General features: G+C 58.3%; 224 protein-coding genes, 2 tRNA genes and 7 pseudogenes (1 of these 233 running past the window's edge). 114 read left to right on the top strand and 119 right to left on the bottom strand.

All coding sequences use genetic code 11. From position 1 onward, the window contains the following. From ada to ASD70_RS25980, 8 genes are all read left to right on the top strand, one after another. Positions 1–445, top strand: the 3' portion of a protein-coding gene (gene ada / locus ASD70_RS26015; RefSeq protein ID WP_056847819.1) for a bifunctional DNA-binding transcriptional regulator/O6-methylguanine-DNA methyltransferase Ada. The gene continues 602 nt to the left of window position 1, outside the view; 445 of the gene's 1,047 nt are visible here — the last part of the coding sequence; the start codon falls outside the window, past its left edge; its stop codon occupies positions 443–445. A 111-nt stretch (positions 446–556) separates the two neighbouring features. Continuing rightward, the gene (locus ASD70_RS26010) at positions 557–1,621 is read left to right on the top strand and encodes an NAD(P)H-dependent flavin oxidoreductase (protein ID WP_056847818.1); all 1,065 of its coding nucleotides are present in this window, start codon (positions 557–559) and stop codon (positions 1,619–1,621) included. 268 nt (positions 1,622–1,889) lie between these two features. After that, entirely contained in the window at positions 1,890–2,642 is a 753-nt protein-coding gene (gene modA / locus ASD70_RS26005) for a molybdate ABC transporter substrate-binding protein (RefSeq protein WP_056847817.1), read from the top strand. After that, complete coding sequence (gene modB / locus ASD70_RS26000; protein WP_056847816.1) at positions 2,643–3,323, top strand: molybdate ABC transporter permease subunit; 681 nt, start codon at positions 2,643–2,645, stop codon at positions 3,321–3,323. Positions 3,324–3,328: 5 nt separating this feature from the next. Further along, positions 3,329–4,408 (top strand): molybdenum ABC transporter ATP-binding protein, encoded by a 1,080-nt coding sequence (gene modC, locus ASD70_RS25995; RefSeq protein ID WP_056847815.1) that lies wholly within the window; start codon positions 3,329–3,331, stop codon positions 4,406–4,408. A gap of 74 nt (positions 4,409–4,482) precedes the next feature. Next, on the top strand, positions 4,483–5,532 hold the full coding sequence (locus ASD70_RS25990) for a DNA topoisomerase IB (RefSeq protein WP_056847814.1): 1,050 nt from the start codon (positions 4,483–4,485) through the stop codon (positions 5,530–5,532). Between the two features lie 124 nt (positions 5,533–5,656). Next, positions 5,657–7,291, top strand: coding sequence for an ABC-F family ATP-binding cassette domain-containing protein (locus ASD70_RS25985; protein WP_056847813.1), 1,635 nt, complete (start codon positions 5,657–5,659; stop codon positions 7,289–7,291). Positions 7,292–7,360: 69 nt separating this feature from the next. Beyond that, complete coding sequence (locus tag ASD70_RS25980; protein WP_056847812.1) at positions 7,361–8,065, top strand: YoaK family protein; 705 nt, start codon at positions 7,361–7,363, stop codon at positions 8,063–8,065. Positions 8,066–8,213: 148 nt separating this feature from the next. Here the strand turns inward: ASD70_RS25980 and ASD70_RS25975 are convergent, their stop codons facing one another. The 4 genes from ASD70_RS25975 to ASD70_RS25960 form a co-directional block, all read right to left on the bottom strand. Beyond that, positions 8,214–8,567 (bottom strand): hypothetical protein, encoded by a 354-nt coding sequence (locus ASD70_RS25975; RefSeq protein WP_056847811.1) that lies wholly within the window; start codon positions 8,565–8,567, stop codon positions 8,214–8,216. Positions 8,568–8,739: 172 nt separating this feature from the next. After that, positions 8,740–9,051 (bottom strand): AzlD domain-containing protein, encoded by a 312-nt coding sequence (locus tag ASD70_RS25970; RefSeq protein WP_046068238.1) that lies wholly within the window; start codon positions 9,049–9,051, stop codon positions 8,740–8,742. Next, complete coding sequence (locus ASD70_RS25965) at positions 9,048–9,743, bottom strand: AzlC family ABC transporter permease (RefSeq protein ID WP_046068239.1); 696 nt, start codon at positions 9,741–9,743, stop codon at positions 9,048–9,050. The genes ASD70_RS25970 and ASD70_RS25965 overlap by 4 nt, the downstream gene beginning before the upstream one ends. 71 nt (positions 9,744–9,814) lie before the next feature. Further along, entirely contained in the window at positions 9,815–10,030 is a 216-nt protein-coding gene (locus ASD70_RS25960) for a hypothetical protein (protein ID WP_046068240.1), read from the bottom strand. A 175-nt stretch (positions 10,031–10,205) separates the two neighbouring features. Between ASD70_RS25960 and ASD70_RS25955 the strand changes: the two genes are divergently transcribed. The 8 genes from ASD70_RS25955 (at position 10,206) to ASD70_RS25920 (ending at position 17,944) form a co-directional block, all read left to right on the top strand. Further along, positions 10,206–10,562, top strand: coding sequence for a metalloregulator ArsR/SmtB family transcription factor (locus tag ASD70_RS25955; protein WP_046068241.1), 357 nt, complete (start codon positions 10,206–10,208; stop codon positions 10,560–10,562). A gap of 19 nt (positions 10,563–10,581) precedes the next feature. Then, on the top strand, positions 10,582–11,865 hold the full coding sequence (locus ASD70_RS25950) for an arsenic transporter (RefSeq protein WP_046068242.1): 1,284 nt from the start codon (positions 10,582–10,584) through the stop codon (positions 11,863–11,865). Positions 11,866–11,876: 11 nt separating this feature from the next. After that, positions 11,877–12,359 (top strand): arsenate reductase ArsC, encoded by a 483-nt coding sequence (locus ASD70_RS25945; RefSeq protein ID WP_056847810.1) that lies wholly within the window; start codon positions 11,877–11,879, stop codon positions 12,357–12,359. Between the two features lie 159 nt (positions 12,360–12,518). Then, positions 12,519–13,130, top strand: coding sequence for a LysE family transporter (locus ASD70_RS25940; RefSeq protein WP_056847809.1), 612 nt, complete (start codon positions 12,519–12,521; stop codon positions 13,128–13,130). 318 nt (positions 13,131–13,448) lie between these two features. Further along, the gene (locus tag ASD70_RS25935) at positions 13,449–13,742 is read left to right on the top strand and encodes a hypothetical protein (RefSeq protein ID WP_046068245.1); all 294 of its coding nucleotides are present in this window, start codon (positions 13,449–13,451) and stop codon (positions 13,740–13,742) included. 235 nt (positions 13,743–13,977) lie between these two features. Beyond that, positions 13,978–16,692 (top strand): magnesium-translocating P-type ATPase, encoded by a 2,715-nt coding sequence (gene mgtA / locus ASD70_RS25930; protein ID WP_056847808.1) that lies wholly within the window; start codon positions 13,978–13,980, stop codon positions 16,690–16,692. A 64-nt stretch (positions 16,693–16,756) separates the two neighbouring features. Then, positions 16,757–17,104 carry a DUF2493 domain-containing protein gene (locus tag ASD70_RS25925; protein WP_046068247.1) on the top strand — a complete coding sequence of 116 codons (348 nt, stop codon included), beginning with the start codon at positions 16,757–16,759 and terminating at the stop codon, positions 17,102–17,104. 18 nt (positions 17,105–17,122) lie between these two features. Then, positions 17,123–17,944 (top strand): hypothetical protein, encoded by an 822-nt coding sequence (locus ASD70_RS25920; protein ID WP_056847807.1) that lies wholly within the window; start codon positions 17,123–17,125, stop codon positions 17,942–17,944. Here ASD70_RS25920 and ASD70_RS25915 read toward each other — a convergent pair. Continuing rightward, on the bottom strand, positions 17,941–18,636 hold the full coding sequence (locus tag ASD70_RS25915; RefSeq protein WP_056847898.1) for a tellurite resistance TerB family protein: 696 nt from the start codon (positions 18,634–18,636) through the stop codon (positions 17,941–17,943). The genes ASD70_RS25920 and ASD70_RS25915 overlap by 4 nt on opposite strands. Positions 18,637–18,763: 127 nt before the next feature. Between ASD70_RS25915 and ASD70_RS25910 the strand changes: the two genes are divergently transcribed. After that, positions 18,764–19,291 carry a DinB family protein gene (locus tag ASD70_RS25910; RefSeq protein WP_046068249.1) on the top strand — a complete coding sequence of 176 codons (528 nt, stop codon included), beginning with the start codon at positions 18,764–18,766 and terminating at the stop codon, positions 19,289–19,291. Positions 19,292–19,367: 76 nt separating this feature from the next. Here ASD70_RS25910 and ASD70_RS25905 read toward each other — a convergent pair whose 3' ends face one another. After that, on the bottom strand, positions 19,368–19,844 hold the full coding sequence (locus tag ASD70_RS25905; RefSeq protein ID WP_046068250.1) for a hypothetical protein: 477 nt from the start codon (positions 19,842–19,844) through the stop codon (positions 19,368–19,370). A 224-nt stretch (positions 19,845–20,068) separates the two neighbouring features. Between ASD70_RS25905 and ASD70_RS25900 the strand changes: the two genes are divergently transcribed. Both ASD70_RS25900 and ASD70_RS25895 read left to right on the top strand, forming a co-directional pair. Continuing rightward, positions 20,069–20,155: transfer RNA gene (locus ASD70_RS25900), tRNA-Leu, on the top strand. Between the two features lie 162 nt (positions 20,156–20,317). Continuing rightward, entirely contained in the window at positions 20,318–20,527 is a 210-nt protein-coding gene (locus ASD70_RS25895) for a hypothetical protein (RefSeq protein ID WP_034135893.1), read from the top strand. A gap of 3 nt (positions 20,528–20,530) precedes the next feature. On the opposite strand, the gene umuC (ASD70_RS25890) is transcribed toward ASD70_RS25895, so the two are convergent. Both umuC (ASD70_RS25890) and ASD70_RS25885 read right to left on the bottom strand, forming a co-directional pair. Further along, positions 20,531–21,805 carry a translesion error-prone DNA polymerase V subunit UmuC gene (gene umuC / locus ASD70_RS25890; protein ID WP_056847806.1) on the bottom strand — a complete coding sequence of 425 codons (1,275 nt, stop codon included), beginning with the start codon at positions 21,803–21,805 and terminating at the stop codon, positions 20,531–20,533. Further along, entirely contained in the window at positions 21,798–22,223 is a 426-nt protein-coding gene (locus tag ASD70_RS25885) for a LexA family protein (protein ID WP_034135895.1), read from the bottom strand. Before ASD70_RS25885 ends, umuC (ASD70_RS25890) begins: the two co-directional genes overlap by 8 nt. A 373-nt stretch (positions 22,224–22,596) precedes the next feature. Here ASD70_RS25885 and ASD70_RS25880 point away from each other — a divergent pair, with 373 nt between their 5' ends. Continuing rightward, positions 22,597–23,376, top strand: coding sequence for a hypothetical protein (locus tag ASD70_RS25880; RefSeq protein WP_056847805.1), 780 nt, complete (start codon positions 22,597–22,599; stop codon positions 23,374–23,376). Positions 23,377–23,422: 46 nt separating this feature from the next. On the opposite strand, the gene ASD70_RS30085 is transcribed toward ASD70_RS25880, so the two are convergent. Then, entirely contained in the window at positions 23,423–23,566 is a 144-nt protein-coding gene (locus tag ASD70_RS30085; protein WP_420902467.1) for a hypothetical protein, read from the bottom strand. 580 nt (positions 23,567–24,146) lie between these two features. Here ASD70_RS30085 and ASD70_RS25870 point away from each other — a divergent pair. The 3 genes from ASD70_RS25870 to ASD70_RS25860 all read left to right on the top strand — a co-directional run bounded on the left by ASD70_RS25870 (position 24,147) and on the right by ASD70_RS25860 (position 25,281). Then, positions 24,147–24,341, top strand: a complete 195-nt coding sequence (locus ASD70_RS25870; protein ID WP_056847803.1) for a hypothetical protein — start codon at positions 24,147–24,149, stop codon at positions 24,339–24,341. A gap of 272 nt (positions 24,342–24,613) precedes the next feature. Continuing rightward, positions 24,614–24,823 (top strand): hypothetical protein, encoded by a 210-nt coding sequence (locus ASD70_RS25865; protein WP_056847802.1) that lies wholly within the window; start codon positions 24,614–24,616, stop codon positions 24,821–24,823. Positions 24,824–24,915: 92 nt separating this feature from the next. After that, positions 24,916–25,281 carry a hypothetical protein gene (locus ASD70_RS25860; RefSeq protein ID WP_056847801.1) on the top strand — a complete coding sequence of 122 codons (366 nt, stop codon included), beginning with the start codon at positions 24,916–24,918 and terminating at the stop codon, positions 25,279–25,281. Here the strand turns inward: ASD70_RS25860 and ASD70_RS25855 are convergent. After that, positions 25,260–25,469 (bottom strand): hypothetical protein, encoded by a 210-nt coding sequence (locus tag ASD70_RS25855; RefSeq protein WP_056847800.1) that lies wholly within the window; start codon positions 25,467–25,469, stop codon positions 25,260–25,262. The two genes, ASD70_RS25860 and ASD70_RS25855, sit on opposite strands and share 22 nt — an antisense overlap. A gap of 83 nt (positions 25,470–25,552) precedes the next feature. Here ASD70_RS25855 and ASD70_RS25850 point away from each other — a divergent pair, with 83 nt between their 5' ends. Continuing rightward, complete coding sequence (locus ASD70_RS25850; protein ID WP_056847799.1) at positions 25,553–26,251, top strand: SOS response-associated peptidase family protein; 699 nt, start codon at positions 25,553–25,555, stop codon at positions 26,249–26,251. Here the strand turns inward: ASD70_RS25850 and ASD70_RS25845 are convergent. Continuing rightward, positions 26,248–26,535 carry a helix-turn-helix domain-containing protein gene (locus ASD70_RS25845; RefSeq protein WP_056847798.1) on the bottom strand — a complete coding sequence of 96 codons (288 nt, stop codon included), beginning with the start codon at positions 26,533–26,535 and terminating at the stop codon, positions 26,248–26,250. The genes ASD70_RS25850 and ASD70_RS25845 overlap by 4 nt on opposite strands. A gap of 510 nt (positions 26,536–27,045) precedes the next feature. Between ASD70_RS25845 and ASD70_RS30080 the strand changes: the two are divergent. The 3 genes and pseudogenes from ASD70_RS30080 to ASD70_RS25835 form a co-directional block, all read left to right on the top strand. Next, positions 27,046–27,765: pseudogene (locus tag ASD70_RS30080) on the top strand (MCP four helix bundle domain-containing protein); the annotation flags it as partial. Between the two features lie 24 nt (positions 27,766–27,789). Next, positions 27,790–28,671, top strand: coding sequence for a methyl-accepting chemotaxis protein (locus ASD70_RS30075; protein ID WP_419178871.1), 882 nt, complete (start codon positions 27,790–27,792; stop codon positions 28,669–28,671). A gap of 86 nt (positions 28,672–28,757) precedes the next feature. Beyond that, the gene (locus tag ASD70_RS25835) at positions 28,758–29,267 is read left to right on the top strand and encodes a GAF domain-containing protein (RefSeq protein ID WP_056847796.1); all 510 of its coding nucleotides are present in this window, start codon (positions 28,758–28,760) and stop codon (positions 29,265–29,267) included. Between the two features lie 32 nt (positions 29,268–29,299). Here ASD70_RS25835 and ASD70_RS25830 read toward each other — a convergent pair whose 3' ends face one another. From ASD70_RS25830 to ASD70_RS25790, 9 genes are all read right to left on the bottom strand, one after another. After that, entirely contained in the window at positions 29,300–29,806 is a 507-nt protein-coding gene (locus tag ASD70_RS25830) for a lysis system i-spanin subunit Rz (protein ID WP_056847795.1), read from the bottom strand. Next, positions 29,806–30,231 carry a cell wall hydrolase gene (locus tag ASD70_RS25825; RefSeq protein WP_056847794.1) on the bottom strand — a complete coding sequence of 142 codons (426 nt, stop codon included), beginning with the start codon at positions 30,229–30,231 and terminating at the stop codon, positions 29,806–29,808. Before ASD70_RS25825 ends, ASD70_RS25830 begins: the two co-directional genes overlap by 1 nt. Before the next feature lie 58 nt (positions 30,232–30,289). Next, positions 30,290–30,850 carry a tail fiber assembly protein gene (locus ASD70_RS29860; RefSeq protein ID WP_330219691.1) on the bottom strand — a complete coding sequence of 187 codons (561 nt, stop codon included), beginning with the start codon at positions 30,848–30,850 and terminating at the stop codon, positions 30,290–30,292. 2 nt (positions 30,851–30,852) lie between these two features. Beyond that, positions 30,853–31,614, bottom strand: coding sequence for a hypothetical protein (locus ASD70_RS29180; protein WP_056847792.1), 762 nt, complete (start codon positions 31,612–31,614; stop codon positions 30,853–30,855). A gap of 46 nt (positions 31,615–31,660) precedes the next feature. Continuing rightward, positions 31,661–32,341, bottom strand: coding sequence for a hypothetical protein (locus ASD70_RS28715; RefSeq protein WP_082561477.1), 681 nt, complete (start codon positions 32,339–32,341; stop codon positions 31,661–31,663). Between the two features lie 340 nt (positions 32,342–32,681). After that, on the bottom strand, positions 32,682–36,548 hold the full coding sequence (gene gpJ, locus ASD70_RS25805) for a TipJ family phage tail tip protein (RefSeq protein ID WP_056847790.1): 3,867 nt from the start codon (positions 36,546–36,548) through the stop codon (positions 32,682–32,684). Between the two features lie 57 nt (positions 36,549–36,605). Continuing rightward, entirely contained in the window at positions 36,606–37,217 is a 612-nt protein-coding gene (locus ASD70_RS25800) for a hypothetical protein (protein ID WP_056847789.1), read from the bottom strand. Positions 37,218–37,244: 27 nt separating this feature from the next. Then, positions 37,245–37,838 (bottom strand): tail assembly protein, encoded by a 594-nt coding sequence (locus tag ASD70_RS25795; protein ID WP_056847788.1) that lies wholly within the window; start codon positions 37,836–37,838, stop codon positions 37,245–37,247. Positions 37,839–37,893: 55 nt separating this feature from the next. After that, the gene (locus ASD70_RS25790; RefSeq protein WP_056847787.1) at positions 37,894–38,316 is read right to left on the bottom strand and encodes a hypothetical protein; all 423 of its coding nucleotides are present in this window, start codon (positions 38,314–38,316) and stop codon (positions 37,894–37,896) included. Positions 38,317–38,462: 146 nt separating this feature from the next. Here ASD70_RS25790 and ASD70_RS29015 point away from each other — a divergent pair, with 146 nt between their 5' ends. After that, positions 38,463–38,960 carry a hypothetical protein gene (locus tag ASD70_RS29015; protein ID WP_156382948.1) on the top strand — a complete coding sequence of 166 codons (498 nt, stop codon included), beginning with the start codon at positions 38,463–38,465 and terminating at the stop codon, positions 38,958–38,960. 2 nt (positions 38,961–38,962) lie between these two features. Here the strand turns inward: ASD70_RS29015 and ASD70_RS25785 are convergent, their stop codons facing one another. From ASD70_RS25785 to ASD70_RS25740, 10 genes are all read right to left on the bottom strand, one after another. After that, entirely contained in the window at positions 38,963–39,739 is a 777-nt protein-coding gene (locus ASD70_RS25785) for a C40 family peptidase (RefSeq protein ID WP_056847786.1), read from the bottom strand. A gap of 2 nt (positions 39,740–39,741) precedes the next feature. Further along, a complete protein-coding gene (locus ASD70_RS25780; RefSeq protein ID WP_056847785.1) occupies positions 39,742–40,494 on the bottom strand; it encodes a phage minor tail protein L in 753 nt (250 codons plus the stop codon). An 11-nt stretch (positions 40,495–40,505) separates the two neighbouring features. Further along, positions 40,506–40,844: a phage tail protein gene (locus tag ASD70_RS25775; protein ID WP_056847784.1), complete on the bottom strand. Its 339-nt coding sequence runs from the start codon at positions 40,842–40,844 to the stop codon at positions 40,506–40,508. Beyond that, entirely contained in the window at positions 40,844–43,930 is a 3,087-nt protein-coding gene (locus tag ASD70_RS25770; RefSeq protein WP_056847783.1) for a phage tail tape measure protein, read from the bottom strand. The genes ASD70_RS25775 and ASD70_RS25770 overlap by 1 nt, the downstream gene beginning before the upstream one ends. A 27-nt stretch (positions 43,931–43,957) precedes the next feature. Further along, positions 43,958–44,260 carry a DUF1799 domain-containing protein gene (locus ASD70_RS25765; RefSeq protein ID WP_056847897.1) on the bottom strand — a complete coding sequence of 101 codons (303 nt, stop codon included), beginning with the start codon at positions 44,258–44,260 and terminating at the stop codon, positions 43,958–43,960. A gap of 17 nt (positions 44,261–44,277) precedes the next feature. Continuing rightward, the gene (locus tag ASD70_RS25760) at positions 44,278–44,658 is read right to left on the bottom strand and encodes a phage tail assembly chaperone (RefSeq protein WP_056847782.1); all 381 of its coding nucleotides are present in this window, start codon (positions 44,656–44,658) and stop codon (positions 44,278–44,280) included. 2 nt (positions 44,659–44,660) lie between these two features. Next, positions 44,661–45,332: a phage tail protein gene (locus ASD70_RS25755; protein ID WP_056847781.1), complete on the bottom strand. Its 672-nt coding sequence runs from the start codon at positions 45,330–45,332 to the stop codon at positions 44,661–44,663. Between the two features lie 68 nt (positions 45,333–45,400). Continuing rightward, on the bottom strand, positions 45,401–45,820 hold the full coding sequence (locus ASD70_RS25750) for a phage tail terminator-like protein (RefSeq protein ID WP_056847780.1): 420 nt from the start codon (positions 45,818–45,820) through the stop codon (positions 45,401–45,403). After that, positions 45,817–46,413, bottom strand: a complete 597-nt coding sequence (locus tag ASD70_RS25745) for a hypothetical protein (protein ID WP_056847779.1) — start codon at positions 46,411–46,413, stop codon at positions 45,817–45,819. The genes ASD70_RS25750 and ASD70_RS25745 overlap by 4 nt, the downstream gene beginning before the upstream one ends. Beyond that, positions 46,410–46,778, bottom strand: a complete 369-nt coding sequence (locus ASD70_RS25740; protein WP_056847778.1) for a hypothetical protein — start codon at positions 46,776–46,778, stop codon at positions 46,410–46,412. Before ASD70_RS25740 ends, ASD70_RS25745 begins: the two co-directional genes overlap by 4 nt. 23 nt (positions 46,779–46,801) lie before the next feature. On the opposite strand from ASD70_RS25740, the gene ASD70_RS25735 reads away from it, so the two are divergent. Further along, entirely contained in the window at positions 46,802–47,104 is a 303-nt protein-coding gene (locus ASD70_RS25735; protein WP_056847777.1) for a hypothetical protein, read from the top strand. Here ASD70_RS25735 and ASD70_RS25730 read toward each other — a convergent pair whose 3' ends face one another. The 9 genes from ASD70_RS25730 to ASD70_RS25690 all read right to left on the bottom strand — a co-directional run bounded on the left by ASD70_RS25730 (position 47,105) and on the right by ASD70_RS25690 (position 55,294). After that, positions 47,105–47,608, bottom strand: coding sequence for a DnaT-like ssDNA-binding protein (locus ASD70_RS25730; RefSeq protein WP_056847776.1), 504 nt, complete (start codon positions 47,606–47,608; stop codon positions 47,105–47,107). Between the two features lie 59 nt (positions 47,609–47,667). Beyond that, positions 47,668–48,252: a hypothetical protein gene (locus ASD70_RS25725; protein WP_056847775.1), complete on the bottom strand. Its 585-nt coding sequence runs from the start codon at positions 48,250–48,252 to the stop codon at positions 47,668–47,670. Between the two features lie 47 nt (positions 48,253–48,299). Then, positions 48,300–49,265, bottom strand: a complete 966-nt coding sequence (locus ASD70_RS25720) for a major capsid protein (RefSeq protein WP_042572010.1) — start codon at positions 49,263–49,265, stop codon at positions 48,300–48,302. 12 nt (positions 49,266–49,277) lie between these two features. Beyond that, the gene (locus ASD70_RS25715) at positions 49,278–50,006 is read right to left on the bottom strand and encodes a hypothetical protein (RefSeq protein WP_029295015.1); all 729 of its coding nucleotides are present in this window, start codon (positions 50,004–50,006) and stop codon (positions 49,278–49,280) included. A 424-nt stretch (positions 50,007–50,430) separates the two neighbouring features. Then, positions 50,431–51,516 (bottom strand): minor capsid protein, encoded by a 1,086-nt coding sequence (locus tag ASD70_RS25710; RefSeq protein WP_056847774.1) that lies wholly within the window; start codon positions 51,514–51,516, stop codon positions 50,431–50,433. Then, entirely contained in the window at positions 51,491–52,909 is a 1,419-nt protein-coding gene (locus ASD70_RS25705) for a DUF4055 domain-containing protein (protein WP_056847773.1), read from the bottom strand. Before ASD70_RS25705 ends, ASD70_RS25710 begins: the two co-directional genes overlap by 26 nt. Further along, positions 52,906–54,207, bottom strand: a complete 1,302-nt coding sequence (locus ASD70_RS25700) for a terminase large subunit domain-containing protein (protein WP_056847772.1) — start codon at positions 54,205–54,207, stop codon at positions 52,906–52,908. The genes ASD70_RS25705 and ASD70_RS25700 overlap by 4 nt, the downstream gene beginning before the upstream one ends. Next, complete coding sequence (locus tag ASD70_RS25695; RefSeq protein WP_056847771.1) at positions 54,194–54,655, bottom strand: DUF2280 domain-containing protein; 462 nt, start codon at positions 54,653–54,655, stop codon at positions 54,194–54,196. Before ASD70_RS25695 ends, ASD70_RS25700 begins: the two co-directional genes overlap by 14 nt. A 30-nt stretch (positions 54,656–54,685) precedes the next feature. Next, positions 54,686–55,294: a putative metallopeptidase gene (locus ASD70_RS25690; RefSeq protein ID WP_056847770.1), complete on the bottom strand. Its 609-nt coding sequence runs from the start codon at positions 55,292–55,294 to the stop codon at positions 54,686–54,688. Between the two features lie 97 nt (positions 55,295–55,391). On the opposite strand from ASD70_RS25690, the gene ASD70_RS25685 reads away from it, so the two are divergent. Continuing rightward, positions 55,392–56,129 (top strand): hypothetical protein, encoded by a 738-nt coding sequence (locus tag ASD70_RS25685; RefSeq protein WP_056847769.1) that lies wholly within the window; start codon positions 55,392–55,394, stop codon positions 56,127–56,129. Positions 56,130–56,195: 66 nt separating this feature from the next. Here ASD70_RS25685 and ASD70_RS25680 read toward each other — a convergent pair whose 3' ends face one another. Together ASD70_RS25680 and ASD70_RS25675 are read right to left on the bottom strand one after the other, a co-directional pair. Beyond that, complete coding sequence (locus ASD70_RS25680) at positions 56,196–56,513, bottom strand: hypothetical protein (protein WP_056847768.1); 318 nt, start codon at positions 56,511–56,513, stop codon at positions 56,196–56,198. Next, positions 56,513–56,884: a chemotaxis protein gene (locus ASD70_RS25675; protein ID WP_025856073.1), complete on the bottom strand. Its 372-nt coding sequence runs from the start codon at positions 56,882–56,884 to the stop codon at positions 56,513–56,515. The genes ASD70_RS25680 and ASD70_RS25675 overlap by 1 nt, the downstream gene beginning before the upstream one ends. 159 nt (positions 56,885–57,043) lie before the next feature. Here ASD70_RS25675 and ASD70_RS30070 point away from each other — a divergent pair, with 159 nt between their 5' ends. Continuing rightward, positions 57,044–57,229, top strand: coding sequence for a carbon storage regulator (locus ASD70_RS30070; RefSeq protein ID WP_442965942.1), 186 nt, complete (start codon positions 57,044–57,046; stop codon positions 57,227–57,229). A 74-nt stretch (positions 57,230–57,303) separates the two neighbouring features. Further along, positions 57,304–57,756 carry a hypothetical protein gene (locus ASD70_RS25665; protein WP_056847766.1) on the top strand — a complete coding sequence of 151 codons (453 nt, stop codon included), beginning with the start codon at positions 57,304–57,306 and terminating at the stop codon, positions 57,754–57,756. On the opposite strand, the gene ASD70_RS25660 is transcribed toward ASD70_RS25665, so the two are convergent. Continuing rightward, positions 57,753–58,025 carry a hypothetical protein gene (locus tag ASD70_RS25660; protein ID WP_056847765.1) on the bottom strand — a complete coding sequence of 91 codons (273 nt, stop codon included), beginning with the start codon at positions 58,023–58,025 and terminating at the stop codon, positions 57,753–57,755. The genes ASD70_RS25665 and ASD70_RS25660 overlap by 4 nt on opposite strands. 251 nt (positions 58,026–58,276) lie before the next feature. Between ASD70_RS25660 and ASD70_RS25655 the strand changes: the two genes are divergently transcribed. Next, entirely contained in the window at positions 58,277–58,693 is a 417-nt protein-coding gene (locus ASD70_RS25655) for a hypothetical protein (protein ID WP_124412343.1), read from the top strand. Between the two features lie 156 nt (positions 58,694–58,849). On the opposite strand, the gene ASD70_RS25650 is transcribed toward ASD70_RS25655, so the two are convergent. From ASD70_RS25650 to ASD70_RS25610, 9 genes are all read right to left on the bottom strand, one after another. Further along, positions 58,850–59,431, bottom strand: coding sequence for a hypothetical protein (locus ASD70_RS25650; protein ID WP_056847763.1), 582 nt, complete (start codon positions 59,429–59,431; stop codon positions 58,850–58,852). After that, the gene (locus tag ASD70_RS25645; protein ID WP_056847762.1) at positions 59,428–60,072 is read right to left on the bottom strand and encodes a recombination protein NinG; all 645 of its coding nucleotides are present in this window, start codon (positions 60,070–60,072) and stop codon (positions 59,428–59,430) included. Before ASD70_RS25645 ends, ASD70_RS25650 begins: the two co-directional genes overlap by 4 nt. After that, entirely contained in the window at positions 60,069–60,332 is a 264-nt protein-coding gene (locus tag ASD70_RS25640; protein WP_056847761.1) for a hypothetical protein, read from the bottom strand. Before ASD70_RS25640 ends, ASD70_RS25645 begins: the two co-directional genes overlap by 4 nt. Further along, entirely contained in the window at positions 60,329–60,817 is a 489-nt protein-coding gene (locus ASD70_RS25635) for a hypothetical protein (protein WP_236708746.1), read from the bottom strand. Before ASD70_RS25635 ends, ASD70_RS25640 begins: the two co-directional genes overlap by 4 nt. A gap of 23 nt (positions 60,818–60,840) precedes the next feature. Continuing rightward, a complete protein-coding gene (locus ASD70_RS25630; protein ID WP_056847760.1) occupies positions 60,841–61,638 on the bottom strand; it encodes a hypothetical protein in 798 nt (265 codons plus the stop codon). Next, positions 61,625–62,554: a helix-turn-helix domain-containing protein gene (locus ASD70_RS25625; protein WP_056847759.1), complete on the bottom strand. Its 930-nt coding sequence runs from the start codon at positions 62,552–62,554 to the stop codon at positions 61,625–61,627. Before ASD70_RS25625 ends, ASD70_RS25630 begins: the two co-directional genes overlap by 14 nt. Continuing rightward, positions 62,551–63,342 carry a Rha family transcriptional regulator gene (locus ASD70_RS25620; RefSeq protein WP_056847758.1) on the bottom strand — a complete coding sequence of 264 codons (792 nt, stop codon included), beginning with the start codon at positions 63,340–63,342 and terminating at the stop codon, positions 62,551–62,553. The genes ASD70_RS25625 and ASD70_RS25620 overlap by 4 nt, the downstream gene beginning before the upstream one ends. A 69-nt stretch (positions 63,343–63,411) precedes the next feature. Then, entirely contained in the window at positions 63,412–64,026 is a 615-nt protein-coding gene (locus tag ASD70_RS25615; protein WP_056847757.1) for a hypothetical protein, read from the bottom strand. A 54-nt stretch (positions 64,027–64,080) separates the two neighbouring features. Further along, the gene (locus ASD70_RS25610; protein WP_056847756.1) at positions 64,081–64,308 is read right to left on the bottom strand and encodes a helix-turn-helix domain-containing protein; all 228 of its coding nucleotides are present in this window, start codon (positions 64,306–64,308) and stop codon (positions 64,081–64,083) included. A 43-nt stretch (positions 64,309–64,351) separates the two neighbouring features. On the opposite strand from ASD70_RS25610, the gene ASD70_RS25605 reads away from it, so the two are divergent. The 4 genes and pseudogenes from ASD70_RS25605 to ASD70_RS25590 all read left to right on the top strand — a co-directional run bounded on the left by ASD70_RS25605 (position 64,352) and on the right by ASD70_RS25590 (position 67,921). Beyond that, complete coding sequence (locus ASD70_RS25605) at positions 64,352–65,059, top strand: LexA family protein (RefSeq protein ID WP_082561474.1); 708 nt, start codon at positions 64,352–64,354, stop codon at positions 65,057–65,059. A gap of 625 nt (positions 65,060–65,684) precedes the next feature. Next, positions 65,685–66,809, top strand: a complete 1,125-nt coding sequence (locus tag ASD70_RS25600) for a hypothetical protein (protein ID WP_056847754.1) — start codon at positions 65,685–65,687, stop codon at positions 66,807–66,809. A gap of 411 nt (positions 66,810–67,220) precedes the next feature. Beyond that, positions 67,221–67,437: pseudogene (locus tag ASD70_RS29670) on the top strand (hypothetical protein). A 70-nt stretch (positions 67,438–67,507) separates the two neighbouring features. Continuing rightward, positions 67,508–67,921, top strand: coding sequence for a hypothetical protein (locus ASD70_RS25590; RefSeq protein WP_156382946.1), 414 nt, complete (start codon positions 67,508–67,510; stop codon positions 67,919–67,921). Between the two features lie 67 nt (positions 67,922–67,988). Here ASD70_RS25590 and ASD70_RS25585 read toward each other — a convergent pair whose 3' ends face one another. After that, the gene (locus ASD70_RS25585) at positions 67,989–68,444 is read right to left on the bottom strand and encodes a hypothetical protein (RefSeq protein WP_056847752.1); all 456 of its coding nucleotides are present in this window, start codon (positions 68,442–68,444) and stop codon (positions 67,989–67,991) included. A 229-nt stretch (positions 68,445–68,673) separates the two neighbouring features. Between ASD70_RS25585 and ASD70_RS25580 the strand changes: the two genes are divergently transcribed. The 8 genes from ASD70_RS25580 to ASD70_RS25555 all read left to right on the top strand — a co-directional run bounded on the left by ASD70_RS25580 (position 68,674) and on the right by ASD70_RS25555 (position 71,530). Next, positions 68,674–68,925 carry a DUF1654 domain-containing protein gene (locus ASD70_RS25580; RefSeq protein ID WP_056847751.1) on the top strand — a complete coding sequence of 84 codons (252 nt, stop codon included), beginning with the start codon at positions 68,674–68,676 and terminating at the stop codon, positions 68,923–68,925. A 447-nt stretch (positions 68,926–69,372) separates the two neighbouring features. Continuing rightward, the gene (locus ASD70_RS29010; RefSeq protein WP_156382945.1) at positions 69,373–69,534 is read left to right on the top strand and encodes a hypothetical protein; all 162 of its coding nucleotides are present in this window, start codon (positions 69,373–69,375) and stop codon (positions 69,532–69,534) included. Positions 69,535–69,546: 12 nt separating this feature from the next. Next, complete coding sequence (locus ASD70_RS25575; RefSeq protein ID WP_056847750.1) at positions 69,547–69,801, top strand: hypothetical protein; 255 nt, start codon at positions 69,547–69,549, stop codon at positions 69,799–69,801. A gap of 65 nt (positions 69,802–69,866) precedes the next feature. Then, entirely contained in the window at positions 69,867–70,064 is a 198-nt protein-coding gene (locus ASD70_RS25570) for a hypothetical protein (RefSeq protein ID WP_056847896.1), read from the top strand. A 354-nt stretch (positions 70,065–70,418) separates the two neighbouring features. Then, entirely contained in the window at positions 70,419–70,556 is a 138-nt protein-coding gene (locus ASD70_RS29005) for a hypothetical protein (protein ID WP_156382944.1), read from the top strand. Between the two features lie 175 nt (positions 70,557–70,731). Then, a complete protein-coding gene (locus ASD70_RS25565) occupies positions 70,732–71,154 on the top strand; it encodes a hypothetical protein (RefSeq protein ID WP_056847749.1) in 423 nt (140 codons plus the stop codon). Further along, a complete protein-coding gene (locus ASD70_RS25560; protein WP_034136250.1) occupies positions 71,151–71,342 on the top strand; it encodes a hypothetical protein in 192 nt (63 codons plus the stop codon). The genes ASD70_RS25565 and ASD70_RS25560 overlap by 4 nt, the downstream gene beginning before the upstream one ends. Beyond that, on the top strand, positions 71,339–71,530 hold the full coding sequence (locus ASD70_RS25555) for a hypothetical protein (RefSeq protein WP_056847748.1): 192 nt from the start codon (positions 71,339–71,341) through the stop codon (positions 71,528–71,530). The genes ASD70_RS25560 and ASD70_RS25555 overlap by 4 nt, the downstream gene beginning before the upstream one ends. A 12-nt stretch (positions 71,531–71,542) precedes the next feature. Here the strand turns inward: ASD70_RS25555 and ykgO are convergent, their stop codons facing one another. After that, on the bottom strand, positions 71,543–71,698 hold the full coding sequence (ykgO, locus tag ASD70_RS25550; RefSeq protein ID WP_019816741.1) for a type B 50S ribosomal protein L36: 156 nt from the start codon (positions 71,696–71,698) through the stop codon (positions 71,543–71,545). A gap of 27 nt (positions 71,699–71,725) precedes the next feature. On the opposite strand from ykgO, the gene ASD70_RS25545 reads away from it, so the two are divergent. The 6 genes from ASD70_RS25545 to ASD70_RS25520 all read left to right on the top strand — a co-directional run bounded on the left by ASD70_RS25545 (position 71,726) and on the right by ASD70_RS25520 (position 74,764). Continuing rightward, positions 71,726–72,565: a hypothetical protein gene (locus tag ASD70_RS25545; protein WP_236708744.1), complete on the top strand. Its 840-nt coding sequence runs from the start codon at positions 71,726–71,728 to the stop codon at positions 72,563–72,565. After that, on the top strand, positions 72,562–73,125 hold the full coding sequence (locus tag ASD70_RS25540) for a siphovirus Gp157 family protein (RefSeq protein ID WP_056847746.1): 564 nt from the start codon (positions 72,562–72,564) through the stop codon (positions 73,123–73,125). The genes ASD70_RS25545 and ASD70_RS25540 overlap by 4 nt, the downstream gene beginning before the upstream one ends. Before the next feature lie 7 nt (positions 73,126–73,132). Beyond that, positions 73,133–73,378, top strand: a complete 246-nt coding sequence (locus ASD70_RS25535) for a hypothetical protein (RefSeq protein WP_056847745.1) — start codon at positions 73,133–73,135, stop codon at positions 73,376–73,378. Further along, positions 73,375–73,884 (top strand): HNH endonuclease signature motif containing protein, encoded by a 510-nt coding sequence (locus ASD70_RS25530; protein ID WP_201783022.1) that lies wholly within the window; start codon positions 73,375–73,377, stop codon positions 73,882–73,884. Before ASD70_RS25535 ends, ASD70_RS25530 begins: the two co-directional genes overlap by 4 nt. Beyond that, entirely contained in the window at positions 73,877–74,362 is a 486-nt protein-coding gene (locus ASD70_RS25525; protein WP_056847744.1) for a hypothetical protein, read from the top strand. Before ASD70_RS25530 ends, ASD70_RS25525 begins: the two co-directional genes overlap by 8 nt. 69 nt (positions 74,363–74,431) lie before the next feature. Then, positions 74,432–74,764 carry a hypothetical protein gene (locus ASD70_RS25520; protein WP_056847743.1) on the top strand — a complete coding sequence of 111 codons (333 nt, stop codon included), beginning with the start codon at positions 74,432–74,434 and terminating at the stop codon, positions 74,762–74,764. Here the strand turns inward: ASD70_RS25520 and ASD70_RS25515 are convergent, their stop codons facing one another. Next, positions 74,765–75,550: a hypothetical protein gene (locus ASD70_RS25515; RefSeq protein WP_056847742.1), complete on the bottom strand. Its 786-nt coding sequence runs from the start codon at positions 75,548–75,550 to the stop codon at positions 74,765–74,767. A gap of 101 nt (positions 75,551–75,651) precedes the next feature. On the opposite strand from ASD70_RS25515, the gene ASD70_RS25510 reads away from it, so the two are divergent. Continuing rightward, positions 75,652–76,368, top strand: coding sequence for a hypothetical protein (locus ASD70_RS25510; protein ID WP_056847741.1), 717 nt, complete (start codon positions 75,652–75,654; stop codon positions 76,366–76,368). A 336-nt stretch (positions 76,369–76,704) separates the two neighbouring features. Here ASD70_RS25510 and ASD70_RS25505 read toward each other — a convergent pair whose 3' ends face one another. Next, complete coding sequence (locus ASD70_RS25505) at positions 76,705–76,890, bottom strand: hypothetical protein (protein ID WP_056847740.1); 186 nt, start codon at positions 76,888–76,890, stop codon at positions 76,705–76,707. 776 nt (positions 76,891–77,666) lie between these two features. On the opposite strand from ASD70_RS25505, the gene ASD70_RS25495 reads away from it, so the two are divergent. Further along, positions 77,667–77,900: a hypothetical protein gene (locus tag ASD70_RS25495; RefSeq protein ID WP_056847738.1), complete on the top strand. Its 234-nt coding sequence runs from the start codon at positions 77,667–77,669 to the stop codon at positions 77,898–77,900. Positions 77,901–78,088: 188 nt separating this feature from the next. On the opposite strand, the gene ASD70_RS29000 is transcribed toward ASD70_RS25495, so the two are convergent. Then, on the bottom strand, positions 78,089–78,337 hold the full coding sequence (locus tag ASD70_RS29000; protein ID WP_156382943.1) for a hypothetical protein: 249 nt from the start codon (positions 78,335–78,337) through the stop codon (positions 78,089–78,091). A gap of 148 nt (positions 78,338–78,485) precedes the next feature. After that, on the bottom strand, positions 78,486–79,256 hold the full coding sequence (locus tag ASD70_RS25490; protein WP_056847737.1) for a hypothetical protein: 771 nt from the start codon (positions 79,254–79,256) through the stop codon (positions 78,486–78,488). Between the two features lie 67 nt (positions 79,257–79,323). Here ASD70_RS25490 and ASD70_RS25485 point away from each other — a divergent pair, with 67 nt between their 5' ends. Then, on the top strand, positions 79,324–81,489 hold the full coding sequence (locus tag ASD70_RS25485; RefSeq protein WP_056847736.1) for a DNA cytosine methyltransferase: 2,166 nt from the start codon (positions 79,324–79,326) through the stop codon (positions 81,487–81,489). A gap of 245 nt (positions 81,490–81,734) precedes the next feature. Further along, positions 81,735–82,376 carry a hypothetical protein gene (locus ASD70_RS25480; protein WP_056847735.1) on the top strand — a complete coding sequence of 214 codons (642 nt, stop codon included), beginning with the start codon at positions 81,735–81,737 and terminating at the stop codon, positions 82,374–82,376. Here the strand turns inward: ASD70_RS25480 and ASD70_RS28995 are convergent. Next, entirely contained in the window at positions 82,303–83,019 is a 717-nt protein-coding gene (locus ASD70_RS28995; RefSeq protein WP_156382942.1) for a hypothetical protein, read from the bottom strand. The genes ASD70_RS25480 and ASD70_RS28995 overlap by 74 nt on opposite strands. Positions 83,020–83,079: 60 nt before the next feature. Here ASD70_RS28995 and ASD70_RS25475 point away from each other — a divergent pair, with 60 nt between their 5' ends. Beyond that, positions 83,080–83,805, top strand: a complete 726-nt coding sequence (locus ASD70_RS25475; protein WP_056847734.1) for a hypothetical protein — start codon at positions 83,080–83,082, stop codon at positions 83,803–83,805. A 217-nt stretch (positions 83,806–84,022) separates the two neighbouring features. Next, on the top strand, positions 84,023–84,352 hold the full coding sequence (locus tag ASD70_RS25470) for a hypothetical protein (protein WP_056847894.1): 330 nt from the start codon (positions 84,023–84,025) through the stop codon (positions 84,350–84,352). Positions 84,353–84,696: 344 nt separating this feature from the next. On the opposite strand, the gene ASD70_RS25460 is transcribed toward ASD70_RS25470, so the two are convergent. Further along, the gene (locus tag ASD70_RS25460) at positions 84,697–84,888 is read right to left on the bottom strand and encodes a hypothetical protein (RefSeq protein ID WP_236708743.1); all 192 of its coding nucleotides are present in this window, start codon (positions 84,886–84,888) and stop codon (positions 84,697–84,699) included. Positions 84,889–85,064: 176 nt separating this feature from the next. Here ASD70_RS25460 and ASD70_RS25455 point away from each other — a divergent pair, with 176 nt between their 5' ends. The 3 genes from ASD70_RS25455 to ASD70_RS25445 are packed head-to-tail and all read left to right on the top strand — an operon-like array spanning position 85,065 to position 86,530. Then, complete coding sequence (locus ASD70_RS25455) at positions 85,065–85,283, top strand: hypothetical protein (RefSeq protein ID WP_056847732.1); 219 nt, start codon at positions 85,065–85,067, stop codon at positions 85,281–85,283. A gap of 2 nt (positions 85,284–85,285) precedes the next feature. Then, positions 85,286–85,495: a DUF4224 domain-containing protein gene (locus ASD70_RS25450; RefSeq protein WP_056847731.1), complete on the top strand. Its 210-nt coding sequence runs from the start codon at positions 85,286–85,288 to the stop codon at positions 85,493–85,495. Then, on the top strand, positions 85,496–86,530 hold the full coding sequence (locus ASD70_RS25445) for a site-specific integrase (protein WP_056847730.1): 1,035 nt from the start codon (positions 85,496–85,498) through the stop codon (positions 86,528–86,530). Positions 86,531–86,824: 294 nt separating this feature from the next. Here the strand turns inward: ASD70_RS25445 and umuC (ASD70_RS25440) are convergent, their stop codons facing one another. From umuC (ASD70_RS25440) to ASD70_RS28705, 3 genes are all read right to left on the bottom strand, one after another. Beyond that, positions 86,825–88,099, bottom strand: a complete 1,275-nt coding sequence (gene umuC / locus ASD70_RS25440; protein WP_056847729.1) for a translesion error-prone DNA polymerase V subunit UmuC — start codon at positions 88,097–88,099, stop codon at positions 86,825–86,827. Beyond that, positions 88,092–88,517, bottom strand: coding sequence for a LexA family protein (locus tag ASD70_RS25435; RefSeq protein WP_034135895.1), 426 nt, complete (start codon positions 88,515–88,517; stop codon positions 88,092–88,094). The genes umuC (ASD70_RS25440) and ASD70_RS25435 overlap by 8 nt, the downstream gene beginning before the upstream one ends. Positions 88,518–88,723: 206 nt before the next feature. Next, positions 88,724–89,086 (bottom strand): DUF2388 domain-containing protein, encoded by a 363-nt coding sequence (locus tag ASD70_RS28705; RefSeq protein WP_233518700.1) that lies wholly within the window; start codon positions 89,084–89,086, stop codon positions 88,724–88,726. Between the two features lie 364 nt (positions 89,087–89,450). Between ASD70_RS28705 and ASD70_RS28700 the strand changes: the two genes are divergently transcribed. Beyond that, the gene (locus tag ASD70_RS28700) at positions 89,451–89,627 is read left to right on the top strand and encodes a DUF3606 domain-containing protein (protein WP_080944622.1); all 177 of its coding nucleotides are present in this window, start codon (positions 89,451–89,453) and stop codon (positions 89,625–89,627) included. Between the two features lie 33 nt (positions 89,628–89,660). Here the strand turns inward: ASD70_RS28700 and ASD70_RS28695 are convergent. Further along, positions 89,661–90,220, bottom strand: a pseudogene (locus ASD70_RS28695) (ADP-ribosylglycohydrolase family protein). A 392-nt stretch (positions 90,221–90,612) separates the two neighbouring features. On the opposite strand from ASD70_RS28695, the gene ASD70_RS25420 reads away from it, so the two are divergent. Continuing rightward, the gene (locus ASD70_RS25420) at positions 90,613–92,061 is read left to right on the top strand and encodes a serralysin family metalloprotease (protein ID WP_056847726.1); all 1,449 of its coding nucleotides are present in this window, start codon (positions 90,613–90,615) and stop codon (positions 92,059–92,061) included. Between the two features lie 124 nt (positions 92,062–92,185). Here ASD70_RS25420 and ASD70_RS25415 read toward each other — a convergent pair whose 3' ends face one another. After that, positions 92,186–92,824: an NAD(P)H-dependent oxidoreductase gene (locus tag ASD70_RS25415; protein ID WP_056847725.1), complete on the bottom strand. Its 639-nt coding sequence runs from the start codon at positions 92,822–92,824 to the stop codon at positions 92,186–92,188. Between the two features lie 94 nt (positions 92,825–92,918). Between ASD70_RS25415 and ASD70_RS25410 the strand changes: the two genes are divergently transcribed. After that, positions 92,919–93,386 carry a MerR family transcriptional regulator gene (locus ASD70_RS25410; protein WP_236708742.1) on the top strand — a complete coding sequence of 156 codons (468 nt, stop codon included), beginning with the start codon at positions 92,919–92,921 and terminating at the stop codon, positions 93,384–93,386. A 110-nt stretch (positions 93,387–93,496) separates the two neighbouring features. On the opposite strand, the gene ASD70_RS25405 is transcribed toward ASD70_RS25410, so the two are convergent. The 19 genes and pseudogenes from ASD70_RS25405 to ASD70_RS25325 all read right to left on the bottom strand — a co-directional run bounded on the left by ASD70_RS25405 (position 93,497) and on the right by ASD70_RS25325 (position 128,384). Next, entirely contained in the window at positions 93,497–95,356 is a 1,860-nt protein-coding gene (locus ASD70_RS25405) for a calcium-binding protein (protein WP_056847724.1), read from the bottom strand. A gap of 446 nt (positions 95,357–95,802) precedes the next feature. After that, complete coding sequence (locus ASD70_RS25400; RefSeq protein ID WP_236708741.1) at positions 95,803–96,273, bottom strand: hypothetical protein; 471 nt, start codon at positions 96,271–96,273, stop codon at positions 95,803–95,805. A gap of 19 nt (positions 96,274–96,292) precedes the next feature. Continuing rightward, the gene (locus tag ASD70_RS25395; RefSeq protein WP_442965940.1) at positions 96,293–96,511 is read right to left on the bottom strand and encodes an ADP-ribosylglycohydrolase family protein; all 219 of its coding nucleotides are present in this window, start codon (positions 96,509–96,511) and stop codon (positions 96,293–96,295) included. A 148-nt stretch (positions 96,512–96,659) separates the two neighbouring features. After that, positions 96,660–96,881 carry a hypothetical protein gene (locus ASD70_RS28690; RefSeq protein ID WP_082561473.1) on the bottom strand — a complete coding sequence of 74 codons (222 nt, stop codon included), beginning with the start codon at positions 96,879–96,881 and terminating at the stop codon, positions 96,660–96,662. Between the two features lie 298 nt (positions 96,882–97,179). After that, entirely contained in the window at positions 97,180–97,377 is a 198-nt protein-coding gene (locus ASD70_RS29665) for a hypothetical protein (RefSeq protein WP_056847722.1), read from the bottom strand. A 279-nt stretch (positions 97,378–97,656) separates the two neighbouring features. Continuing rightward, positions 97,657–98,160: pseudogene (locus ASD70_RS29660) on the bottom strand (DUF2247 family protein). A 63-nt stretch (positions 98,161–98,223) separates the two neighbouring features. Beyond that, a pseudogene (locus tag ASD70_RS25380) lies at positions 98,224–98,484 on the bottom strand (IS4 family transposase); the annotation flags it as partial. 281 nt (positions 98,485–98,765) lie between these two features. Further along, positions 98,766–99,155, bottom strand: coding sequence for a contact-dependent growth inhibition system immunity protein (locus ASD70_RS28985; RefSeq protein WP_156382941.1), 390 nt, complete (start codon positions 99,153–99,155; stop codon positions 98,766–98,768). Next, on the bottom strand, positions 99,152–116,161 hold the full coding sequence (locus tag ASD70_RS25375) for a hemagglutinin repeat-containing protein (protein ID WP_082561470.1): 17,010 nt from the start codon (positions 116,159–116,161) through the stop codon (positions 99,152–99,154). The genes ASD70_RS28985 and ASD70_RS25375 overlap by 4 nt, the downstream gene beginning before the upstream one ends. A gap of 33 nt (positions 116,162–116,194) precedes the next feature. Then, positions 116,195–117,916, bottom strand: a complete 1,722-nt coding sequence (locus ASD70_RS25370; protein WP_046068253.1) for a ShlB/FhaC/HecB family hemolysin secretion/activation protein — start codon at positions 117,914–117,916, stop codon at positions 116,195–116,197. A 200-nt stretch (positions 117,917–118,116) separates the two neighbouring features. After that, positions 118,117–118,743: a hypothetical protein gene (locus ASD70_RS25365; RefSeq protein ID WP_056847720.1), complete on the bottom strand. Its 627-nt coding sequence runs from the start codon at positions 118,741–118,743 to the stop codon at positions 118,117–118,119. Then, positions 118,743–119,441, bottom strand: coding sequence for a hypothetical protein (locus tag ASD70_RS25360; protein ID WP_056847719.1), 699 nt, complete (start codon positions 119,439–119,441; stop codon positions 118,743–118,745). Before ASD70_RS25360 ends, ASD70_RS25365 begins: the two co-directional genes overlap by 1 nt. Before the next feature lie 55 nt (positions 119,442–119,496). Beyond that, positions 119,497–120,258 (bottom strand): phosphate ABC transporter ATP-binding protein PstB, encoded by a 762-nt coding sequence (gene pstB, locus ASD70_RS25355; RefSeq protein ID WP_043047778.1) that lies wholly within the window; start codon positions 120,256–120,258, stop codon positions 119,497–119,499. Between the two features lie 75 nt (positions 120,259–120,333). Continuing rightward, on the bottom strand, positions 120,334–121,227 hold the full coding sequence (pstA, locus tag ASD70_RS25350) for a phosphate ABC transporter permease PstA (RefSeq protein ID WP_046068256.1): 894 nt from the start codon (positions 121,225–121,227) through the stop codon (positions 120,334–120,336). Then, a complete protein-coding gene (gene pstC, locus ASD70_RS25345) occupies positions 121,224–122,192 on the bottom strand; it encodes a phosphate ABC transporter permease subunit PstC (protein ID WP_046068257.1) in 969 nt (322 codons plus the stop codon). Before pstC ends, pstA begins: the two co-directional genes overlap by 4 nt. A gap of 75 nt (positions 122,193–122,267) precedes the next feature. After that, the gene (gene pstS, locus ASD70_RS25340) at positions 122,268–123,299 is read right to left on the bottom strand and encodes a phosphate ABC transporter substrate-binding protein PstS (protein WP_046068258.1); all 1,032 of its coding nucleotides are present in this window, start codon (positions 123,297–123,299) and stop codon (positions 122,268–122,270) included. Between the two features lie 174 nt (positions 123,300–123,473). After that, positions 123,474–124,490 (bottom strand): cytochrome d ubiquinol oxidase subunit II, encoded by a 1,017-nt coding sequence (gene cydB / locus ASD70_RS25335; protein WP_056847718.1) that lies wholly within the window; start codon positions 124,488–124,490, stop codon positions 123,474–123,476. A gap of 15 nt (positions 124,491–124,505) precedes the next feature. Then, positions 124,506–125,927, bottom strand: coding sequence for a cytochrome ubiquinol oxidase subunit I (locus ASD70_RS25330; RefSeq protein WP_046068260.1), 1,422 nt, complete (start codon positions 125,925–125,927; stop codon positions 124,506–124,508). A gap of 132 nt (positions 125,928–126,059) precedes the next feature. Next, positions 126,060–128,384: an FdhF/YdeP family oxidoreductase gene (locus ASD70_RS25325; RefSeq protein WP_056847717.1), complete on the bottom strand. Its 2,325-nt coding sequence runs from the start codon at positions 128,382–128,384 to the stop codon at positions 126,060–126,062. Positions 128,385–128,795: 411 nt separating this feature from the next. Here ASD70_RS25325 and moaA point away from each other — a divergent pair, with 411 nt between their 5' ends. Continuing rightward, entirely contained in the window at positions 128,796–129,794 is a 999-nt protein-coding gene (moaA, locus tag ASD70_RS25320) for a GTP 3',8-cyclase MoaA (RefSeq protein WP_056847716.1), read from the top strand. Positions 129,795–130,106: 312 nt separating this feature from the next. Here moaA and ASD70_RS25315 read toward each other — a convergent pair whose 3' ends face one another. Both ASD70_RS25315 and moaB read right to left on the bottom strand, forming a co-directional pair. Next, positions 130,107–131,312 carry a molybdopterin molybdotransferase MoeA gene (locus ASD70_RS25315; RefSeq protein ID WP_056847715.1) on the bottom strand — a complete coding sequence of 402 codons (1,206 nt, stop codon included), beginning with the start codon at positions 131,310–131,312 and terminating at the stop codon, positions 130,107–130,109. Further along, positions 131,309–131,848, bottom strand: a complete 540-nt coding sequence (gene moaB, locus ASD70_RS25310) for a molybdenum cofactor biosynthesis protein B (protein WP_056847714.1) — start codon at positions 131,846–131,848, stop codon at positions 131,309–131,311. Before moaB ends, ASD70_RS25315 begins: the two co-directional genes overlap by 4 nt. A gap of 284 nt (positions 131,849–132,132) precedes the next feature. On the opposite strand from moaB, the gene ASD70_RS25305 reads away from it, so the two are divergent. After that, a complete protein-coding gene (locus ASD70_RS25305) occupies positions 132,133–133,029 on the top strand; it encodes a LysR family transcriptional regulator (RefSeq protein ID WP_046068266.1) in 897 nt (298 codons plus the stop codon). 49 nt (positions 133,030–133,078) lie between these two features. Here the strand turns inward: ASD70_RS25305 and ASD70_RS25300 are convergent, their stop codons facing one another. Then, a complete protein-coding gene (locus ASD70_RS25300; RefSeq protein WP_046068267.1) occupies positions 133,079–133,537 on the bottom strand; it encodes an Hsp20 family protein in 459 nt (152 codons plus the stop codon). A 228-nt stretch (positions 133,538–133,765) separates the two neighbouring features. On the opposite strand from ASD70_RS25300, the gene ASD70_RS25295 reads away from it, so the two are divergent. After that, positions 133,766–134,194: a glycine zipper domain-containing protein gene (locus ASD70_RS25295; RefSeq protein ID WP_043047676.1), complete on the top strand. Its 429-nt coding sequence runs from the start codon at positions 133,766–133,768 to the stop codon at positions 134,192–134,194. An 86-nt stretch (positions 134,195–134,280) separates the two neighbouring features. Here ASD70_RS25295 and treS read toward each other — a convergent pair whose 3' ends face one another. Then, positions 134,281–136,344: a maltose alpha-D-glucosyltransferase gene (gene treS / locus ASD70_RS25290; protein ID WP_046068268.1), complete on the bottom strand. Its 2,064-nt coding sequence runs from the start codon at positions 136,342–136,344 to the stop codon at positions 134,281–134,283. A 168-nt stretch (positions 136,345–136,512) separates the two neighbouring features. Beyond that, positions 136,513–137,322, bottom strand: a complete 810-nt coding sequence (locus tag ASD70_RS25285; protein ID WP_046068269.1) for an AraC family transcriptional regulator — start codon at positions 137,320–137,322, stop codon at positions 136,513–136,515. Between the two features lie 187 nt (positions 137,323–137,509). Here ASD70_RS25285 and ASD70_RS25280 point away from each other — a divergent pair, with 187 nt between their 5' ends. The 5 genes from ASD70_RS25280 (at position 137,510) to ASD70_RS25260 (ending at position 144,010) form a co-directional block, all read left to right on the top strand. Beyond that, entirely contained in the window at positions 137,510–139,135 is a 1,626-nt protein-coding gene (locus tag ASD70_RS25280) for an APC family permease (protein WP_056847713.1), read from the top strand. A gap of 11 nt (positions 139,136–139,146) precedes the next feature. Then, positions 139,147–140,073: a 4-hydroxyproline epimerase gene (locus tag ASD70_RS25275; protein ID WP_056847712.1), complete on the top strand. Its 927-nt coding sequence runs from the start codon at positions 139,147–139,149 to the stop codon at positions 140,071–140,073. Positions 140,074–140,108: 35 nt separating this feature from the next. After that, on the top strand, positions 140,109–141,056 hold the full coding sequence (locus tag ASD70_RS25270) for a dihydrodipicolinate synthase family protein (protein ID WP_056847711.1): 948 nt from the start codon (positions 140,109–140,111) through the stop codon (positions 141,054–141,056). Positions 141,057–141,188: 132 nt separating this feature from the next. After that, entirely contained in the window at positions 141,189–142,760 is a 1,572-nt protein-coding gene (locus tag ASD70_RS25265) for an aldehyde dehydrogenase (NADP(+)) (protein ID WP_056847710.1), read from the top strand. A 2-nt stretch (positions 142,761–142,762) separates the two neighbouring features. Beyond that, on the top strand, positions 142,763–144,010 hold the full coding sequence (locus ASD70_RS25260; protein WP_056847709.1) for an NAD(P)/FAD-dependent oxidoreductase: 1,248 nt from the start codon (positions 142,763–142,765) through the stop codon (positions 144,008–144,010). A gap of 39 nt (positions 144,011–144,049) precedes the next feature. Here the strand turns inward: ASD70_RS25260 and ASD70_RS25255 are convergent, their stop codons facing one another. Next, complete coding sequence (locus ASD70_RS25255) at positions 144,050–145,033, bottom strand: GlxA family transcriptional regulator (RefSeq protein ID WP_056847890.1); 984 nt, start codon at positions 145,031–145,033, stop codon at positions 144,050–144,052. Positions 145,034–145,396: 363 nt separating this feature from the next. Continuing rightward, positions 145,397–146,005: a LysE family translocator gene (locus ASD70_RS25250; RefSeq protein WP_056847708.1), complete on the bottom strand. Its 609-nt coding sequence runs from the start codon at positions 146,003–146,005 to the stop codon at positions 145,397–145,399. 330 nt (positions 146,006–146,335) lie between these two features. Between ASD70_RS25250 and ASD70_RS25245 the strand changes: the two genes are divergently transcribed. Next, positions 146,336–146,590 (top strand): hypothetical protein, encoded by a 255-nt coding sequence (locus ASD70_RS25245; protein WP_056847707.1) that lies wholly within the window; start codon positions 146,336–146,338, stop codon positions 146,588–146,590. 61 nt (positions 146,591–146,651) lie between these two features. Here ASD70_RS25245 and ASD70_RS29175 read toward each other — a convergent pair whose 3' ends face one another. From ASD70_RS29175 to ASD70_RS25230, 4 genes are all read right to left on the bottom strand, one after another. Next, positions 146,652–146,819, bottom strand: coding sequence for a hypothetical protein (locus tag ASD70_RS29175; RefSeq protein ID WP_173664489.1), 168 nt, complete (start codon positions 146,817–146,819; stop codon positions 146,652–146,654). A gap of 273 nt (positions 146,820–147,092) precedes the next feature. Next, complete coding sequence (locus ASD70_RS25240; RefSeq protein WP_056847706.1) at positions 147,093–147,905, bottom strand: META and DUF4377 domain-containing protein; 813 nt, start codon at positions 147,903–147,905, stop codon at positions 147,093–147,095. Between the two features lie 221 nt (positions 147,906–148,126). Then, complete coding sequence (locus ASD70_RS25235; protein ID WP_056847705.1) at positions 148,127–149,332, bottom strand: serine hydrolase domain-containing protein; 1,206 nt, start codon at positions 149,330–149,332, stop codon at positions 148,127–148,129. 148 nt (positions 149,333–149,480) lie between these two features. Beyond that, positions 149,481–150,467, bottom strand: coding sequence for a zinc-binding dehydrogenase (locus tag ASD70_RS25230; RefSeq protein ID WP_046068279.1), 987 nt, complete (start codon positions 150,465–150,467; stop codon positions 149,481–149,483). A 135-nt stretch (positions 150,468–150,602) separates the two neighbouring features. On the opposite strand from ASD70_RS25230, the gene ASD70_RS25225 reads away from it, so the two are divergent. Beyond that, complete coding sequence (locus ASD70_RS25225; protein ID WP_046068280.1) at positions 150,603–151,490, top strand: LysR family transcriptional regulator; 888 nt, start codon at positions 150,603–150,605, stop codon at positions 151,488–151,490. Between the two features lie 175 nt (positions 151,491–151,665). Here the strand turns inward: ASD70_RS25225 and ASD70_RS25220 are convergent, their stop codons facing one another. Then, entirely contained in the window at positions 151,666–152,613 is a 948-nt protein-coding gene (locus ASD70_RS25220; protein ID WP_046068281.1) for a 3-hydroxyacyl-CoA dehydrogenase NAD-binding domain-containing protein, read from the bottom strand. A 233-nt stretch (positions 152,614–152,846) separates the two neighbouring features. On the opposite strand from ASD70_RS25220, the gene ASD70_RS25215 reads away from it, so the two are divergent. From ASD70_RS25215 to ASD70_RS25205, 3 genes are all read left to right on the top strand, one after another. Then, positions 152,847–153,743, top strand: a complete 897-nt coding sequence (locus ASD70_RS25215) for a LysR family transcriptional regulator (RefSeq protein ID WP_233518702.1) — start codon at positions 152,847–152,849, stop codon at positions 153,741–153,743. A gap of 173 nt (positions 153,744–153,916) precedes the next feature. Beyond that, on the top strand, positions 153,917–154,672 hold the full coding sequence (locus ASD70_RS25210) for an acetoacetate decarboxylase (protein WP_082363242.1): 756 nt from the start codon (positions 153,917–153,919) through the stop codon (positions 154,670–154,672). A 106-nt stretch (positions 154,673–154,778) separates the two neighbouring features. After that, positions 154,779–155,681 carry a LysR family transcriptional regulator gene (locus ASD70_RS25205; protein ID WP_056847704.1) on the top strand — a complete coding sequence of 301 codons (903 nt, stop codon included), beginning with the start codon at positions 154,779–154,781 and terminating at the stop codon, positions 155,679–155,681. Between the two features lie 184 nt (positions 155,682–155,865). On the opposite strand, the gene ASD70_RS25200 is transcribed toward ASD70_RS25205, so the two are convergent. Together ASD70_RS25200 and pvdQ are read right to left on the bottom strand one after the other, a co-directional pair. Continuing rightward, positions 155,866–155,939, bottom strand: a tRNA-Cys gene (locus tag ASD70_RS25200). Between the two features lie 214 nt (positions 155,940–156,153). Next, a complete protein-coding gene (gene pvdQ / locus ASD70_RS25195) occupies positions 156,154–158,433 on the bottom strand; it encodes a bifunctional acylase PvdQ (RefSeq protein ID WP_056847703.1) in 2,280 nt (759 codons plus the stop codon). Between the two features lie 236 nt (positions 158,434–158,669). Between pvdQ and ASD70_RS25190 the strand changes: the two genes are divergently transcribed. Next, positions 158,670–159,050 (top strand): hypothetical protein, encoded by a 381-nt coding sequence (locus tag ASD70_RS25190; protein WP_046068284.1) that lies wholly within the window; start codon positions 158,670–158,672, stop codon positions 159,048–159,050. Between the two features lies 1 nt (position 159,051). Here the strand turns inward: ASD70_RS25190 and ASD70_RS25185 are convergent, their stop codons facing one another. The 6 genes from ASD70_RS25185 to ASD70_RS25160 form a co-directional block, all read right to left on the bottom strand. Next, positions 159,052–159,246: a hypothetical protein gene (locus ASD70_RS25185; RefSeq protein ID WP_043047691.1), complete on the bottom strand. Its 195-nt coding sequence runs from the start codon at positions 159,244–159,246 to the stop codon at positions 159,052–159,054. Between the two features lie 117 nt (positions 159,247–159,363). Beyond that, positions 159,364–160,113: an ABC transporter permease gene (locus ASD70_RS25180; RefSeq protein WP_177342333.1), complete on the bottom strand. Its 750-nt coding sequence runs from the start codon at positions 160,111–160,113 to the stop codon at positions 159,364–159,366. 17 nt (positions 160,114–160,130) lie between these two features. Beyond that, positions 160,131–161,330 carry an ABC transporter substrate-binding protein gene (locus ASD70_RS25175; RefSeq protein ID WP_046068286.1) on the bottom strand — a complete coding sequence of 400 codons (1,200 nt, stop codon included), beginning with the start codon at positions 161,328–161,330 and terminating at the stop codon, positions 160,131–160,133. Continuing rightward, a complete protein-coding gene (locus tag ASD70_RS25170) occupies positions 161,317–162,120 on the bottom strand; it encodes an ABC transporter ATP-binding protein (RefSeq protein WP_056847702.1) in 804 nt (267 codons plus the stop codon). The genes ASD70_RS25175 and ASD70_RS25170 overlap by 14 nt, the downstream gene beginning before the upstream one ends. Beyond that, positions 162,117–163,178: an acyl-CoA dehydrogenase family protein gene (locus tag ASD70_RS25165; protein WP_046068288.1), complete on the bottom strand. Its 1,062-nt coding sequence runs from the start codon at positions 163,176–163,178 to the stop codon at positions 162,117–162,119. Before ASD70_RS25165 ends, ASD70_RS25170 begins: the two co-directional genes overlap by 4 nt. A 39-nt stretch (positions 163,179–163,217) precedes the next feature. After that, on the bottom strand, positions 163,218–163,778 hold the full coding sequence (locus ASD70_RS25160; RefSeq protein WP_043047696.1) for a carboxymuconolactone decarboxylase family protein: 561 nt from the start codon (positions 163,776–163,778) through the stop codon (positions 163,218–163,220). A gap of 103 nt (positions 163,779–163,881) precedes the next feature. On the opposite strand from ASD70_RS25160, the gene ASD70_RS25155 reads away from it, so the two are divergent. The 25 genes and pseudogenes from ASD70_RS25155 (at position 163,882) to ASD70_RS25040 (ending at position 197,380) form a co-directional block, all read left to right on the top strand. Further along, entirely contained in the window at positions 163,882–164,787 is a 906-nt protein-coding gene (locus tag ASD70_RS25155) for an AraC family transcriptional regulator (RefSeq protein ID WP_056847701.1), read from the top strand. A 283-nt stretch (positions 164,788–165,070) separates the two neighbouring features. Continuing rightward, on the top strand, positions 165,071–166,459 hold the full coding sequence (locus ASD70_RS25150; RefSeq protein WP_236708740.1) for a M91 family zinc metallopeptidase: 1,389 nt from the start codon (positions 165,071–165,073) through the stop codon (positions 166,457–166,459). Positions 166,460–166,627: 168 nt separating this feature from the next. Then, the gene (locus ASD70_RS25145) at positions 166,628–168,154 is read left to right on the top strand and encodes a M91 family zinc metallopeptidase (protein ID WP_082561468.1); all 1,527 of its coding nucleotides are present in this window, start codon (positions 166,628–166,630) and stop codon (positions 168,152–168,154) included. A 191-nt stretch (positions 168,155–168,345) separates the two neighbouring features. Continuing rightward, positions 168,346–169,479 (top strand): annotated as a pseudogene (locus ASD70_RS30065) (HAMP domain-containing protein); the annotation flags it as partial. A gap of 15 nt (positions 169,480–169,494) precedes the next feature. Further along, positions 169,495–170,340, top strand: coding sequence for a methyl-accepting chemotaxis protein (locus ASD70_RS30060; protein WP_371851108.1), 846 nt, complete (start codon positions 169,495–169,497; stop codon positions 170,338–170,340). An 89-nt stretch (positions 170,341–170,429) separates the two neighbouring features. Then, on the top strand, positions 170,430–170,888 hold the full coding sequence (locus ASD70_RS25135; RefSeq protein WP_046068292.1) for an SRPBCC family protein: 459 nt from the start codon (positions 170,430–170,432) through the stop codon (positions 170,886–170,888). A gap of 82 nt (positions 170,889–170,970) precedes the next feature. Then, on the top strand, positions 170,971–171,417 hold the full coding sequence (locus tag ASD70_RS25130) for a DUF411 domain-containing protein (RefSeq protein ID WP_056847700.1): 447 nt from the start codon (positions 170,971–170,973) through the stop codon (positions 171,415–171,417). Between the two features lie 3 nt (positions 171,418–171,420). Next, positions 171,421–171,864 (top strand): YqaA family protein, encoded by a 444-nt coding sequence (locus ASD70_RS25125; protein WP_046068294.1) that lies wholly within the window; start codon positions 171,421–171,423, stop codon positions 171,862–171,864. Positions 171,865–171,909: 45 nt separating this feature from the next. Next, positions 171,910–172,911, top strand: coding sequence for an alpha/beta fold hydrolase (locus ASD70_RS25120; RefSeq protein ID WP_056847699.1), 1,002 nt, complete (start codon positions 171,910–171,912; stop codon positions 172,909–172,911). Between the two features lie 25 nt (positions 172,912–172,936). Then, entirely contained in the window at positions 172,937–173,890 is a 954-nt protein-coding gene (locus tag ASD70_RS25115; RefSeq protein ID WP_046068296.1) for a D-2-hydroxyacid dehydrogenase family protein, read from the top strand. 487 nt (positions 173,891–174,377) lie between these two features. Continuing rightward, positions 174,378–175,934 carry a glycogen synthase GlgA gene (gene glgA / locus ASD70_RS25110; protein ID WP_080944624.1) on the top strand — a complete coding sequence of 519 codons (1,557 nt, stop codon included), beginning with the start codon at positions 174,378–174,380 and terminating at the stop codon, positions 175,932–175,934. A gap of 20 nt (positions 175,935–175,954) precedes the next feature. Further along, on the top strand, positions 175,955–177,700 hold the full coding sequence (gene treZ, locus ASD70_RS25105) for a malto-oligosyltrehalose trehalohydrolase (protein WP_056847698.1): 1,746 nt from the start codon (positions 175,955–175,957) through the stop codon (positions 177,698–177,700). Next, the gene (gene malQ / locus ASD70_RS25100) at positions 177,697–179,781 is read left to right on the top strand and encodes a 4-alpha-glucanotransferase (protein ID WP_056847697.1); all 2,085 of its coding nucleotides are present in this window, start codon (positions 177,697–177,699) and stop codon (positions 179,779–179,781) included. The genes treZ and malQ overlap by 4 nt, the downstream gene beginning before the upstream one ends. Then, on the top strand, positions 179,778–182,528 hold the full coding sequence (locus ASD70_RS25095) for a malto-oligosyltrehalose synthase (protein ID WP_056847696.1): 2,751 nt from the start codon (positions 179,778–179,780) through the stop codon (positions 182,526–182,528). The genes malQ and ASD70_RS25095 overlap by 4 nt, the downstream gene beginning before the upstream one ends. A gap of 23 nt (positions 182,529–182,551) precedes the next feature. Continuing rightward, positions 182,552–182,821, top strand: a complete 270-nt coding sequence (locus tag ASD70_RS25090) for a DUF2934 domain-containing protein (protein WP_046068301.1) — start codon at positions 182,552–182,554, stop codon at positions 182,819–182,821. A 109-nt stretch (positions 182,822–182,930) separates the two neighbouring features. Beyond that, entirely contained in the window at positions 182,931–185,090 is a 2,160-nt protein-coding gene (gene glgX, locus ASD70_RS25085) for a glycogen debranching protein GlgX (RefSeq protein WP_046068302.1), read from the top strand. Between the two features lies 1 nt (position 185,091). Further along, complete coding sequence (locus tag ASD70_RS25080; protein ID WP_056847695.1) at positions 185,092–186,090, top strand: acyl-CoA dehydrogenase family protein; 999 nt, start codon at positions 185,092–185,094, stop codon at positions 186,088–186,090. Next, positions 186,087–186,845 (top strand): PIG-L deacetylase family protein, encoded by a 759-nt coding sequence (locus ASD70_RS25075; protein WP_046068304.1) that lies wholly within the window; start codon positions 186,087–186,089, stop codon positions 186,843–186,845. The genes ASD70_RS25080 and ASD70_RS25075 overlap by 4 nt, the downstream gene beginning before the upstream one ends. Then, complete coding sequence (locus tag ASD70_RS25070; protein ID WP_056847694.1) at positions 186,842–187,441, top strand: SAM-dependent methyltransferase; 600 nt, start codon at positions 186,842–186,844, stop codon at positions 187,439–187,441. Before ASD70_RS25075 ends, ASD70_RS25070 begins: the two co-directional genes overlap by 4 nt. Further along, positions 187,438–188,097, top strand: a complete 660-nt coding sequence (locus tag ASD70_RS25065) for a glycosyltransferase (protein ID WP_056847693.1) — start codon at positions 187,438–187,440, stop codon at positions 188,095–188,097. Before ASD70_RS25070 ends, ASD70_RS25065 begins: the two co-directional genes overlap by 4 nt. 179 nt (positions 188,098–188,276) lie before the next feature. After that, the gene (locus ASD70_RS25060; protein ID WP_046068307.1) at positions 188,277–189,038 is read left to right on the top strand and encodes a PIG-L deacetylase family protein; all 762 of its coding nucleotides are present in this window, start codon (positions 188,277–188,279) and stop codon (positions 189,036–189,038) included. Positions 189,039–189,288: 250 nt separating this feature from the next. Further along, positions 189,289–191,853, top strand: a complete 2,565-nt coding sequence (locus ASD70_RS25055) for an autotransporter family protein (RefSeq protein WP_046068308.1) — start codon at positions 189,289–189,291, stop codon at positions 191,851–191,853. A 293-nt stretch (positions 191,854–192,146) separates the two neighbouring features. Next, a complete protein-coding gene (locus tag ASD70_RS25050; RefSeq protein WP_056847692.1) occupies positions 192,147–194,300 on the top strand; it encodes a TonB-dependent siderophore receptor in 2,154 nt (717 codons plus the stop codon). Between the two features lie 183 nt (positions 194,301–194,483). Next, positions 194,484–195,977, top strand: a complete 1,494-nt coding sequence (locus ASD70_RS29855; protein ID WP_056847691.1) for a methyl-accepting chemotaxis protein — start codon at positions 194,484–194,486, stop codon at positions 195,975–195,977. A 251-nt stretch (positions 195,978–196,228) separates the two neighbouring features. Continuing rightward, positions 196,229–197,380, top strand: a complete 1,152-nt coding sequence (locus ASD70_RS25040; protein WP_046068311.1) for a sensor histidine kinase — start codon at positions 196,229–196,231, stop codon at positions 197,378–197,380. Here the strand turns inward: ASD70_RS25040 and ASD70_RS25035 are convergent. Further along, on the bottom strand, positions 197,367–198,377 hold the full coding sequence (locus ASD70_RS25035; RefSeq protein ID WP_056847690.1) for a zinc-dependent alcohol dehydrogenase family protein: 1,011 nt from the start codon (positions 198,375–198,377) through the stop codon (positions 197,367–197,369). The genes ASD70_RS25040 and ASD70_RS25035 overlap by 14 nt on opposite strands. A 145-nt stretch (positions 198,378–198,522) precedes the next feature. Here ASD70_RS25035 and ASD70_RS25030 point away from each other — a divergent pair, with 145 nt between their 5' ends. Continuing rightward, a complete protein-coding gene (locus ASD70_RS25030) occupies positions 198,523–199,443 on the top strand; it encodes a LysR family transcriptional regulator (protein WP_046068313.1) in 921 nt (306 codons plus the stop codon). A gap of 231 nt (positions 199,444–199,674) precedes the next feature. On the opposite strand, the gene ASD70_RS25025 is transcribed toward ASD70_RS25030, so the two are convergent. Then, positions 199,675–200,004, bottom strand: a complete 330-nt coding sequence (locus ASD70_RS25025; protein ID WP_052721933.1) for a putative 2OG-Fe(II) oxygenase — start codon at positions 200,002–200,004, stop codon at positions 199,675–199,677. 152 nt (positions 200,005–200,156) lie between these two features. Then, complete coding sequence (locus ASD70_RS25020) at positions 200,157–200,945, bottom strand: NAD(P)-binding domain-containing protein (RefSeq protein ID WP_056847689.1); 789 nt, start codon at positions 200,943–200,945, stop codon at positions 200,157–200,159. Positions 200,946–201,088: 143 nt separating this feature from the next. Between ASD70_RS25020 and ASD70_RS25015 the strand changes: the two genes are divergently transcribed. After that, a complete protein-coding gene (locus ASD70_RS25015; RefSeq protein WP_056847688.1) occupies positions 201,089–201,709 on the top strand; it encodes a LysE family translocator in 621 nt (206 codons plus the stop codon). A 97-nt stretch (positions 201,710–201,806) separates the two neighbouring features. Here ASD70_RS25015 and ASD70_RS28980 read toward each other — a convergent pair. Next, positions 201,807–202,010: pseudogene (locus ASD70_RS28980) on the bottom strand (mannonate dehydratase); the annotation flags it as partial. 118 nt (positions 202,011–202,128) lie between these two features. Here ASD70_RS28980 and ASD70_RS25010 point away from each other — a divergent pair. After that, positions 202,129–202,788 carry a hypothetical protein gene (locus ASD70_RS25010; protein WP_056847687.1) on the top strand — a complete coding sequence of 220 codons (660 nt, stop codon included), beginning with the start codon at positions 202,129–202,131 and terminating at the stop codon, positions 202,786–202,788. Positions 202,789–202,992: 204 nt separating this feature from the next. Here ASD70_RS25010 and ASD70_RS25005 read toward each other — a convergent pair whose 3' ends face one another. The 3 genes from ASD70_RS25005 to ASD70_RS24995 form a co-directional block, all read right to left on the bottom strand. Next, positions 202,993–203,292 (bottom strand): hypothetical protein, encoded by a 300-nt coding sequence (locus ASD70_RS25005; protein ID WP_046068317.1) that lies wholly within the window; start codon positions 203,290–203,292, stop codon positions 202,993–202,995. 113 nt (positions 203,293–203,405) lie between these two features. Next, positions 203,406–203,852: a GNAT family N-acetyltransferase gene (locus ASD70_RS25000; RefSeq protein WP_046068318.1), complete on the bottom strand. Its 447-nt coding sequence runs from the start codon at positions 203,850–203,852 to the stop codon at positions 203,406–203,408. Positions 203,853–203,909: 57 nt separating this feature from the next. After that, positions 203,910–204,941, bottom strand: coding sequence for an NADP-dependent oxidoreductase (locus ASD70_RS24995; protein WP_056847887.1), 1,032 nt, complete (start codon positions 204,939–204,941; stop codon positions 203,910–203,912). Between the two features lie 135 nt (positions 204,942–205,076). On the opposite strand from ASD70_RS24995, the gene ASD70_RS24990 reads away from it, so the two are divergent. Together ASD70_RS24990 and ASD70_RS24985 are read left to right on the top strand one after the other, a co-directional pair. Beyond that, positions 205,077–205,664, top strand: coding sequence for a TetR/AcrR family transcriptional regulator (locus tag ASD70_RS24990; RefSeq protein ID WP_056847686.1), 588 nt, complete (start codon positions 205,077–205,079; stop codon positions 205,662–205,664). Between the two features lie 231 nt (positions 205,665–205,895). Further along, a complete protein-coding gene (locus ASD70_RS24985) occupies positions 205,896–206,339 on the top strand; it encodes a bleomycin resistance protein (protein WP_046068321.1) in 444 nt (147 codons plus the stop codon). A 228-nt stretch (positions 206,340–206,567) separates the two neighbouring features. Here the strand turns inward: ASD70_RS24985 and ASD70_RS24980 are convergent, their stop codons facing one another. The 6 genes from ASD70_RS24980 to ASD70_RS24955 form a co-directional block, all read right to left on the bottom strand. Beyond that, positions 206,568–207,116 carry a hypothetical protein gene (locus tag ASD70_RS24980; protein WP_046068322.1) on the bottom strand — a complete coding sequence of 183 codons (549 nt, stop codon included), beginning with the start codon at positions 207,114–207,116 and terminating at the stop codon, positions 206,568–206,570. Positions 207,117–207,135: 19 nt separating this feature from the next. Continuing rightward, complete coding sequence (locus ASD70_RS24975) at positions 207,136–207,390, bottom strand: hypothetical protein (RefSeq protein WP_046068323.1); 255 nt, start codon at positions 207,388–207,390, stop codon at positions 207,136–207,138. Positions 207,391–207,452: 62 nt separating this feature from the next. Further along, the gene (locus ASD70_RS24970) at positions 207,453–207,767 is read right to left on the bottom strand and encodes a hypothetical protein (RefSeq protein ID WP_046068324.1); all 315 of its coding nucleotides are present in this window, start codon (positions 207,765–207,767) and stop codon (positions 207,453–207,455) included. 11 nt (positions 207,768–207,778) lie between these two features. Next, a complete protein-coding gene (locus ASD70_RS24965; RefSeq protein ID WP_056847684.1) occupies positions 207,779–216,013 on the bottom strand; it encodes a two-partner secretion domain-containing protein in 8,235 nt (2,744 codons plus the stop codon). A gap of 41 nt (positions 216,014–216,054) precedes the next feature. Then, positions 216,055–216,561 carry a toxin-activating lysine-acyltransferase gene (locus ASD70_RS24960; RefSeq protein WP_046068326.1) on the bottom strand — a complete coding sequence of 169 codons (507 nt, stop codon included), beginning with the start codon at positions 216,559–216,561 and terminating at the stop codon, positions 216,055–216,057. Between the two features lie 9 nt (positions 216,562–216,570). After that, a complete protein-coding gene (locus ASD70_RS24955; protein WP_233518705.1) occupies positions 216,571–218,349 on the bottom strand; it encodes a ShlB/FhaC/HecB family hemolysin secretion/activation protein in 1,779 nt (592 codons plus the stop codon). Between the two features lie 251 nt (positions 218,350–218,600). On the opposite strand from ASD70_RS24955, the gene ASD70_RS24950 reads away from it, so the two are divergent. Both ASD70_RS24950 and ASD70_RS24945 read left to right on the top strand, forming a co-directional pair. After that, positions 218,601–219,221 carry a tyrosine-type recombinase/integrase gene (locus ASD70_RS24950; RefSeq protein WP_056847683.1) on the top strand — a complete coding sequence of 207 codons (621 nt, stop codon included), beginning with the start codon at positions 218,601–218,603 and terminating at the stop codon, positions 219,219–219,221. A gap of 189 nt (positions 219,222–219,410) precedes the next feature. Then, positions 219,411–220,163, top strand: a complete 753-nt coding sequence (locus tag ASD70_RS24945; protein WP_056847682.1) for a class I SAM-dependent methyltransferase — start codon at positions 219,411–219,413, stop codon at positions 220,161–220,163. 95 nt (positions 220,164–220,258) lie between these two features. Here the strand turns inward: ASD70_RS24945 and ASD70_RS24940 are convergent, their stop codons facing one another. The 3 genes from ASD70_RS24940 to ASD70_RS24930 form a co-directional block, all read right to left on the bottom strand. Beyond that, on the bottom strand, positions 220,259–221,473 hold the full coding sequence (locus tag ASD70_RS24940) for an aldose 1-epimerase family protein (protein ID WP_056847681.1): 1,215 nt from the start codon (positions 221,471–221,473) through the stop codon (positions 220,259–220,261). A gap of 210 nt (positions 221,474–221,683) precedes the next feature. Beyond that, on the bottom strand, positions 221,684–222,106 hold the full coding sequence (locus ASD70_RS24935; RefSeq protein ID WP_046068330.1) for a hypothetical protein: 423 nt from the start codon (positions 222,104–222,106) through the stop codon (positions 221,684–221,686). A 110-nt stretch (positions 222,107–222,216) separates the two neighbouring features. After that, positions 222,217–223,110 carry a LysR family transcriptional regulator gene (locus tag ASD70_RS24930; RefSeq protein WP_056847680.1) on the bottom strand — a complete coding sequence of 298 codons (894 nt, stop codon included), beginning with the start codon at positions 223,108–223,110 and terminating at the stop codon, positions 222,217–222,219. A gap of 94 nt (positions 223,111–223,204) precedes the next feature. Here ASD70_RS24930 and ASD70_RS24925 point away from each other — a divergent pair, with 94 nt between their 5' ends. From ASD70_RS24925 to ASD70_RS24905, 5 genes are all read left to right on the top strand, one after another. Beyond that, positions 223,205–224,410, top strand: a complete 1,206-nt coding sequence (locus ASD70_RS24925; protein WP_046068332.1) for an MFS transporter — start codon at positions 223,205–223,207, stop codon at positions 224,408–224,410. A 16-nt stretch (positions 224,411–224,426) separates the two neighbouring features. Next, complete coding sequence (locus ASD70_RS24920; protein ID WP_046068333.1) at positions 224,427–224,828, top strand: ester cyclase; 402 nt, start codon at positions 224,427–224,429, stop codon at positions 224,826–224,828. A gap of 54 nt (positions 224,829–224,882) precedes the next feature. Then, entirely contained in the window at positions 224,883–225,365 is a 483-nt protein-coding gene (locus ASD70_RS24915) for a VOC family protein (RefSeq protein ID WP_056847679.1), read from the top strand. A 208-nt stretch (positions 225,366–225,573) separates the two neighbouring features. After that, positions 225,574–226,950 carry a pyridoxal-phosphate dependent enzyme gene (locus ASD70_RS24910; protein WP_056847678.1) on the top strand — a complete coding sequence of 459 codons (1,377 nt, stop codon included), beginning with the start codon at positions 225,574–225,576 and terminating at the stop codon, positions 226,948–226,950. Next, positions 226,947–228,113: a cystathionine gamma-synthase gene (locus ASD70_RS24905; protein ID WP_056847677.1), complete on the top strand. Its 1,167-nt coding sequence runs from the start codon at positions 226,947–226,949 to the stop codon at positions 228,111–228,113. The genes ASD70_RS24910 and ASD70_RS24905 overlap by 4 nt, the downstream gene beginning before the upstream one ends. Positions 228,114–228,308 lie beyond the last annotated feature (195 nt).

The raw sequence follows: 228,308 nt of genomic DNA, 5'->3' as shown, positions 1-228,308 counted from the left end.
CCAGAGCCAACGTGGCGTGTGCGCGATTTTGCTCGGGGACGATCCGGACAAACTGGTGCGCGACCTGCAAGACCAGTTTCCCAAGGCCGAACTGGTCGGCGCGGATCGAGGCTTCGAACAGCTGATCGCCCAAGTCGTGGGGTTTGTCGAAGCCCCTGCCCTGGGCCTGGATCTGCCCCTGGACCTGCGCGGCACGGCCTTTCAGGAGCGCGTGTGGCAGGCTTTGCGCGAGATTCCGGTGGGCAGCACCGCCAGCTATGCGCAGATAGCCGAGCGTATCGGCGCGCCCAAATCCTTTCGCGCCGTGGCCCAGGCCTGTGGTGCCAACCACCTGGCGGTGGCGATTCCCTGTCACCGCGTGGTGCGCAGCGATGGCCAATTGTCGGGCTACCGCTGGGGCGTGGAGCGCAAGCGCCAATTGCTGGAGCGCGAGACACCGAGCTGAACCCCGGCCCCATAAAACGCTGCATTCGTCCAGTGAATAAAACAGACTGGCCGACTGCCAGGTGCGCTGTTAAAACAGCGAAACGCCCTACTAAAGCTGGAGACGCATCCCATGAGCACCTGGCCAGATAACCGTATTCTCGACTTGCTCGGCATTGACGTACCGATCATCCAGGCACCAATGGCCGGGGCAACGACCACTGCCATGGTGATTGCCGCCCAGCAAGCCGGCGCACTGGGCTCCATGCCCGCCGCCGCGCTGAGTATCGAGCAATTGCGCGAAGCCCTGACCATTATCCGCCAAGCCAGTACGCGCCCGCTGAACCTGAATTTCTTTTGCCACCAGCCGCCTGACGCCGATGACGCGCGTGACCGCCGCTGGAAGGATTTGCTGCAACCCTACTACCTTGAACTGGGCGCTGATTTTGACGCGCCGACGCCGGCGTCCAATCGCGCACCATTCAACGAGGCCGCTTGCCAAGTGGTTGAGGCGTTTCGCCCTGAGGTTGTGAGTTTTCACTTCGGCCTGCCGGAGAAATCCTTGCTGGAGCGGGTAAAAGCCACCGGGGCGAAAGTGCTGTCATCGGCGACCACCGTCGAGGAAGCTCTTTGGCTGCAAGAAAAAGGCTGCGACGCGATCATCGCCATGGGCATTGAAGCCGGTGGGCACCGTGGCCTGTTTCTCAGTGACGACCTCAACAGCCAGATCGGCTTGATGGCCCTGGTGCCGCAGATTGTCGACGCGGTCAGGGTGCCGGTGATTGCTGCAGGCGGCATCGGCGATGCGCGGGGCATTGTCGCCGCCATGGCTCTGGGCGCCTCGGCGGTACAAATTGGCACGGTGTATCTGTTCACGCCCGAGGCCAGCGTCACGGCTTCCCACCACCACGCGCTACGCCATGCACAGGCCAGTGAGACCGCGCTGACCAACCTGTTCACCGGCCGCCCGGCGCGGGGCATCGTCAACCGCGTGATGCGTGAACTCGGCGCAATCAACCCGGCCGCACCGGCGTTCCCAAAAGCCGGCGGTGCATTGATGCCGCTCAAGGCCAAGGATGAAGCTGGTTTCAGCAACCTGTGGGCGGGCCAGGCCCTGAGGCTTGGCAAAAATTGCTCCACCTATGACCTGACCCGCGAGCTGGCCGAGCAGGCACTGGCCAGGCTCACGCGTAACTGAGTCAGGCATAAATATGTGGGAGGGGCGGTGCGACGATTCGACTTGCTCCCGATGGCGGAGGGTCAATCGCTGATGTATTTCACTGGCACTCCCTCATCGGGAGCAAGCCCCCTCCCACATTTTCACCGAGTTACCCCCAAGTGGTGTAGGTAACGATGCTTGAACGGCAACTTGGCACTGTACCAGCAATGGTCGACCGCTATATATTCCCATACATAGCGTTTAAACCTTCTACCCGACCACGCCGTCCATCCCAAGGAGTTGCTCCATGATCACCCGCGTCTCACGCCTGGCCCCCCTGCTTGCCGTATTTGCCTTGGGTTCGGCCCACGCTGATGAAGTGCAGGTGGCGGTGGCTGCCAACTTCACGGCACCGATCCATGCCATTGCCGCCGATTTCGAAAAAGACACCGGCCACAAACTGGTCGCCGCCTATGGCGCCACCGGGCAGTTCTACACCCAGATCAAGAACGGCGCGCCGTTCGAAGTGTTCCTCAGCGCCGATGACACCACCGCGCAAAAGCTCGAAGCCGAAGGCGATACCGTCAAGGGCTCGCGCTTTACGTACGCTGTCGGCACCCTGGCGCTGTGGTCGGCAAAGGAAGGCTACGTGGATGGCAAGGGTGACGTGCTGAAAAAAAACCAATTCCAGCATCTGTCCATCGCCAACCCCAAAGCCGCGCCCTACGGCCTGGCCGCCACCCAGGTGCTGGCCAGGCAAGGCTTGACCGAACAGGTCAAGGACAAGCTCGTCGAGGGCCAGAATATCACCCAGGCCTATCAGTTCGTGTCCACCGGCAATGCCGAGCTGGGCTTTGTTGCCTTGTCGCAGATCTATAAGGACGGCAAAGTCACCCGCGGTTCAGCGTGGCTTGTTCCGGCATCGATGCATGACCCGATCAAACAGGACGCCGTGATCCTCAACAAGGGCAAGGACAGCGCCGCCGCCAAGGCCCTGGTTGACTACCTGAAAGGGCCGAAAGCAGCGGCTGTGATCAAATCCTACGGTTACGAGCTGTAAATGCCCCTCTCGAGTGCTGATTTTTCCGCGATCTGGTTGACCATCAAGCTGGCATCACTGACCACCGTGATCCTGTTGATCATCGGCACTCCGATTGCGCTGTGGCTGTCGCGCACCACCTCGTGGTGGCGTGGCCCCATCGGTGCAGTGGTCGCATTACCGCTGGTGCTGCCGCCCACGGTCATCGGGTTCTACTTGTTGCTGAGCATGGGGCCCAACGGCTATTTCGGCCAGTTCACCCAGTGGCTGGGCCTGGGCACCCTCACGTTCAGCTTCGCCGGGCTGGTAATCGGCTCGGTGATCTATTCCATGCCCTTCGTGGTGCAGCCGTTGCAGAACGCCTTCTCCGCCATCGGCACCCGCCCGTTGGAGGTGGCTGCGACCTTGCGCGCCAATCCGTGGGACACGTTTTTCACAGTGATCCTGCCCCTGGCGCGCCCGGGGTTTATCACCGCATCGATCCTCGGCTTTGCCCATACCGTCGGCGAGTTCGGCGTGGTGCTGATGATCGGCGGCAATATCCCGGACAAGACCCGGGTGGTTTCGGTGCAGATCTACGATCACGTTGAAGCCATGGAATATGCCCAGGCTCATTGGCTGGCCGGTGCCATGGTGGTGTTCGCGTTCCTCGTGTTGCTGGCGCTGTACTCCAGCCGCAAAACCAAGATGGGCTGGAGCTGATCGCGATGATTGATATACGCCTGCGCTTGAAATACTCAGCCTTTGCCCTGGACGTCGACCTGCAATTGCCCGGCCGCGGCGTGACCGCGCTATACGGGCATTCCGGTTCCGGCAAGACCACCTGCCTGCGCTGCGTCGCCGGTTTGGAGCGCGCCGAAGAGGCTTTTGTGCAGATCAACGATGAGGTCTGGCAAGACAGCCACAAAGGGCTGTTTGTGCCTGCGCATAAACGCGCCTTGGGTTATGTCTTCCAGGAAGCCAGCTTGTTTCCCCACCTATCGGTACGGGCCAATCTGGCGTTCGGCCTCAAGCGCATTCCACGCCAGCAACGGCGCGTGGACATGGCCCAGGCCACCGAGCTGCTGGGCATCGGCCACCTACTTGAGCGTCAGCCGCAACACCTGTCCGGCGGCGAGCGCCAACGCATCGGCATCGCCCGCGCCTTGCTGACCAGCCCCAGGTTGCTGTTGATGGATGAGCCGCTGGCGGCCCTGGACAGCAAACGTAAAAGCGAGATTTTGCCTTACCTCGAACGCCTTCACGACGAGCTGGATATACCGGTGCTGTACGTCAGCCACGCCCAGGATGAGGTCGCGCGACTGGCCGACCATATCGTCTTGCTCAGCGAAGGCCAAGCCTTGGCCAGCGGCCCCATCGGCGAAACCCTGGCACGGCTCGACCTGCCCCTGGCCCTGGGTGACGATGCCGGCGTGGTGATTGCCGGCCACGTGATTGCCTACGACGCCCACTATCAGTTACTCACCCTGCAACTCCCCAACTGCCCACTGCAGATCCGCGTGGCCCATGCACCACTGGCGGTGGGCCAACAGCTGCGGGTCAAGGTGCAGGCACGGGATGTGAGCTTGAGCCTGCAGGCGGAGGAACACAGCAGCATCCTCAATCGGCTCCCCGTCACCGTCACCCAGGACATTGGCGCGGATAACAGCGCCCATGTACTGGTGCGCCTGGATGCAGGCGGCACGCCGTTGCTGGCCCGCATCACGCGCTTCTCCCGCGACCAACTGCGCCTGCATCCGGGCCAGGCATTGTGGGCGCAAATCAAGGCGGTGGCAGTGCTGGCGTAACCAATTGGCACGACCGAAAGATGCTGCGGTCAATCAGACATACCGGCCTGATTTGTTGTCAAGGAACCCGCACCATGCCTGATTCTTCGTTGCCCGCCGACCTGCCCCGCGACCTGCATTACGTTGACGACACCCAGCCTGGCATTCGCCGCAAAAAGGTGAGGGGCAAGTTCCAGTACCTGGACGCCAAAGGCGAGCGCATCACCGATGCCGATGAAATCAAACGCCTGAACGCCCTGGCCGTGCCGCCCGCCTACACCGATGTGTGGATCTGCGCCGACCCTCGCGGCCACCTGCAGGCCACCGGCCGCGATGCCCGTGGCCGCAAGCAATACCGCTACCACCCACGCTGGCGCGAAGTGCGTGACAGCGACAAGTACTCGCGCTTGCAGGCCTTCGGCAACGCCTTGCCGAAATTGCGCAAACAGCTGGAAGCACAGATCGCCGAGCCGGGGTTTACCCGCGAAAAGGTCCTGGCGACGGTGGTGATGTTGCTCGATGCCACGCTGATTCGCGTCGGCAATATACAGTACGCCCGCGAGAATAAATCCTACGGTCTGACTACCCTGCGCAACCGCCATGTGGATATCAAGGGCAACGAGATCCAGTTTCAGTTTCGTGGCAAGAGCGGTGTCGAGCACCAGGTCAGCGTCAAGGACCGGCGCCTGGCCAGTGTGGTCAAGCGCTGTATGGAATTGCCCGGGCAGAACCTGTTCCAGTACCTGGACGAAGACGGTGAACGCCATACCGTCAGTTCCCACGACGTCAACGCCTACCTGCATGAACTGACCGGCGAAGACTTTACCGCCAAGGACTATCGCACCTGGGCCGGCACGGCCATGGCGTTGGCGGTATTACGCGAGTTGGCGTGGCAGCCGGAGTCCGACGCCAAACGGCATGTGGTGGCGATGGTCAAGGACGTTGCCAGGCAGTTGGGCAACACGCCTGCGGTGTGCCGCAAATGTTACATCCACCCTGCGGTGCTTGAGCATTTCAGCCTCGGTGAATTGTCGAAGCTGCCTAAGCCCCGGGTGCGCAAGGGCCTGAAAGCCGAGGAAGTGGCCCTGGCGATGTTCCTTGAGAAACTGGCCGAGGACTTGCCGCACAAAGCCAAGGTGGGTTAGCCTCTGCGTCCCTTCTGATTAACGGGATGACCGCCGACGTGAACAACTAAGCCTTCCAAAATGTATCTGCGACGAGCCGCCTGGCGCGCTTGTCGGCCTGTTCGACATTTTTTTGGAGGTGCTGATGACTGACGTCAACCGGCTGCCCGTGCTTGTTTCCCTGCAACATGTGTCTTTCCAGTTCGCCAATGGCGAAAACTTGCTGGAGGACCTGAACCTGTCCATTGATCACACGCCCACCGGTATCGTCGGGCGCAATGGGCGTGGCAAAAGTATCCTGGCGAAGTTGCTGGCCGGGGTACTGCTGCCCTCCTCCGGCACCTTGAAAAAACCGTCCAGTGTCGTCTATGTGCCCCAGGCGCTGACGGTTCAAGCAGGTGCAACGGTCGCCCATATCACCGCCACTGAGCCTGCCTTGGCGGCCCTTGAACGTATGGCCCGAGGTGAGGCCCGTGTCGGTGACCTGGAACTGATCGACGATCGCTGGGACCTGGCCGAGCGCTTGCGCCTGGCACTGGATGCGGCGGGTTTGCCAACCCTCAGCGCCGGCACCCGGGCTGATCAACTCAGCGGCGGCCAGTTGGCTCGGGTCGCCCTGATCGGTGCGCTACTGGCAGCGCCGCAGCTGCTGATTCTGGACGAACCCAGCAACCACCTCGACAGCGCCGGGCGCGCTTGGCTGCGACGGGTGCTGGGTGATTGGCACGGCGGCCTGGTGGTGGTCAGCCATGACCGAAAGTTACTCAACGCCATGGGGCGCATCATCGAATTGTCACCCCTTGGTGTCCAGGTTTACGGCGGCAACTACGATGCCTATCGCCAGCAACGGGAGACGCAGCAGCAGGCCGCCATCGCGGCGTGGGAACATGCGCGCCAGACACGTAGCCGTGAGCGCCGACGCCTGCAAAAAGACCATGACAGCCTGCAGCGCAACGCCGCACGCTCGCGTAAAAACGCCGAGACCGCCAACGTCGACCGTTTCACCAAGGCGCGCTGGAAAGGCGCCGCCACGGAGATTGTCAGCACTGTGCGCAGCGCTCATCACGCGCACAAAAACCAGCTGGATGAACAGGTGCGTCAAGCCTACGAGCGCGTGGTGGACGAAGCGCCCACCCTGCTTGCCTTGCCAGGCTCGACGGTGCCCAACGGCCGGCAAGTGCTGACGCTGGAAGGTGCGCAGTTGCCCTGGCTCGATCCGCTGGCGCCCTCCAGCTATTTGACCATTAACCTGGCAGGGCCCGTGCGCGTTGCCGTGCGCGGGCCTAACGGTTGCGGTAAATCCACCCTGCTAAAATTACTCGCCGGCCAATGGCAGGTCGTGAGTGGCGAGTGCCAGGTGGCGGTGTCCAGCGCTTATCTCGATCAGCACCTGGCGCTGCTGGATGATCGGCGTTGCATCATCGAACAACTCAACCTGCTCGACACCCCGCTGGCTGAAGCTGAGCTGCGTACGCGCCTGGCGCTGCTGCAACTGGATGCGTTGCGGGTCACCCAACCGGTGGCGCAACTCAGCGGCGGCGAACGCCTGAAAGCCGCAATGGCGATTGCCTTGTGGCGTGCTACCCCCGCACAACTGCTGCTATTGGATGAACCCACCAATCACCTGGACCTGGAATCGGTGCTCGCCTTTGAACAGGCCTTGAAAGGTTTTAGCGGCGCGATGCTGGCGGTGTCCCATGACGAGGCCTTTCTACAGGCGATTGAGCCGACTCATCATTTGACGTGGCACAGCGCCGGCTGGCAACTGGAGCATGCCTGAGGTCATTGCACCCGCACGCAAAGCGTCCTACGGTAGTGGCCGGATAATCTCACCGAGGAAACCGGCCCCATGCTGCCTTCGTCCCGCAAGCCTTACACCAACGTTACGCTAGCCCATCGACAGCGCTGGCGTGGGCGGGTGGGCATGATGCTGGTGGCTTGCCTGTCGGTACTGGCCGGCATGACCGATGCCATTGGCTTTATGGCCAGCGGCGATTTTGTCTCGTTCATGAGCGGTAACACCACGCGGTTGGCGGTGGCCATCAGCGCTGGCGACCTCGGGCTCACCGGGCGCCTGGTGCTGTTGATCGCGACCTTTGTGCTCGGTAATGCCTTGGGCGTAATGGTCAGCCGTTTCAGCAAGCGCCACGCGTTGCCGCTCTTGCTGTGCATCGGCACCTTGCTCTGCGGTGCGGCGCTGTGGCCATCGACAGAGACCCTGCCGGCCCTGCTGGCAGCGATTATCGCCATGGGCATGCTCAACGCGGCCGTTGAGGAAGTGAATGGCTTACCGGTGGGGCTAACCTATGTCACCGGCGCACTTTCACGTTTTGGCCGCGGCCTGGGACGCTGGTTATTGGGGGAACGCCGCAATGGCTGGCGCGTGCAGTTGATTCCATGGGCCGGGATGTTTATCGGTGCGGTGATCGGCGCGCTGCTGGAACAGCAGATGGGCCTGCGTGCGCTGTGGGTCAGCGGTGCATTGGCAGGGCTATTGGGGCTGGTGACACTGATGATTCCGCGGCGCTGGCACCTGGGTTTCATGCCGCGTTGAGGCGGGACAAAGAGGTGCTCGCCCGACGTTCAGGCCTCGACATCCGTGTACCGGTAAAGAGCCATAACGTCGAGCGAGCGAGTGAATCATAAGACAATGCCAGGCGGCTGTCCCGCCGGGCGTTTCGGAATATGACTAGGGCAACGTATTACAGACAAGTAGCGAGCGCAGCCAGTCGACGTTTGGCTGGCATGTTGTCTTCGGCTGCATAGTACTTGACGCTAGAACCCGCACCGGTGCTCTGTACATCGACAAAGTAGTCGCCACCTGTGGTGTAGACCGTGAAACCACCGGCCTCGGTGGCCTCCTTGAAACCGCCGGCGTCGACGCCAAACACACTTTCATCCTGCCAGCCGAACTGGATGCATTGGGCAACCACCAGGGTGGCCTTGTCCGATGCCAGGGTCTTGTAGGGGCTGCCGGCGCGCGCCTCTTTCATCTTCGAGCCCGCGCAACCGGCCAGTGCGGCCAGTACCAATGCGCCAATTACCAGCTTGTGCATGCCATTGCTTCCTTGGAAAAACCGTGACTCTACCATTGTGCCGGTGCCAACTGACGCGCCCATGAACTTTGTTTCACTGTGAAGGGCAACCTCGCCGCCTATAGTGGCCAAGCTCATTTTCAAGAAGCCTCCCTTGTGCCCGCCCTCCCGCGGGCGTTTTTTTGCCTGAGTATCAGAGCCACCAACGAAACAGATAGAACAACGCCATGCTCGACAACACGGTGATCAATACGCTGCGCGTCCAGAACATCAACGCCACGGCGCAGACGGCGGCCAGCAAGTAGGGGTTGGTCGGGCTCAGGTTGAGCTGATGGTCCGCCAGGAAAATAATCGGCCCGCAGATTGCTGTGAGCATGCCCGGCACGGCGAACCCCAGGAACTCACGGGCGCCGCGATTGAGCCGCACGGGCAGGCGCGGTTCGAGAAACACATAGCGATTGAAAAACACCACCAGGCCCATGGCCACAATCATCAAGTAGATCATCGTTGCCCCACTCCCAGGCGCTTGCAGGCAAACCCTGCGCTCATCCCCAATACCCCCGAGACCACCACCGCAGATTCCCAGTGCAGATAACTCAGCCACACCGAACACAGCAGCGAAACCGCCACGCACACCACCGTGGGCACATCGCGCACCACGGGGGTAATCAAGGCGATGAAGGTGGCGGCAATCGAGAACTCCAGCCCCAACTGGTCCAGGCCGGGAATGCTCTTGCCCAGCACAATGCCGGCCAGGGTGAAGAGGTTCCAGATGATATAAAACGTCAGGCCGACGCCCAGGGCGTACCAGCGATTGAAGGTCTCACGGTCGTAGTGGTTGACCAGGGCGAAGAACTCATCGGTCAACAAGAACCCCAGGCTCATGCGCCAGCGGGTGTTGAGCGCCGACAACGTGGGGCGCATATGCATGCCGTAGAGCAGGTGCTGGGAGGTCAGCAGCAAGGTGGTCAACACGATAGAAATCAGGCTGGCGCCGCTCTTGACCATGCCGATGGCGACCAACTGCGCCGCACCGGCAAACACGATGGCAGACAAGCCCTGGGCTTGCAGCGGGGTAAATTGCGCGTCGATGGCCATTGAGCCGGCGAGCAACCCCCAGGGCGCGCAGGCCAGGGACAAGGGAATAACGGCGATGGCGCCGCGGGTGAAGGCGTAATGAGGTAATGCAGTGGGCATGGAAACGGCTCATCGACAGACAGTCGACAAGCATGCCAGCGCAATCAGGGGCTTGTCTTGAATGATCTTGCTCAGGCGAGCTTCACCGAAACCAGTTCCACCGAATCCCGTGCTTCACGCAATTCGTAAGCATCCTGGTTGAGTCGGTGGATGGTGTTGAGCAAGCGTTGGCGCAGGACTTCATCGCCGAGTTTTTCCACGGCGCGCATCAGGTCGAACGCCGCGGTTTCGTTATTTTCCGCGACGGAATCCAGGGTCTTACGCAGGTTGCGAGTGGCACGGGTCACGCGGGTTCTTCCTTCATCGGCAATGGGCAGGCACTTTAGGACCTTTGTGTTTCATTTTAATTTCAAACAGTTGTGGCTGTTTCCCGGTCATTTGATCCATATCAAATGAAACAAGGTTTGACCGGAACATATGGAAATACGTATATTCGAATAACCATATGTATAGGCATTGGTCATGTCCGATTTCCTCTCTCCTCCCACCCTATTCAAATGCCTGGCGGACGCCACTCGCGCACGCCTGGCGTTATTGATCCTGCGCGAAGGCGAACTTTGTGTGTGCGAACTGATCCATGCCTTGGACGATAGCCAGCCCAAGATCTCCCGTCATCTGGCGCAACTGCGCAGTTGCGGGCTGCTGCTGGACCGCCGTCAAGGGCAATGGATCTACTACCGCATCAATCCGGCACTGCCCGCCTGGGTGACTCAGGTGCTGGACACCACCTTGCAAGCCAACCAGCCATGGTTGCAGAACGACGCACTGCGTCTGGATGCAATGGGCAACAGACCACAACGGGCAAGCACCTGCTGCTAAGCCATCGGAGCCTTTATTCATGCTTGTCGCAATTGCGATTTTCCTCGTCACCATCGTGCTGGTCATCTGGCAGCCCAAAGGCCTCGGCGTGGGCTGGAGCGCCACCCTGGGGGCGATCCTGGCCCTGGCCTTTGGGGTAATCAGCCTGGCGGACATCCCGGTGGTGTGGCACATCATTTGGAACGCCACCGGTACCTTTGTCGCGTTGATCATCATCAGCCTATTGCTCGACGAAGCCGGGTTCTTTGCCTGGGCCGCCCTGCATGTGGCGCGTTGGGGCCGTGGCCGCGGGCGGCGCTTGTTTGCCTATATGGTGCTGCTCGGTGCGCTGGTGTCGGCGCTGTTTGCCAATGACGGCGCGGCGCTGATCCTCACCCCCATCGTAATGTCGATGTTGCTGGCCTTGCGTTTTTCTCCGGCGGCAACCCTGGCATTTGTCATGGGCGCCGGGTTCATCGCCGATACGGCGAGCCTGCCGCTGGTGGTGTCGAATTTGGTCAACATCGTCTCGGCGGACTATTTCAAGATCGGCTTCAACGAATATGCCGCGGTGATGGTGCCGGTGAACCTGGTCAGCGTCGCTGCCACCCTGGCAGTGCTGCTGTGGTTTTTCCGCCGCGATATTCCAGAGGTCTACGACCCGGCCGACCTTGCAGACCCTGCCAGTGCCATCCATGACCAAGCGACCTTTCGCGCCGGCTGGTGGGTACTGGGCATTCTGCTGGTCGGCTGTTTTGCCCTGGAGCCGCTGGGCATTCCCATCAGTGCGATTTCCGCGGTATGCGCGGTACTGCTGCTGGTGATTGCCGCCAAGGGTCACAAGATTTCCACGCGCAAGGTCCTCAAGGAAGCGCCCTGGCAGATCGTGATCTTTTCCCTGGGCATGTACCTGGTGGTGTATGGCCTGCGCAATGCCGGCCTGACCGACTACCTGGCGACCTGGCTCGACACCTTCGCCACCTACGGTGTGTGGGGCGCCGCCATGGGCACCGGCGTGCTGACGGCACTGCTCTCATCGGCGATGAATAACCTGCCGACGGTGCTGATCGGCGCGCTGTCCATTGAATCCAGCCATGCCGTGGGCGTGGTCAAGGACGCGATGATCTACGCCAACGTGATCGGCAGCGACCTGGGCCCGAAAATCACCCCCATCGGCAGCCTGGCGACCTTGCTGTGGCTGCACATCCTGGCGCGCAAAGGCATCACCATCACTTGGGGCTACTACTTCAAGGTCGGCATCGTGCTGACCTTGCCGGTGCTGCTGATTACCCTCGCCGCCCTCGCCCTGCGCCTGAGCGTCTGAAGGAGCCTGCAATGAAAGTGCTGTTCATGTGTACCGCCAACAGTTGCCGCAGCATTTTGTCCGAAGCCATGTTCAATCACATGGCGCCTGAAGGTTTCGAGGCCATCAGCTCCGGCAGTTTTCCCAAGGGCCAGGTTTTGCCCCGCAGCCTGAGCACGTTGCAGGCGGCGGGCATCAGCACCGAAGGTTTGTACAGCAAGGGCAATGACGCCTTTGAAGGCAGCCCGCCGGATGTGGTCATCACGGTGTGCGATAAAGCAGCCGGTGAAGCGTGCCCGGTGTATTTCGGCCCGGCGCTGAAGGCGCATTGGGGCTTGGCAGACCCTTCCGAGGTGCAGGGTGATGAGGCGCAAGTAGACGCTGCATTCAAGGCCACCCTCGACATTATCGCCGCACGCTGCGAGGCGTTTTTTGCGCTGCCCTTTGCAAATTTATCGCCGGATGAATTGAAGGATGAGCTCGACCGCATTGCCTCAACGCCGCAGCTTGTGTAGGAGCGAGCTTGCTCGCGAAAAATTCACAGGCACCGCGTTCATCCAGCAAACACGCGTTATCGTTGACGTTTTTCGCGAGCAAGCTCGCTCCTACAGAGGACGTGGTATCCCCCTCCCGGACTGACGTATGCTTTCGCACTTTCTCGAAAGGAACTGAGCATGCTGTCGATCTTTGTCTACGCGCTGGTATTCGGTTTTGTGTTTTGCCTGTCTCCCGGCGCCGTGCTGGCTGAGACCCTGCGTCGCGGCTTGCTGCATGGTTTCACACCGGCGCTGATGGTGCAGTTTGGTTCCCTCGTAGGCGATGCCGTCTGGGCGGTGATCGGCCTCACCGGTATCGCACTGCTGATTCAGCATGATGCGGTGCGAGTGCCACTGACGATCGTCTGTGCGCTGTACCTGGCCTGGCTGGGCATCCGCAGCCTGATTGATGCCTGGCAGTTACCCGCAACCGACAACGTCCCTGCCAGTTCAGGCAAAAATGCGTTGGCCGTAGGCGCGGCGATCTCCCTGGCCAACCCGAAGAATATTGTCTACTGGGGCGCCCTGGGGAGCGCCCTGTCGGGCATCGTCGGCGCAACCCCCAGCCACGGGCAGACCCTGATGTTTTTTGCCGGATTCATGCTGGCGTCGGTGCTCTCGTGTTTTCTCACCGCCGCGTTGGTGAATCTGCTGCGCAAGAATGCATCACCGACCTGGCAACGCGTGAGTTATGCGGCGTGCGGTTTAATATTGATCTATCTGGCGATACTCGCCGCGCAAGGTATATAAAGTTATCCGGCCAGTAACTTTCACATGCCTCTTGTCTGAACAAACTCTGAACGCGGGCTGATTTAATTAATCATGCGTTGACATTCTGTAACGCTCTGAGTAGATTGCCCGTGCCCGCAACAGGGGCCTTTTTTAAACCTCACAAAAGAAGCCAATGGACACAGTATCTAGTCGCTGTCCGAGCACCGCATCCGCGGGCATCGGGCGCCAAACCCAGAATATGACAGGACTCGCCTTCCAGGTCCGGTAAGCTGCGCTAGAGCTCGATGCTCCACCGTAACTGCCTCACCGGTCGCGTGTCCGGTCCCGAGGTGTGTTATGACCTTCCAACTCATTGCTTTGCCCGATGTAAGCACCCTGGCTGCTGCCCTGCGCGCCAAGCTGCGCCGCGAGCCCGTGGGCTTTTCACCTACCCGCTCAACCTTTGCGGCACCCTCCCCTCAAGCCCGCCCGGCACCGCCGTTGGCGCACTGGCGTATCTGCCCTGACAGCGGCCAACTGGTGCAGCACTGGGACCACGCCGACCCTCAAGACCCGCAGAGACCCAAGGTTTCCAGCCTGGCGCAAGCCAGCTTGATGCTCGGTCTTTATGTGAGCGCTCGCGCCGCCTGATCTGGCTGGAAACTGCAACTTTCTTATTAATACCCTGGAGTTCTTTATGAACAAGTCCAGTAGTAGCCCGCTGCGCGCATATTAACTAACGTGCTGTTAGCGGGCACTCTAGAAGCTATCTGAACACATTATTTAAACCGATCGCGAAGTCCGCGGCTCGGCATGCTTTCGCTCGCCTCTATGCAGGTAAGTACCGGGTATGTTTTGTCGAGAATTGGCGACAGGAGTACAGACAATGAGCGCCGTAAAAAACACGCCTCTGCACAAGAAAAATGGCACCGCTACCGACACCAAACTGTCGATGCGCGCCGCCCGTGAAGCCCAGAACGGCCTGGCAGCTACCCTCGCCAACGTACGTGCCACCCAGGACGGCCTGACCGAACTAGACGCCTCGGCGCGTCTGCAACGCGAAGGCTACAACGAAGTCGCCCACGACAAGCCGCCACACGCCATCGTCCAGTTCCTGCAGGCGCTGAACAACCCTTTCATCTACGTACTGCTCACCCTGGGCGGCATCAGCTTTGTCACCGACTGCTGGCTGCCGATGCAGGCAGGCGAAGAGGCCGACCCGACCAAGGTCATCATTATCATGACCATGGTGCTGCTCAGCAGCCTGCTGCGCTTCTGGCAGGAGCACCGTTCGGCCAAATCCGCCGAGGCGCTCAAAGCCATGGTGCGCACCACGGCCACCGTGCTACGCCGCGAGCAGGTCGGCGCCCAGCCTACCTTGCGCGAAGTGCCAATGCGCGAACTGGTGGCCGGCGATATCGTGCAGCTGTCGGCCGGTGACATGATTCCCGCCGACATCCGCCTGATCGAATCCCGCGATTTGTTTATCAGCCAGGCCGTACTGACCGGTGAAGCCTTGCCGGTGGAGAAGTACGACACCCTCGGCGATGTCACGCAAAAATCCGCCTCCAGCCTGGCCGCCGATCAAGGCAACCTACTCGATCTGCCCAACATCTGCTTCATGGGCACCAACGTGGTCAGCGGCCGCGCCAAGGCCGTGGTGGTCGCCACCGGGCCGCGCACTTACTTCGGCTCCCTGGCCAAGGCGATTGTCGGCTCGCGGGTGCAAACCGCCTTCGACCGTGGTGTGAACAGCGTCAGTTGGTTGCTGATCCGCTTCATGCTGGTGATGGTGCCCATCGTGTTCTTCCTCAACGGTTTCTCCAAAGGCGACTGGGGCGATGCCTTTCTGTTTGCCTTGGCAGTCGCCGTCGGCCTCACCCCGGAAATGCTGCCGATGATTGTCAGCGCCAACCTGGCCAAGGGCGCCACGGCCATGGCTAAACGCAAAGTGGTGGTCAAGCGCCTCAATGCGATCCAGAACTTCGGCTCGATGGACGTGCTGTGCACCGACAAGACCGGCACCCTGACCCAGGACAAGATCATCCTCGAGCATCACGTCAACGCCTTCGGCCAGCGCGATGATGCAGTGTTGTCCCTGGCGTGGCTGAACAGCTTTCACCAGAGCGGCATGAAGAACCTGATGGACCAGGCCGTGGTGCAGTTTGCGCAACAGAACCCCAAGTTTCAGGTGCCATTTGCCTACAGCAAGGTCGATGAATTGCCGTTCGACTTTGTACGCCGTCGCCTGTCCATCGTGGTCAAGGACGCTGCCGGTGATCATCTATTGGTGTGCAAGGGCGCCGTGGAAGAGATGCTGAGCATTTCCACCCACACCCTGGAAGACGGCGCCGCCGTGCCCCTGGATGATCGCCGCCGTCAGGAGCTGCTCGCACTGGCTAATGACTACAACGAAGACGGTTTTCGCGTGCTGGTGGTGGCGACTCGTAATGTTCCCAAGGCATTGGCACGCCAGCAGTACACCACCACCGATGAACGCAACCTGGTGATCCAGGGCTTCCTGACCTTCCTGGATCCACCGAAGGAAACCGCAGGCCCGGCGATTGCCGCACTGCAACAAATTGGCGTGGCAGTCAAGGTGTTGACCGGCGACAACGCCGTGGTCACCAGCAAGATCTGCCGTCAGGTCGGCCTGGAACCAGGCCAGCCGCTGCTGGGTGTGGAAATCGAAGCGATGGACGACGCCACCCTGCTGCGCCGCGTGGAAGAACGCACGGTGTTCGCCAAGCTCACGCCGCTGCAAAAGTCGCGGGTACTCAAGGCGCTGCAAGCCAACGGCCACACCGTCGGCTTCCTCGGCGACGGTATCAACGATGCGCCGGCGCTGCGGGATGCCGACGTGGGTATCTCGGTGGACAGCGGTACGGATATCGCCAAGGAATCAGCCGACATCATCCTGCTGGAAAAGAGCCTGATGGTGCTGGAAGAAGGCGTACTCAAGGGCCGCGAGACCTTCGGCAATATCATGAAGTACCTGAACATGACGGCCAGCTCCAACTTCGGCAATGTGTTCTCGGTGCTGGTAGCCAGTGCGTTCATTCCGTTCATGCCGATGCTGGCGATCCACCTGCTGCTGCAAAACCTGATGTACGACATCTCCCAGCTGGCTCTGCCGTGGGACAAGATGGACAAGGAATACCTGGCCAAGCCGCGCAAGTGGGATGCGAAAAACATCGGCCGCTTCATGATCTGGATCGGACCTACCTCCTCGATCTTCGACATCACCACCTTCGCGCTGATGTGGTACGTGTTCGCGGCCAACAGTGTGGAAATGCAGACCCTGTTCCAGTCCGGCTGGTTTATCGAGGGGCTGCTCTCGCAAACCCTGGTGGTGCATATGCTGCGCACCCGCAAGATCCCGTTCTTCCAGAGCACGGCTGCCTGGCCGGTGCTGATGATGACCTGCATCGTCATCGCCCTGGGTATCTATGTGCCGTTCTCGCCACTGGGCACCCTGGTAGGCCTGCAACCGCTGCCAATGGCGTATTTCCCATGGCTGGTGGGCACCCTGCTGGCGTACTGCTGCGTGGCCCAACTGATGAAGACGATCTACATCCGCCGCTTCAAGCAGTGGTACTGATCACCCCGCCGTTCAAACGGTGGCGGTCGCCCGGCCGTCACCGTGCAATACAAGGATGCTCCCTATGCGCGTCTTGATCTGTGCAGGTCGTCATTACGCCGACACCAAGAAGTCCCGCCATGTGCTGGACGCTTACCACCGCCTGCGCCCGGTGCAGGTATTGATTCACGGCGGCAACCAGTTCCTCGGCAGCGAGATCGAGGAATGGGCGCGGGACATCGGCATCGACGTGGTGCGTTACCCACCCAATTGGCAACGCCACGGCAAACAGGCGGAACGCCAGCGCAACCACTTCATGCTGGCCGACAGCCGCCCCGACGTGATCATCGCCCTGCCCGGTGGCGACGACACCTTGGAGCTGGTGTCCCAGGCCAAAGCCCGCGGCATTTCGGTGCTGACTGTAGAAAGCTGAATTCAAACGAGGTGCATCATGCACAAACCACACACCCCAAAGCGGCAGGACGGCTTTGCCAAATACCGTGCGCGCCACTATCGCGGTGCCCGCCACACCTTGCTGTTGTTGCCACCGGCCAAGCGCCGTGCATTGCAGCGTAACCTGATTTTTATCGGCGTGAGCCTGGGCGCGGTGTTGCTCATCGCTCTGTTTTCCAAGGCCCATGCCGCCGGCGGTGCTTATGTCGTCGATGACGGCGCCGTCAATGCCCCGGGAGAATGCAATGTCGATGCCTGGTACAGCGCCAATCGACACGCGGGCAGCACCCATAACACCACTCTGTCGCCGGCGTGTACGTTCAGCGCCATGCCCACCGTGCAATGGGGCGCCGTGTTGTCTCGCGCTACCACCGCAGGCAAAGGCGAGACGCAGATCAGCCCGCAGGTAAAGGCGCAGGTGTTGTCACGGGAAGACGTGGGGCTTGAGCTGGCGATTGCCGCCGGGGCGCATATGGCCCTGGATCGCCAGCACGGGTTTGACGGGGCCGATTTGAATGTCCCGTTGACCTGGCAGCCTCTGGCGCCATTGCGCCTGAACCTGAACGTTGGCTGGAGCCACGCCTATAACGACGGTGATCAACAGCATCGCCTGACCTGGGGCACGGGGTTCGAATATCAGTTGGCGGAGGGACTGACCCTGATCGCCGAACGCTACGGCCAGGAAGGCGGTGAGCAAGCGTGGCAGGCCGGGCCGCGATTCCACATCCTCAAACTGTTCGATGTGGACGTGGTGGTCGGGCGCAGCCTGATTGGGGAACGCGCCCAGTGGCTGACCACTGGGGCGACGCTGAGGTTCTAGGCTTTTGCCTGCTGTTCCAGGTGCAGCTGCAACTGCGGATCGATTTGCAGCTGCCCGGCCAGATCGTCGAGGTAATTGCGCTCGGCGTCCTGCTGATCATTGACCAGCATCACGCTGGCCAGGTAAATCTCCGCGGCGAGCGCCGGGTCATGGGCATACTCGGCAAAATCCGAGGCATTCAGGGGCTTGGCGACTTCAGCGTCGAGCCACTGCTGCAACTGGGGGTCGTCGGTATGGCGGCCGATCTCGGCAGAGATCATCTGCTGCTCTTGCGCATCGATAGCCCCATCGGCCTTGGCCGCCGCGATCAGCGCACGTAATACGCCATGGCTATGGGCTTCGGCTTGCGCCCCTTCAAGCTGGTCAACGGTCTGGATAGCCTGCTGTGGGGCTGTGGCCTGCTGGCGTTGCCAGGCTTGATAGGCCTGGAAAGCCGCCATCCCCAGGGACGCCAGTGCCGCGTAATTCATCCCGCCGCTTTTACGCGCCTGAGTGCCGCCGCCGGCCGGTGCACCGCCCAACAAGCCACCCAGGCCACCCAGCAAACCACCCAAGCCACCGCCAGCTGCAGCACCACCGGCACTGGTGCCCTTCAATAAACCACCGAGCAATCCGCCCAGGCCGCCGCCCGAAGCGCCGCCGCCTTGCTGCCCTGCACGCAACAGTTGTTCCAACAGATCGCTGGTATTCATGGTGTCGCCCTCCCCGGGCGCGAAAGTGGCGTTAATCAAACATAGTCCGCCTGCGATGGAACACCATGACCGCCGGGCGGGCAAGCTTTATGATGGCGCCACTACACCGCCAATGGAGAAAATATCGGTGAACCGCATCGAGCAGATCGCGCTGATGGCCAACTACAACCAGTGGATGAACCGCAAGGTCTATGACGCCGCCGGCACGTTGACCGACGCGCAATTAATCCTGGACCGGCAGGCGTTCTTCGGCTCGATCCTCGGCACCTTGAACCACCTGATGCTGGGCGACACGGTCTGGCTCAAGCGCTTTGCCGAGCACCCGGCTGACTTTTCGGCACTGGCGCCGTTGAGTGCCATCGCTACCCCCGCCGACCTCAAACAACTGGCCTTTGCCGATCTAAGTGAACTCTCGGCCCATCGCGCCTGGCTGGACCAACTGATCGTCGAGTGGGCCCACAGCCTGCACGAGTCCCATCTGGACCAGCATCTGCGTTACCACAACATGCGCGGTGCGGCCGCCGAAAAACCCTTCTTCGGGCTGCTGGTGCATTTCTTCAACCACCAGACCCACCACCGGGGGCAGGTGACAACACTGCTGACCCAGGCGGGGGTGGACGTAGGTACTACCGACCTGCTGGCGCTGATTGACTGAGCGCGACGTAGGCTTGCCCTAATGCCGATCAGTCAGGCTTGTGAGTACACACCCGCCACGGCCCGAAACGGCCAGGTCACTTCACCTTGTTGCTCAACGTCTCAACGCTGCGTTTCAGATCATCCAGGCTGCGTTTAAGGCCGTCGATCTCGCCTTTCTGCCGGTCTATGGTATTTTTCTGCTCATCCACTGTGCGCTTGAGACTCGACAGCTGACTGTCACTGCTGCTTGAACTCGACCCGTCCTTACGCTTGAACTCGTCAAATGCTCGATCCTGACCATCCACTTTGGTTTTCAGGCTTTGCAGCTCGCTTTCGCTACGCTTTTGCGCCGCTTGCAACGCCTCGATATCGCCGACGGAAATACTCGACGACTTCAGCACATAGGTATTGCCCGCCTCTACCGAGGCGCCCGTCAATCTGTCTGTCGACGATGCACTGAACTCTCCCCAACGCACCGCACCCGCCGCCTGCGCCTGGCCGACCATGGCCACACCCAACAAGCCCGCTACACCAAAAGCCATCATCCAAGAATGCTTACGGACACTGAGCATCAATTGATTCCTTTGCAATTTGCCGGGATGGCATATCGCTATGACTGTCATTTATGAGGCTTGTTCCTGCGCCGCATAAATTCATCAGGACTTAACTCGGCGAACATGTAGATGACTGATCTGCCACGCTTTTTCACGCATATCTTTGTGCAGGAAAGCGCGTTTCGAGGTTGCGCCGAAGCGACAGGATCTATATATTCCCAACCCTGCTACACCGCGCTACCGCCCGAATGGCGAAACTGGTAGACGCATGGGACTTAAAATCCCCCGCTCGTAAGGGCGTCCCGGTTCGATTCCGGGTTCGGGCACCATAGATATCAAGGGCTTGCCAGGGAAACCTGAGCAGGCCCTTATCTTTTCCGCTCCGCAATTTTAGAAGCCGCTCCGCAATTCCCTTCCTCCGGCGTCCTGCCGACCGATCTCCCAACTCAATAATTTGCCTGCTACGCTGTTCGCTCCACGGAGGAACAACGATGCCGAACTCAGACCTAATCCCTTCCCTGCTTTCCAAACTCTACGAAAACCAACTTGCCCTCGAAGCGTCCATCCTGGAGCTGTCAAATTGGGTTGAGCAACGTGGCTCCGCCGAGGTGGCAGACAATGTGCGAGGCGCCCTTTTCACAATCGGCCACAATGAAGAATTCATCAAAATGTCGCTGGCTGTCCTTATGACGGAGGAATGAGCACTACTTGCAGGCCACCGTCCAGAGTTGGTCCAGCTTAGTGGTATAGCTCTGGCTCATCATCTCTCGACGCATACCCCAGTCGGGGTTGGTAGGTACGCTGGCAGATCGAAGCGTTCCCTTTCCCCAACGTTCATTGATCTGATCAAGGACAGTCATGACCTGGGTTGCCTCGGTCGGCCGCGATATTGCAAAAAGATCATCGGTGTATTCGCCTGGCTGGCACAGGTTGAGCAGCATTACCTCGGCCTTGCTGTATTTGAAACCCGGCCGGAAAATTCTGTCGAGCGCATCGACGGCGGCTTTCGTGAGCAAGCGCACGTCATCGGTGGGGTACGGCATATCGACCACCACGCCGTTGGCATACTTCCCCTCCTCGGGGTTGAACATGCCTGTGCGGATGCAGACGCGGACCTTTTTACAAAGTGAGTTTTGGGCGCGAAGCTTTTCTGAGGCGCGCATCATGTAGGTGGCCACCGCCTCCTTGATCGGCGGCAGATCGGTCAGCCGTTTGCCGAACATCCGGCTGCAGCATATTTCTTGCTTGGGCGGGTCGGGCTCGTCAAGTTCCAGACACGATGTGCCGGCCAGCTCCCGCGCCGTCTTTTCGATCACTACGCTGAATTTCTTACGGAGCGTCCGAGGATCTGCCCTGGCCAGGTCCATCGCTGACTTTATGCCCATGGCGTCGAAGTGGAGCTTCATTTTGCGGCCTACGCCCCACACTTCGCAGATGTCAGTATTACGCAGGACCCAATCGCGCTTGACCGGATCGGTGATGTTCACCACACCACCGGTTTGAGCTTGCAATCGCTTTGCCGTGTGGTTGGCCAGCTTGGCCAAGGTCTTGGTGCTCGCTATTCCAACTCCCACCGGTATGCTAGTGCAGCGCAATACCCGCGCCCGGATCTGACGCCCCAAAGCATCCAGCTCGGAAATACCCGACAGGTCAGCAAACGCCTCATCGATACTGTAAATCTCAACGGCAGGAACCATCGATTCGATCAGGGTCATCACTCGCTCGCTCATGTCGCCATAGAGCGCGTAGTTGGATGAGAAAGGAACGATCCCATGCTGTTTCAGCTTATGTTTGATTTGGAAATACGGCTCGCCCATCTTGATGAAAGGCTTGGCGTCGTAACTCCGGGCAATGACGCAACCGTCGTTATTGCTCAACACCACAATGGGCACCTTTGCCAGATCCGGACGGAAGACACGCTCGCAACTTGCATAGAAGCTATTGCAGTCAATCAGTGCGAAGACCTGCGCGTTAGACATGACTGCGCACCGTGCTTGTGATCACACCCCAGATCGATAGCTCGTCACCCTCCAATACATACCGCGCTGGGTATTTCGGATTTTCAGATAAGAGAATCACCTCTTTGCCGCGCTTGCACAGGCGCTTGCAGACAGGATCGTTGTTCAAAAGAGCTACAACGACGTGTCCGTGGGCCGGCTCAATTGACCGATCCACAACTGCCAGGTCTCCCTCAAAAATCCCCGCACCCTGCATACTTTCGCCAGTAATCGCGATCAGATAGACGTGTGGCGCCCTGATATTTAGGACCTCATCCAATGAGATATGCTGCTCGATGTGATCGGCTGCCGGTGATGGGAACCCAGCAGGTACACGAAACGAGCAGAAAGGCAGCTTCGTGCCGCCCTCGGATATAGGACCTAAAATGGTAAAGCTCATGATGCAGCCTTCTATAAACACTGTACGAATGTACAGTTAACTTTGCAGCCGGCTTGCGGTCAATTTTTCTGTAGGGATTTCGACAGACGGAGCGGTGCCTATGTGCGCAAGGCTTTCACAATGTAGCGACATGGTGCTGCATCAGGGCGAGCCAACCGAGGTATTCGAGTGGTTCAAGGTCAATACGGCCGTGGGCAACGTGATATCTTTCTGACACGCCGGTTTTTATTGACGGATGGGGTGGGAATAAAAATCCCGAAAATCAGGCGAGTTCGGGTTTTCGACTGGTCATGGCGATAGTGCGAAAATGATTAGGGGCCGCGGCCGCCTCCCAAAAAAACAGCCCTACTGCGATTGAAATGGAAAAGTGATAATGAGTAACTTATATCGTAGCCTGCTAATGAATAAAACAACCTCAGCACCAATAAAATATTTAGTAGGCCTTTCAGCCTTATTCATAAGCAGTTTAATGTATGCGAACGCCAGCGCATCGTTGACTGATGACAACCTCGATATGTACGACGCCCCAAAACTCATAGAGCAGGGAAAGTACAACGAGGCAAGAACCCTACTACTAAGAGAAGAAAAAACCATAACCGATATTAGCAAACTATGCTCTATCTACAGCTCAATGCTAGGCCTGGCCTCAATAAGCGACAATAAGGAAGAAGGAGCAAAATACGCTAGCTTATTTCAAAAATGCTATAAAGAAAACAGTAACCCTTATGCTTTTCTTGGTGCCACGACCCTCTACTTTAAAGGAGAGCACGAAAAAGCAATAGGCATTATGGACAAACTCTTAGTCAAGATAAACCATGAGCTTTCCGAAGGAAAACAATCAGAATTCCAAGTTTTTGCGGACAAGAATTTAATCTCTGCCATTTATAGGCTTAAAGCCTCCGACCTCCTGAGCCGCCAAGACCCACAAAAAGTAAAACCTATGATTATTTCGTTCGCGGAAAAATCTTACGAAGCCACACCATTTGGTGAAGCTGAAGCTTTCTTAGCTGCCATCTATAAACTGTATGGCGATACTCAGCGTTCAAAATCAATTATAGAAAAAAGTGACGGAAGAACTACTGAGGCACACACTGTTGACGTAATATTAAACTCGATCAAGCAGAAAACAAATAATGCTTCAGTCTCGCCTTAGGACGGTTGACCAAGGAGGTATCAACTGAAACCCACACGTGCCGCTCTTACCCGATCCGCTGCCGCCGCTCTGCTAGCACAGCCCGAACCTTAACTGCCAAGCTGTCGGATGTCTTGAGCCCGGCGGCTGCCCAAGGCCGCACCTCCACCCGTACAGTGCGTACCGCCGGTTCGCTCCCGCAATAGCTGATGGCTGCCGCGCAGTCGGGCTGGACCCCTCTTGCCGGTGGTTTGTGTAACGCTATCAGTTCTTTGGCTTCTGGGAGATCCCAATGCCCATGAAGACAATACCAGGGATCCAGAAACCGGGGATCGAGGTGGCAGGGCCTACGGCTAGCAGTGACGCGCCCACAATGAACATTGGTCGTTTGATTGTGTTGTCCATAACTCACACCCTCCATTAAGAATTCCCACCATTTAACCATGAGTCAGCCGCTATGACCCTAAGTCGGGGGCTATGGGCAAAAATCCCCGAGGCTATCCCGCGCAATTTGAACAGCATATTCAAGCAATTCAAGGGGAACACTTGGCTCAAATAGGGTGACCTCGAAACGCAGCGTTTCGTCATTCCGGAAGATCTCGAACATCTGAGCCCTCTGGCCTTCCCAGCACTCTAAAGCCAAGCCGTCATGACCTATGACGACGCTTGAAGCACGGCAAAAACGGTATTCAATTCCATGTACGACCACATCTCACCTCCATTTCTAAGGAGGCAACGATACCTCTGCGCTCGATGAATTTGATAGCCGCTATAGCGGCAAGGACGAAGTCATGCCTGAAGAAAACACAATCCCCGACGAAACCTGGTCAGTCAATGAAGAGCTGGTCAATTGCGACAGTTTTGATGAGCTACTGGCCGAGAACGACGACCTTGAAGTCGGGGCAACCGTTTGGAAGGGAGAGAGATTCCCGGTAGACCGACCTCCAGAAACGCAAAAGCCCCGCATTCGCGGGGCTTTCGTGTAAATCTTGGCGGAAAACCAGGGATTCGAATCCTGGGAACGCTATTAACGTTCGCCGGTTTTCAAGACCGCTATGCAAATCCAAGCAGGCAAGGGCTTTAAAGGCCTGCGGGGTTCCATTACTAAGGAAAAGTGATCGGGCTACAGACCGCATTCTACAAGGGGTGCGGCTTTAGTTTTGGAACTCTTTTTCACCCCTCTCCGGCGTCCTGCCGACCGCAAATCCCCCCTCAAGGCGACCACTGCTAAGCTGTGCACTCCACCAGAGGAACTCCGATGCCCAACTCAGACCTTCTCCCCTCCCTACTCTCCAAGCTCTACGAAAACCAGCTGGCCCTCGAGGCTTCCATCATGGAGTTATCGAACTGGGTGGAGCAGCGTGGCTCCGCGGATGTGGCCGAGAATATTCGCGGCGCGCTGCACACCATCGACGAGAACGAAGAGTTCATCAAGCTGACTCTAGCAGTCCTCATGTCGCCCGACTGATCGTCGGGTAACCCTGCAGTTCGTCGCTTCAAACCTTCCACCTGACCAAATCCAGATTACTGTACGCACATACAGCATCTGAGATTCATGCTATGAACGTTGACATGGACACCGATGATTGGCTCGGCTGCCCCACTCCACTGGAGATGTACCAGCACCAGTGCTCACTTCTCGTAGAAGAACTGGTCGAGACCGAGCGCATGCTGCGCAGAGCTCGAGCCAATATCGCCGGGCTGGTGCAAATGAATGACCTGCTCATGACAGGAAAGGCCGAGGCCGAAGGAAAGCTTGCCGATGCGCTGGAAAAGATAAGTATGCTGGAACACCAGCAGTCGTTTGGCTCGGTGCAAAGCGTGAAGATTGTTACCGAGCAGAGGGACTATCTGTTCAGGGAAAATCAGCGGCTGCTGGCAGAGCTAAAAGCACTGCATGAACTTCACCCAAGCTCATCCGCGTAGGCTGCTACGGCTTCCTCGGTAAGCTCCCGCCACTCGTTATCATCAATTAGGCCCTGCTGCTTCAAGTCATCCGCCAGGGCCAGCCGCGTTTCGTAGCGTTCCTCAGGAGTGACCGATATGAATGCGGGATCATTGCGTAGCGCAAACCACGCCTCCATTGCGGTGACTTGTTCAATGTTGATCGCCATGACGAATGCCTCGAGCCAGTGTCTACAGTGTAGAGATTGGCCGGGGACCGGCTGTTCATTAGCGCCGACGAGCGGAGATGCTTATGTGCGGACGACTATCACAGTACAGCGGTATCCACGACTTCGTTGCGGCGCTGAGCATGCCCAACGCTCTGGCGAACTCTGTGGGCGATCAACCAATTGAACGGTATAACGTGGCACCGACAACAGCGGTTGCGCTGCTACACCTGCAGGGCGATCTTCTACACGCCGACCCGGTGCGCTGGGGATGGCGACCGCACTGGGCCAAGGATCACGCTGCGCCGATCAACGCCCGCGTCGAGAAAGTCGCCCACGGCCCGTTCTTCCGGGCGATCTGGCCTCACCGTGCAATAACGCCGATCAATAACTGGTTTGAATGGGTCGACGAAGGCGGACCGAAGAAGCAGCCTTACCTCATCCGCCGGCGGGATAGTGCACCGATATTCTGTGCTGCCATCGGCCAGCTACCTGATGCAGACGAAGGCCCGGGTGAGCATGACGGCTTCGTCATCATCACAGCCGACAGCGCCGGGGGCATGGTGGACATTCACGACCGGCGGCCCGTGGTGCTGACGCCAGACCTGGCCCGGGAATGGTTGGATCCAGCCACACCCATGGAGCGAGCCGAGCAAATGGTGCTTCACCAGGGTGAACCGTCCGAGGTGTTCGAGTGGTTCAAGGTCGATACGGCCGTGGATAATGCACGGAACAAGGGACCAGAGCTGATCCAGTCTACTAGCCGAAACGGGTACAAAATTTAGTGGATCAGTTCCTTAGCTTTCTCAAGACATTCCGTCGCACTATCGAGAGCCTCCACAGCTTTTGCAGAATCTGCGTTGCCGTTTTGACTACGCTCCCCGGTGATGACAAACAATATGTCTACGCCGGCTTTCGCGACTGCAGCTAAATAATCTGCCCGAGGAACACGAATGCCGCTTTCGTAGCGCCCCTGCGCATTTACCTCAATTCCGCCGATGCTACCAACAGCAGATTGTGACAACCCTAACCTCAATCGCTCTGACTTCAATCTCGCGCCAAGGCTCATAATACCTATCCAAATGAGTGGATGTAGTATTTCAGAGGCAAAGGGCATTCAATAAGTTCAGTCATCAGGTGAGACGGGTTAAGCGCCAAAAAAAAACATCACCCCTATGACCGCAACCACCCATCCCAGGGTAAGCAGAAATGAAAGACCTGCAAGCCGCTTGTCCATAGTGCTCTGTCCATATCCGAAAATGACCTCCATACGAAAGCATGTCTGGAGAGTCCTGCTATGTGCTGTGCTTGTACTGCTCGCCTATAGCATGGCACGTCCCGGACGTCCCGCAGCCAAAACTGGTGAGCCGTACGTAGCGAGCGCACACAATATTATTTAGCGCGCAATTATTTAGCACGTCTATCATTCCAATACATTTTTTTGCATACCGCGTTTTAGGTATATGCCTGCAAGCTGCAGCTGGAAGTCACTGTGCCGCATGAAAATGCTGCCTTCGTTCGTGATCCTTGAAATGACGTGGAAAAGCCACGCTACTAAATCCGGCCCTCGGAGGCCTAAATGAAATTAAGATCCTTAAGTATCGCGCGACGAGCTTTCGTCTGTTTTGGCTTAATCACCCTCCTACTGATCAGCTTGGCAGGCTTCTCTTATCTGCAAATTGATCGGCTGCGCGCTGCAGAACAGGACATTGAGCAAAACTCCCTCCCAAGCATTCAGGTCATTGACGATATTCAGATCGCCCTCCTTCACGCCCGCCTTGAAAGTATCCGCATGCTCTCAAGCACCACGGCAGAGGTGCATGATTTCTCGCTGTCAAAGGTCGAAGAAGCTATACAGACACTTCAGGTGAAAACTGATTTCTATCGTGCACATTTGATGTCTGGAGAGCAGGACGAAATCCAGTTTGCGAAGGCGAATCAGGCTATGGGTGCTTACGTCGACGGCCTCAAAAAAGTAATCGCTTTGTATTCATCTGATCATGATCAGGCTGTGAATTTTGCCAACACAGAGCAGGCACAAAGAGCTACGGCTTATCAAGAGCAGCTGACACTACTGCGAGAGCAAAATGCACGCCAGGCCGTGGTGTCTGGAGTAGACGCGACCGACGTATATAACCATAGTGTAAAAGTCCTGGTAGCAGTACTGATTGTTGCATTTGTGTTAACCATAGCACTGGCGATCTTGTTCACTAGGAGCATCGTAAGTCCAATCAGTTCATCACTTAAATTGGCGGAAAATATCGCTGCTGGCGACCTTACCCATGATCTTGATATAACAGGTTCAGATGAAGCTTCGCGATTGATGCATGCGCTGAATCTTATGCAGAAAAATTTGCGACGCACAATTTTAGAAATCTCGGGAGCTTCAACCCAGCTAAGTACCGCGGCCGTCGAAATGACTTCGATCACTGAAAGCGCTGATCGCACACTTCAGCAGCAAAATAGCGAAATCGAGCAAGCTGCTACCGCAGTAACTGAAATGAGCGCGGCTGTTGAAGAGGTTGCACGGAACGCCAATTCCACATCTGAAGCAGCGATGCAATCAAGCATATCTGCAGATCTCGGGAATCAAAAAGTCACTGAGACCTTGACAGCGATGCGCGGCCTGACAGGCTTGGTAGAGGTATCATCAGATCAGGTGAAAGAACTCGCGGGCCAGGCTCAAGACATTACTAAAGTTTTGAGCGTGATCAGGGCGATTGCTGAGCAAACCAACCTACTCGCTTTGAACGCCGCGATAGAAGCGGCTCGTGCAGGAGAACAGGGTCGCGGTTTCGCAGTAGTCGCAGACGAAGTTCGTGCGCTGGCACACCGAACACAAACATCGACGCAAGAAATTGAACAGATGATATCCACGATTCAAGCCGGTTCTTCTGCCGCGGTTGAATCTATGCAAAAGAGCACATCCGAGGTCTACAGCACGCGAGATACTGCAGAACAAGCGGGCCAGTCACTGCGGCAAATTATTAATTCCGTGCTCGAAATTAACGATCGGAATATCCAAATTGCAACCGCATCCGAGGAACAAGCTCACGTCGCGCGGGATGTTGATCGTAGTCTGATAAGCATCCGCGACCTTGCAGTGCAGAGTAGTGAAGGCACCCGCCAGACACTTACAGCGAGCAACGAGCTTTCTCGCTTGGCCGTTAACCTAAACGATTTGGTTCTTCGATTCAGGACGTAGTAAATCGGCCAAACGCAATTTTCGGCTGATCGTAGGATCTCAGACGCCAACGCGGCGCGCCCAATTAAAAACAGCACAGGTGGAATATGAATAGGCCCGAAATCAGCTTGCACTCTGTGCTGAATTTAAACGAGCGTTCAGCGTTGGCTGAGATGGAAGCTATCACTAGTATTTTAAAACTTGTAACACGCCTTACTGGAATGCGATTTGCCGGGATCGCGAAGTTCACCGAAACAGACTGGATCGTCTGCTCAGCTTACGACACGATGCATATGGGGATAGAGGCAGGTGACACACTAGAGCTGGAAATCACGCTTTGCAGCGAGCTCCGCAGAGATCCTAAGGCGCTTTTTATTCCTAAAATCAGTGAAGACGGTAGATACTCGAGTCGTGCGGTGGTTAAACGGTATGCGATAGAAAGCTATGCAGGTGTTCCCATCTTCCTTCCTGATGGGCAGCTATATGGTGCTCTATGCGCCCTAGATTCGCGCTCGATATTATTTGAAGACCCGGAGTTGGAAGAGACGTTAGCTTTATTTGCAACGTTGATCGGATGCGTTTTTTTCACGATCCCGCTGCTGAATGAATCCGAATGATATGCCTTATCTCACATTCGGATTTTTGAGTTTCAATGCGAGTGGTTGATAGCTCGGACGTAATCTTGGCATGCTCGTAACGCTATCAATCCGTTATCACCTTCATCAGTTATGGCGATAATTCGTTGAGCATGCGCTGGGTCAAGTTGGGCTCGACGGGCCGCATGAACCACGCCGACGGCGCCGGTGGTGGTAGGCACGTTGCAGCTACTGGCTGAATCCTCGATGAGGACTGACAGCCGGACATCAGCAGTAGCAAGCTGGTCACGTAGGCGAGCCTGGTTGCGTTGGGCATAGGATAATTCCTTGGAGTGTTGTTGGTCCTGGCCGACGAGCTGCTGCTCCAGGGCCAGGCGCTTGCCTTGCTCGGCCTGGACCTGGGAGGCGGCCGCATTGCTTATCGCGGCCAGTTCCTTCTCGAACTGCCCGCCCTGCTCGGCGAGCTTTTCGCCCATGCGCCAATCTTGTACCTGCCACGCCCCGCCGAACCCGATGGCCAGCGCCAGCAGGATCGCGCAAAGGATCTGCCCGGGCGTCATTACGGCACTTCCTTGAAAAAAACGTGTTGACCAAGGCGCAGCGTCTGTGTGGCCTTTGCCGCCCAGGCCGGGGGCTTCGGCATGGTGGTTGCGTAGTAGTGCGTGGCGCCGCCAGTTGGATCGGGTACCGCACCCGACATCACCTGGTCAGCTGCACGTTGAGCCTGAGCGAACTGACCGGCAGGGATCGGCTTGTCGCCACTCAGATAGGCGTAGTTGGGATCGTTCTGGTTCCAGCAGCTGAACTGCCAGGGCTTCAAGCACACACCGGCATAGCCTTCCCCCCACCACGACTTGGACTTACCATCAAACACACGGTTGCGGATGGTCCAGGCCACGGCGATCTGACCTTCAAGTCCCTCGCCACGGGCCTCGCCCCACAGCGTGCGCGCCAGGATGTCTCGGTCTTTTTCGGTAGTGGTCATGCTTTTCTCCAGGCGAAAAAAAACCCGCTCAAGGCGGGCATCGGTCAGCTAATGGCAATCACGCCGGGGCACTTGGCCACTCGATAGCGTCCGGGTACTGCTCCTGTTCGGGGACTCGGTTCAGCGCAACGCGGTATTTCTTCCAGCCTTTGAGCAGGACAACCTCTGCATCCGTGGCCTCGTCGCCATCCACCGCATCTTGTAGGGGTGCAACGGCGTAATCCGCGATGGCCCGCAGACGCTGAATCTCGGCCTGAGCAACGCCCAGTGGATTGGTCGTGATCGGCGGCGTCGGGGGTATATCTTCGTGTGGCAGATCTGGCACTAAAATGTGCAGTGTGATCATCGTGTTCATGTCGTAGGGCTCACCATCCATTGTGACCGTGACAGTCAATAGACCATCACTGAAAACGACATCCACCTGGGCAGTATTCTCCGATGGGTGTAACGAGTATCCCCACCCCTGATCCACTGGCGGAAATGGGACCATCCCTTCGGTGCCGGTGACGCAATACACGCCCACGCTTTCTCGGTAACTGTCGACGTCCTTGCCGCCCAGCGACGTGATATCAAACAAAGCACCTGTCTGGCCCACGATATTGATTGCTGCTCTTGCCATAGTCATATCGCCTTCAAAGTGCCGTCTTGGGCACGAGTGGTATTGCCGGTGTGATACAACTCAATTTCAGGAGTGAAGCCCCCGTTGTAGATCGATCGCAGCTTGATAGTGCCAGTGTTGCCCGCAACGCCATACGGCCAGGCAATCATCAGCCGGTTACCAGTGATGCCAAACTGAATGGTTTGACGGTAGTAAAGCCCCGTGCCTCCTTGAGGGTTTCCAGCAAAATCAGCCGATGCGAAAACCTTATTATCGATGCCGGGGTTGACCTCAGCCGTCCATGACACAGTTGACTGACTTCCGACGAAGCCAATCATTTCCGTTGTCGGTACATTACCTGGCGCCCGGCCCGTGTTTAGTGGTGCCACCGTACCCAAACCAAGTCCCGTTCTTGCGGCTGCCTGAGTTGTGGCGCCAGTGCCGCCCTTTGCAACTGGCACCACGTTCTCGGTTGAGACGGTGCCCAGGCCGGCCAGCGTAGAGCCCCACTGCTGAACCATCAGATTAACCGCATCAGCCAAAGCCTTTGGGTAGCCATTAACAGGCACGATGCCGTAGGCGGCGCCTGCGGAGGTGGCGCCACGATATGCAGGCGAGATCGAGATGGATGTGTCGCTCGAAGGATTGATCACCTGATAGATGCCGTTATCTGGACCGACAAACATGTCGCCGGATCGGCAGTTAGAAAACTTTGTACCGACACCAGTTACAACGGCGTTGCCGTTCGTAACGGTAACGGTCCCTTCTGAAAACCAAGAAGCCATGTTTTTCTCCAATCAAAATTTATAACAGAAGGATTAACCTCAAGAGTCACGCTTGCATTTTCGCGAACACAGCAGGTATATAAAGAGTGTTTTGTGGTGTTACCCCTACAGTAATCGCCCATAACCGATTCGCGGGGAAATCCCACCAACAATACAAAGCTGAAGCTCGAAATGAACTCCCGGCAACATCCATGCCGAAGTTATTAATCAGCATGTACTCATTACTAGAGAAGACAAAAGGGACACTAAAATAAACCATAGTCTGGCCTTGCGCGTCACTTCCTGATGTCACGTAACTCCAAGAGGCCAAAGATTTGCTGAACACTGCGCTGGGAGTTCCCGTGTCAAAAATCAAAGACTCATTCTGATCATAAAGTCGGCCTCCCCATAGAGCTGTAGGGCTTGCTGAGAATGCTGCTGCAAAGTAGTTACCCCTGGGCTGAGCCGTGTTCACGTCATATGCTCGAACGTAAAAGCCTTTCCAGTTGCCCGGCGACCCAAGTATGAGGACCCTACAGAGACCAGCAATTATTCCAACATTGTCAGGCTTGACAAATACCAGCGGTGGTTCTTGAGTGGTTATAACCCTCTCAAAGTTTGTCGAAGAGCCAAGACCAGACTCTTGTGTAGGGACAAAACGCCCTTTAGAGAGAATTGAAAGACGCGCATATTCAGAATCGAGAATAACGACATCGTCATTATTCTTGAACTCAAACCCCCAGCTCATTATTTGTACCTCGACACTATAAGGCGCTGGGTCCCAGTCCCAAACCGTCCATCAACAGCGGTCCTGTGCCCCCTCCACACCCTGATTTGGTCGGTAAGTATTTCAGGTTCGTATTGAACTACTGTGTGTAACCCGGTTGTATATGGCCCAATCGGCACAACGATAGCGATGCAGTTTAGTGGGGTCACCCCTGGCACAGAGAAGACCTGCGCAGCGCCGGCGCCAGTGACCGGTCCAGAGAAGGTGACCAGCGTTGAGAAAACGGTGCGTAGCGTGAAAGATGCGGGGCCAAGTTGCTGAACCTCGTTCTCGTCCCAGGTAGCCAGCCCGTATTCAGCCATCAGTTAAGCCTCCCGAACTTGCCGCGACGTTTCTCATTCGCGTCGAACACCGAGAGGCCGCTGTTATCGAGCAAGCTCGCGCCGTCCGTGCCTTCACCACGAAGAGTGAGCGTGCCTGCCGGGATATTGATTTCCAGCAGTGGCCGCCCTTTCGAGTCCACCGTCGGCGAACGAAGCACCATCCCCAAGATGATTTCCTGGATGATCGCCTTGCTGATGATCGCGGTGTTGAATACGGCCTGGCCGTTCTCAAGGACGAACATCGGATCAACCTTTCCGTCCACCTCGTTCACCACCGCAAAGCGCTGAGCGAAGATCAGAAATTCCGATTGCTCTCCGTTCGAACCAAAGGCCAGACCAGACACCACCCTCCTACCATCCACGATGGTCTGAGCCTTCATGGTGGTCTGTGCCGAAACCTTGCCGTCGAGCCGTACCACTGTCTCGCTCACCGTTTGAACCGACGCGCTTGTCTGTCCGATGCTCGACTGCAGCGTTTCCGTAGTTTTGGTCAAAGCCTCGTTTGCACTCGCCTGCACAACCTTCTCGGCCGCAAAGCTGGCCGTTGACTCCCACGCCTTAATTGCTCCCGCCAGTTCGCCAGAACCGTTATCGCCGCGCACAGAAGCCCGAAGCGCCTCATTGCTAGACGCCTGAGAGGTGATTTTCCCGTCCAGGTTGGTGACTTTTGTGTCGAGGCTGGTGAGCGCCTGAGCGGTACCGGATGCCTTTTGATCGACTGCAGACAGATCGCTATTCAGTTTGTTGATCTGCGCTGCGGACGTCTCGCGGTTCGATGCAACAACCTGTTCCAGGACAGTCAGCGACGACTTGTTGTCGCCTACCTGGGCACCCAGGGTAAGCAGCTGCTGAGCCATCGCATCGTATTCGCTGGCTCGGGTTTTACGCTCTACAGCAAGATCAGCCGTAGACGTCCAGCCTTTGATTGCGTCGGCCAGATCGCCGGCGCCGTCGTCACCACGGGCAGCTGAGCGCAACGCCTCAACTGAGGTGGCGGTGGCCAACACCTTGCCGTCGATTTCCTCGATCTTGGTTTCGATGATCTGCACCTGGGACACCAGTGCATCAGTGGTCTCAAGGATGGTGCCGATATCGATCCAGTACGTGACGTCGGGCGGCGTTGCTCCCACAGGCACAGGGCCTTTCGCTTGGTAGAGACGCTGATCCAGACGCACGATGTCGCCCTTCAGATAGGGCTTTTCCGGGTCGTAAGCGAGGGCATCGCTCACTTGCTTGATCAGATCTTCCAGCTCCTGCTTGGCTTCCTCGAGGCGCTCATTTACTGAGCCAGGCCCATCGCCTGTAATCAGTTCGATTTCTTCGCGCAGACTCTGGTACAGGGCGCCCTTGCCGATCTTCTCGGCGTAGTAGGCCTCATAGTCGCTCTGCTTGGTGCTGGCCTGGCCATGGACTGCACCAGGTACAGGCCAGAACGGGCCTACGTTGCCGGTCCGGTCGACCAAGCGCGCCCAGAAGAACAGACTTGCCCCCGCCAACAGGCTGTACATTTCGTGCGAGGCCTGCGGGTAGCTGAAGTCGCTCAGCTTGACCGCCGTCGTCAAGTCGGGCGACTCGCTGTACCAGAGTTCCGTCCGTTGGGTGTCCTCCGCACCTGGTGGGAATCCCCACTGGATGCCGATGCCATAGATCAAGCTGGTGGTGGTCAGGAACGACACCGCCGGCGGCAGGCCAACCTTCCCTTCCAGGTTGGTCAGGCTGGAGTTTTTCCAGATCGACGAGATTTCGAATGCGCTTACCGACCGCACCCGGGCCAGGTACGCACCCGAGTAGATCCCGGTGACGTCCACGCTCGTTGAGCCTGTGCGCTGTACCTTGATCCAGTTGCCGTTGTCCTTACGCCACTCCACCTCATAAGCGACGGCACCAGTTACGGCAGGCCACGAGATGTTCATGGTGCTGATGGCAATACCCTGGCTAACCGCGTAGCTCGACGTCAGCGTGACACTGGGCGGCGCCGGTACCACGGTGATCGGGATAACGCTGATCGGGCGATCTTCCAGGCGAGCGCCTGTGTCGATGTGCGCAAACTTGCTCGGATCGTACTGAACAGCCGATATTTCGAAGACCCCAGGCTCTGGCCGGGCCACGCTGACCACCCGGTATAGTGGGACGGCCAAGTCGTCAGTATCCAATGCCCAGACCAGTTCCGGCTCAGGCGTCACGGAGTAAGCCACGGTAACCGTAACCTGCCGGCCACTGACCAGTTGCACGGTGCGCCCCTCGCACTTACCGTCAGGCAGGTTGAGGATCAGTCGGTCGCCGGGCTTGGCCTGGGTGTCGCGGTCCAGCTTGATGACCTTGCCTTTTACCGCTGAGATACGCCCGCCAATGGCACGGCCGGCCAGCAGTTCGTCAGCAATCGGGATCACGTAGCCAGGCAGCGGGATACGGCCATCCAAACCAACCTTGAAGGTTACGGCCCGATCCTTGGAGTTGGTCAGCAGCGCCCACTTACCGCGGCGCTGGGCCTCCGATTCGCGAGTGCAGCCGATAGCGCTGATCTCCAGCGGGTTGTCGCCGTAGCGCCGCTGTAGCTTCTGATCGGTGACAGCCGTGACGTCGGTGTCGTAGTTGTTCAGCGGGTTGTCGTAGCTGACCAGTGCACGGGTGTAGCGGGTGCGCTCAGACGCGCTCGAGTAGGTGAACTTGCCGTCGATGACGTTTGCCCGGGTGTAGGCAAAGTCGAAGTCCGTTGCGCGCGGCATATCCGAGAGAGTGAACACCTGGCCCTGGGCCCAGTACATCATACCTCGGTAGATCGCCGAAATATCGCGCAGCAGTGACCAGGCATCAGCTTTGCTCTGCAGGTTCAAGTTGCAGATGAAGCGCGGTTCCTGGTCACCCTTTCCGTCCGGCACCAGTTGGTCGCAGTATTGCGAGATTCGGTACAGTTCCCACTTGTCCACCATCCACGGCTTGATGCGACGGCCCAGGCCGAAACGATCGGCGGTGGTTATGTCGTAGGTCATCCAGACAGGGTTGTCGGTCCAGGCCTGCTTGAAGGTACCGTCCCAAACGCCACTGTACGAGCGCGACACAGGGTCGTAGTTGCTCGGCACCTGCATTTTTTTCAGCTTGGTCTCGACCGTCACGGCAGGGATGCTACGGAACTGCTCGGCAGAAAACTCGATGTAGAGCAGTGCCGTGTTTGGGTAGCGGATCTTCGCGTCAATCACCTCGGTAAATCCGGCAATCTGCATGGTGTCCGAAATTTTATTGTTGTTCTGGTTTGGTGTGATGCGGGTGATTCGCATCAACCAGCCGGTCGTGGCTTTGGGCAAATCGATACGGCGGGTGCGCTCGTACACGCTGGTGGTCTTGCCATCGACAGCCTCGCTCAGCACCGGCTGATAGGCGCCCCCATCAGTGGCCAGCTCAACCTTGTATTCGATCCTGTACCCATTGATGTTGCCCCCAGCGTCCACGGACTGGAGTGCCGGCCAGGCAAAACGCACGCGCACAGCGGAAAGCTGAGTGTTGTTGATCGCCCTAACCCACGGGGTGCCGCTGCGCAGTTCGGTGCTGATGGTGGTCTCGTTCTCGACCGACGGGATCCCCTGGATATAGGTCTGGTCCACGGCCCCGGTGCGCCACTCCCACTTCACGTTCGGGAAGTTCATGTTCCCTTGAGGGTCTTGCAGCGGAGTGTTATCGAGGTAGATATCCCTGGCCGTTGGCGTCCCTTCGAATTCACCCTCGCCCACGGCGATCAGCATTTTGGCGACGGCAACCGAGCGCAGACTGTCCGGGGCTTCTGTCGGCGTTTTTGGTTTCTCTTCGCCGCCCTTAGCGCCGTGGATGTCGATCTTGCGTACTGCGCCCATGCTTTCCTCCAGGCGAAAAAAACCCGCTCAGTTGGCGGGCATAGTTCTTTTGGGCTTTTAGAGCCCTGCTGGCTTACAGTAGCTGACGTTTAACTCCAACTCCGCACCGCACTTTAGAAGCTCTTTAAGCAATGCGTTTTGCTCATCTGGTACGCTTAAATTTAAACTACCTCGTTTGTTACCGGACTGCACCAATGGTACTCCGAGCAGATTCCCACTACATGCGTAATCTAATAAGGAGATCCCTTGATCAAGCATTGATTCAAAGTCCCTCCACTGCTCCAACTGTCGAAGATCATCTTTCTTGGGCGCGTGAAGATAGTTTCCCAACCGCTCACCAATACTGCGGAGCTCTGGAGTTACGGGAGTATATTTACACCTTATCATTGGATAACCGCCAGACCAGACATCAATCCTTACCTCCTGCACGCACCCATAAAAGGCTTGTTCAACATCTCTTCCCAGTGCAGCAATTTGCCAACCGCGCTTCTTTTTTTCCGCGACGTGCTCTTGGTGCTGAAGATATTCTCTGAGCCGAGATTCAATCCCGAACCTAAGTTCTAAAGCACTATAGAAATAGTACTCCGGCTTTAGCTTTCCTTGAGTATAAAGAGCCTTTGCTCGACTGAGGTGATTCACCGAGCCTCTGAAAAAATCGCCAGCTTCCATGTCGACCTCATATGGAAAAAGACGAAATCATACTTCATCCTCGGCATAAATCGCAGCGCTGATAATTGCCCCACCGACTCGACGCTTGCCGTAGCAGAGCGGGACCGGGTTGCCGGATGCCGTGGTGTTCTTGGCGCTACCGAAGGCGTAGCCAGGGGTATTCTCTGGGGCCGCGCTGGTCTTGAGTCCGCCTGCCTGCGGGCTGAGCATTTGAATTACGCCGCCGGCGACGAGCCCGATACCTGCGCCGATAAGCGGTGTGCCGAAAGGCGTTGCTGAAAAAATCACACCCACAACAATCAAAATTGCTCCGACGATGGTTTGAAGAATACCGCCGCGCTTGCTGCCTACAACCACGGGGGCAATGCGGATGTCACCGGCGCCGTTATAGCTCAACTCCCTCTCGCCTATATTGCGCTTATCGCGGAACACAGCGAACTCAAGCCCGCGCGACTTGGCGTTAGACAGGAACCGCTCGAACCCCGGGATTTGCACACATAGTGCCTTGATGGCCTCGGCGGGCGACTTTACCGCGAGCCTGAAGGACTTCCCGAACTGACGGAGTTGCCCGTGAAGTCGAATCGTTGTCATAGGTTGGTAATTGATCGCTGATGCCTGCATCACTTTCTCCGGACAATAAAAAACCGCCCGGAGGCGGCTTCATGGCTTTCTTGGTTCAGTTGTAATCGACATAGGGGCCAATGTAGAAGCCGGCCATGTCGCCACTGATACGGTACAGGCTTTCCTTTCCAGGCTGCACCGTCGCCGCTATCGTTCGAATTGCGGCGCCTGCGCACAAGCCAGAGCCCGCCAGGCCAGTGCCGAGATTGGGCGAGCCTGGCGGAAGGTAGAATGTTGCCCGCTGCCCGGTGCCGATTTTTGCAGCCCTTCGGCCGTCAACATAGACAACGATGTCGCAACCCGAGCCCATAGCGCCGGAGTCGCGCACAACTGTGATTCTTCCGCTTTCCCCGGAGGGCTTTGACTGGAAGGCGTAAAGTTCATCCAGTAGTACCGGCTTCGCGTCCCTAACCGATATCGCCGATGAGGCGCATCCCGCCAGCATCGCCACCGCTACCGCCGCTATCAAAATCCGCATGCCGTACCCTCTATGGTTTGACGGGACTGTAGCAATGAGGCACCGAAAGCAGAAATCACATGAAGTTAATAGCGTGTGGCAGGTGCATTGAACATAGCTATTCGCTATTATACTGCCCTTTTACTTCAAGGGTGCGAAATAAAAAAATGAGCAGTTCTAACTGGGTCGCAATCGTTTCTGTAGTCGCCACTTCCCTAGCTACGGGCTACTCTACTTATTCTAACAACAAATCCAATACGGACTTGGAAAACGCAAAACAAGAACACGTGCTTTCAGTGGAGAAGACCAAACAAGACAATTTAATATCTCTAGAAAATGCAAAATCCGCTCGCGAGCGAGAAACTTTTTTACAAACGAAAAAGCTCGAAGTTCGCACACAGTACTGCAATGAAGCGAAATCTATATATAAAGAACTCGGTGATGCGGTGGTTAATTCTAAGGATAGCAATTTTGCGGTACAAGCCGCCGCATCGAAACTAGTATCAAAACTTTCAATTCAAGCACTTGCCTATCTAGATAATTCTATTTCCGAAAACTATACAAAGCAAACCAAAAGCTCCAAGACGCTCGATAACAGCGTCATTGTAGGTGCTCTTGCAACACAGGTTAGAAGATGCGCCGCGATGGTACCAAGTGACGCTTAAAATCAGTCCGAACCATGGTTTCCCGAACTTGGTTTTTTTTGCCTCAATATCAGCCGTGTTCGATTATGCCAAGGGCCCCCGTAGATAATTATCTCGGAAGGCCTACCGTATAGGTGATGCAGCAGGAACGGGCCCGGGCCAAACACCCCAGAGTCTTCGCCAGGCAGTGCCGGATCGATGCCCAAGTATACCCCGGCGTGATTAGGGTGAGCAGTACGGCCGACCTGCATGACGATTAGGTCTCCACGTTGTGGCCTGTCCACGCGAACAAAGCCAGCAGCCTCGTATTGCTCCTCGTACAGACTGGCGTTTTCCTCACTCTCCCACCAGCCATCAGTGCGCTGGAAGGCTTCGAACTCAAGCCCCCACTCACGCTGATACCAATCTGCGCATACCTGCCAGCAATCCCAGGCGCCGTGCACAAAAGGACGCTTCAGTAGCGGGGTGCTGCCGGTCGGCGTAATCGTGCGCAGATCGCCTTCAGGCCACGACAAAATGTGCCAGGGCAAGGCCGTGGCCTCGCACATGGCCAGGTCTTGCGGTGACGGCCGGCTGGTGGCGTCCGGGTGGGAGTGAACGATGCCGATCACTTCGCCCAAGTCTTCTGCCGCGGCGTAGTCCTCGGGATCGAGTCGGAACTCTTCGTTCGCCTCCGTGGCGATGTTCCTGCACGGAAAGTACTTCTGCGCGCGGCCAACGGCCAGCAACAGGCCGCAGCACTCTTTCGGGTACTGGGCTGCCGCATGCGCCTGGATGGCAACAATGATGTGCTTGCGCATGGTCAGCTCCTCGCGATCAAGCTGACGGCAGGGAATCCACCGAAGGACAATTCGTTGTTCTCGCCGAAACGCAACTTGCAGGACGACAGGCAGCCCTTGCACTGGTCCAGGGCTGGATCATCGGTAGGGTTGTCCTCATCGTCGAACATGGCCGCGCCGGTGTAGCCGCAGTTCGGCCCCCGATAGCCATTGGTCATGGCCCAGTGGCAGAACGTCGTCATTTGGCGCCCTGGCAGCCCGTGGTTATCGATTTCGCCCGGAGAGGACAGTTCCCAGACCACCGCCTCGCCGTCCTCGCTGGTTTTCTGATCGATGTACCAAATCTCCAGCGCCTCCTGTGTCGGGTCAGCAGTTGGGTTGCCATCGGAGAAGTTGGCCGCATCCAAGTACTGGGCCAGGGTCTCGCGAACCGTCAGCTTGAACTTGAGCATGTCCTCGAAAGCCAGGCACAGCGCGGTGACACGCCCGTTGACGTTGCCGGCGGCGAACGTCGGCCGAGAGGCAGTGCCGTCGCTGCTCGAGGAAATACCCTCAATCTGCACTGGCCAGGCCGCGTACTCTTCGCCCTGCCACCAGATCGACTTCGCTGGCAATTCATCTTCGGAGTGTTCGTAGAGAAGTAGTTCCTCGGGCGTGTGCGGGATGGCGTGACCGTGGAAGCGCAAGTAATCGGCGCCGTACTCGGTCCCGTCAATTTCGAAAAGGCGAATCTCGCCGCCGGGCTCCAGTTTCTGGATGTCCGTGATCAGTGCCATAGGCGGTTATCTCAGGGATGAAAGGTTTGTTGGAAAGTCGCGGTGATGGCGTAGACCTGGCCGCCGCGGTGAATCGGCTTGTAGCCGTTGCATTTGTAGAGACCAAGCTCACCCAGGGGCGGCTCCCAGAGGAAGCCCTTCGTCCCCTTGTGTCGGTCGATGAAGTCCATGATTTGCTTAATACGCGGCTTCAGGCCGGTAAAGGTCACCGGCCAGGATTGCCACCGATTGTTGATCCCATCCTCGACTGACTGCTCGTACCCTTGGCCGAACTTCTTGGAGCGAGCACGCTGGGCAATATCACCCTCCGCGCCCTTCTCCGTTGCCCAGGTAAATCGTTCGATGGCCATCAGCGCCCCTTAATTGCTTTGTTGATGACTCCGCCCTGGCGCATGTCCTTCGAGCGCAGCTCTTGATACTTCTGCTCTACGAAGGTCGCCAACTCCTTGCCGAACAGGTCGTAGCCAGGTGCGTCAGCGGTGGACGATGCGTTTCCATCACCGTCGATATGCACCTCGACGTTGATCTGAGTCGCACCCGCCCCGCCGCCGCCCATAGCCATCACGCCCAGCTTGCCGCTCGACGTTCGGGTCAACGGCATAATCGCCTCTTCCCCGGCCTCGCCCATGACACCGGTTTTGCCGTTGGCCATACCGAACGCTGTTGGCTTGCTTACGATCGAGTTGGTGAAGGCGCCGCCGTCGGCGAACATCTGCACACCGCCCGACCAGGCGCCACCCATCGCCTGGGGAAAGTACGAGCCCGAGTAGCCGCCAGCCGATGCGCCAAGATTCGACGATGCCGCACCAGCGGAGCCCGCGGCCAGGCCGTTACCTCCAGCAGCGCTGCCACCAAAGTAGCTGGCAGCCGCTCCGACCAGGCTACCCAGCAGCGCCGAGCTAGCCTGACGGGTGGCAATGCGTGCCATGTCGGCCAGGATCGATTTGGCGAAGTCCGAGAACGACGCCTTACCGGTCATGGCGAAGTTGACGATTGAGTCCTCCATCGAGCTGAACGCATTGCCGAATAGACTCTTGGTCTGCCCTGCGACGTTCTGCGCCGAATCCAGGTAGTTGGCCCAGGCCGAGGTAGCACCCTTCGTCCAATCACCTTGAGCTGCCTCCACATCCGCATAGTTCTGCCGGATCTGGTCAGTGGCGGCCTTGTTCGCGTCTGCGAGCGCCTGTGACTTCCGCTTGAACTCTTCCTCCGACATATTCCGCGATGGGTCGGAGCGCTGGTTTTCCAGCTCAAGCGACTGCTGAGCAAACCTGTCTTGCTGGCTGTTCAACTGCCCGCTCAGTGCATTTTGTCGGTCACCTTGGCCGACGCCCAATACGGCACGCTGCCCGGCAAGCTCCAAGGCGCGCTGTTGCTGACCCAACGCCTGCACGTACGAGCTAATCGCCCTCTCCTGCTTGGCAAGCCGCCCGCTCTCGTTTGTCGCCAGCACTTCAAGCTGGCTGTCGGCATCCTTCTGTGCCTTGACCATGCCAGCGCGTGCGTCGGCGATCTTTTGGTCGAGCTGGATGCTTTGCGCGGCTGAGGTGGTCTTCTTACCCTTGGCAACTTCTAGCGCGCTGATCTCGGCCTCGTAGGCTGCCGTCACCTGGTCACGCTCGTTGCCGATAAGGGCCTGGCGACGCAGAAGGTAGTCAGCCTCAGATATCAGCCCGGCCTTTTGCGCCGCCTCCAGTTCCTTCTGGTAGTTCTTGTAGGTGTCGGTGATCGCCGCCAGGTCGTTTTTGGCATTGTTGAAGCTAGTAAGGTCGACCGGTGAAGATCCGCCCGTTTTCGACTCCTTGAACTTGTCACGAGTCTGTTTTTCTAGAGCCGCTTCATCCGCAGCGGTGAATGCGTAGCCTGCCCGCCGCGCAGCAGCGATACGCCTTTGATTTTCCTCAAGCGCTTTCGTCAGTTTCGTGGACTTTGATGCCGTAGCGTCTAGGTTGTTCTGCAGGGTTTCATAGGCCTTCGTGCCCTCCTGCATATCCTGAGCCTGGAACATTTCCCGGCGCGCTTTTGCCTGGTCATCCACCTCCTTCTGTAGCAGTGCGGTGATGTCGCCTTGGGCGCCTGACTCACCGCGACTAAGCATCATCATGTCGGGGTTGTCACCCAAGATCATCGGATTCGATTGGGCGTTGCGCAGCGTATTTAGGCGATCTGCAAGCTTGTCGAACTTTTGATCGAATGTCTCTTCGCGCCCGATATCAAGTATTGCGTCCCAGGCACCTTTGGCTGCGCCCTTAACCGAGTTCCAAGCGCTTTCTACTGTGCCCAAGTTGCTCGTGATGATATCGGCACGCAGAATCAAAGCATCGGCGTAGGCGCTCTCCGCCAACTGCTGGGCGCCCAGGGTGTCGCCTTGTTCCTGCAACGCCCGAATCTGGGTGTACACGGCAGCAGTGAGAAAGTTGTACTTGTCATTGAGCGCAACGACAGCCTTCACCGGGTCATCCGCCAGCCTGGCGAATTCATCCACGGTTTCTGATGCCGCTTTGCCGGTAGCTTTTTCGAACGATAGGGCTGCAACAGCAATCTGCTCAAAGCTACTGCTTACGATCTTGCCGGAGCCAGCCAACTGCGCCAGAACCGCCGCTGCCGCTCCAGTGGTGCCTACGGTGTCGCTGACCTGTCGCGCCATACCCCCTAGCGCTGAGGATGTTGCTCCTGCGTAATTGCCGGTTAGGATCAGTGATTTGTTATAGCGGTCCTGCTCCTCGCTACCCTTGTAGTAGGCAACAGCCAGGCCTCCAATGGCGGCGGCTACCAACCCGATGGGGGCAGCCAGTGCCAACATACTGCCCATAGAGGCACCCGCCCCCACTCCAATCTGAGCTATGGCCCGTGCACCGCTACCCCAATCACCAGTAGACAGGGCGTTCCCGAGTTGAACGACATTTTCCTGTGCCTGACGTGTGCCTAGCTTCAGCTTGTCGAAACCAGTGGTGGTTTTTTCGAGCTTTGCGTAATCCTTGTCGATCTTGCTCAGGGCGCTGTTGTACTGGTCCTGGCTGATTCGGCCCTCGTCGAGGTGCTTGCCCAGTTGCTCGACCTGCGTGTCCAGCTTAGCCAGCGCGGCACGGGCAGGGTCAATAGCCCCCAGCAGGCTGTTGAGGGCCTTCTGCTCGTCCATAGCGGACTTGGCCAAGGCCACCTGCTGCTTGTCGAGCTGGGCCGAGATCTTCGCCGCCTCGGCCTCGCCATAGGCGCCGGTCTTGGTCAGCTTGGTGAGAGCGTCACGCTGCTTTGCCAAATCCTGGGTGGTTTTGGCGCTGGTGGACAGCGACTTTTCCAGCGCCTGCATTTCGTTCATCAGCGAAACGGCGGACTGCTCGGCCCGGCCGCCGGCCTTCGCCATTTCATCCAGACTCGTTTTCGCCTGGATTGCATCGGCCGAGTCGATCTTGACGCCGAGTTCTGCAATATTCATCGACTCACCTTGAATAAGTGCCCGCGGTTACGGGCTGTTTTCCCTCTCCTCCGCCATGACGCGCAGGGCCTCGCCTTCCAGCACCTGGAGGTCTGGGAATATTTCAGCGAGTTTCTTTTTCTTAATGCCGAGGAAGCCGGCCACGTCGCGGATGCAGCTGTAGTCGAGACCTATCGCGCCGCCGGCGCCTGCTCGCCACTGGGTGGACATTCGGTTGAATAGGACGAAGGCAGACCAAAGGCACGGCCAAACCTCGAACTCTTCTTCCATGTCCTCTGCGTCCCAGCCGAAAGCCGCGATCTGCTCGGCATCCGGCGGGGACTCATACAGGGCGCGGGCGGCGCGGATCAGTTTCCCGTGCGAGCCTTGGCGAAAGCTGTCTGGTACGCATCCACGACGGCCTCGGTCGTCCCATGACACGAAGTCACCAAAGCCTTGATGCTCTCGTCATCGAACTTGTCGTCGAACTCCCAGCCTACGACCAGATCCTTGATTTGCTGCATCTGGTTTTCGGTATCCACGGCAATAATTTCCGATACCGTTGGATTTTCACCAAAGCGCTCTTGGCCGTCCTTGCGCCGCTGATTCCACTCATCGAACAGGGCCGCCAATTCGATACGGCTTCGATACCTGAACGTGAATTCAACCTTCACTGGCGCCTGTCCAACGACGGGGATCATCACCGCGCCCAGAAACGTCGGCGCCTGGGCAATCTTGAATTTCGCCATGATTAAGCTCCGCCGCCAGCAGCAACAGGCGCGCGATACGCAGTGATTTCCGCGTTGATGGTGAACCCGAAGGAGACAGCGGCGCCTTCGTTACGCACCAGGGTCGGCGTCTTGTTGAACGATGCGTAGCCAGCGTAGTAAATCGTTTTGCCGTTGGGCAGCGACATACGCAGGATGCGGACTTCCTTCTCGCGGTCAGCCTTATCGAGCTCTTCGTACCAAGCCAGGCTGTCATCGTCAGCCAATTGGAAGGCGAAAGCCTGTGCGTTTTTGGTGGTTGGGATCTGCTTGTCGCGACGAGCCTCGAGCGGCGTATAAGTCCAGTACTGCTGCTCGCCGCCGGACATGGAGTTGCCGATCACCTGATTGACGGCTACCCAGCCGGTAACTTTCTTGGCAGTACCGCCGCTGATGCCGTCCGGGAAGAAAGCAACATTGGATGTGTCGATGCCTTCCAGGGTAAATGCGCCAGCGGCAGCGTTGGATACACGCACGGCGCGCTCGTTGATGTCCTCCCAGCCAGAGGTGATCAGCAGAATATCGCCATTGGCAAAACCGTTCGCGGCGCTGGTAGCGACACCCGGGTTTGCGTTGCTGATTGCGGAAATCAGCTTGGCGGCGGCGAACCCGCTGGAGATCGAAAGTGTTGCCCCGTTGGGGAAATAAACAGACATGGGTTTTCCTCTTTGCAGAAATGACAAAACCCGCACTTGGCGGGTTCAGGATTTGCCCAACGGGCGGATTATGGTGTGGTGTCGGACCGGTACGAGAACGACAGCGGGACGGTGTAGGTGGAGTCGCCGGTGATACCAGGCCCCTGATCTACCGGCGTCATCGGCGTGACAACAAAGTCGTTCTTCGTGTCTCGCACGTACAGTGGGAACAGGCCGGTCAACTCAGCCATAATCGGATTCGTTTTGGTCTTGCCGGTGCCCGCCGGCGCGATGATGCTCACCTGAAATACTCCGGTGAACAGCCGGTGATCGCCGCCCAGAGTGTTGCTCGCTGTATCACCGGGGATCGTGAACGCACGAAGGTAAGTCTCATCTGCCGCCGGCGTGTAAGGCGTGTTTTCAAAAACGATCTTCAATTTCTCTGGCCTGGCGGCGTTCCAGGAGATGAGCTTGGCCTCGTATATCGAGGAAATTATGGCGTGACTCATACCCGGTTGTTCCTGATGGCCTCAAGCACGATCTGCTGGAAGCGAGCCACGGTGACCCGGACCATACCGCCGGGCGCCTGGGTCGAGTGTCCGAACTCCAGCGGGATGGCATAACCGAGGCTGTTGGTGATGTAGCAGGTGTCGCCTGCCTTGAATTCGATAGCTCCAGCAGTGATACGCGCCGTTGACTTGGTGCCTGTCGGGTCAACCTCTTCGGTCGTGGCGTTGTTCGGTGTACCAATACTGAACATCCAGTTACCGCGAAACCTGCCGCCGACGTAGCCCGCCGGTGCGACGATGTCCATGCCGTCGTGCACCTTGCGCCCTGGCCTTAGCCTGCCGGCCTTTGTAAGGTTGGCCGGGTCGCTACGCAGCGCGCTGTTGTGATCGTCGACGGCCTTGTTGTATTGGGTCGCCACAGCGTTCTGCGCCCAGATCTCCGGGTTGCCCACGGGAGACATGCGGATCAGGCTGCTGCCAATCTCGATGATGATTTCTCGCAAGCTAGCGTCGATGGCTTCGCTGGCCTGGGCGGCGAACTCGGCAAGGCTCAGGGCGAAGCTACCGGACTGGCCGGCGCCTGCCCGGCTCACGACCGCACCTGCAGTTCATACAGGATCGGGGTGCCGGCGGGGTTAACCTCTTTCAGCGGCGGGACGATCGACCAGGTGCGGCCTTGGGCTACGACTTTGTCGAGCAGACCCGGTACCCAAGCCAATCCTTGCGCGGCGATCTTGAGCTTCTTGTCGCCCTGCTTGATGAGGCCGTTGTTTTGGAATTCTTGGCCGGTGAAGTCGAGCAGGATGCCTTGGGCGATTTGCTCGACGGTTGCGCCTGGCGCTTCGCCGCCCGTCTCCGGATCATACTCACCGGGTTCCGTCTTGCTTATAGTCACGGCCTGACCGAGCTCTGTGATCATCTCCAGAGCCATCACGGCCATTTCATCGTAGAATGCCATGCTCAATTGTCCAAGGAGGAAATATGAATTACGGAACAATAAGTGACGACCTAAACCGCGCTTCGCGAGAGATTCGTGAAAATACCAGCGGCACAGGGAAAAGCCTTGAAGACAAGTTCAAGGCGAGAAATTCCTATCAAACTGCCTTTGAAAAGACAGGGTTTGGCGCCAAAGCTTCTAAGGAAATGGCAGAGCGAGACTTCCCTTTAGACCAGCCCGTGTCTTTCGATAAATTAGATAAGGCTGTGAGGACTATTAAAGATGGAGATCAGGCCATCAGAAATGCGTATCCGTTTCTGGACATGTATGAATTATCCAACGACTGACTAAGCCCTAACAGCAAACAGCCCGCGCTTTTGTAGATAGTCGGCAAACTGCGTAGCACTGGGACGATCCGGCGCCGCCGGCAATAATCGGCCGCTGGTGTTGGAGATCGTCGCGTATTCGCGGGTTACCGCTCCTTCGACGCGCTCTAGCGTCACAGCGCCCTTGCGCTTGTCGATTGGGTCTATGTCGTCCTGATGGATTTCGGCGGCCAGGGCCATTTGACCGTACTGGATCCGCGCAGGAAGGTAGTTGTTCGGCTTAATTTCATGATCCAGCGACACTTCCCGGCGCGGCCAGGCCAGCCCCTGCTCGCTGTGTGTCTTGCGCCCCTTCCAGGTCATGCCATCCATCGCTAGCGCGGCCCGTCGCAGCAACGCTTCCTGCGCTGGAACACCTTCGGGGATGACCGTGCCGAACTTCACGGCATACATGGCCAGATCCTCGGCGCTCGCGTAGCTTTCGGCGTCAGGCTTGCCGGTACCGTCCTCGATGATGAGTGTCATGCGTCAACTCGCTGGAATGGTTTGAAAATTGGCCACCGGGTCGCCGGCAGCCAGCAGTATTACGCCTTGGGCAGCTCAGCGACGAGCTTTTCCAAGGATTCTTTGGAGGCGTTTGCCCGATACTGGACCTTGGCTTCGTCGAGCGTTGCTTTCAGCGCCGCGATTTCACCGGCCTCGTCAGCCGGCGGCGTGAGGGCAGACTTCTTGAGCGCTTCAACCTCTCCGCGAAGTGCGTCGACAGTCAAGGCCAGGCCGTCACGTTCAGTGGTCAACTCATCAACCGAAGCATGGATGGTGCCCAGCACGTCAAACAAGCGCAACGCCAGGTCGCCGGACTCTGGACGATGGATTTCGCCAGCTTCCAGGCCGTCAACAAGGATCTGGATTGATCCATGCTCAGCACGCAAAGCCGCGATCACCTTTTCCAGTTCGGCTTGATTGCCCGCGCCAACAATTTGCACCCGTTTAGCCTCTTTCACCGACACGTCGATACCGGCCGCTTCATACGCATCGACCACGCTCGGCCAATCGCCAATCACCAGCACGCTGGTCACACCAGCTTCAGGCTTATCGAAATGTTCCGGATTGCGGTAACGCTTCTCCGGATCGAAGCCGCTCAGCTGGTTGCTGTAAGTCAGTTCCATGTGTTTCTCCAAGGCGGCCATCGCTGACCGCGCGTTGAGTTTGGGGCTTAACCGCCAGTAACTGGAGGCGTTGCGGTCAGCGTGATCATCACGCCAGCGGTGACCTTGTTGCTTCCCGCGTGTTTGACCCAGTTGGCAGCGGAGCCGACGGCGGCCAGGGTTGGGTTGGAACCGCCAGTGGTGGCTTTCCAGCTGTAACCCAGCACATCGATATTCACGGTGCCTTCGGCCCGGTAGCCGATGCTCAGGTTTTCTTCGTCGTTCACTTCGTAGGAACGGAAGCCTGGCGCCTGCGACTCGGTGATGGTTACCGCGTTTGGCAGCAAGCCGAAGATCACGTCCGCCGGCGCGGTGTCGGTCACCAGTACAGGCTTGCCCAGAGTGCCCGGCAGGCCACCGTAGATCACAACGCCAGCTTCTTCGTAGATCTTGTTGGTGATGGCTTCGTCGACGATGTCGAAGTAGGCGCTGGAGTGCATGACCCACAGAGCAATACGGCCGAACTTGTCGCCGAACTTGCGCATGCCGCGAGTCAGCGTCTTCTTGCCATCGGTTTCGATGTTGGCCGAAACTACCATGTCAGCGTTGGAGCCGATCGCAGCACGCAGGCCAGCAGTTGCGTACTGGATGAAGCCTTCCAGGGTCGCGTCAGCAACGTCGGCACCGACGATCTGGGAGAACTCCTCGACCGGACGACCGCGGCGCTTGAACGCCTCTTCGGTGGTCTGGTACGGGCCGTACTTCCATGGAGCCTTGACGCCGACAGCTTCGCCGGCGCTGATCTTCTTGGCTGTTACCTTGCCGTCCGAGTTGACGTCGCGGTGCTCCAGAGAGCCGTTCAGCTTGTAGAGGGCGCGCTTGCGGAAGTCGCCTTCAATCAGTTCATTGTCCAGCACCATTGCGCCGTTGGACGATGCGTTGAATACATCCAGGTTGTCCTGGACACGCTCCAGGTATGCGGTTTGCGCCTCATCGTTGTAGATGATCAGGTCGCTGTTAACGGTTGTAGCCATGGGTCAATCCCCTTACTTGGGCAATGCGAGATATGCGGTTTGGCCGTGCTTGCGCTGAAAGTCGCGCTTCTGCTCGGAGGTCATTTCGGAGCGCTTGAATGCAGCCTTGCCGCCACCCCCGCCCGGGGCAAATGTCCCTGAAGCCCTTGGCCACAGATGAGGTGCGCTTTCGCGCAGAGACTCGGCCCATTCGAGCGGAGTCAGAGGGGTCTTGCCGTCTTTACCGAGGATGACCTGGCCGGATTCATCAACGGCGACTGCATCGCCATCTTCGTTGAGGGTGAACACTCCTTTGGCGCGCAGGATGATGTCGTCTGTTGCTTCGGGGAGCGCACCAGCCTTCAGTGCTGCACCGCGCACCGAGTCGCCCAGGACTTTGCCCTGGAACTTCGCAGCGAAGGACTCAGCCTTCTCGGCACGCTCGCTGATGGCCTTCAGTTGCTTGTCGTAGTCACCGCGCAGGCGCTCAGTGCGGCGGTTGAACACTTCGTCCACCTTGCCCTCGGTCAGCAGCTTGGTTTCTTCGTCCTGGCCAGCACGGCTGAGCAGGCCTTTGACGGCGTCGATGTCGATGCCCTCAAACTGGGTTTCGAACTGGGTCAGCTTGCCGGAGGTTTCCTTCAGCTTGCCCAGCAGTTCCGAGTTCTTGGTCTTCAAACCGGAAACGGATGCTTCAACGGCAGTCGCGATAGCGGCCTTGATTGCCGGGTTTTCCAGGTCGATTTCGTTTTCTTCTGCCACGTTGATGCACCCCTCGGGTATGTTTCGCCCGCTTTGCAGGCAACAAAAAGCCCCGACATATGCCGAGGCTGTGATTGAATCGAATGTCGGTATAGAGCTATCCCTGTCAGTCTTTTGATCCGTTAAACGCGATGCGATCTCCCCCTAGAATCGCTAACCCCACGTAACCAAATCCGTTAGCTTCGGCTACCTCCCTAACTCTCTTGAGCAGCTTTTCAGGATCTTTTGCAGCATCACCGATTACAGGGACACTACTGGTTAACCACCGGGGATCTCGCGCAAGGCGCAGAGTGTTGAGCACAAAGTCAACGGTGTGATCAAAATCCTGTTGGGACTGTGAATGCATGGTTGCCACCTCTCGTTTTGGGTTTACGAAAGGCTAACATCACAAAAAGCATCATTTTTGCAGGGGTTTGCATGCTTTTCACACGCCCGCCTGCTCAAATGCCAGAGGCTCCAAAACCTTCATCTGGGCGAGTGTTAACGGCGCAAAGTTGCGATCAAGCTGCAGTTCGGTGAATCGCTCGACGGTTAATCCACCCTCCCGGAACAGCTTTGCTCGAACAGGACCGATTGCGGAATCCTGAAACGCTGCTGGCTGCTGCTGTAGCCAGTGGTAGTAGTCGAGACTGGCGTTTACCTGCCTACCTCCGTCAGCGCCTACAGATGCCCGTGTGGCGTCCTTGGCGAAAAGTTCGCTGAGCCTGGTCAGCATGATGAACGTGGTTCGGCAATTCGGGTGAAATGGCGGCCTTGGGCCAGACTCAACAGGGAACCTGCGGCCATCCAGTGAGCGGCATTGCTGGCTGGTCTTGCTGTCCAGCGTTGCAACGATTTGGATCTCGGACACGATGTCCGTGTTCGCCTTGGCCACTTCCATTCGCGCCTGTGACGACACATGCTGGATCGCGGTATGCACGACCGTACTGGCGTTGCGGTTGGTGATAGCCAGGATGCCGTCTTTGTACCCTGCCGCCTTGGTGCCGCGAATGTTGCGGATGATATGGAAGTTCGTCTGCCCTTCGAAGAAACTCTGCCGTATGGTGCCGGTGACGCGCTCACGTTCGGCGCCGGTCCAGCCCTTGATGAAGGCTTTCAACAGCTTGCCGCCACCGGTACCGCGCACGCTGAGCGGGCTGGTCAGTACCGCGGTACGGATTGCAGCGGCGGTCGGCGCGACCACATCCAGCGAAACGCCAACCGGCGCCGACCTGGCAAGGCTGGTCGCCTCGAATTCAGCCTCGTAATTGGCGATATCCACCAAGTCGAGGTTTAGTTGGGCGCTGTACCGGTCGAAGATGCCCAGTAACAGGCTGTCGACCTCCTTCAGCAGCGCTTCCAGGCGCTTGACGTTGTACTCGGTCAGGTCCGACTGGGTGAGCCGGTCGCGGATAGAGCGGTCAATCTCCTTGAGGAAGGGAGCGAACTTGCCCACCTCCCCGGCCTTGAGCTTTTCGAGGAACACCGCGTGCCGGATGGTGGCGTCAAGTATTGCCTGGTTCGCTGCCATCTACTTTGTCCTCATCGTCCAGCCCCAGACCATCGCCCTGCTCTTCCAGCTCGCCGTCGATTTGCACGTCAGTGCGCTCTGGTGCGATCAATCCAAGCTTGCGCAGGTAAGCCCGCAAGTCAGCCTTGGCGAATCCGCCGTTTTGCCACAAGCCAACCAAGGCCGTGATCATTTGCGGATCAGCAGTGAGCTCGACGAATTCCTGATTAACTTGGTAGGCGACCTTCTTGTCGGCAATACCCATGTAGGTGCAACACCACATGATGGCTCGCGTATAGGCCTCACTCACGTTGGCCACGCATCCAGCAAGAACCGATGTAGATGCTGATTGATCGCCACGGGACTCGGTTGCGGTCTTGGTCGCAAGCGAAGCCACCACCATCCGGGCGCCCAGCTCGATCATCATCTGGTTCTTATCGGCCATGGCCTCCTTGACCAGGGTGTTGGGCGTGGGCTGCGCGTACCCGAATGCGCCCCCAACGGGCAGCATCATTGGGGCTCTTGAGCCTACATAGATGCCGTTTTTCTCCATCCAGTCGCGCCAGGACTCGTCGAGCCCACTGATCCACGGCTGTGCCTGGCCGCACCAGAACACGCTGTCTTCGTAGTCAGCGCTGTTCCGGTAGTGGCCCAGGTTGATCATGGCGATGTCGTAGAGAGGCGACTCGTCAATGCTCGGGTCGTTGTTCTGTGCACCAACAAAGGTAAACGGGATCTCCCTCAGTCGGCCGCCAGCACCTGTCGGGCGGAATTCTTCCGTAACCGCCAGTGGCCCGCCAGTCTCAGGTCCTGACCGGCGCCATACTCGACAAACGAAGCCGTCTTCCTCCAAGGCCAGCTCCCGGTACTGCTCAACCGTCTTGAAGCCGAAGCCATCAGGAATTTCCGGCGATTCCTTCAGCACCACCAGGGTCAGCACGCTATGACCGTTCACCATGCCGGTGCGCCAGTTGATGACTTCTTCGGCGCAGTAAGTGAGGATCACCGCATGCCCGCCGATATCGTCGTCCTGGTGATAGTCGACATACAAACCATGCCGGCCAGCCTCGAGCACCTTCTCCAGCGTGCCCTGGGAGTGCTGATAAATGCTCACGCCAGAGCCGTTGGCGTTGTCTTGCAGGTACTCCAGCTTCTTCGGCACCTTAAGTGTCGGATCTTTGTGGAAGGCCAAGCCGAGCAAACCGTTACGAGTATGCCCAGTGGCATTCTTGAATACGGCGCGCTCGCGGTAGGCTCGGTTCCGGTCCTGATTTTCCGGCGACTTGTCGTGTGCGTTGATATACGGCAGCCGATCTACAACCCGGTGCTGGCCCGCGCAGACGTCGCGAACTGTCGCCCAGCGGTCCAGCACTGCCGTGTATTCCGCCCGCTTGAAGGAGACGTCGTTGCTCATCGGGCGTATCCCATTTTGATGGCGGTGACCGGTTTGATGATCGGGTACTCGCGGTGGATGAAGTAGCCGCCGGCGTCGTTCGCGTGATCGATGCCGACGGTTTTGTCTGGCTCTCCGTTCGCGCCCCACACCTGCTGCTCCAGGCCGTCGGCATAGGTTGGGCAGGTGAGCGGGTTGACCAGGTAGCGGCGCTCGCCCTGCGCATTGCAGAAGACGGCGTTCATTGCGTTGATTCGGTCCTTCACCGGCGGGTTTACCGCTGGAGCGATGACCGCGAACCCGGCCTGCTTGAGCATGGCAAGGTCGGTGATGCTCGCGTTCACAGACTTGCGCGAATCGCCAGAGGCATCCGGGTAGATCCTGATCTCGCACGTCTTCTTGAAGTCGTTGCCGTCGTGCTGCCAGTAGCGCTCTTTGATGCGACGGATCATGTCGGGCGTGTCGTAGCCGTCGATCAGCTCATCCACAGCCCTGGGCAACCCCTGGTCGCGCTTAACGTGGGTGATCGCTGCCATCTTGCCGACGTTGAAGTCCATCCCAATGAACAGTGGTTCGCCGGGCTGCACGGTGTCGAAGCATCCGTTGAGCTTTCGGTCATAGGCCGTGTAGATCGTGCCGGACGTCAGGTTGACGAACTGACCACGGAGATAGGCCTGGATCAGTTGCGGCGGATACGACTCCATCAGGGAGGCGATGTAGTCGTCCGGCAGGTTCAGCTCGTTGTCGAACGTGCTGGCCTGCACCAGGCCGTACATGTCGTTAAGCACTGGCTTGTCGCGCAACTGCTTCACGAACTGCTGATAAACGAACTTGAAGCCCTCAGGCGTAGTAGTGACGTCCACCCCGTTCTTCAGTCCGGGCAGGTTGTAACGCATCCGGGCAATGATTTTGCGCCAGGCCTGCTGAGCCTTCAGCAAGCTCATCACGTCCAGCTCATCTACCAGGGCCTGACCGATCTTGAAGCCGACGATGGTCTGGGGCTTCTCCATCGAGCGGCATATCACAGTGCCGCGGTACTGCCGGCCGCTGTAAATGTGAACTTCGTGGTTCGCCTGGTTGATCTTGGTCTTCAATCCCCAGTCGTAGGCCACCTCATCCATGGTCGGATAGAAGATGTCTCGGATCTGCGGGTAAGTCGGTGCGAAGTAACCAGCGTTGACGCCGGGCCACTCCATGAAGTGCTTGCTCAGTGCCGAGCAGCCTACCCAGGTCTTACCTGAGCCGAACCCGGCAACGAATGCACGAAACTTGTGGGGCAGTGTGAGGAACTGAGCCTGGGGAACGTTAAGGCTCGGCATTCGGCTTCCTCGCATCCACCACGTCGACCTGGATGCGGGTCGGGATCACCGGTTCATCGCCAACCTCTTCCTTCCGGGCCCGGTTGACGTAGATGTCGCCGGCTTCCTTCGCGGCCTGTTCGAGGATCTGCATGGCCAGGCCGATGTTCTTCATCGACTCAGCCTTCTCCACAAAGCGGTTCATCGCGCGGAGGCGAAAGGCGCGGTTGGCAATGGGTATGTCTTCAGTCTCTTCGCGGAAACGCTTTCTGGTCTGTTCAAAAAGGGTCTTCCATCTGTCCGCAAGTTTCTTACCTGAAACCTTCGTCGGGTCGTGTGATTCGACCTGCTGGCGGGTGATGCTCAAGCTGAATTCTTTCTGGACCGCCTCAACCACCTGAGAAGGCGTATCGAAGCAAGCGAGAGCCTGTACTACAAAGGTCTTCACCTCACTGCTTAGAGCTGCCATAGGCGTTCATCCGTCCAAACCTGTCCAAAATCAGGCCGACTTGAGCAGACAGGTTCCGCAGGCCCTCGCAATGTTCAATTTCCCCACCTCGGCAGGACTGTTTGCAGCATCCACCAACGCTTGAACGTCAGGGCTTGCACCATAGCGGCGGACGACACCGACGAACTCTTCCACGTCGTGGCCCTGCAGCTTGATCTTCGGTGCACCGTCTTGGGTGAATGCTGGTTGACCGTACTTGTCGGTCGCGTGAGCCAGGTGATACAGCTCGTGCTCGATCAAAGCGCAGAACTCGAGGTCGCTGCACTGGGCGCAGTAGTCAGCCGCCAGTGTGATGATGAAGGCCGGCACATCGCCGAACCAATCACGCATCTGTTGCTCCATCCGGGCTTTCTGCCAACCGCCAGCACGGAACGCTACCTGCTCGGCCTGACCGAGGACTGCGCGGCCCTGCTTGGCGAAGCTCGACGACGCCCACATGACGCGGATGTCTGCATCCAGTAGGTGGGCATGGTCTTCGTTTTGGAGGCTGCCGGTGTCAGCGAGAATTTCGGCCTGTACCCATTCCCAAACACCTAGAGCTGGCACAACTCTCCCAAATGCGCCCTCATGCAGACACGGTGGTGGATGAGGACGATCCATTATTGCTCTCCCAAATATCGTGAGCCCTTTTACAAAACCTCAAGAGCGAGGGGTTCTGGTCGATAACATGCGATCAACCGATGAGGAGCGGACAAGAATGCCAAACGTACGTGTATCTCGAAAGGACACGTTTCCTGGGTTCGAAGACAGATTGCTATCTGTCGAGATCAATGGCTACCCGGAAGGCATCTCAAATGGAGAAAGTACGAGCATCAAGACTAAGCGACCCGTTCAGGCAGTCGTATTGCTCGCTGGAAAGAAAGTTTGGTCGGACGAGATCAAGCCAATGCCAAATGGAAAGTTCAGCCTGCAAATCGGCGTGACCGAAGATTACGCACGCATGGCTGGACTGATTGAGAATAAAATCTGCGACGACGTTGTTGATCAGGACAACATCAAGGCCGCGGTCAACCCAGCAGCCCAGCGAGCAATAAAGAAGGCTGAATACTGGCGGCTTTTTAATAAGCTGCGAACGTTTTCGTTCTTTGGGGCAGCGATTATCTTGGGCGTGCTGGGGCAGGCGGAGATCCACAAAGACAAAGGCGCGGCCATTTTATATATCGCCGCCGCAGTTTTCAGTGGAATCTTTGCAGTCTACTACGGCAATCTCCGCCCCGCGTCTTGCCCAAAGTGCAACTCCACCGCAGCCCGACGCTACAACCGGGTGCAGAAGTTGATTGGCGTCCGCTCGGTGCAGAAGATCGTTCAGAACCACGTGACAAAACAGGAAGAGCAGCGGACTGTCACGGTCAGCGACGTTGATGTCACTGAGTTTTGGGACTGCCTTAGCTGTCAGCATAAGTGGACGAAGAGCTATGCTGATGTGGTGAAGTAACCATCTGCTCCCTTTATAAGTTTCTGTACGCGCCACGATTTGGCGCATTCGAAAACGTGGCGCGGATTACTGCGATACCCGATTGAGGGCTTCGTCCGCTTTGTCGGCAGCGTGGGCCGCAGTCGTTGCAGCCTTGGTGGCCTTGTCGGCGGCGGTACCGGTTTGGCGTGTCAACTCTTCCAGGCGCTTGTCTCGTTCGCCCATGGCAGTGTCGTAGGCCTTACGAATATCGGTCACCTGGTTGCTCTGGTTCTCTGCAAGAGACCAGTAGGCGGCCTGATAACCGAGAACTGCACCACCACCCACCAGAACGACTGCTATGGCCCAGACCTCAGCACGGCGCCACCAGCGGCGCGCGATGAATTCCAATGCGCATCTGTCCATTAGGCGATTCCTCCCAGCTTGGTGCGCAGGCGAGTGATCTCGTCGCTCTGTTGCGTCACGCGGTCAGTGAGTTGGGCGACCTGGCTGGTCAGCGCTTCGATCTTGCCTTCCATACGCCCAACGGCGGCGGCCAGATCATTCCGCTCTTTCGCGAACTGATCGGCGCGTGCCTCGGCCTCTTTGCGGGCAGCTCGTTCCTGGTTCAGCAGCTCGTTCAGTCTTTTTAACGTGCCGATATCAGCGCTATCCATGGCGCGGTCAGTTGCGTCCTTTGAGAGGAACCGGCGCAGCCATAGCAGGCCGCCAAGCACTACGGTGGCGCTACCGCCCAGCCAGGTAGCTGTGCCTGGGCCGAGGTCAGTAGGATCCATCGTCACTCCATGTCTTGTTGTTCTCCCGGTCAGGGAATGAAGGATTAAATAAGAATTTTCGGCAGAAAAGTCAGAACCGTCCTGCGTCTTTTGCGCAGAATTCATGCAATTAATCCCACAGATAAAGGACCTAATCAGAAGGAATATCAATTGCTAGTCGTGACCAGAACACCCAATCAGCGCCTATACATCGGCGATGAAATCCAAATCAAAGTGACCAAGGTTGATCGTGGGTATGTGTCCCTCGGCATCACGGCGCCAAAACACCTACCTCTCGTGAAATCTGAGCTGCACGAGAGGCCTTCAGATAATGATCTGACCGGCCCCGCTGGGCGTGCGGAATAAAAAAGCCCGCTCAGTGGCGGGCATATGGCTACGTGCTATCGTCATTGCCCTTATAGCAAACGATGGTCCGAGCCATGGCGAAAACAAACATTGAGCGCTTCGATGAGATGAGCGCTGACATCTTGGCGTTTCTATACGAGGGTTTCCCGATCCCCTCCAGCGTGAGCCCGCAGGTCGCTGGATTAACCGTTCTCAAATACCTCGAATACGACCCCTCCACGGAAAATTCCGTAACAGAAGGCGAGCGCGATCCCGAAACAGAATTCTTCGATGCCACACTTGAATGGCTGGTGCACGCAGGTTTCATAGCGAAAAGAGCAGCCCCGGTTAACCGGCAAGTCTATGTACTGACCCCATACGGCCTTCAAGCACTCAAACATGTGCCGAAACCTTCTCTTGGGACCGAAACTCTTGGACAAAAGCTATCTGCCGCAACCAAGGCGGGCACCAAAAGCGCCGCATCAGAAATTCTTAATCAGGCCCTATCCATTGGCGCACAACTCATAACCAAACACGCAGGCTTTTAAGACTCTGGACGCATCAGTTCACGGCACAAAAACTTCAGCGAAGAATTTATCTCACTGATTTGGCTTTGCAGATCAACAGTGCCTTTGTTGGAAGGCTCCAGTTCAGCTACTCGACGCTCGTACTGCTCGAGCGTTTCCTGATTAAATCGCAATGCTTCAGAGAACTGCTTCTCTCGAGCTGCTGCATCAGTGTGAAGCCTGGCAACCTCTGCTAGCTTCGCCTCCTGCGCAATAACAGCCTCGACAGCCTGGCGATATTCGCTCTTCATGCTCAACTCCAGAAGTTTGCGGATTTGAATCAGCCCCAGCAGCACTCCCAGCTCGGAGCAATGGGTGTGGTGGAGCCGAAAACTGGAAAGGCCCGCGGATTGGCGGGCCTTGTAGTAGTTGTCAGGTTTTAACGGAATTCTGCGAAATTGACAGATGCTGGGCGTGATGGCATTGTGGAATGTTACCCACGATCAGTCTTGCATAGATAGACACGCCAATGCGTTCCGCCTTGCTAATACGGATGAAAACCATGAGTGACCAGTACGCCCTGGTTCTGGAAGCAACTAAAAAAATAGAGAATTTGCTCAACGCTATCGGATCTGAAGGCCGTGGGCTGACCGAGAAATGTCGATCTGTCGAGCACCTTTTGCCATCAGAGATCGCCTGGTCAATCAAAAAGATCGCAGCGGAGCGAAATAAGCTTGTTCACGAATCCGGATTCAGTCTAAGCAACGCCGATGACTTCTCCTTACAAGCCGGTTCGGTAATAGAATATCTGCAAAGAGCAAGCAAGCCAGATCACTCAGAAGGCAAGCGCCAAGGTCTTACCACCACAATTCTTAAGTTTCCAGATCAGTCGGACGCTCTCGCCGAGATGGAATGGTTTTCATCGCAACCAATATTGTTCCCAATAAAGGAACAGCCTGAAGATGATCCCGATGATTAATTAAGCTTGATGCCTTACCTAAAAGACAAAATCCATAAACAAAAAACCCGGCACATTGGCCGGGTTTCGTTGGATTATCTGGGAGTAAGTTGCCGAAGGCAAAACTCTAACAGTGGCGATAAGGTATCACCAGCCGCACGGGAACGCAATAGGCCCTCATGCGGCCTCGCGCATTTCGTAAATTACCGCCGCAATGGGGCTCAATGCTCGCCGATCCAGATCCTCGCAGCACTCGAAGATCAGTTGCAGCACGCCACCCCAATCCCGCTCCCAGTTACACGACTCCAGGCGCACTTCGTAGACCTGCCACATCCAGGCCCGGAACTTCTCGGCATTGGCCAGCGGGTCTTCGTTGGACGACTGCCCGCCCTGGTGCATATGCTGATACCGACGCAGCACGCCCTTGACCACGAATTCCAGCTTCTCGCGCTTGGCCGCGGTCATGCGCGGAGACCGGTTCTCCACCAACAGGAACACGACCTCTTCCGCCGCCTCACGGATGTCGGCGCTCTGCTCGGCGGCGTACATGAAGTCACCGAATACGCGGATCTGCGGGTGTAGTCGGGCGATTGCAGACTGGATATGCCCAGCCAACGCCCCGTGCACCGCGTGGTTTGCCGTTGGACCGCGCTCGGTGTTCTGCACCACCACCCCGAGCTGGACGACATCAGAGGTCTGGCCGGGGGCTGGGTTGTAATTGCAGTCATGCCAAGCCTGGCGCGCTGAGTTGATCTTCATGCTGCCTGCCCCTTCTTGAGTTCTCTGGTCTTTGCCCGGTATTCGGCGGTGATGGCTTTCAGTTGCTCTACGGTCTCTTTGCGTGGCGTGTGGTCGGCTTCGAGCGCCTCGACAGCCTCCAGGCCTATGCGGGCGATCAGCCCTTCCCGGAAGGCCTGCGAAACCGTTTGGCCCTTTCGGGCGTACTTGGACGACCCGGCATTACAACTCTTGCACTGCAACCAGATGTTGTTCGGCACCAGCCGCAGCTCTGGCCGGGCGCCCTTACCGAGGAAATGACCTGCGTCGAATGCCCCGCCAGTCTTCCAGCCCTGCGCTGCGCGGATTTCTTCCTGGCTCAGGCCGCAGCTCATACAGCCGCTGCCGATGCTCAGCTCGTAGGTTCGCCGGTAGTCCCGCACAGCCTTCTCGGAATCCTTCATGTGGTCGGCGCGACTTTTCAGGGCCTCCTTGCGGACCTTGATGTCCTTGCGCTCGATGTCGGCCAGCGCCTTGCGTGCCTTCGGCTCATGCCTGGGCGCGTCGACCATCGCGCAGGCCGGACTGCACACCGCCTGCCCCATCCGCGAAGGGACGAATAAGGCCCTGCACGTAGCAACGCGGCATTTCTTCGGCTTGGGCTGCTTCCGCTCAATCGTCATACAGCCTCCTTGGCTTTCTGCTGCTCATGGGTGAAGTCGCCGCGAAGGGGCATCAGGTGGTGGACACCAAACGCAGCTAATCGCCCATGCAGCCTCACCACCCAAAGATCCCACTCGGCCACAAACTCGATACCCTGATATTTTGCGTCAGAGCCTTCATGGAAAAATTTGAGTAATTCGACCTCGCAGCCAGCTGGGGCTTCATCGCCTATAGGTGCAAGGGTTAGGGCCAGGTCGCCCGGCTTGAAGTTACGGCTCATGCGGCCTCCTTGAATGCTTCGAACTCGGCCATTTCGGTCAGGCGCTCTTCCGTGAGCGTCGGCCAGTCATGCAGCACCAGGTACGCGCAGCACTGGCGCCAAAAGTCTTGGAATGTCTCCTCCCCCATCGAATCGTAGGAAAGGCTGCGGGGTGTCTTGCGGGTGAGCTGGCCCAGCCCAGGAATGTCGAACGCTTCCTCGTCGCAGTACACGCCTGACTCCAGTTGCAGGGCCTTGATGGCGTCGTGGGACTGCTTGCCGGAAAACCGATCGATGTTCTGGCTCAGCACCCGGCCCAGTCCATGGACCAAACCGTTGAACCGTGGGTTGCGCGGCTGCTTGAGGTCGGCGCGGATCTTCGTGTTGATCCGAAAATCACGCTCTCGCAGGATCGAGCGGTCCGCGTCGGAGGACGGCACGAACGCGGCCACCTCCTTGCCGGTGGCGGGATCTACCAAGCGGCGCAGAACTAGGTAAACGGGCATTGGGCGCGGCTTCGCTGGCTTGGTCATTGCGCCGCCCTCTTGGCTTCCAGTTCCTGGGCCTGCTTGATCAGTAGCGCCCGGCGATCCGCCAAATCATTGGCAGCGTCAATCCGAATTTCGAGCTTCCGCTCCTCGCTGACCTTCCGCATTTCCAGCATCGAGCTCTTCACGATCTCAAGCTTTGCGCGCAGCAGCGGCTTTGGCTGGGTGACGGTTCCGGTGAGCAAGCCAGCGATGGCGCGGCCGTCCTCAGTGACCGGGTCAACGCTCAGGTCAGCCAAATATTTCTGGCCGTGTTCGCGCGGGATACGCTTCAACTCCACCGCCTTGGCGACAGCCTGGATACGGCGGTTGGCGTCGAAGCCCACGGACACGTGCCAGTTGACCGACTTCGCATCCTCGCGGGCCTGGCCCACGAACCGTTGGTAGGCATCGATGAACGCCATGCGCGCACCGATCTTGTCGCCGCCATCCAAGATGGGTTTCGCAGCAGCCAGGGCCAGTTGGATTTCATCGGTCAGCACCACGGTTTCAAATTCGTCGTTGGTGGTCATGGCGATGGCCCAGGCCTCGTCCTTGCCGGGGCGGCCATCGGAGGACTGGACGCGTTGCAGAATGTCGGCCATAGCCAGCTTGCCCTTCACCTCAAAGCGGCAGGCCTTCAACGCGGCTTTGACGACCGGCACCGGGTAGGCGCAAAGATCTTCGGCCATCATTGCGGCAGTGCCTGGGTTCATTTCCTGCCCCATGGCCTCGGCCGTCGCACAGATGGCTGCGGCCAGCCCGGCGACCTGCTGGTCGTTCATTTCAGAGGTATTCATTGCGGTCACCTGCTTGGCGTTTGGCCAGAACCATCTGGGCGGCCTGCTCCGCTGCGGAGTGGTTCGCCTCTGTCCGCTCCATCTGGCGGGCTGTCGTGCCGTTGATGCGCTGCCCGGTCACCCACTGGGTGTGGTAGCTCTCGGCGTTGGCCAGCAGCTCGTTGAGGCTGTGGCACTTGCGCAGCACAGCGGCGTCGCTGGTTTTCAGGAAGTGGGCGGCAACGTGGTGGGCTACGTCAGCGCCCAGGCGGTCGACCAGTTGGCCGAGTTGGCCGCCTACCTTGGCATTCCACACAGGCCAGGCGCTGTAGCGTTTGCGGTAAGCCATGGCGTAGTTCGCCCAGACCTTGAAGGTTTTGCAGGCCTGGTCTTTGGGGCCCGGCATGTCGGCGGGGATTTCAACCCGTGGAGTGTCGGTGCGATCAACGACCAGCACTAAGCCGCGGGACTGAGCCGCTACGACCTCGGCGGGAGCCGGGGGTGCAATTGGTTCAATGATCGGTTCTATGACTGGTTCAAGAGAGTTACTGATTCTGGGTGCAGGTGCTGCACTACCCCCTGGTGCAGGAGATTCACTAGGGGGTGAAGATGCTGCACTACCCGGGTGAATCTTCTGCACTACCCCTGGTGCAGGAGGTGCACCATCACCGTCGAGGGTGAGGAAGTAAACGTTCGATGAGTTCCCCTTCGGGCCACCCTTTCGGATTTCCTTGCGCAGCAATCCCGCGTCACACAAGGCTGTGATGTGGTTCATGACAGAGCGCTTGCTGATCTCGCACTGATCGGCGATGTGCTGATAAGACGGCCAGCACTCGCCTACGTCGCTGGCGTTGTCGGCCAGCTTGATCAGCACAAGCTTGCGCAATGGATTGCCGACGCGAAGTTTCATCGCGGCGACCATAAGGCCCATGCTCACGCGGCACCTCGCACTGCTTTATCGTGGGTGAACAGGCCATCCCAAGTCTTCTTCATGGGCAGCTCGCCGGCCAGGTACAGGTCGTACAGGCGTGCGGCGCCCTTCTTCAGCAGAACGGGCGTGTAGGAGATAAACGGGTCTTTGCCGTGCGGGGTGACTTCGACCTGGTGCTCGGTCATGTACTTGTCGCGGGCGTACGAGCCAACGCGGTGACGGGTCCCGGACTTGCTCTCGTTATAGAGCCAGCTTCGGGCTTCCAGGTAATTACCCACCTGCATGACGTTGACCCCATTGAGGCCCTTGCAGAACTGGGTGTGGGTCATGCCTTCCTTGAACAAGTTTTCCAAGGAATGGATCTTCGTGGCCTGCTGCTCGACCTGGGCGGTGAGCATCAAGCGGGCCTTTTCAGACTCCATTGCGATCTGCAGGATGTCCATGGTGGAGAGCTGTTGTGGTTGCGCAACCTGCCCCTCCAGTTCCTGCCAGCGGTCGATAACTCGTGCGCGGTGCTCGTCGCTGTAGCCAGCCACAACCAGATGCGTGTCACGCTCGGTCAGGTCGTAGACATCGATCGGGCGGCCGCCGGTGGCTTCACGCCGAGTTTTACGATCTGATCGTAAAAGCCCTTTGGCAAAAAGGCGTTCGATGGTGGTGATGACATCGTTGTGCCGGGCCTCGACCAGATCGGCGATTTCCCGAGATGACATTGTCCGCGCCACGTTTTGCGATTGCGAAAAACGTGGCGCGAGATTGGTGGGGCTATTGATCGATTCGGTGTGTTGGTGCATGATTCGCTCCAGTTGTTTACTGCTGTAGAAAAAGCCGACCTCGTACGTCGGCTTTTTTGTGCCTGGAATTCAGGCGATGGATTTCAGTGGCCGCGCCCCAGCGAGCAACTGCTCCGCACGACGCCCCAGCTCCCCCGCCTTCGCTTCAACCTGGCGGCACTGCTTGGCGAATGCTGGCAAGTGCGGCAAATCCAGTTCGCACATCACCTGGTCGTCGAACACTTCGCTGCCGGTGTCGATCACATCGCCCAGCGCGCGGATCAGCGCACCGAAGCTTTTGTTCGCGCATTGGTCGCTAGTCATCTGGCGGGCACCGGTGAGGCCATGGCGGCTCGCCAGTTCGTTCACACAGTGGTCGCGGAACTCAGGCTCAAGGGCGTTGACCCACGACTCTTCCAGCCAGGAAGGCATTTCTTGATCGCCGGACAGCCAGCGCTGAACACGCTTGAGCCAGCGGCCGGTCGCCTTCACAAAGTCGGACACGTCGTTCTGAAAGGTAAGCGCGGTGAAGTCCGGCACCTCTTTGGCGATGGCCTTATCCGGGCACGACAGGTGCAGTTCGCGGCTCAAAGCCTGAGCGAAGTCGTCCTGGCTCAAGCTGGTGCGCGCGATCTGATTTGCAGCGTGGGCGACCAGTACCTGATCACGGGTTTGTACGGTGTGTCTGGAACTGGACGTATGCATGGGGACTACTCTCTTCTAATCTGGCTTCAATGGAACGGCGGACAGGGATGTCGCTTAGGCGGCCCGAACATCCGTAGAAGATTGCTGCGGAAAAACGCGATCCAAAGTGCATTTCGCACCTAATTCATTCAGCGCCTGGACGATCTTCCGGGCATCTTCAAGCTTCAATGGGCGTGCCCCCGACTCGTAGTTAGCGAGCCGCGACTGCTTCCAGTTGAGCTTTCGGTGCAAGGCTGCCTGGGTGATTCCGGCCTCCTCACGAAACTCTGCTATGAGGTTCATTGCATTGCTCCTGCGGTCATTAAACCAAGGATAAACACATAGCGTGTTATTGGCAAACACAATAAGTGTGCGGAATTTATTTCACTCCGTGATTAAAATTCGATCCATGAAGACACTCGGATCGCGCATCGCTCACTACAGAGAAAAAGCAGGGCTTTCTCAGGCTGCCTTAGCAAAGGCGTGCGGGTGGAAATCCCAATCGCGCATAGGAAACTATGAAAAAGATGCTCGGGAGCCAAACCTTGACGATATCGCCAAGATTGCCCATGAACTGAAAATCGATCCGGCAGCGCTGCTTTTGCCTGGCGAAAGCCCCTCGAATATTTCAATCGCCGCCCAACCCACCAAATCATTCCGCTACCCAGTAATCAGCTGGGTCGCCGCCGGCGCCTGGGCGGAGGCCGTTGAGCCATACCCAGCTGGATTCTCGGACAGCTATGAGTTCTCGGAGTACGACTCCAAGGGCACCGCGTTTTGGCTGAAGGTGAAAGGTGACTCGATGACGGCACCCGCCGGCCAGAGCATCACCGAAGGCACGCTGATCCTTGTGGACACTGAGGCTGAAGTTGCACCAGGTAAGCTGGTCGTTGCCAAGCTGCCAGACAGCAACGAAGCGACATTCAAGAAGCTGGTCAGCGATGGCGGGCGGCTGTTCCTGAAACCGCTGAACCCGAGCTACCCCATCGAGGCTGTCGACGAGAACTGCCGGATCGTGGGCGTGGTTGTGCAGGCGTTGCAGAAGTTTTACTGAGAAAGTCCGCGATTTAGAGTCCGGCACTTAGAGATTTTCGAGTTTTTTGCAAGGAGTGCGATATGCCTGTAGTCGCGGTATTGAATGAAGAGTCAAGGCTGCCCCAGATAGCTAGCGCTTTGAGCGCTTATGGCATTGCCGTAGCTAATCACCATCATCGTCCAGGGGCTTCAGCCCTTGCAGATTCGCTCAGAAAGGTATTAGGCCCGAGACCTGATGGAAATCAGCTGCAATGCCACGAACTACCCCTGCTAATCGATGGAGATCCTTCGTGGACCAGCGTACTGGTTCTGCCTCCAAGCTATGAGTACAGTCATGGTGAAACCACAGCTCTTGCAGCCAGGGCTCTGATCGCTGCAAAAAACGCTGCCGGTAAAGGAATGTTCTTGCACTACGAGCCCTAAACGCAGCCAGCGCAACACCTGAGTGAATTTCAGGTCATTCCGATGGTACAAATGGGGGGCAAATAAGCCGAAGCAATCCCGAGTAGGCGCGTAGTTTGGTGCGGAGGATGCTTCAAAGCGCTGTAATAGAATAAATAATATATAAAAATCGTTAGCCAATTTCTTTGGCTCTTAAGCTGAGTCTACGACAAGGATTGAGCATTCATTCCTGGGGAGGAAACATGGAAGTCAAAGATGCGTCGTCCACACTTTATGTTGCAAGTGCAATCCGAAAATGGGCTGTCGAGAAAGGCCTAATTGCCGCTTTTCCTGGATCCATTGAGGCTAACCTGACCGGAGGTGTGGAGCCTATAATTGCCTCGGTAGAGATTGAAGCTCTACTCAGGCAAAAGATGCTTTTAACCATCGCTTACAACGAGCGCGCGCGGTGCATTTATCTTTACACCAAAAAGAAGGTTTACAACAAAGACTTGAAGACGCTCCCAACAACCATTCACGGCTGTGGAATTGCATACACGCAGGGAGATGTGGACGAGATCGGAAAGATGCCTAGTCAGGCTCAGGGCGCAGCCTTCAGTGTGGTAGCTGACCCAGCAGGACAGTCAAGATACGCATGCGGCTCATCGATTTCTCCGGGTAACTCGCGCTCGGCCGGGACGCTTGGAGCCCTCGTCAGAGACGAGGGAGGAACCATGTATGGTATGACCAATAACCACGTCACGGGACTGTGCAACCATTCATCCGTTGGCGTCCCAATTCTTGCACCTGGAGTGCTTGACGTGGATGCAGGTCGTCTTCATCCATTCACTATAGGGCTTCATAAATCGGTTCTTGAAATGAACGTAGGGACCCAAGGCAATATTGATATAGCGCGAAATTCCGATGCGGCCCTATTCACAATATTGAACGACGCAGTTGTCTCATCGCTGCAGGGCGGGCTCTACGACACGCCAACGCTCGTTGAAGACCCTACTGAGGGCATGCTGGTCGAGAAAGTTGGAAGAACGACAGGGCATACCAGAGGAAAAATTGTAGGTAGAGAATTGGGCCCGCTCACGGTGTCCTGTTCCGCTGCGGAGTTCAGCTTCACCGGACACATCATGTTCGAGAACACATGGATTGTTCACGGTGAGGGCGAGGCCTTTTCCACTGGGGGCGACTCAGGATCCTTGATCGTATCAGTGAAGGAAAATGGCGAGCGAGCTGCAGTTGGTCTACTATTCGCCGGCGGACAGGACGCTATTGCCCCTGGTAACCAGCGAACCTTCTTCCTCCCTATACGTCCAATCCTAGAGAGGCTTGGAGTTCAACTTGTAGGAGGACATCATGCGGACCTTGGAACGTGATCCATATTCTGCAGCAAAGCATTTGCTCGCTCGGATCGACGCACCCAGCGGAGCGGTGAGCGTTTCCACTTTTTCTTGCGCGGGGAGCAGCCTCGCTCTACGAGTATTTTTGCGCCAAGACTTCCGACATCTGGCAAACAAAGTTCCCAGCGAATGGGAGGGGTTCAAGGTTTTATGTGAAGTGGCCGAATTGCCCAGGGCCTATAACTAATACCATCGTTAATCTCCCAAGCCCGGCTCAGCGCCGGGCTTCTTGTATCTGTGCTTTCACGATCTTTTCACAGGGGAGCGCCTATTGTGGCCACTGCTCCTTGTGAAGATCCTTTAAGCCCGCTATCCCCCATCGCGGGCTTTTCTTTACCTTCAATTCCGTGGTCTACGCTATCTAGGCCCTCAATTGGAGACGACGCAATGCTTTCCCCCTACTCCCTTCCCGATATGCTCGAACGCATCTACGAGAATCAACTCGCCCTGGAAGCGGGCACATATGGAGCTGACATTGCTCGTCGAAAGCCAAGGCAGTGTCGAGGCTGGCGGCAATGTTCGCGGTGCGCTGAAGACGATCGGGGAGAACACCGGGCATATCAAGCAGGGGTTGGCTAGGGTGAGGGCACAAGGGCCTGATTGATGACCTGCCCACCAGTAGTGGCTGTACGCCACGAATGTTAAGGTGCTGGCTCAGTCAGAGAGAGACCCTCATGCTTAAGAAATTGCTCGCTGCTTGTGCCGCCTCGCTTCTTCTTACCGGGTGCGTAAAGCCCACTCCAGAGCAGCTTGAAAATCCGGACTATGGACCTTATCCATTCGACTACGATCGTACGATCAAAGCATATATGGCGCGGACTCAGCCGGATCCCGATTCAACAAAGTTTCAATTTCTGGGTGACCCTATTCCGATGTGGAATGGCATCTTTGGGCTTCGATTCGGGTATGGGATGTGCGTCATCGTGAATGCAAAGAATATTTATGGCGGCTATGCGGGGCAAGAATTGTGGTTTTTCATGCTGCGTGGCGATCAAGTCATGGAGACAAATAGCGCTCGTGTGGGTGGACACCCAAAGGCATTTGCTCGGGTGAAGTGCGAAAAAGTTGGCTTCAACTTGAGAGGCTGAACTAAGTCGAACCCTTGAGAATTTAATAAAGAAGCCCGTCGCGCGCGGGCTTTTTCATGCCTGTAGATTATTGCGACGTCACCGAGGCTTGCGGCTGTGCAGAAGGTGGAAGGCTTACAGCGCTCAGCTTGCCAGTAGCGTCTTCTGGAAGCGTATACATGGCACCTGTCAACGGATCAACGATCAACATACCTATCAAGCCGCCAATAAGCAGGTTGCCCCAGTACCAGCCGCTTACAGTCGACTTTAGAGGGACAGTTGTTTCTGCATAGCCGTCTTTTTGGAAGGTAACGGTGTAGCTCTGGCTTTTAAAGTAGCCCCTGCTCGTCTCCAAAATCGCGGAACCTGGAGTGACGCCCTTATGCAGCACACCTCCACTACTGTCCTTGATTACGTAGTTGGCATTCGTCGGAAGGCTGTACAACCCAACCTTCGGCTTGCTATCGCTAACAATGCTAGCGCAGCCGCCCAGGGCAATCATTGCAATAAGCACTGCGACTCCCGCCGCCTTTCCCATCTTCATACCATCACTCCGTAGCGCCTTCATTGGCTTGGCCGATGCTCGGCCGGCGCGCATTGTATCCGAATGATGGCAGTTAGACACCCCGCCACAGAGCTGGGCTTTTCTGGGCTTAGGGCGTCTCCAACCAAGCGGTTTATGCATTTATGCATGAAACTCCTTGCCACCCTATTGCCAATAAGATGCCAACAACAATACTGTACATGCATACAGATTTCGCAAGGAGCGAAGCATGATTCAGGCACCCTACTATCCATCAAAACCACGAAATTCCTACGAGCTTGTCGGCCGACGCCTGCAAGGCTTGATCGCCTCTCCTCGGGTACAGAGGATTCAACTGGTCGAAGTATCCAAGCGCGACGACGAAAGCCCTGAAGCCTGGCACCAGGTCATCCAGGATATCGGCGACACCGCTGGCATAAGGATCGAGCATTTGGAGGGCGGCGCTGTCAGGATCGGCTGGCGCGAGTACTGCGATTCCTAAATGAGCTCGCCGGTAGGCGGGCTTCCTGCTACCTCCGTCCCAATCAATACCACACATCGTGATTCAATCATGAAAAATACAAACACATCACGTGTTGACACAATAAACACACTCTGTGATTATCGCCTCAAGCCAGCAATGAAGAATGTCGGCCAGCAGCGAAACCTGCGCCGCTCTTTAGCGATACCCCTTGCCGGATCACCACCGGCCCAGATTCAAAGGCAGCGATGAACCGGCCTAAACGGTTCAGAGGGTTGGCAACTGACCCGGGCGTGCAGCGTAAAGCGCCAAGAACAGTTATCCAGCGGGAGAACAAGCCGAAAGGCCCGCGGTTGGAAGAACATTTGATTCAAGCCGGTGACGGCCGCCAGTAGCGGGTCACGGCGAACAGATTTCCTCGATGACCTTGGCGACAGGGTCATCCGGAAAATCAACGGAGTAAACGAAATGCCGAAGTTCAGATGCGCAAACAACCAGGAAGCCGCCGACAAGGAATGCCGCAAACAATGCCGGCTTGCTAAGCAGAGCGGTTGCACGGTTCCTTACAGCCTGTTTCGAATGATCGACGCCAAGGTGCCGCTGTCGACCATCCGTGCAGTGTCCCGATAGGAGGAGAAGCACATGCCCAAGTACATGCTCGACTACATCCGGCTTTGCCGGGAATGCAGCCTTGATCTGCGCACGATTGGCAACATGATCAGCATCGTGATTCCAACTATGCAGCGTGAGGCCGCCGGTCTGCGCAGCGCGGTCAGCGAATTTGCCGGGGCCTTCCCTGAGCTTGAGAAAGACGCCGAACTGCTGGAGTCAGCAATACGCGCCGGACTCCAGCGCTGTTCGCCTCAACCACACCAGCAAGAGCTGTTCGCAGCATGACGGACCTTTTCACTGATGCCCATCCAGAGCGGTGGTCATTGGGAAAACAACCGGAGCAAGACGAGATGATCATCATCGAAGACGACTTCACAAGCGGCGCCCAAGTGAGCATGCAGATGGACAAAAAGGCGGGTGAGCTGTTTGTGTTTCATTGCCCCGCTGGTCAAGGCTGCAAAGTTAACAAGTGGCCTCTGGATAGCTCCCACATGCCAATCGCGGTGGCTCATTATGAGCAATGCTGCGAGCTGGAACGTGCCGTCTAAACAACCAACGCCACGACAGCCTGTCGTTAACTGCCCGATGCTCTCTATGAGAGCGCATCGGGGTGTAATTTGGAGTTTGCCTCGGCGGATCAGGGGCGCCCTGCGTGCGGGGTGGGGTTGACTAGGTAGCGCTGCCGAAATCGACGTAATTCTTTTGGGTTCGAATCCCTACCAAATTACACCCCGATGCGGACGAAACTGCGGCCTATAACCGCCCACCTGCATCACTCGGCGAATAGTTCAACCCGCATTGCGCAGGGTCAGCGCCAACCTGGTATTGGCGAGCTACCTTGATCTGGCACAAGCGCCGTGACAGTCGGGAAAGACCGACACACACCCCAACTGGAGATCACCATGCTCCTACTGTTCCTGATCGGCGCAGCGCTCAGGCATGCGCGGCCAGAACCGCCACCTGATGACGGCCTGCCAACCGGTCACTTGCGCTTCCATCGTGAGCGCTGGCGTTCTCGACCGGGGCTCTCGGCGTTCTGACGCTGACGGTCCCGCCCCCAAAATCAACTACTGCATCCGAGAGGCCAGCGTCCAACTGGCCTTTCTTTATCCCGCCTCTACCCGTCAGCACTCCTCCCCCGCGCCCATCGGCAACCAGCGGGAGGCATGAGTGTTGACGAATACAGGTGAACAACCCGCCATTTTGGAGGCGACCATGTCAGCACTACGCAAGGCTCAGTTTGAGCACGACGAACAACTGCCGCCTCCGGTGAGCGAAACCTCTCAGCAATTGGCTCGCAGCGAATGGCTGTACAACGCAGCCGAAGAGCTAGCCAGAGGTGGAAGCGTGATGTTCAAGCGCCACTTGCACCCCCAGCAAGGCGTCACGGCCTACCAGTTCGCACTGGCTGTCGATGAGTACGCCAACAACCTACTTGCTGACTGCGGCGTCGACACTCCAGTCCTGGGCTACTTACTGATCGCAGGGATGGCGGGTTCGAGGGTGAAATCGGAAGCACTGGAGCTGCTTGGCCGGAGTGACCACCAACTTGGGAAGCTCGGCGAGATTGCCGAACGCCTCCTTCAACCTTTGGCTGATGACGCTCTTATCGCCCAGGCCGAGGACAACGAACTGTGAGCCCCTACGTTGAGATCGATAAAGCGTTGTTTGCGCTTGAAGATCCAGACAAGCCAGCGCTCGACGAGATCCTAGCCGAGGGTTTGATCGTCCGACACTTTACTTCGGGCGCCATCAACGCAGAAGAATTCCACTGGTATAGCGCCCGTCTACTGGATGTCAGCCGGCGGCGTAAGGAGATTCAATGAGCACCGCACCGGTTAAATCCCTGATCGACGAGCAGCTCGAAGATATTAGCGCTCACAACCTGCGCGAGGCCTACAGCCTGGCCGAACGACGTGGTTTCTTCGGTCCACCGGTTGAGCAATTCGCAGAACCTGGCTACGGCGGTCGAGTGCTCCAGGTCCTGCGCTACCGGGTTCAGCAGCAGGATTAGCAAGCAAACTGATCAGCCTTTCCCCTTGTTCTTGTTCTTCGCACTGCCCTGCCGCGCTTTGAATTTTGGATTGGATTTGCAGATCACGTAGATCCGGCCCCGGCGCATAACGATCTGGCAGTCACGGTGACGGTTTTTAGCTTCTTTGAGTGAGGACAGCACTTTCATAGGTGAGGCTCCTTGCGATGAGTTGAAATGTTATTACGTATCTTAAATACGAATAAGAATGTTTATCAACTTTTATTTCCCTCCCCCTACTCACTGCTGCGATCGTCGCGGCAAGGATTTCTCATGGCCACAAACACGCGAATTTGGGACCAGGTCGACACGACCGACCCTGATGCGACTAAAAAATACACTGGCGCAGGTGGTTTTAAGGGCACTGCGATCAGGCCAACCTATCTCATGCGCAAGGCGACCGAAATTTTCGGCCCATGTGGTGAGGGTTGGGGTTGGAACGTCCTTGAGGATCGATTTGACGAAGGTGCACCGCTCCAGGGGCCCACGAAAGAGTGGCCAGAGGCTCCGATGATCTGCGCGAAGCTACACACCGTAAAAATCGAACTTTGGTACTTGGGCAACGCTGGGCAGAAATGCACGGTTCAGCACTACGGCCATACGCCATTTATCTACCTGCAGCAGGGAAAAATCCTTACCGACTGGGACGCGGCGAAAAAATCGCTGACCGACGCTATCGGTAAATGCCTGCAGCCCCTGGGGTTTGCCGCCGACATCTACATGGGCATGTTCGACGATCCGACCTACGTCGACACCATCACCGAAGAGTTCAAGCTTGAAAAGGCCGAGGACAAGGACGCCGAGATACTTCGCCAAAAACAAGAGCGTGTCGAGTGGCTTGCTTCCGCGGTCGAGACCATCGGCAAGGCTGTCACTACACACGAACTCAAGCTTCTGAACGTGAAATACATTCGCGAGGCAACTCGCCGCAATGAGCCCACTTTCATAGCGCGAATCACTCGAGCATTCGAAGAGCGCAAAGTTGACCTTGAAAAAGGTACGGAGGCAGCAGCATGACTCAGCTCTACGCACTCACCGGCAAACTCGCCGAACTTCAGGCCATGGCCGACACCGATGATGAGGGGCTCAAGGAGGCCTTGCAGCACGCAATGGACGAGGTCCAAGGCGACTTCAACATCAAGGCTGACAACATCGTCATGTTGCGCCGCAATATCGAAAGCGACGTGACAGCCATCGAAAACGAAATCGAGCGCTTGGCCGAACTCAAGCGGATCAAATCCAACAGCGTGTCGCAGATCAGCGACTACCTGCGCCGCAACATGGAAGCAGCCAACATCAAGTCGATCAAGCGTCCGCTCTTCACCATCACACTGGCCATGGGCAGCGAACGGGTGATCGTGGACAACGAAGATGCGGTGCCGGACGAGCTGACCACTGTGAAGTCGAGCATTGCTCCGGACAAAAAGGCCATTGCCGCCAAGCTCAAGGAGATCCGCGAGCATAACGAAGCGGTGCGCAAGCGCGTGGCAGCCGGTGAAGACGCTGAACACGAACTTCTACCCGAACCTACCTGGGCTCACTTGGAGCGCGGCGACAGTTCGATCCGAATCAAGTGAGGTCGCCATGTACGTCAGCAACCACCTAAGCCTGGTCGAGGATCAGCGACAGCACGTTGATTCAATCGCGGAACGTACAGCGCAGTTCCTGGCCGCTGGCGGAACCGTAGCGCAGTTACCAAGCCCGCCACGCAAACCGCTGCCACCGCCCCGCTCCACCAAGATCGATCCCGAAACCATCCTCAAGCGCCGCAAGCCCCCGATTCCAAGGGCTGAGCGTAAGGCGCTGCGCAAACTTGCGGAGGCGTTATGAGCGATCTGATCAAGGATCAAGCTCTGGAAGCTCTTAACTATGATCCTGAAACCGGTATTTTCACCCGAAAGATTAAGACGTGTGGTCGAGTGAAAATCGGCCAGGTCGCCGGGTTTGTCAGGAGTGACGGTTACCGCATGATTAGGGTTCGGGTAAAGCAATATCTTGCTCATCGCCTGGCTTGGCTGATGGTTACAGGAAGTTTTCCCGAGAATCAAATCGACCATATAAATGGTATTCGCGGCGACAATCGATGGTGCAATCTTCGCGCGGTGACCAAACAAGAAAACGACCGGAACAGGGCTGTTCGTTGCGACAGCGCTTCTGGCTGTATCGGAGTCCGCCGGCATACCCGCGCCGACGGATGGGTCGCAAGGATCACGGTCAGCGGCAAGCGCATAAATCTTGGGTATTTCAAGGACCTGCTTAGCGCAGTCGCTGCTAGAAAATCAGCCGAGGCGAAGCATGGATACCACGAAAATAGTGGGAGGCGTAGTCATGGTTAGAAAACCTAAAAAGCGGTGCAAGCCGTATAACCTGCAGGCGCGCATCGCCCGGTCGTGCCGCTCGCTGCTGGTCTCCAACCACGTCGCCGTGGTCAACATCGACCCCAGCGGCCGCCAGGGCATGATCAATTACAAGTCGCTGAAGAACATCGCGCCGGGGAAGACTGGCCAGGCCGTGTGCGGCATTCCCCACCGGTGGACGATCTACCTCAGCGCCCTCTGCATCGACGCCCTCGGCGACCGCTACAGCAAGTCGATGGAGGTGGCGCCCGATGGCGTCTACCTCTCCGACCACCTGGAAGACGTGATCGAGCATTGCTACAAGAAGCTGCGCGACCAGGCCAATCAAAGCCAGATGGTGGCTTCTGGCTGGATCGCTATCCCCGACACCCTGTCGCTAGGCGAGGAACATGCCGCGCGGATCTTCGAAGCGGTCGGCGCTTGGCGCCAGGTGAAGGTCGACTCATGCGCCGCATAGCTCGCATCCACCAACGCAAACGTCAAACCTGGCTCGCACTGCCGGCCAGCGGAATAGAAGAGGTAGGCCATGGCCAAGACTGTGCAGGAGCGCTCGGCGAAAACCGCCAGGAAGCGCGTGGCACTTGCCGAAGAGGAATTGAGGCTCAGGGTTCGCCCCGGCACCCGCCAGGCGCTGGCCGAGCTGATGGAGTGGTCAGGCATTACTGAGCAAGGCGAGGCGATGACGCTGATGATTCATCACCTGCATGCGCTGGGTTCGGCAAAGTGCCAGCCACTGCTGAATCCGCCGCGCCACGTTTTCGAACCTACGGAAAGCGTGGCGCGGGAATTCCGAAATAAAAGCCTGCTCGCCATCCAGAAAGACCCGGGCGACGTGATCCTACACCCGCCACGCATGTGATCAATCTTTCGTGACCCTTTCCATTAGCGCTGAAAAGACCTCAATGGATACGGTGACGATTCCAGAGTTCGGATACTTAGGAGTCCTCCACGGGTCAATGAGGGCCAGCGCAGTAAACAAAGAGTTGACGATGCCGACCTGGTTTTGAATGAAGGTATTTACGTTCCCTGCCGGTTTGGGCACGCCCTCAGGTGTCGCGTACAGAATGGTATTCCTGAAGTTCGCACGTTGCTCAATGAGGGTGCGAATTTCAGAGATCTTTTCAAATCCTAAGAGAAGCTTCATCTCATCTTGAAATTCTTCAGCAAGCGTCCTTTCTCCCTGCATGATTATGTGAAGTGGAGGCGTCGGCTGAACCTGCACATCCAAATTTCCGAGCTGTAATCCCAAGTGCAGTCCGACACGACCGTCCACTTGATCGAAGAATATGCGGTGCTGGCCGAAATTATCACCTGCTTGTGCTTTTCGATTACCAAACCATTGAATGACTGTACTGACAAATAAAATTACCGCGTGCTTGTGCGCATGATGCCTAAAGTACAACTTTGAAGATCCTGGATAATTCTGCTCTTTTAGGGAAAATATTAGGGCTGTAGCTGCTTCCTCTTCCGCACAGATTGCCCGAAACGCGGCCATCATTGGATCGATCGCAGATATCTCAATCGCTTTCTCAATATGAGAAACCGCATTTACAGACGCCCATTTGGTTCTGCCCGAGCACCCATCTATGAAATCCCGGAATTGGGCCAGAACCTGTGCGCCGCCATCCAACGTGTTCTCGTCCATGAACCAACTCTCTTCGAATTTAAATTTTCAGAAAACTATCCCAACCCAAACCAAATTGCCACCACCGGTCACGGAGGGCGGCGCCTGACTGGAGATAATCCATGAAAGAGCATGAAAGAACCGCGCTCGCCGCCCGGGTCGCAGAAGACCTGGCCCAACACCAATACACCCAACTGGTGAATGAAAACGGCGTCGAGGTTTGGCGCTGCGCACGACCAGGCAGCAGCTGCTACGGGTTCGACATCTGTGTTACCCGCTTCGGCATGAGCATGATGGGCGATATCGGCCCGCTCGTGTTCCACGTCGGCTCCAGCTACGGCCTCAACTTTTTACGCCATCAGAGCGACGGGTATCTGCATGAGAAGCTGGATGGCGACATCAAGCGCGTGGTGATCGACTTCGACGCGATCCGCGATACGGTGTGTGAGTGCGTCGCCGGCCGGATCGATTACGAATTGCCGAGCGATGAAGTGCCTGAGTGGATAGCTGGCATCCCGAATAAGGGCGCCACCCTGGAGCAGGCCGAACAACTTGTTGAATGGCTGCGTGAGCGCGATGAGGCAGAAGACGAGCGCTTTCCGTTCGCCGAACTGGCTGACGTAGTTGAGGAGGTTGAGGTCTTTGCCGATGGCCGCGACAGCGAGGTGGTGCTGGCCTATGACTTCCTGCGCGAGCACGAAGAATTGATTGGTGGCAGCGACCTCTGGGAGTCGACGATCAGCAAGCCATGCCCAAGCCTGATGGCTCGCCTGTACTACGTGCGCCACGCCGCTAACGCCATCATGGCGATAAAAGAAGCGACCAGCGCCGCCGCCTGATCCGGCTCCATGCCGGTCACCCGTAATACTCCATGTCAACGAATCACGCCAGCCAGGCATGACAGGGCGCGCCTCAGCGCTTGTCGTGAACTATCGAGGGCCAAGCACTAAAGAAAATTATCACTCCTGGAATCAATACGTAGATCCAGTTGTTGCTTGGATACAAAACAAGTCCGCTGATCCATATAATCACAAAAGCACCACCCACTCGACGCCGATGCTTGGGGATGAACCACTCGCGGAACGCTTCAAGCTTTTTACTGGCCATTACCACTGTCCCTGTTTGATAAGCAGCAAAGCATACCACCCACTTGAACGAATCAAACCAACCACGCACTATCGCGCCAATGGCTCCGAATACTCGCTAACCTCCTTTCTATAAGTCGCCAGATCAATTATTTGCCGCAAGCAAATTACGATCTCCAGTTTCTGCCTGTCGTCTGGAAGACCAATCCACTTGAGCATCTCGCCTGCGTCTTCCTCGATTGCTGCAAGTGCATCGATATCGCTTTGCAGTCTCATATAGGCCTCCTGCCTGGATGAGTTATTCAAATACCATTACTCCTAAAATCAACATCAAGCCAGCCGACGAGGTTCCCATATGTCCGATATCACATACGGTTCTGTGTGCAGCGGCATCAAGGCCGCGACACAAGCGTGCACCCGCTGGGCATGCGCACCGCCTGGTNATACTCCTAAAATCAACATCAAGCCAGCCGACGAGGTTCCCATATGTCCGATATCACATACGGTTCTGTGTGCAGCGGCATCAAGGCCGCGACACAAGCGTGCACCCGCTGGGCATGCGCACCGCCTGGTTCGCGGAGATCGAGCCGTTCCCCTCGGCGGTTGTTGCCCAACACAAACGAGGACATGACCATTCTGGCGGCTAATGTACGAGCAGACGCGGTCGAAGGCATTACAACGAGCATGGCAGCAAAGAACCTGGGCATTCACATCAAGCGCGTGACGTTGATCGCTCAGGAGAACGGCTTCAAGTTCGCCGACACCCCATGTGGCGCATCAATAACCAGATGCAACAGCGTCGCCGTTAGACATGGCTTGATTTGCCAGCATATGGAATCGAAGAGGTAGTCCATGTCAAGACTGCTCAGGAACGATCGGCCAAGGCTGCGCAGAAGCGACTGGCGGGCGACGAATATTTTTTACCGGTCTGAGCTCGTCAGCCGAACCATTTCATTTTTTGAACCCCGCCTTACCGCGGCAGTCATGATTTTTTAGAGGGCTAAAAGCCCCGCGTGGCATAAAGCCTCAGAACCTTGTGTGTGGAGTCGATGATGACCAGTGACAGTTTCGACTTGCCAGTCGCAGCGCTACGTCCTGCAGAAAAAATTCTTAGAGAGATAGAGACTGCTGGATCAATGATATTGGCTGTTAAATACGGTGCGAAAGCTCATGGCTTTGTGATCGGCCTGACATGCGTAGGCGCAATCACAGAAGAGCAAGGCGAGGTACTTATCCTTCAGTTTGACAGGGCAACGGAGCGCAAGCTCAGGGAGTTGTCGATATAGCCTGCGCATCCGCTCCAGAAGATCCAGTATCGCTAGACGGGTGCAATGGCAGGAACGACACCTTTTGTCGTTACTGAAAAGGTGTCGCAGATCATCATGGCAGCGGCCTGAAGTCGCTCGCCGATGACCCGCCTGAGCCTGACGACCAAATTGAAGCTCCAAAATAGCCCTTGCGGCATGCTGACCCGCTATCTAAGAGACAAGTCGATCCATCGTTCGGCTGATTCTTGGCACTCTGCCAACGCTTGATCTTTGGTTGCCCAGTGCCGCCCTTCCACTATTTCGACTGGAGTTTTTGCCGCTTCTTGTCCTGGAATGCTAAGCCTGGCCGCAACGGGAATTTCGCTGTTGCCACGCCATTTGAAATCTATCAGGACGGTAACCACCTTCTTTGTCAGATATTCAACGGGATGTGGCCTATCAACAGATAGTGACATTTCGCTCTCTTTGATCCGGCTCCATGCCGGTCATCCGTAATACCCCATATCAACGCATCACGCCAGCCGGCAAGGTAGAGGCTGGTGCTGATATAGGTCATGAAAGTAATAATTTGTGCTCTCAGCGTCGCACGGAGAACACTATTTGCTACGATTTGCCGAACTCCCGATATTCACATCCTCCTCCGCCTGTAAATGTTGTGAGCTGAAGATCCTTGAGAGCGTCGACGAAGTACTCGGGTGGCGATGACATGCCTAGATAAGCATCCGTCATTCCGAATACAGAAAAGTGATTGATGACTTTACTCGCAAGCCTGAGCGAAAGCATCGGATCATCCATGGACACTCTAGTTTTAATTCCTTCAATGATGAATACGCCGATATCGGAATCAAGATCAAAATCAAATCGCAGATAGTTCCCCGTAAGCATTAGCTGATCAACCATCCACGTTTTTAGCTCTCTCAAGCCCATTGCAGGGTACTTATTCGTTTTACCTAGCAACTCTTTGAAAAAGCTTGACCATGCCTTAAATTCTTCGCCATTAGCCTCCATGCTGAATGGACGTTTCAGGTGACGATTATTTGGAAAAATATCATTATACAATCTATCTTTCTCCTTAAATCGCACCAACAATTCCTTTTCCATTTGCGTTAACAACGCCTCAAACTGTTGTCTATGCATTATGTAAGCCTGCATACGAGAAAACACTCTACTGTCACTCGCAGCTTCACTTGAAATCAATGCAGACTTCCAAGCCGCGAACGCGGCGAACGCAGCAGCTACCGCTGAAGCTCCAGCTACAAGATCACTAATCCCAATGTCTTTTTTCCAAACCAATTGAGGGAGCATATTGAAATAAATGCCCCCAGCGAAAAAGAGTCCAATACAACCAACCCAGATTACCCAATCTTTTTTCAAAGCACTCTCCAGACTTCATCCACCAGATGATTATGCCGTAGCTATTTTACGCCGGCGAGTATTCCCCATGTCCGCACGAAACAAAACACAGCCCTTCGATTTCAAAACCCAATACGGACTCGGCTTCAACCCTCAGGACGATGAGATCGTTGTCGACTTCTTTTGTGGCGGCGGCGGCGCCGGTACCGGGCTGGAAATGGGCCTGGGCCGCACGGTGAACGTGGCGAAGAACCACAGCCCGCAAGCGATCAGCATGCACACAGTGAACCACCCCGGCGCACAGCACTTCACTACCGACGTTTTCGAGGGTGACCCGGACACCGAGTGTGGCGGCAAGGCCGTGGGCTGGTTCCACATGTCGCCGGACTGCACGCACCACTCCCAGGCCGCCGGTGGTCAACCGCGCAAGCGCGAGATCCGCAACCTGTCGTGGATCGGGCTCAAGTGGGCAGGCATGAAGCGGCCCCGGGTGATCAGCCTCGAGAACGTGAAGCAGATCCTGCAATGGGGCCGACTGATCGCCAAGCGCGACAAGGCCACCGGCCGGGTGGTGAAACTCGGCGGCGACGTTGCGGCACCCGGTGAAGTCGTGCCGGTGGGCCAGCAATTCCTGATCCCTGATCCAAAGCAGCGCGGCCGGACCTGGCGACGATTCGTGGCCTTGCTGGAAGGCATGGGCTATGTCGTTGAGTGGAAAGTGATTCGGGCATGCGACTTCGGCGCGCCCACCAGCCGGGAGCGCCTGTTCATGATCGCCCGGTGCGACGGGCAGCCGATCGTGTGGCCCGAGCCAACCCATGCCAAGAACCCCGCCAAGGGACAGCTGAAGTGGAAAACAGCCGCTGACTGCATCGACTTCACCGACCTGGGCAAAAGCATCTTTGGCCGCAAGAGGGACCTGGCACCGGCCACCCTGCGCCGAGTTGCCAAGGGCATGAAGAAGTTTGTCATCGACAGCGCGGCGCCGTTCATTGTGCCGATAGCCAACTGGTCAGGGGAAACGGTGCAGTCGGCCGACGAGCCGCAGCGCACCGTAACCTCTTACCCCAAGGGCGGCGCCTTCTCGGTTGTGAGCCCGACCATCGCCCCGGCGACGCACCAGGGCAGCGATCGCATCAATGACCCGCTCGAGCCGCTGCCGACGGTGACCTGCGCGAATCGCGGTGAACTAACTTTGATCAGCCCTACGTTGATTCAGTCGGGGTACGGCGAGCGCCCTGGACAGGAACCACGGGTGCCAGGCCTTGATCAACCCCTAGGCACCGTGGTCGCCGGCGGCGTCAAGCATGCGCTGACCAGCTCGATTTTGGTGCGGGCCGGTGGCCCGGTGTACGCCGGAAACCCGGTAACAGCAGATCAGCCCATCGGCACGCTCATGACCCATAGCCACCGCGCGGTCGCATCGGCCTGCATCGTCCAAGCTGGGCATGGTGAGGGTTCCGGCGCAAACAAGCGGCGCTCCCACGGGGTGAACGACATCTGCGGCCCGGTCGGCACCGTCACTGCCAGCGGCGGCGGACAGTCAGTCAGCGCCGCGGTGATGATCCAGGCGAACGGTGGATTCAACACCACGCATGCCAAGGGCATGCACGAACCCATGACCACGGTCACCAACACCGGCAGCCAGCAGCAACTGGCAACAGCGCACCTGGTGCACATGCGCGGCAACTGTGATGCACGGGACGTGAACGACCCGCTACACACCGTCAGCGCCGGCGGCCAGCACCACGGGTTGGTCTGCGCATTCATGGAGCGGGCATTCGGCGGCAGTGTTGGCCAGGGCTTGGATGATCCGGCGCCGACGATCACGGCCGGCGGCGGTGGCAAGAGCTCGCTGGTGTCGCTCACCCTGTCGCCGGAGCATGAAGCGGGCGCCCTGCGCGTCGCCGCCTTCCTGATCAGCTACTACGGCACCGAGAACATCAGCGCTTGCGACTCGCCTGCGCCGACCATCACCACCAAGGACCGCCTGGCGATGGTTACCGTGATGGTGAAGGGTACGCCCTACGTTATCGTCGACATTTGCCTGCGGATGCTGAAGCCGGCCGAGCTGTACAAGGCCCAGGGCTTCCCGGCCGACTACATCATCAGCCACGGCGCCGACGGCAAGCCGTTCACCAAGACCCAGCAGGTGCACATGTGCGGTAACAGCGTCAGTCCTCCGCCTATGGCAGCGCTGGCCAGAGCCAACGACCCGTGGCGAGTGGCTGAACGCCAGGCGGAAGCGGCTTAAAGCCATCCCAGCTCCTTGAGCGAACAAATAATCGCTAGGCTCAGGGAAATCAGTTCCAGTACATCAATCAGGGTTTGCATGTTTGCAGCACCGTTTCGTTTAGGTGCCACTGATTCTGATGTCACGACGGATCTGGCTGTATACCTGAAACCTGTCGTTAGCCTTCCTACAAGTCGCAACTTTCTCTCACGCCTACCCCATTGACAGCACTAAACCGCCCGAGCATGGCCCGGCAAGGACTCCCCATGCCTACAGAAAACAAACTCGCCGCACCGCTGAAGGTTGAGCGCTCGACAGTCACGAAGCTGGTCATCACCGGCGCGCCGCGGCTGGACCCGATCACCGTCTTCCTCGAGGACTTCGGTCGGCGCGACTGCCCGACCGAATCCGATCCGAATTACCAGACCGCCCAGGGCAAGATCACCATCAACTGCTGGGACAACAGCTGGAACGCCTACTGGGGTGGGATGGGCCCGCGCACCGTCGCCGAGTTCGTCGCCGACTGCGGCTGGGACTACGTCTTGCACTGCCTGGATCGTGGGATCAGCCCAACTGTATTCAGTGGAGACGCACTTCACACCCTGGCCAAGAAGTGCATCGCCCAGCGGCGCAGGCAACAGGCCGGGCGACACGATTGGGAGCTTGGGGAGTTGAGCAAATATGAAGCCCGTGAGCTTTGGCATGGCATCGATGTGTTGCGCAGCATCGAGAGCCCGAGCGAATGCTGGCATCAAAGCGCGCTACTGACTGAACTGTTCGGCGAGGAATGGCATTACCCGCTCGACGGTAAGGCGGTCGAAGAGAACCACAAATTCACCTACCTTCGCCGAGTGGTCGAGGCAGTCCAGTCAGCCCTCCGCCAGAAACAGCGGACATCGACCACCTGACTTGCCTCAAATGTTTTTGAACATACCTATCAGAACGGACTGGGTTGCCGAGCGAAACACCATCCCATAACGGATCATGCAGTGAGGTCACAGCCATAACATTAGTAATATCGTGGCAAACTTGATATCGAGAGCCGAACGCAGACACTACTTCCAAGCTAAACAAAAGATATTTATCATTAGTGCTCTCCGACTGATTGTTGTCAATATCGTAACTAACTTCGAGTATCTTAATATCGCTCGGCTCAATTACAAAACTAGTTACTTGACCACCTGACACAACGGTAAAAGGTCTAGGGTCTCTCAGATTCCCATGACAGCTTGGACCGCGAAGAATATCTACACTTTTAACACAAAGGGCTTGCTTTCCGGTATTACTAACACTGTAGCTCAAATTCGTTTTAGCTCTGCTGACGAACTTACGATGCTGAATATAGATATTACGCTCATCAGTTTTCACCGACACCACCTCACCACTTTGCGAGCGCTCTAACATAGTTAGCGTTAAATCCGCTGGCTTATGAACATTAGCGAAGTAAAAACCCGCCGCTGCAATGAGCAGTGCGACTACAGAAACACCAATCGTTATAAAGTCTTTGAGCTGAAATTCCATGAGCGCCCCCATTAAGATGCGCTCAAGCATAACATCCCCAACTCCCCCCTCCCCCTTCGAAGTCAGCCGCTATAGCGGCAAGGACGACTCATGTCTCAAGTAAAGGAACGGCCGATCCTGTTCTCGGCGCCGATGGTGCGCGCCATCCTGGAAGGCAGGAAGACGGTCACACGGCGTGCGGTGAACTCTAAACCGCGGCTAACTGACGGTTCGGACTTTGCGTGGAAAGGCCATCTGTTCGGTTGTGGCTCCGATGACCGTGAGACTGCTCGCAACTTCTCCAAGCATTGCTGCCCATACGGTCAGTCCGGCGACCGGCTGTGGGTGCGCGAGACCTGGGCGGCAGACGCACAGGTTGATGCGGTAGCGCCGCGAGACCTGAGCCAAGGCGAGCCGATCCAGTACCCGGCAGATGGGGCGGTCCGGCAGACAGGATGCTCGATGATCGCGCCAGGCAAAGGCCGCCCCTCTATACACATGCCGCGCTGGGCCAGCCGCATCCTGCTGGAGATCACCGACGTGCGCGTCGAGCGGTTGCAGGACATCAGCGAAGACCAGGCCAAGGCCGAGGGATGCTTCTTCACCGACTATGGGCAGGCCTGCTTCCACGGTGGACGGGGGATCCGGGACGCAACCGAGTGCGAATACCCCGCCAGCAAACACCAGCAACGCCCAGGCTGGATGTGGAACAAGACGAACAGCCAAGAGCAATGCCTCGACTCAGCCCGCAACGCCTTCGGCAATCTGTGGAACTCGGTCGGCGGCGACTGGGGCGCCAACCCGTGGGTCTGGGTGGTCGAGTTCAAACGGGTGTAGCGCAAACTGACGAAGATCAGCGCTTTGCTCGTTGGGAGAGCCCGATAGCCATAAAGGCGATGCCGGGTATCCAAAAGCCAGGGTTAGATGTCCCCAAGCCGACTGCAAGTAGTGATACACCGACAGCAAACATATGCGCTCCTCCCTGAAAAACTATCCATTCCATATCCACCCATTTAAGCATAAACCGGCCATCAAAACGGCCAAGGACGAAGTCATGCCTGAAGAAATCACGTTGATCCAGCCAGCCCCGGTCGTGCGCGACGAATACGGAATGTTCGCTCACCCCGATATGCCCGACTTCGACGAAGGCGACGGTGATAAGTGCAAGGCCTGGATCGCTGCACAGGGCCTGCAGGTGAAGATGGTGAGCCTCGAATACCACAGCGACGAAGCGGTCTCTGAGCGCTATTTCGAAGCTGGCGACCCTGACTGCAGTTACTGGGAGCCGGATCGGCCTGATGGCGAAGGCTGGTTCTGCCTGGCTATTCACGACACAGACGACGGTCCTGTCTGCTGGTGGGCACGCCGAGAGGTTACGCCATGATCGCCCCCTGTGGTTCGCCTACGTCTTCATCTACCGAGGGCCCAGGCCGTGAGTAATTTCCACTGTAAATAGTCGGGAAACCGACACTTCAACGCGCCGACCATCAAGGCTCACCAAACAAGGAGAGCCACATGAGAGCGTTCGCACAAGCAATTATCACAATTGCACCAGTGACCAACCGCAAATCCAGGAATCGTTTCCTCCGTGAATGCGACAGATGGTCCAACCGCCTATACAGGCGGGATTTGATCAGCCTTCAACAACGCCAGGATCTGCGCCGGCAAATCGCAGCAGCGTGCTTGGTGGCGTTGATGTAACCCCCACATGCCTGTCGTTGGGCGGATTCACGGCAACTGACTATCGATCCATCGTTCAGCTGCCGCCATCGCTTCATCAAGCGCTGCCGGATAGTCAGGCCAAGGGCCTTCTAACTCTGCGGCAACCTCACCCAACCCATTGATGGGTGCTGGTTCAATGATCTTTGCGGCAACAGGGCTCTCGTCGTTCGGGCGGCGCCAGTCGAACTTGAGAACCATCACGTGGCCCCGGTAAACGTGAGCTATCGGAGCATCGAAGTTGTGTGACACGTCCATGCCTCATCACGAACTTAGTTGAACCCTTTTGTACACCGCTTCGGTCCTGTTTGAAATATAGGCAGAAAGCTATCACTCCAATCCCCTATACGCCGCCCAGCGCGGCTAGGACACACCCCATGTTCGCTATGAAACTCACCCTGATACTGCTGGGCGCTTTTCTGTACCTGGTCGGAACACTCGGCTGGCTCTTCTGGTTCGGCCCTGACCTTGTCGCCACCGGCACCAACGGTGCACTGATCTACGCCTTCGTCGGCACCTGCGCTTGGCTGCTGATCAGCTTCGCCATTGCCATCCACATCATCAAGACAGCGCGGCCCACGGTGGGCGGGAGGTAATTATGGAAATTCACTTTCTGTCACATGAGGAGGTTTGCACGCTCACCGGCGCAAGGACAAAAGCCGGGCAGGTGCAAGTGCTCAGGCGAAACGGGATTCGCCACACCATCAAGCGCAGCGGCTGGCCTTGCGTCATAGCCAATGCGCTAACCGGAGAGGCGATCATCGAAACTACGACAAAACCAAAATGGCAGCCGCGGCTGGTGAGTTAAATGGGAAGGAAACCAACACAGCCTGACAGCGTTACGCGCTTAAGGAAGCGGAAGCAACGTAGCGGAACTATCTATTACTACTACGACCTCGGGGGATCGCCGAGGAAGGAACTTGCCCTGGGCAGCGACTATGGAATAGCTATCGTGGAGTACGCAAAGCTTGAGAAGAGCCGCGCGTCCTCGGCCCTGGCCCAAGACGTGCTGACCTTTGCCTACGTGGCAAACATCTACATGCATGAGGTGGTGCCTACCAAGAGCTTGGCCACTCAAAAGGACAACACTCGGGAGCTGAAGCAGCTGCTGAAATTCTTCGATGATCCGCCCGCGCCGCTGGAGGCGATCGAGCCTCAACACGTCGTCCAATACCTGCGGCAGCGCGGCAAGACAGCTCCGGTGCGCGCCAATCGTGAGAAAGCTCTACTCAGCGCCATCTGGAACTTTGCCCGAAGCAGCGGTTATACGGCCCTGGCCAACCCGTGCGCCGGCGTTAAGGGGCACAAGGAGTCCGGGCGTGATCAGTACATCGAGGACGAGATGTTCGCCCTGGTTTATCAGCACGCTGAACAACCGCTACGGGACGCGCTCGATTTGTTCTACCTGACCGGGCAGCGCATCGCTGACACCCTGAAAATGGATGAGCGAGATATCCGCGACAACAGGCTGTCCGTGAAGCAAGGTAAGACGAATGCAAAAAGGAGGATTGAGATAACGGGCGAGCTGAAGGTTGTGATTGATCGAATCATGGCCAGGAAGGATGGGCACAAGATCAGGACAAGCAGGCTCATCGTTATGGAGAACGGGCAGCCAATGACCAGCAGCATGTTGCGCGGGAGGTTTGACGCGGCCCGGGAAGCAGCCGGTGTTGAGAAAGGAGATTTTCAGATGCGCGACTTGCGAGCTAAGGCCGGTACCGACAAGGCAGAATCGAGCGGTGATATCTTGCAAGCACGTGATCAGCTCGGGCACACCACCGTGGTCATGACCGAGAACTACATCCGCAAAAGGATCGGCAAAAAGGTCACTCCGACGAAGTGAATTCTGCACCGCAATCATTTTCGCCCCCTTGAAAACAAAGGGCTGCAAGGTGTCTTAAGAGAGCGCATAGCGGTGCAGAATTGACGCTATCTCATTGTTTTAAAACAAATACATTATGGACTTAAAATCCCCCGCTCGTAAGGGCGTCCCGGTTCGATTCCGGGTTCGGGCACCATAGATATCAAGGGCTTGCCAGGGAAACCTGGGCAGGCCCTTATCTTTTCTGTTCCGCAATTCTTAGATCTGTTCCGCAACTCCCTTCCCACCGGTGTTCTGCCGAACAAATACCTGCCCCTACTTGCAAGACACCGACCATAGCTGATCCAACCTTGTCGTATAGCTCTGACTCATCATTTCCCGGCGCATCCCCCAGAGGGGATTCGTCGGCACGCTAGCAGATCGCAGCGTCCCCCTTCCCCACCGTTCGTTGATCTGGTCGAGTACAGCCATAACCTGGGTCGCCTCGGTCGGCTGCGATATTGCGAAAAGATTGTCGGTGTATTCGCCTGGCTGGCACAGGTTTAGCAGCATCACTTCAGCCTTGCTGTACTTGAAACCTGGCCGGAAGATCTTATCCAGAGCATCAACCGCGGCCTTTGTGAGCAAGCGCACGTCGTCGGTGGGATAAGGCATATCGACTACCACGCCGTTGGCGTACTTCGCCTCTTGCGGGTTGAACATCCCGGTTCGGATGCAGACACGGACCTTCTTGCAGAGTGACTTTTGCGCACGCAGCTTTTCCGAGGCTCGCAACATGTAGGTGGCCACCGCTTCCCTAATCGGTGACAGCTCGGTCAGCCGCATGCCAAACATGCGGCTACAGCAGATTTCTTGCTTCGGCACATCGGGATCGTCCAGCTCCAGGCACGACGTGCCGGCCAGTTCACGCGCCGTCTTTTCGATCACTACGCTGAATTTCTTGCGCAGCGTCCAAGGATCCGCCTTGGCGAGGTCCATCGCTGATTTTATGCCCATTGCGTCAAGGTGGAGTTTCATTTTGCGGCCCACGCCCCACACTTCGCAGACGTCAGTATTGCGCAGTACCCAATCGCGCTTGACCGGATCGGTGATGTTCACCACGCCACCTGTCTGAGCTTGCAGTCGCTTTGCCGTGTGGTTGGCCAGCTTGGCCAAGGTTTTGGTGCTCGCTATTCCAACCCCCACGGGGATGCCAGTGCAGCGCAGCACCCGCTCCCGGATCTGACGACCCAAAGCATCCAGCTCGGGAATACCCGATAGGTCAGCAAACGCCTCATCGATACTGTAAATCTCGACGGCAGGAACCATCGATTCGATCAGAGTCATCACTCGCTCGCTCATGTCACCATAGAGCGCGTAGTTGGATGAAAAAGGAACGATGCCATGCTGCTTCAGCTTGTGTTTGATTTGGAAATACGGCTCGCCCATCTTGATAAACGGCTTGGCGTCGTAACTGCGAGCGATGACGCAACCGTCGTTATTGCTCAATACAACGATGGGCACCTTAGCCAGATCCGGTCGAAAGACCCGCTCGCAACTTGCATAGAAGCTATTGCAGTCAATCAGTGCAAAGACTGGCGCGTCAGACATGACTGCGCACCGTGCTGGTAATCACGCCCCAAATTGATAGCTCGTCACCCTCCAAAACATACCTCGCTGGGTATTTCGGATTTTCTGACAGGAGAATCACCTCCTTCCCGCGCTTGCACAGTCGCTTACAGACGGGATCATTGTTCAAAAGAGCGACAACGACGTGCCCGTGGGCCGGCTCAATTGACCGGTCAACAACTGCCAGGTCTCCCTCAAAAATTCCCGCCCCTTGCATGCTTTCTCCAGTAATAGCGATGAGATAGACGTGCGGCGCCCTGATATTTAGGACCTCATCCAATGAGATATGCTGCTCGATGTGATCGGCCGCCGGTGACGGGAAGCCAGCGGGCACACGAAACGAGCAGAAAGGCAGCTTCGTGCCGCCTTCGGATATAGGACCTAAAATGGTGAAGCTCATGATGCAGCCTTCTACATATACTGTACGAATGTACAGTTAACTTTGAAGCCGGCTTGCGGTCAATTTTTCTGTAGGAGATTTCGACAGATGGAGAGGTGCCTATGTGCGGAAGACTTTCACAATACATCGGACGGAGGACACCATGTCCACCCTTCAAAGGCCTGGGCTACACCAAGCGAGATACAAGTGGTCGAAACTCCATTTTTCTAGCGTAATTCGTAAACCAAAACTGCTTGGGCTAGTTCGACGTCGCTGACTGAGCTCGTTTCATTCTGAGTACGCAAAACCTCGAATGCAGCCTCCAGGCCCACGCCTCTAATAACTCCATCACTCGCGACAAAAGCTGCAGCATCATTGCGTGCGGCAAGTACCTTTCGGTCACCCTTCTTTGAACTATTCTGACTACTTTCTTGACTGTCTTCGGTAAGCGAAACGGGGGAAAGGGTCACAGCAAGGCTCGATGAGACAATCGCTCCAAAGGCCGAAACCTTGACCGGCCTGCCATCACCAGCGATTACGGGAAAACTGCACGAAAAACCGAGCATAAGTACAACAATCAGTTTGCGCAAAGATCCACTCCACAGGTATGCATCATCCTTTCGGGGCTGAATCTACCTTCTTCCACGCCAGGCATCCAGCGTGGATGGAATGCCAGTGGCGCACATCTGATCAGTTGTAGCTTTTGACCTCCACCCCATAAGGAACTGAGCACACCAAAGGGCGGATCAGCATGGAGTGCAGCGGATGTAGCACTGTTACGTAAGCTGGCCGCAGGCAATACTCCGACCCGCGTCATCGGTTTGAAGCTCCCCCTCGTCCGGCGTCCTGCCAAATCCATGCTCCCTCCTCAAATCTCAACCGAACTACCCGCGCATTCAAACGCTCTACCGAAAGACGCCTGAACATCTCCAGGCCAACCCGCAGGAGTGGACTATGTCTGACGATCTGAAAAACCGTGGCCCTCAAGACCGTGCTCGAGTGAACACTTCAGAAGCTTGGGAGTTGAAGTATTGGACGAAGGAGTTTGGCGTGACTGAGCAACAGCTCAAGGATGCGGTAAAAGCCGTCGGCCCGATGGTTGCAGATGTGCGTAAGAAACTCGGCAAATAGCATAAAACTCGCCCTGCGCTTCTGCGGGGCGCTTTAATGATCGTCGCCCATCTGCATTAAGGCATCGGCCGTACTCTGGATATGCTCACGCATCCACACCTTGCCCAGCCAATCCTCGGGAATACCTTGCACACCATAATAGGCGCCGGCCACCTGCCCAACGATTGCTGCGGTAGTGTCCGCATCGTCTCCCAGGTTCGCAGCCATCAGCACGGCCTCGGCAAAGCTATCCGTCTGGTGCAAGCACCACAGTGCCGCTTCCAGCGAAGCGACTGCATAACCTGAGCCGACAATGTCAACGCAGGCCTTTTCTCGATAGTGCCCTTGGGCAATGGCTATCACTTTTGGCTCGGTCAAGCCGGATCGGCAGCGTCAAAATCACCTTTGTGCAGCAGGCTCTCAGCCAGACAGGGCGCCATGGAGGTGTCGTCAGTCCATTGACCAGGCTGGAGATTAAAAGGGCCTGCGCCGATCATGCCAGTAACAGCCTCAAATGAACCACGCGGCATAAACTCAACCGTGGTTCCTACGGCGTCACCGCAGGCCAGGCCCAGCAGACAGCCACGAAAACGCTCCGACAGAGAGATGGGCATTTGTAATCAGCTCATAGATAAATCAGGTCGCAGCACTATTGCAGTCCCACTCTGCTCGGTATGTAAGAGGCGACTGACTAATGTGTGTGACGTGCAGCACTGTAGTAGCTACGAGGATAGCGTCCGCCGCAAGACAGGCTGATGACGCCAACACCAATGCTCCGTTAACAATCGTGAATGACTTCCCCGCAATCACATCCGCCACCTGACTCATCAGCCTAAGGCGTCCCTGCTGTTTTATAACGATATATCAACTAGTTATATATTATATTTAATTTTCAAATAACACTAAATCCAATAGTCATTTATAAAGACAAGCATAACAAGAAAGCAGCGAAAACGTGATAAGCATATAACACTCCAAATCAATGGACACGAAGGAATGTACACGTATGACTATCTTGGCGAAAAATCTTGTTAGCCCATTCACCACGTCGGCGCAATTCCGAACAAGTGAAGATTACCAGGCACTCTATAATTTTTCACACACCTATGATCGAGGAGGATTTAATTCCTTACAGGGGAAGCCGTCTTACACTATTGCGCAGGCAGCGGATGAAATAACTCGAGGAGGTTACTATTGGGGTGACAACGACCACAATGGGAAATACAACTTCACCTACAGCTTTCTGACTTCAGAAAGTCAAGCATTCGCCTCCGAGAATGTGTCTGGATTCAGCGCATTCAACGCTCAACAGAGATCCCAAGCAGCCCTTTCTTTCCAATCCTGGTCAGACGTCGCCAACATTTCATTCATCGAATCCAGAAGCGGAGGTGACGCACATATATCGCTGGGCAATTATAGTAATGACCTGCAGCATGGTGGTGCCAGATCAGCGTTTGGATTCTATCCAAATAACAGCGGAAATAGCGATGCGTTGTTTTATACCAATCAAAACTATCAAGAAAATTTAACACCGGCAAACGGCAATTACGGTCGTCAAACCTTGACCCATGAAATTGGTCACACGCTTGGACTGCAGCACCCAGGTTCGTACGACGCCAGTGTGGGTCAACCGTCGTATTCGGATGCGAAATATGCCGAAGATACACATGCTTACTCCGTGATGAGTTACTGGAGCGAGAGCAACACCAACCAGAACTTCAGTAAAGGTGGTGTCGAAGCCTATGCTGCCGGCCCGCTGATCGACGACATCGCCGCGATCCAGAAGCTCTACGGTGCCAACTACAGCACTCGCGCCGGTGACACGACCTACGGGTTCAACTCCAATACCGGGCGTGATTTCCTCACTGCCACATCCGATGCCGACAAGCTGGTGTTTTCGGTATGGGACGGCGGCGGCAAAGACACTCTGGACTTCTCCGGTTTCACTCAAAACCAGAAGATCAACCTCACTGCCACCTCGTTTTCTGATGTGGGCGGCCTGGTGGGCAACGTGTCGATCGCCAAGGGCGTCACCATCGAGAACGCATTCGGCGGTTCGGGCAACGACCTGATCATTGGTAACCAGGTCGCCAACCTCATCAAAGGCGGGGCCGGTAACGACCTCATCTACGGAGGTGGCGGCGCAGACCAATTGTGGGGCGGCGCCGGCAACGACACGTTCGTGTACGGTGCCAGTTCCGATTCCAGGCCAGGCGCTGCGGACAAGATCTTTGACTTCACCTCGGGCTCCGACAAGATCGACCTGTCGGGCATTACCAAGGGTGCGGGCTTGAGCTTCGTCAATGCGTTCACCGGCCATGCCGGCGATGCCGTGCTGAACTATGCCTCGGGTACCAACCTGGGCACCTTGGCCGTGGACTTCTCCGGGCACGGTGTGGCGGACTTCCTCGTCACCACCGTCGGCCAGGCAGCCGTCAGCGACATCGTGGCGTGATACAAAGCGCGGCGCTTCGCGCGCCGCGCTCAATGATTGGAAAGGAACTCACGATCAAATACTCGGTTCTACCCATGCAGCTGTGCCCCACTATTGCTGCAATGTGAAGCGGCTGCACTTCTCCCTAGTTGATTTCGGTTACGAAATTTTCGCGAGACCGCCGTACTTTTTTCAGGTTTACCAGCCAGTCAGACTCTGCTGCCCGATACCCCAAAGGCAGGAGCACCACACTGCGCAGATGCCTGGCTCCCAGTCCCAGAATCTCATCGACAGCCGATGGGTCGAAACCTTCCATGGGCGTCGCATCGACTTGCTCGGATGCCGCGGCGATTAAAGCCGAGCCGAGGCCGATATAGGCTTGGCGCGCAGCCGCTTGATAGTTGGCCTCCTGTCCACGCTCGGCGACTATACCGAGGAGCATTTGACGGTAATCTTCCCAACCCTGGTTGACGGTAGCTCGTACCGTATTGGTCAGGTCGAACATCATGTTGATACGCTCAGGCGTGATGTCATCCCAGGCGGCGAACACCAGTAAATGAGAGCAGTCAGTCACCTGGGACTGATTCCAGCTGACCGCCTTAATCTTTTCGCGAATTTGCGGATTGGTCACCACCAGCAATTCAAATGGCTGGAGCCCGCTTGACGTCGCCGTCAGGCGTACCGCCTCCAGGATTCGCTCCAGCTTTTCAGCAGGTATTGTCTTGGACGAATCGTAACTTTTCGTCGCATAACGCCAATTCAGCAACTCGGTTATTTTGCTCATTCTTCATATTCCACGTAGGTCAAAGGTGCTTATCCAGCCCAATCCGATTACCTTCCGGATTACGCTGCGGCTTATACTGCGGATTAAAGTCAACTTGAAGGTCAAGCAAAAAATGAAGATAGGCGAGATTGCGCGACGTACCGGCCTTGCTGCTTCAGCAATACGCTACTACGAGGAGCAAGGCCTGCTGGACGCCCCCACGCGCGACATGAACAACTATCGCTATTACAGCGAATCCACCATTAAGCGCCTGGAAGTCGTGATCCACGCGCAAAGGCTGGGTTTTTCCCTCGACACCATTCGTGGCCTTTTCCTTCATGACGGGAGCTGCTCCAAATCCCTCACTCTGGAACAGATCAATGTACGTCTGGAGGAGATACAGCAAATCGAAGCCACGCTAAAAGTGCAGCGTGAGGAGTTGTTGATGCTGCAACAAACCCTCGAAGAAAGCCTTCGTACTGGCATCACACCGGGATTGGATTGCCCGCGTAGCGCTGAGCGATCAAGGCCTGATCGAGCCGTAGTCATGCGAAGCAAGCACATGATGGCTGCCGGCAACTGAGGAAAACGCGATACTGCGGGATATAAATTGCTGTAAAACGATCAGCAAGAAAAAACCCCACAGCATCTGCGACCCTGTGAGGTTTTATCGCCAGCTGTACCGATGCCGCATCAAACCACGCTGATCATCTCTGCGCTCAGTTGTGCCGCATTGAACCCCACCAGGGTGACACTGCTGTCCCCCGCCAAAATCACGCTGTCACTGCCGTTCTGGGTGGTGGACCCGATTACAGCATCGGCGCTCGCAAACAACGACTTGGAGAACACCAGCAGATCATGCCCGTTCTGATGGATGTTGAAGTCGCTGATCACGTCGTGGCCGAACCCGCGCTGATCAAACAAAAACAAATCGCTGCCCACGCCACCACTGAGCTGGTCATTGCCCTGCCCGCCGATCAAAACATCATTACCGCTGGCGCCATACAGCGAGTCGTTACCCGTGCCGCCCAGCAGCGTGTCGTTGCCGTCACCGCCGTGCAGCAGGTCATTTCCGGCGCCACCGTCGAGCCGATCGTTGCCGTTCTGGCCGAATATCAGGTCGCGTGCTGCAGTGCCTTTCAGGGTGTCGGCCAGTTGGCTACCTTCAATAGATCTGGCGTAAGCCTTGTCGGCGCCGAACAGGCCATCGAAATCCAGCTTGCCGTTGGTGACCGTATAAGACGGCGTCAGCGCCTGCCCGATACCGCTGAAGATGCCACCGATAACAGGTAACTGACCGAGCGTGTTGGCAAGGCCGGTTTCGAACTCGACATGCTCTACGCCATGCAGTTCTTTAAGGCCGTATTGGCCGCTGCTATCGTTCAAAAACAACGTACCGTCGCTCAGTTTCACGGCTTCGTAGGAGGACGCCGTACCTTTGAGAAAGACTTTGTCATCGCCTGCACCGCCAGCGACGATATCGGTACCGGTACTGACTCGGAAACTGTCGTCACCACTGAACCCGTCGAGGAAATCATCGCTGCGACCATCCTGCAGCTTGTCTGCACTGTCGGTGCCCAGCAGGAAGGCCGGTGTACCGTAATGGTTGGAGGTGGCGGTCTGTTTGTCGCTGACCCAGGTGAAGCTGCGGCTGATCGCGTCGAGGTTGCTGATCACGATGGTGCTATCGCGCTCGATGTAATCGTAGAACGTCGACTGGGCAATGCGCTGGATGGGGTTGATGAAAATACCTTCGAGGTGCGCAGCCCATCCTGACAAGTTGGCAATGGAAAACGGACCGTTGGGCCAGGTTGGCAGGGCGTAGATCGTATCGAACAGCACGATATTGTCGGTCGTCGAGGTGTAACTGGCGTCACTCCCCTGAAGAGCGTCGATGATGGCGCTTCCCACGTTGGTTTCCTGCCCAGTGAGGCGGTGCACCACATCGTTTTCAAAACCGAAGTTGTAGATTCCGTCGCTGTTGCTGGACTTGGGCGACTCCATGCCAAAGTAGTCCGAATCCTTGAAGAAACCGTCTGCCAGCGTGTCCTTGCCGATATACATGCTGTTAGTCACTGAGCCGCCCTGGCTGTAGCCGGTCACCAGCACATCCTTACCGCTCAGGTTGTGGTCTATCGCGTAATCCTTGATTGAGTTGAGCAGGTACTCATAGCCGTTGATATACGAGTTGTCGATCATGGCCGGCCAGCCCAGCAGATCAGTCAGGGAGTTGGTGCCGGCAATGGAAAACCCCATTTTCAGCAATTGACCACTGTCATCGTATTGACCAAACACCCTGGCCTGGGAGCCGAACACGCCATCGCCGGTGAAACTTCCGGTGATATCGGTGTGACTGCTATCAACGCTCAGTTCATTGGCGCCGATTTCACGCCAGCCTTTGGGCAATGCAAAGGTGTTGCCCTCCCCCAGTACCGCCCCTGGAATGTTGTAGAGCGCGCCTACGGTCGCGACACCGCTGGTGTAAGTGGCGAGGTTCCAGGCATCTGAAATCAGCACACGGGCATCTTGACCCTTGTAATCGAATATAGCCATGTCAGTACTCCTTGAGCCCAGCGATCAACACCGAAGTCGACGGCAATAACTGATACGTCGGGCTAAACAATATGCATTGAAGTTGTTGTTGTGCATTCTGTTCAGGCTGCTTCTTTTCTTAATATCGACTTTGACCATTAAGGAAGCTTGTAAACATTAGCGTAGGAGTGCAGTGAGGAAGTGACCGACTATCGGATTAAAGGAGCATATTGTTAGGGATACATACGACATAACTGCCATGAGCAATATTTACTAAGCACGATAGAAAAATCTGTTTTTTTCGTGACCCATTGGTCAAAAAAGTAGGGCGCCGTGCTCTGCTCTGAAAAAGCAAAAATTTGATTGAGAACGAGACAAAAAATTGAAAAATGGAGGCGGAGAAAATGCCTGATTTATTAGCTCAGAACAACCAAAGAAACCTGTCACTTTTTACCCGATTTGCGACCTCACCTTTTTACCAGACTCAATTTACAGCTTCGGTCACGAGGCTTGCAGCTTGAAACTGAAAACCCACGAGACAGTACTTCAAATCCAGAACCTCCATGATCTTTAAATCTAAAACTGATGCCCTCAAGCTGATCGGCGGAAACATTTTCCAATTCTATCTCGCTCAAGTAAAAAGCACCGTTCGCTTCGGGAACTTTAAACCGACTCACCCCCATAAATTTTAAGCCAACTTCGTATTCAAAATGCTCAAACTCATAAAGCATGACAAGTCCAATCTCATACGTCGAGACATCCTCTCCCGAGTATTCTTGCCGAACGTTAAAGCTTAATACGAGATTCAAATTGTACAAATTAAATCCTGGAATAATTGAAAGTTTTTCAACCCCATCTATATTGCTTTCTATCGCTTGCACATCCCCTCCCAACACGAAAAATGGGAAAGTTTTATTTTTTGGATACTCAGTCGCCATATCTAATAGGACTCCTAAATCAAATAAATCTGTCACCTTTTTGAATTTCGCCCATCTGCATTAATGCATCGGCCGTACTCTGGATATGCTCACGCATCCACACCTTGCGCAGCCAATCCTCGGGAATACCTTGCACACCATAATAGGCACCGGCCACTTGCCCAACGATTGCTGTGGTAGTGTCCGCATCGTCTCCCAGGTTCGCAGCCATCAGCACGGCCTCGGCAAAGCTATCCATCTGGTGGAAGCACCACCGAATCGACTGCATAACCTGAGCCGACAATCTCAGCGCTGGCCTTTTCCCGGTAGTGCCCTTGGGGAATGGCTATCACTTTTGGCTCGGTCAAGCCGAAGCATTCCATTTGCAACACCTGCGTAAATCCGCCCTACTCCTCTCCCATAGCCAGCGATAAAAAATCGGACTCACAATTAAATAAAACACAGACACCATCTCTCTTCCCAACCAAGCTAATTGGCTTTTTAATTATTCCACCATCAACTGAAATCTCAACCATAAGGCTTTGATCTTCAAATGATCGCAACTCTTCAATTAATTGAGAAATGGTCTTACCACGTGTAATCCAATCTGAAATATCAGTTTTGCTCATTTTTAATTACCTATAGTTCTCATATTCACGTCAAAAATACCTGACCTCGAAGAAAAAAGAAAAAAGGGGAATAGGTTTATTTTTCAGAGACTCACCGCGATACCTAAAAGTACTCACCAACCCCAAAAAAACAAACGCCCCTCTTTTCCACGGCTAAGTAAAATACTATTCAAATCTGTCCCGTTTTTTATGCCATCTCATTTAAACGGGTCAAACAACATAGATTTACTTGAGCCTTGCGCCTTAAACAACAAAGCCAGCATCTGTTTAACTAATTCTGAAATTAAAGGATTAATGTTCACCACAGCAACCAACTCATCAACAAGTGAACTAAATTGCGTCCCGGAAACAGGTCATAATCATCAAAACTCAAGCTGGAAAGCATTGGAAATTGCTCGACATCCAGCCGAAAGAAAAAACTCGCTACATCCAAAGGAATCTCGATACGATCAAGACAGCCATCTTGGCCAACGGCGGCTAAATCTGTATCCCACATTATTAATGTAATACATAATTCAGAACGCCTTCCCAGGAAATGTGTTCACCAAGTTGCCTTGTGAGTCAGTAATTACCGTCATAAAGCTAGTGGACTGTCCACCTGTTTTGGCATCAACACCAATAGGTCTTCCCATATCAACCGTTCGAATAAAATTACCTAAAAAGGGGAGAGATTTATTTCCGGAGACTCACTCGCCATATCTAAAAGGACTCGTCAAATCAAATAAATCTGTCACCTTTTTTTCTCTTTTTCATCTGTTTTTCGTTTTTATACGCATCAATGCGCTACTTTAAAAGCGTCAGCCATTCCTTCCAAATACTCTTGCCAATTACAAAAAAGCCTATCAATATTTTGTTGATCTGTATATTCCTCAGGCTTATATCCGCCCTGCGCCGGCATATAGCGAACAAAATTTTCTATTTCAGTGGGAAAATCAAAATCCTCGTAAACCAACTCAACCGATCCAAGAGGATCAACGACATGACGCTGATTCTCATACAACTATTTAAGCGCAATGAACAAAAATTTTTGTTTCGACGTAAAAGCAAGCGTTTCTTTTTCCTGCTCAGAGAGCAAATACATCTTCCCTTCAATTTCCCGAATATCAATTTCACCCAAACAAATCAGATCAATTTCCAATGGTTCGACGGATCCGTTAGACACATTAAAATCGGCAAACTCTACAATAAACCTCCAATCCACCAGCCCTCGCTCATAACCCCACAGTACATCTCGCCAACATAAATCTACGCAGCTATAAATAAACGAATTCGGCTCCATAGGAAAATACATTTCACTTCACCTTTGGTGACGCTTAATCAAATAAATCTGTCACCTATTTTGCCCATCGCAGCAACGTTTGATCGAAAAATCATTCACGGCCTTCTGACAAGAACGGTCGGCATTTATGGCTTGAGCCAGAAACATCGACAGTGTTTCAGTCGGCGGGAACAAGCGTTGACGATGCTTGGGCATCACTGACTCGGCACGCTGTAGCAGCGCCGGATCGGCTAGCAGCTTAAAGAACGCATGGGCATTGCTGTTTTTGGCGTGCTGCTGAATGCGCTGCTGTTGATGCCTGGCGATTTGACGTCTACGATTCACGCGGGCTGTCCTTGTTCCAGTGGTGTGTGTTCGCAACTATCACCGTAGACCAAGGGCGGCCTTTTTCCATTTTTTTTGTAATCAGATCAGCCGGTTAGCTATTAAGTAAGTGCCATTCGCATCAGTCCCCTTTTCCAACCAGACTGTTCGGCCATCTGGCAACCTACGGATATCAACCACACTTCCTGGGGGGATTTTAGTGCCTACAGGCAATCCCGAAATCAATTCGTCCCTCGTCAGAGCGGACCCCGACACTCCTTTTGCACCAACTTACAATCAACTTAAACGCCAAGTGTTCTCAACAAAGTCGAAGCATCTTTTAACAGTTCGGGATCTTGGCTTAAATTCTTCACTTCGGCCAAAGCGCAAACGGCCTTTTGCGCCGCATTTGTATTTCTTTGCCAACACTCTGCACTCACACTTGCAAGAGCTGCAAGCAGCTCGCCATCGTATTTCTCTCCTGCCAACACATCATCATGTAATAATATCACAGCAAAGGGTAATAGCTCATTAACAAAAAGATTTTGCCTAATTGCGCGGCATACATCTCCTATACTTAAGTGTTCTAGTGGAGTGTCGCATACCAAAAGATACCACTCGCTCAAAGACGACGGGCTGTCTTCTGGTAACCAACTGATTTGAACAAGTCTTTCCAATTCACGAAACGTCATATCCCGGCACCATTTAAAGCTGACTCAATACGATTGATAGTATCAACCGCTCGCTGGCGTGCAGCTTGCGCTGACGGTTCATTCACCCCCTTCAAGGTGTCCGCATGGTTCCGTAAACCTCGAAGAGTGTCGTTCATCTCTTTTAGGTGATCCCAATAACCACCGCCAGGCTTCGGAACAGGATTACCAGCCATATCCTTTAAGGTACCCGTAATATCACTATCCTTGAAATTATTAAGAATATTGTCAATTTTTCCGACAGCTCTTTTTTGGCCTTGACTCAGTGTAGCCAGGGTGTCTCCAGCCCCTTTTGCACCATTAGCAAAAACCTTACTCCCTGCTTTTACGCCTAATGACTTGACCTCCCCGAGCACAGCATCCATCAAAAACTCAGTCGCTACAACATACTCATCTCCATGCAAAAGGTTATCAGGGTCGGCTTTAGCCTCCGCATGAAACTCCCTCATGGTGTCAACGGTACGGTCTGTCAGCTTTGCGGCGAGCTCGATAGCTTTAGACTCTTTGAACTCTCTGTATTGATCGCCCATTGCCGCTTCAGCTGCTGCATGTGCGACAACACTTACCACCAGTTTCATAGGCCCCATCATGGCCTGCACGCTAAGCATCGCAGCCTGAAACTGTTCTGCGGGCAGCTTCTGGGAAAGCTTGACTATATCAACGATGCCATTGAGCGCTGCTTCACCCCCGTTACGCGGCAAGTCATCAACGAGCACGGCCGGAAGCTCGTACCCTGAGCCAGTCTTCGGTTGGGTGGAAGGTGTAGCACGGCAACTGCCATCATCCATACAGCCCTTGATTTTCTTATCGTAAATTGCTGCCTTTTCCGAAAAATCATTCAGTGCGCTTATAACGTCTGGCGGGAGCGCATCCAGAGTGTTAGGCGCGAGGCCCTTGCGCACCAGATTCTTTGAGATTGTCAGCGCCTGCTCATCGCCGAATTTTTTGCGGATATTCGCCGAGACATCGTCGATGCTGACCCGCTGAGCCTGGATCTCGCCCTTGATCTGGTCGAGTGCGCCCGCAACTGCTTCGATCTTTTTCTTTTGGTTGTCTTTGAAATTGACAACGTCTGCCACCAGGTCTTTGGCGGCTTTCTCAGGATCCATCACAGCATCAATGGACGAACTACTCGCATACAGATCCGTTCGCTTTTCATCATCCTTGGTGATCTCATAGGCCTTACCCACATCCCGGTTCAATCCGGTCGTAGAGTCAGCCCCCGTCTCAGCATCCTTGCGAACGACGATTTCACCTGCCCCCACCGTGGCGCGGACAATCTGCTCACGCTCTTTCTCGTAGTTCCAACCCTCAACGCTCCAACCGGTTTGACCTTCCTTGCCTTTGCCCGCCTGGCTGCTGTCTTGGACGGTGTTGCCTTTGTTGTCATTGCTCCCGGCTTTATAGGTGCCACCTACATTCAGGTAGTACCCATGCTCTTTGTCTTGCCCGGCGATATCGCTGAAACCGAGGGTGCCCGTGTCCAGTTTCAGGTTGCCGTTGTCAGCGGCGATGACGGCTCCGTCGATCTGGGTATGGTTCTCTGTTCTGATATCGACGGCATTTTTACCGGTGATACGGGTTTGCTCTTCGACCCAGTCGGTTTTGCCGGTGGTCTTGCCAAAGCCGACCGAGCCGCTGACACCCGCACCCGGGCCGATGGTGGCTGTAACACTGATATCAAACTCTTTGCCCTTGACCTTGCCGGTATCGGCAACCGACGAGACCTTGAGGTCGCCGCCCACACGCCCCACCACTTCATCGCCTCTGAGGTTCGCTCCGCCGATGGCGGTGTCTTTGCCACTGGCAAACCCCAGACGGTCGCCGGCATAGAGGTAAGCCTCTTGTTGGCGTTGGCCTTCTCGCTCCAGGTTACCCTTGCCCATACTGACACTGACGTAGACGCCAATACCTTCAGAGCCAAACGTCAGGCCTGCTTCGCCGCCGCCACTGTGGCGGTTGTTTTCGCTGTTGCTGTCGTTATGCGCCGAACGAATGTTCAAATCGTTGCCGGCATTCAGCTCGATATCCCGTTGGGCTTTGGCCTGCGTCCCAATCAAGTTCAGGTCATTGCTGGCCTTGAGGTTGATATCGCGACCTGCCTCCAGTTGTGAAGCCGTAGACGAGCCTTGGGAGCTCTCGCCTGTAGCCGTGCCGAAACTGCCGCCGGCGCCCAACTTGATCCCGCCGCTGGTGCCGCCATGAATGCCGCCCCAACTTTGGGTGTGGGTGGTTTCTTCACTGATACCGCCCTTGGCCACGTCCAACGTGACGTCACGTCCTTTGATATTGATGTCACGCCCGGCGTCCAGGTGGCTTCCCTTCACCAATACATCGTTGCCGGCGTTAAGGTGCAGATCGTTACCGGCGCTTAGCGTCGAAGACCGATTGGTCTGCTCGATAACCTGTTGGCTGTTGGTTTGCTTACTGTTGCCAAACTTCCCGTCCAGCGTTGGCCCATTGACAAACTGACTGACCGAATCAACCGCTTTGAGTGTGCTTGAGCCTTTGCTGACATTGTCCTCGCCTTTCCCTGCTCCGCTGACAGCGTCCTTGGTATTGGCATAGTTATGGTTGATCGAAACACCCAGGCCGTTGCTCTCTTTCTCGCGTATCTGCTCGGTGAGCACACTTTCGCGCGCAGCATCGATATTGATATTTCTGCCCGCCGTCAGCTCGATATCATTGGCAGCGCCCACGTCAGAGCCACGCTGGTTGATATCGCGCTTGGCGTTGATCGCCACATCTTGCCCGGCGTTTATCTGGCTGCCGGAAGCGGTCTCGCGTTCGACTCGATTCTTCTCCCCACTGCCTTCGGTGCCGGCGAAGAGGCTGATGCCATTACCGTTACTGGAGATGCTTGAACCCGTCTGCTTTTTCTTCTCCCAGCTACGTTCGCTACTGGTGTCTTGTGCGGCGACCACATTGACGTCGCGCCCTGCATCCAGATTGACATTGCGCCCTGCGCTGATGCCGCTGCCAACTAGGTTGATGTCGCGCTCAGCCTGCAACGTTGCATCGCGCTCGGCGCTTACATGGCTGCCCACGCTGGTGCTGCTCTGGGCTTCACGACCAGCCTTTTTTGCGGACGAAATGGCAACCGACGTCGGCCTTTCCGTATAACCAAACTTCTTCTTGTGTTCTTCACTGCGGCTATAGGCGGTGTCGTTCGCAGAAATCAGGTTGATGTCACCCGTACTGTTGACCAGCCCGGAGCGCAGTTCAGTGTCGTTATCGGCACTGATCTCACTGGCCCGCACCCGCACATCATTACCCGCCGCCACCACCACGTCATTGCCAGCCTCCAACTCACTGCCCACTTGGCTGGCAGTGGTCTTCAACTGGCTCTTGCCGCTTTTGGACAGCCCCAGGAACCCGGACTTGGCCTTCTTGCTGTAGGAACCATGCTCCTCGACACCCGACAACACCGCGATATCACCAGTGGCGCCCAGCAGCATGTCGCCACCAGCCTTCATTTGGCTGCCGATCACGGTGACGTCACGTCCGCCGTCGATGCTCATTCCACCGTCGGCATTCTTGCTGGCGTTAACGGTCAGGTCTTTACCGGCTTCAACGACCGAGGCCACGTTGGTGCTGTCGTAACTCTCCCGCTGTTGGCTTTTGCTACGACCGAACGAGCCCTTGCTCTTTTTCGAGTAGAACGAAGCGTCTTCATCCAGTGCCGACAGGATGCTCACATCGCGTTGTGCATCAAGGGCCACGTTGCCGCCCCCGGCAATTCGGCTGGCGGTGAGTTCCAGGTCTTTCCCGGCATTGAGCGACACATCGCCGCCGGCCGTCAGCACGCTGGAAACCTGGCTGATGTGATCCTTGGACTGGGTGACCTTCTTGGACTTGCTCAATGAATGCTGTTCGTCGGCGGCCGACGAAATGCTCAGGTTTTCGGTCGTCGTAATGCTCAAGTCACGCTTGGCGTCGATGCGGCTGGCAATGGCGGTGAAGTCACGCCCTGCCGACACCTTGAGGTCACGGCCTGTCTCCACGCTGGCACCGTTTTGCGTCACGGTTTCGGTGCGCAGGCGGCTGCCCAGATCCAAGCCGTTGCGTTGCTCAACGGCATCGATGTGCACATCGCGGCCAGCGACCAATGTGGTGTCACGCCCGCTTTGCAGCACGCCACCGGTATTGGCGATGTCACGACCTGCATTCATCGTCAGGTCATTGGCAGCCTCAATGCGTGACGCACTGTCGAGATAGTCGCGGCGTTCAGCAGTACCGTTACCGGTACGGGTCACGGCACGTTCGTTGATCACATCACCCTTGATCGCGGTGAGCGTAACGTCGCGACCGGCGATGATGCCACCGGACTTATTGACGATGTTGTTACCCGCCAGCAGGTCCAGGCGGTTGCCGGCTTCGATCAAGCCGCTGTTGATCAGGTCGTTGCCCGCTTTGGCTGACAGGTTGTTGGTGGCGCGCAGGGTACCGGCGTTCTCCAGGTTTTCGCCGGCGATCAGGTTCAGGTCGTTACCGGCGATCAAGGCACCGTTGGGCGCCAGGCGATTGTCGGCCTGGGCCATGTAAAGCACGGGCACCAGCACTTTCTCACCGTTCACTTCGTGCTGTTCGAGCCAGACGATGTCGTGGGTCAGGGCCGCGACCTGCTGCGAGGTCAAGGTAACGCCCACTGCCAGGTTCAGTTGCTGTTTGCTCTGGATCGCATTGTCCATCAGGTACTTGAACAGTTTTTCGTCAGTGTTCTGACCGTCGATAAAACGTTGCCCTGTGCGCGCTTGAACGGCTTGCTGGATCAACCGTTGCTCATAGAGGCCGTCGCCCAGGCGCTTGGCGCTTTCGTCCGGGTTGTAACCCAGGCCCGCGAGCAGATAGTCCGAGCTCATGAACTGCTTGAGGTCCGTGAGTACCGGGTTGGTTTCGATCAGGTATTTATGCGGCTGGGACTTAGGCGCGGTGGGCGTAAAGCCCTGCACCCGGTTGATGGTCTGGCTGGCGACCGTAGTGGTTTGCTCCGCTGTATTGAGCGGCTGGGCAATCACGGCTGCGATCTGGGTCGGGCTGCTGCCCGGGTCTTGTGCAGCCGGTGTGCTCACAACCGGCGTCACGCCTGGTATCACCGGCGTCACGCCAGGAATGTTCAACGTCGGCAGCGCAGGAGCGTCTGGCGTAGCGACCTGAACACCCGTATCTCGACCAGTCAGCGCCAGGTCTGGCTGATCACTCGGCCCGGTGACCTTGGCCACTGGTGCAGTGGAGCCGGTGGACGGACTCCGGGCGTTGATGCCATCGCCCCGAGCGATTTCAGCGGGGGTGATCTGGCTGGGCGCCCAGCCGCTGCCGCTGGCCACATCGCCGGCCCCGGCAACGTTAAGCGTTCGGCTGGTGGCGGTGATGCCACTGACCTGACGTGCGGTGGGATCCAACTGATGGGTAGACGCGTCCTGGTGGGCGACATTCTTGAAGTCGAAGGTGCGTGTTTCAAGCGCTGGCTGTGCGCCCTGGCGCTGAGCGAGGCCGAGCGTGGCACCACCCATGGTCCAGCTCTGCGGGCCACTGGTGGCTTGGGTGGCTTGAGTGTCTTCGCTCGCTTGACTACTGAGGCGGAACAGACCGTGGGTGCCGGTGGGCAAGGTGAAGCCGCGTAATGTCAGCGGGTTGACTTGTTGTTGTGCCAGGTCCGGTGGCAACTGCGGAGCGAGCTGCACCACCACGGTTGTTGGACCGCTGGCGACACCCGTGTCCTCATTGCGCGGCGCGCGCCCGGCCAAGGCTGTGTTGGACGTCTCAATGCTGTTGATCAAGGTCTTGCTGGCGGTGATGTTCACCGTGCCTGCAGCCTGGATGATCGCCGGTGCCAGTGACGCGCCAGCGGTCGATACCAAGGTATCGCCAATCAGCCTGAACGCTGACAACGCACTGACCGGCAGGTTTTTGGGGCCTGGCTGAGCGTTGTAGGGGTCCATGACACCACGTTTGAAGCGCCAGTAAGTACCGTTAGTCGCTTCCAGCCGCCAGGTACGGGTACGCGTTCCGGAGCCAGACGCAGCGCCTTTGTTGGTCAGCGTATCCGCAGCGATGTTCATGTCGGCGCCAGAAGCGATAACACTGTATTCATTGAGCAGCGTATTAGCGGCAATATCCATGCGCCCGCCCGACTGGATAGTCGAAGTAGCCGATGTCTTCAGTAACTCGGTTTGATAGTTTTCCGTGCCGACAAAGTCGACAACAAAGTGATCGCCTCGGCAGTCCCAACAAATATTGGTGAGTGACCCGCCGCTACCGGCGGTGTCTTTCGTGGTGAACTCATCCCGGCGGTTAGTCAGGCTGGCAACCTTTAGAGACATGTCACGACTGGATTCGATGCTGCCGGATACGTTTTCGAGACTGGCTGCTTTGCTCGCACCCTCTCGACTGGCCACATCCAGTCGCCCCAGGCTATAGATGTCACCGTACTGGTTAGTGATTGTGTCGCTATGCAAGGCCATGTCGTTGCCGCTGAACAGCAAACCATGATCGTTCAACAAGGCTGCACTGGTTACTGTCACATTCTGTGCGCCACCCAATGTCCCGTAGTTGTTCAGCGTACCTGCCGAGAGTTCGAGGTTGGTCGCAGAGGTCAACCGTCCATAGTTGTTCAATTGACCATCAATGTTGACCTGGGTATCGCCACCGCCAGTAATTTTGGCGCTATTGCTCAGATCCAACTGACTCGCATGCAGGTTCAGACCACTCTGACTGGTGACTCGCCCATCACCGCTATAAGCGCCCGCAAGGTCGATACTTAAACTGCCATCACTGGCAATCAAGCCGTTATTGACCCAGCTGCCGCCCTTGCCTTCCAGGTGCGTCGAAGCCAGCAGTTGCCCGGTTTCAGTCTGGGTGAAGTTGTTGACGTTGACGCTCAAACGCCCTGCCTGGATGACGCTGGTATTGGTCCAGGTATCCGCGTTCAGGGTCAGGCCGCCACGGGTGACAAGGGTGCCGCCCGCGCCGGTAACGTTGGGCAAGGAGATGTCGAAGGTGCCCTCACCCACATGCAGCAATTGCCCGCCGTTGTTCTGGAAGCTGGCAGCCGCCAGGGTCAGGTCCTGGTTGGCGGTTTCCACAGCGCCGTTACGGTTGTCGAACACGCCGCCGATCTGGAACTCGGTCTTGCCGGAGCGTCCCAGGGCGCGCAATTTCCCGCCCTGGTTATCGATGGCGTTGGCGGCCACGGTCAGGTTGTTGGTGCTTTCGATCAGGCCATTGTGGTTGGTCAGTTGGCCATTGAGGCCGAGCGCGATCTGGTCACCGGCAATCTGACCTGCGCTGTTTTCCACGGCGCCGCCATTGATGCGCATGAGGGCTTTGGCATACAAAGCGCCCTGCTGGTTATTGAGGGTTGCAGCCGTCAGCAGCGCATCGCTGGTCTGTGCTCCCACATAGCCGCCCTGGTTATCAAGGTGACCGGCACTGATTAACAGCCGCTGACCCTGAATCAAGCCGCCCTTGGGGTTGCCGCTCAGGTCATGACCGTTGCGCAGCACACCCACCACACCGGCCTCAATGGCACCCTTGAGGCTGGCGAGCACACCGCTGCGGTTGTCGAGGTTGCCGGCCTTGAGATGCACATCACCGGTCTGACTGATGATATTGCCGCCCTGGTTGTCGAGATCGCCATTGACCTCGACCCGCAGGCCGTTCTGCCCCTGCAGCTTGCCCTGCGCGTTGGTCAGGCCAAAAGCGGTGATTTGCAGGTCGCCTTCCTGGCTGTAGATCAAGCCGTCGGCGTTGTTTTGAACGATAGCGCTGGCATCGATAACCAACGGACCTTTAGCGGCGACGGTACCGGCCTGGCTGTTATTCAGGCCACCCATAGCCAATGACAGACGCCCCTGGCTGGCAAGTTGGCCACCGCGGTTATCCACCTCTATGGCGCGCTGCAGCAGCAGCGAGCCGGTGCCTGCGATCTTGCCGTTGACGTTGCCGAGGTGGCCTTGCAGGTTGAGTACCAGCTGGTCATTACCCATCAGCGACCCAGCGGTATTGAGCAAGTCGCCAGCCGAGACGTTCAAGTTGCGCTGGGCCGTGACGTTGCCGGCACTGTTGTCGAGGTTGGCCGCACTCACGTCCAGCGTCGCACCACTGTCGATCAAGCCACCCTGGGTGTTGTTCAGCGCGCCAAGCACCGTCAAGGTCTGCTGCGTGCCGCTGGAAATAACGCCCTTTTCGCTGTTGTCCAGGCTGGCGGCACTGACACTCAGCCGCCCTTGGCTGGCCAGCGCGCCTTCGTTGCTGTTGAGCAAGCGCCCACCGAGGCGTACATCCAGATCACCGTTGCGACTGGACAGCGTGCCTTTGTCACGGTTGTCCAACTGGGTGCCGATCAGGTTGAGCCCTTGCCAACCCGACAGCAAGCCGCCGCGATTGACAACGTCGCCTGCGTTCAGCGTCAGCAGTTGCTGGCTGATGAGCGTACCGGCGCTGTTGTCCAGGTTACGCAGCGTCAAGCTCAGGGCATTTTGGCTGGACAGTTCGCCGCCCTGGTTTTGCAGGTCGCGTACATGTTTGAGGGTCAACGGGCCTTTGGCGAAGATCAGACCTTTACGGTTATCCAGATCCCCGTTGGCCAGGTCCACGCTCAGGTTCTGCTCACCGATCAGCCTGCCGCCACGCAGGGCCATGGACGTCAGCGTAAGGTCCATATCGCCCTTGGCCGACACCTCGCCGCCGTCACTGGCGTCCAGGGCCTGGGCATTCAGCTCTAGACGGCCCTGGCTGTTGATCAAGCCTTTGGCACTGTTGTCCAAGGCCGAAGCATTAATGGTCAGGGCGCTGGTGCCCAGCAGGCTGCCGCCCTGGTTATTGAGGTTCCCCGCTTTGACTGTCAGTGCTTGTGCAGCGTTGATCAAACCTTGTTGCCCGTTGCTCAGCAGCCCGGTGCTGGTCAATTCAAGCGCCCCGCGACTGGTCAGCGTACCGCCGCTGTTATCGACGACACCCGCCTGAGCGGTCAGGCTCGCTGCCGCGACTAAACCCTTGATGTTGCCGAGCACCTGGTCGATTCGCAGTGTCAGGCCCTGGTTGCTGAGCAGGCGGCCATTGCTGTTATCCAGGTTGCGCGCCACAAGCGCAAACGCCTGACCGCTGGAGATTTCACCGCCCTGGTTGTTCACACCATTAAGGTGGTTGAGCACCAGCGGCCCGGTCGCGTTGATCAGGCCCTGCTGGTTGTTAAGCTGGCCGTTGTTCAGGTCCAGCGTGAGGCCGGCGTTGCTGAACAGCTTGCCACCTTGTTGATCAAGCCCATCGACGCTGGCGGTCAGGGCCTGGGCGCTGCCGATGTTGCCGGCGCTGTTATTCAGTAGCCCAGCCTTCAGCTCCAGGGTGTCGCCGCTGATGAGACGCCCACCCGTATTGTCCAACGCGCCGGTGTTGACCCCCACCGCCCCTTTGCCACTGAGCAGACCGTTCTGGTTCCCCAGGCTGGCGCTGCGCAGTTGCAGCGTGCTGTCAGTCACGAGCTCACCGCCCTCGTTGTCCAGGGTCCCCTGCGAACCCAGCACCAACGCGTCGGCGCTGGAAATCCGCCCCTGACGGTTGACTACGCTCGCCGCATCGACGCTCAGGCCCCCCTCACTGTTGAGGACGCCCTGGCTGTTATTCAACTCACCCTTGAGCTCAAGTTGCAGAAGCTGTTGAGCGAGCAGTTTGCCCGTGCTGTTGTCCAGGTCCTGAGCGCTCAGCATCAAACGCTGTGTGTTGAGCTGGCCTTGGTTGCGGTTAAGCAGCTTGGTCAGCGTGAGGTTCAACGATTGCCCGGCCAGCACACGACCGGCATCGCTGTTATCCAGGGTTTGCCCGATGACGGTCAGGTCGGCGTTAGTCGACAGTTCGCCGCCACGGTTGTCGAGCCGATCGACCAGCAGTTTCAGCGCTTTATCGGCGCCTATCAGGCCTTTGCGGTTGTCCAGGGACGCAGCGCGCACTTCCACTGCTGCAGTGCTGATAAGTTGACCGTCGCGGTTATCGATCTGATCGATATCAGCGGTCACCAATGCCTTGCCCGATACGTCACCGCCACGGTTGTCGAGCCGAGCGGAAGACAGCCGCATGGCGCCGTCGGCAATCAGCGTTCCGCGCTGGTTATCAAGCGTTTGGGTGGCAGATACTTCCATGCCGCCACGACTGTTGAGCAGGCCATCAGTGTTGTCCAAGCGGGCACTGTTGGTGTTGAGCGAGGCTGCGCTGATCGCACCTTTGGCGTTGCCCAAGGCCTCTTGAATCTGCAGTGTCAGGCCTTGGTTACTGATCAGCTTACCGCCGCTGTTGTCCAGGTTGCGCGCCGCCAGGGCAAAGGCTTGCTGGCTGGAAATTTCGCCACGCTGGTTGTTCACATCGGCGAGGTTTTTCAGCATCAGCAGCGGGCTGTTGATCAGGCCGCCCACATTGCTCAGTTGGCCGTGATTCAGGTCAAGATCGAGCTGGGTGTTGCTGAACAGCTCACCGCCTTGCTGATTCAGGCCGGTGATCGTGGCGGTAAGGTTTTGGCTGCTGGCGATACGTCCGCTGTTGTCCACCTGGGTTGCTGCCAGATCCAGGCGATCGGCGCTGGTGATACGCCCATTGTTGTTAAGCGCGCCGGTGCTCAGGGTCAGCGCACCACGGCTGTTGAGCAGGCCTTTAGGGCCGTTGTCCAGCCTCGCGCTGGTCAGGTCAAGGCTGGCATCGGTCTCCATGATGCCGCCCTGGTTGGTGATAGCACCGCTGGCAGCAAGTGTGAGCGCAGCCGCCGAAGAGATTGCACCCGCGTCGTTGTTGAGCGTCGCGCCGGCCAGCTGCAGTGTGCCTTCGCTGCTGATTTTCCCCTGCTGGTTATCCAGTCGCCCATCCAACTCGGTGCCGGGAATGGCTACCAGCGACAGGCTCACCGATTGCTGGCCTGCGAAAGTGCCTTGGCCGTTATCCAGGCGCGCGCCGTTGAAACGGTTGTCCCGGGCGAAGATCAACCCTTTGGCTTGGTTTACTACATGGGCCACGGCCAATTCCAATGCGGTACCGGCGATCAGTTTGCCCGCGCTGTTATCCAGGCGCTGCGCCTTGAAGTCGATGCTGTTCTGACTGGAAATCTCGCCCGCACGGTTATCAACGGTGTCGACAGCCAGTTTCAGCGCTTTTGTGGCGCCTACTAAACCACCATCGCTATTGTCCAGTGAGGTCCCGCTCAGGCTCAGCTCGTTTTGGGCAACCAGTTCGCCGCCCTGTTGGGCCAGTACGCCGATGGTTGCCTGCAGATCACTCTGACTGGCGATGCGGCCAGCCGCGTTTTGTACTGTGTCGGCAGTCAGTCGCAGGGGCCCGACCGCACTCACCAGGCCCTTCTGGTTGTGCAACTGTTGCCCGGAGAAGCCCAAGGCCGCCTTGCTGCTGAGCGTACCTTGTTGATTGTCCAACTCACCCACATTGAGTTGAAGCTCCTTCTGGGAAAGGATCACACCGCCGCGGTTGTCGACATTCGCACTGTGCAACGTCAACAGATCCTGCCCGGTTAGCCGCCCTTCACGGTTATCCAAACGACCGGCACGCAGCTCCATTGCGCCCTTGGCTAACACCTGCCCCTTAGCCTGATTGTCCAGTAACCCATCAATCGTGGCCTTGAGTTGGCCGTCACTGCCCAATTTTCCGGCCTGGCGGTTATCCAGGCTTGCGGCCTGCACGTCCAACGAGGTACCGGCAGCGAGTGTGCCAGCCTGATTATTCAGCGCACCCTTGACCTTTACCTCCAGGCCGACATCACCGAGCACTTGCCCGGCGGTGTTGCTCAAGCTTGCCGCATTCAACTGCGTGTGGCCTGTGCTGACGATTTCGCCCTGATCGTTAAGCAGGTCCTCCTTGACCGCCAGGCGTGCGTCCAGGGCGCTGCTCACCCTGCCCTCGCGGTTGTCCAGGCGCGAGGCATCGAGCCCGACACCTGCGGCTGAAATCAGCCCTTTGACGTTCAGCAGCGCCTGTTCGATTTTGAGGGTCAAGCCTTGGTCGCTGAGTAAGTTGCCCCCGCTGTTGTCCAGGGTGTCGGCGCTCAAGGTGAAGGCCTTTGCGCTGGAGATTTCACCGTTACGGTTGTCGACGCTTTTCAGGTTTTTGAGCAACAACTGCCCTGGGGCATTGATAAAGCCATCGGCGTTGTTCAAGTGCCCATGGTTCATGTCCAGAATCAGTTCGCCGTTGCTGTAAAATTCGCCGGCACCGCGCTGGTCAAGGCTGGTGATGCTGGCGTTGAGCGCCTGACCACTGGCGATGCGGCCCTCGAAACGGTTGTCTACGTCGGTCGCTGTCAGGTTGAGACGATCAGCGCTGGTGACGCGGCCCTGGTGCTGATTAAGCAATACGCCGGTAGTCAGTTGCAGTGCACCATCAGCAACAATACGCCCTGCGCTGTTGTCGACACTGCCAGCTTTCACCGTCGTAGTATCCGCGCTGAGCACATCACCGTTCTGGTTACTGATCGCATTGGCTGCGGTCAACAAGAGCGCCCCGCCGCTGCTGATACGCCCGCCGTTGTTGCCAAGGCTGGCGCTGCGCAGTTGCAAGGCGGCGTCGCTGCGCACTACGCCTTGGCTGTTGTCAGCCTGCTGGGCCAGGGTCATATCCAGGTTGCGTTTGGCGTAGAGACTGCCTTGGGCGCTGTTATCCAGGCTGGTTGCCTTCAGGTTGATATCCTGTTGGGCAGAAATCAGGCCTTTGAGCTGGTTGTTCAGCCTGTCGAGCGTCAGCTGGAGCGTGCCATTGGCCAATACGCGACCGGCATTGCTGTTGTCCAGCTCATGGCCAGTCAGCGTCAGTTCGGTAACGCTGGAAACTTCACCTCCTCGGTTATCCAGCTTGCCGATGGACAGGCTCATGGCCTTGCCCGAGTTGAGCAACCCGGCCTGACGGTTATCCAGCTGCTCGCCCTTGACCTGCAACTGCCCGACCGAGGTGATGCTGCCACCGCGGTTATCCACGTTCCCCACCACAAGCTGCGCATCCCCCTTGCTGGTGAGGCGGCCCTTGGACTGGTTGTCCAGGCTGGCGGCATTGAGTGTCAATGCTTGGCCGGCGGCAAACAGCCCGGCCTGATTCAACAAACTGGCTGAAATCTGCGCCGTCAGTGTCCCGTCACTGGTCAGCTTGCCGGCGGTGTTATCGAGGCTGGCGGCATTGACCGTCAATGCCTGACCTGCGGCCAACGTGCCCTTGCCATTATTGACCGTGCCGAGGCTTGTCAAGGTCAAGCGGTTATCGCCCTGAATGCGCCCCTGACTGTTGTCCAGCGCAGCCGCTTTGACTGTCAAATGCTGACCAAGCAGTTCGCCAGTGCGGTTATCCAGCGCACCCTCCACACCGAGGTTCAGAACGGAAGCGGCACTCAACTTGCCGCCCTGGTTGCCCAGGCTGGCGCTGTTTACCTGCAAGGCCGCGGCAGAAATCAGGCCGCGGGTGTTATCCAGTGCCTGGGCGATACGCAGGGTCAAGGCTTGTTGGCTGAGTATCTTGCCGTCCGCCGTGTTCAAAGCGGTTGCCGCCAGCTCAAAGGCCTTGGCACTGGAGATTTCACCGCCTTGGTTATCAACGCTGCCCAGTTGCTTGAGCAGCAACTGCCCAGGTGCATTGATCAAACCAGCGTTATTGTTGAGGTGGCCACCTTGCAGGTCCAGGCTTACATCGGCTTGGCTTGCGACATGCCCGTTACGACTGTTGTCCAGTGCGGTAGCCGTCATGCCCAACTGAGTTGCACTGCTTAGATGTCCGCCTTGGTTGCTCAGCTTGCCAGTCGCAATCTGCAAATCGCCGGCACTGGATAGCGTTGCGTCGTCGTTGGTTAAACCGGAGGTATTGAGGGCCAAACGACCATCGCTGCGCAGCGTGCCTTGGGCGTTATTCAATTGGCCGCCAACAGCGATCCCCATCTGGTGTCTGGCGTACAGGCTACCGCCCGCGCTGTTATCTACTCCTTGTGCGCTGATCTGTACCTGCGCAGCGGCAATACGCCCTTTGAGCGAATTGTTCAGGTCAGCAACGTCCAGCTGCAAGTCGGTACCGGCACTCAACAGTCCCGCTTGATTGAGCATGTTCCCGGCTATACGCGCGGTCAGTGCACCGTCGCTGGTCAGGTTGCCTTGACGGTTGTCCAGGCCGGTGCTGTTGACGGTCACGCTTTGCCCGGCAGCCAATGTGCCGGCGTGGTTGCTGATCGTGCCACCCGCCTGGAGCAGCAACGTTGCATCACCCTGCACCAGGCCCTGGTCGTTATTGAGCGAACCAATCCCGAGCAGGAGGTTCTTGCCTAGCACCTGTGCGCTGCGATTATCCAGCTCGCCATCGACTTGCAGGTTGAGGCCCTCCACCGCAGTGAGTCGGCCGAATTGGTTAATCAGTGTTCCCGCTTGAACATCCAGGGCTTTGGCGGTTAACACACCTTTGGTGTTGTCCAGGGCGCGGGCGATGCGCACGCTCAAGGCTTGCTCGCTGAGCAACTTGCCGGCGCCGTTATTGAGTTGATCCGCGACCAGATCGAAGGTCTGGGCACTGGAAATCTCGCCGCCCTGGTTATCGACGCTGCTGAGTTGAGTCAGCAGCAAATGGCCAGGGGAGTTGATCAAGCCGCCCTGGTTGTTCAGGTGACCCCGATTGAGGTTCAGGCTCAGATCGCCTTGACTGAAGAGTTGCCCGCCACTGCTGTTGTCCAGGCTGCCCACGGTCAACTGTGCGCCCGCGTCGGCACTGAAACTCCCGCTGTGATTGGCGAGCAAGCCACCCACCCGGGCGTCAAGCCGATCACGGCTGTGAACTTGACCGCGCTGGTCGTTGATCAAACTGGCAACATCTATATCCAGGCCGCTGGCTGCAATCAGCCCTGCCCCGTTGTTCAGCGTCTGCACGATTTTCAGGCCCAAGGCCTGGTCACTGAGCAGCTTGCCAACGCGGTTGTCCAGGCTGTTTGCCGCAACGGTAAAACCATGGGCACTGGAAATTTCGCCGCTGCGGTTGTCGACGCTATTGAGATTATTCAACCTCAGCTGGCCAGCGGCGTTGATCAAGCCACCGTCGCGGTTGTCGAGGTGGCCGTTGCCCAGGTCCAGGGTTACGTCGCCATTGCTGTAAATTCGCCCCTGGCCATGCTGGTCGAGGCTGGTGACACGGGCATTGAGCGCTTTGGCGCTGGTAATCGAGCCGCCTTGGCTGTTATCGAGCGAACCGGTCGCCAGCTCCAGGGCGCCGCCACTGACGAGTACACCGCGTTGCTGGTTATTGAGGTTTCCAGCGCTGACCTGCGTCGCAGTACCAGACTCGATTCGACCCTGCTGCTGATTTTCCAGGGTACCGGCAATATTCAGCCCCAGGCTGCCCTGACTGCTCGCGATACCGGACTGGCGGTTATCCAGCTGCCCGGCATTAATCTGCAGATGCTGCCCGGCAACCAGGCGACCACCTTGATTGTTAACCAGGCTACTGGAAGTCAAGCGCAGTGCCTGGCCGGCGGAAATCAGCCCGGCGACGTTATCCAGGCTATCGACCTGCAAGGTGACTTCGGCCAGGCTCGAGAGCTCGCCTTTGCGATTGACCAACTGCCCGATGCGACCGCTGAGCCCGCGGTCGCCAACCACCAGGCCTGCATCAGCATTGAGCAACTGCCCGGCATTCAACTCGATGCGTGCAGCACTCAACATGCGGCCTTGCTGTTGGTTATCGACCTTTTCAGCACTCATCTTTAGCTGGTTTTGTGCACTCAGGGTGCCGCCCCGGTTGTCGAGAGTGCCATCAACCTTGACGGAGAGGTCACGGCTGGCGATGACGGTCTTGCCGTTGTTACGCAACTGGGCGGCAGTGACGTGGATATCACCCTGAGCATTGCGCGTCTGATCAGCGTTGACGCCGGCTTCGATGACGCCGTTGTTGGTCAGCACCCCACCACTTTGCAGGGCCACACGATCACGCGCCGCCAGGTTTTTTTGATTGATCAGGTCGCCTTGCGTTTTCATCTCGAGCACGCTGCCCGCCGCGACCACACCCTGGGCCTCAACGCTGTGGGCCTTCACGTTGATGGCGCCGGCTGCCGTTGTCTGGCCCATGACCACATTGCCACCGGCATCGATCTGAATATCGCCGCCAGCGACCATGTCCCCGGACAACCTCACGCCGACACCCGACTCAGTCCCCATAAGCTTGACCGCGCCCACATACATGCCGCCCAACGCCGACGAGTCGATCGCCAGATCCGGCGCCTGGCTGCCATCTGCGGCCCGCGCGGTGGCATTCAAGGTGCGTGCGTCCACGTCATTACGACCGGCGACGATGGTGAGTTTTTTGGCCTGAATCTGCGCGTTGATCGTGGTGGCGCGGGTGATGATTTCGAACTGATCGACGTTGCTGGCATTCAGGCCAGCGCCCTCGATAGCCACACTGCCCTGGTCGACTTGATAACGATTGATCTGGCCGTTTTCGATCACGGCTTTACCAGTGGTGAGCGTCGCTTGCGGGGTATTGATAAAGCCGCAACCGTTACAGCTGATGCCGTACGGGTTAGCGACGATCACATGGGCCGATTGCCCGGCTACTTCGGTGTAGCCGCGCAGTTGGCTGGGGCTGCCGCCGTTGACTTCGTTGAGAATGATATTGGCAGCGGTGCCGTTGAGATTGGGGTTGCCGACGATGATGCCGCCCAGTTGCGTGGACTGGGTGCGGTCGGTGGCGTTGTTGAGAATGACCCCATTGGCACCGACGTTGTAGTCTTGAAATTGGTTGTGCGAGAGCCCGTTGGCATTCGGCGTGGCGATGTTGACGATGGGCACGCCATTACCCGCTTGCCCGAGCGTCGTACCTGGAGCATTCACCACAATGCCGTCTGCCTGAGCCAGCAATGGATGCCAGAACATGGCGTTGGCCAGGATCAACGCCAACCCACGTTTAGGCAGCCCCAGGAAATGGGCACGGCTGTTTACGGCAGCAGAAGGCTGGCGCGCGAGGAATGCGTACTGGCGAACGTCCATGTCATGTCTCGAAGCCCGAGGGCGGTCAAAAATTTAAAGGAAAAAATCCACACGGAAATAGATCGGCGCTTCACGGTCCGTGATCGCTTCCGGTCGTTCCAAAGAGTGTGCAAAGGTCACGCTGGCCGCGACGTTCTTACCGCGCGCAAACAACTCCACCGAGTTGCTGCTCATGCGCCCGTGCTGCTCAGCGTTATAGCGGCCGTGGCTAATCACGCCCTGGTCGTAGCCGAGGCTGGTGCCGTATTCAGTGAACACTGGCTGCATCCAGGCCCAAGTCACCGGCCGGCTCCAGCGCAGGTCATTGCGCCAATAGCCGCCGCTGTCGCCCGCCAGCATTTGGTCTTTGTAGCCACGAATCGACGACTGTCCACCCAGGCTCATGCGCTGTGGGCTGAACAACACATCTTCGCTGTGCTGGCCGGTCATCAAACTGCTGAAGCTGAGGGACTCGCCCCAGAGTTTGAACGGGTACAGATAGCTCAGCGTGGCGGTGTATTTGCGGTAGCGCGCATCGGCCTGGCCAGGCTTTGGGTGGTGATTGGCCTGGGCGTCGAATGCGCCGATGCCGTTTTGCATGCCAAGGTCAATATTGAGGAATGAGCCGCCGATACGCCGACCGTGGTTGATACCCAATTGCGCTTCACTGAGGCGGTTGCTGCTCAAGGCCAGCTTGCTGTCTTCGATGAAGTTGTTGGTACGAAGATAGGCAATGCCAGTGTTCAGGGATGTCTTGCTCAAAGCGTCACGATGGATAACCCGTTCCAGGCGCAACTGATGATTCTGGCTGTCGCCGGTCTGCTTGAACTTGAAGTTGTTGGCCTGGGCCTGGGAGCGATACTCAGTTTCGATGTAGCTGTACGAGAGGTTCCACCAGCCAAATGGAACGCTGTAGCTGAGCATCGAATTGCGTGAGGTGCGTTGATGATCGCTGACGGCATCGTGGCCGCCACGCAGCGAAAGCTGATCGGCCAGGCCGAGCGGGTTATCCCAGTCAAGACTGGCGCCCCACTGCTGCTCACCGGTGCTGCGCTGGCCGCCGTTATGCCGCGACAGACCTACACGCCAGGGCTTTTGCGGGGTGTTTTTGACCAGTACATCGCTGCCACCCACGGCTTTGCCCGGCGCCAGCTCCATCTGCGCCTGGTTCGACGGCAAGCGATTCAACTGATCGACCATCTGCTCGATTTCGCGCAGATTGAGCAGTTCGCCCTGCTTGCCGGGGAAACTCATGGTCAATTGGCGGTCGGTGATGCCACTGCCTTCGGCGCCCTTCAGGCTTTCCAGCCGGCCTTCGACCACCTGGATCTTGAGGTTGCCGCTGGAAAGGTCCTGCTGAAGCAGGTAGGCACGACTGGTAACCAGGCCTTTGGCCAAATAGCGGTCGGTGATGACCTTGAGCACTTCGTTGAGCTGCGGTACGCCCAGGCATTGGCCGATATAGGGCTTGATAAGACCCGTGCGCTCACCTTCGGTCAGCGCATCAGCACCACCCAGTTCGATGGTTTTGATCGGGAAGCAGCGGGTGTCGACAGGCGCGACCGGTGCAGCAGGCGCCGCGGACTTTCCAGGCAGGTCCTTGAGCTCTTCGATCCGCCGTTGTTGATCCTCAAGCAGGCGGTCCTGGCGATCCCGGATCAGGTCGGTGATGCCTGGGGCGTTCTGCGGCGTGGCGGCGTGCGCCCCTCCAACAATGCCCAGGCAAAAAAAAGCGGACAGCAGGCTGAACCTGGTCCGACGCTGTAAACGCCACATTCTCTAGATCCCTCTATGTGGCCTTAAGCCACCAATGGAGGGCGATCATAGGATGTCATTTTGATGGCGTCAATTAAGCGAGTAAGTTTGTTTGATCTCTAACACTCGGCGAATCACGCTGAAAAGTATGACTTTTTCGTCTGCACACTCATCATAGGCCACGGGCATTCAAGCGTATTTTGCGTGACACCCGTTTGACTTCAGGAAGAAAAAACCTCAGCGCCTTGACGTGCCGTCTGGTGATATCGAGGCATTTGCTGCCTGACCAATTGCGCCTGAACCCCCGCCACCGCATCGAGCACTCTCTGCGCCCACTGCTCATCCTGCGGGTCAACCACGACCACACGAAAGCCATGATCGTGACCTTCAATGCGCACGCCCTCGGAGTCATCCACGTGCAAATCAATATCGAAAGCCGGCGGGAATTTCGACGGTGTATTGGCCAGCCCGTGCGCACTGAGGGCGTCGTTATGCAGGGTGCTATTTACCACCCCGTCAACGCGGATGCCGTACAGCATCAACCAACGCCTGATATAAGAAGGTGCCCGACCGGACGAGGTGTACACCCAGATACTGCAACCCTGGCGCCGCAGCTCGCGGGTCAGGGAACGGGTGCCGATACGCAGCGGCTCGCCCCACCAGCGATGGACGCAGGCTGGTAGCCAGCTGCTCTCCACGGCGGAGTGATGGAGCTGGCAGGCCAGGGTGTCGTCGATATCAAACGAGATCCGTACCTGCGGGCGCGTGAACGCGCGCGTGGACAGGGCTCGTACGACTCGGCGGGCGGACGTTCGGCATTTGCCCGCGAGTGTTGGATACCAACGCATCAGTGGCCTCCTCCATAGATGGGCTGCGGTGTGTCGCTCAAAAAAAACACCTTTGGATCAGGGGCCTGTTCCTCCAGGAAAGCCGCGTATTTTTTCTTGATCTTGGGCAATTCATACAACGCCTTGACGCCATGCTTGGCCGAGTTGCGGATCACCGAGGATGGGTTGAAATAGCCCTCGGCATTTTCCAGTGTCAGCACGAAGGGTGGTAAACCGGAGCGCATCAGCAGGTAGCTGACGATCAGCGAGCCGCTGCGGTTGTTACCTTCGATAAACAACTGCGGCTTGCTGAGGATACGTACATACACACCCGCCGCCCGCTTCCAGACGGACTCACTGCGATACGCGCAATACCAATTGAACAAGTCCTTGATGCCGCCTTCAACGTTGTTGAAGAAGTGCTCCTCGGTCGCGGCCAGGTGCTGGGCGTATTCCACCCGACGCGCCGGGTCTCGACCGCACAGGACCGTGGCATTGATCTCCAGCATCAAGTCCAGATGATGAAGATCAAACAGGTCGACACCCCGGGCCACATAGTCGTCAACCAGCGCGTAACCCTCAAGCACATTGAGCAGCACTTCGTCGGTCAAGGGGTCACGCGGCTCGGTAAATTGCGTGCTGAGCTCGGCGAAGCGGCCCTGCACTTTACGCAGGGCGCGTTCAATCGCTGACAAATCAAGACGATGGGTTACAGGCATTGATATTCCCGGGAAGACGTTGGCACAGGTACCGCCTTTATCGAACATGGATGGCTCAGCTGAACTTACCGCTGATGTAATCCTCGGTCATTTTTTCCCGTGGGTTGCCGAACACCTGGGTGGTCGGGCCCATCTCTACCAGATAGCCAGTGCGGGTGCCCTGGGAAATATCCACCGAGAAAAACGCCGTGGTATCCGCCACGCGGATGGCCTGCTGCATGTTGTGGGTCACCAGGGCGATGGTGTAGTCCTTCTTCAACTCCACCATCAGCTCTTCGACCCGGCGGGTCGCAATCGGGTCGAGTGCCGAGCAAGGCTCATCGAGCAGCAGCACTTCCGGCTCGGTGGCGATCGCACGGGCAATACACAAACGTTGCTGCTGACCGCCGGAAAGCGACAGGCCGCTGACCTTGAGCTTGTCCTTGACCTCGTCCCACAGCGCCGCACCCTGCAAGGCGTGCTTGACGCGATCGCCCAGGTCGCCCTTGTAGCGGTTCAGGCGCAGGCCGAACGCAACGTTGTCGAAGATGCTCATGGAAAACGGGTTGGGCTGCTGGAACACCATGCCGATGTAGCGGCGTACCACCACCGGATCGACGCCCTTGCCATACACGTCTTGGCCGAGGAAATGCACATGGCCTTCGAAACGAAAGCCCTTCACCAAATCGTTCATGCGGTTGAGGCTGCGCAGCACGGTACTTTTGCCGCAGCCCGACGGGCCGATGAAGCCGGTGATCTTGTTTTTTTCAATCGGCACATGGCTGTCACGCACCGCCATGAAGTTGCCGTAGAAGATCCTGTCCAGCTTGCAGTCCATGACCACAGGCGACTGGGTGACAAACGGAGCGGCTACTTGCGCAGTTGATACGTTCAAATTCAGATGCTCCCGTTCTTAATACTTGGGCTTGCCGAAAATACGGCTGACGATATTGACGACCAGCACGATCATCACCAACACCAACGAGGCCGCCCAGGCGAGCTCGAGTTGGTTGTCGAAGGGCATGCCGGAGAAGTTGTAGATCAGCACCGCAAGGGAGGCGGTCGGGTTCATCACCGACAGGTCGCCGTCGTGGAAGATCCAGTAGTTGCTGAACAGCGCGGTAAACAACAGCGGCGCGGTTTCGCCCGCAGCGCGTGCCACGGCGAGCATCACGCCGGTGAGGATCGCCGGCAGGCCGGTGGGCAAGATGATTTTCCAGATCACCTGGGAACGGGTGCAGCCCATGCCGTAGGCGGCGTCCTTCATGACCTTGGGCACCATGCGCATCGACTCTTCAGCGGTCAGCACAACGATCGGCAGCATCAATACCGCCAATGCCACACCACCTGCGGGTGCCGAATAGGTGCCGGTAGTCATCACCACCAGCGCATAGGCAAACACCCCGGCCAGGATCGACGGCAGGCCCGTGAGCATCTTGGCGGCAAAGCGCGCGGTGTTCGCCAGCTTGCTGTCCGGTCCCAATTCGGCCAGGAAGATCGCGGCCAGGATGCCGACCGGCACCGCGATAGCGGCAGCGATGCCGACCATCACAAAGGTACCGGCCATCGCGTTGCCGAACCCGCCGCCGGTCTCGAAGCCGGTGGGCGGCAGTTCGGTGAACACCTCCAGGCTCAAGCGTGCGCCGCCACGGGTGATCAGCATGTAGAGCACGGAAATCAGCGGCACACTGGCGAGCAGCGCGCCAAGCCACACCAGCGTAGTCAACACCAGGCTACGCAGTGCACGCCCTTCGAATTTGCGTTGCAGGCTCGGCACCGCGGTTATAGGGGACGTGAGGTTAGTCATTGTTTAGTACCCCGCTGAGCGTAGAGCATGATCATGGAGCCGATAACGTTCACCAGCAGCGTGATGAACATCAGCACGAGGGCGGCGTACATCAACACCTCGATCTCGTTGGGCCCGGCTTCGGGGAAGTTCAGTGCCAACAAGGCGGCCAGGGTATTGGCCGGCGCGAACAGCGAAAGTGAAATGTTGTTGGCGTTGCCCACCAGCATCGCCAGCGCCATGGTTTCGCCCAGTGCGCGGCCCAGGCCGAGTACCAGGGAACCGAAGATACCGGTGGCGGCGGATGGCACCATCACCTTGAGAATCGCTTCCCAGTGGGTGGTGCCCATGCCATAGGCGGCCTGTTTGGTTTTCATCGGCACGCTGGTCAGCGCGTCCTGGGACACGGCGGCAATCGTCGGCAGAATCATGATCGCCAATACCAGCGCCGCCGGCAGCAACCCGGGCCCGCTCAACGAGGTGCCGAAAAACGGTATCCAGCCCAGCTCGCTGTTCAACCAGGTGGTCAGGGGCCGGATCGCCGGGATCACCACGTAGATGCCCCACAGGCCATACACCACGCTGGGGATGGCCGCGAGCAATTCGACGATGGTACGAAATACCGCGGCCAGCTTCGCCGGCAGGAAATCCTGGGTCAGGAAAATCGCCATACTGACTCCGAAGGCGCCTGCAATCAGCAGCGCAATCAGGGCGCTGTAGAGCGTGCCCCAAATGGCCGGAAGAATGCCGTACTTGCCTTGGTTAACGTCCCAGACACTGCCAAGCAGCACATCGAAGCCGTGCTTTTCCATGCCTGGAAGGGCCTTGCGTCCCACCTCGAATACCAGGGCGACGACCAACGCCAGAATCAGCACCACCCCGATTTTCGCAAGCGCACGGAAGGTGCGGTCTACCAGGAAATCCTTTGCCGAGGGAGGTTGGCAGGCAGAGTCCGGGTTAACCGGTACGACGAAAGGTTTGATCATTGGTCAATTCCGGAACAAAGGGGGAAACGCTCCCGGCATGGCTGGCAGCACACACCGGGAGCGGCCGCACGGGTATTACTGGATGTTGGCGGAGGCTTTGCGCACCTGATCGACCACCGATTGCGGCAGCGGGATGTAACCCATCGAATCGGCGATTTTCTGCCCTTCGGTCAGGCTGTATTCGACCATTTCGCGCATGGCCTTGGCCTTGGCCGGGTTACCGTTATCCTTGCGGAAGATCATCCAGGTGTAGGAAGTGATCGGGTAGGACTTGGCACCGTCCGGATCCGGCAACCAGGCCACCAGGCTTTCCGGCATCTTCACCGCGGCCAGGGCCTCGGCACCGCTTTCGGCGTTCGGCACCACATACTGGCCGGCCTTGTTCTGCAACTGGGCAAAGTCAACCTTGGCCAGCTTGGCGAAGCCGTATTCGATGTAGCCGATAGCGCCCGGCGTCTGGCGCACGGTGGCGGTCACGCCGTCGTTCTTAGGCGACTTGATAAACTTGTCGCTGGCCGGCCAGTTAACGGTGTTGCCCTCCCCCAGCGCCTGCTTGAACTCAGGGTTGATGGTCGCCAGGTGCTTGGTGAAGACCGCCGTGGTGCCGCTGGAGTCCGCACGTACCACCACGGTGATCGGCGTATCGGTCAGCTTCAGGTCCGGGTTGGCGGCCACGATCTGTGGGTCATTCCACTTGGTGATCTTGCCCAGGAAGATATTGGAGTAAACCTCGCGTGGCAGCTTGAGCCCCTTGGGATTGCCCGGCAGGTTATAGGCCAGCACGATTTCGCCCGCGGTCATCGGCAGCAACTGCACGCCTTCGGCCACCTTGGCGATGTCTTCGTCTTTCATGGCCGAGTCACTGGCGGCGAAATCGACGGTTTTGTTCAGGAAGTCCTGCACACCGGCGCCGCTGCCCTTGGATTGGTAGTCCACGGTGACGCCAGCGGTCTTCTTGCTGAAATCCTTGAACCAGGTGAGGTAGATCGGTGCAGGGAAGCTGGCGCCGGAACCGGTGAGGCGCACGTTCTCGGCGGCAAAGGTCATGGAGGAGGCACAAAGAGAAACCGTAACGGCCAGTGCTGCAGACTTCATCAAGCTTTTCATTAAAAGGAACTCGTTGTGGTGACGGGCTCCCGAACTGTGCAGCAGGGTTGTTACATTTTTATGAAAATTGAGTGGCAAACCGGGGTTTTGTCCCGGTTTGCCACTACAGCCCTATATTTTTAGTGCATTGGTTAGTAACAAAATGCGACTAAAATGCTCGGATCCTCCAGCGCCTTAATGGTAGCCATCGCCAATCCTCACTTTGCCGCGAAATACGTAGTAGCTCCAGCAGGTGTACATCAGGATGATCGGCAGGATGAACAGCGTGCCAATCAGGATGAATAACTGGCTAGAGGGCGGCGATGCAGCGTCCCACAAGCTGATGGATGGCGGCACAATGTTCGGCCAGATGCTGAAGGCCAGGCCGATATACCCCAGAAATACCAGGACCAGGGTGAATACGAACGGCCAGTGCGAGTGATGTTGGCGTAAACTCTTCAACAGCCCCACCAGTGCCAGTACGCCCAGCAGCATCAGGCCGCCGAACATCACAATGTGCGCCTGGGCAAACCAGCGCAGGGCGATTTCCGGGTGCAGCCACGGCGTCCACACACACAGCACTGCCACCACCGCCATCAGCGCGAAGGCCAGGTAACGGCTGAACAGGTGCATGCGCGATTCGAGCATGCCTTCGGTCTTGACCAGCAACCAGGTGCTGCCCAGCAACGCATACGCCACCACCAGCCCGACCCCGCAGAACAACGGGAACGGCGACATCCAATCAAGATTGCCCCCGGCAAACTGGCGATTGACCACAGGAATGCCGGCGATGTAGGTGCCGATCACCACGCCCTGGCAGAAAGTCGCCAGGAACGAGCCGCCGATAAACGCCATGTCCCAGATATGCCGCTTCTGCGCGCTGGCCTTGAAGCGGAACTCAAACGCCACGCCACGAAAGATCAGCCCGGCCAGCATGAACATCAACGGCAGGTACAACGCCTCCAGGATCACTGAGTACGCCAGCGGAAACGCCCCATACAACGCCGCGCCGCCCAGCACCAACCACGTCTCGTTACCGTCCCACACCGGCGCCACGGTGTTCATCATCACGTCGCGTTCCTGCTCGTCCGGGATCAGCGGAAACAGGATGCCCAAGCCCAAATCGAAACCATCCATGATCACGTACATCATCACCCCGAAGGCAATGATTACGCCCCAGATCAACGACAGGTCTATACCTTGAATGCCCATGTGCAATCCCCTTGATCAGTTGGTGTGGTCGCCGGACGCGAGCGTCTCGGTGACGGCGGACAGGGGGCGGCGTGGTGTACGCTCCTGGCCGGGGCCGCCCTGTGGCGGATGGTCGTGATGGGGCTGCGGGCCTTTGCGCACCAACTTCATCATGTAGCCGATACCCACGGCGAATACAGAGAAGTAGATGAGCACAAACAACGCCAGGGAGATGCTCAATTGCGTAACGCTGTGATTGGACGCCGCGTCTGCGGTGCGCATCAGCCCGTAGACTACCCACGGCTGGCGCCCTACTTCGGTGGTGATCCAGCCGGCCAGCATGGCGATCAGCCCGGCCGGCCCCATGAACAACACCAGGCGCAGGAACAGGCGATTGCGATACAGCGCGCCGTTACGCCGCAAGGCGAAGCCCAGCAAGCCAGTAAGGATCATCAACATGCCCAGTCCGGCCATGATGCGGAAGCTGAAAAAGATGATGGTCGAGTTCGGCCGGTCCCCCTTGGGGAAGCTCTTGAGCGCCGGGATCTGTTTGTCCAGGCTGTGGGTGAGGATCAGGCTACCCAGGTACGGCACTTCGATTGCAAAGCGGGTCTTCTCGGCCTGCATGTCAGGGATGCCAAACAACACCAGCGGCGTCGCACCATCGCCGACGTTTTCCCAGTGCCCCTCAATGGCGGCAATTTTCGCCGGCTGATGCTCCAGAGTATTAAGGCCATGGGCATCACCCACGATTGCCTGGATCGGCGCCACGATCAGCGCCATCCACATGGCCATCGAGAGCATTTTGCGCACCGCCGGCGTGTCGTTGTTACGCAGCAGGTGCCAGGCCGCCGATGAGCCGACAAAGAACGCAGTGGCAACGAACGCGGCAATCGCCATGTGCGCCAGGCGGAACGGGAATGACGGGTTGAACACGATAGCGAACCAGTCTAGCGGCATCACCCGGCCATCGACGATGGAGAAGCCTTGAGGCGTTTGCATCCAGCTGTTGGACGCCAGGATCCAGAACGTCGAGATCAACGTACCGATGGCGACCATTACCGTGGAAAAGAAGTGCAGGCCTCGCCCTACCCGGTTCCAGCCAAACAGCATGACCCCGAGGAAGCCCGCCTCCAGGAAGAACGCCGTCAGCACCTCATAGGTGAGCAACGGTCCGGTGATGCTGCCGGCAAAGTCCGAGAAGCGGCTCCAGTTGGTGCCGAACTCGTAGGCCATGACCAGGCCCGAGACCACGCCCATGCCAAAGTTGACGGCGAAGATTTTCGACCAGAAGTGATACAGGTCCTTGTAGACCGCGTTGTTGGTTTTCAGCCACAAGCCTTCGAGCACCGCCAGGAAACTGGCCAGGCCGATGGTGATGGCGGGGAAAATAATGTGAAACGAGACCGTGAAGGCGAATTGAATTCGCGCAAGATCCAGCGCCTCGAGATTTAACATGGCAATACCCTTATGGAAACTTGATGCGCACGCGCACCTAGCCCGGCGTGCCTCAGGCCTGGTGGCCTGGGGCAAACGGATGTGCAGTGATCAGGGAAACCCAGGGCGCCGTAATGGCCGCCCCGGTACGGCTCAAGCGCCGTGGGACTGGATCAGATTGCTGGCCGGCGCGGGTTCAAGCCGGATGGCGATGAACTTCGACGTCGGGGTAAAGGTGCGGTCGCCATAGCTTTCCAGCGGCACCAATGGGTTGGTTTCGGGGTAATAGGCGGCGGCCTGCCCGGCGGGAATGTCATAGGCGATCAAGGTGAAGCCGCTGACCCGACGCTCACGGCCATCGCCCCACAGCGAGACCATGTCGACTTTCTGCCCCGGCTCGTAGCCCAGCTTGCGGATGTCCTGTTCATTGACGAACACCACATCGCGCATGCCATAGACGCCGCGATAACGGTCATCGAGCCCGTACAGGGTGGTGTTGTACTGGTCATGGGAACGAATGGTCTGCAGAATCAGCTCGGGCTTGACGTCCAGGTTGCGCACGCCTTCGCTGACCAGGTGCGCCGGCAACACGCTGGAGACAAACTGGGCTTTGCCGGTGTCGGTTTTCCAGATGCGTCGCGCTGCGTCGTTGCCCAGGTGGAAACCGCCCGGGTGCAGCAGTTTGGTGTTGAAGTCCTTGAAGCCGGGAATGGTGTCGGCAATCAGGTCGCGGATGCGGCCGTAGTCCGCCACGGTCCACAGCCAGTCAATCGGGTGCTTGCCCAGGGTCGCATTGGCGATCCCGGCGATGATTGCCGGTTCCGAACGCATCAGCGGCGACTTGGGTTTCAGCTGGCCGTGGGAGATGTGCACCATGCTGAAAGTGTCTTCAACGGTCACGCCTTGCGGGCCTTCTGCCTGGATGTCGATATCGGTCCGGCCCAGGCACGGCAGGATCAAGGCTTCGCGACCCGTCACCAGATGGCTGCGGTTGAGCTTGGTGGCGATGTGCACGGTGAGATCGCACTTGCGCAGCGCCGCATGGGTGCGCGGGGTGTCCGGCGTGGCTTGGGCAAAATTGCCGCCCAGGCCGATGAAGACCTTGGCGCGCCCTTCTTCCATGGCAGCAATCGCCATGACCGTGTTGTGACCATGGCGGCGCGGTACCTTGAAGTCAAAGCGTGCTTCCAATGCGTTGATCAACTCCGGCGGCGCCAGTTCGTTGATGCCCATGGTGCGGTCGCCTTGCACGTTGCTATGGCCGCGCACGGGCGACAGCCCCGCCCCTGGCCGGCCGATGTTGCCGCGCAACAGTTGCACGTTGATGATTTCCTGCACGGTCAGCACCGAGTGCGTGTGCTGGGTCACGCCCATCGCCCAACACATGATCACCCGCTTGGCGCGCCGGTACATACGTGCGGCCAGCTCGATATCCTCAAGGCTCAGGCCCGATTGCTCGACGATATGCTCCCAGGAAGTCGCGTCCACTTGCGCCAGGTAGCGCTCCAGGCCCGAGGTATGCTGGGCAATGAAAGCGCGGTCGAAAACTGCCTCGCCATCGTTCTCCAAGGCTTCACGTTCCCATTTGAGCAGGAACTTGGCGATGCCGCGAAAAGCTGCCATGTCGCCGCCCAAGGCCGGGCGAAAGTACGCCGACGAGGTAGGTTCGGAACCATTGGTGAGCATCTCCAGAGGATGCTGCGGGTGTTGGAAACGCTCCAGCCCACGCTCCTTGAGCGGGTTGAAACAAATCACCTGAGCGCCGCGCTTTACCGCCTCGCGCAGTGGCTCAAGCATGCGGGGGTGGTTGGTGCCGGGGTTCTGGCCGATGACGAAAATCGCGTCGGCTTCTTCCAGGTCATCGAAAGTCACCGTGCCTTTGCCCACGCCGACACTGTCGTCCATGCCCAGGCCGCTGGCTTCGTGGCACATGTTCGAACAATCGGGAAAGTTATTGGTGCCGTAGGCGCGAACGAACAGCTGGTACAGATAAGCCGCTTCGTTACTGGCGCGCCCCGAGGTATAGAACTCGGCCTGGTCCGGCGACTCCAGCTCGTTGAGGTGCTTGGCGATCAGGGCAAAGGCATCGTCCCAAGAGATTTCGACATAACGGTCCAGGGAGTCGTCATAGCGCATCGGGTGGGTCAAGCGGCCCTGGTATTCGAGCCAATAGTCACTTTGCGCTGCCAGCGACGACACCGTGTATTTGTTGAAGAACGCCGGGTTGACCAGGCGCCCGGTGGCTTCCCAGTTGACCGCCTTGGCGCCGTTCTCGCAGAACTTGACCATGCCGCTTTCAGGCGACTCGCCCCAGGCGCAACCGGGGCAGTCGAAACCGCCGTTCTGGTTGGTCTTGAGCATCGCGCGGATGTTCTTGAGCGCGTTTTCACTGCCCAGCCAGTTTTTCGTCACCGCGATCAGCGCGCCCCAACCGGCGGCCGCCCCCTTGTAGGGTTTATAACGCTCAACTTCGCTCATGATGCTTCTCCAGGACTTCACGCATAGGCAGCGCCTAACTTAAAGCCTTTATTGGTGGTTATTTTCAGGCATTGCAGAACGCAAACAGTGTTTGCACCGATCTTTCCACGGTCTCAAAATCGGTTTACATATTCAGGCTAGGCCCTGCAAAAACATCTGTCTAATCACAAATAATGACCACGCCATCGATAACATCGATCACCATTAAAGTCGTTATTTTTCATAGTGATATGAGCTTAAAAAATCTAAATTAAATCGCTATAGATTTCATCGATCACTCAGTTGCTAATAGTGATTAGACGCCCTTCAAAAACAACTTTAGGCTTGAATCAAATAAGGCTCTCATCTCTGTCGAGCGCTCAAAAACAACGCCATGGCTACGCTCTTATTGAGCCGCAGCCGGAGGTTTCCATGACCGATAAGATCCTGATGGATAGTTTTTCTCGCCGGGTCGACTACCTCAGAATGTCGGTGACCGACCGCTGCGATTTCCGTTGTGTGTATTGCATGGCCGAAGACATGCAGTTCCTGCCGCGCCAGCGCATCCTCACGCTGGAGGAGCTGTATCAACTGGCTGAAAGCTTCGTAGCGCTGGGCACGCGCAAAATCCGCCTGACCGGCGGCGAGCCGCTGATTCGCCCGGGCGTGGTTGACCTGTGCCAGCGCATCGCCGCCCTCCCCGGCCTGCGCGAGCTGTGCATGACCACCAACGGCTCACAGCTGGGCAAGCTCGCCGCCCCCTTGTTCGAGGCTGGCGTGAAGCGCCTGAATATCAGCCTCGACAGCCTCGACCCCCAGCGCTTTCGCGAACTGACGCGCACCGGCGACCTGGCCAAGGTCATCGCCGGTATCGACGCCGCGAATGCTGCAGGCTTTCAACACACCAAACTCAACTGCGTGGTAATGAAAGGCCGCAACGATCACGAGATCAACGACCTGGTAGCGTTCGCCATCGAACGCGGCGTTGATATCAGCTTTATCGAGGAAATGCCCTTGGGCGTGATCAGCGAACACAGCCGTGCCGAGGCGTTCTACTCCAGCGCGCAAGTGCGCGAGCGCATCGCCGAACGCTACACCCTGATCGACTCGGCCGAATCGACCCAGGGCCCTTCACGCTACTGGCGCCTGGCCGAAGCGCCGCATATCCGCCTGGGCTTTATTTCCCCCCACAGCCACAACTTCTGCGGCACCTGCAACCGCGTGCGGCTGACCGTAGAAGGCCGCTTGCTGTTGTGCCTGGGCAACGAGCATTCGGTCGACCTCAAGGAGGTGCTACGCCGTTATCTGGGTGAACCACAACGGCTGGAGCACGCCATCCTCGAGTCGATGAAGATCAAGCCTTATCGACACAACTTCGAGCTCAACGATGATGTGCAGGTGGTGCGTTTCATGAACATGACCGGCGGCTAATCGACCCGGCTTTCCCTTTTTTGTATCGAGCTGCCCCGAGGTGCCCCATGCACGAGGGCAGCGGCGGTGAACAGCTCGTACTGGATGAGTCCCTGCACACCATTGCAGACGTCAGGCAATTGCTATGCGCCCGCGGTGAGACCTGGCAGCAGGTGCTGGGTGAAACCAGCCTGACGACTTTGGGTGCGCCGCTGGACCTGTGGGAGGGGGCTTGCTCCCGATGGCGGCCTGACAGGCGACCAGAATGCTGGATCAAGACTGATTACTCTTGCCCGACCACTCGGTACCTCGCCAAGGCGCGGCGTGCGCGAATCAGAACAACTCAGAGAACGGTATGAACCGCACCGTATCACCGGCCTGCAACGTGCTTCCCTCGCAAATTTCAACCAACCCATCCGCCCACGAAGCACCCAGCATCACCCCGGAACTCTGGTTCGGATACAGCACCGCCCTGCCCGCCTCGATCCTGGCGCGCAGGTATTCGCGGCGACTGCCGGCCCTGGGCCAGTCAAACCCCACACTCACCGCAAAGCTCATCGGCGTGACATCATCGACGCCCTGGATGCGCAACAGATATGCCCGCGCCAGCAGCCCGAAGGTCACCAGCGCCGAGGCCGGGTTACCGGGCAGGCCAATCACTGGCACACGGCCAAATGAACCGACGGTCAGGGGTTTACCCGGTTTGATCGCAAGTTTCCAGAACAACGGCTTGCCGCATTCACGCAGTACCTGGCCGAGGCAGTCGGCATCGCCGGCCGACACGCCGCCGGTGGTCAGGATCAGGTCAGCGGCGTGCTGCAACTGCTCCAGCTTGAGCCGAGTCAGTTGCGGCTGGTCGGGAAGAATGCCACCGTCGATGACCTCACACCCCAGCGCGCCCAGCCAATGGCTGAGCAAGGTGCGGTTGCTGTTGTAGATGCAGCCAGGCTTGAGCGGCGTGCCCGGCTCGGCCAGTTCATCGCCGGTGGACAGCAGCGCCACCCGTGGACGGCGTACCACCGATACATGGGTGCAGCCCTGGGCCGCTGCAACGGCCAACTCGAAAGGGCCGAGTCGCTTGCCGGCCTGCAGTAATACCTCACCGGCGCGGTTTTCCTGGCCTTGGGCGCGGATATTCTGGCCCTCGCGCAACGGCTGGGCGAAGTGCACGCGCGCATCGTCCAGCACCTCGGCGTTCTCCTGCATCTCGACGCAATTGGCACCGTCCGGCACCGGTGCGCCAGTGAAGATGCGCACACAAGTGCCGGGCTGCAGCGGCTCAGGCTCTTGACCGGCGAAGACCTGTTGCGACACCGGCAGTGGCTGGCCCCGCCAACCCGTGAGGTTCAGGGCGTAGCCGTCCATGGCACTGTTGGGCCAGGGCGGCAGGTCCAGGGTCGCCACCAAGTCATTGGCCAGCACCCGTTGCCGGGCATCGCTGAGCAACACCGACTCGCTGTCTTGCAGGCGGTGTTCCTGGGCCAGGGCCAACAATGCAGCAATGGCCTCCTCCACCGACATCAGCGCGGCGCGGCTCATCCCCGTGTGCCACACAGTGCGATCGGCTTGAGATGCGGCACAAAATTACAAGGGCGGTGACGCGCATCGAGCTGCTCGGCAAGAATACCTTCCCACGCAGTACGGCAAGCCCCGGTCGAGCCCGGCAGGCAGCACACCAGCGTGCCGTTGGCCAGCCCGGCCAAGGCGCGGCTCTGCACCGTGGAAGTACCAATATCAAGAATCGAGATCGCCCGAAACAGCTCACCGAAACCGTCAATGTGCTTATCCAGCAAACATCCCACTGCCTCGGGAGTGCTGTCGCGGCCGGTAAAACCGGTGCCGCCGGTAATCAATACCACCTGCACGCGCTCATCGGCGATCCAGGTCGCCACCTGGGCGCGGATTTTATACAGGTCATCCTTGAGCAGATTGCGCTCCACCAGGCTGTGCCCGGCTTCCAACAGACGGCTGACCAGCAATTGCCCGGAGGTGTCATTGGCATATTCGCGGGTATCGCTGACCGTCAACACGGCAATATTCAAGGGTACAAACAATGCATCCGACGTTACGCTCATGTGATTCTCCGGCAGGCGATTATCAAGACAATGGCCGCAGGCTAAAGCGCTGAAACGATGGCTGTCTAATCGTTACGGCTGACCGGGTTATCGAGCGTTTCTATCACGGCTTTTACAGGCGGCCCTGGACTGTTATCGAGTGCATCAATCGCGTCGTCAATACAGGTGATTGGACGTGCCTGCCGTTACAATGAGATCGTCTGTTCATTCATTCGTCGGGTTACGCGGGTTTCCAGCACCTCGCGCCTCGAACGGCTCTCACTTATTCCCAGGCAGGTGCCTTAATGGACATAAAGCAACTCAAATTCCTGATCGCGCTGGAGCAGACCCGGCACTTCGGCCAGGCTGCCGCACGCTGCCACATCACCCAGCCGACCCTGTCGATGCGCCTGCGCAACCTGGAAGATGAGCTGGGCCTGGAGCTGGTCACCCGCGGCCAGCGCTTCGAAGGCTTCACCCAGGCCGGTGAGCGCGTGCTGGCCTGGGCCCGGACCCTGCTTGCCGCCCACGATGGCTTGTTCGCCGAAGCCGCCGCGTGCCGTGGCCAGTTGGTCGGTAACCTGCGCCTGGGCCTGGTGCCGCTTAGCGGGTTCAACCCGATCAGCTACATCCAGGGTTTGTCCCACACCTTCCCGGAACTCAAGTTCAGCCTGACCTCCATGAGTTCGGACAAGATTATCGAGGCCCTGGGCACCAACCAATTGGACCTGGGCGTGTGCTACCTGGACCATGTGAACGCCAACTATCTGGATTTTTTCGAATTGGGCGAGACCCGCGTCGGCCTGCTCTACGACACCCGTCATTTCCATTTCGACGGCACGGAAATGAGCTGGGAAGACGCGGCCGAATTGCCCCTGGGGATGATCAGTAATGGCATGCACTACCGCAAGTCCATCGACCTGAGCTTCCGCAGCCGCGGCCTCGATCCGCAGCCCATCCTTGAAAGCGATTCGACGTACCAACTGTTCCAGGCCATCCACGAGGGCTTCTGCTGCGCGATCATGCCCCTGGACAGCGGCCTGGAGAGCCCGATCGAGAACCTGGCGTTCATCAACCTGCCGGACGCCAGCGTTCTCGCGCCCCTGGGCATGGTGATGCGCAAGACCGAACCACGCTCGGCCATTGCCGAGAAGTGTTTTGCCGAGGCCAGGAAGTTGTTCGCGACCAAGACCGAGGTCTGACGCGCATAAAAAAGGCGCTCCGTAGAGCGCCTTTTTACCGCCGTTTGCTTTACTGCACACTTACCTGACGCAGTTCAGGCTTGGCCTCGCCGCCAATCGTGATGCGTTTTGGCTTGGCCTCTTCAGGCACCTCACGCAGCAGGTCAATGCTCAGCAACCCGTTGGTCAGGGCTGCGCCACGCACTTCGATGTGGTCCGCCAAGCGGAACGACAACCGGAAGGCACGCTGGGCAATGCCCTGGTGCAGGTAAGCGACCTTATCGTCGGTTTCGCGTTTTCCGCCGGAAACCGTCAAGACACCCCTTTCGACCTGGATATCCAGGTCCTCCTCGGTCAGGCCAGCGACGGCGATGACAATGCGGTAGGCGTCGTCACCGTGCTTTTCCACGTTATGAGGCGGATAGGAATTCGGAGCCTCGCTACGCAGCGCCGACTCGAACAGGTCATTGAAGCGATCAAAGCCCACCGATTGACGGAACAGTGGGGCCAACGAAAGGGTAGTAGCCATTTTAAAATCTCCTGAGTTTCTCCAAGTGATTTAGTACGCGACCCGAGTTCGGCATCGCGTGATCAAAAATTTATGGACGAGAAAACGGAATTCAAGGGGGCCATAAGAAATTTTTTCTTGCGCCAATGACTATCGCAAAAACCGCAGTGATACCGCATGTGCTCTAATCTCAATGCCAGGCGTGCTTTAAACCGTGAGCGCCTGAGACAGCCCTTGAGGTACAAAAAAATGAAAATGACATTCCCTGCCCTGGCATTGGGCATCCTGATTTCCCAAGGGGCCCTGGCCGCCGGAGATGGCACTGCCGCGCTGGGCGGCGGTGTCGGCGGCGCGTTGGGCAATGTGGTAGGCCAACAGCTCGGCGGGTCGACCGGTGCGGCCATCGGTGCAGGCGTGGGCGGCGCCGCCGGTGGCGCGGTTGGCGCGCAAAAGGGCAATAAAACCGAAGCGGCGATTGGCGGCGGTTTGGGTTCTGCCGGCGGGTCGGTGATTGGTAATCGCCTGGGCGGCACCACCGGTTCGACCATCGGCGCGGGTGTAGGTGGCGCCGCAGGTGGCGCGCTGGGTAACAACCTGGCCGATGACGAGAGCAATCATCGTTCAGGCGGCGCGAAGCACAAAGGCAACAAGCATAAGCACAAGAATAAGCATCATTGATCGTCTGATGCTGTTCTGATTGCAAACAAGCCGGGCTCAAAGGCGTTGAATTCCTTTCAACCCGGCTTGTCAACACCCGCCCCGTGTTATATCGGCGAGCTGCTCACCACCCGCAGCGCCAAGCCTTCATAAGCATCCAGCGTGATAGTGAAATCACCCTCGGCGCTCAGGTCGCCTTCCACCCGTTCATTGATGATGTCCACTACCATCCCCGCCGCGATATCGGGCAAGTGCAAGGTTTCGGTGATCGGCGTCGCGCCGAAGTTCAGCGCGGTGATCTGCGTGCCCTTACCGGCCGGCAATTCGTGGACCATGATCAACAATGCGGGGTTTTCCACGTCCGGCACCAGGATCTGGCGACTGGCGGCAATGTCGTAGGCGCGGCGCACGGCGAGGATTTTTTGCAGTTGCGAAGCAAATGACTCCGGGTCTTCCAACTGGCTGTTCAGGCTGCCATACAGGCTTTTCGAGCGTGGCATCTGCCCGGCCGACAGCTCGGCATCGGGGTTGAGATCGACCAGGTCGTAGGCGCCGCGATGGATCCAGCGGGTATCGCCATCGGCCATCAAGTGCGCGACTTCCTCGGCTGCCAATGGCAGCGCGCCCACCAGGTCCCAGCCGGACAGCGCAAACACGCCAGGCTGCATGGCGTTGTACATCACCAGCAGCAGATGGATCTGGCGAATCTGCTGGATATCGGCCGGGGTGATCGCTTCAAGGTCACGAATACCCAGGGCAGCGGTGATGATGCTGGCAGTGGTGCAGGACACGCCATTGGTGACGAACTTAAGGTTATACGGCGCATGCTCGCCGGTCAGGCGTTCGTACATCTGCTCGCGGATGTGCTCGCGCAGGATGTTGCCGGGAAAGGTCTGGCCCTGGAACAGGAACGTGTCATGGGCGTGCAGCGTCCAGAAATGCACCAGCTCCAGGGTCAGTTCGTCATGGTTCTGCAAGGCATGGATCAGTGACCCCGGATCAATGCCGAGGTTATGCATCTGGCGCAGCATCAGGCGCAGGAATTCAGTGTCGCCCATCAGCAACGCATGCTGGTAGGCCGGGCGGGTGATGAAGTCATAGGACAGGTCCGCACCGCCGTGGGACATGGACGCAATATCGTCCACCGTAAGGTTGAGTTCCTGGAAGCTGAAACCGCCGGCCTTGCGGATCGCTCCGCCAAGCAACTGGTTGCCGGTGATCGACAGTGGATGGCTTTCCGACCAGGCCGTGCCATCGAGCTTGCGCTCCACGCCGAGAAAACCGTTGGCGTCCAGGCGCAGGATCTTGGCACCCATCACATCGATGGCGTGCAGCGCGTCACCGATAATCATCTGCTGCGCGGCGAACGAAGGGTCAAGCCAGTTCAGCGAGGGTTGGCCTTCCTTGAAGTAATGCAGGTAGACCCAGCGGCGTGGCTTGCCATCCACGCCGAGCACCACAGGTGTGGCGCTCCAGTCGGTTTCCTTCACCCCGGGCTCGAAGAAAATCACCCGTTGCAGTTGGCCGACGATGTAGTGCTTGTCGCGCAGCGCATCCACCTGCAGCGGGCTAAGGTTCTGCGCATCACGGCCCTCGGCCACCTCAGGCAGCAACGGCCAGTCTTCCTCGCGGATTTCCACCATGTGGTACAGCCCGGGGTAGTCCTCGTAGGCCATTTCCGCCAAGCGAAAATCGGCGCCCTTGCCGGTGTGGGATGGGATCACATCGTCGATGATCACCGCATTGTGCGCGGCGGCCATGCGCGTCAACGCCTGCAACTGCGCCTCGGTGCCCAGTTGCGGGTCGATATCGAAGCTGATGCGGTCGAAATTGCCGTCGATGGTCGGCGTGTGTTCGGCGCCAGACAGGCCACCGGACTTTTTCAGCGGGCCGTTATGAATGCCTTGGATACCGATCTTCGACAAGGCATGCCACAGGGTTTCATCCCCCAGCGCTTCCAGCACCGTGCCGTCTTCGCGGGTGACAATCGACGCCGGGTAGGCGGTGAACCACACTGACGACAAGGCTGACGCATCACGCGGCCGGGTATGCGCGTAGGGCTGCTGCCACAAGCGACCCTGCCCGGAATACAGTTTGGCCCGCTGTCGCGCCGCGTGCAGCATGGATTGCTGCACCAGCCAGTTCACATGGTCGTTGTTCGCCGCGGTCATAAGCTCGATACCTGTGGTGGTCAAAAGGTTACTCGTAAGCATAGGAGGGGCGGGCGCGCCATTCGTTGCATTGAAATGGAGCCAAGGCAGGCAGCAATCCAAAAATGTGGGAGGGGGCTTGCTCCCGATAGCGGTGCTTCAGTCGATTCTTGTGTGACTGACACACCGCTATCGGGAGCAAGCCCCCTCCCACATTGGACTTTCGTGTGTCCGCCCTCCTGGTGTTGCTTGCCGATACTGCCTGGGGGTGAACCCGGTCAGCGCCTTGAACTGGCGGGTAAACGCGCTGTGGTCGGTGTACCCGCATTGCAGCGCCACCTCGGTAATCGGCAGGTCGGTATGCAACAGCCGCCGGGCATGTTCCAGTCGCACTTTCTGGATCATTTGCCGCGGTGTGAGGTGGAAGACGCGTTTGCAGTAGCGCTCCAGTTGCGCCACGGATATCCCTGCGATACGGGTCAACTCACCAAGGGTCACACGGCGGTTGAAGTGGTTGCGGATGTGTTCGTCCACTGCCGCCAGACGTTGATAGGCCGGGTGGGTTTCGCTGGCCGATTGCAGGTCGACCGAAATCCCCGCCAGGCCGATGATCGCGCCGAGATGGTTGTACAGCGGCCATTTGTGCGTGAGGCACCAGCCGGGCTCGCGGGTGCCGTAGAGGTGCAGTTCAAGCTGGTCTTCAAGCACCAGCCCCTGCTCGAGTACACGTCGGTCTTGCTCGGTATAGCCCGGCCCCAGTTGCGCGGGAAACACCTCGGCGCTGGTCTTGCCCAGCAGCGGTTGCAACTGCCGCAGGCCGCATCGCTGCACCAGGGTGCGGTTGGCTAGCACGTAGCGGGCGTCGATGTCCTTGATAAAAATCGCGGCGTTGGGCAACACGTCGAGCATCGGCAGCAACTGCTCTACACCGCTCAATAGCTGTTCGATGCTGTGGGGGCGACTGCCTTGGAAAAGGCTCGCAAACGCGCTGTGCAACATGACTATCACTGCCCTTTTCGTGCTTTTACAACGCGCAGATTGCGCCATGCGCCAAGCGCTGTCGAGCGCGACAAACTGTGCTGAATTCGTCATCCATCCCAACGCAAAACATCAATCGCCGCCATGTCGATGGGTTCACGATAGCGCCACTGCATGCCTATCCAATAACTCACAAGAAGGCGCCGCTATGTCAGGCCAAGGCAAGTTCAAGAAACAGCTGTCACTGATGGACCTCACCTTTATCGGGTTGGGTGCCATCTTCGGTTCGGGCTGGCTGTTCGCCGCCAGCCATGTGTCGGCCATCGCCGGCCCGGCAGGGATTTTTTCCTGGTTGCTGGGTGGTTTCGCCGTACTGCTGCTGGGCATCGTCTACTGCGAGCTCGGCGCTGCCCTGCCCCGCGCCGGTGGCGTGGTGCGTTACCCGGTGTACTCCCATGGCCCGCTGCTGGGCTACCTGATGGGCTTTATCACGCTGATCGCGTTTTCCAGCCTGGTGGCGATTGAAGTGGTTGCCTCGCGCCAATACGCCGCGGCGTGGTTTCCCGAGCTGACCAAGGCCGGCTCCAGCGACCCCACCACCCTGGGCTGGCTGGTGCAGTTCGCGCTGTTGTGCCTGTTCTTTGTCCTCAACTACCGCAGCGTCAAGACGTTCGCCATCGCCAATAACTTGGTGAGCGTGTTCAAGTTCATCGTGCCGTTGCTGGTGATCGGCGTGCTGTTCACCTTCTTCAAGCCGGCGAATTTCCAGATGCACGGCTTTGCCCCCTTCGGCCTCTCAGGCATCGAGATGGCGGTGTCGGCAGGCGGGGTAATCTTTGCCTACCTGGGGTTGACGCCGATCATTTCGGTGGCCAGCGAAGTCAAGAACCCGCAGCGCACGATTCCCATCGCGTTGATTCTCTCGGTGCTGCTGTCGACTGCCATCTACGTGCTGCTGCAAACTGCGTTTCTCGGCGGCGTGCCCACCGAAATGCTCGCCAATGGCTGGGCCGGGATCAGCAAGGAACTGGCCCTGCCCTATCGCGATATCGCCTTGGCCCTGGGCGTGGGCTGGCTGGCCTACCTGGTGGTGGCCGATGCGGTGATCTCCCCCAGCGGCTGCGGCAATATCTACATGAACGCCACCCCACGCGTGGTGTATGGCTGGGCGCAGACCGGGACCTTCTTCAAGATCTTCACGCGCATCGATGAAAAGTCCGGCATCCCGCGCCCGGCGCTGTGGCTGACCTTTGGCCTGTCGGTGTTCTGGACCCTGCCGTTCCCGTCTTGGGAAGCACTGATCAACGTAGTGTCCGCGGCGCTGATCCTCAGTTACGCGGTGGCCCCGGTGACCGTCGCCGCCCTGCGTCGGAATGCGCCGGACATGACGCGCCCGTTCCGGGTCAAGGGCATGGCGGTGCTGGGCCCGCTGTCGTTCATCATTGCCGCGCTGATCGTGTACTGGTCAGGCTGGAGTACGGTGTCCTGGCTGCTGGGCCTGCAAATCCTGATGTTTTTGGTGTACCTGCTGTGCGCGCGCTGGGTGCCGACCGCGCACTTGAATCTCAAGCAACAAGTACGCTCGTCTGCCTGGCTGATCGGCTTCTACGCCGTGACCATCCTGCTCTCCAAGCTCGGCAGCTTTGGCGGCGTCGGCGTGATCAGCCACCCGTTTGACACCCTGGTCGTGGCGGCCTGTGCCCTAGGCATCTACTACTGGGGCGCCGCCACCGGCGTGCCGGCCCACCTGGTGCGTCTGGAACACGAAGACGACGAAAGCGAAGCCGTCAGCGACGCGCCTTACCGCGCCCCACTGTCCCCGACAACCCATTGATGGAGCCTTCTATGAAACGGCTGCACGTGATTGACTCGCACACCGGCGGCGAGCCTACGCGCCTGGTAATGAGCGGGTTTCCTGAGTTGCACGGCGCCTCGATCGCCGAGCAACTGGAACACCTGCGCACCGACCACGATCAGTGGCGCCGCGCCTGCCTGCTGGAGCCACGGGGCAATGATGTACTGGTCGGCGCGCTGTACTGCGCGCCAGTCACACCGGGCGCCACCTGCGGGGTGATCTTCTTCAACAACGCCGGCTACCTCGGCATGTGCGGCCACGGCACTATCGGTCTGGTGGCCTCACTGCATTACCTCGGGCTGATCGCCCCGGGTGTCCACACCATCGACACGCCCGTGGGCCCGGTGGCGGCCACCCTGCACGAAGACGGCAACGTGACCCTGCGCAACGTGCCGGCTTACCGCTACCGCCGGCAGGTAGCGGTGCAGGTGCCTGGGCATGGCGTGGTGCTGGGCGACATTGCCTGGGGCGGCAACTGGTTCTTCCTGGTGTCGGACCACGGCCAGGCGCTGCAGATGGACAACGTGGAGGCCTTGACCGACTACACCTGGGCGATGCTCAAGGCCCTTGAGGCCCAGGGTATTCACGGCGCCGATGGCGCGCTGATCGACCATATCGAACTATTCGCCGACGACGACCACGCCGACAGCCGCAACTTCGTCATGTGCCCCGGCAAAGCCTACGACCGCTCCCCCTGCGGCACAGGCACCAGCGCCAAGCTCGCCTGCCTGGCCGCCGACGGCGAACTGGCCGCAGGAGACACCTGGGTACAAGCCAGCATCACCGGCAGCCAGTTCCAGGGCCGCTACGAATGGGACGGTGAACGTGTGCGCCCGTTCATCACCGGCCGCGCCTACATGACCGCTGACAGCACCTTGCTGATCGACGAGCAGGACCCGTTTGCCTGGGGTATCTGAGCGTTTTATTTATTGACCTGAATGGAGTTAGCACCATGAGCGACAACATCTTCACCGGCTGCATGCCCGCCCTGATGACCCCCTGCACCGCCGAGCGCAAGCCGGACTTCGACGCCCTGGTCGCCAAAGGTCGCGAGCTGATCGATATCGGCATGAGCGCAGTGGTGTATTGCGGCTCCATGGGCGACTGGCCGCTGCTCACCGAGGCACAGCGCCAGGAAGGCGTGGCGCGCCTGGTCGCGGCCGGCGTGCCGACCATCGTCGGCACCGGCGCGGTGAACAGCCGCGAGGCGGTAGCCCACGCGGCCCATGCCGCCAAGGTCGGCGCCCATGGCTTGATGGTGATTCCCCGCGTGCTGTCCCGTGGAGCTTCGGTCACCGCGCAAAAGGCCCACTTCGCGGCGATCCTCAACGCTGCGCCCAACCTGCCGGCGGTGATCTACAACAGCCCCTACTACGGCTTCGCCACCCGCGCCGATCTGTTCTTCGAACTGCGCCGCGAGCACCCGAACCTGATCGGCTTCAAGGAGTTCGGCGGCGCTGCCGACCTGCGCTACGCCGCAGAAAACATCACCTCCCAGGACGATGACGTGACCCTGATGGTCGGTGTCGACACCCAGGTGGTGCACGGTTTCGTCAACTGCAACGCCACCGGCGCGATCACCGGCATCGGCAACGCGCTGCCACGGGAAGTCCTGCAGCTGGTGGCCCTGAGCAAAAAAGCCGCCAAGGGCGATGCCAAGGCCCGTCGCCAGGCGCGCGAGCTGGAAGCCGCGCTGGCGGTGCTGTCGTCGTTCGACGAAGGCTGCGACCTGGTGCTGTATTACAAGCACCTGATGGTGCTCAACGGTGACCAGGGGTACGCCCTGCACTTCAACGAAACCGATGTGCTCAGCGAGACCCAGCGTCGGTACGCCGAGCAGCAATACGCGCTGTTCCGCCAGTGGTATGCCAACTGGTCGGCTGAACAGAACGTCGCTTGATTTTCTGTAGGAGCGAGCTTGCTCGCGAAGGTCGTTAACGATAACGCGTTCATCCCGAATGCACGCGTTATACGCACTATTTTCGCGAGCAAGCTCGCTCCTACAACACCCCTCTGTTTTTCAGGATGCCCCATGACTCTGACAGGCAAGATGCTGATTGGTCAGCAATCCCTTTGCGGCCATCGCGATGCGATCCGGGCCATCAACCCCGCCACCGACACGCCACTGGAACCCGCCTATGCCGGCGGCGATGGCGAGCAGGTCGAGCAGGCCTGTGCACTGGCATGGGCCGCGTTCGATACTTACCGCGAAACCGCCTTGGCAGATCGCGCCAGGTTTCTTGAAACCATTGCCGATAACATCGAAGCCCTGGGCGATGAATTGATCGAACGCGCCAGCGCCGAAACCGGCCTGCCCCGCGCACGCATTCAAGGTGAACGCGGTCGTACCTGCGGGCAACTGCGCGCCTTTGCCCGCACTGTACGCCTGGGTGAATGGCTCGACGTACGGGTCGATACCGCGCAACCCCAGCGCCAACCGCTGCCCCGCGCCGACCTGCGCCAGCGACATATCGCCCTGGGCCCGGTCGCAGTGTTTGGGGCAAGCAACTTTCCCCTGGCCTTCTCCGTGGCGGGCGGCGATACCGCATCGGCACTCGCTGCCGGTTGCCCGGTGGTGGTCAAGGCCCACAGCGCCCACCCCGGCACCAGCGAGCTGGTGGGTCGCGCCGTTGCGCAGGCGGTCAAACAGTGTGGTTTGCCCGAAGGTGTGTTTTCACTGCTTTATGGCGCGGGTAACGAGGTGGGTATCGCACTGGTGACCGACCCGCGCATCAAGGCCGTCGGCTTTACCGGTTCGCGCCGTGGCGGTGTCGCATTGTGCCAGGCCGCCCAGGCACGCCCGGAACCGATCCCGGTGTATGCGGAAATGAGTTCGATCAATCCTGTGTACCTATTTGCTGCCGCGCTTGAAGCACGGGCTGAAGCATTGGCCGAAGGCTTTGTCGCGTCACTGACCCAAGGTGCCGGCCAGTTCTGCACCAACCCTGGCTTGGTAATCGCCGTGAAAGGCAGCGCCCTGGACCGCTTTATCAAGGTCGCCAGTGATCTGCTTGCACGTTGCCCGGCCCAGACCATGCTCACCCCGGGCATTTTCAGCGCCTACGAAACCGGCGTGAATGCACTGGCCCAGCACGCCCAGGTTGCCGCCAAGGGCCTGGCGGCCGCCGGGCCGAACCAAGGCCAGGCCCACCTGTTCGTAACCCAGGCCCAGGCATTCCTGAACAACGAACACCTGCAAGCCGAGGTCTTTGGCGCCGCCTCGCTGGTGGTGGAATGCGGCGATGTCGAGCAAGTGCGCCAGGTATCCGAACGCCTGGAAGGTCAACTCACCGCGACCTTGCACTTGGATGAGCCGGATTTGCCCCAGGCCCGCGCACTGCTGCCGGTACTGGAACGCAAGGCCGGGCGTCTGTTGGTCAACGGCTGGCCGACTGGTGTGGAAGTCTGCGATGCGATGGTGCATGGCGGGCCGTTCCCGGCGACCTCGGATGCGCGCAGCACCTCGGTGGGCACGGCGGCGATCCACAGGTTCCTGCGGCCGGTGTGCTATCAGGATTTCCCGGATGCCCTGCTGCCCAATGCCCTCCAACAGGACAACCCGCTGGGGCTGCGGCGCCTGCTTGACGGCCAGAGAGAGGCGTAGCCATGGCCGAGCCCAATCAAGCAGACATTGTGGTGGTCGGCGCCGGCATCATCGGCGTCGCCTGTGCCTTGCAGCTGGCGCGCCAAGGCCGGCAGGTGCAGGTTATCGACGCGCAGGCGCCGGGCATGGGCGCGTCCTACGGCAACGCCGGTCACCTGGCGACGGAGCAAGTGTTCCCCATCGCCGACCTGTCGATCCTCAAGCGCTTGCCGGCCATGCTCCTGGACCCCATGGGCCCGCTGCGCCTGGACTGGGCCTACCTGCCCCGCGCTCTGCCCTGGTTTATTCGCCTATTGTTGAATCTGCGACCGGCAAGCTACCAGCGCACCGTGGCCGGCCTGCGTGCATTGAATGAAGGCAGCCTGGGTGCATGGCAGCGTTTGCTGCATTCCATTGGGCAAACGCAACTGCTGCGCGAAGACGGTTCGCTGCTGGTGATTGAGCGCACCGAATCCCGCGTCGCCCTGGATGCGTTGCAGCAACGCATGCAGCAGCAAGGCGTAGCCGTGGAGTTCTGGAGCGGCGAGGCGGTGCGCACGGTCGCGCCGCAATTGAGCGACGCCATACAAGGTGGTTTGTTCTTCCCCAGTACCGGGCATTTTCTCGACCCCTATACCGTGGTCGGCGAACTGGTGAATGCGGCCAAGGCCGAGGGTGTGCAATTTCTGCAGCAGCGTGTTCTGGATGGGCGCCTGGATGACAGCGGTGTTTCATTGGTGACTGATCAAGGCTTGGTGACGGCGCGCCAGGTGCTGATCGCCTGCGGCGCCCACTCGGCCAAACTCACTGCGGCTCTGACAGGCAAACAGGTACCGCTGGACACCGAGCGCGGCTATCACCTGATGCTGCCCCACGAACACCAGCGCCTGCCCTTCGCCGTCACCTCACTGGAACGCAAGTTCATCATGACGCCCATGGCCGGCGGCTTGCGCCTGGCCGGCACGGTCGAATTCGCCGGCCTCGACCGCCCGGCGAATATGCAACGGGCCTGGCAGCTGCACCGCTTGAGCCAGGGGCTGTTTCGCCACAATCTGAACGACAGTGACGCCACACCGTGGATGGGTTTTCGGCCGTCCCTGCCCGACTCGCTGCCGATCATTGACCGGGTGTGCGAGGCCAAGGTGCTGCTTGCGTTTGGTCATCAGCATCTGGGGCTGACTCAGGCGGCGGTGACGGCTGAAAGGATCGGGCAACTGGCGGCAGGAGAGTCAGTGCCTGAGTTACAGCCCTATCGACTGGATCGCTTCTGAGCAAACTGATCCCGATACACAAAGGTTGGAGCTGTCCTGCTACTTGACCAATCGCTTTTCCTTGGAGGGGCGATAGCCGAAGTACGCGCTGTAGCACTTGCTGAAATGACTTGGCGAAACAAAACCGCATGCCACCAGTACATCCACCTGTGACAACTCGGTGTGCTGCAACAGGCGGCGCGCTTCGGTGACGCGCAGCTCCATGTAGTAGCGCTGCGGCGTAGTGCCCAATTGTTCCTTGAACAKGCGCTCCAACTGGCGGCGGGAGCGGCCGGCGTAGACGGCGAGCTGATCGAGTTCAAGCGGTTCTTCGAGGTTGGCGTCCATCAGCTTCAGCACTTCGCGCAGAGGTGCGCTGACGCAGACGTTCTCCGTTGGCTTGATGCGGCGATAGCGTGATTCTTCGAACGCCAGGATGTCTTCGATGCCTTCGACCAGCGCCTTGCCGTGCAGGCTCTTGATCCAGTCCAGGGCCATGTGGAAGGCGCCGGAGGGGCTCGACGCGGTGAGGCGGTCGCGGTCGATCACATAGGGCTCGCTGGTGACCTGGGCCCCCTTGGACACTTCCGCCAGCGCCGGGCGGTGTTCGGGGTGAATCGCGCAGCGGTAGCCCTGCAACAGGCCGGCGCGACCAAGGAACCAGGAGCCGTTCCACAAACCGGCAAGGCGAACGCCCGCCTCCGCGGCGCTGCGCAGCAGTTGAATGAACGGGTCGCTGGCCTTGAGTTCGGTACGGAAACCACCGCAGATGACCAGCAGGTCCAGCTCCTGAAGTGTCGACAACTCCAGGCTCGCATCGGGTCGGATCACCAGCCCGAGGTCACTGATCACTTCTCCCTCGCCCCAGCCGAAGGTGCGCGAGGCAAACAGCTCGGGGCGCAGCAGGTTGGCGGTCACGAGGGTGTCTAGGGTTTGGGTGAAGGCCGGCAGGGAGAAGTGTTCGAGCAGCAGGAAACCGACTTGGGTGACCGAGGTTGCCTGCGGGGTTTTGTCATTGAGGTAGCGCAGGTTCTTGCCTTGCATGCCACCGCTGAACTGGCGTCTTTCCATCGAGGGTTGGCCCACTCTTATTGTTGATGCAATGGGCGCTATCTTAGGGGCAAACGCTGTCACTGTCTCAATCGGCGTACCTGATATTGATAAATCCAAGATGCTTCAAAAGCCGCAGCCCAGCTACTGCGGCACCATCTGATATGGTTTTTTCTCTGTCATCTGCACCTGTATTGAACGCCGTCCCAGGCGGACAATAGGCGCCATCCCGACATCCCTGTCGCTCCCCGCCCTTCGGAGGCCTTATGACCAAAATGGCAATTTTCCTGTTCGGCTTTTTGGTATTGACCATCGGCATTGGCTTGCTGGCAACTATTTCGCCGGTTTGAACCTGAATCAGCTCACAAAAAGCATCGGATACAACGACAACACCAGCAACCCAGCCATGGACCAGTTGAACATCCGCAGCCAGCGCGGCTCGCGCAATACATTGCGCAGGCCGCTACCGCAACCAAGCCATACACACACGCTTGGCAGGTTGACCACGGCAAACACCACCGCAATCAGCAGTACGTTAGTGGCGTAACCCTCAGCCGGCGTATAGGTGGTGATTGCACCCAGCGCCATGATCCAGGCCTTGGGGTTAACCCACTGGAAAGCCGCCGCACCCAGGAACGTCATCGGTTTGCCCTGTTCGTCATTACTGTCCGATACCCCACCAGCGGTAGCAATCTTCCACGCCAGGTACAGCAGATAGGTGGCGCCAACATAGCGCAGCAGCGTGTACGCCCACGGGAACAGCTTGAACACTTCCCCCAGACCCAACCCGGCGCAAATCACCAGCAACATGAACCCTATGCTGATGCCCAAGGCGTGAGGGATCGAGCGGCGAAACCCGAAGTTCACCCCCGACGCCAGCAACATGGTGTTGTTGGGACCCGGGGTGATGGAAGACACGAAGGCAAAAAGCACAAAGGCTGACAACAGGCTGGTAGACATCAACATGAGGCGCGGTATCCAAGCGACAATGGTATGTCAGCGACGGTAGTAGGTTGCGGCGCCCATCGCCCGGTACAGCTGGAGAGAGATCGAGGCATACACTTTTGGAGGTCTAACATTCACTTGCGCTCACGCAGATCACCGATGGGTTTCACAAACCTTTCACAGACCAGCATTTATGGTGGTTTCAGCTCCTTAATGAACTCCTTTTAGCCCGCGCCTCATCGCGGGCTTTTCTTTGCCTGATAATCGCACCGGGCAAAAAAAACATTCATTACCTACTTGGATGAATATCATGTCCTACGCTCTTATTCGCTTTAACCCACACAGGCCAGAGTGAACGCCTTGATAGAAGATCTCGACGGCCCCCGAACTGCGCAGCAGGAATTGTTCTACGACCTTGAAGACGCCAGCGCTGTTATCGGCTGGTCCGTGGTTGAGCTGACCGCATTGGCCGCTGGCGGGCATTCAAGTGATGCGGTTGCATTAAGGAAGGTCTGCGCATTACTCACTGCACAGCAGCAAAGGCTTGAAGCCTATGCCAATGAAGTCAAAGCACAGAGGATCAGCAGATCCGAGGCGCTGGGGTGACACCGCCCCTCGGATCATCGGACTGAGGCCAGCGCTGGCGGCTGGCACGCGCTACGAACAGTCAGTGACTTTGAGCGGAGGGCTGCTTGTCATGACCACGTTGTTTTTTTACACGCTTGCGCGCCCTGAGTTCGTATTGATGGTGAAAAAACCAAGCGATCAGGAGTACGCCCGTCACACCAAAAACCAGGGTCAACAGCTCTAATGCAGTGCCTTCGTGTGAAAACATTTTTCGTTCCTCGTCCTGAAGTCGTTTGGCTGAAAAACAGTCAAACCGAAATTGTTCGTAACAATTCAAACATTTTCAGGGTAGTCGGCAAATGCTTCCGTGACAACCCCGACTGAGCTGTAACCATTGATCTAGACACGTCACTCGTCGAAAATCTACTTAATAACCTGCAGGCGATAAAAAACCCGTAGACGCTAATCTACGGGTCTCCAATAGCGCAGGCCCAGGTCGTAATCGACCCATGAGCACCGGCCTGCCCTGGTTCTCGATTACTTATTCAGTCCCGGACGCGTCCTGCTCCACCACCAGATCCAACACATAGACCGTCGAAGGCGCATCTGCTGGCGGATTCTTCCAGTCGTATTGCTTGACCCGCACTACCGTGCGCACGCCATCACGATGCTCAAAGCCTTCAATAGACTGATACAGCGGGTGCCATTTGTCCCGGGTCGGAAGCTGCAGGCCTGCGTCGTCATAGCGGCGCTCACGCACTTGCAAGCACTGATAGTCAGGGATCATCGGGTGACTGCACTTGACAGTGTTGGGCGCCACTTCCAGGAACTTGACCTCGCCCTTGCTACCGTAACGGGTCTCAGGAGTGGCCTCCCCCTGAAGCTTGAGCACCGAGCCGTCCACTGTAGTCAGTTGCAGCACTGGCCCCGTGTTATCACCGGTGATGACGGCGCGCAGATCACCTTTGAACAGTCGACCTACCTGGGCGTCAAGGTCCATCAGGCTCTTGTCACAGGCCATGAGCGTAGAAGCCAGTGACTGCACCTTCAGAACCCCTCCCTGATATTGATAGCCGCCGAACTGGCCATTGCAGCCACCGCTGATTTTCAGGTTCTTTTCACCGAAGGAAACACGCAACTTGCGCTCGATGCCTTTGTTCATCACAACGAGAGGTTTGCCCGAAGCATCAGTCGCCGAAACCAGGTTCCAGTAATAAGCAGATAATGCTGGCTGGCCTGCAGCGGCCGAGGTAGCAATGGGCATGGAAGGTGATTCTTCATGGCTTTTGGAAGGGGCGGCACAACCTTGGACCAGTGCAGCACAAACGGCCACAAGAAGAATTTTGTGTTTCATGGTTCACTCTGTCAGCTTGATGAATACGGGCGTTATCTTGCGCGGGCAGGATAAACGCGCGGCTAAACCGGCAAGCGTTCGAGGTATTACTGAGTGTTGACCCAGCGCTCGCTCGGACGACCTCGTCCTTGACCGATAGCGATGGGACATCACTTTTTTCGTTCAGTTTCACGCAATAAGGACGCTGGAAGCGATACCACAGTCCCGGGCAACGCCCTTTATCAGTGATCGATGAAATCTCCGACTTTCCTTGCGTCCTGTTCGAACCTTTCGAATATAGGAGCTGGTTTCGGGGTGTCGGACATACGCTGAGTCAGAAGCACCGTCGTCAGTTTCGAGACGGGATCGCTTTGCCATCTACTGCCAAACCCACCGCTCCAGCCGATCGTCCCCACACGAGCCCCGCTCGAGGTTTCTTTTGCGGTAACAGACAACCCATATCCCCAGCCTTGACCCTCCTGGAGGACAGACTCACCCTCCTTGCGCTGAGACGGTGTGAGGTGGTCGGTAGTCATCATCTTGACCGCATCTCTTGACAGCAATTGTCGTCCATTATTCGCGCCGCCATTGAGCAACATACGTACAAACGCCAGATAATCATCCACTGTCGAAACCAGGCCTCCATCACCTTGTTCAAAAGCGGGAGGTCGGCTCCAACCACCGGTTCTCTGGGCATCCCACTCTTCAAGTGTGCCTTCCTTCTGCCGGTAAGCGGTTACCAAGCGATCCAGCTTATCTTCCGGCACATAGAAGCCAGTATCTTTCATTCCAAGTGGACTGAAAATTCGTTCTGACAAGAACTCGCCGAACTGTTGCCCCGATGCGCGAGCAATCAGCACACCTAGAATGAGAGAGCCAATGTTATATATCCACTTTTCGCCAGGTTGGGCAAAGAGTGGCAGCGTTGAGATGCGTTGAAGCCATTGGTCAGCATTCAAACTCAACGTTGGGTCAGGTGGTCCGAAACCGGCGATACCGAGTGCTGATATCTTCTCCTGGATAGGGTATGTGCCGGGAGGCTGAAAAATAATTCCCCAACCTAAACGGAATGTCAGCAGGTCTTCAACCGTTATGGAGCGTTTTGCCGCGACGGTATCATCCACTGGTCCGTCGAGGTTGCGCAATACTTGTCGGTTAGCCAACTCCGGTAGCAGGCGGTCGACCGGCTCATTGAGTTTTAACTTGCCATCGTCAACGAGAAGCATGGTGGCCGCAGCCGTTATAACCTTGCTCATCGAGGCGATGCGGAAGATCGAATCACGTCGCATAGGCGGACCATCCAACGCCATGCGACCTAAAACGGCGACATGCGCATCGTCTCCACGCGCTAACAATCCGACCAGACCGGGTGCATGTCCCGCGTTAAGGGCTTTCTGTAAATTGGCATCGACAGACGACAAACGAAGATGTGAACTTTGTTCAGCCATCGGTTGTTCTCCTAAGTTTATATGCGTTCGGCCCTAGAACTTTAAACTGGGCTCCCCCTGCGCCAGGCTTAGTGTGCTCTGGCCGCAAGGGTTGTCATATGCAAAATTTGGATTAATCAATAAATATGCATATTCGTCGTACTATCCATCAAAGGACAACAACAATTTTTCCTAACGCGCGGTCGCTTTCAATCAAACGATGCGCTTGACGGACCTCATCAAAGGCAAAGGTTCTGCTATTAATGGAAGGGATACGCTTGGCAGCGATTTCCTTTACCAACCATGGCAATGGTGTGTCTTCCAAAGGCAAGTCGGAAGTCCCCAACAAGCTGCTTGGGAAGAGGCTCAGCCGCACAGCACCCGGCATGTCCCCTCTCAGGTTGAATTGCTCAAGGTTGGGCGTACCACCCAGCCCACCGACAACGCTCACCCCACCGAAGGGACGCACGGCCTTGAGGGTGTCCAATAGCGTTACGACGCCGACGACTTCAAGCGCCGCGTCGACCCCGCCCGGTGCGATTTCGCGAATGCGCGGGGCAATTTTACCATCGTCGATTACCACGATATCGGCCCCCACTTGGTAAAGGCGTTGGCTATTGCCCGCACTGCGGGTGGTCGCAATCACTTTTAATCCGCGGGCTTTTGCATAAGTGATAGCAGCAAGGCCCACTGCGGAAGTGCCACCGCGAACCAACAGCGTCTGACCCTTTTTAATCGCCAGGTTTTTGTCCAGTGCTCCCCAGACTGTTAAGTAGATTTCCGGCAGCGCGGCCAATTGCTCCCAAGGCAGCGTGGTGTCATCCAAGGCAATCACGTTATTGCTCAACACGGTGACTTGTTCGGCATAGGTGCCATTACGGGTAAATTGCAGTCCTCCCATGGCGGTAGCGACGCGCTGACCGGCGCTCAATTTGCCGGAGGGGTCTCGAATGACTTCACCCACAGCCTCAATACCCGGGACCCGTGGCTCGGTGATAGGTCCCATTCGGCCGGCGCGCAATGCGGTATCAATGCGGTTGATGCCAAAGGCGCGGACACGGATCAATACTTCACCGACTGTCGGCTCTGGGGATGGGATATCCCGCAATTGCAAAACGTCGGCATCGCCGGGCTGTTCGATCACATAAGCTTTCATGGGGAATCTTCCTCAAGTGCGTTGCAGGTATGAACCTTGCCGCTTGGGCAAGTGCTCGCACTATCCATCACTCTAAGCTGGAAGATAATCCACGCAAACGATAGGCTCTCCTACCAAATGTGAGAGGGTATCGTCATGGACTTAAACGCCGTTCGCATGTTCGTCAGTGTGGCGCAGGCCGGCAGTCTGTCCGCCGCAGCCGAACGCCTGAACATTCCACTACCCACCTTGAGTCGGCGCATTCGAGAGCTCGAACAGCAACTTAAGGTTCAATTGCTCGAGCGCTCGGTGCGGGGCACCAAACTCACCGATTCTGGGATGCGGCTGTATGAGCACGCCAGTCGGGGCATCGAAGCGCTAGTTGCGGGTGAGCAATCAGTCATATGTTCCCAGCGGCTTTTGACCGGACGTCTGCGCCTGTCGCTGCCGCCCTCGTTTGAACCGTGGTGGGACGTTGTATCTGCCTTTCAGCGCAGCTACCCGCAGGTACAAGTCAGCATCCACACCACTGAACGGCGCGTCGATCTGATCGAGGAAGGCATCGACGTGGCGCTGCGGGTTGGTGAAATCGCACACGAAACCCTGGTCGCCCGTCACCTGCTTAAATATCGTCATGTGCTGGTGGCCAGCCCCATGTTGATCGAGCGGCTGGGCCTACCCTCCAGTGTCGAGGCTTTACATGCATATCCTTGCGGCGTTTGGGGACGAGGCAACCAGGGCAACTGGTTATTGGGGGGAGAAACGATCAAGCCGGTAGCCATTCTGTCCACAAATGACTACATGCATCTGCGCAGCCGTGCACTGACGGGAGACCTGGTGACGGAGCTACCGCCCTTTCTCGCCGCAAGCGCTATCCGTGAAGGGACGCTCCAGGCCTTGCTGCCGGCCTATCCATTGCCAGAACAGCAAATAAACTTGCTCTATCCGTCGCATCATCATCCGTCGGCTATCGTGCGTGCATATCTGGACTTCGTGCAAGGATATGTAGAGTACATCGCGCAGGTATCAACAATATCTCAGTGATTTTTTGAGCGTTCGGATGGCGATCCAGACAACGAAAAAAAAGGCTCCCTACTTATCCAAGCAGGGAGCCAAAGGGGAAAACGTAATGCCATACATTGCTACGCTGGTTGCTCAGCGGTGTATGAAACCGGTTAATACGCCAGCGAGTAGCGGAATAGGTAAATGGCCGTATAACTCAGTTTTTTTCTGTGTTGACTGCTAAACGCGCTTTGAGAAGAGTTACGAGCAAGCGATCTCGCTCGGCCGCCAGCTCTTCAAAGCTTCTATCGGCCACTTCCGCATACAGACCCTGGATCATTTTCTCTTGCATCTGCGGCGTGAACTCAACGCCCCCCAGCGGCGTCCACCACGTCACCAAAGGACCAGCGAACTGTTTGTAAAAATGCTCAATTCCGCCTGCTCCGCCGCCAAGATGGTTCAAAAGCACGGGACCCATCACGCCCCAACGCAGACCCGGGCCCCAAGAGCAGGCCGTATCTGCATCTGCGACACTTACGACACCTTCATTGACGAGCGACATGATCTCTCTGATAAGTACCCCTTGCAGGCGGTTGGCTACATGCCCTGGTACCTCTTTGTTCAGTCGAATCGTTCGCTTGCCAAGGCTGGAATAGAAGGTTTGCGCACGATCAACTGATTCGCTGGAGGTCTGTTTACCGGCTACTAACTCCACCAGGGGAATCAGATGAGGTGGATTGAACGGATGCCCGACCAAGCAACGCTCTGGATGAAGAACGCAGCCTTTTTGGATTTCCGTCATTGTTAGCCCTGAAGAGCTAGTGGCGATCAGTACATCTGAGGCCAGGACAGCATCGAGTTGACGGTATAAATCCTGCTTGAAGTCCAATCGCTCAGGACCGTTTTCCTGTACGAAATCTACATCCGCGATATCTTCGAGAGAGGTGGAAAATGTCAGTCGCAGTTGCGATGCGCCAGCCGCAACCAAGCCAAGCTCCTGCATCTCTGTCCAGGCTTTAGCGACATACTCGCGCAGTGCCGCTTCGGCTCCGTCCGCAGGATCAACAGCGATGACTTCAAATCCGTAAGCCAAAAACAATGCGCTCCAACTCGCGCCAATTACCCCTGTGCCGACTATCCCGATTTTTTTAATCACGTTGCTCATGGTTATTTCCATCCGTTAAAACAGACCGCGGTATTACTGATGAATACATCAGGCAGCCTTATGTGATAAGCGTGAGGATGAATGATCATCCACTGGTGAGCACAAGCTGAGCGTGGTCCACTGTCTGCCCACAATGGGGTTTTTCACTGCAATCAACTTGGCTTGACCTATAGTGGGGATGACTTGAGCCACGGAACAAATACCTTGATTGGCGCAAGCCATAACTGACAGGCATGGCCATCGTGATAGAGATCCGACACCTACGTTATTTCCTGGAAATTTCCGACATGGGCAGCTTTACCGCGGCTGCGCAGCGGCTGGGTGTAGCGCAACCATCTTTGACACGCCAGATGCACGCACTGGAAGAACATGTCGGCTGCAAGCTTTTTACCCGCTCCTGGCAGGGAGCCTGCCTGACAGAAGCGGGAGAAGTGTTGCAGAAGGAGGCTCGTCTGACGGTCAGCCAATTCAATTCTGCGATCAAGCGTACGCAGGATAAAGGAAAGCAGGTTCATAGACTGGTACTGGGAATGATCCCCGGAACGGAGGATGAACTGATGGGCCGTGTTTCGACGGCACTGGGCCCCGAAATGAAAGGCATTGCGGTAGATGTTCAAAGTAAACTGCCGCTGGACCTGATCAGCGCTTTGCAACAGCAGAGCATTGAGGCCGCCTTCATTCGAAGAGGCGACGTGCCCATTGAATGGGTGAGCCAAGTTATCCGGAAGGAGACTTTGACGGCGATCCTGCCGCGCGGCCATCACCTATTACGCAAGCGTATGATTTCTGCCAGGGACTTATCCGGGGAGCGTCTGGTCGTGATCAGCGCCAAGGCAGCACCTGCGCTTCGCTCGACAATCGACGCCTTCCTGGCACCGTACAAGACAGACTTGATCGTGCCACTTGAGGCCGACGGGATGCTGAGCATTTTTTCCATGGTGACCGCCACTGGACTATGCAGCCTGGTTCCCGATTCCTTTTGCAAGATGCTGCCTAAGAACATCGCTACCCGACGCCTTGGCGCGATTTACGACTCTGCCCTCGATCTGGTCCTGGCACACACCGGGACAAGCGTCTCCCCCTTGCTGGAGCGCCTATTCGAACGTATCGGGGATTGCAAACAGCCATGATCGGCGCGTTGTTGACCAGTACGAACAACGAATAATTAGTTTTCTTTTGGGTATGTAAACCATAAAAAAAAGCCATTTTTTTTATGGTTTTTTTGTACGTAGAGTGCGTCGCAGATCGTCGAGACCGCTCACCCCATGACCATCCTGGTGCGTAGCACTGGAAGGAAACTATTGTGAATATCAATGATATCAAGCAGTACGCTTACTCTATGCCACTGACAAGTCCTGCGTTTGCACCTGGTCCGTACCGCTTTGTAAATCGAGAGTTTCTCATCATCACTTACCGTACCGACCCGGAGAAGTTACGTAAATGGGTTCCTGAACCCCTCGACATTGACATGGATAATCCCATCGTCAGATACGAGTTCATCCGAATGCCAGATTCAACAGGCTTCGGGGACTACACCGAATCGGGTCAAGTTATTCCGGTAGCTTATGCAGGGCGCAAGGGCGGCTACACCCACTCCATGTATCTCGATGACTTTGCTGCAATATCTGGTGGGCGAGAATTGTGGGGCTTTCCAAAGAAGCTCGCCAGGCCCACTCTCAGCGTTGAGTCCGATACGTTGGTGGGAGAATTGCACTACGGGAAGGTACTAGTTGCGAATGCAACTATGGGCTACAAGCATCTCGAGATGGACCACGGCCTGGCGAAGGCAGCGATTGAGGCACCTGGTTTTCTGCTGAAAATCGTTCCACATGTAGACGGTACAGCGCGTATTTTGGAACTGGTCGAATACCGTTGTGAAGATGTGCTGATTAAAGGGGCATGGACAGGGCCAGTTGGTCTGAACCTGTTTTCCCATGCGCTAGCACGAGTCAATGACCTCCCAGTGCTTGAGATTTTATCAGGTGTGCACATCGTGGCCGACCTGACACTGGGCCTGGGCGAGGTAGTCCACGACTACCTTGCACCCGTGCAACGCTGAGGGTAAAGGCCTGCACGACCTTCGTGCCCTCAACGTATTAAAGAATCCCAACAGACAGATCATCCCGCACGATACTCTTACTGCTTTGCGCCATGGCGACATCCGAATGGATCTTAAGACGCTTCGTTACTTCACCGAGATCGTTCGCCATGGCAGCTTCGGCAAGGCAGCCAAAGCTATCCCGCTTTCCCAACCGGCACTTAGCAAAGCCATACGTTTACTTGAGGATGAACTGGGCGTCACGTTACTGGAGCGCGGACGCCGGGGTGTCGGGGTAAAACTCACCACCTCTGGCGAAACCGTCCTGGAACATGCACTCACAATGCTCGCGCAGCGTGAACGCTTGTTGTTCGATCTAGACGCATCCCGCCAAGTCAAAAAAGGTGAGTTGCGCCTTGGCCTTCCCCCGCTGGGCAGTGCGCAACTGTTTGCCGCCCCTCTGGCCGAGTTCCGTGAGCGTTACCGTGGGGTTGCCATTCATTTGCGTGAACATGGCGGTGAAGAACTTGAACAGGCAATCCATAACAATGAAATAGAACTGGCGGTAACACTACTGCCTACGCTCACCGAGCTGAACGCGCTGGTCGTGCATTGTGAGCCCATGGTGTTGGTCGTTCCTCGCAGCCATTCACTCGCGACGCGCAAGAAGGTGCGGCTCAATGAGCTTGCGCACGAAGCGTTTGTCACCCTCGGCAAAGGCTCGGCACTGACGCGCATACTCAAGGAAGCTTGTGTGGCTCAGGGTTTCGAAATCCATGAAGTTGCCCAGAGTTCGCAGCCGGACTTTGCCCTTGCAATGGTAGCGGCGGGAGTGGGTATTACTTGCCTGCCGCGCCTCATAGCCAGCCACTACGAAAACACCAGTGTACAACTCGTTGATCTGGATGCGCCCGGAATGGAATGGCGCGTGGTGGTGGTCTGGCGCAGGGGTTCCGAACTGTCCTGGGCAGCCTGGAAATGGATTGAATCAGTGAAGGCCGGGGCTACATCTAGTGAATTCTCATCTTAGATTACCGACTTTATTTCCAGAATCACTTTTATGGTATCAAAAGCTCTTGAAATGCCTGCATATACTTCGGGCGCTTGCTATGTGTGCCCAAAAAAGAGCTTGCTATTCAACTCAGACGGGAGTGATCAAGATATCGTAGTCAATAAAAAACCCCGTAGACGTTAATCTACGGGGTTTCTAAGAGTGGAGGCCGAGGTCGGAATCGAACCGGCGTAGGCGGATTTGCAATCCGCTGCATAACCATTTTGCTACTCGGCCTCAAACGATCAATGCCCTTGCTGCTGACATTCACCGCATACAAACTTGAGTGGGCTATGTGAAGCTCGCCTCTACTCTAACTCATTGAATACATTGAAGTTTTTAATGCTTCATTGCGTTCGATGGGCGCCATTATGTACTCATTTGCCTATGCCTGCAACCCCTTGATTTCAAAAAATATTCTGTCTTGGCATCAAGGGGTTGCAAGCCTGCCCTACTCCTTCACGGTCTGGACTTGGTACTGCGGATCGGCTTTGATCTGGGCATCGGTGAACGGCAGTGGGCGTAGTTTTTTCTCGGAGAAAGCTTGGGTCTGGTCCTTTGAATAGTTGGACGCAGGGTTGCTGGATTCGGAGAACGCCAGCACGCCTACCGCGTTGGGGCCCTTGTCGTCGAAGGTGACAATTTGCAGATAGCTGGTGCCGCTGACCACTTCGCGTTTGCCGTCGGCGCGGGGCACGGTTTGCATGGCGTTGTAGATACCCAATTCCTGCGGGCCGCCGTGGATGGGGGTGTGGCCGGAGACTTGGATATCGCCCCAACGGCTCAGGCCAAGTTGGTTGACGTCTGCGTTGGAGGCCAGCATGGCTTCGCGCAGGGCCTTGGCAACGGGGGCGCGGTCGATGGCGAGGCCGGTTGGGGTGGTCAGGGGGCGGGCCGGGTCGAAGGCCACGCGCCAGGCGTCGGGGATTTGCTGCAGGTGCTGCATCAGGTTGATGAAGTGCACCAGGCCCACGCCGCTGTCGAGGTTGGCGTGCTGGTCCCAGTCTTTCAGGCTGGCGCACAGCGGTTGTAGCACAGCGGCGTCGGCGCCCAGGTGTTTGGCGCAGAACGCCAGCAGGTCGGGCATGACTTGGCCCGCCAGGTACACCTGGTTGTCCATGACCATGTTTTGCAGGTCTGCGACGCTGATGGGGTGTTTGTCCAGGGATTGCAGGCGTTGGATGGCAAACCGGGCGCGTGGGCCGAGGCCGATGTTGTCCTGGCTGATCACCGGCGAGAAGCCTGTCAACGGCGCCTTGGGGTTGGCCATCCAGGCGGAATCGTTGGAGTGCTGCACATAGTCGGTGCGTTGCAGCTGTGGCAACTGATCAGCAGGGAAGATACCGGCCTGGGCAGCACGCGGGTCGATGTCCCAGGCGCAGGCGCTATGGGCGCCGTCGAGCATGATCATTTGCAGGCCGGCCCGCGGGTCGCTGCATTGGGCGAGCTTGGCGGCGCTGACGTTGGGCACCACCGACAGGTTCATGTATAGGCTTTGACCCTGGTCATCGGCGGCCAGGGTGTTGACCCAGGGAATGCCTTGCAGGGTGTGTACCGAGGTTTGCAGTTCCTTGAGGCTGCCGGCGCGGTTCATGGCGTACCACTGTTGCAGCACCCGGTCGTTGCCCAGGTTGGCGTCGCGCAAGCTGAAGGCGTAGTGGCTGTCCCAGTCGAGCTTGCCGGGCCATTGCACAACGGGGCCGAACTGCGAACTGTAGACCGTATGGGTCACATCCTTGAGGCTGCCGTCGGCCTGCTTGACCTGTACCGACACAGTCGTCTTGTCCAGGGGGATGGACTTGCCGTCCAGCAGGTAACGGGTGGAGTCCTTGGGGTCGAGGGTCAGGCGGTACAGGGTGAAATGCTTGGACGTATCCACGGTATGGGTCCATGCCACATGCTGGTTGAAACCGATATTTACCACCGGCAGGCCCGGCAATGCAGCGCCCATCACATCCAACTGACCGGGGATGGTCAGGTGCATCTCGTAAAAGCGCATGCCGCCTACCCAGGGGAAGTGCGGGTTGGCCAGCAACATGCCACGGCCATTGAAGGAACGGTCACGGCCGACGGCGACGGCATTGCTGCCTCGGTCCAGGGTGAAGCGCTGTTGGTTGGCGGCGGCCAGCTCAAAGACTTTGGCGCTGGGTTGCACCCTGGCGATGGCTTGGGGTGGTGTGGCCCCCACCAAGGCTTCGGCGAATTGGCCGACACCACCTTCGACCAACAGCCTGCGGGTCAACTTCACAAGATCTTCAACCACCAACGGCCGCACCCAGGCTGCCTGGCATTGTGCCGGGGCGCCCTGCTCCTTGAGATAACGGTTATAGCCGGCCACATAGCCCTGAATGCGCTGTTGCAGCTCGGGGGTTTGCGCTTTCCAGAAGGCGGTCACCGCTTCGGGGTTATTCAGCCAGGTGAAGAACACATCGCTGGCGAGGTTGTTGCGCTCTTCCAGGGTGGCTTGTTCGGGGCCGAAAAACCTGGCGCGCTGGCCATTGACCGTCACCACTTCATTAGCCAGCAGGCACAAGTTGTCCTGGGCATAGGCGTACCCGATACCGACCCCCAGGCCACGCTCATCGTTAGCGCGAATATGGGGTACACCGTAACTGGTACGGCGGATATCCGCCGACGCCTGCGTTACTGGTTCCCGTGCCGATGCGGCCAGGCTCACCCCCAGCAACAGCACTGCCACGCCTACCCTGGACAACCCATTGGAAATAATCACGCCGACTCCACAGTCAAATTAGACACCCTTACGAGGGATGGTTACCCCACCGTAAGAACGCGAATAGCCAGGAGTAATTTAGTCGGCAGAGACGATTATCAGTGGCGGTCGAGGTGTGTCCAATCCGATACCGACAAATTTTCTACATCCATCGTTTCATGATTTGCGCCACTCGTTCGTCTTATTACTTAAGAGCGCCATCTTTTTCTGATCCGGCTCTGAAAAGGAGTTTATGCATGTATAACCCGCAAGTGCCCACGGATGGACATTCACCGACTGCCGATTCCAACTTCGGCAGTAGCACACAAGCGTTCGGCAAGTTGCCCGAACAGCAGGGCAACCAGCGCATTCGCCATTTGCTCAAGTGTTTCGGTTTGCGCACCAGCCTTATTCGGCTGAAGGTCATCGACGCCCTTCTCACCGCTGCCGACAACCAGCGCACCCTGGGGGTGCGAGGTGTGCACAGCCATTTGCTGGAGCTGGACATCCCGTTGTCGTTTCTCAGTGTGCGTGAGGTGCTCAAGCGTCTGTGCAGCGAGGGCGTGATCACGTTGAATGCCGACAAGAGCTACAGCCTCCATGAAGAGGCTGCCAAAGTGCTCGAGGGTCGGGCCTGACTCAGAAGTTGGGCTTGACCTTGCGGCGCATGATGCCGTTGATCACCACGACCACCACGGCAATCGCAATGGCCAGGTACTGGAAGGTTTTTTCGCTGATCACCCCGATATTCTGCAGATAGGACAGGCCAAACATCGATGCCAGCACTACCAGGGAAATCAGGATCGAGTATTTCAAGCGTTGCTTTTGGGTCATGACGGGTTCCTGGACCTTGGATATGTAACAACATTACCTCCCCATAAGCGCAAGCAAGCTCGGTCCTACAGGGAGGGTTATGTTACAGCCGATGAATCGCTTTGGCTCGCCCGGCGTTCAACTCGCGTGCACCCATCGCTGATGCAGCCATCGTGCAAACGCATCCAGGGCAAACCCCAGCAACCCGATCAACACCACCATCGCCATCAATTCCGAATACGCCAGGCGGTCGCGGGTATCGAGAATGTAATAGCCAAGCCCCGCACTGACCCCGAGCATTTCACACGGCACCAGCACGATCCACAGGATGCCGATCGCCAGGCGCACACCGGTCAACACGTGCCCGACCACGCCGGGAATGATCACCCGGCGCAGCGTCTCCCAACGCGTGGCACTCAAGCTTTTACTTAACTGCAACCAGCGCGGGTCGAGCTGACGCACGCCCGCTGCCGTGTTGAGCATAATCGGCCATACGGCGGCAAAGGCCAGCAGGAAGTAGATGGGCTGGTCCCCTACCCCCATCAGCATCACCACAATAGGCATCCAGGACAGTGGCGAGATCATGCGCAGAAACTGGAAGGCCGGCGTGGTTGCCGCCTCCAGGTTGCGTGAACTGCCCACCAGCAGCCCCAGTGGCACGCCCACTGACAGTGCAAGAAACAACCCGACGAAAATGCGCTTGAGGCTGACAGCAATGTGCAGATACAGCTCACTGCGCCCAAGCAATTCCCACAAACTGCTGAAGGTGGCCTCCAGGGAAAAGCGCGCCGACAACCCATCGGCCTCGCCAAACACCTTTACCCCCAGCCACCACAACACCAACAAACCGGCCAAGCCACTGCTACCAAGCAGCCAACCTGGCCACACGAAGGTTTTGCCGTTGTTCAAACGCCAATCTCCTCGTGCCGCTCATAACCGTCCGGCAAGCCGAACGTCTTCATGCCACCCACTGCTTCGATCGCATGACGGACGAAACGGTCGTCCACCAGATCCTTGGCGACGAAGGCCGGATCGAGGTCGGCGAGAAATTTCTTGTCGCCTTCGATCAGGGTGTCTTTCAGGCGCTTGACCAGTTCCTCGGTATAGCTGGGGAATGGGTAAGGCTGGAAGTCGATGCGGTGTTCGTCCCAATTGGCGTGCTGGATCGCACCGTCCGCAAGGTAGCCAGCGCGGTCGCTGGCGGCCGGGGCCAGGACTTTGCTCAACACCGGCTCGGCATGGGGTGTGTAACGGTTCGGGCCGTCCTTGGACAACAACTTCACCGCTTCTTCGCGGTTGTCCCGTGTCCATACCTGGGCCTTGACGATGGCGTTCACCACCTTCTGCGACCATTCCGGGCGGTTGGTGAGATCATGTTCGTGCATGAACACCACGCAGCACGCGTGGTTGCGCCACACATCGCCGGTAAAGCGCTGCACTCGACCCACCTTGAGATTCTCCGCCAGGGCGTTGAACGGCTCGGCGACGATGTAGCCGTCGATGCGCTTGCTGGCCAGCGCTGGCGGCATGTCCGACGGCGGCAATACGATCAGGTTGACTTCATTGGCTGCAATCGCGCCGCCGGTGGCACGGCTGACCGGCGTGAGGCCGTTGTCGCGGAACAGTTGCTGCACCACTACGTTATGGATCGAATACCAGAACGGAATCGCCACCGACTTGCCGCCCAGTTGCTTCACGTCGGTAATGCCTGGCGATACGGTCAAGCCCGAACCGCCGACATGGTTCCACGCCACGACCTTGGCCGGCACCTTGCTGCCGTAGCGCGCCCACACGGTCATCGGCGATAGCAGGTGAATCACGTTGACCTGGCCCGAGATAAACGCCTCGATCACCTGGGCCCAACTGCGTAGCAGCACCGGGCGTTCAGCCTTGATGCCTTCGGCTTCGAACAGGCCGTTATTGTGCGCAACCAGCAGCGGCGTGGCGTCGGTGATCGGCAGGTAACCGATGCGTACCGGCGCGTCAGGCTCATTGGCGGCACGGGCCTGCAGGCTGCTCAGCAACGGCAAGGCGCCGGCAGCACTGAGCACGGCAGACAGTTTGAGAAAGTCACGGCGCGAGTGGGTCAAGTCATCCAGACACATGGCTAAGCTCCTGTTGTTCTAAGGGGTTGGGTTGAGTGCGGCTCGCCTGCCGTAAGGTTTTAAGAATGTCGATACGCAGCGCGCCGATGGCCTCGACCTGTTCATCTCGCGGTTGTGGCAGGTCAATATGCCATTCGCCCAGGGTCCGCGCCGGGCGGTCGCCCAGGAGCAGAATACGGTCGGACAGCAGCAGTGCCTCATCGATATCGTGGGTGATCAATACCGCCGCCGAACCTTGTTCGCGATTGACCTTGAGCAACAGGTGCTGCATATCGGCGCGGGTCACTTCATCCAGTGCACCGAAGGGCTCGTCGAGGAGCAACACCTGAGGCTGGCGCGCCAGGCAGCGCGCCAGCGCCGTGCGCTGAGCCATGCCGCCGGACAGCTGCGCTGGGAATTGTTGCCGCGCATGTTCCAGGCCAACGGCAGCAATCGCATGGTCGACACGCTGGCGCCGCTCTTCTGTGGTCAGGTGCGGCTGGCGGGCGAAATCCAGGCCGAACGCCACATTCCTTTCCAGGTTCAACCATGGCAACAGGCTCGGGTCTTGAAACGCCACCGCCACCCTGGGATGGGGACCGCGCAGTGGCTCGCCCAAGACCTGCACACTGCCACCCTGGGCCACCTGCAAACCGGCAAGCACGCGCAACAGGCTGGATTTTCCCACGCCGCTGGGGCCGAGGATCGAAACCACTTCGCCCGGCTGCAGCTGCAAGTCGAAGCCTTGCAGCACCGGCCCGTTGGCGTACCCCAGGCAAACTCCCTGGGCCGTCATGACCGCCTGGCTCATAGATGACCCTGGCGATGCAACTCGGTACGCAGTTGCACCAGGCTTGGCGTCACAATCGGCACGAACGCCGATTCGCGCCAGCGCCGGGCAAAGCCGCTGCCATGTGCGGTCAGGTACGCCTTGCCACCGCTGGCTTGCAGCTCAAGCTGCACGGCGCTGGCGGCGGTTTCGGCCAGGGCGATACGCAGCTTGAACAAGGGCACCGGCTCGGCGGCAAAGCGCCCGGCCAGCAGGCCAGTCTTGAGCTCGGTGACCAGGTGATCCAGCGTCACGCGCAACGCTTCCAACTCTTCGCGCAATACCGTGCGACTGGCGCCCAAGTGGTGGGCCACCTCGGCCAGCGAACGTCGGGCCAGGCCAATCGACATGCCGCACTGCAAGCCCAGGAACGCCGGGCGCACTGCTGGCAGGAACTTGCGCGCATCTTCATGCAGCAACCAGTCGCGGCTCAACTCCACGCCTTCCAGGCCAAGGGCTGCGGTATTGCTCGATTGCAGCCCGAGCAGCTCCAGGTCGCGGGAACGCTGCAAGCCTGCCACCGAATCCGGGATCGCCAGGATAAAGGGCGCGCCGCCTCCCGCATGCTCGATGGCCGCTGCCGCGACAAACCCGTTCTTGCGCAGGTTAGTCACCCAATGCAAGCGACCATTGAGCGTCCACCCATGCTCGTTGGGTTCGGCACTGATCTGCAACGCCTCGATGCCCGATATGAACTTCATTGCATTCGACAGCCCGGTTGCCCCGGCCAATTTGCCACTGAGCAGGTCCGGCATCAGTTGCTCGCGCAACCGTTCATTCGGGCTCTGCAACAAATACTCGATAAACGAGCGCTGGCCCCAGCATACAAACGCCGCCGCCAGGGAATGGCTGGCAACGTTGGCAATGGCCTCGACCGCCCCCGCCACATCACCGCCCAGGCCGCCCAGCTGAGTAGGCACGCCGATTTTCAGAATATTGGCCTCTGCCAGGCGTGGCAGCACTTCCTGTGGATCGCAACTGCCCACGTCCAGGGCCTGCGCTTGAACATCGAGCCAACGGCTCAAGATTGGGTCAAGCATTCATGTCTCTCCTTTTACAGCAGGTGGACCAACGCCAATTCAGCTTGCCGGTTTTTCCCAACGGTATTGCGCCAGCTCCGGGTTCAGCGGGGTACGGGCAAACACATTGGCGAAGTTGCACAGGGTGGCCAGGCTCACCCCCAAAATGACTTCCAGCGCGTGGCCGTCGGTGTAGCCCGCAGCGCGGAACGCCTCAAAGCCGGCATCACTGACATCACCACGAGTGGCGATCACTTCCCGGGTAAAAGCGGCGAGTGTCTCATAGCGAGCGTCCGGTAGCTCACCGCGCCGGCGCAAGGCCTCGATCACGTCTTCAGGCAGCTTGGCCTTGTTGCGCGCCACGGCGGTGTGACCTGCCACGCAGAAATCGCAGCCATGGCTGGTGGCGGCAATCAGTTGCACCACTTCGCGATCGGCCAGGCTCAGTTCTGCCTTGGCGTTCAAGCCGGAGACGGTGATATAAGTCTCAAGCGCAGCCGGTGCGTTGGCCAGGACGCCCAACAGATTCGGGATAAAACCCGAGCCTTTCAGCGCGTTTTCAAGGAAAGGCCTGGCCGCTTCCGGGGCGGTTTCGGGGGTCAGTAACGGTACGCGGGACATGGCGTGGTCTCCTAGTGGGATCTAATGCCCCAGTCTGTTGGTTCTAAAAAAATCGCTCAATAGGCTAAAGTAGCGATTACTTGCTCTTGAGTCTTTCTATTAGATGAATTCGTCCAATGTTCTAGTCGACTGGTTATTAGATAGCCTCGAACTCAACACCAGCCTGTTTCACGTGGGTCGCTACTGTGGCGACTGGCATGCAAGCACCCATGGCCTGGCCCAGGCGAGCTTCCATTTGATTGTGCAGGGTGAATGCTGGCTGCATATCGACGGCGATCCAACGCCTCAGCACTTGAATAATGGTGACGCGGTGTTTCTGTTGCGCGACTTTGCTTATCGACTGTCCGGGGAAGCTACGGCAGCCGGCGCCCAGGAGTGCCCGCGCCGTCCGATGCAGGCCCTGGACAGCAACGCCACCGACGGTGTGGGATTAGTCTGCGGTTTTTTTCATTTCCAATCCGGCCTGTCGACGCTGATTGTCGACATCCTGCCCACCTGGATCATCCTGCGCGCCGGCGACCCGTCGCTTACCGCGGCACGCAACCTGTTCGAGCTGATCCTGCAAGAATGTGCCCGGGCACCTGCGCCCTCCTCTGCGTTGCTTGAACGCCTGTGTCATCTGCTGTTTCTGTATGTGCTGCGTCAACAAGTGATCGATAACACCGGCCTCGGCGGCCTGGCAGCGCTGGGCCGTGCGCCTGCGTTTGCACACCTGCTGGAACAGTTGATCGCACGGCCGGGCGAGCCCTGGAGCCTGGAAAGCATGGCGGCCTGCACCGGGTTGTCGCGCTCGGCGTTCTTCAAGCGCTTCAATGAACTGTGCGGGCAGTCACCCGGCCAGGTACTGTTGATGATCCGCATGCGCCATGCCTGCCAATTGCTCAAGGCCGACCAAACCGTAGCCGAAGCCTCCCTGACGGTGGGGTATCAGTCGGTGGCCGCGTTTACCCGCGCCTTTCATAAAGTCACCGGGCAACAGCCTGGCGCTTATCGCAGGGCGCAGGTCTAGCCGCTCATCGGCATGGGCCTGCGGCGACAATCGCGCCTACGCGCATTCAGGGACGTATACAGAATTATCCTCTGACAACCCACTGGAACCATTACCCTGCCCACGTCTCTCAATGGAAACCTGACAGGTAGTCAGGCTTTCGTAACGCGCAACCATGGAGGACGCGCACATGCTATTTCCCCTGGCGTATCTCGCCACAACTTACACAGACGCCCGATCCAGTGGGCCTGCCAGCCACCCTGCCCCATCGTTTTATGACCCGCCACCGGACCTGGAACCTGGCGTGTATAACCACCGGCTGCTCACACTGTACAGCGACGGTGAGGTCAACATCTCGCGGCTGCTTGTATGGGACCCGAGCTCCGATGTACCCACGATCAAACGTAATTATCTGGTTATAGAGACCGGCGACGGCGCCGACCGCATCCACATACGCAACTGGCCTGGCGACAGGCTGCAGATACTCATCAACGACAAACCCTACTTCTTTTCGATAAAGCCACCCCAGGGGCCTGAGCAGAGCCTGCTGATCGAGACCAAAGGTGGCCATGACTCGGTGATCATCGATGATGACGTCAAACTGCAGGCAACGGTAGAAGGCGGTAACGACGACGATTACCTGCAGGCAGGTGGTGGCAGGACCAGCCTCTACGGGGGCAAGGGCCGGGTTGTCATACGCCTGGGCAGCGGCCTCGGCTATGCGGAGGGCAACGACGATGACGACACACTGATCGGCGGCAGCGGCAATGCCGCGATGTACGGTAACAACGGCAAGGACCTGCTCATTGGCGGTTTCGGCCCCGAGGGTAAACAGACCTACATGGACGGTGGCAACGACGACGATGCACTGCTCTCGGGCAACGGGCAAACCGTGGCCCACGGGGGCAATGGCAATGATGTATTCGTGGGCGCTGGCCGTACGACCTTCTATACCGGCAAAGGCCAGGACAGTATCTGGAATAACCGCCGTGAGGATCGAATCTACGGCAAAACCGGTGATGCCTTCGACCGCGCCAGCGGTTCGACATTCATCGAGGTCAAGCCCAACGACGCCGGCCAGCACGGTTTCACACTGTTGGAATCAGTCGAATCAACCGAGCAGGAAAACGAAGATTTCAGACAGCGAGTGGCCGACGACCTCGAGTTCCTGCGCAGTTCACCTATCGGTCAGCAGGCGCTCACTGAAATGGATGCAATCGCGATGGTGAATCACGGCAAAGTCAGCATTGCTCCGATCAGCCAGGACGGCTCCAGTTATGAATTCGACAGTACTGAACTGGATAACCTGACAGAGCAGCAAGCGCAAAACCTTGACGGTGCTGCATTGGGAGAAATGAAAGATGGCGTTGCCGGCTCAAGGGCCAATCGCGCAGTGATCTACTACGACCCGGCGCAGATCGTGGAAAACAGCCAACACACCCATCTGCGACCGCCGATTGGCGTGTTTTTCCATGAGCTTGCCCACGCCTACAATGGCGCCACCGGGACGCTGCTGCCAGGCGAGACCTTGGAAATTTCACGATCGGGTGGAACCAACCCGGTCAATAACTTCGAACACCAGGCCGTGGGCTTGACCAGCGACAATCCCAGGCATTTTACCGAGAACGGTTTGTATGAAGAAATGGGAACCCCTCTAAGGCCGAATTACCATAAGGACAGCATCGGCATGTAGGCCCTCTTGCACGCAGCAGAGGGGGGATTGGGTTTACCGGAGCGAACGGAAATGTTCCGCATCACGAAGGTCGTCAGCCCCCGGGAACGATCGCGCCTGAGCCTCCACACAATGGCGATCCTGAGGCAAATTCAGGTTTTCATCGTGAGTCAATGAAAGGAAGGCACCATGCTGTTCCCCCTGACGTACCTGGCAACATTTTACAGTCCCCCACCCGCCTCCAAACCGTCACCGTTCGACCCTCCGCCGGATCTGACACCTGGTACCAGCGAACGGAGAATTCACCTGCTCCATGCCGACGGTGATACTCAAATCAGCAGGGTCATTGACTGGGATTCATCGCCGCCCAAAGACCCGGAAGTTATCGGCAACTGGCTCTATATAGAAACCGGTGATCGTGCAGACCACATTCATATCCGAAGTTACCCCGGCGACAAGCTGCAGATCCTCATCAACGGCAAGGAATACTTGTTCGAGAAACAGGAAAGAGGTCATAGACAAGCGCTGTGGATAGACGCCAAAGGTGGTGATGACACCGTGATCGTCGACGATGACGTCAAGCTGACCCTGGACATTGAAGGCGGGGATGGAGACGACTATATCCAGGGCGGCGGCGGCAGGACCAGACTCTACGGCGGTCAGGGAAATGACTTCATGCGGTTGGGCAGCGGCCTGGGTTATGCAGCGGGCAACGAAGGCGATGACACTCTGATCGGTGGAAGCGGCAATAACGTGATGTACGGCAACCAGGGCCGGGATGATCTTCACGCAGGGCTCGGCCCTTCGACCAAACAGAGCTACCTGGACGGCGGCGACGACCAGGACAGGCTCTTCGGGGGCAGCGGGCATAATGTGCTAAATGGCGGCAACGGTGATGATCATTTGGTCGGGCATGACCGCACGACCTTCTACACCGGCAAAGGCCATGACGCTATCTGGAACAATCGACACGGGGACCGCATCTATGTCGGCGCCGCTGATTATTTCGATCGCACCCAAGGTTCGGCCTTTACCCTGGTGAACCCAAGCAAAGCCGGTGACCAGGGTTTCACTGTGCAAGACGGCACACATGGCTTCAAACAGCAGGTCGCCGACGACATCGAGTTTCTTCGCAGTTCCCCCATAGGCCAGCAAGCCCTGGCGAAAATGGATGAACTGGCGGCACGCAATGGCGGCAGCGTCAGCATCGAACCCGGCGGTGGCAGCGAGGTGGCCTACCTGTATGGCAGCACAGAACTGGAAAACGTGGCGCCCGAAGTCAGAAAGACGATGGACGACAGCAAATGGGGCGTTCTCAAAAATGGCGTTCCAGGCTCCCGCGCTGATCGAGCGCGTATTTTTTATGCTCATCCGTCTACGCTGGAGAGCGCTGACCGCACCAACACGACCGTACCCGTCACGGCTCTCTTCCATGAGATTGCCCATGCCTACAATGGTGCAACCGGTACCTTCCTGGCAGGTACAAGCACCGAGCAACTGGAATCGGGCATCTCGAAAACCGTCAACAATGACGAACTTCAAGCCATAGGCCTGCCCAACAGTGCAACGCCTTTCGACTTCGACAACGACCCTTCAACGCCCCCAGGCACGATCAATCCGCCCCCCTTCACCGAAAACGCCTTGAACGAAGAGATGGGTAAGCCACTGAGGGCGATCTACAATTTCGAAGTCAGTCACCAGGGCGACGGCGCCTGAGGCGCCATGGGCACGCCGCCCACCCGGCGACCCAAAGAATGCGCGCAGGGCGGTCGGCAATTGGACCTCCCTGCACTGACGCTTTCCGACTTCGCACCTTGGCGCCTAAAGCTCAGCCGTTCCTCGCCGATAGCCCGACGAAGCTCTAACAAAGCCGCGTCGACAATAACGCTTCGTAAGGACGACCTCCCATGCCCCCACTGCGCTCCATTCAAGCCCGCTATACCCTGTTCCTGGTGCTATTCGTCCTGGTGTTATTCGTATTGACCGTGGTGGGTATCGGCCAGTTGGTCGCGCCCAAGCTGCAGCACACCGAAGAACAGGTGGTGCTCAATCGCGTGGCCGAAGTGGCCGAACAGATCCAGGGCGAATTGAACAAGGTCCAGGCCCAGCAACGCAGCATCACCCAGACCATCCCATTGCTCGACAGCGATGCCATCGACAAGGTCTTGCCCGGCCTGGTGGATCAATACGGCGAGCTGAAAGTATTTGGCGGCGGTATCTGGCCGCTGCCTAACCAGCGTACGCCGGGGCGTAACAAGCACAGCACGTTCTGGCACCGCGATGCCTCCGGCAAGCTGGCGGTCAACACCTTCTGGAACAGCGACCCGGCCCCCAACTATTACGACCAGAGCTGGTACAAGGGCGGCCTCGCCTCCCCACGCGGCCAATGTGCCTGGGCCGCCGCCTACAAGGATGATGCCAGCCAGGAGCCGCGTACCAACTGCGCCATGGCGATCCAGCGTGACGGCGCCGCTTATGGCGTGGCCACCATCGACGTGACCCTGGGTTTCTTCAATGAGCTGGTGGCCAGCAAGGAAAAAGACATCGGCGGGCAAATGCTGATCGTCGAGGCCGATGGCAAGATCATCAGCAACAGCACGCGCTTGAGTAGCCCGGTAGTGTTGAAGAACATCAGCGAACTGACCGGCACCTCGGCCTTCGCCGCGCAGGTCAGCAAAGCCCTGGCCCATCGCGATCAGGGCTCACAACGCAGTGAATTCGACAACCAGGGCGTGGCCAGCACCTTCTACATGCGTGCCATCGAGGGCACGCCGTGGTTCCTCGCCACCGCCCTGCCCACCTCGCTGATCACCGCCCAGCGTAATGATGTGCTCGGCAGCCTGGCCCTGGTGCAGATCCCCATGGTGTTGCTGCTGGTGCTGCTGGCCGCCTATGCCATCCGCCAACTGGTGCAGCGTATGAAAACGCTGAAAACCAATATTGACGCCCTCTCTACCGGCGACGCCGACCTGACGCGACGGATCACCATCCGGGCCGAAGACGAGTTGGGCGCTATTGGCCACTCGGTGAACCGCTTTATCGTTTACCTGCAAAACATGATCGGCGAAGTGACCCAAGCCACTGGCGCCATGTCGTCCGGGCTTGAACAGTTGCAACGAACATCAGCCCATACCAACCAGATCCTGGTCAGGCATGCCTCGGAAACCGACCAGACGGTCACCGCCATCACCGAAATGAGCTCCACCGCCGACACCGTGGCGCAAAACGCCGCCGAGACCGCCTCGTTCACCCAGCGTGCAAACGAACATGCCGACCGCTCCCGGGTGGTGGTGGGTGAAGCGTCCACCAGCGTCAGCGCGTTGATCGGTGAAGTGGCCAGCGCCACCCACACCGTGGAAAATATGCGCCAGGATGCCGCACGCATCACCGAAACCCTCGGCGTGATCGGCGCCATTGCCGGCCAGACCAACCTGCTGGCGCTCAACGCTGCGATTGAAGCGGCGCGGGCCGGCGAGCAAGGCCGGGGGTTTGCTGTGGTAGCCGACGAAGTGCGCGCACTGGCGGCCCGCACCCAGGCCAGCACCTCGCAGATCAACGAGATGCTGGCACGCCTGACCACCGGCGTGAGTTCCTCGGTCGCCGCCATGGAAAACACCCAGGCCAGTTGCCAATCAGCAGCGGATGCCACAGCGCGGGTCAACACCGGCCTGGATGAGATGGCCGGTTCGGTCAGCCATATCAACAACCTCAGCACCCAGATCGCTACGGCCGCCGAGCAGCAAAGTGCGGTGACCGAGGAGATCAACCGCAGCATGGTGCAGATCCGCCATATGGTCGATGAACTGGTACAAAGCGGGCATACCACGCAAATCAATACCCAGAGCCTGCTGGAGGCCAATGGCCGGGTGATCAGCTTGATGGGGCGCTTTAAAGTACGCTGATCAATGCTATGAATACTCCCGTGCTGAGCGCGGGAGTCGACTATCCTGAGAGCTCCCAGTGTTATAACGCGCCACACAGGAGGTGTGCCATGCATGCGACTGAGCATTCGATCCGCTTGGAGCGGATCAGTCAGGAGTGCTTCATCCAGGCACCTGTCGATAGGGTCTACGCCTATGTGACCCAGCCCGACCGCTGGCACGAATGGCACCCCACCTCTCTCAATGCCGACACTGGGACCACCGGCTCAGTGCCGGTAGGTGCGCGTTTTACTGAAACCATTGATTTGCTGGGCATACGCGTCCCCATGAGTTACCGCGTGCAAATTGCCCGTTGCCCCAATGAGTTCAGGGCCGTGTTTACCTCATTGGCCGTGGACGGTGCTATCCATTATTTCCTGCAACCTCATCGTAACGGCACGCTGTTCAAGCGCGTACTGACGTATGAGACCGAGTTGCAGCTCGCAACCTTGCACGAACACATTGCCAAGCGGTCCGCCATCGCGCTGGATCAGCTCAAGTGCCGGCTGGAGAGCCCCTGCTTCGTATAATTTAGAAACACTACTGCGTCGCCCCGATGCGAAAAGCAGGGAGAATGCCCGATTTATTGCCGCGCTTTCAGTGAGACCCCCGATGAAAAACCCATTGCGACTGGCCATGCTCTCCTGCGTCCTGCTCTCCACTCTCGCCCAGGCCGCCGACCTGATCCCCATCGATGTGCACCGCGACGCCAACTGCGGCTGCTGCAAAAAGTGGATCAGCCACTTGGAGAGCAACGGTTTCAAGGTCAATGACCATGTCGAAACAGACATGAGCGCAGTCAAGCAACGCCTGGGCGTCGCACCACGCCTGGGTTCATGCCATACCGCAGTGATCGACGGCAAATTCGTCGAAGGCCATGTGCCCGCCGAGCAAGTGCTGGCCCTGCGCAAACGCAACGATCTGCTCGGCCTCGCCGCGCCGGGCATGCCCCTGGGCTCGCCAGGCATGGAAGTGGAAGGTCGCAGCGAGGCGTATCAAGTCATCGGCCTGACCCGTGACGGTAAAGACATAGTGGTGGCCGAATACCCAGCACACTGACCGGTGCTGATGGGTTACCTGGGGCTGTTCGCCGCGGCGTTTGGTGCCGCCACGTTACTGCCCTTGCAATCGGAAGCCGTGCTGGTCGGCCTGCTGCTCAGCGGGCATTACCACCTGTGGCTGCTGCTGGGCATCGCCACGTTGGGCAATGTGCTCGGTTCGCTGGTCAATTGGCTGCTGGGGCGCTCGGTGGAACGCTTCAAGGCGCGGCGTTGGTTTCCGATCAGCGCCAAGCAACTGGAAAAAGCTCGCAGGCATTACTCGCGCTGGGGGCATTGGACGTTACTGCTCAGTTGGATGCCCATAGTCGGCGATCCGCTGACCTTGGTGGCCGGGGTGATGCGTGAACCGCTGTGGCGTTTCTTACTGCTGGTCACCCTGGCCAAAGGCGTACGTTATGGGGTGCTCGCAGCGCTGACCCTGCAGTGGGTGTTAATCCCCAGTTAATCTCTTCCAAAGAGCATCCGGTCATCTCTCTTGGAGCTGGAACCCATGCCTTCAATCCGTGCGTTGTGCGTCGCTGGCCTGTTGTCAGGCGCTGCCGCTCCCGTGTTCGCCGCCACCTATGGCCCCGAGCTGCAAGGGTTTCAATACCCTTATCCGCTGGAGCATTTCACCTTCCAGTCCCAAGGCAAATCCCTGCAAATGGGCTACATGGACGTCCCCCCCAAAGGCGTAGCCAACGGCCGCAGCGTGGTGCTGATGCACGGCAAGAACTTCTGCGGTGCCACCTGGGAAGGTTCGATCAAGGCGTTGAGCGACGCCGGTTACCGCGTGATCGCGCCGGACCAGATCGGCTTCTGCACTTCCAGCAAACCTGACCACTACCAGTACAGCTTCCAGCAACTGGCGACCAACACCCACCAATTGCTGGAAAAACTCGGCATCCAGAAGGCAACGGTGATCGGCCATTCCACCGGCGGCATGCTCGCCACGCGTTATGCACTGATGTACCCCAACCAAACCGAACAACTCGGGCTGGTGAACCCTATCGGCCTGGAAGACTGGAAGGCCCTGGGCGTGCCCTACCAGAGCGTCGACCAGTGGTATCAGCGCGAGCTGAACCTGAGCGCCGACGGCGTGCGCAAATATGAGCGCGACACCTATTACGTCGGACGCTGGAAACCCGAATACGAGCGCTGGGTAGATATGCTCGCCGGCCTGAACAAAGGCCCGGGGCACAATCAGGTCGCCTGGAACTCGGCGTTGATCTACGACATGATCTTCACCCAGCCGGTGTACTACGAATTCAAGGACTTGCAGGTGCCCACCTTGCTGCTGATCGGCACCAGCGACACCACCGCCATCGGCAAAGATGTCGCGCCGCCGGCAGTCAAGGCCAGGATTGGCAATTACCAAGTGCTGGGCAAGCAGGTGGCCGAGCTGATTCCCCACGCCACCCTGGTGGAATTCCCAGGCTTGGGCCATGCGCCACAGATGGAAGAGCCGGAGCAGTTTCATAAAGCGCTGTTGCAGGGTATGAAAACTCTTTGATCCAACCTTTGCGAGGCACGCGTAAATGTCGGTACAGATTGCAGTGATGGATGATTGGCAGAATGTAGCCAGGGGCGTGGTGGATTGGTCGGTTCTGGACGCCGTGGGCCAGGTGCATTTTCTCCACGATTACCCCGCCGACACCGCCACGATGGTCGAGCGTTTGCAGCGCTTTGACGTGATTTGCCTGATGCGCGAACGCTCAACCTTCGACAAGGCGCTGCTGCAAGGCCTGCCGACGCTCAAATTGCTGGTGACCGGCGGCATGCGCAATGCGGCTATCGACATTCCCGCCGCCAAGGCCCTGGGTATCCAGGTGTGCGGCACCGACAGCTACAAACATGCGGCACCGGAACTGACTTGGGCGTTGATCATGGCTTCCACGCGCAATCTGCTTGCCGAAGCCAACTCGCTACGCGCAGGCGGCTGGCAGGTTGGCCTGGGCGGCGACCTGCATGGCAAAACCTTGGCAATCCTCGGCCTGGGCAGTATCGGCCAGAAGGTCGCCCGGTTCGGCCAGGTGTTCGGCATGCGGGTGATTGCCTGGAGTGAGAACCTCACGCCGCAGCGGGCGGCAGAATCTGGGGTCACCTGGGTCAGCAAGCGCGAGTTGTTCGAGCAGGCCGATATCCTGAGCATTCATTTAGTGCTCAGTGAGCGCAGCCGTGGCTTGGTGGATACCCGGGCGTTGGGCTGGATGAAACCGACGGCGCGCCTGGTCAACACCGCACGCGGGCCGATTGTGGACGAGCAGGCGCTCGTGCAGGCGCTAAGCAGTGGCCGCCTGGCCGGAGCGGCGCTGGACGTATACGCCGAGGAACCGCTGCCGGCTGACCATCCGTTGCGTCGCTTGCCGAATGTGCTGGCGACGCCCCACATCGGGTATGTGAGCGAGCAGAATTATCGGCAGTTCTATCAGCAGATGATCGAGGATATCCAGGCCTGGGCCAGCGGCGTGCCTGTTCGGATACTCGGTTGACGCACCAGATCAGTGCGAGCGCCGTGCTGGGTCTGCCCCTTGCAGGAGCTAGCTTGCTCGCGGAAACCGTCATTGATTCAAGGTGTGCGCGGCGCTCTTGAGTGCTTCGCGAGCAAGCTCGCTCCTACAGTAGAGAGGAGGCTAATCGCCAGCAGCCTAAGCTTAAAAGATTTTTGTCCTACAAAATCCCGCTGAAAACCCTACAGGCGCTGGGATCTATCCTAGACTGAGGACCGATGGGTCCGTTCCAAAACAAAAACCCCGCAAAAAATCGAAACTTTCGAACTCTGCCGCAGGTCCAGTTTTAGGTAAGGACGAGCACACGCGACTCACGCCAAATGCCCGTCCATCCAATCTTTTTTAGCCTGAGCCGCAACTGGCATACGCCTTGCCAGCTTGTACAGCGCTTGTGTGCCTGGCCGCAGGATGCGGTCAATCGGAGCAAATGGCAGCGGGCCATTAGCCGACCAACAGATGGGAGTGCATTATGATCAGTGCCGCAGTAGATACTCAGGGAGAGCGTTTTAGTCAGCCGGCAGGGGGGCCTAAGTCTTTGGCCGACCTGCCCAACACTGTGCGGCCGATCGTGAGTCAGAACCCGAATCGAAAGAAAGTGTTGTTCGTCACCTCCGAATTCGCCGACCTGGTGAAAACCGGTGGCCTGGGCGACGTGTCCGCTGCCCTGCCCCGCGCCATGGCCCACCTGCACGATGTGCGGGTGCTGATCCCCGGTTACCCGCAGGTGATGGAAAGCGACAACCCGATTCACATTGTCGGTGAGCTGGGCGGCCACGCCGCGTTGCCACCCTGCAAGATCGGGCGCATGGACCTCAAGGACGGCTTGGTCATCTATGTGCTGATCTGCCCCGAGCTGTACGAGCGCGAAGGCACGCCCTACGGTGCCAATAATGGCCGCGACTGGCCGGACAACCATATTCGCTTCGCCCGCCTGGGCCTGGCCGCCGCCGATATGGCCGCCAACCTGGCGCAAATCCATTGGTGCCCGGACTTGGTGCACGCCCACGACTGGCCCGCTGGCCTGGCCCCGGCGTATATGCACTGGCGTGGGTCACGCACGCCGACGTTGTTCACCATTCATAACCTGGCCTACCAGGGCGTGGTGAGCCTGGCGTCGACGCCCGAGCTGGGCATTCCGCCCCACGCCTTGCAACAGGAAGGCATGGAGTTCTACGGCAAGATGTCCTTTCTCAAGGCCGGCATGGCCTATTCCAGCCATATCACCACCGTGAGCGCCACCTACGCCCAGGAAATCACCACCCCGGAATTCGGCTGCGGGCTGGATGGGTTTCTCGCCAGCAAGACCCAGCAAGGTCTGCTCAGCGGGATTCCCAACGGCATCGACGAAAGCTGGGAAACCTCCACCGACACGCACCTGACCCACAACTTCAATATCGGCGACTGGGAAGGCAAGGCCATAAACGCCGCCCATGTGCGCGAGCTGTTTGGGCTGCAGCCATCCAGTGGCCCGCTGTTCGCGGTGGTGTCGCGCCTGGTCTACCAGAAGGGCCTGGACCTGACCGAGGCGGTCGCCGATTTCATCGTCGAGAACGGCGGCCAAATCGCGATCATCGGCCGCGGCGAGCCGGAAGAAGAACATGCCATGCGCGAGTTGGCGTTGCGATTCCCGGGCCAGGTGGGCGTGCGCATCGGCTTCAACGAGACCGATGCTCGGCGCATGTTCGCCGGCAGCGACTTCCTGCTGATGCCGTCGCGCTATGAGCCTTGCGGCCTGAGCCAGATGTATGCACAGCGCTTCGGCTCGTTGCCGGTGGCACGTAACACCGGCGGCCTGGCGGACACCATTGAAAATGGCGTCACTGGTTTTCTGTTCAACGAGTCCACTGTGGACAGCTACAAGGAAGCCCTGAGCCGCGCCTTCAAGGTCTTTGCCCTGCCTGGCCTGCTTAACGCCATGCGCAGCTGCGCCATGACCCAACCCTTCAACTGGTGCCAGGCGGTAGAACCCTACGCCGAACTCTACGAACAACTGGTGGCCAAGGCCCTGGGGAAATCGACTAAATAATCATTGGGAGGGCTTCATAGATGCCACTACGGACTCTGGAAACCTGGCCCCACGGCGCAATCATGCTGGACGCGCAACACACGCGTTTTGCCCTGTGGGCGCCAGACGCGTTTTATGTCAGCGTTGAATTGGAACACGGGAAATCCATCGCCATGCTGCCCCAGGCAGATGGCTGGTTCGAATTAACAACAGCGTGCCCCGCCGGCACGCTCTACCGCTTCAACATCGATGGGGAAAAGGCGGTGCCCGACCCCGCGTCCAGGGCCCAGGCCGTGGATGTGCACGGTTGGAGCCGAGTGGTTGACCCGCAGGCCTATGAGTGGCGCCATAGTCAGTGGCAAGGCCGCCCCTGGCATACGGCGGTGATCTACGAACTGCACGTAGGCGCCATGGGCGGTTACGCCGAGGTGGAGAAGCACTTGCCGCGCCTGGCCGAGCTGGGCATCACCGCCATTGAACTCATGCCTCTGGCGCAATTTCCCGGCGAACGCAATTGGGGCTACGACGGCGTGCTGCCCTACGCGCCCCACGCCTCATATGGCTCACCCGAGCAACTCAAGCACCTGATCGACAGCGCCCATGCCCACGGCCTCGCCGTAATCCTGGATGTGGTCTACAACCACTTCGGGCCCGACGGCAATTACCTGGGTCAGTACGCACAGGGGTTCTTCCAGGAAGACGTGCACACGCCCTGGGGCGCCGGCATCGATTTCGAACGCCGTGAAGTACGGGATTTCTTCCTCGATAACGCCTTGATGTGGTTGCTGGAATACCGCTTCGACGGCCTGCGCCTGGATGCGGTGCACGCCATCGATAATCCCGGTTTCTTGAAGGAACTTGCGCAGCGAGTGCGTCAGCGGGTCGCCAGCGGGCGTCACGTCTGGCTGATGCTGGAAAACGAGCTGAACCAGGCCAGCCTGTTAAAGGAGGATTTCGACGCCCAATGGAATGATGACTTTCATAACGTGCTGCATGTACTGCTCACCGGCGAAACAGATGCCTATTACAGCGACTTTGCCGAACAGCCTACCGCCAAGTTGGCGCGCTGTCTGGGCGAAGGGTTTATCTACCAGGGCGATACCACCCGCCATGGTCATGCACGCGGCGAACCCAGTGCCGATCTTCCGCCCAGCGCCTTCGTGGCGTTCCTGCAGAACCACGACCAGGTCGGTAACCGCGCCCTGGGCGAACGCCTGCACCAGCTTTGCTCGCCCCAGGCGCTGAAAGCGGCGACCGCCCTGTTGTTGCTGTGCCCCATGATTCCGATGATCTTCATGGGCGATGAGGTCAACGCCACCGAACCCTTCCTGTTTTTCACCGACCATCATGGTGAACTGGCCGAGGCGGTGCGCGAAGGTCGGCGCAATGAGTTCGCTGATTTCGCCGCGTTTCACGACCCCGAACAACGCGAGCGCATCCCCGACCCCAACGCGTTGCCCACCTTCCTGCAATCGATGCCTTCATTTATAGAGAACGACCATGCCCAGCTCTATCGTCACCTGCTGAGCCTGCGCCACCTGCATGTGGCGCCGCACTTGCCCGGCGCGATGGCCTTGGGCGCACAGGTGCTGGCCGAGGGCGCCGTCATGGCGCGTTGGCGCTTGGGCAACGGCAGCCTGTTGCAGATCGACCTGAACCTGGGCGAACAGCCCCTGGACCACCCAGCCCCTCGACACCTCATCTTCCAAACGCCGGCCGAGCAAGGTGCGCAGTTGCCACCCTACAGCGCCCGCGTATCCCTATTCCCTGCTGGAGAAGACTTTTGAGCGAAGCGAACCTGGAACTACTCGCCAGCCGTGCGGGCCTGGCCGTCGACTGGATCGATGCCAACGGTCGCCCGCAACATGTGCAAGCCGATGCCCTGCGTGCGGTTCTCAAAGGGCTGGGGCACCCGGCCGACACCGATGCCGAGATCGACGCCAGCCTGCGCGAGCTTGAGCAAGTACAACAAGACACCCACCTGCCGCCGTTGATGACTACCGACAGCGGTGAAGGCCTGGACCTGGCGCGCTACTTCGCAGCGGATACCCCGTGTCGCGTCAGCCTCGAAGGCGGTGAAACCCTGGAGCTGCGCCTTGACGGCGATGCCGTGTTGCCCGGTGTGATCGCCCTCGGCTACCACCAGGTACATATCGACGGGCAAACCTTCACCCTGGCCGTTGCTCCCGCCCACTGCTACAGCGTGGCCGACGCGGTGGACAGCCGCCCCGCCCGGGCCTGGGGTTTGAGCGCGCAACTGTATGCCCTGCGCCGCCTAGGCGATGGCGGCTTCGGCGACACCCTGGCCCTGGAGCATCTGGTGCGCGCGGCGGCCGAGCGCGGTGCCGAGGCGGTGGCGATCAGCCCGATGCACGCGATGTTCAGCGCCGACACCGAACGTTTCAGCCCTTATTCGCCGTCCAGCCGCTTGTTTCTCAACAGCCTGTATGCTTCGCCCGCGTGCATCCTGGGTGAACGTGAAGTGCGCAACGCCATCGAAGCCGCCGGGCTGGCGGACGAACTGCACGCACTGGAGCAACTGCCCCTGATCGATTGGCCCGCCGCCGCCAAGGCCAAGCAACGCCTGTTGCGGACGCTGTATGAAGACTTCCGCCACGGCGCGCACCCGCAGCATGCCGACTTCCAGAGCTTCCGCCAGTGCGGCGGCGAAGCCCTGGAAAACCACTGCCGTTTCGAAGCCATACAAGCCCAGCGCGCCGCCGCCGGCGAAGACCTCGATTGGCGCCACTGGCCCGAAGCCTGGCGCACCCCGCAAAGCCCGGCCCTCGCGCAGTTCGCCGAGCAAAACCGCGATGAGATCGGTTACTTCGCCTTCACCCAATGGCTGATCGCCCGCAGCCTGGAGCGCGCACAACAAGCCGCCCGTGGCAGCGGCATGGGCATCGGCCTGATCGCCGACCTGGCGGTGGGCGCGGACGGCGGTGGCAGCCAGGCCTGGAGCCGCCAGGATGAGCTGCTGGCCGACCTGACCGTGGGTGCGCCGCCGGACATTCTTAACCGCGCGGGTCAGGGCTGGGGCATCTCGGCGTTTTCCCCTGAGGGCCTCAAGCGCCATGGCTATCGAGCCTTTATCGAGATGCTGCGGGCCAACTTTGCCCATGCCGGCGGCTTGCGTATCGATCATGTAATGGGCCTGCAGCGCCTGTGGGTCATTCCTCTGGGTGCTTCGCCCGATGAAGGTGCCTACCTGTATTACCCGGTGGACGACCTGCTGCGCCTGCTGGCCCTGGAATCCCACCGCCACCAGGCCATCGTCCTCGGTGAAGACCTCGGCACCGTGCCCGACGGCCTGCGCGAAAAGCTCAGCGCCCGTTCGATCCTGGGCATGCGGGTGCTGCTGTTCGAACAGAACCATGAAGGCCAATTCAAGCCGATCCTGGACTGGCCCGACAACGCCTTGGCCACCACCAGCACCCATGACTTACCCACCCTCAACGGTTGGTGGCACAGCCGCGATATCGAATGGAATATCCAACTCGGCCTGATCGACGCCCCGACCGTGGAGCAATGGAGCGAGCACCGCCTGAACGAACGCCAGGCGCTACGCCAGGCCTTGGGCCAGGACCCGCAGAACTTTGTCGATGAAATACGCAACGACACCGACCATATGATCGACGCCAGTGTGCGCTACCTGGGGCACACCCGCGCGCCACTGGTATTGCTGCCGCTGGAGGACGCGCTGGGCATCCAGGAGCAAGCCAACCTGCCCGGCACTCTCGACACCCACCCCAATTGGCGCCGTCGCCTGCCAGGCGAGGCCGCCAGCCTGCTCGACAATAATAGTGCTGCGCGCCGCCTCGAACTGCTGGCCGTGGCGCGCAACCAAGCTTATGAGCGTGACCGATGAAAGCACTGCCCCTGCGCGCAACCCAGCGCCTGCAATTTCATAAAGACTTTACCCTCGATGACGCGGTGCCGCTGGTGCCGTATTTCGCCCAGCTTGGCATCAGTCATCTGTATGCCTCACCGCTGCTGAGCGCCCGCGCCGGCTCCATGCATGGCTATGATGTGGTCGACCCCACCCGTGTCAACCCGGAGCTGGGCGGCGAAGCGGCGCTGCGGCGCCTGGTCGCCGCCTTGCGTGAGCACGATATGGGCCTGATCCTCGATATCGTCTCCAACCATATGGCGGTGGGCGGTGCGGATAACCCCTGGTGGCTGGACCTGCTGGAGTGGGGCCGCTTGAGCCCGTACAGCGAATTCTTCGATATCCAGTGGCATTCGCCCGACCCCCTGCTCAAAGGCCAATTGCTCATGCCGTTCCTGGGCAGCGATTACGGTGAAGCCCTGCAGAGCGGTACGCTGACCCTCAAGTTCGATGCCGCTCACGGGGCCTTCTACGCCGAACACTACGAACATCGATTTCCGATCTGCCCAAGGGACTATGCCTTGATCCTTGGCCACGACGAGGGGCTCAGGCCGCTGGCCGAGCGCTTTGCCGCCCTCGCCTATCAGGACGACGCCTACGCCGAAGCCGCCTGGCTCAAGCAAGCGCTGGCCGAACGCGCTACCGAAGTACTGCCGGCTATCGAACAGCGGTTGGCCGCCTTCGATGGTCGCCAGCCCGAGGGCTTCGAGCGCCTGCATCATCTGCTCGAACAACAGGCTTACCGCCTGGCCAGCTGGCGCACCGCCGCTGATGATATCAACTGGCGGCGCTTCTTCGACGTCAATGAGCTGGGCGGCTTGCGTGTAGAACGCACGGCGGTGTTCGAAGCCACCCACGGCAAGATTTTCGAGCTGATCAGCGAAGGCCTGGTGGATGGGTTGCGCATCGACCATATCGACGGCCTGGCCGACCCGCGGGGCTATTGCCGTAAGTTGCGTCGCCGCGTGGATGCTTTGTCGCCCCAGCGCCACTTGCCGATCTTCGTGGAAAAGATCCTCGGTGACGGGGAAACCCTGCGTGAAGACTGGCAGGTCGACGGCACCACCGGCTACGAATTCATGAACCAACTGTCATTGCTGCAACACCACCCAGACGGCTTTGCCCCGCTGGCCGAGTTGTGGACGCGGCACAGCGAACGCCCTTCGGCGTTTATCGAAGAGGCCCGGCTGGCGCGCCAGCAGATCCTCAACGGCTCGTTGGGCGGCGACTTCGAAAGCGTGGCCCAGGCCTTGCTGCAAGTGGCCCGCGACGATGTGATGACCCGCGACTTGACCCTGGGCGCCATCCGCCGGGCCTTGCAGGAATTGATCGTGCATTTCCCGGTGTACCGCACCTACATCAGCGCCAGGGGTCGCAGTGCGGCCGACGACAAGATATTCCGGCAGGCCATGGACGGAGCGCGCAGCACCCTTAATGAAAGCGACTGGCCGGTGCTTGAACACCTGGAAAAATGGCTGGGTGGTCAGCCCTGGCGCAATCGCCCGGTGGGCCGTGAACGCAAGATCCTCAAGCATGCCTGCGTGCGCTTCCAGCAGCTGACTTCGCCCGCCGCCGCCAAGGCCGTGGAAGACACCGCTTTCTATCGCTCGGCAGTGCTGCTGTCGCGTAATGATGTGGGCTTCAGCACCGAACAGTTCAGTGCGCCGTTGGCGGACTTCCACGCCGCCAATCAACAGCGCCTGGAGGCCTTCCCGGACAACCTGCTGGCCACGGCCACCCACGACCATAAACGCGGCGAAGACACCCGCGCCCGCCTGGCGGTGCTCAGCGAGTGCGCGCCCTGGTATGCCGAACAGGTCGAGCACTGGCGCAGCCTGGCGGCGCCCTTGCGGGAAAATGCTGATAGCCCCTCGGCGGGTGATGAGCTGATTTTATATCAAGTGCTGCTCGGCAGCTGGCCGCTGGAGCACAACCCAGACTTGGAGGCCTACCAGCAACGCCTCTGGCAGTGGCAGCAAAAAGCCCTGCGCGAGGCCAAGTTGCAGAGCAGTTGGAGCGCCCCCAACGAGGCCTATGAACAAGGTGTCGAAGGTTTCCTCAAGCGCCTGTTACTCAGTGACGCCGGTGCGCCGTTGCGTAGTGCGCTGGACAGCGCCGCCCAGGCCATCGCACCCGCCGGTGCCCTGAACGGGCTGGCGCAAACCTTGCTTCATCTCACCGTGCCGGGCGTACCAGATGTGTATCAGGGCGATGAGTTCTGGGACTTCAGCCTGGTGGACCCGGACAACCGTCGCCCGGTGGATTTCGCTGCACGGCAACGTGCACTGGATACCCCCCCGGACATCGGCGAACTGTTGTTCAACTGGCGTGACGGGCGTATCAAACAGGCGTTGCTCGCCCAGGTGTTGGGCTTGCGCAAAACCTGTCCCGAGCTGTTCCGCCACGGCAGCTACACCGCGCTGGAAGTGGTCGGCCAGCATGCCGAGCGGGTGGTCGCGTTCTACCGCCAACATCAAGGCCAACAGCTGTTGGTGGTGGTGCCGCGCTGGCCTTATCAACTGCTGGAAAACGGCATGTTTCCCCAGGTCAATGCGCCGGTTTGGGGCGACACGCGGGTTAAATTACCGTTCGCCGCCACAACACAAAACTGGAAGGGACTTTTTCAAACACACGCAGTCACACCCAACAAGGAGCTGTTGATCAGCGCTGCCCTGGGGGATCTCCCGGTCAATGTCTTTATCAATCCTGATAATCAAGAAAGCTGAACATTTTCTGTGAGGAGTTTGTGATGAGTAAAGAAGAGGAACGCATCCGCGAATTGGCGCATCAGATCTGGGAGTCCGAAGGCAAGCCACACGGCGAGGATGCCCGCCACTGGGAGATGGCGCGCAAGCTGGCCGAAGCCGAAGCGCTGACCCCCAGCAAGCCCAAGCCAGCCGCCAAGCCGAAAACCGCGCCCAAGGCCGCCGCCAAGCCTAAGGCGGCGGCACCGGCTGCAGCAAAGCCTGCGGCGAAAAAACCGGCCGCGCCGAAAAAACCCAAACCGCCAGCGCCATGATCCCTTGGGCCTCCGTACTGGAGGCCCGTTTGCGTTCACGTGATTCGCTGAAGCACCGTCAGCACGGTTGCGCTCGGCCCGAAAAAAGACTTTTTGCAGGAGCAACTCAATGAGCAAACCCGATAAAGCTACAGCGACGCAGGAACATGAACCGTCGCGGATTCGTGAAGGTTTGCCCTTCCCCCTCGGTGCTACCTGGGATGGCCTGGGTGTCAACTTCGCACTGTTCTCGGCCAACGCCACCAAAGTCGAGCTGTGCCTGTTCGACGATGCCGGCGAGGTAGAGCTGGAGCGCATCGAACTGCCCGAATACACCGACGAGATCTTCCACGGCTACCTGCCCGACGCCCATCCCGGGCTGATTTACGGCTACCGCGTGTATGGCGCTTATGACCCGGCCAATGGTCACCGTTTCAACCACAACAAACTGCTGATCGACCCCTACGCCAAACAGTTGGTGGGTGAGCTCAAGTGGTCCGAGGCGTTGTTTGGCTACACCATCGGCCACCCCGACGACGACCTCAGCTTCGATGAGCGTGACAGCGCGCCCTTCGTGCCCAAGTGCAAGGTCATCGACCCGGCGCACACCTGGGGCAACGATCAACCGGTCCGGGTACCATGGGACCGTACGATCATCTATGAAACCCACCTGCGCGGCATCAGCATGCGCCACCCTTCGGTGGGCGAGTCGGTGCGCGGCACCTGCGCCGGCCTGATGGAAGACGACGTGCTCAAGCACATCCGCCAGCTGGGTATTTCCTCGGTCGAACTGCTGCCAGTGCACGCCTTCGTCAACGACCAGCATCTGCTGGAAAAAGGCATGACCAACTACTGGGGCTATAACAGCATTGCGTTCTTCGCCCCCGACCCGCGCTACTTGGCCAGCGGCAAGATTGCCGAGTTCAAGGAGATGGTCGCGCACCTGCATGAGCAGAAGCTGGAAGTGATTCTAGACGTGGTCTACAACCACACCGCCGAAGGCAACGAGCGCGGCCCGACCCTGTCCATGCGCGGCATCGACAACGCCTCCTACTACCGGCTGATGCCCGATGACAAGCGCTTCTACATCAATGATTCGGGCACCGGCAACACCCTGGATCTGAGCCACCCCTGTGTGCTGCAAATGGTCACCGACTCGCTGCGCTACTGGGCCACCGAGATGCATGTGGACGGTTTCCGCTTCGACCTGGCAACTATTCTGGGGCGCTACCGCGATGGCTTCGATGAGCGCCACAGTTTCCTCGTCGCTTGCCGCCAGGACCCGATACTGCGCCAGTTGAAACTGATCGCCGAACCCTGGGACTGCGGCCCCGGTGGTTATCAAGTGGGCAACTTCCCGCCAGGCTGGGTGGAATGGAACGACCGCTTCCGCGATACGGTGCGCGCGTTCTGGAAAGGCGACGACGGCCAACTGGCGGATTTCGCCGGGCGCATGACCGCTTCGGGCGAGATGTTCAATCATCGCGGACGCCGGCCCTACAGCTCGGTGAACTTCATCACCGCCCACGACGGTTTCACCTTGCACGACCTGGTCTCGTACAACGACAAGCACAACGAGGCCAACGACGAAAACAACCAGGACGGTAGCAACAACAACCTGTCTTGGAACCACGGCGTCGAAGGCCCCACCGACGATCCGGAAATCAACGAACTGCGCCTGCGCCAGATGCGCAATTTCTTCGCCACCCTGCTACTGGCCCAGGGCACGCCGATGATCGTCGCCGGGGACGAGTTCGCCCGTACTCAGCATGGCAATAACAACGCCTATTGCCAGGACAGTGAGATCGGCTGGGTCAATTGGGACCTGGACGACGACGGCAAGGCCCTGCTCAAGTTCGTCAAGCGCCTGATCAAGCTGCGCCTGGCGTATCCGATCCTGCGCCGTGGGCGCTTCCTGGTCGGCGACTACAACGAAGATATCGGCGTGAAGGACGTCACCTGGTTGGCGCCGGATGGCAACGAGATGACCACCGAGCAATGGGAAGACAGCCAGGGCCGCTGCCTGGGCATGCTGATGGATGGCCGCGCCCAGGAGACCGGGATTCGGCGTGCCGGTGCGGACGCGACCTTGCTGCTGGTGGTCAATGCCCATCACGACATGGTCAATTTCCGCCTGCCGCCGGTGCCAGAGGGTGAGTTCTGGACCTGCATGCTCGACACCAACGACCCGGCGGTACGCGGTCAGGAGCGCTTTGATTTCGAGCATGAATACGCGGTAACCGGCCGCTCGCTGCTCTTGTTTGAACTGCAACGCGAAGGCGAGGTGTGAGATGGCGTTGCACGGTTTCCTTCAGGGTTACCGCGGTTATGCGGATACGCAGGCCCTGGGTGACGCACTGAAGGCACTCCAAGGGGAAGGTCTGGATCAACTGCCGCTGCCCGGCAGTGGCCAGACCCTGGCCCGCTTCAGCGGGCTGGCTCAGGTGGCGGGGCATGATTTGCGCTTGTGCAAGTTGTTCGAAGGCCATACCGATGCGTTGGCGATCATTGCCGAACTCGACAGCCCGCTGCCGCCGCTGGGCAGTACATGGGGCATGTGGGCATCTGAGCCGCCGACCGCCAAAGTGCGGGTGCGACACGCTGGCCAGCGGCTCGTGGTAGATGGGCGCAAGGCGTGGTGCTCCGGCGCGGCGGTGGTCAGCCATGGCTTGCTGACCGCCTGGGACGAAGAGGATCGCCAGCAACTGGTGGCGGTGGCAATGGATCAACCTGGCGTGACGGTCACCGATGAAGGGTGGAGTGCCGTGGGCATGGCGGCCACGGGCAGCGTCGAAGTGCTGTTCCACGAGGCCCGGGGCGTTGCGGTCGGCGGCCCGGGCGATTACCTGTCCCGTCCAGGTTTCTGGCACGGCGGGATCGGCATTGCCGCATGTTGGTACGGCGCCGCGCAGCGCCTGGGTGAAGTGTTGCGCGCCCACTGTGCCCAGCGCCCCGAGCCCCATGCCCTGGCCCATCTCGGCGCCGTCGACAGCGCCCTCAACAGTGCCGCTTGCGTGCTACGCGCCAGCGCCGAGCAGATCGACCGCGAGCCGAGCGCGGATGCCCGGCAACTGGCGCAACAGGCACGGGCCTGTATCGAGGACGCCGTCGAACAGGTCATGCATCACGTCGGTCGTGGCGTCGGTGCGGGGCCTTATTGCAAGGACCCACACTTTGCCCAGTTGATGGCGGACTTGCCGGTGTATGTGCGGCAAAGCCATGCCGAGCGCGACCTTGCCGCCCTGGGCGAACAGGTTGCCGGCGACCCCTTAGGGAGGTGGCAGTTATGAAGCCCAATCCGATTGTCGGTCAGGGTACATCGCTCAATCACTGGCAAACCTCGACGCGGCTGGCCGAGTTGCCGCACATCAGCGTCGCGCAGTTGGTACCCGAGGGGCATCGCGCGGTGATCATCGCCCCGCATCCGGACGATGAAGTGCTCGGCAGTGGTGGCTTGCTGCAAGGTCTTGCGCTGCTGGGCCGGCCCATCCAGTTGATCTCCGTGACCGACGGCAGTGCCAGTCATCCCGGCTCCCGGCGTTGGCCGGTGGAGCGCCTGAGCGTAGTGCGCCCCCAGGAGTCGGCCCAAGCCCTGCATCGCCTCGGCTTGCCGCTGCACAGTTTGAAATGGCTGCGCGCCGGGTTTGCCGACAGCAAAGTGGCCGAGCGCGAAGCCCAGCTCTGCGAGTTTATCCAGCGCCACCTAAAACCCACCGACGTGGTGTTCGCCACCTGGCGCGAAGACGGCCATTGCGACCATGAAGCCGTAGGCCGCGCCAGCGCCAAGGCCGCCCAGGCCGTTGGCGCAACCTTGTATGAACTGCCGGTGTGGACTTGGCACTGGGCCACGGCTGAAGACGACATGGTGCCTTGGCATCGGGCGCGCAAAATCCCGTTGACCATCGAGGCCGTGGCGCGCAAACGCCATGCGATCCACGCCTTCGCCAGCCAGCTGGAAGGCGATCCGCAAATCGGCCTGCCGCCGGTACTGGCGCCCTATGTGGTGGAGCGCTTGCTGCAACCTTTTGAAGTGGTGTTCGTATGAGTGTGGCAACCCCCTACTTCGACCAACTGTTTGCCGGCAACGATGACCCCTGGGCCTTTCGTCAGCGCTGGTACGAACAACGCAAGCGCGCCCTGACACTGGCCGTGCTGACCCGGTCGCATTACGTCTCGATCTTTGAACCTGGCTGTGCCAACGGCGAATTGAGCGCTGAACTGGCGAGTCGTTGCGATCGCCTGGTGTGCTGCGACGCGACCCAGGCAGCGGTGCTGCTGGCACAAACGCGGCTGGCAGATTTCCCCCACGCTCTGGTGGAACAGCGTCGCCTGCCCGGGCAATGGCCCGCCGGCGAGTTTGAGCTGATCGTACTGAGTGAGCTGTGTTATTACCTGGATGCCGATGACTTGCATCGCCTGATCGACTGCGCCCTCGCCGCCTTGACCGCTGACGGTCAGTTGCTGGCTTGTCATTGGCGCCCGCCCATCGAGGGTTGCCCGCAAACCGCCGAACAGGTGCACGCCCTGCTCCAGCAGCGGCTGGGTATGTCGCCCCTGGCGCAGTACCATGACCAGGATTTCCTGCTCGACCTGTGGAGCCGTGAGGGTACCTCGGTCGCACACCACGAGGGTTTGCGATGATCGGTATTCTGATCCCGGTGCATAACGAAGAAGCGCTGCTGGGCGACTGCCTGAGGGCTGCGCAGATCGCTGCCAACCATCCCGGCCTGCTGGGGGAAGCGGTGCAGATCCTGGTGGTGCTCGACAGCTGCACCGACGGCAGCGCTGCGATCGCCCAGGCGCATCGGGTGCACAGCCTGCCGGTGCAGGCGCGCAATGTGGGGCAAGCCCGAGGTGACGGCGCACGGCATTTATTAAACCTGGGCGCACGCTGGATTTCCTGTACCGACGCCGACAGCCGCGTGGCCCCTGACTGGCTGGTGGCGCAACTGGCCCTGGGCTGCGATGCCGTGTGTGGCACGGTGACGGTCGATGCCTGGAGCGAAGGCTTCGACTCGGCGGCACAGATTCGTTATCACCAGGCTTACCAAGCCCGCGATGGGCATCGGCACATCCATGGCGCCAACCTGGGAGTGAGCGCCAGCGCCTACGTGCAGGCCGGTGGGTTCGAGCCGCTGGCCTGCCATGAAGATGTGCAACTGGTGCGCGAGCTGGAACGTTGCGGCGCCTCGATTGCCTGGAGCCATGCACCTCAAGTGGTGACCAGTGCGCGCCTGGACTGTCGCGCCCAGGGCGGGTTCGGCGACTACTTGAGAAGTCTGATGCAGGTTTCGTAAAAAAACGACACGCCAACGTGTAAAAGCGCCAGATCCTTGTCTATGCTCATAACGCCTTGCACGGCACGCCAGGATTGGCGTGCCGTGCACTCACCCCAGCGGAGCCTGGGGTAAAAACAAGAGCGTCGTCCCGTCAACGGGGTACGACCCAGCATTGACCGACAAGGATATGTCACCCCATGAAGCCTGCCTCCCTAAGCGAAGCCCGTCGCGGCCCCGCGCAAATCTGGAACAGTGCGCCGCAGCTGGCACAGGTTCCCGTCATCGCACTCACCAGCCTGGTGCCGCCCGGCGCACGCGTCGTGGTCATCGCCCCGCACCCGGGCGATGAAGTACTGGCCTGCGGTGGTTTGCTGCAACTGCTCAGTACCCGCGAACACCCCTTGCAATTGATCTCCATCACCGATGGCAGCGCCAGCCACCCCGGCTCCCACGTGTGGCCGGCCAGCCGCTTGAGCGTGGTGCGCCCCCAGGAAAGCGCCGAAGCGTTGCGTCGACTGGGCATGCCGTTGCACAGCCTGAAATGGATCCGCGGCGGGTTTCGCGATGACGCGCTGGCCGCCCACGAACAGGCGATGAGCCAGTTCATCGCGCGCTACCTGCAACCGGGTGACAGGGTATTTACCACGTGGTGCCGCGACGGTAATGACGATCACGATGCCGTCGGCCGCGCCAGCGCCAAGGCCTGCAGCCTGGTGGGGGCCAGGCTGTATGAACTGCCGGTCTGGGCCTGGCACTGGCCGGCACGGGAGGCTTCGATGATCCCCTGGCAGCGCGCACGCAAGGTACGCCTGGATACCTGGAGCGTGGCGCGCAAGCTGCACGCGACCCATGCCTATGCCAGCCAATTGGTCGGCGATCCGCAGATCGGTTTACCGCCCAAGCTTGCCCAAGTGTTGCTCGAGCGTATACGCGAACCCTACGAGATCGTATTTGCCTAGACGTCGGCTCGTCTATACCTGTTATTTCTTACAGTAGCAGCCGATCAAATCTACGGCTAAGGTGCAAAAAGTCCTGCACAGGTTAAGGTGCAGTCGAGAAAGCCATGCCAACCCTTTGCATTGGCCGGTGTTTTCAGATGCAGGTAACCCGTAGTCCCTGATCCGTATCGAGTTCGTCGTTGCCATGGTTTTGAACCGCGCCTGGTATCCCAGGTGCCGGGACATCAATGTGCTCAAGCGAGGGCCGACCATGCGCACACGGATCACTTCTCTGTTGTACTCAGGCATTGCCTCAGCGATTGTACTGGCGGCCTGGCCGCTGGCCTCGTATGGGGCGTGTACCATCAACAACACGGCGGGCAGCGACACCTCCAGCTGCGACAGCGCCACCGCGCCGGGCTTTAGCGATAACGGCGGTGATAACACCCTCGAAATCACCGCAACCGGCAGAGTGAGCGGAAATGTGGTGTACGGAGGCGGCAATGATCTGGTCGATGTGAACGGCCCAAGCGCCGGGATCGATGGCAGCCTCGACCAAGGCGACGGCAACAATATTTTCCGGCTCAACCTGGGCAGTATCACCGGGTCGGTCAGCCAGGGCTCGGGCGCCGATATCGCGCAGATTTCCGGGGGCCAGGCAGGTAAAGTCACCCAGGGGTCAGGCATCGACCATTTTGCCATGAGCGGCGGCACCATCGCCTCGCTGGAACAGGGCGACGGGCTGGACGTGTTCTTCATGAGCGGCGGTACGATCACCGGGGCTTTCGAGGACGGCGACGAGGCGACAATGACCGAAGGCATCATCGGCCGGGTCAACATGAAACTCGATGACAACCGGTTCGATATGTCTGGCGGTACGATCATCGGCAATCTGGTGACTGGCTTCGGCAGGGACACTGTCCTGATCTGGGGTAAGGCGTTGGTCGGCGGCAATATCAGTGTCAGTGGCGGTGACGATCAGATAATCATCTCCGGTGGTACCGTCAACGGGCAGTTGTTACTCAGCTTTGGCAATGATGACTTGGTCTGGTCCGGCGGCAACCTGCATTCCTCAGTGCTGATGGGGGAAGGCGACGATACCGCATTGCTTCAGGGGCTGGTGGCTGCGCAGGTGGCGGCGGCGCAATTATTGGATGGGGGCCTGGGCACCGACACCCTGACCCTGGACAACACCAAGGTCGGTGACCCTGCCCTCTTCACCCAGTGGGAAAGCATCCGCCTGGACAACGGCTCGCAAATGACCCTGGGCGGGGCGTTGAAGCTGGGGGACAGCGAAACCGGTACCGGCACCTTGTCCATAGATGGCAGCAGTGCGCTGCTGGTCGGCACGGGCAGCGTCGACCCGTTCACCGCTGGCCAGCGGGTCAATGTGATCAACAGCGGCACCCTCGACATGACCACCGGCAGCTCCACCGCCAGCGACACCTTGACCATCAACGGCAATTACAACGGCAACGGTGGGCGTCTGGCGTTGCAAACCGTGCTGGGGGCAGACAACTCGGCCAGCGACAAACTGGTGGTCAGCAACGGCACGCTGCAAGGCAACACCCAACTGCTGGTCACCAACCTTGGCGGCGCTGGCGCCGCGACGTTGCAGGACGGCATCCAGGTGGTGCAAGCGCTCAATGGCGCGAGCGGGACAGGTACGGCCTTTACCCTGGGCAATACGGTCACCGCCGGGGCGTTTGACTACTACCTGTTCAAAGGTGGGGTCACCACCGGAACCGAGCAGAATTACTACCTGCGCTCCACAGTTCCGGTCACGCCGCTGCCCGAACCCGGGGAGCCGGTCACGCCCTTGCCGGAACCGGTAGTTGAAACCCCACCACTGCCATCTAACCCCACCGACAAGGAGATCCCGATCTACCGTCCCGAAGTGCCGCTGTACGCTGCGCTGTTTCCCGCCGCCGAGCAAATCGTGCAAGGCATGCTCGGTACTTATCACGAGCGCATGGGCGATCAGAGCCGCCAGCAACATACCGGTATCATGCCGGCGGGTTGGGGCCGGGTCTACGGCAACAGCAGCCGCCAGAGTTACGCCGGTACGGTCAGCCCGACCCTGGACGGTTCGCTGACAGGCTTTCAAGTGGGCACCGATGTGTTCGCCAGCCACCTGGACAACGGCCTGCTGCAGCGCCTCGGGTTCTTCGTCGGTCATAGCCGCCTCAAGGGCAATGTGAAAGGCTTCAACGGCGGCTGGGAGGACAAGGACGCCGGCAAGACCACATTGCGCGGCGATAGCCTGGGGGCCTACTGGACGCTGATCGGCGCCAACCAGGCTTACCTCGACCTGGTGCTGATGGGTACTCGCTTTGATGGCAACACCGAGTCGGACCGTGGCGTGAAGATGAAAACCCGCGGGCATAACGTCACCGCCTCCGCCGAAGTCGGCTGGCCGCTGGCGCTGAGCGCCGACTGGGTCGTGGAGCCCCAGGCGCAGTTGATCGTCGGCAAAACCAAGCTGGATAGCCAGAATGATGGAATTTCAGACGTTTCCTATGACGCCGATACCAACGTCACCACGCGCCTGGGCGTGCGCCTGCGCGGCGATTACAAGGTCAATGGCATGCCGCTGCAGCCCTATGTGAGGGCCAATGTCTGGCACGCCAGCGCCGGGGACAATAGCGTTTTTTTCAACCATGAGACCCGTATCGACACCGAGCAGAAATCCACCACTGTGGATGTCAGCCTTGGGGCTACCCTGGAAGTTGCACAGGGTGTGAGCCTGTATGGTGAGGTCGGCACCGAAAAGAATCTGGACAGCAATATGCTCCGCGGCCGCCAAGGCACGTTCGGTCTGAGAATGGCGTTCTGAGGCGATCTTTGTACCGCAGTGTGTACGAGAGCCACTGCGGTACATAACCCTCACACAACTATTTTTACCAAGTTGGCCCCCTGAACGCATGAAAACTGCAGAACGGTGCCCCGTCGGAGAAGTCCGGCGGGCATCAAATAATGGCTAAACGCCTGCCCGCAACCTATGGAAAATTTCGTTAACTAATTCTTCCCCAAGGCTTTTTCCTACGGATTCAATCTGCCACACTGATGAGAATAATTATCAACAGATTTATTATTCGCCACGGATGGCCTCTGGGGAGCCCTATAACAATGTTTGTGCAACAACGCGGCGGCAACGTTTTTTCACCCAGCTTGATGGCAATTGCTATCTGCCTGGCAACCTCGCACGCGGCCCTGGCCGCCGATGCCGAAGCACCGGCCACCATTGAACTGGGCGCCACCGAGGTCTCCGGCCAACAGCTGGGCCAAACGACCGAGGGCACCGTGTCGTATACCACCGGCTCCATGAGCACCGCGACCAAGCTGCCCCTGACGATGCGTGAAACCCCGCAGGCCGTGACCGTGATCACGCGCCAGCGCATGGATGACCAGGCGATGACCAGCATCAACGATGTGGTCAACGCCACGCCCGGGTTGTTCCTGAACTACTCCAACGGCCCTGGCCGCCAAGCCTTTACCGCCCGCGGTTTCGACATCGACAACCTCATGTATGACGGTATCCCCAGCGGCTATAACGGCGCGTCGGTAGGCGCGCAGCCGAACCTGGCGATGTTCGATCGCGTCGAGGTAGTGCGCGGTGCCACCGGGCTGGTGACCGGCGCGGGCAACCCTTCGGCGGCCATCAACCTGATCCGCAAACGGCCGCTGTATGAGCAGAAACTCACCCTGACCGGCGCCGCCGGCAGCTGGGACGACTACCGCGGCGAGCTGGATGCCTCCAGCCCACTCAACGACAGTGGTACCTGGCGCGGCCGGGTCGTGACCTCCTACCGCGACGCCAACAGCTTCATCGATAACGCCGAGCAGGATCACGGCCTGTTCTATGCGGTGACCGAAGCCGACCTGAGCGAAGACACCAGCCTGACCCTCGGTTTCTCGAACCAGAAGGACAAGACTAACTACTTCTGGGGCTCGTCGATGATCGGCCAGGATGGTCACCACCTGAACCTGTCGCGCTCCTACAACCCGGGCACCGACTGGGAGAACAAAGACCAGGAAATCAACACGGTATTCGCCGAGCTGCGCCAACGCCTGGCCAATGACTGGAACCTGCAGGTCAACGCCAATTATTCCGAACAGGATGCATTGTTTTCCGGCTCTTACCAGTCGCGCTGGACCAACAACACTCTGGCCCGCACGGTGTACCAGGCCACTTATGATGAAAACCAGGCGGGTCTCGACGCCTTTGCCAGCGGCCCGTTCCAGGCATTCGGGCGCACCCACGAACTGGTGGTGGGCGCCAGCAAGCGCATCTACGACATGACCACCCGCAACTACAGCCCGTACGACATGAACTGGCCGCTCAATGCCGGCAAGCCGAATTTCGTCCACACCAACAACGAGCGCGACGTCACCACCCAGGATGGTTTCTACCTGACCACGCGCCTGAGCCTGGCCGACCCGCTCAAGCTGATCCTCGGCGGGCGCCTGGACTGGTACGACTATGACAACCGCGATGGCGACGGCGATTACAAGGTCACTCGCAACCTCACCCGCTACGCCGGTCTGATCTACGAGCTGGACGACCAGCACTCGGTGTATGTCAGCTACAGCGATATCTTCACGCCACAGAAGGAAAAGAACACCAGCGCGACCCCGCTCAAGCCGATTGTCGGCAAGAACTATGAAGTGGGTATCAAGGGCGAATACCTGGGTGGTGCGCTGAATGCGAGCCTGGCGGTATTCCGCGTCGACCAGGAAAACCGCGGCGTACAGATCGTCGTGCCGGATTGCCCGCAGGCGTCCTGCTACCAAGCCTCGGGCGAAATCCGCAGCCAGGGCATCGACTTCGAACTGCAAGGCGCCTTGACTGAGAACTGGCAGGTCGGCGGTGGTTATACCTACGCGCGCACCCACACCATCAAGGACGACGCCAACCCGCAGAAGGTCAACAAGCAGTTCGACACCGACACCCCGGAGCATCTGTTTAAGCTGACCACCCGCTATAACCTCCAGGGCCCGCTGGAAAAACTCCGCGTGGGCGGCAACATTTCCTGGCAGAGCCGCATGTACAACGACATCGCACTGGCAGATGGCAGCCATTACCGGCTCAAGCAAGGCGGCTATGCCGTCACCGACCTGATGGCCGGCTACCGGGTCAACCAGCACCTGGACCTGCAGCTCAACGCCAACAACATCTTCGACCGCAAGTACTACCAGGCCATTGCCAACTCTGCGAGCTATGGCGGTGATTCCTATGGCGCTCCGCGCAACATGATGTTGACCGCCAAGTACAGCTTCTAAAGCGCCCATGCCGCCACGGCTGCCTGTTCGGGCAGCCGTTCTAAAGTCCGCAATAGGCCTGCCGATAAAGCGTTGGCAACCGCAAAAATCCCGAACATCTGCTTCACTCCACAGCGGCAGGCCTTCGTGGCACGCTGCGTGCTTGCTAGACCTCGGCACCCCACCCTCATGGAGTAAGAGTGAATGCCCGTCCGCCCCCGTTTTATTGAGCACTACCGCAAGGCCGACCGCATCATGCTGGCATTGATCTGGCTGATGTCGCTATTCTCCCTGGGCTTGGCGTTCTGGCATGACACCTGGCTACAGGCGCTGATCGTCGGTGGCGGCACCGGCGTGGTGCTGACCGCGCTCTACCGCGTCATCGGCGGCACCCGTGTGATGCGCTGTGCACTGGGCGCCGGCCTGATGGTGATGGCGGCGCTGCACATCAACCAGGCGCATGGGGTGATCGAAGCCCACTTCGGCATCTTCGCATTACTGGCGGTGTTGACCTTCTACCGTGACTGGCTGCCGATCCTGGTGGCGGCGCTGACCATCGCCGCGCATCACCTGGTGTTCCACGCGTTGCAGCATCAGGGTTTTCCGGTGTTTGTGATGGAGCATCACGGCGGCTGGACGATGATCTTCGTTCACGCGTTCTACGTGGTGATGGAAACCGTCGCCCTGCTCTACCTGGCGGTGCATAGCCAGGCTGAGGCGGTCGAGAGCCAGGAAATGCTCGAGAAGATGCTCGCCGTCACCTCGCAGCTCACCGTGGAATCGGCCAAAGGCGAAGGCAAGTTGCGAGTCTCCCTGGCCACGCGTTTCGACCACTTCCTGCAACAGCTCACCCACCTCATCGATGGCGTTGCCCGCGATTCCCACGGCCTTGGGCAACTCGGCCAGGAACTGGCCACCGCCAGCGGCACCCTGGAAAAAGGCGCGCACCATCAACTGGCGCAGATCGGCGAGATGACCGGTTCGATGCAGCGCCTGGAAGCCGCCACCGGTCACATCACGGTGCAGGTCGAACAAGCGGTGGAACACGCAGGCCAGGCCAGCCAGCAAATTATCCGCGGCCAGGAAAGCGTCGGTCGCGCCCAGCATGAAATCAGCCAATTGGCGTCACGCATCAATGACACTGAATCCACCGTGCAATCCCTGGCCGTGCAGGCCGAGCAAATCGGCTCGGTGCTGGAAGTGATCAGCAGCATCGCCAACCAGACCAACCTGTTGGCCCTCAACGCCGCCATCGAAGCCGCCCGCGCCGGCGAGCAGGGCCGGGGCTTTGCCGTAGTGGCCGATGAGGTACGCAGCCTGGCCCAGCGCACTGCCCTGTCCACCCAGGAAATCAAGACCATCATCGAGGGCCTGCAACAGGGCAGCCGCCAGGCCGTCGAAGCCATGCACGCCAGCCGCGAAGGCGTGGAGCGTTGTGTGGAAGACAGCCAGTTGGCGGTGGACATGCTCCACGCCGTGGGCCAGGACATTGCCCACATTGACCAACTCAACGGCCATATCGTCACCACCACCCGCGAGCAGACGTCGGCGAACCTGGAAATTGTCGAGCGCTTGCAGTCTGTGCAAACCATCGCCCAAAGCACCGCTGACGACGTCGAGACCCTCGCCCGCAGCAGCGAACGCCTGCCGCCGATTGCGGTGCGGCTGGATGCGCTGGGGCGCAGGTTTCATCCTTAAGTAGAGCACCAGACACACGTGGGTCAAAATGTGGGAGGGGGCTTGCCCCCGATGGCCATAGGTATCTACACAAGATCGGCTGTCAGGCCGCCATCGGAGGCAAGCCTCCTCCCACAGTTGGACCGCGGCTAGAGTGCCCGCCACCGGTCGAGCTATTAAAGCAACCGACAACCTCCTACACTGCCGACATTCATACTTACCTGCGCAGCCTCGCTTTTCTGCCCGCCTCGCCTCCTACCAGGACTCCAGACATGCGCCTGCCCGACTTCATCCTTGAGCACCTCGAGCCGATCCTGCAGGCCTGGGAAGATTTCGCCAGAACCATCAAGACGCCGGGCGGAGACCTCGATAGCGTGGCGCTGCGCGATCATGCCGAGCAGATGTTGCGGGCAATCGTGACCGACTTGCGCACCACGCAGACCAAGCGAGAGCAAACCGCCAAGGCCCAAGGGCTGATTCCGGCCGATGACCAGGAAACCGCCGCTGAAACCCACGCAATGACGCGCCTGATGGCCGGTTTCACGATTGATCAAATGGTCTCGGAATACCGCGCACTCAGAACCAGTGTGGTGAGCCAATGGATGAGAAAAGTCAACGAGGGCACGCCGATCAATGTCGACGACATGACCCGGTTCCACGAGGCCATCGATCAGGCGCTCGCCGAGTCCATCGCCAGCTATTCACGTGCGGTCGAGGCATCACGCAATGTGTTTCTGGGCATACTTGGCCATGACCTGCGCACGCCGCTGGGCGCGATCCTGCTGGGAGCCGACGTGCTCAGGCGTTCAAAGGACATCGGCCCCCGGGACAACAAAATTGCCAACCAGATGTACACCAGCGTGCGCCGAGCGAGCCAGATTGTGGGCGACCTGCTTGACCTGACACGTTGCCAGATGGGTCCGGGCATCCCGGTAAAAACCGCGGCTATCGATCTCGCACCGCTGTGCCAGCGAGTAGTGGAAGAAATCCAGGCGTTTCATCCAGAGGCCAATGTCGTGTTCGAAATGAAGGCTGCGGTTTCAGGAAAATTTGACGGTGCCAGAATGGAGCAAGTCTTCTCGAACATCATCAGCAACGCGGTGGAGCATGGGGACACCACCTTCCCGATCAAGGTCGAGCTAGGCACCGTGGAGGCGTGCGCGGTATTCACCGTGCACAACCGCGGCGAGGCGATACCCGAAGACGTGCTGCCCTTCATATTCAACCCCATGGGCCGTTTCTCCCAGCGCTCGACAATCGATCTAGGCTCCGCAGAAGGATTGGGCTTGGGCCTTTTCATCGCCTCGGAAATCGTCGCATCCCATGCCGGATCCATCGATGTCAGCTCGGATGCAGAACAGGGCACGGTCTTTAGCGTGAGGGTTCCCCTCGACAGTGCCCCTGACATCCTCAACCCACCTTGATAACCACCTTCCCAAACGCGCCCCTGGCCAGATGCTCGTAAGCTTCACGCGCCTGTGCAAACGGATAGACCCGGTCGATAACAGGGCGGATATCGTGTTGGTTGAGGAACTCATTCATCCGGTCGAACGATGAGCGTGGCGCTACGGCAATGCCACGCAGTGTCGTCTGGCGGAAGATCAGCGGCATGAGGTCAAGCGCTACAGTCTGCCCGGTCAAGAAACCGATCTGTGCAATGCGCCCGGACGCCTTGGTGGCCGCGACCGACTGATTGATGCCGTTGCCCCCCGCGACATCGAGCAGCAGATCGACACCCTTGCCTGCGGTGAGTTTCAGCACCTCGTCCGCCCAGTCTGGCGTCGTCCGGTAATTGATCCCGGCTACTGCACCCAGGCGCTTGACGGCGTGCAGGTTGTCGTCGCTGCTAGACGTTGCGATCACCTTTGCGCCAAGCGCCGTGGCAATCTGTACCGCGAAGATGGAGACCCCACCCGTGCCCTGGACCAACACGGTTTGCCCCGGTTGGATCTGGCCGAAATCCACCAATGAGTACCAGGCGGTGAGCGCGGCAATGGGCAACGTAGCGGCCTCTTCATCGCTCATATTGGCGGGTGCGGCTACGGCGCTGTCCTGGTGAATGATCATGTACTCGGCCAGGCCGCCCGGCAGCGGCGAACCGAAGCAGTAATCCGGTTCGTGGGGGCCCGGTTCGCCATCCAGCCAACGCGAATACAGGTGAGAGTTAACGCGGTCACCGACCTTGAAGCGCGTCACGCTGTCCCCCACTGCTACCACGGTGCCAGCAGCGTCGCTCACCGGGATCAATGGTTTGGGCACCTTGTGCGGCTCATAGATGCCGTCGACGATGGCCTTGTCGCGAAAGTTCAGGGATACCGCGCCGACCTTGACCAGCAACTCGCCAGCTTGCGGATGTGGGGTGGGCGCCTCGTCCAGTTGCAGGTTATCGAGGCCGAAGTCTTTCAGTAACCACGCTTTCATGATGAATCTCCCAATGCAGGTAATGACCGCAAACCGCAATCGATCTGCCTTGGGTCCATCATTCGCCATTGGCCGCGCGCAATAAATGCGCAAAAAAACACAGGATTGTTCTATCCTGATATAACAATCGCCACCGGAAATCGTCATGGAATTGCTGCAATCAATGCGCCTGTTCGCCCGGCTGGCGGAGCTTGGCAGTTTCACCAAAACCGCTGAATCGCTGGACATTGGCCGCCCGCAGGTCACCCGGTATATCCAGGAGCTGGAAGCATCACTAGGTGTGCGCCTGTTCCAGCGCACCACCCGCAAGGTGGCGCTCACCGCCGAGGGCGAGCGCTTCTATGTTCGGGTGCAGGAAATCCTCGCGGATATCAACGCCGCCACCAGTATGTTCGACCGCACCGGGGCAACCCTGGGTGGCCGTCTGCGCATCGATATCCCGAGCGCTTTCGCACAACTGGAATTCATCAACAGCCTCAAGGGCTTCACCGACAATTTCCCCGGCATCAACCTGGTACTGGGGGTGACTGATCGAACCGTTGATTTGATCGGTGAGGGCATCGACTGTGCGTTACGCATCGGCGACTTGCCTGACTCGAGCCTCATTGCCCGCCCTATCGCGCAAGCAATCATGGTGACCTGCGCGGCCCCAGACTATCTGCACGCACAAGGTCGCCCCGAGTGCCTGGAAGACCTGGCCAGCCATCGAGGGGTCAACTTTCTGTCCGGCCAAAACAACCGGACCTTGCCTTGGCATTTCATGGTCAAGGGCCAGGACCAGACCTTCGTCAGCCACGCGGGCATCACCGTCACCGAATCGAATGCCTATGTGCAATGTGGCGTGTCAGGCTTCGGCATCATCCAGGCGCCCGGGATCACCGTGGCCGAACACCTGCACAGTGGCGCGCTGGTGGAGATCCTGCACGCCTATCGCCCTGCCCCGCGCCCGGTATCGCTGTTGTATCCAAGTCGGACACACCTGGCCCCACAGGTGCAGGTGTTTGTTGAATGGCTACAGGAGCACTTTGTGCAGTTACATGCCCAGTGGCTGGGGCAATGTCGTTGACATGACCTCTCTGATCACTTGGCGAAACCAGATGGAGCGACCATCCATTTGATCCGTGCGCCGATACAGCATAGAGATCGGTTCCAGCGGCAGTTCCATAGGGGCATCAGTCACCTCAAGGCCATACAGTGGCGCGATGCTGTTGTGCAGGTGGCTACGAACTCAAGCTGGTCGGGCCAAGCTAAAGATCAGTGGTCGCAGGCGGTTATTCACGCCATGCGCCAAGTGCAGTCATACGCCAAAGTTAAACGCAATTGAGATCCGCGGCCGCGAGCCTTCAAAGCGTCGTACCGAGTGCATCAGCCAGGAAGGGAACATGACAAAGGTGCCACTGGCCGCCGCGCAGGTGCTACTGAACCCGGCAGTCAGGGCGAACTCAGCGGCAAACCTCACCAACGTCTCGCAGGCCGCGCCGTCCCACTCCGGGAAATCATGGGCGGACTGCCAACCGCCGGTATTGCTGCGCTGCGCCCCCTGGGTGTCGGCGGTCAGGCGCAGGGCAATCAGCGCTTTGAGCTCGCCGTTGAGCCATTGCGCGTCCGGCACCTGGATGCCGGCCAACGGGCTTGGAACAGCCGGCGGATGGTGATGAGCTGCGGATCCAACCGCTGATGACAACGCTGCATTGAGGCACTACCAGATTACGCAAGTGGCTGAAAAACATACCGAAGGAGCGCAGGCAGTGGTGTAAACCTTTGCTAATAACTTGAGGGTTATTGATCGCCGGAGTGCCTCTGCGACGCTTTCTGCAAGCGCTCCAGCACCTCATCACACGCTGCTGCCCACGCTTGCGGCGCACCTTTGTCGCGCAGCACTTCGAGCCCGGCAGCCGTGAAGGTGCCCGGTGTCGCGATGGCATTGCCCAAGGTGTCCATGCGCGCCTGGGGCTGATGACCGGCGCTGGCCAGGCAGTCCTGCATATTGCCCATCACCAATTGCCGGGCATGCTCTGGACTCAGTCCTTTATCGGTAAACCACCGTTGGAGATCATTGAGAAAGAAATAGAACCAACCGTTCATGCAGGCCGCGACGGTGGCCAGTTCGAAGGCGTTTTCCTGATCCAGCACGATCAACGTCCCAAGGGTGCCCAACAACGCCTCAAGGGGCTGCCCCGCTGGCGTAACCACCACGGTCGACTGGTTGATCTGCGCGGCATAGGACAGCATCGCCCGCACCGGCTGCGCCTTTGGGAAGCAAAGCGCCAAGTCATCCAGCTTCATGCCGGCGACCAGGGAAACCAGGGGTTGCCCCGGCTTGAGGCGTACCTCCCGGGAAAGCGCCTCCACCACCTCGGGGCGCACACCCAGGAACAACAAATCCGCCTGATCGACCACATCTTGGTTGTCGGCCATGACCTCGCAAGCCCAGGCCCTGCCCAACTGCTGTGCACGCTCATGGTTGCGTGGCGACAGCAGCACCCGCCCACTGAACCCGCCGCGACGCAGGCCAATCACCACTTTTTCAGTCAATTCGCCGACGCCCAGGATGCCGATGCTCAGCAAGGTGTTTCCTCCGTTTCGAAAGCCCGTGATGGGTGTCGCAGCATCATAGCCAGATTACAAGGCAGCGAGCCAACGCAAGGATTGTCCAACCGCGCCACGTAGCCTTATGCTCATGCCTCTGCCACCTGTCACCTGGAGCCGCCATGGACCTCGCCACCCTCGCCCTCTTTCTCCCCGCCTGCTTCGCCCTGAACATGGCGCCCGGCCCCAATAACCTGCTGTCGGTGAGCAACGCCACTCGCTACGGCTACCGCACCTCCTGCCTGGCCGGTCTCGGCCGCTTGCTGGCCTTCGCCGGCATGATCGCCCTCGCCGCTGCAGGGTTGGCGGTGGTGCTGCAGACGTCGGAATTGTTGTTCTACGCAATCAAGATTCTCGGCGCGGCGTATCTGCTTTACCTGGCCTATCAGCTATGGCGTGCGGACCCACAGGCACAGACGCAAACGGCCACCAGCAAAGTCGGCTTATTGGCCTTGGCGCGACAGGAGTTCCTGGTGGCGGCGGGCAACCCCAAGGCTATCCTGATCTTCACCGCCTTCCTCCCCCAGTTCGTGGTGCCAGGCCAACCTATCACCACGCAATTCGCCCTGCTGGGCGCGATGTTCCTGGCGCTGGAATGGGTCGCCATCAGCGCCTACGCCTATATGGGCCTGCATATGCGCCGCTGGTTCGCCGAGCCACGTGGCAAGCGCCTGTTCAATCGTTGCTGCGCGGGGTTGTTGTCGGCGGCGGCGACGGTGTTGTTGACTGCGCGCAGGGCTTGAGCGCCAGCATCAATCCACTGCAAACACAGGCGTCGGATAGAAACACAATCGAATTACTCCTTCATCCTGCTGCTACGCCGCAATCAAGCGGCTGGCTGAGGTGCGCAGCAGCAAACGCGATTAGATCGAAACGCAGCGCCCAACCGCCATCAGCCAGGCCCAGGCAAGGTCAGTGCGGATCTAATCCAGCGCCGGCATGAAGTTGTAGCACACGATATCGATACCGCAACTCGCCAGGTCGCGCACGCTTTGCTGATAATTGGCGATGTACCCGTCACGCCGGCTCGCAGCCGCGTTTGAACTTCACTTCCGTGGGGCCTGAATCAAAGAATAGAACATGCGGATATGGAAATAAGGGCCCTACACATCGATAATGCCAATTCGATATCATCTTGCTAACCCAACACGCGAAGACCAAAATGACAGCTGCTATTGAGACCGACCGCTTTAAAGCCAAAACCAAATCAAAAAAAACTTACATCGTCATTGAAAAAACCAAGGAAACTAAAGAGCCAAGAGGCCTTGGCGAACAGACGGTTATCACCTCGCAAAAAACATACTTTTTAGACACGGGAGAAAAGGTCAACAAAGTTAATAGCACAGACTTTCTGATCATCAAAAAAGACCTCTTAATACGCAAGGTAGAGCCATTCTTCAGCAAGCCATTTATCGTTGACATTAAAACTCTTTTTGACGGCCTTAAAAACCTGGCATTATGTCTTGCTATGCTTGTGGCGCTTCCAATAATGCAAGCAATGGCGGCGTTAACCTATGATCACAGATTTTTTGTTGTCGCTTTTACCTGGGCCGCTTTAGTGGTGATTATCGTGCTCGCTGGATACAATTTTATATGGCTCTATAAAACAATGGAGGCAAAACCAAAATCTAAAGTTTTAGATAAAGCTGCTTGGTTTGTGACCTTTTTAATTGTAGCGTTTATTTTCTTTTGTGCGATAGCTATCACGTACCCGAAATTGGTACTCGCAACGTCGGGTTCGAGTTCCGTGATCGACTCCATTAATGCAATACCCAACCAAGTTTCCACCCCTCTTTTGAATAACCTCTGTTCTAAATCCTGAGACATCGCCAAATGACCGCTTTTGGCCGGTTGCTGCGCTCAGTGACTTGCAGCAATCGGACAAGAGCAGCCCGCTGGCCCTGCAAGAGCTGTATTACCGCCTTCTGCGAGGCGTGGCAGTGACCGCGTCGCCAGTTCGGGTGTCCACCACCCAAAGACACCAGCCGGGCTCGCTGCCCTGCGTGAAAATCCAAAGAGCGGCCCACTATCGATAAGTATCCACCTCTTGAGCCGGATAAAACTCGCCCTTCTTCCCCATCTTTTCCAGCCGTTGCCGCGCGATCAACTCCACGCTGGCCACTGCGGCCTGATCGTCAGGGTTGACCAACTGCAAGCACAGGCGTCGCACATTCTGATCGTGGGTGCCCTCGCTGAGCATTTCGTGGGTGAAGACTTGTTCGCCACGCCATAGGCATAGCTGGGTATGCGTGCCGCCGAGCCATATCTCGTTGATGGATCCAAGGTCAGTGGTAGCCAGTTGATCCACGGTGATTGTCTTGTCCATTGCCCTGTACCTTACCCATGAGTAGATACAGGTAGACTTCCAGGCACAGTCGCTCGTTCCAGGCGTGTGCGGTTCAACTGCGTCAATGGGCAGTGACGTCGAGGGTTCAAGACTCAGGTGTCCGTAAGCAACATGATATGGGTGGCGTGGGCATCATCTGTTCGCTTGAAACCACAGTGCGTATAAAACGCGTTCCCTTCAGGCGTATCAGTGCAAAGACGCACGATCTGAAACCTGAGAGCGGCACGTGCAACCAGCGCCTTTACTAGCGTCTGCCCCACATGTTGCCCCCTTGACGAAGCTGCGACGTATACCCGTCGCAGTCTAGCCGCATTATTTCCAGCATATGGATCAACTGACAGACCTCCAATGCCTATCAGTTGCTGGTTCAAATAAACCGCCATCAGGCACTCGCCGGGGGCATCAAAGCGGTTTGCTCCAGAGTGCCACTCGGTAACCAGGCGGGTGAGGAACCTGAAACCTTCACCAACGGCCTCTTTTTCCAACGCCAGGATCTGTGGTGGAAGCTGCGCGATCTGTTGAATCTCAAATCGTTTCATAACACCCCTATCCTGGTATGAGCTCGTTTTAATGGGCAGGGTTCCAGCTAGACCGGTTTACACCTCACTCACCTGGACAATCGTCTTGCCAAAGTTACGTCCCTTGAGTTGGTCGATCAAAGCTTGCGGTGCGGTATGCAACCCATGGGTAATCTGTTCGCGATAACTCAATTTTCCATCGGCGATCCACTGGCCCGCCTCCTCGAGAAAATCAGCTAGCTGCTCTTGAGCATATTCCGTCTGGATGAAACCACGCAGGGTCAGGCTCTTGCCCATAATCTGCGCCATCGTATTGGAGAGGCGATCGGTGTTTTCCTGGACACCGGACGGTTTCTCGTATTGAGAAATAACCCCGCACACAGGTACGCGAGCGTAAGTATTCAAGAGCGGCAGCACGGCATCCCAGATTTTTCCGCCGACACTTTCAAAGTAGACGTCAATCCCGTCCGGGCAGGCTTTGGCCAGTTGTTCCGCGAAGTCTGGCGCGTTGTAATCGGCCACTGCATCGAAATGCAGCTCGTCCTTCACGTAAGAGAGCTTCTGCGCCCCGGTAGTGATGCCTACCGCTCGTGCACCACGCAGACGGGCGATTTGTCCGACCATAGAGCCGACCGCGCCGCTGGCAGCCGCAACTACTACGGTTTCGCCCGGCTTGGGCTTGCCAATGTTACGCAAGCCCGCATAGGCCGTGAAACCAGTCATTCCAAGCACGCCCAGTGCGGTGGAAGGCGGCGCCAGGTCTGGATCAAGTCGACGCAGGTCGCTGCCGTCTGAAACAGCAAAGCGTTTCCATCCGGAAAAAGCCAATACCCAAGCACCCACTTGCCAATCGGGGTGATGGGACGCCCTCACACGGGACACCGTAGCACCGACGATGACCTGGTCGATCTCGATAGGATCGTTGTAGGACTTTTCAGCCCTCATCCACCAGCGCATATAAGGGTCAATGGAGAGGTAAATAGTTTCCAGCAGAACTTCACGCTCGCCAGGTATCGGTACTGCTACATCCTCAAGACGTAGGTCGGATGGCTTCAAATCTCCATCTGGACGCGCCGCCAGTACGACCTGCTGATTCGATAGTTTTGTCATGACATTCTCGCGCTTAGGTTGAGCAAATGATGCGGCAGGCAGCTGCTGTCGCACTCGCATACAAAATGTATGCGATTAATGTATTAACATACGTCCTGCATGTCAATGCATTCATGATCTAGTGAGGAGAGCCTGATGGCGCGACAAAAACGTGCAGATATGATTGCGTCAACGCGCAGCAAATTGATCGCGGCAGGCCGTAAAGCCTTTGCAGCGAAGGGCTACGCCGAAACTGCCATGGAGGATCTGACAGCGGATGCCGAACTGACACGCGGCGCGCTCTATCACCACTTCGGTGGCAAGAAAGGCCTGCTGGAAGCCGTGATTGCTCAGATAGACGAAGAATCCTCGGCGCGCCTACGTGCAGTCGTGGAAACAGCAGATACGCCGTGGGAGGGTTTCGTTGAGGAGTGCGTCGAGTGGATCAAGCTGGCGCTTGAACCGGAAATTCAACGTATCGTGCTGCTGGATGGTCCTGCGGTTCTTGGCGACCCGGCGCGGGCCGCCAGCCAAAGCGCGTGCCTGGCCAGCACCATGCACAGCATTCAGGTGTTGATCGATCAGAACGTCATCAAACCCGTGGATGCACAGGCGACTGCCTATCTGGTCAACGGCGCAGCCTTGAATGCGTCTCTGTGGATCGCGAGTGCGGCTGATCCACACCTGGCATCGACGCAAGCAATCGCCAGCTTTCGTATTTTGCTATCGGGGCTGCTGCGATAGGGGAGTAAGCTTGCTCTCCCTGGAGCCTGACAGTCGACCGCTATCTAACTGATGCTCTACGATCCAAATGTGGGGCTTGCCCGCGAAGACGTGAGACCAGCAAACATTGATGTTGGCTGACCCACAGCTATTGGGAGCAAGCCCCCTCCCACATTTGGATCGCGGCGCATTTATTGGATACTGACACCTGTTCGCCTGCAAAAATGGGCCTTGTGAAATGGAAGTCATCTCATGTTCGAACGCAACAAACTGGTGCCGGAGTTAATGGTCACCAACCTGCAGGGCAGCTTGGCTTTTTGGGTTTCTTGCCTGGGGTTCAAAGTAGCTTATCAACGCCCGGAAGATGGGTTTGCATACCTTGATTTGAATGGCGCTCAAGTAATGCTTGAGCAGATTGATCCGCACGCGGGTCAATGGCTGACGGCGCCGTTGACCAGGCCGTTTGGAAGAGGCATGAACCTACAGATTGATGTTGAAGCTGTCGCCCCCATCATCCAAAAACTTGATCAGGCTGGTGTTTCACTCTATCGAGAATGCAAAGACACCTGGTATCGGGCAGAAAATGTAGAAGTAGGCCAGAGAGAATTCATCGTCCAGGATGCCGACGGTTATCTCGTAAGGTTGGTAGAGCGGTTGGGCGAGCGTCCGCTCTCGGTCGAAAATGGTCGTCAGTGAGCGGCAGCTATCGGCCAAAAGCGGACGACCAACTCGGTTCTGGTTTCGCCCAGCTTGCCTCCTCCGCAAGTGCAAGCTGGCTCACTTCTCTGCCTCTTGGATGCGCCTGGTATGTCAAGTCGGCTAAAGGCCACGCCCCCGATGCGCATTGATTCGGCTCACGTTTAGGTTTGAACTATCCGCAATGTCCGGATAGCCACCTATTGCTGGAATTCTGAATACGCTAAGCTAAAAGGCATCCAATGCTCTACACAGCCCTGCCTTCTCAACAGGCTCGTTTTCAGGTTTTCCAGCTGGGTTTAAGCGCTGCAACGCGACCAGGCACTGGCCACCGTCCAGCAGGATCAGTTCGTAATCTTGCCCGGCCTTGGGGGTGAAGTGAAAGCTCTGCCTGCAGCTATAGGAATTGCCGCCAGAAACATAGCCCTCACTCTGGAAGTTCATGGCAAAAGGCTTGTTCGCCGGCACCTTCAGTTCGCTACGCGCCGAGCCTTGCGCCTCCACCCGGCGGTTGCTCTCGGGCATGCCCAGGCTGCGGCCATTATTCTGAGCCGCAAAGCCGGATTCGGACACGGCCATCACCCCGGCGCCAGGCACACGCCAGTCGATGCAGTCACGGCCCGGCACACCGCGCGCCACGCCATTGGTGATCACGCGCAAGCGTGCGGTATCCCCTGCTGTGGGTTCAACATAGGGCGTGTTGTAAGCACGGATATTGGAAATATTGCCGCAGCCACTCACGGCCACGGCCAGGCCGGCTATCAGAAACGCTCTCATGGAAGTCCTTTTTTGAGGCTTAACGGCAGTGATAAGGGCTTTCGCTGCTCAGTTCCTCGCCGGTCCGGGCATCGCGAATGATGACCGTCGCCCCCGGCGCATTGAGGCAGAACGCATTGCGTATGGGGTAAATGTTATGGCCCTCGGCGGTGAACGTGCCGAGCTTGGTTAACGGGGCGCCGGAGGCGTCCTGAGCCGTCACGGTGTACTCACCCGACATGGTCAGACAGCCGCTCAGTAACAGCAGCAAGGTGGCGCAGACTGCATATTTCACAGGTGATGTCCCTATCGTGTTGAGTGACGAACCCTCAAAAAGAGGGCGGTTTTTTTGTGGTTTCATTGCGCCGACTCACAGGCCTTCAACGGTTCTTGGGTGCGCAACGCACAGACGTCAAAACCATCACGCCGGGTGTAGCCCGAGCGCTTCATACACACAAAGCGCTGCGCCCGCTCCTGGAAGCTGGCATTGGGATCGATGCCGGAGCCATTCTTCTCACCGCAAGCCAACATGGAGGTCAAGACATCCTTGCTGCTCGCGCCGGGTTTCTCCCATAAGTCCGCATCAGCCGCCGGGGGCTGAAAGGGCTCGCTGAAACAGGCGGTGACGAGGGTAGCAAGCAGCAGCGCCAATGCCATAGGTTTAAGCCACATGATCAATCTCCTTATTTTCTCGGGCTGACAGGCACCAGCACCGGCTTGCCTTGCGGCCAATATCTTGCGCAGGCTTGCGCACCACTGCCATAACAGCTGTGCATGGTCGTATCACCGGTGAAGACATTGCCCAACTCCTTGAGCAAGCTGCTGCCCTCAGGTATTACGCCGCCAGTACCCGGGTTATTGCCCATGAAGAACCACCTGCCCACCGGGTCGTTGTTATGAACTTCGTATTTAAGAACCATCTTCGCCTGTTCGACTGGGTCGGTGACGGCCGAACGGTTTTGCAAAAAGGCCAACTGTTCATCGGCGGTGTAAACATTGAACGCTCCACCGAAGTTATACACCGTAGTCTTGCTGAGTAACCCGGCAGCATCAGGCATGTTGTAAATGGATTGTCGGGAGTTACCACCGGTCATAGTGCCGCGACTGTGTTCAGTCAGGTGCAAGCCAGTGGCGCCATAGTCGAGCTGCAACTGGCGCGAGGCCGCGGTGTAGTTGGTCAAGCCGAAAAAGTCGTTATCCATCGCCTTCTGATACCCGGCAATCAACAGCTCCGACAGGGTATTGTCCGCCTTGGGAAACCACATGAAATACTGTGGCCCGGTCGCGCCAGGGTCGCGATGCTGAGCCGCGTATTTAGCCGCGGCTTTGTCGTCGTTGAAAATGCCATTGAGGGCTACGTTGACTACGTTGTTTTCATCCGCCTGCAGATGTTGCCTTTCTGCATCACCCACTACACGGAACAACGGCTTTTGGTCCGCGCCTTCCTTCACATTGCCCTGTTCATCCAGCTCCAGCGCCAACATCTGTGGCGGCGTTTTGAACATGGTGCGATACGCCTTATCGGTAAACTGCACCCCTTGGCGATAGGCCTCATTCTTGATCGACTGCTCCGCCTCGGCGGTACGCTGCAGTTTGTCCAGGTCCTGACGCTCGGCGCCAACATGGGAGTGGGCGGTGTCACGGTTAAGGCTGGCCACGGTTTGACTGGCATCACGGCCGGTCAATTGCTGCTGGCGATAGGCATCGGTAATGAGGATATTGCCGGCACTCACCGCGCTCAGCGTGTTGCCCTCGGAAGAGTCCGAAGCCTTCCCTGCATCCAGGTAGTTGCTGAACAAGGCCTTGCTGGCGCCGTACATGCCCTGGCCGACAAAGTCGCTGCTGAGGGTGAGCCCACTGCTGTCGGCGCTGGCCTTGGCGCTGTTGTGCAGGTCAGCGGTGGTCAATGAGCCGGTACTCAAGCTGTTCTTGCCATCGGCAATCGCCTTGTCGTTGCTGGCGATCACGCCGCCCACCAAGTGGGTGTTGCCCTTGACCCGGATATCAAAACCACCGTCCCCGGCCCGAATGCCGCTCTGCTCAGTGACACTTTCAAAGTTGGATTTCTGAATGCCTTTGTTCTGACTCAACGTGAAGCTCGATGAGCCGATGCAGAATGGCGGCACGCAAATACTCACGCCCACGCCCAGGCTAGTCTGTTTGGCCTTGTAGGTACTGGTGTCCTGCAGGCTTTCGACACTGAAATCACCGCCCACATCGGCCGTGACTTGCTTGCCACTCACCACTGCGCCCTTGAGTCGGGTATCGCCACCGGAATCGAGCGAGACCTTATTACCGGCGTCCACATGGGTATTGCTCCAGACCACATCATCGCCATCGGCCTTGCCGCGGTTTTGGGACGCCCCTGCGTTAAAACTGATGCCAGTGGTTTGGCCGCCGATGGCAATGCCAATCCCAAGGCTGGCGTTGCTGCCCTTTTCGGTCGTGCGCTGTTGCACCGTGTTTTGCGCGGCCAGCAAGGCAATAGCGCCGTCGGCCTTGAGGTTAACATCATGGCCGGCGGTGATCTGGCTGCCTTGTAAGGTCAGGTTACTGTTCTTGCCGGCGCCGGCCGCGGTAATGTTGACATCACCACCGGCCAACACCGACGAGCTGGCGGTCGAATTGGAGGTCTGCTCGGTTTTACTTTCCTTCTTGCTGGTGCCGGCCGAAATGCTGATATTAATGCCGCCGGCCATGGACCGGTCCTTGTCATACTGGATATAGCCGTTGCCCGCCCCCATCAGGGTGTTGACCAGCGCCAGTGTTTTGAGCCGGCCATCATCGGTGCGGTCGGACGCGGTTTTCATGCGCTGGGCGGTCTGCACGGCTTCGATCACCGGGTTGGTTACGGTAATCGTGAGGCCGCCTTGCTTGAACTTGGTCTCCTGGGTGATGTGTTGCTGGTCACGGGCCTCAAGGATATCGACCAACCGCGCGGCAATGTTCACATCGCCCTTGGGCGCCGTCACTTGGCTGCCGACCTGGCGGTAGGCATTGCCGGCCAGGATACTCACGTTGCCATCGGTGGCGCCGATGGTGCTGGCCGCCGCCGTTTCACTGGCGGTACGGTTTTTGTCGCTGCGCTGCTGGCTGCCGATGGTCACCGCGATGGCGCCACCGCTGAACAGCCCGCTTTGCTTGACCTCCTTGAAGTGCTGTTCGCTGAGCTGGTCGGTGGCGGCCACCACATTCACATCGTGCCCGGCTACCAGGGTGGTGCCACTGGTGGAGACCACGTTACTGCCGCGCACATTCAAGTCATTGTCGGCCTTGACCCACGCGGTCTCGCCACTGAGGGTGGTGGCCTGGGCGCGGGTTTCACTCACGGTGTCGCGGGTTGTAGTGGTCTTGCTGGAGAACAAGCTGTTACTGCCGGTGACCTTATGGGCCTCGTCGACAAAGTTGTAGCTCTGGCTGGTGCTTAAATTGACGTCGCGGCCTGTCGAAACGGTGACCCCGCCCTGCTCGCTGACGACCTTGGCGCCTCGGGCATTGAGGTCATTGTCCGCGATCAGGCGTACCTCGCCCTCACCCTTGATAACACTGCCGACATCGGTGCGGCTCGCGTCCTTGCGCCAGTTGCTGGCGTTCCATTGCACGCTTTGTTCACGGCTCTGGGTCACCGTGCCCAGGTTGATATCGTGGCCAGCAACCACCGTGGTCTTGCCGTCCTTGCCGGAACTGACGATCTGCGCCGCACTCAGGTTGATATCGCGCGCCGCGTTCACCACCAGTTCACCCTTGGCATCGGAGACAAACAACCCGGCAACCCGCGAAATACCCGTGGCGGTGCCCTGGGCACTTTCGGTGTTGCGCGTGGTGGACACCATGTTGATATCGCGACCGGCAACCGTATTCAAGCGCGTGGAGGCATCGATCAACCCGCCGAGGTTGTTCAAGTCGGTGCGGGCTTTTACCTCCACCTCGCCACCGGTCAGGCGCCCGCCCAGGTTCTGCAGGTTGTCGGCGGAAATCGCCAGCACGCTGCGCCCGGCGATCGTGCCGCGGTTAACCAGGTCGCCTTGTAGCTTGAGGTCGACTACGTTGCCCGCCATTAGTGCACCGGAGCCATCCAGGTCGCCGTCGCGCACCCGCACATACACCTGCGGCACCAACGCCTGCGTCACGCTGCCGTCGGCAAGGGTCACGTCCTTCTTCACCAGCCAGACGATGTCGCTGGTCAACTGGGCCATTTGCTCAGGGCTGAGCGCCACACCCGGCACCAGCTTCCACTTGCCGGCGTAGGTCAGCGCACTGTCGAGCAACGCGCGGTACTGGGTCTCATCATTGGCGTAGCCGTCGAGGAAGCGTCTGCCGGTGAGTTGGGCAATCTGTTCGCGGATCAGTTTTTGCTCATAGAAACCATCGCCCAGCCGCGTAAGGGTCAGGCCCGGATCCAGTTGCAGCCGATCCAGCATGTAGTTGGAAGACAGCCAGGAACGATAACTGGTGAAACGCGGGTCGCTCTCCACCAGATAGTTCGGGTTGGCCTGGGGATTGAGGTGGAACAGGCTGTTGTCCGGCACCTGCACATTAAGCCCGCCGGTACGGATTGACTCACCTACGCCTCCCGCCGCCGTCGCTTGCAGCGCCGCCACTTCCAGCACCGGGCCAGGCGCTCGGCCATTGCCCACATTGACCTTGGCCGCACTGGCACCGCCGGCAGCCTGATCGACGCTACTGGTCAGGCGAGTGCCGAGTTGCAGGCCACTGCCGGTATGGGCGGTGTTTTGCAGGTACTGGGTTGGCCGCAGGAAAATATCCGTGACGCTGGCGGCCGGGTTGTAGGCGGCTGTCGAACGGCCCTGACGGTCACGGCCCTTGCGATGGATGCGATACAAATGGCTGAACGTGCCACTGTCCGTCACCGTCTGCTGCCCGGTGACTTCGGTATTGTTGAGCTGTCCGATAGTGCCCACCAACGTGCCGCCGGCGATGATCCGGCTCTTGTCGTTCAACACCGAATTGGCGGTCAGCAGCATTGAGCCGCCGGAAAGGATTTCACCCGGGTCCGAGGTGAGGATCTGGGTCTGGGTAGTGGTACGAGTGTAGTCGTAGCGGTTGTAGTTATCGGCCACGCCCTCGGGGCTGACCAAGTGGCTGACTTCGTCGTTGTAGAGTGAGATCTGATCCGGGCGATAGCGATTGGCAGAGCCGGTGTGCTGGAACTCCTGGACGCCTTCGCGGCTGACCTCAACCACTTGGGTGCTGAAGTGTTCGTTGGTATTGCGCAACTCGGCACTGTTAAGGCTCAGCCCGCCGAGTGCTTCGATACTTGCGCTGGCGTTATGCACCAGCCCGGCCTGGCCGGTGGCCTGCCCCTGGGCATCCAGCGCGCCGCCGATCAACAAGTCACCGGCACTGAAAAGCATGGCGTGCTCACGGTTGACCAGCGTCCCGACGCCAATGTCCAGGCGTTCGCGCGCGGCGATCACGGCCGCTCGGGCATCTTCCACATCATTGGTCAGTTGCCCCGCCGCAATGGATACGTGATCACCATAAATACGGCCGCTGCCAAGGTTGTTGAGCACCTGGGTATTGATTCGGGTGATCTGGGCATCGATCAAGCCACGGTTATTCAGGGTATCCCCCACATCAAGGTTCAATTGCGCGGCACTGATCTCACCGTTGGCGCGGTTTTCAACCCCACCGCTCAATACCCGCAATTGCTTGCCGGCCTGAACCCCACCCTGGTTGTCGAGCGTGCCTTGCAGGGTCACCTCTAGATTACCGTTGGCTTGCAGTTTGCCGGTATTGACCAACCCCGAAGCCAGGTTGAGGCTGATGTCGCCCAGGCTAAACACGCGGCCATCGCCACTGAGGCTGGCGCTGGTCAGGCCGAGCCGTTCTCCGGCGATCAATGTACCGGCACTGTTGAGCAGCGCTTGGTCTGCGTTGATCGACACTTGCTTGCTCGACGAGATCAGGCCCGCACTGTTGTCCAACTGCCCGGTACTGTTGACGCTCAGCAACTGGTCGGCACGAATGGCACCCGAGCGGTTAAGCAACTGCGCCAGGTTCAGGGCTAACGACTGCCCCTCTACGCCCTGGTTGCTCCCCTGGGTCTGCTGGTTATCCAACTGTCCTGCATCGACCGTCAAGGTGCCCCCGGCACGCAGCAGGCCGCCGACGTTATCGAGGTGACCGCTGCCGATGTCCAGCCGCGCGTTCCCCAGACTCTGCAGCTGGCCGCCGCGATTGCTCAGGCCGCCAGCGGTTAGCAGCAGGCTCTTTTCACTGCTGAGTACACCGGCGTCGAGGTTATCGACCTGCGCGGCATGGATCGCCACGTCGCCTTTACTGCCGATAAAGCCGGCGTTGTTGTTCAGGTTGCCGGAGCGCAGCGTGATACCGGCCTGCCCGAGGATGCCATTGGCGCTGCCCGAGTCAGTATTGGTCAACGTTTGCCCATGGGTGTCGAGTGTGATCGCACCGCTACCCTGGATAAGCCCGGCCTGGTTCTTGAGCTCACCACTGCGCAGGTCCACGGTGCCGCTGCCGATAATGGCGCCGCGCTGGTTTGACAGGCCTTGCCCGGCACTGTCGAGCAACAAGGCCGCGCCACTGATCAACCCATCGTCGTTATTCAGGCCCAGGCTGGTAATTGTCACGCCTTGCCGGGCCTGCACCACACCGCCGATGTTATCGAACGCGCCCTGGCTCACCGTCAGCACCAGCGGCCCGCCGACCGAACCCACGGTGCCCTGCCGGTTACGCAATGCGTCGGCGCTGACACTGAGTGCGCCGATGGCCGCCAGCGTGCCGTGGTCATTGTTCACCTGCCCGCCGGACAGCGTGAGGCTGTCGCCCGCAGTGATCTTGCCTTGCGCGTTGAGCAACTGCCCGGTACTCAACTGTGCGCCCTTGGCTGCGGCCAGCGTGCCTGCACTGTTGTCCAACAGCGTATGCGCGGTGATCTTGAGGTTGCCGGCCACCGCCGCCTGAACCGCGCCGCCTTGATTGAGCAAGCGATCAGCCGTCAGGCTGATATCACTGTCACTGGCCACTGTGGCGCCCGTGTTGTCCAGCAGGCCCGTGGTGTTGATGCGCAACGTGCCCGCGCCGGTCTGCAGGATGTTCCCCTGCCGATTGGACAGTTGGTTGGCGTCGATTTGAATCTGCCGGGCTACGGTGGTGGCGCCGTCCAGTACCGCGTCGGCAACGGTGACTTGCAGTAGACCATTGCTCTGCAGGCTGCCTTGGGCACCTGTCAGCGCCTGGCCCTGAAGGGTCAGGCTGCCCGTGCCGGCGTGCTCGATCCTGCCCTTGGCATTGGACAGGCGCGCCGCCGAAAGGCGTACGTCGGTCGCATTGCTCGCGATGCGTCCTTCGGTGTTATCCAGGCTGTCGGACACAGCAATCACCGTGGCGCCCTTGCCGACCTGGACGATTTCACCTTGGCGGTTGGACAGGCTGCCGGCGGCCAATTGCACACCTTCGGTGTTGATTTTGGCACTGTCGGTGGTCAGGGTTTGTCGCACCGCTGTGCTCAACGTCCCTGTCGCGTCCAACGCTGCACCGCTTAAGTCAGCGCCGCCCGTGCGGGCAGTGAGCATGACATTGTGCGCAGCGATCTTACTCGCATTGAGGTCAAGGTTCTCGGCGCTCAACTGCAGATCCCCGGCAGCAATCGCCGAGCCTTGGTGCTTGAGCGTCTGGCTGGCGCTGACGCGTAGTGCACCATTGCCACTGACCGCGCCGTCAGCTGCCACACCTGCGCCCAATATCGACTTGCTGGCGTTGTCGATGGTTTGGGCGGTCAGGGTCAAGTCCTGCTGCGCAGCCACCACCCCTTGGTTGTTGATATCGCCACGACTGGACAGCGTCGCGGCGCCCTTGCTGTACAGCGAACCGCTGTTATCGATGCCCAGCTGGCTGTCCACCTGCAGGTTCTGACTGCTGCTGATTTGCCCGCTGTTGCCCAGGCGCCCGTCGGCGCTGATGACCACATCGCCGGCACTCGAACCTATTTGCCCGGCATTGCGCACGCCCAGGCCGGCTTCGGTACCCACCAACTTGATTTTGCCGGCATACATGCCACCCAGCTGCGCCACGTCAATGGCGACCTGGGGCTTATCGCCGGAACCGTTGATGACCGTCGCCTGGGTATTGTCGGCATTGACCTGGTTGGCGCCACTGGTCACCCGCAGGTCCTTGGCCCAAATACCGGCATTGACCTCGACCGAGCGTGCGATGACATCGGTAAAGTCGGTCTGCGATGCGTCCAGGCCCTTGCCGGAGATAACCACCTTGCCGCTTTCAACGCGGTAGCCTTGCAATTGGCCGTCCTGCATCTGCGCACTGCCGCTGGTCAAGGTGGCACGGTTAGCGTTGATAAAACCACAGCCGTCACAGGCGATGCCCGACGGGTTGGCGATCACCACCTGGGCTCGGTCACCGGCGACTTCGATGTAACCACGCAATTGGCTGGGGTTGCTGCTGTTGACCTCATTAAGGATCACTCGCGCCGTACCGCCGGCCAAATGCGCATTGCCCTCAATCCAGCCACCCAGCTGAGTTTGGGTATTGGTGCGCGCATTGTTAAGGATCGCGCCTTGGGCATTAACGTCGAACTGGCTGTAGGTGTTACGTGACACCCCTGCCGCACTCGGGGCCTGAATGTTGACTTGGGGCACACCGTTTGCGGCGTTGATAATCACCGGTTGCTGGCCGGGCGCAGCGCCACGGTCAGCCACAATATCGCCCCAGGCCAGCGGCGAGGCCAATGTGATCAAGCCCAACGCCGCCATCAATGAGAACCGCAGGGGACGCAGTGTCAGCACAGTATTCAAGACGACAGGGGCGACACCGATCCCGGTGCCTGAGGCTTTTTTGCTGCCCAGCACGTTTTCGGCCACTACCATCAGCAGGCCACGGGCTTTGTTAAAAACGATCCTGTAGAGGTGTTTGTTCATGACGATCCCTGTGTCTTGAAAGCTCTAAAATGCCGCAAGTACTACGATTGGCGGGCAACGGCCGCGATCGGCCACTTCAAGCGCGCCAGAGCAGCACCTTGAAACCGCTTGATCCGTAACCCGCGCTCGTTGCCCCGGTGATACAGAGCGCTGAACCGGCTGTCGGCAAACAAATGGCGCTGCACTAAGCGTGCAAGGCGGGCGCTGTGACCAAAAGGCGCCACCCAGTCCAGGAACCACAGTCGCTCGCCGCTGTTCCAGTCGTGCGCAGGCAGGCTGATGGCAGGATTTTGCACATAGCGCTGCTCGGCCTCGACGCTGAACCAACACCAGGCGGCGTAAAACACCGGGCGCCCCGATTCGTAGCCGATGATGAACTGGCGGTTGGCAATAGCTGGCAACAGCAGCGCGTTCAGGGTGTGCAGCGGCACATCGCGATGGCTCGCCGAGTGCATCCACAGCCATACGGCGGCACCCAGCGCCTGGGCCTCGTTCCATGGCTTTTCGCTGAACGCCGGCGCGATCAGCTCAAGGTTATCGAGTTGCATGGCAAACCCTCACATCGACCACGTCAGGCTGAAACCTGCCGTGGTACTGGCAGTCTCGAAGCCCTTGGGTTTGCTGATCGGTTGACCGACAAACACGTCGTAAGACACTTGCCGGTAGCCACCGCGCAATCCCACCACGTACCCAGCCAGATGATCACCAATGAGGTATTGGCTTGAAGGCCCGCCCACCTTGCCGTAGTCAACACCCAGGTAGGTTTCCTGCCCGGAGTCGCCCAGCGCCAGGCCGAGGTCGTTACGCACCAGCCAACCACGGTCGGCCGACAAAATGTTTTCACCGTCAAACCCGCGCACGCTGTAGCGCCCGCCGATCGAGAAACGATCCTGCGGCACCAACGCCGTGCGGTTCCACTGCGCACGCCAGGCCGCGGTGTAACGCAAGCGCTGCGTGGCAAGGCCAAACGGTACGGAAAATTGCGCGTCGGCGTTGATGATCTGCGAACGCGAGGTCCCTTCGTCAAACGCCTCCTCAGGCGCAGCGATTGCGTTGCGCGCACCTGTGCCCCGGCGATAGCTGGTGCCCAGATCGAGCGTGGCGGTACCGATGAACTCCCGATGACTCAGCCCCAGCGCCCAGCCTGCCATGCGTCGGCGCTGAATTTCGATCTCGGTATCGTCGATATAGTTTTGCGAAGTGCGCGTCCAGCCACTGAGCTTGAGCGTGGTTTTGCGCACGGCATCGCGATACAGCAAGCGAGACGCGCTGATCTCATTGTTTTTGCTTTCTCCGGTGTACTTGTAAGTCTGGTTGGCCCCAGCGACCGTCTGGTGATAGTCATACTCGCTGGACGTGACGCCAAACAGCCAATAACCGTAGGGGACAGAGTAGTGCAAGGTATGGCCCTTGGAACCACGATTACCCGCGTCCCCCCCGCCCAAGTCGTGGTTGAAGCTGGCGTAGAACAAATCGTTCAGGCTCAGCAGGTTGTCCAACGACACCGAAGCCGAACCCAGGTATTTACCTGTGGCGTCGGTTCCCGAATCATCTACCGACACGCTCAAACGCACGGGAAGTGCCTGTTTCCACGCGATAACCAAGTCACTGTCGCCCGGCTTTGCGTCCATTCCCTGGGCCGCGGCGATTTGGATATCCGCCTCAGCCGTGGGCACGCGTTTGAAGTTTTCCAACGCTTGCTCAAGATCACGCAGGTTCAGCAGGTCACCTGTTTTGGCAGGCACCGCGTTCCAGGCATTGGCTCGGGTAGAGGTGCCTTCGGCGAAGCGGATGGAATGAATGCGCCCCGGAATCAGGGTCAGTTGCAGCACACCGCTGTTTAAATCCTGAGGCGGTGCAAGCACGCGTGTCGTGACAAACCCGCGCTCGATGATTGCATTCTGGATTCGCTTCATCGTCAGGTTGATGCCTTGGGCACCCAGACATTGACCGGTGGCCGGGTCATTTTTGGGATCGGCGCTGCGCAGTGCCCATTGAAAATCTTCAGCCAACTCGCCGTTCAAGACGACCTGACGAATCAGGAAACAGGGGGATTCACGCTTCTCGAGCAAAACCCCGGCGGAGGATGAGGGCGGCGCCTCAAGGCGCACATCCGGCGACGGCTCAAGTTGCTCGCGCAACGCTCGCTCGCGGTCCTGCTGCAATAGCAACTGTTGGGCAGGTGCGGGAGGGTCAGCGGCCTGCACGCCGAAACTGCTGATCAAACCGAACAACAATACGGCCACCGAATGAAGGGACGGTGGCAGTTTTCTAACAGGCAAGTACAACGTACCGAAACGGGCCAGGTACTCCTTAGGCCGGAAACATACTTTCATTTCGCATCCCTGTGAAATCTTCCTGCGGGTGCAGCATGCACCAGAACGGCACGTGATCTGCGAGAATTGCCTCTGACAGGCAACTCCCCTATGAACAACTGTTGCTCATTAAAGTTCAAGGACGCGTGAGAAATTTCCTACACTTAATTTCCCCCCGGCTTCTTAGACCCCTCTAAGAGAGTACTCTTGGCCGGTGAGCGACCGTCGCTCTGATTAGCCATCCTTGTCTTTCCACACGTGGAGGACTTGTTATGAACATCATCGCTACCTGCGGCCGTCAGCCCTGGAACAAAGGAAAACTAGTAGGGCAGAAAGCCCCACTCCGACTGAGAGATATCTGGGCCATCCGAGTAAGGCTTCAAATTGCGGAAAGAAGCCGGGATCTGGCTCTCTTCGATCTGGCCATCGACAGTAAGCTTCGAGCCTGCGACTTAACCAAGCTCCGCGTGCGCGATGTCGCCCATGGCGAACACGTATCATCACGAGCCATGGTGATGCAGCAGAAAACGCAGCGACCAGTGCAGTTTGAGATCACTGAGCAAACACGGTCAGCTCTCGTGGCATGGATACATCAGGCACAACTACGCAGCGAGGACTGCCTTTTTCCTAGTCGGCTACATACCTCAGACCATCTATCCACTCGTCAATACGCTCGTATTGTCAAAGGCTGGGTGAAAGCCGTAGGCCTTGATCCAGCCATGTATGGCACTCACACAATGAGACGTACGAAGGCATCACTAATCTATCGCAGAACGAAGAACCTACGGGCGGTTCAGTTGCTGCTCGGCCATACGAAGCTGGAGAGCACTGTTCGATATCTGGGGATTGAGGTCGATGGCGCCCTGGAGATGGCGGAACAGACTGAGGTTTGATCATGCATAGCGACGGTCGGAGTCAGACCGTCGCTAACCGGCCAGAAGCGGACATCCCAGTCCACATACCGCCAGCGTCACACTTCATGCATTGGAGAGTCACCACTGACTGGGTGAAACCTTCTCCCACTGCCAAAAAGCACGGCAATAAGAGCTTACGCTTACTTATAAACTCATTGAGGCTTAGTAATGTCGACCAACCTACCCGACTTCACCACACGTTTGCTGATCGACGCAGGAATCGCAAAAGGGATGCGAATTCTGGACGTTGGCTGCGGCTCGGGGGATGTTTCATTTCTGTTGTGTGATTTGGTAGAGAATGACGCAGAGATCATCGGAATCGATCGTGACGCCGCAGCCATCGCCAGTGCACGCCAGCGCAATGCATCACGAAACCACCCTTCACTGAAATTTCTGCAGTGTGATGTTTCAGAACTGCAGGACTCTCTCGGCACTTTTGACGCAATCGTTGGGCGGCGTGTCCTGAGGTATCAGAAGGATGCGGTGGCAACGATTCGTGCGCTGTCGAAGTACTTGCGCCCCACTGGCATCGTGGTCTTTCAAGAGCACGATACGACCATGGTACCCACAAGCCTGGATCCCTTCCCTTTGCATAAAAGGGCGCAATCCTGGATACAAGAAATGATTGCTCGCGAAGGCGCCGATCTACACATCGGTTTTAATCTGCACAGCATTTTTACACAGGCAGGCTTGACTGTTGAAAGCGTGCGGGCTGAATGCCTGATACAAACACCTGATACACCCTACAGCCTTGGCGCCATCGTTCGAGCGTGCTTACCGCGAATCACTGCATTAGGAGTGGCCAGTGTAGAAGACGTCGATATTGAAACGCTGCAAGAGCGCTTGGACCAGGAGCGTTCAGCCTCTTCAGGCATCTACATCGGCGATGTGATGTTCGGGAGTTGGGCACGCAAAGTTTGACACCCAATACATTACCATCGGCTCGTTACTCGGCAGTCCCACGGCCCTAAATGGTCAGGCACCCCCGAGCAACGACACCGATGATCGTCCCGGCATCACCCCTTGGTCAGATCAACCAACGGCGCCTGCCGCACCTCAGTCTTCCGCCCGGCCTGAATCTCGCTCACCTGCTTCAAGGCCTTATCTACCGCCGCCTTATCCGCCAACAAGCTATAGCTGATGCGGAACTGCTTGTGTTCCTTCGGCCCAATAGTCGGTACCAGGTTCAGTGGTCGCTGATACCGGCGGTTATAGGAAAAGCTCGTGCCCGGTTCCAGCCCTGTGACATAGCCCTGGCCTTGGGTATCCGTGTTTTTCCACAAGGAAAACACCGGCAGTGTCTGTGTATTGAAGCCCACCGAAACGCCCAGGCTGCCGGCCTTGTTATGCAACACGGTCAACGTATCGCCCTTGGCGTCGGCATACGGCACCACGTTGTAAACCGTTTCATCGTAGTCCTTGGTGGGTGCGCGGTACGTTTGCCAGTCGGCCAGTTCGCCCTTGGCCTTGTCGTTGAACGGCGACACCTGTTTCACCGGCGCGGCGAAACGAGCGCCCTGCTCCAGGAACGGCGTGCTGAAGTTACTGTGATACAGCGCCTGGTATTCCTTCGGATAGTCGCCGTTGTTGGTCAGGGTGTCGTTGAGGGCGAACACCACGCTGCCAGCCTCGGTGACCAGTTCGGTCGCGACGGAGAAGTCGACCTTCTTGAACGCCTGCTCTTTCAGCTCGCCACGCAGGGTGATGGCGTACGGTGGTTTTTCATCGATGTGCAGGGTGACTTTGTTCGCCGGAATGTTGGCGGCCCGACCGTGCAGGGTCAGCAGTTCGCCGTTGTCGATGCCGGGGTGGCCGACCCATTCGTATCCGCAGCGGGTCACCAACTCATTGAAACCTTCCAACCAGCCCAGGCCACCACGGCCATTGAGTTCGATGAAAGACGGATTGACCACCTCCTTGACCGGCGAATCCCAACCCATGCGCACATCGCCGACCGAAGCCTGCAAGACGTTCATCCCGCGAGTCGGCACCACCGATAGTTTCATCGTGCCGTTATCGATATCGACGATGCTGACGCCCTCCTGCCGACCGCCGTGCAAGGTGCGCAGGGTGACGCTGAAGGGTTTGTCGGCTTGTATGCCGAGCTGCTGGCTGGTGACCTGCCAGTTCTGGGCGGCTTTGTCGGTGTCGAGCAGGACGTAATCCCAGGCCATGGCGTGGGAGGCGGCGGAAAGTGTGCTGAGGGCGATGAAGAGTTTGATTGGGGTCATGGCGGTAGCCTTTCTTGGAGTTGTAGTCGTTTTATAAACTCGATGAAACGTTTCAGCAAGCTTAAAAAGCTACACAATGCAGGTAACCACCAGCATAGAGCGGGGAGAGATTGAAGATTGAGTCGGTGCCATCGCGAGTAGATTGGACCGAAAAACGGGTTGAGCGGCATGGGCTTCAACATATTCGGCCGGAGTGGTTTGAACCATTTGCTAGCTAGAGGTAATCGCAAATAGTTTTTTGCACAAATAGGCATCCTCCCTTGGAATGAAATCTTCAGGTTTTTCATTGCAGGAAAACGCTTCGAAAAGGTGGTTGATAATTTTCTTCGCCTGGTCCGCAGAAAGGATACGTGTGTCTATCAGGTCAAGAAGAGCCTCGGCTATCTCGTTTAAACTAATGCAGTATTCTTCAGCAGCAATCCTAAGCACTGCTCGCACTTCCCTATATTTATCATCTGAATTTACGTTGCTTATCAGAAAGTTAAGTGGCTCTTCCAGAATTTCAAAAGGATAAATCTTTTGATACCTGTCGCAGTACTCTATAAGGGCCCGCTTAACTTTCACGCCATCAAATTCTTGAGAGCCAACCTCTAACAGAGCATTAATCTTCGTATTAGATATCCAGTTTTTCATCGCGGAGTCCATCTTAGTTAACGCTTATTCACGGGAGTGCCCGCCCACCTTGTGGCTGAAATCCACCCGGTAAAATACCCATCGTCTAAAAGATCCACAATCACACCTCATCAACCCCCATGCCGCTCCACCAAAAAATCCACAAACGCCCTCACCCGCGCCGGCATCGCCCCTCCCCCCACAAACACCGCATGAATCGGCTCCACATCCCCCGGGTTAAACTCCTCAAGCAATACCACCAACTCCCCCCGCCTCACCTCCTCCACCACACTGAACGCCCCAATCCGCGCAATCCCCGCCCCCAGCTTCGCCAATTGCGCCAACGCCTCCCCACTATTGCCCTCAATCGTCCCCGTCACTTTCAACGAAAACTCCCGCCCCTCCACCCGAAACGGCCAATCCGGCGTAGCCCGGCGGAAGTTGAAGCGCAGGCAGTTGTGGTTGAGTAAATCCTGCGGCACAACCGGGGTGCCGTGGCGCGCCAGGTAGTCAGGTGAGGCGACGATAACCTGGCCGGTGGAGCCGATGTGGCGGGCGGTCAGGGGGCTGTCGGCGAGTGGGCCGAAGCGGATGGCGACGTCGGCCTGGCCGCCGAGGATGTCCACGACTTCATCGCCGAGCATCAGGTCGACGACAATGGCGGGATAGCGGGCGCTGAACGCGGCGATCAACGGCACGATGGTCATACGGCCATGGGCCAGGGCGGCGCTGACTCGCAGGCGGCCGCGGGGGGCGCCTTGGTCGGTGATGGCGTCTTCGACTTCGGCCATGTCCGCAAGGATGCGCCGGGCGCCGCGCAGGTAGGCTTCGCCTTCGGCGGTGAAGGTGATGGCGCGGGTGGTGCGCAGCAGCAGTCGGGTGCCGATGCGCCGTTCGGTGCGGGTGATGATGCGGCTGATGGACGATGGCGTCAGCCCCAGGGCTCGCGCCGCGCCGGACAGGCTGCCGTGCTCGGCGACCATGGCGAACACTTCCATCTCTCCCGAACGTCCACCGATGTCCATTTGTGCCTCCTGCGCAAAGCTGTAGTTCCCAACCAAGGGCTACTGCTGCAAAAGGCTGGATTGTAGCATTTGACACACAGATGAGGAGTCAACCATGCGTATCAATCCACCCCTTGTAGCCTTGTCCATCGGTGCCTTTGGCATCGGGGTCACGGAGTTTGCACCCATGGGCATGTTGCCCGGTATTGCCGCCGATCTTGGCGTATCCATTCCCGCCGCGGGGCTGTTGGTGAGCGCCTATGCCATGGGCGTGCTGATCGGCGCGCCGATCATGACCCTCGCCACGGCCAGGGTGCCACGCCGTTACCTGTTGATCGGGCTGATGGCGATTTTCACCCTGGGTAATCTGCTCTCGGCGTTGGCCACCAACTACCAGACCTTGATGATTGCCAGGCTGGTGACATCGCTGAACCACGGGGCGTTCTTCGGCATTGGTTCGATTGTGGCGGCGAGTGTGGTAGCACCAGAGAAACGTGCGGGAGCGGTCGCGGCGATGTTCCTGGGGCTGACCTTGGCGACCATTGGCGGTGTGCCCCTGGCCACTTGGTTTGGCGAGAACTTTGGTTGGCGCACGGCGTTCTGGGGCATCAGTGGGTTAGGCGCAGTGGTGATGGCGGCGCTGTGGTGGGCCTTGCCCAATGCTCCCGCGCCGAAAGGCGGAAGCCTGATGGCGGAAATTCGCGTACTAGGCCGCGGGCCGGTGCTGGCTGCGTTGGCGCTGACCGTGGTGGGTTCCAGTGCAATGTTTACGGTGTTCACCTATATCGCACCGATTCTGCGTGACGTCACCCACGCCTCGACCAACTTCGTCACCGGCATGCTCGTGCTGTTCGGTGTCGGCCTGACCCTGGGCAACGTGTGGGGTGGCAAGTCTGCGGACCGTTCGGTGGACCGTACCTTGATCACCTCCCTGGTGGTGTTGATCGCCGTGCTGCTAGCCTTCTCGGTGCTGATGCAATGGCCGCTGCCTGCTGCCGTGTCGATCCTGCTGTGGGGCGCCGCGAGTTTTGCCTTGGTGCCGCCGTTGCAGATGCGTGTGATGGAAGCCGCCAAGGATGCGCCTAACCTGGCTTCCGCGATGAACATCGGTGCGTTTAATTTCGGTAATGCGATTGGCGCGGCGTTGGGTGGCGCGGTGATCAACGCCGGGCTGGGCTACCCGGCCATTTCCCTGGCAGGCGCGCTGATGGCCGGCCTGGGTTTGCTGATGGTGCTGGGTTTGAGCTGGCGTTCGCGGCATACCCGGTCACGCACTTGCGGGGACATCTGCTTGCCGGCGATAGTGGACGAGCGCGCTTAAACCAGGAGAACGGCCCATGACCCGCGACCAACTCGCCAGCTTCTACCAAGGCTATATCGATTGTCTGAACCGTCAGGATTGGCAGCACCTGGGCGATTTTGTCCACCCTGATGTGACCTACAACGGGAGCCCGGTTGGCCTGGAGGGCTACCGGGCGATGCTGGAGCGCGACTTCCGGGAAATCCCCGACCTGGTGTTCCGCGTTCAGCTGCTGGTTGCCGACCCGCCGACGGTCGCCAGTCGGCTGAACTTTAGGGTCAGTCCCAGGGGCGAGTTTTTCGGGCTGCCGATCAACGGCAGGACGGTCGTATTCGACGAGAACGTTTTTTACGAATGCGTCGACGGTAAATTCGCCCGCGTCTGGTCGGTGATCGATAAGGCAGCGGTCGCCCATCAGCTGAAAGGGAACGCCGGCTGACAGGGCGGCACCCTCGTCTAGACTTCATACTCCTATTAACCCGAGGAGTTTGCGATGAACAACAAAAATACCGTCTGCCTCTGGTACAACGGCGACGCTGTGGAGGCTGCCACTTTTTACGCCGAAACCTTCCCCGACAGCAAAGTGAACGCGGTGCACTACGCCCCTGGCGATTACCCCTCCGGTAAACAGGGCGATGCATTGACGGTGGAATTCACCGTCATGGGCATCCCGTGCATCGGCCTGAACGGCGGTTCGGCGTTCAAGCACAGCGAGGCGTTTTCCTTTCAGGTGTCCACGGACGACCAGGAGGAAACCGACCGGTTGTGGAATGCCATCGTTGGCAATGGCGGAAAGGAAAGTGCCTGCGGCTGGTGCAAGGACAAATGGGGTTTGTCATGGCAGATCTCGCCACGGGTGTTGGTCGATGCGGTGACCAGCAAGGACACCGCCGTCGCCAAGCGTGCGTTTGAGGCGATGATGAAGATGACCAAAATCAACATAGCGACTATCGACGCTGCCATTGCCGGTGACTGATGTGGGAGCGGCCTCGCTAAAGCTCGAGCGCTCCTACATTTGATCTGCGTCGGCACGCCAATTTGAGTCCCCACGCGCATCGCCCATGCGCCAAAAAAAGTCATGCATCGGACCGCCAGGTTGCGACCTGGGCGATACCGGCCTATGTTCGAAGTCATGCATTTTGCTGTCCCCCTACCCTACGCCCATCCCGTAACCAGGTGACGACATGCCCACACCTTCACGCCCTGCCGTACTTGAGCTGATCGGTAACACACCGCTGGTCAAGGTCAGCCGCTTCGACACTGGCCCTTGCACACTGTTTCTCAAGCTTGAATCACAAAACCCCGGCGGTTCCATCAAGGACCGCATCGGCCTGGCGATGATCGACGCCGCCGAACGTGACGGCCGCTTGCGCCCTGGTGGCACCATCATCGAAGCCACCGCCGGCAACACCGGCCTGGGCCTGGCGCTGGTGGGCCGGGCCAAGGGCTACCGGGTGGTGCTGGTGGTGCCCGACAAGATGTCCACGGAAAAAGTCCTGCACCTCAAGGCCATGGGCGCCGAGGTGCACATCACCCGTTCCGATGTGGGCAAGGGCCACCCCGAGTATTACCAGGATGTGGCTGCACGCCTGGCCAAGGATATTCCCGACTCGTTCTTTGCCGACCAGTTCAACAACCCGGCCAACCCGTTGGCTCACGAGACCAGCACCGCGCCGGAGATCTGGGCGCAGACCCAGCATGATGTGGATGCGATTGTGGTGGGCGTCGGCTCGGCCGGCACCCTCACCGGGCTGACCCGTTTCTTCAAGCGCGTACAGCCAGACCTGGCCATGGTACTGGCCGACCCGGTGGGTTCGGTAATGGCCGAATACAGCCGCAGCGGCCAGCTGGAAACGCCCGGCTCCTGGGCCGTGGAAGGCATCGGCGAGGATTTCATCCCCTCGATTGCCGACCTCTCCAGCGTGCGCCACGCCTACTCCATCAGCGATGAAGAAAGCTTCGACCACGCCCGCCAGTTGCTCAAGGCCGAAGGCGTTCTCGGGGGCTCATCCACCGGCACCCTGCTAGCCGCCGCCCTGCGTTACTGCCGTGAGCAAACCACGCCCAAGCGTGTGGTGACCTTCGTCTGCGACACCGGCACGCGGTACTTGTCGAAGGTCTACAACGATCAATGGATGAACGACGCCGGCCTGTTGCAGTACAAGCATTACGGCGACCTGCGCGACCTGATCGCCCGCCGCTTCGAAGACGGCCGCGTGATCAGCGTCAGCCCCGACGACACCTTGCTCACCGCCTTCCAGCGCATGCGCCTGGCGGATGTGTCGCAACTGCCGGTGCTGGTAGACGGCCAACAGCTGGTGGGCGTCATTGATGAGTCCGATATCCTGCTGGGCCTGCACCACGACGCCGCGGATTTTTCCATGACCGTCGCCAGCGCCATGACCGACACCTTGCACACCCTGGCCCCCAGCGCCAGCCTGGCCCAATTGCAGGCAGAACTGGATCGCGGCCTGGTCGCCATCATTGCTGACGCCTCAGGCTTCCATGGCCTGATTACCCGCGTCGACCTGCTTAATCACCTACGGAGATCCCTTGCATGAGTCAGCCCGATAAAAGCGCGTTTGCCACCCGTGTGATCCACGCCGGGCAGTCACCCGACCCGACCACGGGCGCGCTGATGCCGCCGATCTACGCCAACTCCACCTACCTGCAAGACAGCCCAGGCGTGCACAAGGGCTTCGACTATGGGCGCTCCCACAACCCCACGCGTTTTGCCCTGGAACGCTGCGTGGCCGACCTTGAAGGCGGCAGCCAGGCGTTTGCGTTTGCCTCGGGGCTGGCGGCGATTTCCACGGTGCTGGAGCTGCTGGATGCCGGCGCACATATTGTCTCGGGTAATGACTTGTATGGCGGCACGTTCCGGCTGTTCGACAAGGTACGCCAGCGCAGTGCCGGGCACCGTTTCAGCTATGTCGACCTGAGCGACTTGTCGGCCTTTGAAGCGTCGTTGCAGGACGACACGCGCATGGTCTGGGTCGAGACCCCGAGCAATCCGCTGCTGAGCCTCACCGACCTGCGCGCCGTCGCACGTATCTGCCGTGCCCGCGGGATTGTCTGCGTGGCCGACAACACCTTCGCCAGCCCGTGGATCCAGCGGCCGCTGGAACTGGGTTTCGATATTGTGGTGCACTCCACTACCAAGTACCTGAATGGGCATTCGGATGTGATCGGTGGTATCGCCGTTGTGGGCGACAACCCTGAGCTGTCAGAACGCTTGGGCTTTCTGCAGAACTCAGTGGGCGCTATTGCCGGGCCGTTCGACGCGTTTCTGACCTTGCGCGGGGTAAAGACCCTGGCGCTGCGCATGGAGCGCCATTGCAGCAATGCCCTGGACCTGGCCACCTGGCTGGAACAACAGCCTCAGGTATCGCGTGTTCACTACCCAGGCTTGAAATCCCACCCACAGCACGAGTTGGCAAAACAGCAGATGCGCGGGTTTGGCGGGATGATTTCGGTGGATTTGAACAGCGACCTGGCCGGTGCAACGCGCTTCCTGGAAAACGTCAAGATCTTCGCCCTGGCCGAGAGCCTGGGGGGCGTGGAAAGCCTGATCGAACACCCGGCGATCATGACCCATGCGAGCATCCCGGCGGCGACGCGGGCGCAGTTGGGAATCGGCGATGGGCTGGTACGGTTGTCGGTGGGGGTTGAGGGTGTAGAGGATCTGCGCAAGGATCTGGCCCAAGCCCTGGCRYACATCTAACRYCAAACATCGATCAAAATGTGGGAGGGGGCTTGCCCCCGATGGCGGTGCATCAGTCAGCTTATTTGCAACTGACCCACCGCTATCGGGAGCAAGCTGAACTGGCCTAATGATCCCGGACACCTCTTAAGGGCGATATGATTCGCCCATTCAGGAGGTTCCATGCAAGAACGAAAAACCTATACCCGCGAGTTC

This window comes from Pseudomonas sp. Root569, from assembly GCF_001427465.1.
Classification (GTDB): domain Bacteria; phylum Pseudomonadota; class Gammaproteobacteria; order Pseudomonadales; family Pseudomonadaceae; genus Aquipseudomonas; species Aquipseudomonas synxantha.
Note: the sequence above shows the minus strand (reverse complement) of the source record. Positions and strands in the feature narration are given on the sequence as shown.

Coding starts and splice junctions, on each gene's coding strand:
- ASD70_RS26010 (WP_056847818.1), top strand. CDS start 557: ATGAGCACCTGGCCAGATAACCGTATTCTCGACTTGCTCGGCATTGAC.
- modA (WP_056847817.1), top strand. CDS start 1,890: ATGATCACCCGCGTCTCACGCCTGGCCCCCCTGCTTGCCGTATTTGCC.
- modB (WP_056847816.1), top strand. CDS start 2,643: ATGCCCCTCTCGAGTGCTGATTTTTCCGCGATCTGGTTGACCATCAAG.
- modC (WP_056847815.1), top strand. CDS start 3,329: ATGATTGATATACGCCTGCGCTTGAAATACTCAGCCTTTGCCCTGGAC.
- ASD70_RS25990 (WP_056847814.1), top strand. CDS start 4,483: ATGCCTGATTCTTCGTTGCCCGCCGACCTGCCCCGCGACCTGCATTAC.
- ASD70_RS25985 (WP_056847813.1), top strand. CDS start 5,657: ATGACTGACGTCAACCGGCTGCCCGTGCTTGTTTCCCTGCAACATGTG.
- ASD70_RS25980 (WP_056847812.1), top strand. CDS start 7,361: ATGCTGCCTTCGTCCCGCAAGCCTTACACCAACGTTACGCTAGCCCAT.
- ASD70_RS25975 (WP_056847811.1), bottom strand. CDS start 8,567: ATGCACAAGCTGGTAATTGGCGCATTGGTACTGGCCGCACTGGCCGGT.
- ASD70_RS25970 (WP_046068238.1), bottom strand. CDS start 9,051: ATGATCTACTTGATGATTGTGGCCATGGGCCTGGTGGTGTTTTTCAAT.
- ASD70_RS25965 (WP_046068239.1), bottom strand. CDS start 9,743: ATGCCCACTGCATTACCTCATTACGCCTTCACCCGCGGCGCCATCGCC.
- ASD70_RS25955 (WP_046068241.1), top strand. CDS start 10,206: ATGTCCGATTTCCTCTCTCCTCCCACCCTATTCAAATGCCTGGCGGAC.
- ASD70_RS25950 (WP_046068242.1), top strand. CDS start 10,582: ATGCTTGTCGCAATTGCGATTTTCCTCGTCACCATCGTGCTGGTCATC.
- ASD70_RS25945 (WP_056847810.1), top strand. CDS start 11,877: ATGAAAGTGCTGTTCATGTGTACCGCCAACAGTTGCCGCAGCATTTTG.
- ASD70_RS25940 (WP_056847809.1), top strand. CDS start 12,519: ATGCTGTCGATCTTTGTCTACGCGCTGGTATTCGGTTTTGTGTTTTGC.
- ASD70_RS25935 (WP_046068245.1), top strand. CDS start 13,449: ATGACCTTCCAACTCATTGCTTTGCCCGATGTAAGCACCCTGGCTGCT.
- mgtA (WP_056847808.1), top strand. CDS start 13,978: ATGAGCGCCGTAAAAAACACGCCTCTGCACAAGAAAAATGGCACCGCT.
- ASD70_RS25925 (WP_046068247.1), top strand. CDS start 16,757: ATGCGCGTCTTGATCTGTGCAGGTCGTCATTACGCCGACACCAAGAAG.
- ASD70_RS25920 (WP_056847807.1), top strand. CDS start 17,123: ATGCACAAACCACACACCCCAAAGCGGCAGGACGGCTTTGCCAAATAC.
- ASD70_RS25915 (WP_056847898.1), bottom strand. CDS start 18,636: ATGAATACCAGCGATCTGTTGGAACAACTGTTGCGTGCAGGGCAGCAA.
- ASD70_RS25905 (WP_046068250.1), bottom strand. CDS start 19,844: ATGCTCAGTGTCCGTAAGCATTCTTGGATGATGGCTTTTGGTGTAGCG.
- ASD70_RS25895 (WP_034135893.1), top strand. CDS start 20,318: ATGCCGAACTCAGACCTAATCCCTTCCCTGCTTTCCAAACTCTACGAA.
- umuC (WP_056847806.1), bottom strand. CDS start 21,805: ATGTCTAACGCGCAGGTCTTCGCACTGATTGACTGCAATAGCTTCTAT.
- ASD70_RS25885 (WP_034135895.1), bottom strand. CDS start 22,223: ATGAGCTTTACCATTTTAGGTCCTATATCCGAGGGCGGCACGAAGCTG.
- ASD70_RS25880 (WP_056847805.1), top strand. CDS start 22,597: ATGAGTAACTTATATCGTAGCCTGCTAATGAATAAAACAACCTCAGCA.
- ASD70_RS25870 (WP_056847803.1), top strand. CDS start 24,147: ATGCCTGAAGAAAACACAATCCCCGACGAAACCTGGTCAGTCAATGAA.
- ASD70_RS25865 (WP_056847802.1), top strand. CDS start 24,614: ATGCCCAACTCAGACCTTCTCCCCTCCCTACTCTCCAAGCTCTACGAA.
- ASD70_RS25860 (WP_056847801.1), top strand. CDS start 24,916: ATGAACGTTGACATGGACACCGATGATTGGCTCGGCTGCCCCACTCCA.
- ASD70_RS25855 (WP_056847800.1), bottom strand. CDS start 25,469: ATGGCGATCAACATTGAACAAGTCACCGCAATGGAGGCGTGGTTTGCG.
- ASD70_RS25850 (WP_056847799.1), top strand. CDS start 25,553: ATGTGCGGACGACTATCACAGTACAGCGGTATCCACGACTTCGTTGCG.
- ASD70_RS25845 (WP_056847798.1), bottom strand. CDS start 26,535: ATGAGCCTTGGCGCGAGATTGAAGTCAGAGCGATTGAGGTTAGGGTTG.
- ASD70_RS30075 (WP_419178871.1), top strand. CDS start 27,790: ATGCATGCGCTGAATCTTATGCAGAAAAATTTGCGACGCACAATTTTA.
- ASD70_RS25835 (WP_056847796.1), top strand. CDS start 28,758: ATGAATAGGCCCGAAATCAGCTTGCACTCTGTGCTGAATTTAAACGAG.
- ASD70_RS25830 (WP_056847795.1), bottom strand. CDS start 29,806: ATGACGCCCGGGCAGATCCTTTGCGCGATCCTGCTGGCGCTGGCCATC.
- ASD70_RS25825 (WP_056847794.1), bottom strand. CDS start 30,231: ATGACCACTACCGAAAAAGACCGAGACATCCTGGCGCGCACGCTGTGG.
- ASD70_RS29860 (WP_330219691.1), bottom strand. CDS start 30,850: ATGGCAAGAGCAGCAATCAATATCGTGGGCCAGACAGGTGCTTTGTTT.
- ASD70_RS29180 (WP_056847792.1), bottom strand. CDS start 31,614: ATGGCTTCTTGGTTTTCAGAAGGGACCGTTACCGTTACGAACGGCAAC.
- ASD70_RS28715 (WP_082561477.1), bottom strand. CDS start 32,341: ATGAGCTGGGGGTTTGAGTTCAAGAATAATGACGATGTCGTTATTCTC.
- gpJ (WP_056847790.1), bottom strand. CDS start 36,548: ATGGGCGCAGTACGCAAGATCGACATCCACGGCGCTAAGGGCGGCGAA.
- ASD70_RS25800 (WP_056847789.1), bottom strand. CDS start 37,217: ATGGAAGCTGGCGATTTTTTCAGAGGCTCGGTGAATCACCTCAGTCGA.
- ASD70_RS25795 (WP_056847788.1), bottom strand. CDS start 37,838: ATGCAGGCATCAGCGATCAATTACCAACCTATGACAACGATTCGACTT.
- ASD70_RS25790 (WP_056847787.1), bottom strand. CDS start 38,316: ATGCGGATTTTGATAGCGGCGGTAGCGGTGGCGATGCTGGCGGGATGC.
- ASD70_RS29015 (WP_156382948.1), top strand. CDS start 38,463: ATGAGCAGTTCTAACTGGGTCGCAATCGTTTCTGTAGTCGCCACTTCC.
- ASD70_RS25785 (WP_056847786.1), bottom strand. CDS start 39,739: ATGCGCAAGCACATCATTGTTGCCATCCAGGCGCATGCGGCAGCCCAG.
- ASD70_RS25780 (WP_056847785.1), bottom strand. CDS start 40,494: ATGGCACTGATCACGGACATCCAGAAACTGGAGCCCGGCGGCGAGATT.
- ASD70_RS25775 (WP_056847784.1), bottom strand. CDS start 40,844: ATGGCCATCGAACGATTTACCTGGGCAACGGAGAAGGGCGCGGAGGGT.
- ASD70_RS25770 (WP_056847783.1), bottom strand. CDS start 43,930: ATGAATATTGCAGAACTCGGCGTCAAGATCGACTCGGCCGATGCAATC.
- ASD70_RS25760 (WP_056847782.1), bottom strand. CDS start 44,658: ATGGCGAAATTCAAGATTGCCCAGGCGCCGACGTTTCTGGGCGCGGTG.
- ASD70_RS25755 (WP_056847781.1), bottom strand. CDS start 45,332: ATGTCTGTTTATTTCCCCAACGGGGCAACACTTTCGATCTCCAGCGGG.
- ASD70_RS25750 (WP_056847780.1), bottom strand. CDS start 45,820: ATGAGTCACGCCATAATTTCCTCGATATACGAGGCCAAGCTCATCTCC.
- ASD70_RS25740 (WP_056847778.1), bottom strand. CDS start 46,778: ATGGCATTCTACGATGAAATGGCCGTGATGGCTCTGGAGATGATCACA.
- ASD70_RS25735 (WP_056847777.1), top strand. CDS start 46,802: ATGAATTACGGAACAATAAGTGACGACCTAAACCGCGCTTCGCGAGAG.
- ASD70_RS25730 (WP_056847776.1), bottom strand. CDS start 47,608: ATGACACTCATCATCGAGGACGGTACCGGCAAGCCTGACGCCGAAAGC.
- ASD70_RS25725 (WP_056847775.1), bottom strand. CDS start 48,252: ATGGAACTGACTTACAGCAACCAGCTGAGCGGCTTCGATCCGGAGAAG.
- ASD70_RS25720 (WP_042572010.1), bottom strand. CDS start 49,265: ATGGCTACAACCGTTAACAGCGACCTGATCATCTACAACGATGAGGCG.
- ASD70_RS25710 (WP_056847774.1), bottom strand. CDS start 51,516: ATGGCAGCGAACCAGGCAATACTTGACGCCACCATCCGGCACGCGGTG.
- ASD70_RS25705 (WP_056847773.1), bottom strand. CDS start 52,909: ATGAGCAACGACGTCTCCTTCAAGCGGGCGGAATACACGGCAGTGCTG.
- ASD70_RS25700 (WP_056847772.1), bottom strand. CDS start 54,207: ATGCCGAGCCTTAACGTTCCCCAGGCTCAGTTCCTCACACTGCCCCAC.
- ASD70_RS25695 (WP_056847771.1), bottom strand. CDS start 54,655: ATGGCAGCTCTAAGCAGTGAGGTGAAGACCTTTGTAGTACAGGCTCTC.
- ASD70_RS25690 (WP_056847770.1), bottom strand. CDS start 55,294: ATGGATCGTCCTCATCCACCACCGTGTCTGCATGAGGGCGCATTTGGG.
- ASD70_RS25685 (WP_056847769.1), top strand. CDS start 55,392: ATGCCAAACGTACGTGTATCTCGAAAGGACACGTTTCCTGGGTTCGAA.
- ASD70_RS25680 (WP_056847768.1), bottom strand. CDS start 56,513: ATGGACAGATGCGCATTGGAATTCATCGCGCGCCGCTGGTGGCGCCGT.
- ASD70_RS25675 (WP_025856073.1), bottom strand. CDS start 56,884: ATGGATCCTACTGACCTCGGCCCAGGCACAGCTACCTGGCTGGGCGGT.
- ASD70_RS25665 (WP_056847766.1), top strand. CDS start 57,304: ATGGCGAAAACAAACATTGAGCGCTTCGATGAGATGAGCGCTGACATC.
- ASD70_RS25660 (WP_056847765.1), bottom strand. CDS start 58,025: ATGAAGAGCGAATATCGCCAGGCTGTCGAGGCTGTTATTGCGCAGGAG.
- ASD70_RS25655 (WP_124412343.1), top strand. CDS start 58,277: ATGAGTGACCAGTACGCCCTGGTTCTGGAAGCAACTAAAAAAATAGAG.
- ASD70_RS25650 (WP_056847763.1), bottom strand. CDS start 59,431: ATGAAGATCAACTCAGCGCGCCAGGCTTGGCATGACTGCAATTACAAC.
- ASD70_RS25645 (WP_056847762.1), bottom strand. CDS start 60,072: ATGACGATTGAGCGGAAGCAGCCCAAGCCGAAGAAATGCCGCGTTGCT.
- ASD70_RS25640 (WP_056847761.1), bottom strand. CDS start 60,332: ATGAGCCGTAACTTCAAGCCGGGCGACCTGGCCCTAACCCTTGCACCT.
- ASD70_RS25635 (WP_236708746.1), bottom strand. CDS start 60,817: ATGCCCGTTTACCTAGTTCTGCGCCGCTTGGTAGATCCCGCCACCGGC.
- ASD70_RS25630 (WP_056847760.1), bottom strand. CDS start 61,638: ATGAATACCTCTGAAATGAACGACCAGCAGGTCGCCGGGCTGGCCGCA.
- ASD70_RS25620 (WP_056847758.1), bottom strand. CDS start 63,342: ATGCACCAACACACCGAATCGATCAATAGCCCCACCAATCTCGCGCCA.
- ASD70_RS25615 (WP_056847757.1), bottom strand. CDS start 64,026: ATGCATACGTCCAGTTCCAGACACACCGTACAAACCCGTGATCAGGTA.
- ASD70_RS25610 (WP_056847756.1), bottom strand. CDS start 64,308: ATGAACCTCATAGCAGAGTTTCGTGAGGAGGCCGGAATCACCCAGGCA.
- ASD70_RS25600 (WP_056847754.1), top strand. CDS start 65,685: ATGGAAGTCAAAGATGCGTCGTCCACACTTTATGTTGCAAGTGCAATC.
- ASD70_RS25590 (WP_156382946.1), top strand. CDS start 67,508: ATGCTTAAGAAATTGCTCGCTGCTTGTGCCGCCTCGCTTCTTCTTACC.
- ASD70_RS25585 (WP_056847752.1), bottom strand. CDS start 68,444: ATGAAGATGGGAAAGGCGGCGGGAGTCGCAGTGCTTATTGCAATGATT.
- ASD70_RS25580 (WP_056847751.1), top strand. CDS start 68,674: ATGATTCAGGCACCCTACTATCCATCAAAACCACGAAATTCCTACGAG.
- ASD70_RS29010 (WP_156382945.1), top strand. CDS start 69,373: ATGCCGAAGTTCAGATGCGCAAACAACCAGGAAGCCGCCGACAAGGAA.
- ASD70_RS25575 (WP_056847750.1), top strand. CDS start 69,547: ATGCCCAAGTACATGCTCGACTACATCCGGCTTTGCCGGGAATGCAGC.
- ASD70_RS25570 (WP_056847896.1), top strand. CDS start 69,867: ATGATCATCATCGAAGACGACTTCACAAGCGGCGCCCAAGTGAGCATG.
- ASD70_RS29005 (WP_156382944.1), top strand. CDS start 70,419: ATGCTCCTACTGTTCCTGATCGGCGCAGCGCTCAGGCATGCGCGGCCA.
- ASD70_RS25565 (WP_056847749.1), top strand. CDS start 70,732: ATGTCAGCACTACGCAAGGCTCAGTTTGAGCACGACGAACAACTGCCG.
- ASD70_RS25555 (WP_056847748.1), top strand. CDS start 71,339: ATGAGCACCGCACCGGTTAAATCCCTGATCGACGAGCAGCTCGAAGAT.
- ykgO (WP_019816741.1), bottom strand. CDS start 71,698: ATGAAAGTGCTGTCCTCACTCAAAGAAGCTAAAAACCGTCACCGTGAC.
- ASD70_RS25545 (WP_236708744.1), top strand. CDS start 71,726: ATGTTATTACGTATCTTAAATACGAATAAGAATGTTTATCAACTTTTA.
- ASD70_RS25540 (WP_056847746.1), top strand. CDS start 72,562: ATGACTCAGCTCTACGCACTCACCGGCAAACTCGCCGAACTTCAGGCC.
- ASD70_RS25535 (WP_056847745.1), top strand. CDS start 73,133: ATGTACGTCAGCAACCACCTAAGCCTGGTCGAGGATCAGCGACAGCAC.
- ASD70_RS25530 (WP_201783022.1), top strand. CDS start 73,375: ATGAGCGATCTGATCAAGGATCAAGCTCTGGAAGCTCTTAACTATGAT.
- ASD70_RS25525 (WP_056847744.1), top strand. CDS start 73,877: ATGGTTAGAAAACCTAAAAAGCGGTGCAAGCCGTATAACCTGCAGGCG.
- ASD70_RS25520 (WP_056847743.1), top strand. CDS start 74,432: ATGGCCAAGACTGTGCAGGAGCGCTCGGCGAAAACCGCCAGGAAGCGC.
- ASD70_RS25515 (WP_056847742.1), bottom strand. CDS start 75,550: ATGGACGAGAACACGTTGGATGGCGGCGCACAGGTTCTGGCCCAATTC.
- ASD70_RS25510 (WP_056847741.1), top strand. CDS start 75,652: ATGAAAGAGCATGAAAGAACCGCGCTCGCCGCCCGGGTCGCAGAAGAC.
- ASD70_RS25505 (WP_056847740.1), bottom strand. CDS start 76,890: ATGAGACTGCAAAGCGATATCGATGCACTTGCAGCAATCGAGGAAGAC.
- ASD70_RS25495 (WP_056847738.1), top strand. CDS start 77,667: ATGACCAGTGACAGTTTCGACTTGCCAGTCGCAGCGCTACGTCCTGCA.
- ASD70_RS29000 (WP_156382943.1), bottom strand. CDS start 78,337: ATGTCACTATCTGTTGATAGGCCACATCCCGTTGAATATCTGACAAAG.
- ASD70_RS25485 (WP_056847736.1), top strand. CDS start 79,324: ATGTCCGCACGAAACAAAACACAGCCCTTCGATTTCAAAACCCAATAC.
- ASD70_RS25480 (WP_056847735.1), top strand. CDS start 81,735: ATGCCTACAGAAAACAAACTCGCCGCACCGCTGAAGGTTGAGCGCTCG.
- ASD70_RS28995 (WP_156382942.1), bottom strand. CDS start 83,019: ATGCTTGAGCGCATCTTAATGGGGGCGCTCATGGAATTTCAGCTCAAA.
- ASD70_RS25475 (WP_056847734.1), top strand. CDS start 83,080: ATGTCTCAAGTAAAGGAACGGCCGATCCTGTTCTCGGCGCCGATGGTG.
- ASD70_RS25470 (WP_056847894.1), top strand. CDS start 84,023: ATGCCTGAAGAAATCACGTTGATCCAGCCAGCCCCGGTCGTGCGCGAC.
- ASD70_RS25460 (WP_236708743.1), bottom strand. CDS start 84,888: ATGGTTCTCAAGTTCGACTGGCGCCGCCCGAACGACGAGAGCCCTGTT.
- ASD70_RS25455 (WP_056847732.1), top strand. CDS start 85,065: ATGTTCGCTATGAAACTCACCCTGATACTGCTGGGCGCTTTTCTGTAC.
- ASD70_RS25450 (WP_056847731.1), top strand. CDS start 85,286: ATGGAAATTCACTTTCTGTCACATGAGGAGGTTTGCACGCTCACCGGC.
- ASD70_RS25445 (WP_056847730.1), top strand. CDS start 85,496: ATGGGAAGGAAACCAACACAGCCTGACAGCGTTACGCGCTTAAGGAAG.
- umuC (WP_056847729.1), bottom strand. CDS start 88,099: ATGTCTGACGCGCCAGTCTTTGCACTGATTGACTGCAATAGCTTCTAT.
- ASD70_RS25435 (WP_034135895.1), bottom strand. CDS start 88,517: ATGAGCTTCACCATTTTAGGTCCTATATCCGAAGGCGGCACGAAGCTG.
- ASD70_RS28700 (WP_080944622.1), top strand. CDS start 89,451: ATGTCTGACGATCTGAAAAACCGTGGCCCTCAAGACCGTGCTCGAGTG.
- ASD70_RS25420 (WP_056847726.1), top strand. CDS start 90,613: ATGACTATCTTGGCGAAAAATCTTGTTAGCCCATTCACCACGTCGGCG.
- ASD70_RS25415 (WP_056847725.1), bottom strand. CDS start 92,824: ATGAGCAAAATAACCGAGTTGCTGAATTGGCGTTATGCGACGAAAAGT.
- ASD70_RS25405 (WP_056847724.1), bottom strand. CDS start 95,356: ATGGCTATATTCGATTACAAGGGTCAAGATGCCCGTGTGCTGATTTCA.
- ASD70_RS25400 (WP_236708741.1), bottom strand. CDS start 96,273: ATGGCGACTGAGTATCCAAAAAATAAAACTTTCCCATTTTTCGTGTTG.
- ASD70_RS25395 (WP_442965940.1), bottom strand. CDS start 96,511: ATGGATAGCTTTGCCGAGGCCGTGCTGATGGCTGCGAACCTGGGAGAC.
- ASD70_RS28690 (WP_082561473.1), bottom strand. CDS start 96,881: ATGAGCAAAACTGATATTTCAGATTGGATTACACGTGGTAAGACCATT.
- ASD70_RS29665 (WP_056847722.1), bottom strand. CDS start 97,377: ATGTGGGATACAGATTTAGCCGCCGTTGGCCAAGATGGCTGTCTTGAT.
- ASD70_RS28985 (WP_156382941.1), bottom strand. CDS start 99,155: ATGACGTTTCGTGAATTGGAAAGACTTGTTCAAATCAGTTGGTTACCA.
- ASD70_RS25375 (WP_082561470.1), bottom strand. CDS start 116,161: ATGGACGTTCGCCAGTACGCATTCCTCGCGCGCCAGCCTTCTGCTGCC.
- ASD70_RS25370 (WP_046068253.1), bottom strand. CDS start 117,916: ATGTGGCGTTTACAGCGTCGGACCAGGTTCAGCCTGCTGTCCGCTTTT.
- ASD70_RS25365 (WP_056847720.1), bottom strand. CDS start 118,743: ATGCGTTGGTATCCAACACTCGCGGGCAAATGCCGAACGTCCGCCCGC.
- ASD70_RS25360 (WP_056847719.1), bottom strand. CDS start 119,441: ATGCCTGTAACCCATCGTCTTGATTTGTCAGCGATTGAACGCGCCCTG.
- pstB (WP_043047778.1), bottom strand. CDS start 120,258: ATGGACTGCAAGCTGGACAGGATCTTCTACGGCAACTTCATGGCGGTG.
- pstA (WP_046068256.1), bottom strand. CDS start 121,227: ATGACTAACCTCACGTCCCCTATAACCGCGGTGCCGAGCCTGCAACGC.
- pstC (WP_046068257.1), bottom strand. CDS start 122,192: ATGATCAAACCTTTCGTCGTACCGGTTAACCCGGACTCTGCCTGCCAA.
- pstS (WP_046068258.1), bottom strand. CDS start 123,299: ATGAAAAGCTTGATGAAGTCTGCAGCACTGGCCGTTACGGTTTCTCTT.
- cydB (WP_056847718.1), bottom strand. CDS start 124,490: ATGGGCATTCAAGGTATAGACCTGTCGTTGATCTGGGGCGTAATCATT.
- ASD70_RS25330 (WP_046068260.1), bottom strand. CDS start 125,927: ATGTTAAATCTCGAGGCGCTGGATCTTGCGCGAATTCAATTCGCCTTC.
- ASD70_RS25325 (WP_056847717.1), bottom strand. CDS start 128,384: ATGAGCGAAGTTGAGCGTTATAAACCCTACAAGGGGGCGGCCGCCGGT.
- moaA (WP_056847716.1), top strand. CDS start 128,796: ATGACCGATAAGATCCTGATGGATAGTTTTTCTCGCCGGGTCGACTAC.
- ASD70_RS25315 (WP_056847715.1), bottom strand. CDS start 131,312: ATGAGCCGCGCCGCGCTGATGTCGGTGGAGGAGGCCATTGCTGCATTG.
- moaB (WP_056847714.1), bottom strand. CDS start 131,848: ATGAGCGTAACGTCGGATGCATTGTTTGTACCCTTGAATATTGCCGTG.
- ASD70_RS25305 (WP_046068266.1), top strand. CDS start 132,133: ATGGACATAAAGCAACTCAAATTCCTGATCGCGCTGGAGCAGACCCGG.
- ASD70_RS25300 (WP_046068267.1), bottom strand. CDS start 133,537: ATGGCTACTACCCTTTCGTTGGCCCCACTGTTCCGTCAATCGGTGGGC.
- ASD70_RS25295 (WP_043047676.1), top strand. CDS start 133,766: ATGAAAATGACATTCCCTGCCCTGGCATTGGGCATCCTGATTTCCCAA.
- treS (WP_046068268.1), bottom strand. CDS start 136,344: ATGACCGCGGCGAACAACGACCATGTGAACTGGCTGGTGCAGCAATCC.
- ASD70_RS25285 (WP_046068269.1), bottom strand. CDS start 137,322: ATGTTGCACAGCGCGTTTGCGAGCCTTTTCCAAGGCAGTCGCCCCCAC.
- ASD70_RS25280 (WP_056847713.1), top strand. CDS start 137,510: ATGTCAGGCCAAGGCAAGTTCAAGAAACAGCTGTCACTGATGGACCTC.
- ASD70_RS25275 (WP_056847712.1), top strand. CDS start 139,147: ATGAAACGGCTGCACGTGATTGACTCGCACACCGGCGGCGAGCCTACG.
- ASD70_RS25270 (WP_056847711.1), top strand. CDS start 140,109: ATGAGCGACAACATCTTCACCGGCTGCATGCCCGCCCTGATGACCCCC.
- ASD70_RS25265 (WP_056847710.1), top strand. CDS start 141,189: ATGACTCTGACAGGCAAGATGCTGATTGGTCAGCAATCCCTTTGCGGC.
- ASD70_RS25260 (WP_056847709.1), top strand. CDS start 142,763: ATGGCCGAGCCCAATCAAGCAGACATTGTGGTGGTCGGCGCCGGCATC.
- ASD70_RS25250 (WP_056847708.1), bottom strand. CDS start 146,005: ATGTTGATGTCTACCAGCCTGTTGTCAGCCTTTGTGCTTTTTGCCTTC.
- ASD70_RS29175 (WP_173664489.1), bottom strand. CDS start 146,819: ATGTTTTCACACGAAGGCACTGCATTAGAGCTGTTGACCCTGGTTTTT.
- ASD70_RS25240 (WP_056847706.1), bottom strand. CDS start 147,905: ATGAAACACAAAATTCTTCTTGTGGCCGTTTGTGCTGCACTGGTCCAA.
- ASD70_RS25235 (WP_056847705.1), bottom strand. CDS start 149,332: ATGGCTGAACAAAGTTCACATCTTCGTTTGTCGTCTGTCGATGCCAAT.
- ASD70_RS25230 (WP_046068279.1), bottom strand. CDS start 150,467: ATGAAAGCTTATGTGATCGAACAGCCCGGCGATGCCGACGTTTTGCAA.
- ASD70_RS25225 (WP_046068280.1), top strand. CDS start 150,603: ATGGACTTAAACGCCGTTCGCATGTTCGTCAGTGTGGCGCAGGCCGGC.
- ASD70_RS25220 (WP_046068281.1), bottom strand. CDS start 152,613: ATGAGCAACGTGATTAAAAAAATCGGGATAGTCGGCACAGGGGTAATT.
- ASD70_RS25215 (WP_233518702.1), top strand. CDS start 152,847: ATGGCCATCGTGATAGAGATCCGACACCTACGTTATTTCCTGGAAATT.
- ASD70_RS25205 (WP_056847704.1), top strand. CDS start 154,779: ATGGATCTTAAGACGCTTCGTTACTTCACCGAGATCGTTCGCCATGGC.
- ASD70_RS25190 (WP_046068284.1), top strand. CDS start 158,670: ATGTATAACCCGCAAGTGCCCACGGATGGACATTCACCGACTGCCGAT.
- ASD70_RS25185 (WP_043047691.1), bottom strand. CDS start 159,246: ATGACCCAAAAGCAACGCTTGAAATACTCGATCCTGATTTCCCTGGTA.
- ASD70_RS25175 (WP_046068286.1), bottom strand. CDS start 161,330: ATGTGTCTGGATGACTTGACCCACTCGCGCCGTGACTTTCTCAAACTG.
- ASD70_RS25170 (WP_056847702.1), bottom strand. CDS start 162,120: ATGAGCCAGGCGGTCATGACGGCCCAGGGAGTTTGCCTGGGGTACGCC.
- ASD70_RS25165 (WP_046068288.1), bottom strand. CDS start 163,178: ATGCTTGACCCAATCTTGAGCCGTTGGCTCGATGTTCAAGCGCAGGCC.
- ASD70_RS25160 (WP_043047696.1), bottom strand. CDS start 163,778: ATGTCCCGCGTACCGTTACTGACCCCCGAAACCGCCCCGGAAGCGGCC.
- ASD70_RS25155 (WP_056847701.1), top strand. CDS start 163,882: ATGAATTCGTCCAATGTTCTAGTCGACTGGTTATTAGATAGCCTCGAA.
- ASD70_RS25145 (WP_082561468.1), top strand. CDS start 166,628: ATGCTGTTCCCCCTGACGTACCTGGCAACATTTTACAGTCCCCCACCC.
- ASD70_RS30060 (WP_371851108.1), top strand. CDS start 169,495: ATGATCGGCGAAGTGACCCAAGCCACTGGCGCCATGTCGTCCGGGCTT.
- ASD70_RS25135 (WP_046068292.1), top strand. CDS start 170,430: ATGCATGCGACTGAGCATTCGATCCGCTTGGAGCGGATCAGTCAGGAG.
- ASD70_RS25130 (WP_056847700.1), top strand. CDS start 170,971: ATGAAAAACCCATTGCGACTGGCCATGCTCTCCTGCGTCCTGCTCTCC.
- ASD70_RS25120 (WP_056847699.1), top strand. CDS start 171,910: ATGCCTTCAATCCGTGCGTTGTGCGTCGCTGGCCTGTTGTCAGGCGCT.
- ASD70_RS25115 (WP_046068296.1), top strand. CDS start 172,937: ATGTCGGTACAGATTGCAGTGATGGATGATTGGCAGAATGTAGCCAGG.
- glgA (WP_080944624.1), top strand. CDS start 174,378: ATGATCAGTGCCGCAGTAGATACTCAGGGAGAGCGTTTTAGTCAGCCG.
- treZ (WP_056847698.1), top strand. CDS start 175,955: ATGCCACTACGGACTCTGGAAACCTGGCCCCACGGCGCAATCATGCTG.
- ASD70_RS25095 (WP_056847696.1), top strand. CDS start 179,778: ATGAAAGCACTGCCCCTGCGCGCAACCCAGCGCCTGCAATTTCATAAA.
- ASD70_RS25090 (WP_046068301.1), top strand. CDS start 182,552: ATGAGTAAAGAAGAGGAACGCATCCGCGAATTGGCGCATCAGATCTGG.
- glgX (WP_046068302.1), top strand. CDS start 182,931: ATGAGCAAACCCGATAAAGCTACAGCGACGCAGGAACATGAACCGTCG.
- ASD70_RS25080 (WP_056847695.1), top strand. CDS start 185,092: ATGGCGTTGCACGGTTTCCTTCAGGGTTACCGCGGTTATGCGGATACG.
- ASD70_RS25075 (WP_046068304.1), top strand. CDS start 186,087: ATGAAGCCCAATCCGATTGTCGGTCAGGGTACATCGCTCAATCACTGG.
- ASD70_RS25070 (WP_056847694.1), top strand. CDS start 186,842: ATGAGTGTGGCAACCCCCTACTTCGACCAACTGTTTGCCGGCAACGAT.
- ASD70_RS25065 (WP_056847693.1), top strand. CDS start 187,438: ATGATCGGTATTCTGATCCCGGTGCATAACGAAGAAGCGCTGCTGGGC.
- ASD70_RS25060 (WP_046068307.1), top strand. CDS start 188,277: ATGAAGCCTGCCTCCCTAAGCGAAGCCCGTCGCGGCCCCGCGCAAATC.
- ASD70_RS25055 (WP_046068308.1), top strand. CDS start 189,289: ATGCGCACACGGATCACTTCTCTGTTGTACTCAGGCATTGCCTCAGCG.
- ASD70_RS25050 (WP_056847692.1), top strand. CDS start 192,147: ATGTTTGTGCAACAACGCGGCGGCAACGTTTTTTCACCCAGCTTGATG.
- ASD70_RS29855 (WP_056847691.1), top strand. CDS start 194,484: ATGCCCGTCCGCCCCCGTTTTATTGAGCACTACCGCAAGGCCGACCGC.
- ASD70_RS25040 (WP_046068311.1), top strand. CDS start 196,229: ATGCGCCTGCCCGACTTCATCCTTGAGCACCTCGAGCCGATCCTGCAG.
- ASD70_RS25035 (WP_056847690.1), bottom strand. CDS start 198,377: ATGAAAGCGTGGTTACTGAAAGACTTCGGCCTCGATAACCTGCAACTG.
- ASD70_RS25030 (WP_046068313.1), top strand. CDS start 198,523: ATGGAATTGCTGCAATCAATGCGCCTGTTCGCCCGGCTGGCGGAGCTT.
- ASD70_RS25015 (WP_056847688.1), top strand. CDS start 201,089: ATGGACCTCGCCACCCTCGCCCTCTTTCTCCCCGCCTGCTTCGCCCTG.
- ASD70_RS25010 (WP_056847687.1), top strand. CDS start 202,129: ATGACAGCTGCTATTGAGACCGACCGCTTTAAAGCCAAAACCAAATCA.
- ASD70_RS25005 (WP_046068317.1), bottom strand. CDS start 203,292: ATGGACAAGACAATCACCGTGGATCAACTGGCTACCACTGACCTTGGA.
- ASD70_RS25000 (WP_046068318.1), bottom strand. CDS start 203,852: ATGAAACGATTTGAGATTCAACAGATCGCGCAGCTTCCACCACAGATC.
- ASD70_RS24995 (WP_056847887.1), bottom strand. CDS start 204,941: ATGACAAAACTATCGAATCAGCAGGTCGTACTGGCGGCGCGTCCAGAT.
- ASD70_RS24990 (WP_056847686.1), top strand. CDS start 205,077: ATGGCGCGACAAAAACGTGCAGATATGATTGCGTCAACGCGCAGCAAA.
- ASD70_RS24985 (WP_046068321.1), top strand. CDS start 205,896: ATGTTCGAACGCAACAAACTGGTGCCGGAGTTAATGGTCACCAACCTG.
- ASD70_RS24980 (WP_046068322.1), bottom strand. CDS start 207,116: ATGAGAGCGTTTCTGATAGCCGGCCTGGCCGTGGCCGTGAGTGGCTGC.
- ASD70_RS24970 (WP_046068324.1), bottom strand. CDS start 207,767: ATGTGGCTTAAACCTATGGCATTGGCGCTGCTGCTTGCTACCCTCGTC.
- ASD70_RS24965 (WP_056847684.1), bottom strand. CDS start 216,013: ATGAACAAACACCTCTACAGGATCGTTTTTAACAAAGCCCGTGGCCTG.
- ASD70_RS24960 (WP_046068326.1), bottom strand. CDS start 216,561: ATGCAACTCGATAACCTTGAGCTGATCGCGCCGGCGTTCAGCGAAAAG.
- ASD70_RS24955 (WP_233518705.1), bottom strand. CDS start 218,349: ATGAAAGTATGTTTCCGGCCTAAGGAGTACCTGGCCCGTTTCGGTACG.
- ASD70_RS24950 (WP_056847683.1), top strand. CDS start 218,601: ATGAACATCATCGCTACCTGCGGCCGTCAGCCCTGGAACAAAGGAAAA.
- ASD70_RS24945 (WP_056847682.1), top strand. CDS start 219,411: ATGTCGACCAACCTACCCGACTTCACCACACGTTTGCTGATCGACGCA.
- ASD70_RS24940 (WP_056847681.1), bottom strand. CDS start 221,473: ATGACCCCAATCAAACTCTTCATCGCCCTCAGCACACTTTCCGCCGCC.
- ASD70_RS24935 (WP_046068330.1), bottom strand. CDS start 222,106: ATGAAAAACTGGATATCTAATACGAAGATTAATGCTCTGTTAGAGGTT.
- ASD70_RS24930 (WP_056847680.1), bottom strand. CDS start 223,110: ATGGACATCGGTGGACGTTCGGGAGAGATGGAAGTGTTCGCCATGGTC.
- ASD70_RS24925 (WP_046068332.1), top strand. CDS start 223,205: ATGCGTATCAATCCACCCCTTGTAGCCTTGTCCATCGGTGCCTTTGGC.
- ASD70_RS24920 (WP_046068333.1), top strand. CDS start 224,427: ATGACCCGCGACCAACTCGCCAGCTTCTACCAAGGCTATATCGATTGT.
- ASD70_RS24915 (WP_056847679.1), top strand. CDS start 224,883: ATGAACAACAAAAATACCGTCTGCCTCTGGTACAACGGCGACGCTGTG.
- ASD70_RS24910 (WP_056847678.1), top strand. CDS start 225,574: ATGCCCACACCTTCACGCCCTGCCGTACTTGAGCTGATCGGTAACACA.